We start from the raw sequence: 176,539 nt of genomic DNA, 5'->3' as shown, positions 1-176,539 counted from the left end.
TTAAAACAGTATGGACTGCCAGATCCATTTTCATTCTCTGTGGTGCAGCGCCGATTTTGCGCTGCATGGATGGCTAACGGGTGCGTAAGTTTAGTAAGAGATACCGTCTAAAGACGGTATTTTTAATGTCTCTTGTTTTTCTGCGATCATCCAGCTGATCTTCTCTTTGTATTTCTCATTTATGGAAATTTCTTCGGTAGTATTTCCATAATTTCTAGCATGTCGGGTAAAGTTTTTGTCTAACTTCCATTCTCGCAAATTGGACTTGGTAACTGACCATTGATTTGAAATGGTTTCGTGGTGAATCGAACTGTATTTGATTTTCTTTTACTTTTATTCTTTTTGACTACATTATCATTCTTTGTGTATACATTTGTATTCGTTACAACTACATCATCACTCATTTGGTCATCATCTGTATTCACTTCTGCTAGTTGTATGCTTGCAGCTGTTTCTGTATTGCCTCCTATCCCTGTTATTTCGCGTTTTACGAGCAAACAAACTGCTTCACTGATAGATAAAGAATAAAGTCCTAGTTCATCACAATACGTCTTGAAATCATCATAAACGCTTTCTTGCAGCCTTGCGGTTAATACGGTCGTATTTTCTTTTCTTCTTCGGTTTTGTGCGAACTGTTCTAAGTATTCCATGTCATCCTCTCCTTATGTTTCGTTTTGAATGATGATGAAAACATTCTGCATTCTCTTTTGATTTCCTGCTGAATGATGACGAATACAAAAAAGCCCTTGCGTAGTAGTAGTAGTAGCAGGGGCTTTCCTTTTGAACTTAACGAACCATCATAGGCTAATGGTGGATTAACCTGGGTCACCAGGTAATATAGGTTGAGGTGGATAGAACCGAAACTGACCATGAAGATCATTTTCCCATTTCTATTCCCTTCTGTTCTTCTATGGAATCGATCCCATGGAAACACTGTTTAAATCATTTGCTTAAAAGAATCTGCGTCTTCTATCGAATTCAAAACGTCTTCTTCTTTCGAAGTCAAAGCCGAAAGGGAAAAATGGAAAAAAAGGGAATAACCTTCTTCTTCTAAAGTCGTCACGAAAAAACCTGTCTCTTCGATCAAATCCAAAAAATGGCATTTGATTCCTCCTCCTTTCATTTCAGAAGTCTGTATGACAAAGGGATAGATTAACTTAACCTGCCCTTTGTTCTGTACTATTTAGCAAAATGAAGCCCCTACAATGATCAGAAGTATGAACAATACAACGATTAATACAAAGCTGCTGCCGCCAAAGCCACCGCCGTATCCATAACCGCCTTCGTATCCACCGTATCCGCCGAACCAACCCATTTTTTTCACCACCAATCGGACAAAAGCTATTTCTCCTTATGTATATTTTTTAAAGACAAGGGTTGATTGGACATATATCATTGTGGTTAGGACAAAACAATTTCTAAAAATAAAAAAGCGTCTGCAATACAATGCAAACGCCTCTTCTGAGGTGTTATGTTGGCCTGGCGGGGGCTTAATAATAACTTATGCACTCAGAATTCAGCTGAATGGGACAAGTGCTGATTAAAAGTAAATTAAGCAGTGAAAAGTACGGGATACTGTTAATGAGTTTGATCTGGGAGCAGATCGAGAGTCTGAAAGAAGACCATCAAAAGCAGATTGTTCAGCTTCAAAAGGAGAACGAAGATCTGAAACAAACAAAGAAAAATGGGAAAAAGGGAACTGCTGCGGAATAATAAGCGGCAGTTTTTTAATGATATAAGAAAGGTATAAGATTGATCGCTTCTTCAACTAACGAGGCAGGTTAGTGAAAGAAGGAATTCGCTTTCAAAACTAGAATTCAAATTAATAACTAATGGGATAGGAAGGAGATTCTTATGATAATAAAGGGTTTTGGAGGAATCTTTTGGAGGACTAAAAATCTAGAGGATATAAAAAAATGGTACAGTAAAGTCCTGAAAATTGAAATTGAAAATTGGAATGGTACCATTATTACACCACAATCAGGCAATGAAACTATCTTTTCCTTCTTTTCTGAAAATGACCGCTATTTTCCAACAGAACAACAATTGATGTTAAACTTTCAAGTTGAAAATTTGGATGACAGTATCAAACAACTAGAAAAAATGGGTGTTCCCCTTGTTATGGAAAAGTCGATTAATGAATTTGGAAAGTTTATTTGGATTGAAGATCCAGAGGGAAGACGTATAGAGCTTTGGGAGAAGTAATAGGATAATAATAAATTTTGTTGTTGAACTAACTGCTTTAGTTTAATAAGAACTTGTAAGAATGATTTAATTTTTATAAAGAGGGTAATCGGCCACATTAAATAAGAGCATGTTTTGAAAAAAGATTGATCAAAACATGCTCTTTATATTTGCTTTTATCTCAAGGTTAAAAAAAAAGCGTTAATTTAATCAAACTTTATTTTAAAGCTACAGCATGATAATGATATTACTCCTTTCCCTTTCTTCCCATCTATTAGGGCTTATTTATCATGTCCGAAACTTGAGTAAGTAAGTTTCCTTCCTACTTTAGGTCCTCTATTACATTTTTCAATTCTTCAATAATTCTTAAAAACTTTTCAGCATATTCTGGGTTAATCTTTTTACCGGATTGTGCCTCAACTTGATTTCCAAGAGCATTTAACACATTTAATACTTCCTTTTTATTGCCTTGGTGTTTCTGGATCGTATCAACCTTTGCAAGCAAACTGTTCAAAATCCCTTGATTGGTTATGAACCCTTGCTCATAGGCCGTTTTCAATTCCTCATCTAAGCGATCTATTCCATTTTTAACAAATGTCTCTTTTAGGACAAGTGAATCTATAGCCATTGCTAGATTTTCACTTGCTGCATTCACTTCTTCTTGCGTTGCTACATCGTCGGCTAGAACTTTCTTCGCGTTTTCTAAAGCTTGAACAAATAGTTTCCAGCTTTCAGTCGTATAGTCTGACTCTACCTTCTCATTTGCAACTTCTATTGTCCTATCTAAGGCTGCCTTATCGACTACCGGCTTTTCATATTTCGGTGGTAATTCAACATCACCCTCAAGCCCCATTACTTCAAACTCATAAATACGCGCAGCTCGATCGTCACCTTGGGTTGGTTTGTCAACCATTAGGCGAACATAACGTCCTTTTGTAACGGGGACTTGGTCCTTGGTAATAGCACTTTTATTGTCAGTAACCTTGACTACCTCTTTAAAATTTACACCATCTTCACTGATGAGAACGCGGTAAGCTAAGGTATTCATACCTGATGGCTCTCCACCTTCTTCAGCATGTTTCATCACAATCTCACTTACTACATTCAGTCCTCCTAAATCAACAGTTAATTGGTGTGTACCAGAACCATTACCACACCATTTTGTATTTAACTTCCCGTCAACCGCATATTGAGCCCGTTCCGTTGAAGCACAAGAACTAGAAGCAGTAGCTGCTTTACCAAGGGCAAGATTGGTTGTTTCTTTGTTTGCGAGATTGGTAACAGTTATTAAACCTTCTTGAATCACTTCATCTCTCCCAAGAGGGTTTTTACCCACAAGTTTAACGGTATAGACTCCTTCTTTTTCGTACACAACTGTTGGGTTTTGTTCCGTACTTTTCTCGACCTTAGCCCCTTCAAACGTCCATTCTACTTCTTCTGTAGTACGGGAACTCGTATTTTTAAACTGTATTTCTTCCCCCGGAACAACTAAAGTTTTCGAAACTTCAAAAGAAGCAACGGGTAATGGATCATATTCAAGGGCCTCCTTAATAAAGGCAAGCGCCGTTTCTTCCGAGACTCTATTCCCTTTATTCAGTGCAGGTAAGCTGGCCTCGATTTGATTTTTTAACTCAATATATTTATCATTCTCATTATTTTTTTTAGCTAAGACCATATCCAAAGCTAATTGATCGGTTTCCCCCAATCGTTTTAGTTTATCTAAACTTGCTAAAGCTTCAGTTAAGAATTCTTGTGGCAATTCTACCTTCAACGTGTCTGCTGCTTTGACCATATCAGCAAACTCCTTCGTTAATAGATTGATTTCTTGTGTTGCATCTTGTCTTTTGGATATCTTTAACCACAATTGATCCATTGTCTTTCGTACATTTACAGCATCTCCACGTCCAATACTCCACGAACCAGTCATACGAGATGAATGATTAGCAAACGTCTTCATCTCAGGGGCAAGATCATGAAAAAGGAGTTCGATGGAACGATTCCATGATCGATCAGAGTCATAGTTTGAAATATTCCAAGAATAATCAGCCCCTGTTGCCAAGGAAATTTTAGATAGACTTGCATGTTCCATGGGGTTCATGGTAAAGAAATCAAGTTTACCTTCAAGTCTATTATCGACATCAACTATCGGACCAAGGGCGAGCTTTGATCTCAAATAATCCGAAACAGGATAATTCCACCAAACTCCAATCCGATCACCATATACTTCGCGCATAAATTCAACATTTTCTAACGGAAGTGTTTCTGAAACAACGGCTTGACCGGTCCACATGACCTTAATATCTTTATCAAGTGTCTCAGAGAACGCCTTCGTATAAGCGCTTAAATCACCAATGGCTCCCATTGCATGTGTATCATACTCTGTTGGAACGGTGAAAAGAGGTTTCACATCTTTTTTTGCTTTAATAAATTCTTCGTTAAAACGATTTAATAGTTTTGCTTGTTTATCCCCTGATTTATTGGCAATATCGTCAAACAGAATGGCAAAGCTTCGTACACCCATGTCATATAGTGATTCGCTTTTTGCCAACAGTGCTTGAAAATCTTCTTCCCCACGTTCACCATCGAAGCGAATATCGATACCCGGAGAAATAGCAAATACGAAATCAACTTTGTTCTTCTTTGCTGTATCAATTAAATCTTTCATACGTGCCATCTCATTTTCCGGATAGGGGGCACGCCATTTTTCACGATGATAGGGATCATCCTTCGGTGCATAGATGTAAGTATTCAGTTTATAATCACCATAGAACTTTAGTTGATCTAGGCGGTCTTCATGACTCCATGGGTTACCATAAAAACCCTCTACGATGCCCCTGACACTCATTGACGGTTCATCTGTAATCATTACATTATTAAATGCAAGAGTGTCATCCTCTTTCTCAGCAAGTTGAATGAGTGTTTTTACACCGTAAAAAGTACCGTCCCCATCTTTTCCTTTGACAAAGATGGTTCCACTTTTACCTATTTCATTTTCTTCAGAATTAACCACCATTGCGTAACCCTCAGCTTTTAATTCTGTACCATTCGGAAGTCCAAGCTGATTTTCTAAAATCTTTAGCTTTGATTCAAGATTCCCTTCTTCACCTAAAGCAATCGTAGTTGCCTTGCTATCAAATTCTCCATTGATCTCAATATTATTTGCTTTTAAAAATTCTTTTAAAATATTTAATGCGTCTTTATCTGCAGATTCTTCCCCTAAAATATTTACACGGTCACTTATTTGTAATGACCCACTTTTAACATCAACATTTTGAGGCATTGGAACCAACTTACTACTTATATCATTCGAGGGCGAATCAGATTTTGCATAAATTTCAGATTTACCACCAAATGATAAGGTACATGTGACTACTAAGAGCAAAAATCCGTAGATTACTTTTTTCCACATATTTGATCCTCCTTTTACTATTTTTTAACTTTGGCGACTACTACTATAAGTTTCAAATTATATGGCAACGCTTTCTCACCTCCAAAAATAAGATAAAAATTCAATTAATGAGGTTTTTATACCACACTGATTGTTAGTTCAACGAATCGGGGATTTGTGGGCAGCTCGGCTTACCCCTTGATGTATACAAAGAGGACACCACATTTAGTATAAAGCCAACTATTAAGCTTGCTTATATATATTCATCCGAAGTTTTACGTCGTAAAAATCAAAAAAGGCATGGTGTGACGAAAGGACATAAATCCTTTCAATCTACCACCATGCCTAATCGAATAAGTAACATGTGACACATATGAACTTATGTATAAAGTACCATTCGAAAACATAATTGTCAACTATTTATGAAAATTCTGTTTATTTTTGATAGACTTCTATAAAAGATTGGAAAAGGCAAATTGAAACAGCGGTAGTTTTGCATTCAATGGAGACTGGTAAAACAACATTTCCAATCAATAAAGTTTGAAAACACTTAGAAAACGGTTCAGAGGATAGTTTATTTTTCTATGACCAAGTAGTAATTAGTTAGAAGCAAACTTCTTATTGCACAAACGGGTGCGTTAGCTGAAGATCAGAGCTGTCTTTAAGACGGCTTTTTCTTTATGCAACTATCGGGGAGTTGAAGAAGGAACTTTTGATAGAGAATTACCGTCTATATATAAAAAGGGGGTAATGCGTTGGTTCATAAATTATTTTATGTCTTGATTGCATTAGCATTATTTACGATTACTGGATGCTCTAATGGAGGGGAAACAACCAAAGTATCAATTGATAGTATTGATGCTCAAGAAATTTTAACATTGGACCCAGCTGCTGATATTTTTCAGTATGATGGAGTAATCTACAAAACTAATATCGATTGGGTTGAAGAATTGTCTTTAACAAAAGACGTTCAAATCGGTAAAATAAAAACAAAAAATGAAACTAATACAGATTTCAAAGATGAAATGGCGAATAAACTTCCAGTTGGTGCAAAGATTTTTTCAGCCAAGGAAAGAGGAGATATTTTAATCGTTGAATTAGAAGGAGAAATTTTGAAATACCTTGCAATTGTTGAAGGGTAATTAATTTTGTAATTATTATACAGTCAAAGTTTGTGAAAAAATGTACTTAAACAAACGGGTGCTTTAGTTCAAGAACAGGACTGTCAATAGACCGTCTTTTTTATGCTATTAAGTGTTAAGGGGGTGGGTTGTAGCCTGCCCCTTTTTGCTTACTCCGTAACAAGTTTATATACATAAAAAAACCAATCCTTTACACTTCAAGGGATCGGCGTTTATCACTTTATTATACTGGGTCAACAGGTGAAATTGGGCCAGGTGGCCAGATCCGGGAAATCCAGGCTGCTTAATTTACTTTTAATCAGCACTTGTCCCATTCAACTTTATTCTGAGTGCATAAGTTATTATTAAGCCCGCCAAGCCAATATAACTACCTCAGAAGAGGCGTTTGCATTGTATTGCAGACGCTTTTTTATTTTTAGAAATTGTTTTGTCCTAACCACAATGATATATGTCCAATCAACCCTTGTCTTTAAAAATATACATAAGGAGAAATAGCTTTTGTCCGATTGGTGGTGAAAAAAATGGGTTGGTTCGGCGGATACGGTGGATACGACGGCGGTTATGGATACGGCGGTGGCTTTGGCGGCAGCAGCTTTGTATTAATCGTTGTATTGTTCATTCTTCTAATCATTGTAGGGGCTTCATTTTGCTAAATAGTACAGAATAAAGGGCAGGTTAAGTTAATCTGTCCCTTTGTCATATAGACTTCTAAAATGAAAGGAGGATGATTACAAATGGTTTTTTTTCGTGACGATTTTAGAAGAAGACGATTTTTCCCTTTTTGAATTTAAAAGAGGAAGAAGAAGAAGACGTAGATTCTAAAAGCAAAAGATTTAAACAGTATTTCCATGGGCCTACTGGCCTTCTTTTCTTCTATGTAATCGATCACATACATAATTACGAAGAAATGATAGAAATGCTTGTTTGCTTGTCAGAACCGAAGTAATTAAAAGGTTACATAGTCGAAATAGCAAAAGCAATTTGAGGGTGTGGGCGGAGTGCCTACCCCTTTTTTCAGTATAAGATTGATTACTTTCTTAAACTAAAGTGGCAGGTTAATTTAAGAAAATAGATGCCCTAGGGATTTATTGCCTCTGTGGGTTATGAAGGTTCACAATTTCTAAATCTCTTAAAAATTCTATGCCCATCTTGGCTTACTGTATAACTTGAAGAACCCTATGGTGATTCACCCCAATAAATAAGCATCCGATTATTCGGATGCATACTTAATTATTCCATGCAAATAAACTGAGTATTCTCTCTTTACATTTTCTCTTAATTTAATTCTTTTTTCTGTTTCTAATACTCTAACCAATTCTTGAATCTTTTTTTCATTTTCTTTTGTAGTAGGAATCTCTAATGAAAACAAATTACCTCGACTACTATTTAATAATTTTTTTAATAACTCAACTTTATTCATTGGATAATCCCCTTTAACTACTATATTCGACATAAAGGCGACTTTTTCCTTTGAACATCCTATATTGTTTCAAGTTTTACCTACTTTCCACTAAAAAATCTGATTACAGGTACTATGACAGGAATGGGGGAGCTTTTTTAATTAGCTTTTTTTATAACTTCCTTCTACCAATCTAATCATATCACGCCCTGATATCTTTTCTGTTTCATGATAACCTTCTTCATCACGCAAACTCAAGTACCAGCTACTATCTTTATCTTCATTTAACCTATATAGCTTATTGGTAAAAACATTTGTATATAAATCTCCATTTCTTAGCCTCATACTATCCCCTTCTCTAATGTATGTATTAGCAGTATTATACCCAAGATACTGACCTGGAGCCATTAGACATATACAGTCCCAAAATCCTGGATATACAGGGGAAAGAAGTGAAAATCAGGCGGGAGGGACAGAGCATGGATAGTTGATTAAAGTAAGAAGTGCGGGCAACGGAATTTTTCCTTATTCAGCTAACGGGTGCTATAGTTTAAAAAGTGGACTGTCAAAGTGGACTGTCAATTGACGGTCTTTTTTTCATGTAAAAAGTGTCATAACTTAAGAATATTAAATCATTTAACGATGGACTACCACTAGTTGTTCTTCCAAATCCTTCTATTTCTATCCCTAAAACGAAATCATTAATGGGTGACTCATCAGGTACGTTAAAAAAACGAGTTGTAAATGACCTTGGAGTTGTTTCTCCAGTTATTAGACCTGTGCCACTTAATTCAAGTTCACAACCTTCAATTTGAGTTTGGCAAATACATCTGTAGTACTTGTTAGTGTAAAAGTAAAACTGTTAATTGGATTTAGATCATCTGGTGTAAAAGAAAAAGTGAAAATATTAAACAGGGATCTGTCTGCACAAACATCAACTGTATATGTGCATGTACCACTTATACTACTAACAAAAGTATCAAAAAAGAATTCGTTATTCTGTACTAAAATTGGATTTGAACGCACACCACAGGAACACCTTAAACCCATTGTATCACCTCCTTGAATCTTGGTAACTACTATTGTATTTTTTATTGGTCAAGCCCGACTGTATTATTAGGTGATATTAAAAAGATTTTATTTAGCGACTGGAACCCTAGTTCATGCTGTATGATCATCTTAATGATAGTGTACATTTTACAAACAGGTAAGACTTTTTGTGTTTCTATTCGTCTCTTTTGGGTGATTTGGCTGGAAACTAGGGGAGGGGTTTTTGAAATCCCTGGCTTTGCAAATAAAAAGGTAATTTCTGCAAATAAAAAGCCTAGTTAGCGGGTTAAGGTAAAGCATTCAAAGGGGTTATTATGAATTCAATTTTAATATCAAAAGTTTCACTTAGTAGGTAAAAAACCTCCGGTGGGAGTTGTGCAATACGCCTATGAAATCATTGGAATTCTTCCCAGCACAGAAAGCGAACTTCATCTTTATGAATCTTCTCAGTAAAGCTTTTTAAGTCTATAACTTGTATGTCCTTGGCCAGAAATCAGACGGACATCCCATACATTAGTTTTTATTAATTTGTTGAATATTAAAAATTATCAGTAAAAGAGGGTTGCCTTCACAGAAAATAATGGTTACTATATACTTAGAAGTTACATAGTGAATCACATGTTACTAATGCGATTAGGCATGGTGGTAAATGAGGGAATGTATCCATTCCTAAATTTCCACCATGCCTTTTTTATGTGATCACCTGTAAAACATTCATATTTAAAGGCGGTGGATTGATTCAAGTAAGATTATTAACAACCAAGTGGATGACATAAATAGTAAATAAGTTCATAACGATGGAGGAGTAATTATAGTAATGAAAAAAATTTATAATTTATTATTCAGTTTGCTATTGATATTTAGTTTGATTCCTTTCTCTACTGCCTCGGCAGAAACCCCTGATGCCTCAAAGGACTTAAAAACACTAGTAAGTGAATTAATCTATTATTATGGACAAGATGCACGTACAGATGTCCAAAGAACTCTTGAACTGATTGAAGAACAATCTCTGGAAGATTATAAGTTATGGAATTCGGTCATTGATTATTGGGATTGGATCGAGAATGATATGGAAGAAAATATAGATGTGGCTCCCGACGGTCTTCCAATAGATAATACGCATGCCTTTATTGTTTTAGGATTTGCTTTAAATAGCGACGGTACAATGACAGATGAATTAGTTGGTAGATTACAAGTTGCCCTAAATAGTGCAAACAAATACCCTAACTCTTATGTCTTAGTAACTGGCGGAGTAATGAAAAACGGTTGGACAGAAGGCGATCGTATGCGTGATTGGCTATTGGCTAACGGACTTCCGATAGAAAGAATCATTGTAGAAAACAAAAGTGCAAATACCGTTCAAAATGCATCGTTCAGCTATGATATTTTGTACAACGACTATAATATAAAAACCGCTTCTATTATAAGCAGCCAATATCATTTAAAAAGGGCAAGTATATTCTATTACACCATGTCACTTTTGAAAGCGAAAGAACTTGGCAAAGCTCCGATTGAGTTTTTAGGACAAGGTAATGCAGGCTGGTATCGAGCAGATAAAACAGAAGAACCAATGACCCTAAAAGTCAGTGGAATGTCCTCCATTGCAGGTGTACCAAGAGCTAGCAATCTCCCTATCTCCAAACTGGAAGATTTGGCTATTGAAGGGGACTTAGAATACTACGCAGGTGAAGAATTAAATTTAACGGTTAATGCACAATATGATAGTCAGTATGTCCGTGACGTTACAGAACTTGCGGATATTGCGGGATTCGATTCAAGTAAAATCGGAGACCAAGAACTTGAAATCACTTATGAAGAAAAGGGCATAAAACTAACGGAAAACATCGTGGTTAGTGTTGAAGTAAACAAATCCGCACTAGAAAAAGCAGTTGCGGATGCTGAGAAAAAAGTAAAGTCTGACTACACAGGACAGAATTGGAAAGATTTTTCAACTGCACTAAGTCTTGCTAAGCAAGTATTAGGTAATAATGAAGCGACACAAGAAGAAGTAGATGGAGCACTCCATTCCTTAATGAAAGCAACGGAAAACCTTGTAAAAAAACCAGTAGTAGTAGAAGTAGATAAATCCGCGCTGGAAAATGCAGTGACCGATGCTAATAAGAAACAAGCATCAAAATATACTGCTGCCAGCTGGACGGCCTTTAAAAAGGCATTAGCATCAGCGAAAGCGGTACTTGCAAATCCAACTTCATCTCAAGCAGAAGTAGATACAGCTCTTAACGATTTAAATGTTGCAAGTTCCAAGTTAGTATTCGCTACGGTTCCAAAGCCTCACAGGGAACGCATAAGCTACCAAATACAGCAGTAAATATGTATACGTACCTGTTAATTGGCTCATTATTGGTTGCAGTTGGGGAAATGCTCTATATTTATAGAAGAAAAGCGAATCCTGATGCATCAAGGTTATAATGGGAGTAAAATGAAAAAGGCTATTTTTTTAAAATAGTCGACAAGCTACTTAAATAAAATTTTCATGATAAAAGGCTAAACCAAAAAATTGGTTTAGCCTTTGTTGTGAGGTTAGCGCTGCTTGTCCGGATATTGCCAAACGCCGGTGGCTCTCATTAAGTCGCGGTAAATGACCATTGTTTCGTCTTTGGTTACGTTGTGGGCTTCTTCAATCGATGGGTAATCCAAGTAAACCACATTCGTGAATGCCCGGTCGCTGTTTTTTGCTTTCATTTTATCGTAAAAATCGCTTGCTTCTGTAAAGATGGTGAGTGCGCGTCTCATATGGCTGGCGCTTGTCACGAGCGTGACATCCTTCAGACCTTCTTTTTCAAGGATTGCTGTAGTGAATAGGGCATTTTCAACGGTGTCTGTTGATTTATCCTCTGTCAAAATCCTTCCTTCCGCTATACCGTTAGACATGAGCCACTCCTTCATCAATTTTGCTTCCGTATTGCCTTGCTTCGGCACGCCGCCGGTCACAATGATTTTGGAATTTGGATTCTTGTTGGCTGCGGCTAGGCCGACCTTTAACCGTTCAATTAGTGGTTCTCTCATCGTTCCATCATCCGCAAGTGCATATCCCAGAATCACTATGGCATGCTTGCTCTGCGGCAGGTTATCCGGCACCTCTGTGTTTAAGGTGGTTTTCATCATCGTTTTTGTAGTAGCAAATTTTTCAAGGTATTCATTGGTTTTATGGGCGTCGAGCCGTTTTAAGTTGGCAATGGCCGTTTTATACTCTTTCTCATCCCCATTTACTTTGGAATAAACCCCGTATAGCAGATGTGCATTATAGTTGTCAGGATCCAAATTCAGAATTTGCTGGTAGGTCGTTAATGCTTCCGGGATTTTCTTCTGGATGATTTGTGTGGATGCCAGCGAGATTTTGAGATCCACATCATGAGGGTCCAGTTTGACGGCCTCATTATACGCCGCTTCGACTACATCATATTTGCCTTTTAGGGTAATGCCTTTAAAAATTTCTTCCTCCGCTTGCTTGAGGTCACCGCCATGCCAGTAATAGTACATCGCGATATCTTCTAGTTGATTTATTCGATAAGAGGTAGGTTCATCTGTTTTAATGGGGGTAATAACCGGATTCGGGTTGGTTTCCTCCGCCTCTTTGAAAGCAGGTGCCGCAAAAGCGGATGATAGTGTGATGGTCCCGGCTAAAGCAAGGGCCAATCCCCATTTGCTTTTCCATTTATTCATAGTATCTCTCCTATATTTTTAGTTGCCGTTAAGATAAGGTGCGGACCGTTCTAATTCAAGGTCCACAATGATTGGCAGGTGATCGGAATAGGTCGATTGTAAAACCTGTTGACCGGAAAACTTCACTCCTTCACTAACGAAAATATAATCAATTCGTTTTGAAGGGTTTTTAACCGGAAAGGTATTAGCATTATCTGCATCTTGAAAAACATCAACAAGATTGCCGCCAGTACGCAGTAATTCCACTTCTTCCACACCTGGTTCAGCGTTTAAATCACCCATGAGGATGGCCGGGGTTTCTTTTTTCGAAAGAATATCATTGATTTCATTCACTTGTGCCAATCTTTGCGGTACATCCAACCCCAAATGGGTATTGTAAACCCGAACATGATTTCCTTTTACATTAACAGTCGCTTCCAGTAAGCCACGCTGCTCTTTTCCAAAGCTTGATAAAAGGTAATTCTGAGATTGGATAATCGGATATTTGCTCAAGATGGCCGTTCCATATTGGCGGCGGTCCTGTCCCTCTACAGCAGGGTTAAGGTCAAGATTGGCTCCATACACATAATGATACCCAAGCATTTCGGCTAGCACTTTGGCTTGATCCTCGAAATTGCTGCGTGCGCCATAATGCCTATCCACTTCTTGGATTCCCACTACGTCAGCCTGTTTCTCGGTAATCAAGTCAGCAATTCGTTGAAGATCAAGGACATTATCGACTCCTACTCCATGATGGATATTGTACGACATTACCTTCAAGTTAACCTCGTTGCCCCTTGGAAACTCAGATACAGATGCTTGTGCCGGAATGCTGCTAACGGTTAGGAACGCTAGCACGATGGCGGCAATAAAACTTGTGATTATTTTCCTCATTTTTGTATTCCCCTTTACTAAGTATTTTGAACCACTGTCACTGTTAATTTGAACCTGCTCTGCGATGCCTCCTTTCTGGGTAAATTCTCTAGGTGGATATCTCGATGGAGTATATTGAAAAAGCATAAAGCTTGTCCAAGCGTAGTGTAGGAAAAGAAGGAACAACAAAAAGGCAGGGGAACACGATGAAAAGGCCAATCCTTTTCATACGTGCCGCCCTGCCTGATCGAATCAGTAACATGCGCATAATGACATTCACAGAAAATTATAACTATTAACAAAAGCCTTTTAAAGAGGAAAAAGGCCTGTTTAAGGGCGGGGCTAGAGTGGGATGAGAAACGTGAATTCCCTTTTTTAGTTTTCTATCGTCGTAGTCTTTTTTCGCTGAGAAAACTGACCATAAGTCCAGTTAATACGTTACCACTCTGGGGGGTCAGGCACTTTTCATAAACTCTTATTTTTTTAGCTGGTCGAGTGCCCTTTGGATAAAAATTTCAAGTGTGCCTCATGTACCATAAATCGTTAAGGATAAATTTCCCCATAAAGAGAATCTTATCTATATATATCCTAATTTAATGTTAGTAAATTTAGTGTTTAATTTTGGAGGAAAATAATAATGAATATTGCCGACGTTATGATCATCATTGTATTTGTTTTATTAGTTTTGTTTGTATTGGTCTTTTTAGTGGTTGGATTGTATTTATTATTTATCGACCGAACCCAGAAACAGCATCCAATTCTTCGCAATTATCCACTTTTAGGACGTGTAAGATACTTTTTGGAGACAATTGGACCAGAGCTTCGTCAGTACTTATTTGATAGTAACAAAGATGGAAAACCTTTTTCTCGAAACGATTTTCAACATATTGTAAAACAAGCAAAGTATAAACGTAATGTAATTGGATATGGTTCACAACGGGATTTTGAAGAAGCTGGATTTTATATTCGGAATTCCATGTTTCCTAAATTAACAGAGGAATTAAAAATGGACCAAGAGACAAAAGTAACGACGAATCGTTACCTCTTGTTAAAAGAACCTTTATTTACACAGAAGAAAGAATTGTTAGAGGAAAATGAATCATCCGCCTATTTATTAGACGATAAGGATGCGATCGTGATTGGAAAAAATTTAAAGCACCCCTTCATTGTAAAAGGGCAAATTGGGATGTCCGCAATGAGTTATGGTTCATTAGGTGATCATGCCATTACCGCACTATCCAAAGGCTTAGCTATTGCGAAGGGGGCATGGATGAATACAGGCGAAGGCGGGCTTTCAGAATATCATTTAAGAGGCGGCGTAGATATCATTATGCAAATTGGCCCCGGATTATTTGGGGTAAGAGATAGAGAGGGAAATTTCAGCTGGGAAGCATTAAAGGAGAAAAGTCAAATCCCTGAAATAAAAGCATTTGAGATTAAATTAGCTCAAGGGGCAAAGACACGCGGCGGCCATATTGATGGAGAAAAAGTAACAGAGGAAATCGCAAGAATCCGGATGGTAGAACCATTTAAATCCATCGATAGCCCTAATCGTTTTAAAGAATTTAGTGATTTCCCATCCTTATTTCATTTTATGGAACGGATTCGTGAGGAAACAGGAAAACCGGTTGGAATGAAATGCGTTATTGGAAGTATGCATGAAGCCGATGAATTGGCAAAAGCCATAAAAGATACGGGAAAAGGCCCCGATTTTATCACCGTAGACGGTGGTGAAGGTGGTACAGGTGCTTCTTATCAGGAACTGGCTGACAGTGTAGGATTACCTATTAAAGCGGCTCTGCCATTAGTAAACAATGCCCTCATAAAATATGGCGTCCGTGATCAAGTGAAAATCATTGCCTCCGGAAAACTATTTTCACCAGATCGAATCGCTATTGCTCTTGCGATGGGGGCGGATCTCGTCAATATTGCACGGGGATTTATGATTACAGTAGGTTGTATCCAAGCCCTAAAATGCCAATCAAATGCTTGTCCAGTCGGGGTAGCCACAACCGATCCCCATTTACAAAAGGCTCTTGTAATTGATGAGAAAAAGCACCGTACAGCCAATTATTTAATCAGTATGCGTAAAGGGTTGTTCCGTCTGGCTGCCGCAGCCGGTTTGGATTCTCCAGTGCATTTTAAACCTGAACATATCGTTTACAAAGATGAAAGAGATCATGTTTATTCATTAGAAGAAGTGTATCAATCCATTGTAAAGGGTGTTAATAATGAAGGCAGCTGAATTATTAGTTAAGTGTTTAGAAGAAGAAGGGGTAAAATATATCTTTGGAGTACCAGGCGAGGAAAATATCGATATTATGGATGCTCTTCTAGATTCAACGATTACATTTATCATAACCCGACATGAAACGAGTGCTGCTTTTATGGCAGGTACCTACGGAAGGTTAACGGGAAAACCGGGTGTATGCTTAGCCACATTAGGGCCAGGCGCAACAAATCTTTTAACAGGTGTGGCAAATGCCAACATGGATTTGAATCCAATTGTTGCAATTACTGGTCAAGCTAGTTTAGACCGGCAACATAAAATTAGTCATCAGTATTATGATTTGATTCATATCTATGAACCTGTAACAAAATGGAATGCGCAAATTAAAAAGGGAGAAATCATACCTGAGGCAGTGCGTAAAGCATTTCAAGTATCGACTCAAGATAAACCAGGTGCTGCCCACATCGATCTCCCCAATGATGTTGCTGGAATGGAGGTTCAGGGATCTCCATTAAAGGGAACAGACCATACATTAACAGAATCAGGGGATCAGGTCATTAAAGGGGCAGCCCAACTTATTGAACAGGCAGAGCACCCCCTTATTTTAGCTGGTAACGGAATAACTAGAGGAAATGCTGCTGATCAATTAAGGGCTCTAGTGGAAAAGATCAATATCCCAGTCGTCCATACTTTCATGGGAAAAGGAGCACTTCCATGGACCCATGACTTAAGCTTACTTACAGCAGGCATAGGCGGGAATGATTACATAACTTGTGGATTTAATCAGTCCGATTTAATTATCGCGATTGGTTTTGATATTGCAGAATATGCTCCTTCAAAATGGAATCCTGATGGTGCCACCTCCATTTTACACATTGATACAGAAGAAGCAGAGACCGATCAAAATTATCCTGTAAAACTTAACGTTATAGGAGATATCAAACGTAATTTAGAAAAGTTGCATCAGGTTCTTTCTACTAGAGAAAGGAATAATTCACGGGTATTGGAGGTTCGTACTAAAGCACTGGATGAGCTGCAGCAATTTAGTGACGACACAAGCTTTCCGCTCAAACCTCAGAAAATTATTTCCGATTTACGTGCTGTTTTAAAAGAAGAGGATATCGTGGTTTCAGATGTGGGGGCACATAAAGTATGGATAGGGAGAATGTTCCATACCTATCAACCGAATACTTGTCTTATTTCTAATGGCCTGGCATCGATGGGGATCGCTGTCCCAGGAGCGATAGGGGCGAAACTTGCCCAGCCGAATCGTACCGTTGTAGCGGTATGCGGGGATGGCTCTTTTCAAATGACCAGCGCTGAGTTGGAAACAGCCAAACGACTAAATCTCCCAATTATTGTTTTACTATGGAGAGATGAAGGATATGGTTTAATCGAATGGCATCAGTTGAAAAAGTTTAACCGTTCTTCCCATATTAAATTTGGAAATCCTGACTTTGTGCAGCTTGCATTGTCCTACGGATTTGAAGCTTTGCAAATTAACAGGGCAGAGGAACTGAAACCTGCATTAGAAAAAGCCATTGCCATGAACAAACCTGTCTTAATTGATTGCCCAGTTGATTATAGTGAAAATATGAAATTAACGGAGAAGTTAAGTAATATTCGTTGCTAAGAAAGGGAGGGTCAATATGCGGCTCGGTTCGATTATTAATGGTGAAGAGTATAACGAAAATAATCGGGAAACGCTTGAGGTGAAAAACCCTTACAATCAAGAAAAAGTAGCGGAATTGGCTTTAGCGACTGAAGCTGATTTGAATGAGGCAGTAGAAAATGCCTTTGAAACTTTTCATTCTAAGATGAAGACGATGCCAGCTCATCAACGGAGTGATATTTTGCGAAAAGCTGCCGACCTATTAGAAGAAAAGTCGGATGAATTTATATATACTATCGTCCAAGAAGCTGGTAAACCAATTAAATATAGCAGGGATGAGATAAATCGTTCCGTTCAAGTCCTCCGATTTGCTTCGGAACTTGCCAAAAATATTACCGGAGAAGTTCTGCCAATGGATGCAGCTATCGGCGGGGAAAATCGAATGGGGCTTGTGAGACGGATTCCATTAGGTGTGGTTGGAGCCATTACTCCTTTTAACTTTCCGCTGAATCTTTCTTTGCATAAAATTGCACCAGCGATTGCTGCAGGTAATACGATTGTTTTCAAACCAGCGGAGAAAACACCCGTGACCGCTTATAAATTAGTAAAGTTATTACAAGATGCCGGTCTTCCGAATGGGGCCTTAAATTTATTAATGGGAACTGGAGAGGTAGGAGCCCCTCTCGTCACTCATAATAAAGTCCATAAAATTTCATTTACAGGAAGCTTAGCCGTTGGAAAGAAAATTCGTAAAACCGCCGGCTTTAAAAAAGTGACCCTTGAATTAGGCTCCAATTCCCCTAATATCATTTTCGATGATGGGGATGTTCAATCTGCTGTGAAAAGATTAGTAACAGGGGCATTTGCTTTTTCAGGACAAGTTTGTATTCATGCACAACGAATTTATGTACAAAAAAATGTTTATCAGTCATTTTTAGAACAGTTTATAGAAGAAACAAGGGCTTTAAAAATTGGGAATCCAATGGAGGAAACTACAGATATCGGGCCCATGATCACCGAGAAAGAAGCAGAGCGGGCTAAGCTTTGGATTGATGACGCGGTCAAAAATGGCGCGAAAATAGAAGTTGGCGGTGAACAAAATGGGACCATTCTTTCCCCGACCATCATGACTGATGTTGATCGTAATATGAAAATAATCGCAGAAGAGGTATTTGCACCGATTGTATCAGTCATTCAGTTTGATACAGAAGAGGAAGTTATCGGATATGCCAATGACTCCATTTACGGTTTGCAAGCGGGTGTCTTCACCCAGGATATTGACCGAGCAATCAGAGTAGCAGACCAATTAGAAATAGGCGGTGTTTGGATTAACGATATCTCTACCTACCGGCAGGATAATCTGCCTTACGGCGGTGTAAAACAAAGTGGTGTAGGCAGAGAAGGGATTAAATATGCCATAGAAGAAATGACGGAGCTGAAATTTATTGGCATTAAATTAAAGTAGGACCGTGGGGACGGTTCTCATGGTCCATTAATAGTATCTCTTTTGAAAAATTAGCAAACTTGGAATTTCTTCCGAAAAGATTTGGGTTTAAAGTGGCCGTTTTCCCTGTAAAGATAAAAGATGCCAGTGCAGGATGGGCACGCCCTGTTGCTATTTTTGAATAAACATCAAATAGATATTTATCATGTTACAAATAATAATTTGAAAAATCTGAAAAAATAAATTAAAATATAAATGATATTGAAAAATTATCACATGTTACTGATTCGATCAGGCAGAGTGGTTCAATTGAAGAATCTCAAATTCTTTTAATTGGTACCGCTGTGCCTTTTTGTGTTGTTTTAGACATTCCTTATTAAAGAGGATAAAAGACACAAAATAAGAAATGGTTTCAATACAGCTTAAGAAATACATACATTTCATTTTTATACTCATTGAAAGGAGGTTGCCGAAGGGACACGGCTCTTCTTAGATTTACTATCAAGCTCGATTAGTAAAGTAACTCTTTAAAACTATGATTAGAGGTGTGGTCAATTTGAAGTTAAGGAAGAAGAACAATTTCTATGTCAGTTTCTTATGTATTGTCTGTCTGTTAATGGCGACTTTGCTGCCAGCAGGTGCGGTATTTGCAGAGGAGCAAAACTCAAATTTAGCACTAGATAAACCTGTTCAAGTTTCTGGATTGGAAGTGACGGACGGAAGGCTAGCCGCTGATTTTGCTGTCGATGGACTCCGAACGGGAAAATCGAAGAATGGAAAATCGGATGCGAGATGGTCTTCTAATAAAAGAAGCACCACTAATCCTAATGCATCTCAATGGGTTTATGTTGATTTAGGTACACCACAGATGATAAGACAAATAAAAGTATTGTGGGAAAAATCGTATTCTCCAGACTATGAGGTTCAAGTTAGTAAAACAACGAAAGAAGAGGATTGGAAAACCGTCGGTCATTACACGGATGCTTCAGAAGCCAACTTAGAAAAAACCATCTATTTACCTCAATCTGAAACGGCAAGATATGTACGAGTGAAAGCAAATAAATCGCGTAACACCCCTGCTGCTGGTGTTACTCAATTTTTAAATGTCTCCATCTGGGAATTGGAAGTCTATGAACAAATTACGTTTAATAACGCCCAAGACGTTGTGAACTATATGAGTGAAGTGAAGCCTACACTTTCAACTGATGGCAAAATAATTATTTTACCAGAATCTCCTGATCCGCGATATGATGTTTCTTTATTTGGCTCAGATAATAAACAGATTATTGATATGAATCTTAATTACTATCAACCAATTAGTGATATGAAGGTAAACATTTTATATAAAGTAACAAATAAAAGTGACAATAATGATTCTGCTGTTTCTTCCAATGATGTTTCGATTAGGATAGAAGGGAAATATCAACAAGAGGAAGGGGATAACCCCGTTCCGAACGTCATACCTGGTCTTAGAGAATGGAAGGGGTATACTGGTAACTTTGAACTTGCAAAAGGTGCTAAGTTAGTAGTAGATTCATCTGCTCCGGAGTCATTAATGGAAACAGCCCGAAGTATTCAAAGCTATTTTAAAAATATGTTAGAAAAAGACATTACTGTTAATAAGGGCTCCAATCCAAGAGCTGGTGATATTTTTTTAACCATCGATCATGCGAATGAAAATTTAGGCGAGGAAGGGTATTTTCTTCATATCACCGATAAAATAATTGTTAGCGCTCCCAAATCAAAAGGTATTCTTTATGGAGGAATTTCCCTTACGCAAATCTTATACCAATCAAACGATAAGGATACCATTCCTAAAGGAATGGCAAGAGACTATCCTAAATATGAAGTGCGTTCCGGAATGTTGGATGTTGGCAGGATGTATATTCCGTTAGACTACGTTCAAGAAATGACAGAATATATGGCATGGTTTAAGTTAAATGAAATTCAACTTCATATTAATGATTATTGGGGCGCAGCCAATTATCAAGCCTTCCGGGTAGAAAGTAAAAAATATCCCGAAATTAATGCGAAGGATGGTTATTATACACAGGAAGAGTACATTGCTTATCAAAAAAATATGAAAAAGTATGGTATAGATGTTGTAACTGAAATTGATACACCTTACCATGCTGAAAGCTTTAGGGCAGTGAATCCTGATATGATGCTCTCCAAAGGAGCATTAGACATTACCACCCCTGAAAAGCAAAAAATAGTTTATCCATTTATCGAGTCTCTTTTTGACGAGTTTCTTGGTAATAGTCCGAATGATGATAATAGAGTCGTTCAAAGTGGTAAATTTCACATGGGGACCGATGAGTATGATAAGAAATATTCAGAGCAAATGAGAGCTTATACAGACCATTTTATTCACTATATTAATAATAAAGGCTATGAAACAAGACTTTGGGGATCTATTGGAAAGAATGGATTCAATGGTACTACTCCTGTAAGTAATCAGGCAACGATGAATATTTGGGCACCATACTGGTCCGCTGTAAAGGAAATGTACGATTTAGGGTATGACATTATCAATACAGTCGGAGGAGATTTATATATTGTTCCTATTGGAAATGCAGGGTATCCGGATTATCTGGATATAAAGGCTAAATACGATACCTGGGAAGTAAATGATTTTTGGGGAAATAACAGACAGGGAGGAAAAGGCGGAGCCACCATGCCATTTGCCCATCCGCAGACAAAAGGTGCAGAATTTGCGGTCTGGAATGATATGACTTCCTTTTCGGGTGGTTTATCCAGTTATGATATTTTTAATCGAATGAAAGATGCTGTTGTATTAGTGTCCGAAAAAAGCTGGTATGGAGAAAAAACAGCAGGGCAGACCTCTGAGCAGTTTATGGAACGGGTGAACGCGGTTCAGGATAGAATTGCAACATCTAACCCTGCTAGATTTGTTGAGTCCAAAACCGATGTAGTCCTTAAATATGACTTTGAATCTATGAAAAATAACCAGGTTAAAGATTTATCAGGAAATGAATATGATGCAAAAATCAAAAGCCGTCCGAACCTTGTAGATGGTTATGATGGTAAAGCCCTACAATTGGATGGGCATAATTACATTGACCTTCCTTTATCAGGTATAGGATATCCATATACGGTTTCGTTCGATATTAAACTAGATGAAGGCTCTTTAAGTGATGCCACCTTGTTTTCAGGTATAGATGGAGATTTCTACTTGAATTTCAATCAATCTGGGAAACTAGGGTATGAACGAAATGAGAAAACATCCGAAGGAAGTCTGAATAAATTTGAGAACTATACATTCAGCCAAGATTATTCACTTAAAGAAAATGAATGGCAGAATGTCGTGTTAGTTGGGGATAAAAAGAAAACAACTTTATTTATTAATGGAGAAGAAGTGTCTATATCTAAGCAAACAAATAAGTTTGGCGGCCGGACCAATGACTCCTCGACATTTGTTCTGCCACTGGAGAAAATCGGCCAAGGAATTAAAGGGGAAATTGACAATATTACCGTAATGAATAAGGCTCTTACAAGCAATAATCTTGATGAAATATTGTCCTATGATCCAGGACAGGGAAATTTTGCTTACCAACAAAAGGTAACTGCTTCTTCCGAGTACGATAATTCTCAACGTGCTGCAAATATTACGGATGGGGATTTGCTTACGCGCTGGGGGTCACAGTACAAAAATGTTTCCGCTGATGAGGCAGTGCAGCAATGGATTATATTAGAACTAGACCAATCTCGTAATATAAATACCGTAAAGCTCCATTGGGAAAGGGCTAGGGCAGAGAAATATAAACTGCTTGCTTCAAACGATGGCATTACATTCGAGGAAGTCTATTCGTACCCAGATCTTAATGGTCCTAGTCCTGGAGACATAGACACCATCCATTTAGAAAATGTAAATGCAAAATATTTAAAAGTCGTTATGTCGGAACGCAAACCGATAAATGGTAACTTATACGGATACAGTATCTATGAGTTTGAAGTATACGGGAAGACGGATCTTTCTGGAGCGGAAAATTTATTAGAAAAGGCAAAAGCATTACTTTACGAACCAACAATAGGTGCAAAAGCAGATCAAGAAAGAACGGAACTGATTGCTGCAAAGGATGAGCTCGAGTCTTATCTAAACACGGGACAAGAATTGGATGCGTTCACCTACCATGTTCTGGTTCGAACACTTGAAACAAGAATGGAGAGTTATCAGAATAGGATCAAAGTTTAAAACAGGTATGAAAACAGTTTTATATGGAAAATTTTGACCAATCAATTGTATTACTGTAGAGGCTTTCCTTCATTGGAGCCTCTATTTTTTTATCAATAGAAGAAGTACCGATTAGGTATTGCTTTTGGTTGTAAGAGAACAGAACTTAATTTCTAGTTACATGTACGACTATAGCATAGGTTTTGATGTAGGTATTGTTTAAATAGTACTTTCAGCCAAGTATGGGTCTCTGACTATTAAACTACAAATCTAGACAAACATCGGTGAGTGACAGGCACTTCTATCTATTATCTAATGAGAAAGTATTCAGCCCATTGTTTATGTTTCAAAACAAACTAAAAGTGAGCTCGTTTTTTCATTTGCAAAACCGAGAATCAGTAAATCTCCATAGGGGTTACAAGAAAATATGGTAGACAGCAAGAGTCTGTTAATGTAATATAAAGAAAATTAAATACATATTTTAAACAGGTGTTATGCATGTAAGATTGTATAGCTTAATAGGGAAGTTCGGTGAAAGTCCGACACGGTACCCGCCACTGTAATTCGGAGCGACCTGCACAATGTCACTGCTTTATTTTAAAAGCGGGAAGACGCAAGGAGCAACGATGGTAAGTCAGGAGACCTGCCTGTTTAGAAAACACGACGTGACCTACGGGATATAGGGATGTGTTTACGGAGACGGAAGTATGCTTTTTTCTGATTAAAGCAGAACATACCATTGTTTTTTGTGAGCATTTAAACCCACCAGGTTTAAATGCTCTTTTTAGTTTGGTCACTATTTTATACCATGGAGGTAAGTTTAAAGTGAAAAAAAGATCATTATGGGTTTCATTTGTTGTACTGTTAGGTTTAACAAGCTATTTTTGGACGAACTCTTATCGTCCAGCCTATGCAATGCATATTATGGAAGGATTTCTACCAATTGGCTGGGCTGTTTTTTGGTGGGGGATCACCATTCCATTTGTTGCCGTTGGAATACGATCGATTACGAAAAAATTGAAAGATAATCCTGAATTGAAAACAATGCTAGGCCTGTCTGGTGCATTTGCATTTGTTTTATCTGCGTTGAAAATTCCTTCAGTGACAGGTAGTTGTTCTCATCCAACGGGTGTAGGATTGGGGACAATTTTATTTGGTCCAACGGCGATGAGTGTTTTAGGAACAATAGTCCTTTTATTTCAATCACTATTGTTAGCACACGGTGGAATTACAACGTTAGGCGCGAATGCCTTTTCGATGGCTGTCGTCGGACCTTTACTTTCTTACGGAATATACAAGTTTGGAAGAAAAATGAATATATCCGTCGCCGTTTCAGTATTTGTAGCTGCAATGTTAGGGGATTTAGGGACATATTTAGTGACATCGGTTCAATTAGCCTTAGCTTTCCCTGCTGAGGTAGGTGGATCTGTGGCTTCATTTGTAAAGTTTGCTAGTATCTTTGGTTTTACACAAGTACCTTTAGCGATTAGTGAAGGCTTACTTACGGTTATCGTGATGAACTTACTTCAAAAATATAATATGACAGAATTAAATCAATTAACTACGATGAAGGAGGCACGCTAACATGAGAAATGGAGTATTATTTTTATTCGTGATTCTATTAGCAATTATTCCTTTGATTTTTTTGAAAAATGCAGAATTTGGTGGGGCTGACGGGCAGGCGGAGGAAGCGATTATCGAAGTGGCACCTGACTATGAGCCTTGGTTTAATGCGATATGGGAACCACCAAGTGGAGAGATTGAAAGTTTACTATTCTCGTTACAAGCGGCTCTTGGAGCCATCATTATAGGCTATGTTATTGGATATGGAAAAGCTAGAAAAAAGTATTCTTCATCCAAACAATAGCGGAATGAAGTGAATTTATGATAAAAATTGATGATTATGCTTATACCAGCGGATTAAAGGATGTTCATCCCGTTGAGAAGGTCAGCTTTGCACTGATCTTTCTCTTTTTTACAATTCTTTCAAAAAATATTTCGGTGGCTTGTTTTACCTTTACTGTAATGAGTATAGGGGTGTTATTCAAGGCGAAAATCCCGTTTATAGCCTATATGAAACTTCTTTTCGTCCCTTTTGTTTTTTTAATGACAAGCTTGGTTGCCATTTTATTTTCCATTGCACCTATCTATCAAGTAGATCTAGATGTGCTTTGGATGGCTGAAATAGGTTTATGGCAAATCTATATTAATTCATATAGTATCCAACAATCATACGAACTAGGTACAACGATTTTAGCAAGTGTGAGCTGTTTATATTTTCTTGTTTTATCAACACCTCTTAATCAATTTATGTGGGTATTAAAAAAAGTAAAATTCCCCACCGTTTTTGTAGAATTAATGGGGATTACGTATCGATTTATCTTTGTTCTATTGGAAAAGATGAATGAAATTTATATTGCACAATCTAGCAGGCTTGGCTATCAAAATTATAGAAGCTGGTTTTCCAGCGTTGCACAGCTTATTGTCAGCCTTTTCGTTAAATCGATGAGCTCAGCAAAAGAACTTCAAATCACAATTGATAGTCGAGGTGGAGATGAACATTTGTATGATGTGGATTTATCAATGGGCTACAATCGTGGGCATTTTGTCTTTATTTTTATTTCGTTTGTAACACTTTTCATGATTTATATTATGACAAAATCATGAAAGACCAATGAAAAGGAAGTATGCAGAGTGAGTGAACAAATTATAACGTTTGAACAAGTTTCTTATCAATATGCAGATGGAACGATGGCATTGGATCAAATAAATCTTTCAATTGAAAAAGGGAAGAAGATAGCCTTATTAGGTAACAATGGCGCTGGGAAATCAACACTATTTCTTCTTATGAATGGTATTTTAAAGCCAACTAGTGGCAGCATTTTGTACAGTGGAAAGAAGTTGACCTATAAACGGAAAGAGATTCAGCAATTAAGGCAGCAAGTCGGTATTGTATTCCAAAATTCTGAAACCCAACTTTTTTCATCTAGTGTCTATGAAGATATTAAGTTCGGTCCAAAAAATTTAAATTTACCCACCGAAGAAATAGAGAGGCGTGTAAAGGAAGTCATCACATTAACAGAAACGGAATCGCTTAAAGATAAACCTCCCCACTTTTTAAGTATCGGACAGAAAAAAAGGGTAGCAATCGCTGGAATTATTGCTATTGATCCAGAATTAATGGTGTTAGATGAACCAACAGATGGACTTGATCCTTACTATTCAAAAAGAATAATGGATATTATGGAAAAAATGAATCACCGAAATCGGACGATTTTATTGTCAACGCATAATGTAGATTTAGCTTATGAATGGGCAGATGAGGTCATCATCTTAAACAATGGGCATTTGTTAGCTCAAGGAACAGCCGTTGAGGTTTTTAATAAAAGAGAAATTCTCGAAAAAAGCCATTTACAAAAACCTTGGATTATGGAAGTGTTTGAAAGATTAAAAGGAACGAATTTATCCAATAAAAAGTATCCGAGGTCAAAAGCAGAACTGTTTGAAATGATGGAATCATGTTTTAATGGGACTAGCATTCAAGCTTAAGGTGGAACTCTGACGAGAAATCCCTGGTTTTTTGATGCATAATTTTTTGAAATCATCATTTCAACCTAAGAAGGAGTTGTTCTACATTAGCTTTTATTAAATTTTCAAAAAAAAAAATAGTATGTTAACTTTAGAGATTATATGGTATATTTATAAAAAAATTTAATAAATGCTTTAAATAAGTGCTCACATTTGTGAGGTAAAAGGGAAACTAGTGAAATTCTAGTACAGCCCCCGCTACTGTAAGAGCTGATGAAATTACAATACCACTGAGAAATCGGGAAGGTGTAAGAGTAAAAAGAAGCTTAAGTCAGGAAACCTGCTTATTTAAACTACACTTGCTTTTCGGAGGGAGAAGTATAGGCGGGACAATTATACCTATTGTTTTTGTGTTTCAGTATGCTTTTTTTATACTGCATCTCACATGCCTGTATTCCTTTTAAAAGGAGTGCAGGCATTTTTTATTTGGAGGTAAGTCTATGAAAAAGGGGAAAATCTTTGTTGTTGGCTTCGGACCCGGTGCTCATGAGCATATTACAAAACGAGCTGTAGATGCATTGCAGCAAAGTGATTGTATTATTGGCTATAAAACATACGTGGAGCTAATTGAACCTTACGTATCAGCAAAATCCATTGTCAGCACGGGTATGACAGAAGAAGTGTCACGTGCACAGGATGCAGTAAAGAAAGCTGAAGCAGGCCAAATTGTCTCAGTCATTTCCAGCGGAGATTCAGGCGTTTATGGGATGGCTGGATTAGTGTATGAAGTGCTGATTGAAAAGGGGTGGACTGAAAAAGAAGGAATTGCAGTAGAAATTGTTCCAGGTATTTCAGCCATTAATTCTTGTGCAAGTTTATTGGGTGCGCCAGTCATGCATGATTCCTGCACGATAAGTCTAAGTGATCATTTGACGCCTTGGACTGTAATAGAAAAGCGTATTGAAGCAGCTGCGATGGCAGATTTTGTAATAGCTTTATATAATCCGAAAAGCGGTCGACGGACACGCCAAATTGTAGAGGCACAAAATATTCTATTAAAATATCGTTCGCCTGAAACACCGGTGGGACTTGTGAAAAGTGCCTATCGTGAAAATCAAAATGTAGTGCTGACAACACTGGCTGAAATGCTTGAACATGAAATAGGAATGCTGACAACGGTTATTATCGGGAATTCTTCTACTTTCTTTTATGACAATAAAATCATTACCCCTCGAGGTTATCAGCGTAAATATACGTTAGGTGAAGAAAAGCAAAGCTTAAAACCGCATCAGCGTTTGAAAAAGGAAGCCGAACCCTGGGCATTAAATCAAGTAACAGGGGAAGCGCAAGCTGGTTATGAGCAAATTGAAAGAAAAAAACAGGAAGTAAGCACATTAGATTTGGCCATAAAGGCTTTATCAATGGTGTCAAAATCGGAAATAGAACATCCGCATTTGGTTCAGCAGACAATCGAAGATATATTTGAATTTGCTGTTTCACCTGGTGTTGCCAATAAATTTATTAAGCCAGAGCAAATGCGCGTATTGGCAGAAACCATTGGCGAGACAGGCACCATGGAATATACACCGGATCATCGTTTTTTACTAAAGATTCCAACTGATCAGCCTGAATCGATTGTTGAAAAACTTGAACAAAATCATTTAATTGTCATGCCTGTAGGCGATGTTTTAAACTTAAAAGCTTGTGATTTTTGCTACGGTGAAAAAGCAGAATCCATTCCATATGCAGAAGAAATATCAGCAAAATTGGGTGGCTTAAAGCTTCCAAAAGAATTACATATTGGTTTCAACGGCTGCGGTATGGCCTGTTATCGGGCAGTATTCGATGATATCGGGATCGTTTACCGCAAGAAAAAATTTGATTTATTCATTGGCGCAAAGCCGGTTGGCCGTACAGCCCATGCAGCACAGCCAGTAGCAGAAGGAATTGAACCAGATCAGCTGCTGCCTTTATTAACGGAAATTATAGAAGAGTACAAACAAAATGCCCATCCAAATGAACGCCTTTTTAAATATTTTAAACGTGCAAAAAGAATTCAGTATTTTAACTATCAGGATATGAGCTCCAAAATTGAAGTCGAGCCGGCACCATGTGGAGATTAGGAGGAACACATGATTTTATTTTTAGCAGGCACAAGTGATGCGAGAGCATTAGCCATTCAATTGCAAAATCAAGGCTATACGATATTAGCAACAGTTGTCACAGAATCTGCAGCCGAAAGTTTAAATGCATACGATATTCCTTATCAAGTCGGGCGGTTATCAGTTGATGACATGATGGCGCTTATTATAAAGCAAAAGATGACCTGTGTCATCGATGCCAGTCATCCCTATGCGGAAGAAGCGTCGAAAACCGCAATGGCAGCAGCAAAAGCATGTGATATTCCATATATTCGATATGAAAGGCCAGAAGAACAGTTTATTTCTCCACTAATTACAGAAGTTGAAAGTTATGAAGATGCAGCTAAATTAGCTCAATCTCATAATGGGACAATCATGTTAACAACAGGCAGCAAAACGTTAGAGATATTTTCCAAATATTTAATGCGTGATGAAATTCGGCTTATTTGCAGAATGCTTCCCAATATAGGGAATATGGAAAAGTGCACTAGTTTAGGTATTAAACAAAAGGACATTATTGCGATCCAGGGTCCATTTTCAGAATCATTAAATAAAGCACTATTAGAGCAATACAATGTGACTCTAATGATTACTAAAGAAAGCGGCAAAGTGGGGTCTGTAGATGAAAAAATGACAGCTTCTCTGCAATTAGGGATTCCTGTTATTTTAATAAAACGGCCAGCACTTGAATATGAAAATTTTTGTTCTTCTTTTGAAGAAGTAACTCAACTATTGGGAGGTTTTATTCATGGCAAACATGAACTTTAATACAAAATTTATTCCTTTAACGGTAGATCCAGACAAAATTTATGATCACAGTTTCGCCATTATTAAAGAAGAAATGGGCGAACATCCCTTTACAGATGAGCAATGGCTAGTTGTTAGGCGGGTGATTCACGCTTCAGCAGATTTTGAGTTAGGCCGCAGCATGATTTTTACACCTGATGCCATTGAGGCAGGGATTCAATCCATTTTAGCGGGTCGTCATGTAGTGGCGGATGTACAAATGATTGAAAGCGGTTCAGGCCGTAAGCGATTCCAAAAACATGGCGGGGACTTGCATTGTTATATTGCGGATGAAGATGTCTCAAAGGAAGCAAAGGCTCAAGGAACAACAAGGGCTATTATTTCCATGCAAAAAGCAACGAGTCTACATGAAGGAGGAATTTATGCCATTGGCAATGCGCCAACCGCTCTGCTGGAGCTAATTCGCTTAATTAAAGACGGTGTAGCAAAACCAGATTTAATTATTGGAATGCCAGTTGGCTTTGTATCAGCAGCAGAATCGAAAGAGGAGTTAGCAGTGCTGGAAGGGATTCCGTTTATTACGAACGTAGGTAGAAAGGGTGGCAGTACAGTGACGGTCGCTGCACTTAATGCCATTTCGATTATGGCGGATGAACGTGCAAAAGAAACGAGATAAAAAAGACCCTTTACAAATGCGTCATGGATACACGACTGGAGCTTGTGCAACAGCGATGACAAAGGCAGCACTGCAAGCTCTTGTCGTGGGAAAGGTACCAGAGGAAATCACGATTTATTTACCGGTTGGCCAGTATGCAACATTTAAAGTAACCGCATTTGAAGTGTCAGATGACAGGGTAATGTGTGAAACGATCAAAGATGCCGGGGACGATCCTGATGCTACGCATCAAGCACGAATTCAGAGTACCGTTCGTTATTCAAAAGAAAAAGGCATCCATTTAGATGGCGGGGTTGGTGTAGGGCGAGTGACAAAAGCGGGACTACCTGTATCAGTTGGTCAAGCAGCGATAAACCCCGTACCGCGAAAAATGATATGTGGTGTTGTACAGGAAGTAATTGAAAAATATAAATTGGATTGTGGAATTGAAGTGGTCATTTCCGTACCAGATGGTGAAAAGATTGCTGAAAAAACATTGAATGGGCGTTTAGGCATTATCGGCGGAATTTCGATATTAGGTACACGGGGAACAGTGGTTCCATTTTCAAGTTCTGCTTATATGGCAAGTATCGTACAAGCGATCAATGTAGCAAAAGAATCAGGATGTGAGCATTTAGTCATTACAACAGGTGGACGCAGTGAAAAATATGCTATGCAGCAGTATCCTCATTTACCAGAAGAAGCATTTATTGAAATGGGCGATTTTGTCGGTTTTACGATAAAAAATATTGCGCGGAAGAAGATTCCGAGAGTCTCATTGGTAGGGATGATGGGGAAGTTCTCAAAAGTTGCCCAAGGCGTTATGATGGTTCACTCAAAAAGCGCACCGATAAGCTTTGAGTTTTTGGCAGGCATTGCCAATAAAGTGGGTGTTGATGAGGAGACACAGCGAGAAATTTTACAGGCGAATACAGCTTCACAGGTTGGTGAAATGCTTCAGGGAAACGAGGCATTCTTTGCAGCACTTTGCAAAAACTGCTGCTACTATGCACTGAATCATATGAATACTGACATCAAAGTGTCGACAACCTTGTACGCCATGAATGGAGACTGTTTAGGAAAGGCTGAGAATATTGACAAATTGGATGAAGATGATTGGTATAGGGGATAATGGCGCGGAAGGATTGCTCCCCCAATATGTTGAGTGGATCAATGAATGTGATGTGCTAGTAGGCGGGGAGCGTCATTTACAATTTTTCCTGGAATTAAAAAAAGAGAAAAAAGTAATCAAAGGCGGTTTATCAGCATTAACAGCTGAATTACAGCAAGAAACACGAAATGTCGTTATTTTAGTGTCTGGTGATCCGCTGTTTTATGGACTTGGCGGTTTATTTGCGAAGAAGCTTCCAATAACGATTTATCCTTATACCAGCTCGGTACAACTTGCTTTTTCTAAAATGCAGGAAAGCTGGCAGGATGCGTATATTGTCAGCTTGCACGGCCGTTCCATAAAAGGGTTTGCACAAAGAATTGATGGGCGTAAAAAAATTGCTGTTTTAACAGATGAAACGAATTCTCCGCAGGCAATTGCAAAGTATTTAAAGCGTTTTGGCATGACAGAATATGATGCCTTCGTTGCTGAAAATTTACAAGGTGAAATGGAGCGGTGCCGCTTCTTCACATTGGACGAAATGGAGCAAACCTCCTTTTTTCCTTTGAATGTTGTGGTTTTAAAACAGCGTGAGGTAGTGGAACGTTCTTCTCTAGGAATTCCGGATGATGCATTTCTTCAGCGAAAGCCAGATAAAGGATTAATTACTAAAAGAGAAATTCGGACTCTTTGTCTGCAGGAGTTAGGGATTAAGGAAAATAGCATTGTTTGGGATATAGGAACCTGCACAGGTTCTGTTGCTATTGAAGCAGCGAAAATGGCTCGGGAAGGTGCCGTGTATGCAATTGAAAAAAATGAGGGTGACCTGGAAAACTGCCTGGAAAATCAATTAAAACATCGTACAGATTTTGTTGCAGTGCTGGGGAAGGCACCTGACCGTCTGGATGAATTTCCAGATCCGAATGCGATTTTTATTGGCGGTAACGGTGGAAATATGGAGCATTTATTGCAAACATGTATTTCACGCTTACAGCCAAATGGACGCCTTGTTATGAACATTGCAACCATCGAAAATCTGGCAGAAGCGCTGCAGCATCTAAAAGCATTAGGTTGTGAAGTATCAATATTACAGGCACAAATTTCAAAAAGTAAGCCAATCTTAAATTTAACACGTTTTGAACCGTTAAATCCAATCTATATAGTGACGGCAAAGAAAGGAAACGAATCATGAAAATGGGAACCTTATTTGGATTAGGTGTTGGGCCGGGAGATCCAGAATTAATCACAGTAAAAGCATTTCGCAGATTGCAGGAAAGCCCTGTCATTGCTTATCCCAAAAAATTAAAGGGCAGTAAATCTTATGCCCATCGTATTGTTGAAGTGTATATTAACCCGGCAGAAAAAGAGATGCTTGGTTTAGTATTTCCCATGACAAAAGATGAAAATACCTTGCTCGCTGAGTGGACAAAATCAGTGGAAGCTATTTATAGCTATTTAGTTCAAGGAAAAGATGTAGCTTTTGTGACTGAAGGAGATCCGATGCTGTTTAGCACATTTATACATTTAATGAACTTAATGAAATCGATGTACCCTGATGTTCCGATTGAAACGGTAGCTGGCATTTCGTCGTTTAATGGTTCTGTTAATCGCTTAGGGATTGCATTGGCTGATGGTGATGACCATGTCGCCATGATTCCTGCTACGGAGGATATGGAAGAAATGCGCCGAGTGATTGAAAACCACGATGCGATCGTCTTTATCAAAGTAGCAAAAGTTATAGACGTAATGCTCGATCTTCTGGAGGAAATGAATTTATTAGAAAAAGCACATGTCGTTACAAAAGTTACATCTGATGAAGAGGTAATTTGGAAAATCAATGAACTACGTGGTGCAGATTTAAATTACTTGTCATGTATGGTGGTGCGCAAATAATGAAGAAAATTTGGATTATCGGAGCAGGTCCGGGAGATCCGGATTTAATCACGGTGAAAGGTTTAAAGCTATTAAAAGAAGCGGATGTTGTGATGTATACCGATTCACTCGTAAGTGAAACGTTAGTAGCGGAAGCGAAGGAGTCGGCCGAAATTATCCGCACAGCAGGGATGCATCTTCAGGAAATGGTGGATTGTATTGTCGAACGTGTCAATGCAGGCAAAAAGGTTGTACGTTTACATACAGGCGACCCGGCGATGTATGGGGCAACGATGGAGCAAGTGGCACAGTTGAAGCAGCATGAGATTGGCTATGAAGTTGTGCCAGGTGTAAGTTCTGTTTTTGCATCTGCAGCAGCTGTTGGGGCAGAGCTGACGATTCCTGATTTAACCCAAACGCTTATTTTAACACGGGCTGAAGGACGCACACCTGTTCCTGAGCGTGAAAAATTACAGGCACTGGCAAGCCATCACTGTACGATTGCCATGTTTTTGAGTGCTACTTTAACCAAGAAAATCACAAAAGAATTGCAGGCAGCAGGCTGGGCAGACGATACACCAGTTGCTGTTGTGCAGCGTGCTTCGTGGCCTGACCAAAAAATTGTGCGGACAACACTGGCTGAATTAGATGAAGCAATGCGTGTCAACGGCATTCGCAAGCATGCGATGATTCTAGCAGGCTGGGCATTAGACCCGCACATTCATGAAAAAGAATACCGTTCGAAGCTCTATGACAAAACCTTTACTCATGGCTTCCGCAAAGGTGTGAAGGAAAATGATTAGTTTACGTGAAGGTGAAATTCCTGTTATTGTAAAGCGCAAACCATATGCCCTCGTTGCCATAACGAAACATGGGGTGGAACATGCAAGAAGCTACGTGGAAAAATTTCCATATGTGGACCTTTATTATATGAAGAAATTCGAGCAGGGCGACGAAGAAACGCGCCAAATTCAGTTATTTGATGGTACGGTTCGCCTACTATTGCCCGCTTTGTTCCAGCAGTATTCAGGAATCATTTGTATCATTTCCCTCGGTGCTGTCGTTCGTATGATTGCTCCGCTAATGATTGATAAAAAGAAAGATCCTGCCGTGTTAGTGGTGGATGATAAAGGTCAGTTTGTCGTCAGCGTATTATCGGGGCATATTGGCGGTGCCAATGCCTTAACCCATGAATTTGCAAAAGCGATTGGTGCTGTACCAGTTGTAACAACAGCGTCAGATGTTCAAAAAACGATTCCCGTGGATTTATTTGGCGCCCAATTTGGGTGGATGTGGGATAGTGAAGAAAAATTAACACCTGTTAGTGCATCGGTTGTTAATGAAGAGCATGTTGCGATCGTGCAGGAAACGGGAGAAAAAAATTGGTGGATGTACGATCGCCCAATGCCAGATAATTTGAAAATTTATCCAACAATAGATGAAGCGATCATGGTAAAGCCACAAGCGGCACTGCTTATAACAGATCGTTTAATTGAGGCACATGAAGAGGTGCTGCTCGAGAACGGAGTTATGTATCGTCCAAAATCAATTGTACTTGGCATTGGCTGTAATCGTGATACGGCAATGGCAGAAATTGAACAAGTCATAGATGAAACATTAGCGGAGCTGCGTTTAAGTAAAAAAAGTGTCAAAGCAGTTGCGACCATCGATTTAAAGAAAAACGAAACAGGCTTGCTTGAATTAACTGCTAAACATAACTGGCCGTTTGTAACTTACGCACCTGACCAGCTGAATGAAATACCGATGCAAAACCCATCGGAAACAGTCTTTAAATATACAGGTGCTTATGGGGTCAGTGAGCCTGCCGCATTGCGTTATGCGAATGCGAAAGAATTACTGCTGGAGAAAAAGAAAAGCGGAAACGTGACCATTTCCATTGCACGTGTCAACTTTGAGGAGGAAGTACAATGAATCGATTTGTTTTAGCCGGCACAGGAAGCGGTGTTGGAAAAACAACATTCACAGTCGGCATCATGCGTACGCTTATGAAGCGTGGTTTAACAGTCCAGGGCTTTAAATGCGGTCCGGACTATATTGACCCAACGTATCATACAGCTGTCACAAAACGCCCTTCTCGTAATATTGATAGTTTCATGATGTCCCATGAAACAGTTCGTGCCATTGTCGCAAGAGCGAGCCAAGATGCAGATGCAGCTATTATTGAAGGAGTGATGGGCTTTTATGATGGCAAATCCCCATTATCAAATGAAGGATCTGCTGCTCATATTAGTGAGATTACAAAAAGTCCCGTCATTTTAATTGTCAATGCGGCAAGTATGGCAAGAAGTGCGGCTGCGATTGTCAAAGGATTTCAAATGTTAGATGAAAGCTCCAATATTGTTGGTGTTATTGCCAATCAATTAGGAAGTAAAAGCCATTTTGAAATTGTCAAAGCAGCGATTGAAGAAGAATGTAGAATTCCTGTCATTGGCTATCTGCCAAAAGGAGCTGTCCCTTCGATGCCAAGCCGTCATCTGGGTTTAGTGCCCGCCATTGAACGAGGCGATTTAGATTCCTATTTTGATAGTCTTGCAGAAGCAATCGAAGAGACATTGGATATTGAACAGCTGCTGGAAATTACAAAAACACAATCATTGGAAGTCTCTGCATCTATTTTTGATATACAGCCCGAAAGACAAGAAGTACACATTGCAGTTGCAAAGGATGCCGCTTTTAACTTCTATTATGAAGAAAATCTAGAATTACTCCGTACATATGGTGCCACTTTGCATTATTTCTCTCCATTACAAAATGAAGAAGTTCCAGAAAAAGCGCAGGGGCTGTATATCGGCGGCGGTTTCCCAGAAGAGTTTGCTGAAGCTTTGGCGAAAAATGAGGAAACGAAGCAATCAATAAGAGCAGCGCTTGAACGCGGGGTGCCAACATTAGCGGAATGCGGCGGTTTTATGTATTTAACAGAGGAAATTGTGAATCGTCAAGGACAGGTATTCCCGATGCTCGGAATTATTCCAGGCCGTGTGCGGATGCAGGATAAATTAGCGGCACTTGGCTACCGGGAAATTACAGGTGTTCCAGGCAACTTTCTAATCAATGAAAAGGATCAGGCAAAAGGGCATGAGTTCCATTACTCAACATATGAGGGGGAGCATACATCACCAGCTTATTTTAGTAAAGGCCGTTTTCGTGCTCAGCAGGAAGGTTATCTACATAAAAATATTGTTGCTGGCTATACACACTTTCATTTTGCTTCGAATCCACAGCTTGTGAAAAATTGGCTGACAGCATGTTTGGAGGTAAACAATGAATTATTTCCCACTATTAATGAATATTGACTATAAAAAGGTTGTTATTGTTGGGGGCGGACATGTAGCACGTCAAAAGGTGGAAGCGCTGCTGCCAACAAATGCGCTAGTGACAGTGATAAGCCCAGCGGTAACCGAAAAATTACAGAACTATATCAATGAAGGGCTTGTGACATGGAAAGAAAAAGCATTTGAACCTGCTGATTTAGATGATGCAGTACTGATTTTCGCGGTTACAAATGACGGAGAGGTAAACAATGCAGTGGAAGAAGCGGCCCAGCATTGGCAATTACTCAGCCGTGCGGATGCAAAAGGACGTGTTGATTTCATCAATCCAGCAGTCGTTCGCCGCGGTGATTTTGTTTTAACTGTATCGACGTCTGGAGCAAGTCCAGGTCTGACCCGTCAAGTAAAGAATGATTTAGAAGAGCAATTTGGAGTACATTACGAGCAGTATGTTTCTTTTTTAAAGGAAGCACGTCAGCGAATTTTACAAGTGTCTACGGGCGATGCGAAAAAACAGCTATTAGCAGAGCTCCTGGATCCACAGTTACTACAATGGATGGAGCAAGGTCAAAAACAAAAATGTGAAGCGTGGCTGCATCAGCGTATAGGAGAAAAACGGTGAGCGGATTTGTATATATTGTAGGAGCTGGTCCTGGAGACCCAAAACTATTGACGATTCGAGGATTAGAGTGTATTCAGCAAGCAGATGTGATTTTATTTGACCGACTGGTGAATGCTGAATTATTAAAACATGCGAAAGCTGACGCCGAGCTGATTTATTGTGGAAAAGAACCAGGCAGGCATGGACTGATTCAAGATGAAATTCATTGTGTGCTAGTGGAACAAGCCAATCTTGGCAAGCAGGTTCTCCGCCTAAAAGGCGGTGACCCCTTTATCTTTGGACGTGGTGCAGAAGAAGCAGCGATTTTACGGAAAGCCAATATTCCATTTGAAATCGTGCCTGGTATTACAGCGGGGATTGCCGCGCCTGCTTATGCAGGGATTCCTGTGACACATCGTGATCATGCTGCAAGCTTTGCGATCGTTACAGGTCATGGCCGGCCAGAAAAGGAGCAGGACTTTTTAAATTGGTCGGCGCTTGCTCAAATTGATACGGTGGCCTTTTATATGAGTATTGGCAATATCGCGCATATAACGAAAAGCTTAATAACCTATGGCAAAAGTGAAACAACCCCTGTTGCCGTTATTGAATGGGGCACAACTAAAAACCAGCGTACGATTACAGGCAATCTCTCAACGATTGCACAAGATATTCAAATACATCGTATCTCTAATCCAGCCATGATTTTAGTTGGTGATGTTGTTAAGGTACGGGATCAAATTGCTTGGTTTATTGAAAAGGAGCATGAATTATGTTAGATGCATTAAAAAAACGCCGTGCGATTCGTCAATTTGAAACGCGCGAAGTGGAACGTGACAAAATTGAGACGTTATTAGAAGCAGCAACGTTTGCACCAAATGACCGTATGCGTGAGCCCTGGCATTTCTATGTATTACAGGGCGACAGCTTTAAACGTTATGAGCTGGTGGCGCTTGATTATTTACAAAAACGTTTCCCAACAAAACCACATTTAGTGGAAAGCTCAATGGAAGCCATCACAAAAACACCGCTGGTTATTGTGGTGACATCTGCCATTGTCGATGGAGATGAAGGTGCAACAAAAGATAATACCTTTGCAGTAAGCAGTGCGATTATGTCGATGTGGTTAATGGCCGAACAGCTGGGTTTAGGCATGGTATGGCGTACACGTGGAGTGGGCTTAGTTCATGATACAGCATTACATGCTTTTATAGGTGCATCAGATCAAGAGCAATTAGTAGGGACGTTATGCATAGGTTACCCTGCAGAAGAAAGCACTTCCGTGAAGAAGCGAACACCATTTGCTGAAAAAACAACTTGGCTATAGGGAGGTTTGTACATGGCACGACAGGGGGTGCTGTTAGTTTATACAGGAGAAGGCAAAGGAAAAACAATGCAGTAAGGGTAGCTATTGCATACACCAAAAGGATTGTCCATTTATGTTGTCGAGATTGAGGAGAAAATTCAATGATAAAAGGATCCCCTTTACAATTTGATTTTGAAAAGCTTTGGAAAGAAGGCATGTTAAACTGGCATGGCAAGATGCCAGAACGAATGATCGATGATGAGCTGGAAGAAACATTTTGGGCTCAGTCCATGAAGAAAAAAACATACAAGCAAACAGACGCCTATGCAAAAATAATTTACGAAAAAATGAAACAGCATATCCCGCAAAATTCAACTTGTATTGAAATTGGGCCTGGATGGGGCAACTATACCTTCCAACTTCGTCAAGATGTCAAAAGTTTAACGCTAGTGGATGGTTCTGAAAGTGTGCTTGATTATTTAAAACAATACTTTGAAAACGATACAAATGTTCAGTTCGTCCATAGTAAATGGGAAGAAGCGCAAATTGAGCAGCATGATGTTGTTATTGGGGTGAACTGCTTTTATCGTATGTATGAAATGATTGCGGCGCTGAAAAAAATGAACAGGCTTGCCAATAAGCGCGCCATCATTGGCTTAACAACAGGACCAATTCAGCCGCATTACGTTATTTTAGATGAGCAGTTTTGCTATGACATTAAATATCCTCGCCGTGATTATATTACCATCGTCAATATGCTGTATCAGTTAGGGATTTATGCAAATTGTGAAATGCTCAAGCTGGAGCGTGAGTATCGTTATGATACATTGCAGCAATTATATGAAGCACAAAGCAAAAAAATCTTATCATCCCGGTTTGATATGGCACATGTGAAAGCATCACTCGAACCTTTTATTGCTATGGAGGATGGCCAGTATGTGTACCGTTACCCATTCAATGCTGCAATCATTACTTGGGAACCTGCGAAGTTACATGACTAAGTTTCGTTTGACATTAATAATATGGGCTTTGATCGTGGGCACTGTTGATATAACAAAGAGATATAGAGGGTACAAAATGATGGGAGAAGGGGAGGTCACTTTATGACGACCTGGAATTTAACGCAAATGCAGCGTCACTTACTCATTTGTAATGGGTCAACCTGTATGGGAGCAGGAGCTGAGGCTGTCACTCAGCAAATTCGGGACGAAATCCGGAAAAACCGTTTAGATGAGCAAATTCATACATCGCGTACACGCTGTAACGGCCGCTGTAAAGATAAATGTGTCGTAATTGATTATCCAAAAGGGACATGGTATTCGGTTCAACATGAAGAAACTGCACGTGATATTGTTCATGAAGAAGTTAAAGAAGATGCGATCATTTATTCAATGGAGCAAGGTGTGCGGAAACGCGGCGAAGACCGCATAAAAGGAATTGAAAAATACAAGAAAGGTAATGGACCAATGAAAAAAGCAGTATTATTTGTTGGACATGGCAGCAGGCTGGAGGCAGGGAATAAAGAAGTTCGTGAATTTGTCGGGCAAATGGAAGAATACATTGATCCAGCTCTTTTAGTAGAAACATGTTTTTTAGAATTTGCATCACCAAATATTGAGGATGGTATTCAGTTGTGTGTTGAAAAAGGTGCGGATGAAATCCATGTAATTCCCATCATTTTATTACATGCAGGACACTCAAAACTGCACATTCCTGCAGAAATCGAACATGCTAAAGAGCATTTCCCAGATGTTCGATTTACTTATGGCCAAACGATAGGTGTACATGAGGAAGTTTTTGAAATTTTAAAAACAAGACTTGCTGAAGCAGGTTTTGATGTAGATCAAAAGCATGAGGATACGGCAATTTTATTAATTGGACGTGGCGGCAGCGATCCATATGCTAATGGTGATTTTTATAAAATCAGCAGATTATTGTGGGAGAAATTAAATGTACCTATCGTTGAAAGTGCCTTTATGGGGGTAACTACGCCAACTGTGCAGGATGGGATGGAACGCTGTATTAAATTAGGCGCAAAAAAAATCATCATGCTGCCGTATTTTTTATTTACGGGAATTTTAATGGAAAGACTGAATAAAATGGCCGAACAGTTTAAAGAGACTTATCCGCATGTAACAATTGATATTGCTCAGTATTTTGGCTATCATCCAAAGTTAAGAACGGTACTGTTAGAACGTATGAATCAGGCCTTAAACGGTACTTCCACTGGAATGTATGATTTAGAAAATTTTGGTAAATATGCGGAAGAACATGGGTATGAACATCATCATCACCATAATTAAAGGATAGACAACCGTTTTTTTTTATAGTTCGGTTTTTCTTAGTATGATGGTTTACGCTTGCCAAGATCACATATGAGCTGTACGTGGGAACTGTTTTTTTACTGTTATAACCGAGCATGACACCAAAACCCCCAAAAATAACCCGACAGGACTAACATCTGTCGGGTTTACTTCGGTTATTATTATAGCGGCCTTGAGTGATTCTTCAATAATAAGTACATCATTGTTATCTTTTCCATGTAATAGAGCTGATAAGTGAAATATTATTGATCTAACATTTAATGATAAAAAGAAAAAAGCTGCCTATTTCGGCAGCTAATAGTCAAGATAATTCTTTTCCATGTTTTCAAGATTTGAGAAGGATAGGATAAATCCATTAGAATCTAGTTTGAGTTACAAATCCTCTATTACAACTTATCTCCCAATTGAAAAGTATTCAATTGAAAATCGGCTAACTTCTTCCAATGAATAACAGTTTCGTCCATCAAAGAGAATAGGAGTTTTCATTAATTTTTCATATTGCGATAAAGGAAAGTTTTTGATGTCATCCCAATCCGTTACGATAAATGCCATCTCTGCATTTAATAGAGCGTCTTCGATCGAAGAAGAGTAGTTAATATTATCACCAAATTGTTTTTTTGCGTTTTCGATCGAAACAGGGTCAAAAGCAGTAATATTAACTCCTTCTTCTAACAGCACACTGACCATCCTTAATGCCGGAGATTCCCTTATATCATCCGTATTCGGCTTAAACGAAAGGCCTAAAATGGCTGCTTTTCTGTTATTGAGGCTTCCAAAGCGATGCATTGCTTTTTCAACTAACACATCCTGTTGTTTTTGATTCACAAGATTGACTGCTTTTAGGATTTTGAGTTCGGCTCCATGTTCAGTAGCTGTATGAATCAGAGCGCTCACATCTTTTGGAAAACAGGAACCTCCATATCCAATACCTGCTCTTAAAAAATGCGGTCCAATACGGGAGTCCAGACCCATCCCATGGGCTACGTCCTCAATATTGGCACCGAGTGATTCACATAATTCAGCTATTTCATTGATAAAACTTATTTTTGTTGCTAAAAAGGCATTGGAGCTGTACTTAATTAATTCTGCACTTTGAAGATCAGTTTTAAATATTGGGATGCCAAGTGGTTTATTTATTTCCTCGACCAACTTGGCAGCTTTTTTACTTTCAGAGCCAATAACAATTCGATCGGCAAAAAATGTATCATGGATAGCTGACCCTTCTCTTAAAAATTCCGGATTGGAAACCATTTCAATCTCGAATTTAGAAACTGCTTCGATCCGTTCTTTAATAATCCGATTCGTTCCTATTGGGACTGTGCTTTTTATGATAATAATGACTTTCTGAGTTATGTTTTTCGCGATTTGATCAGCTGCATCGTATAAATAATGAAGATTTACTTTTCCATTTAAGCCCATCGGTGTGCCAACTGTGATATAGATAATTTCACTATAAGTCAAAGCTTCGAGAATGTTATTAGTAAATGATAACCGGTCGTTTTCAATATTATTATTCACTAACTCAAGTAACCCTGGTTCAAAGAAGGGTATTTTCCCTCGTTTTATCAATTCGATTTTATCGGAATCAATATCATAACACGTGACTTCATGACCGATTTCCGCTAAATATGCGCCGGTTACAAGCCCGACATGGCCTGTTCCAACAATGGTGATCTTCATACATGTACCTCCAATAATGCTATTTTAATAAAGTTAAATTTATTATACACTTTTCAAAAATATTTCTCATTTCCAATTGACATTGAGAATCATTCTCTTTATAATCAAATTTGTGAATGAAATTCATTATCAATTAGGCACTTATTTTTATCAATTTTTTTTGCAGAAGAGGGGATACATATGAAAAAGAGACAATTAAAAATTATTTTTGCAAGCTTTTTAATGGCTTCAGCTGTTTTATCTGCTTGTGGGTCAAAAGAAACTTCAGAAAAGCCAAAAGAGGAAAAACAAGAAGAAACAGCAAATGCGGGAGAGTCAAAGGAAGAAAAAGCTGCAGAAGAAGTCGATTTTGCTGCGAGTTACAAGGAAGCCATTACTGAATTAGATAAGGCTAAAGAAAAAAAAGAAGTTGATTTTGTGATGGTGACAGATCTTTATACAAAAAATCTACAAAGCCTTGTACAAGAACGCGATGCCGAGGTTGAAGCACAACATGATCAGCATATTACAGCTGCACTAAAAGCAGGTCAAGACGGCTCTATGGATCCTATTGTTGTTAGACAAATCTTCGATAAGTTAATGCAAAAAGTTTTCTATACCACAGTTAAACATGAATTTACTGAAGTTGGAGAAAACTGGGGCAAGAAGGACGCAGTAAAAGAAGAAATTGAAGAAGCAAAGGAATTTTATGCAATTTTGAAATCAACAGTTGAAAAACGTGATGCTGCCTATGGAACAAATATGGTTTCCGTCATTGACGGCGGCTTCGCTGAGATTGAAAAAGCTGTTGAGTCAGATGATCTGTTAGCCTTCCAATTAGGAAAACAAGTGGTAGACAAAACGTTAATGAAAACCTTCTATTTAGCTACTGGTGCAATTCCTAATGGATATGCGACAAAAGCTGCTGCAGAAGCAAAAGAAAATCCAGAAGTTGCCAAAATTGAACAAGCAGAGGGATGGGCGTTTTACCAGTCTCTATTCAAGTACCTAAACTCACATGCCGCAGAGGATGCTGCATTGATTGAAAGCCAATTTAATTTAGAAACGGATGTGGCAACACTTGATCCTGCAGCCGTTAATAAAGCATTTGTTCGTGGTTTCTCTAAAATTGCCTTGGATGAATATGCGGAAAGTTTAGAAACTTGGGGAGAAGACAAGTCGCCAATAACCGCATTAGAAGGCGCGCTGTTTATTGATGTAATTGGTGAAGATATCAAAGGTATCATTGGCGCAGAAGCGTATCAAACATTAACTCAACAGGCTCAAACATACCTTGAAGCAGCAAAAGCAAAGGATAAGGAAGCTGGAGAGCCAGTTTTAGCAGAAATTCAAACCACATTACAAAATGTGATTAACCAAGCGAAATAAGTAATTTGCATGAATATGAGAACCTTGTCATCCAAACAAGGTTTTTCCTTTTGGATAAAAAGTCTATAATGGGAGTGATGAGGTCCAATTAAATAGATAGAGGTGTTATGTTGAAGATTATCATTACAGGTGGTGCAGGCTTTATTGGAAGCCACCTTACAAGAAAGCTAATTTTAGAAAATCATGAAGTACATGTAATCGATTGTCTGCATCCATACTATTCGTTAGAAAGAAAAAGAAAGCAATTGCAAACGATAGACTCTTTGAAAAGGGAGCATTTTACTCAATTAGATCTCTTAAATTGGAGTGAAACAATCTCTTTCTTTCAATCCCTATCACCTGACGCTGTAATCCATCTTGCAGCATTACCGGGTGTTTCCTACTCGATTGAAAGACCACTAGAGTACGTTGATTATGATATTAAAGCGACCATTAATGTGCTGGAAGCCTGTGGACAAAGTGATGTAAGGCAATTCATTTTTGCTTCTTCCTCATCTGTTTATGGGAACCAAAAGGGTCCATTGAAGGAAGAAATGGCCACAGGAAACGTGATTTCACCTTATGCAGCATCCAAATATTCCGCAGAATCCTTTTGTCATGTGTATAGACATTTATATGGATTTGAAACGAAGATATTAAGGTTTTTTACCGTGTATGGCCCTTGGGTTCGTCCAGATATGGCCATCGGCATCTTTCTAAAAAAGTTGATTAACAAACAAGTTATTAACCTTTATGGTGAAGGAAGGGTTCGTGACTTTACGTATATCGATGATATTGTCGACGGAATATATTTATCGTTAACACAATTACATAGAAGTGAAGTGATTAATATTGGTTCAGGTAATCCCATCTCGATGCTTTCATTAATTAATGAATTGAGACAATATTTTCCTGAGATGGTGGTTAGGGAAGAAGAATCTCGTACAGGTGATGTTGTCCAGACGTGGGCAGATATTCGAAAAGCAAAAGATCTTTTAGGATATAGACCTAAAATAAATTTTGAGCATGGCTTAGCTGAAACCGTAAAGTGGGCGAAGGAAAATGAAGCTTTCCTTTAAAATCATAAAATTTTTATGTTCCCTCATGATTTTAAGTTTCTTTTTTTATTTGACGTTTAATTACTTTGATGGTGAATGGATTTTGAACGGTATAAAAGCCATTATTCAATCACCTATCATCCTAATGACTATATTAACTGTTTATTTGCTTTCTTTTTGCTTGAAAGCCCTTGCCTGGAAAGTCTATTTAAATGGGCGGCCAAGGTTTTCAACGTGTTTATTGGGAGTTTTATATAGTTTGTTTGTGAACCATTTATTGCCTATCAAAGCAGGGGATCTCGTAAGAATAAAAATCATGAGTAACCGGGATAACATAAGCGGTGAGGATGCGGCTCATTCCGTCATTATTCTTAGGCTGCTTGACATGATATGCTTAATAGCTTTTACATTGATAGGCCTTGTCATCCTGGGAGTTGATTTTCAGGTTCCCATGCCACTAATAATAATTGGAAGTATTGTATTTGTTCTTACAATGCTTGTCTTAGTACGGTTTTTTCCTGTTTTTTTAAAGCGACAGATTAAATTATTTAAACAAGGTATTAGAGGAAAAAAAGGAATATTTATTTTTACTGCAATCGGGGTCAGTTGGATTCTAGAGGCAGCTGTCCTATATGGAACGATTTTCGTCTACCACGAAAACTTATCGATTATAGAAGCTGTTTTTGCCAACAGTGTGACGGTTTCAGGGCAAATTTTTCAAATAACACCGGGTGGAATCGCCAACTATGAAAGCTTTCTTGTTTTTGCATTACGTTTGTTCGGATTTGCGATTCAAGATGGCTATACGATTGCCATTGTTACTCATGCAGTCAAATTCTTATTTTCCTATACTGCAGGAGTCATGGCTGTAATCATGTATCCCATTCCATTCAAGACCGTGTTACATTGGAGCAGAGTGAGAGGAGTGAGGATAAAATGAAAAGTGCATCTAAATTTGAAAAAGTTGCTGCACGTTGCTGGAATTTATTAAATGAGGGGAAACCTTTTACACCGATCTTTGTCGTCGGAACGATGCTGTTATTCCACATCGAAGCTTTAACTGATTGGGTTACGGCCTTGGCTTTATTTCAATCTTTTTTGTATGTGATCCCTGTTTTGGTCCTTTATTTTCTATTTGATTTTCCACTATTTTTAAGAAATTATCTTTGGATTCCTTTTGTAGTCTATTTAATCATTTGGAATGATACAAATATTGGTCTATTATTCTTTTCAATAGGGCTTTATTTCTTTTTTACTGTTTTCTTTTGGGGTACGCTTTATTACCATTTAAGAATCGGCACTTCATGGTTAAACTTTACCCGTTTCTGGAAGCTAGTGTTAAAAAATAGCGATTCCACAAGCGGAAACGCTCAAGAACAAATTCCTAAGTTTTTATTGGTGTTAACCCTTTGGGAATTCTTCTTTGGAAAAATAACATCGGGAGATCCGATAAATTTGTTACTGTATTTAATCTTTTTTATTTTTGTTCTTATCTTTGCTTATATTCTTCATCGTAATTTATTCGATTGGAAACCTAAAATGTATAACGGTTATACAAGGGATTATTTTCCGCAGCCAGAGAATAGCATATCTGATAAAGCCATTGTTATCGTTATTGACGGGATGAGAAAAGAACGCTTTTATGAAGCGGATACGCCATTCCTTGATTATTTAAAAGATAACGGAACAGAGTATACGAACATGGAAACCGTCTATCCAGCGAGAACCGTTGTCTGTTTTTCTTCCATGTTTACAGGAACGTATCCTATGGAACATGGAATTCACTCCAATATGGTTTGGAAGTTAGGAATTAAGGTGGAGAGTATTTTCGATTCCTTAAGGAAGGTTGGCAAAAAAGGAAGGCTTTTCGGATGCGCTCATCTGGTTGATTCGATGGGGAGCGATGTTGAAACCTTTACGGCAGTTATGCATAACGACAAGGTAGATTCTACTATTATGGAGCGGGCAAAGAAAATTATGAAGGAACAGGATCCAGATTTGTTTATCGTGCAAATGATTGCAACGGACCAAACTGGTCATAGCAGAGGTGTACTCTATGATGAATACCTGCAAAAAATTAATGAAGCAGACCGTCTCGTTAAAGACTTTGTCGACTGGCTCACAGCAGAGGGCAAAATGGACAATACAACGCTTTTCATTTGTGCAGATCATGGGCAGGCTGACGGGATTGGCGGTCATGGCCATTTAGATGAAGGTGAAAGATTTGTTCCATTTTTTATCCACGGACCGAATATTGCCAAAGGAAAGAAAGTGGAGGAAAAACAAAGTCTTGTCTCTTTAGCTCCTACACTAGCCCATTTGCTGGGTGCGCCTTTTCCTAGTCATAGCAGAGGCAAGGTCTTATTAGATGCAATTGAACAGAAGGATGAGATTTAAAAATGGATAAAATTAAAGTCATTGTGTTTTTACCAGCCTATAATGAGGAGGAATCTATCGGAAACGTTATTAGGAATATTCCGAGATACTTTCATGACAAAGTAGATGTGGAAGTTTTGGTCATTAATGACGGGTCCAGAGATCGAACTGTTGAAGTTTCAAACAATGCAGGAGCAGACTATATTGTCAGTTTCCCGAACAACCAGGGACTTGGTGCAGCGGTTCGTGCAGGGCTACGTGAGTGCTTTGAAAGAGGTGCAGATATTGGGGTGATGATTGACGCTGATGGTGAATACCCTGCCGATCACATTCCTAATTTGTTAAAGCCCATTTTTGAGGGTAATGCAGATTATACAATGGGATCCCGCTTTTTGGGTAACATAAAGGGAATGAAACTCCATCGACGTTTAGGAAATTATTGTTTTACCTTTCTTCAGAGCTTGTTATTGAGGAGATGGATTTATGACGGGCAGTCTGGGATGAGGGCTTTTACAAGACAGGCACTTCAGCATGCTGAAATTATTCATGACTATAATTACGCGCAAGTTCTCACGTTAAATCTTGTTAGAAAAGGGTTTCGGGTAAAGGAAGTACCGATTCCTTATCATGTCCGTTCAACTGGAACGTCATTTATCACGTTTAGCGGATATATGTCTTCAGTACTGCCTGCAATTTGGAAGGAATGGAATCGAAACGTTGAAAAAATTGACATTCAAACGAAAGTATGTAATTTGGAATCGTTCCAGAAGATAGATTTGAGTGAAAATAGGGATACAAAAGGTTTTCTCATCGCAAAATAATATTGACATTAATAATGATAATCATTATCATTGATGATAGGAGGAATAGTATGAAAAAGCAAATACTTTTAGCTTTAACTGTCTTTTTACTTTTTAGCAATGTGTTTTCCATAACAGCTAATGCTTATACATATGGTGATCCAAATAAGGAAGACTTGGCAGAAGTCTATAAAAACATGGTGATTGAATTAGATAAAAATCCTCCAGACTTCAGTACGGCACGAAAACATTACGAAACCGTAAAAGAAGAAGTCGACATGCATATGGGCCCGGATCCATCAAAAATAATTATCCAAAATATAGAGGATAAAGATAAAGAACAAACGATTAAAAATCTGGATGAACTTCTCATATTAAATATTGCCAGGCGTTTGGAAAATGTCGAAAAGAATTTCTCCGAGTTTGATACGAGTAAACGATTGTTGGCAAAGGGGTTTGCTACTTACGAAGCACTGTCCCCTAAAATAGAAGCAAAGAACCCAGATTTTGATAAAGAAATCAAAGCAGAATTTGATAAGGCATTAGAATCTTTAGGAAATCCAGGACTTTTTGGTGTGGGGCAAAAGGAAGCCGAATTTGAAACATTTAAGGAAATTAAAGAAGTGATTCTTTCAAAGCTTCAAACCGAATTTAACATTAAAAGTTTAGAAGTTGGACATTTTTCTGAAAGTGCCACAGAAACAGAAAAAGAGAATAAAGATTGGACGGATCTATCCAATCTTCGAAATTGGATTCCATTAATCATCATCGTGGTCGTTATTATTGCTGTTGTTTTAATGGCAAGACGAAAAAGAAGACCTAAGAAATAAGTTGTTCTCAACTGGGAGAGGTGAAAATTTAAATGGAGATTCAGGCTCTGTTAATTACATTTCGTGAGGTACTTGAAGCATTGCTGATTGTAGGTATAATCACAACATACTTGAAAAGAACGGATAACAAGAAGTATACAAAATATGTTTGGTTGGGTGCAGGTCTTGCGGTTTTGGCAAGTATCGGAGCAGCCATGTTATTTCAGCTTGTGTTCACAGGCTTTGCGGCCATGGTCAGCGAAATGTATTTAAAGGTAGGTATAATGATTATTTCCGCTCTCCTTTTAACGCAAATGGTATTTTGGATGGCGAGCCATAGCAGAGACTTAAAAGGAAAATCGGAAGACAAAATGAGTAAGTTCATTTCAACAGGAAATGTAGTTGGAATGGTTATACATTCTTTCTTAGTTGTACTTAGGGAAGGGATTGAAACCGTCTTTTTCTTTGCAGCAATTACGGGGGGGAATATTGGAGCCGCAATGCAAGGATGGGGTGCCATTACAGGTGTCATCATCGCCGTTGTTGTCTCTTACCTATTCTTTAAAGGCACAATGAAGGTATCACTTAAGACGTTTTTTAAAGTCACAGGGGTGTTTATCATTTTAATCGCTGCCGGGTTATTGGTTCAGGCTATCTCCATGTTGCAAGATTTAGAAATTATCGGAAGTATCATCCCACATCTATACGATTTAACATGGTTCCTACCGGAGCATCCGATTGATTATGATCATTATTTACGTGATCATGGGACGGCACCGTTATTGTCAGGGGATTTTGGAATCTTTTTAAAAGCATTGTTTGGGTACTCATCGATGCCATCCATCGAAGAAGTGATAGCATATCTTGGTTATTTTGCCGGAATCTATTTAATGACTACTTACCAATCTGACGATAAAAAAACAAGCCGTAAAAAAGAGGCAAAAGGTTTAGAAACTGCCATAAGCAATCAAGAAAGTTAAGCCTGTTAATGAAAAGTACAAGGAATTTATTCCCTTGTACTTTTTTCTTACTATTTAATATTTTTTTTAAAAAGGTGGTCAAATGGAAAAGAAAGGTTTACATAGAAGAATTCTTGTTTTTTCAAGTATGACAGTCTTGTTGGTATTGTTTTTGTACCAATTAAGGCATATTAATTCCTACGCAGCTACATGGGATCAGGTGGATTATTCGCTTGCTCTTGAACGATTCGATATTATGGCAATGCAGCCGCATTTTCCTGGCTACCCTTACTTTATTCTTGGTGGTTTATTTATTCATCAATTCATTGAGGATAAAACGGCTTCATTAACGCTATTTAATATTCTTTTTTATTTTAGTGCGATCTTCCCAATCTATAATCTGGCAAGATGGTATGTTTCAAAGCCATTCAGTTTCTTAATTACTGCGATTATTTATTCCTCCTCCTATGTGCTTATTACAGTTAACCAGCCAATGTCAGAAGGCGCCGGCTTAGCCGCGTTATGGTGGTATTTCTGGAGCATCCAAAGAGCGGTTCGGCAGGAAGGACGTAAGGGGGATTGGCTGCCACTTGTTTTGTTCAGTATATTACTTGGAATTCGTTTGTCTTATTTACCTTTTGGAGTCGGACTTATATATTTGTTCTGGGTAAAGTGGAAGAAAAAGGAGTATACACCTAATCAGTTGAGTATACGAATCTTGTTTGCTATGTTATTACAGCTTATATGGGTTGCCGGCCTTGTTGTTTCTGAAGGAAGTATTCAGGGGTTTCTAAAACTCTCTCTTGCTTTCACGAGCGGCCATTTCAGTGATTGGGGGAATACGGCAGTTTCAAGCAATCAATCGGTAATGGAGAGGATTTTTCTATTATTATTCAATAATCTTTTTTGGCATGGACTCTCATCGCTATCTATTATTATAGCTTTCATCATGATTGTATTTGGGCTGTTGAGTTTATTTCATTTTAAGTGGAGTATAAAAAATCTTGCGTTACCTTATATCATGGCTATAAGTTATTTTATCTGGGCGTTATTTGCACAAAATGTAGACAAACCTCGGCATATTGTTCCAGTTATCTTGTTTATTTTGTTTATTCTATTGGTTACAGTTTTAAAGAAGCTGCCTAATCCCATAATAACGGTTATTTGTTCGGTCTTGCTCTTTTCTAATTCAATACAATCTGTTCACATGATTAAGGAACAAGCTACCCAGCGGCCAGCAACCTACCAGTTAGCAGAATATACACAAAAAATGGATAAAAACTCAATTCTTTATACATGGGAAGAAACAAGGGTTTTGGAATACTTGAACGCTCCTATTCCTCATAAAAGGATTATGACATACGAAGTATTTGCACACGATATTACTTATTATAAGAACAATCAAATTTATTTAACGAATAAAGTCATTGAAGGTTTTAAGAGTCAAGGAACTGATCTTTCAGGTAAAATAAAAAAAGTAAAAACGTTTCAATCCAATCCTATTTATGACCCTGTTTATCATGATATTGCATTGTATGAATGGATTCAATAATATAAAAATTGTAATAGGATATGGTCCTTATTTGGGATGATAACGAACATGCTATAGTGATAATAATTGGTTATTGAGAGGCTACACTTTCCATAGGTGGTAATATTTATAGAATGAAAGTAAATAAGACAGCACTCCCCACATCCAATAATGGAGTGGGGACTTTTTCTGCGTGAGGGAGGGTCCCTTGCTTGGTGCCCAAATTTTTAAAATTACAAATCACAAGAAATCACTTGGAAGCAGGAAAGCTTGTTTTATCAATACTTGAGGACACATCAAGATACAAGAAAAACAGACCTCGATGTATGGGTTATTTCTATTAGTTTGTTAATCAATAGTTCCTGTTTGCAGGATTTCTACATCTGCATTTACAGTGACTTTTACGTTTGGATAATACATTTTCCATTGTTTTTCATTAAATCCGCGATAATGTTCTTTATATTTTGCTCCTAAACCTAAAGGGTCAACTTTATGCTCCTTAAATTGGTTGACGATATTTATGGCGTTTATTTCTAATTCCTGTTCAACCTGTTTTTGATACCTTTTTTTATCAAAAGCCTTCCTTTGTTTCTCTGACGGAGCGAACTCATGAAGTCTTGTTTTCATTTTTAGATTAATCGTAAATTCTGGTTTACCGTGTACAATTTTTACTTTATACTTTGCATTTGAATAGAGAGTTTCAAGAACTATCTTATCACGATGTTCTAATATAAATTGGCGTAATCCAGTCCTGTTTTTATCAACTAGCGCTTTAAAAATAAAAAAATCTTTCATTGGAATAGATGTAACATATTGATCATCCTTAAAAATTGCCATGCCAGTAATCCTAATGTTACCGTTTTCATTTTTTATTAAAGGTAAATAAGGATCCTGTCCTATCTGAAATAATTGAAATAAAAAGGATTGCAAATTAGTTTGAGGAAGTAGTCCCATTTTCATATTTTGCTCAAGCAATTCTCGGACATGAATTGAAACATTCTCATTTTTATATTTCTTCATTTTGAATAATTCATTCGCACCGCCATCAACAATTGCCAATTGAACAAGGCTCCCAATAGCAGGATCACGATGTAAGGTATCTACAAAATCAGTTATCCCTTTATTTGCAATTTTTTTGCTATAAAGAGCTACGCGAAGCTGCCCACTTACCAATGGATAGCGAGTTTCGTTATTTAAGATCGAACGAATCTCTTTACTGGACTTCCCTATAGCTGTTCTGACTTCTGTAGAAGAAGTTTTGTCTCTTTTAAAAATAGGAAATACAATTGTTCCCTTTATGTTCTTTTTTTCGGCCAGATCATACCCTACCCCTTGAGACATATCGATTTCATTGACAATGTTGGTAGGGAGAAAGCTGCAACCTGATAATAATAAAATTAGAAACAAACAAAACGCTGACCTATTAATCATTTTGCTTTCCCCTTATTAAAAAAGTTAAAACAAGTAAGAGTATGGGAATATAGCCGTAAAATATCCATAAATTCATTTGAATGATAAATTTATTCAGTATATCTTTGAAGGAACCGTTAAAATGACAAAGGATAATACTTAAGAGGCAAAGAAGGAGTAATGTATATTTTTGCTTCCTGTTAAAAATTTTCTTTAAACCTCTGCTGGAGCACCATAAAAAAAGTGAGATTAAAACACTAATGATAATCAAATACATGGATATATATAGGTATTCAAAACGCTCCAAGAAAGACAGCGTAACTGTTTTTGTTAAAGAAAGTTCAGGCCAAATTGTCGTTTTTAATTGATTTTCACTAAAAAAGGTAAAGGAAACAATAGCAGAAATTGTATACAGTATAGTAGTAAATAAAACACCTAAATGAGCGAATTTTTTTGAAGCTTTAGGATCTCTTATAAATGGATAGAACATCAACAATGCCTCAGTTCCCGCTATTGAATACATCGAGCTTTTAATGGAGTCCGCCATGTCCATAAAGGAATGGTTCATGATAGGCAGCAAATTTGAAAAGTGTGCAATTTTTAACGGGAAAATAAAAAGTACGATTAGCAAAATTTGCGGAAAAATAAACGATAAAAAAGACATGCCGACAATAACCCGAAATCCTCCAGAAACACAATAATACACTGATATTAAAATTAAAGTAGATAGAATCCATGCAGGCATGGTAGGAAACATCCATACTTGAATGATCTCAATAAACCCAATTAAAACAGAAACACTTGCTAACCAATAATAAATCATGATAAAGAAGCTAAGAAATTTACCTAGTACATTTCCAAAAATAGTAGTATGAACATCGATAATATCTCCATTGGTTTTTCCTAAAAGTTTGTACATCACCCAAATAAACGCTTGTACAAAACACCCAGCAGCTAATACACCAATCCAGGCATCATATCCTGCTTTTGCGGCAATGGTCCTTTGAAAACTTAAAATGCCGACACCAACCTGGGAATTGTAAATGATAAAGAAGACTAGATAGGGAGAAACTTGATGTCTAATATTGGCTTGCAAATTGTTTTTCCCCTTTACGATTTATTCATAAAAATCGTTCGTCGGCCCCGTTTTTTTTCCTTTACCTGTTGATTTCCACTTTTTTTGAGGTCTCAAGGTTTTTGGGTTTTCTTTTTGCATGGAAAAAGGGAGCCTTACCCATAAATCTTGAAAGGAAGTATTCCGTATTGGATACTGGCTTAAATAAGGCCGCCCAAGTGACGTTAACCGGAGTAAGTGGATTTGTGTAATTAGGAAGGCTAAAAAAACCCCCAGCAAACCAAACCATTGGGCAAGAAAAATGACTGGAAACTTGATAAACCGAATCGTATTACTAAATTTATACACAGGTGAGGTGTAGGAAGCTAAAGATCCGAGTCCTACTAAAATAAGCAATACATTGCTAGTTAATCCGGCTTCCACCACAGCTTGCCCGATTACAATACCACCTACAACACCGAGGGATTGTCCGATTTTAAGCGGCAGACGGATTCCGGCCTCTTTTACCATTTCAATCATTAATTCTAAAAAAAGAGCCTCTAAGAATGGGGCAAAAGGAACAGCTGCCCTTGAGCCAACAAGCGTATCTAGTAAACGTGCAGGGATCAATTCATAATGATAGGTCATAATGGCTACATACATAGGACTTATCATTGTAGAAATAAACATAGCCGTAAGTCGCAATAAACGGAAGAAATTTGAAATGATCCAGGAATAACTATAATCCTCCATTGCAATAAAAGATTCCATGAAGGTAATGGGAAGTATGACAAGATTCGGTGAACCATCTGCTGCAATGATTATTTTTCCTTCTGTTAGTCCAGCAGCAACTCGGTCAGCCCTTTCTGTTGATATGGATTGTGGAAACAAAGAATTAGAATTGTCTTCAATCATCGACGCGATATAAGAACTGTCCTGAATATGATCATATTGAATATCTTTTATTCTTTGGATGACCGTGTTTACATTTTCAGGATCCGCAATACCATCCATGTAAAGTACAGCTACTCTTGTTTTGGATAGCTCTCCAACCTTCATTTCTTTTACGAGCAGTTCTGGAACAGGCAGTCTTTTTCGAACTAGATTGATATTAGTATCTAATTCTTCAATAAACCCAACCTGCGGTCCTAGTGCCGAGGATTCCATAGTTGCCATGCCGACATCTCGAAATTTACTGTTCGCAATATTGATTAATAAACATTCGTCATCATATTGATGCTTTTGAATAGCTAGGGACCCATTCAAAATGTTTTGGATGATTTCATCTGCATCCCTTGTAAAAATAATCTCTTGAACAGGGATTCTACTTTTTAATTCTTCTAGTGGAAGTTGTTCATGTAAATAGGGCAGAACATCTTTATGTAAAATGTCTGATGAAATAAGGGTGCGATAATATGAAATCCAAAAAGGCTCCTCGTCTCTTAAGGAAGTATGCTCACGAACGAAATCATTTGACTGAGATAATCGTTCAAGCCAATTCTGATTTGAGCCTGCTCCATTTTCCTTGTCCTCATTTTTTACCTTCATTATAATCCCTCGAGTAATTTTTTTTCAGTATGTGTAGAGATGGAGATTTTATACAAATTAACATATATTATCCTTTGGAATTTTCATTTTTTATAAAACAAACTTTTTATTCTGGCATTATGGGAAAATATAAAAGAAAAAGGGTTCAGTCAATGTAGCATTAATCATTATGAAATGAACAAATTTTGAAACACCAATCTTTTTTAGGTTGGTGTTTCTTTTTTTAAGAAGCTAGTTTTCATAAATAAATTAATTATCATTTTATTTTTTCAATCTTTATACCATCTTCATCGCATCTTTATCTGTAATGGTTATTCTACGAGTATATGAAAAACTAAAAATTTAATTGTTGCTTACATTGAAAAAAAGGAATGATTTAATGAAAATAAAAAGGCTCATTCAAAAAGATGCCTGTATTGCAGTACTATTCTTAATACCAAGTGGAATAGGATTTTCCCTATTTTATCTAATTCCTTTTGTTTTAAGTATCTTTTATTCACTTAAAGACGGATTGATTGATGGCTCATTTGTAGGACTTTTTAATTATAGGGAACTATTAAATAGTGTTTCTTTTTTGAAAGCAGCTTCGAACACCTTTTGGTTTACCATTATCAATGTGCCGCTTGCAGTTGTAATATCTCTATCATTGGCTCTTTGCTTACAACAAAAGATTTGGTTTAAGAATTTTATAATCAGTTCGTTTATCTTACCAATTGTTGTTCCGGTCGCTTCCATTGTCATGCTTTTGCAGATATTGTTTGATTGGAACGGTACATTAAATGCTTGGATCGTTAGTATGGGCTTTAAACCTATCGATTGGATGAAGTCAGATTGGTCCATAGTTGTTGTGTCTATCGTTTATTTATGGAAAAACATCGGTTACAACATGATATTGTTCTTAGCTGGGTTACAAAGCATCCCTAAGGATTACTATGAGACAGCGGAGATGGAAGGAGCAGGGCGATATTTCAAACTTAGGCATATTACACTTGTATACTCTACACCTACAATGTTTTTTGTCATTTTGATAAGTATTGTAAACTCATTTAAAGTTTTTCGTGAAACATATTTAATCGCAGGGGATTATCCGTTTGATCGCATTTATATGATGCAGCATTATATGAACAACATGTTCGCGTCACTGGAATTACAAAAACTTACATCTGCGGCAACATTGATGGCTGGGTGTATATTAATTCTCGTGTTTGTATTATTTACAGTTGAACGTCGTTATAAGAAATTTATGAATGGTGATTGAGAGGTGAAGAGGTTGGAGAGGAATACCCTATATTGTAAATGGAGCTTAACCATTTTTTTACTATTAATTGCTGGAATGATGTTATTTCCAATTATCTTTACTTTATCCAATTCGTTCATGACTGAGAGTGAAATTAAAAGTAACTATTCATCTGTTGGAAAAATGACAATTGAGGAAACGGAATTGAATATGAATTTGATTCCGAAGAAAGTTTCGTTTGAACAGTACCAAGAGGTCCTTGTAAAGAATCCGATTTACCTCAAAATGTATAGGAACTCTGCCATTTTGGTGGTTCCGATCTTTGTTGGTCAAGTAATGGTCGCTTCGTTAGCGGCTTATGTGTTTGGAATCCTGAAGTTTAAGGGGAGGGATCCATTATTTATCGTGTATTTGGTCACCATGTTGATGCCATTCCAAGTAACCCTTGTACCAAATTATATCATTGCAGATAAGTTAGGGCTTCTAAATAGTGTGGGTGCCATTATCTTCCCAGGAATTTTTTCATCGTTTGGTGTGTTTATGCTTAGACAGTTTGTATTGTCTGTTCCATATTCTTCTATCGAGGCAGCAAAAATGGACGGTGCAGGCCACTTCACCATTTTTATGAAAATTATTTTGCCCCTCATTAGGCCAGGACTTGCTGCATCAATTGTATTATTGTTCGCAGATTATTGGAATATGGTTGAACAGCCGCTTATCTTTTTAGATGATCCATCCCAGTTTCCGCTATCTCTTTATTTATCAAGTATTTCACAAGAAGAAAGAGGAATTGGTTTCGCTGCTTCCATTCTTTACATGGCACCAATGATCTTATTATTTGTTTTTGCCAAAAAACATTTAATCAAAGGTATTCAGTTGCAAGGCTCAAAGGATTGAGTATTCACCTCTTAAACCTTTTTTCATAGCTAGTGTATGGTTCTTCCTCAAAGAGGATGGACTATTTTTGTTTGTTGTTCGAGTTCTTTATCTTATCTTTACATGGGTTTGTTATTCTCTACTTAATCGAACGACGCAATAGGAAACAGTTGCAAATAAAAACCTGTGAATGGTTAAATTAATCGAAGGGCAACTTTCGATAGAGAGTGTGGGTAGATCATGAAGCAAAAAATTCTTATCGTGGAAGATGAAGAAATATTACGCGACATTACAAAAGAATATTTAGTTAATGAAGGGTTTGAAGTTTTGGAAGCAAGTGATGGCGAACAGGCATTATCTTTATTTCAAGAACATGAAGTTGATTTAGTCATTCTAGATATCATGCTGCCAAAAGTGGATGGGTGGGCTGTATGTAGGAGAATACGAAAAACATCTAACGTACCTATTATTATGTTAACAGCTCGTGTTGATGAGGACGACACATTACTTGGATTTGAGCTAGGTGCTGATGATTACGTTACCAAACCGTATCGTCCGCCAGTGTTGTTAGCAAGGGCAAAACGTCTTCTTGAGAGTCGCTATCGTTTAAATGAAACATCAAAAGATACATTAAAAAGAAATGGGATTTCCGTTCATTTTCCTTCACGGACTGTAGAAGTCGACGGTAGGAAAATTAATTTGACCCATACCGAATATGAAATATTATCTTATTTAATGCAAAATCAAGGGATTGTCATTTCAAGAGAACAACTAATATCAAAAATTTGGGGTTACGAATTCTATGGTGATGATCGAACCATAAATACACATATACGTAATTTACGTACGAAATTAGGAAATAAATCAAAACTGATTACAACCATTATACGTACAGGTTATAAATTTGAGGAATACCGATGAGAATTGGAATTGTATTAAAATTATTTCTCTTAACATCTGTTTTATGTTTATTAATTACAGGAACGATTTATATTGGTCAAACCATCTTCTTTAAGCAATATTATGCGAATCGTAAAGTAGAGGATATAAAGTCCAGTATCAGATCATTTGAAAAACAGTTTATTAAAAATACCGGTAATGTTCAAGTTCTTCAACAGTTAGAACAAGATTTTTATCGAGATCATAATACATGGTTAACAACATTAGATCAAAATGGAAATATAAAAACGGCAAAAGATTTTTATATAACAATTGAATTAGCAAACCTTAAAAATCCTTTACCAGATAAAACAATCACAATCCCACTTTATCATCTATTTACTATAGAAAATGCCATAAATAACGAGACTCCCCTTTCCAATGGTGACATAGTGGATCTCTATACAATTGAAAAGAATAATATAGTAGTACCGTTTTATTTATTTTCTGTCCAGAATAATACAAATTGGTTAAACCAACTTATTTGGACAAAAATAAATGAAAATCTTCAAACTAATTATGAAGGTAAAAATCCAGATGAAGTTGTTCCTAAACTGGACTACCTAATAAAATATAATACCGATTTCAAAATCAATAGAATAAAAGGAAAAGTAATAGATGTTCGATTTCCAGAACGTAATGATGTATCAAGGTTTATTTATACAAATAGCTTGTTTATGGATCGGATTAATGAATTTCAGACCAGCCTATTATTGAGTAAAAATAATAATCAGTATGATTCTTTCAAAATCCTTGAGTATGAACAAAATGATATTAAGTATATTCTGTTCATCGATCCGGTCACAGACAAAAATGGAGAAATAAATTATATTTTTTCAATGGCATCATTGCAACCTGTTGATGAAGCTGTACAAATGGTAAAAGATTATTTTGTCTATATTGTTGCTTTTGTCTTAATGCTCACTTTATTAGCGTCTTTTTATTATTCAATTAAGATAGCTCGACCGTTATTAAAAATAAACACTACCACTAGAAAGATTGCAAACTTAGATTTCACTGAAAGAATTTCCATCACATCAAAAGATGAGATTGGTGATTTATCACAAAATATTAATTTTCTTTCAGAAACCTTATATTCACATATAGAACAATTACAAAAAGACATTGAGAAAGAAAAGCAGCTTGAAAATACGAGAAAAGAATTTATTTCAGGTGTTTCACATGAATTGAAAACACCCCTTAGTATTATGAAAAGCTGTATATCCATATTAAAAGACGGTGTTGCTAGTCATAAGAAAGATTTTTATTTTGATGCTATGGAAAAAGAGGTCGACAAGATGGATCATTTAATTGTCGATATGCTTGAATTGGCAAAATATGAGTCGGGAACCTACAAAATGAAAATGGAGTCGTTTTTGATTGATCAAGTGATCAGCCACATTTGTGAACAATTATGGATGGAAATAACGAAAAAACATCTATCCATGCATTTAGATGTAGCTCCTATTGAAGTCATGGCCAATCATCATCGAATCGAACAGGTTATTACAAACTTTATCACCAATGCCATCCGTTATACTCCTGAAAATGAACGTATATTTATATCTGCGCTCGAAGAAAATGATCAAGTGAAAGTATGTGTGGAGAATAAAGGAGCTTCAATTCCACAAAATCAATTAAATAAAGTATGGGAACGTTTTTACCGTGGTGATACATCTCGGCTCCGATCTGAGGGTGGGACCGGATTAGGCCTAGCTATTGCGAAGAATATATTAGAACTTCATGGTGTGAAATATGGCGTAATTAATACTGGCGATGGAGTATTATTCTTCTTTTACTTAAATAAAGCAACTTAGTAGCTTCATCCAAAATTTTAAATTCTTTACTTCATCTTCATTTCATCTTTATTTGCGGCATGTATTCTAGGGATACAATTAAGATGAAATGGGGATGAAATATGAAAAAAGGGTTCCATTTATTAATGAGCTTGATGGTGGTCTTAAGTTTGGTTGCTTGCAGCAACGGAAACAACCAAAGCAAAAGCAGTAATACCAATCATCCAGCAAAAAGCACGAATGAATACAGTGACAAAGGCGGCATAACCAACAGGGAAGATCTCTCGTTAAAGGTTAGTAGAGATGAGAAAAAAACGATTGTCATTTCCGTGATGGGCAATACTCCTTTTTTTGAAATGGCCAAGAAAGAATATGAAAAAAAGCACCCGAATATAACGATTGAAATAAAAGGTTTTACCACGAAAAATATGCTTTCTCCCGTTTTATTTGAGAAATATCTGACAACGACCACGACAGAAGTTCTATCTGGAAAGGGCGCCGATTTATTCGTTTTAACCGACAGAAGTTTGCCAATAGACCGGTATGTTGAAAAAAAAGCCTTTGTTGACTTGAACCAATATATCGAAATGGATACTTCCTTTGATAAAAGTCAATATCAAATGAACATCCTTGAAAATTCCAAGATGAATGGCGGTCTATATGTTTTGCCTACGCGTTTTTTCTTGAATGTTTTATTTGCTAATCAAGATGAGATTTCAAAAACTGGTGTCAAAATAGATGATCAACATAATTGGACATGGAGTCAGTTTGTTGACGTGAGTAAGCAGTTAAAACAAAAAGGAACACTTGAATATGCAATGCAAGATAGTCCTGAAAATATCTTAAATACCTTAGTATTTGAGGATAAAAATTTTAATCAACTTGTGGATATAGGAAAAAATGAAGCACATTTTGATTCCAAATTTTTTACTGATTTATTGAAGCAAGTAAAGGCATTGTATGACGATAACGTATTAACAGAACAGTTCACAGAAGAAGGGGCTTATTTCAGAAGTTCGCAAATCTATTCACCACAAGATTACGTAATGCGCTCATCAGTTTTTTATAAGAATGCAGCCATTTATCAAATGCCACATTCATCTGAAAACGAGTCAGGTGTTTCATTCGTAGGTTACGATCGATATGCGATGAATAAGAACTCTAATGTAAAAATGGAAGCATGGGATTACTTAAAGTTTTTACTATCATACGATATGCAGCTTCAATCGCAAACGGATAGTAGTTTTCCAGTAAATAAAGCTGCTAATGAAAAGGCCTTTGCCGATTTGAAAGATGGAACGAAACTTGATAATCCAAAAGGCGGTGAAGTAACCATTTCAGAAGCTTCATTTCAACCGCTAAAGCAAATGATTAATGAAGCGAATACTCAAATGAGATGGAATGACAAGATCCAACAAATCATTTCTGAAGAATCGAAAAGCTACTTTAGCGGCCAAAAATCTGCTGAAAGCGTCGCTAAAATAATACAGAACAGAGTGATGACATACTTGAACGAGTAGGATGATTACAAAGCTCTAAATCAAGAGGCCATTGGTAGATGGCTTCTTTTTGTTATGTATTTTTCAGTGAACCAAATCTATCATATGATTACTCTTTATCTTATCTTTATCTCACATTCATTTCCTCTTTATTAATGTCTTTTATTATAACTATATCAACAAATTTGAGTTTGATAGAGAGGGGATATCAATCTATGGAAAAAAAGAAATTGTATTTTTTATTACTACTAATTGTTTTAATATTTTTAGCTTTGTCGTTTATAAAAGTTAATGATATTAAATTTTTAGAAACAGTAGATAAGATAGCATTTGCCGCACAAATTAACAAAAAGGAACAGGGATTAATAGAAAGTAACTTTATAGAAGAAAAAAATTTAAAAGGAAAAACGATAGTTATTGACCCAGGACATGGAGGAAAAGATGTTGGAGCGATTGGACAAAGCGGGACATTCGAAAAAGATGTAACACTTACATTGGCAAAGAATCTTCAACGTGGATTAGAAAAAAAGACCGGTGCTACAGTCATTTTAACACGTGATAAGGATGTTACCATGTCTCTGAAGGATCGGGTCGATCTTGCAAAAACCATGAATGCAAACCTATTTATCAGTATTCATTTTGATGCATTTACTTCAAATGAAGTGAATGGAATAACAACCTATTACAATAAAGAGGCTGATAGAAGTTTAGCTGCCTTAATCCATAGACATTTATTTAAACAGGATATGGGAACTAGAGATAGAGGTGTTGGTTTTGGTGATTACTTTGTATTAAGAGAAAATACTAAACCATCCATCTTACTAGAACTTGGATACATCTCAAATGCAGAAGTTGAAAAACGAATAAATTCACAAACATATCAAACACAAGCATCAACGGCAATAGTAGAAGGAGTTATCGAATACCTTTCAAACTAATACTGTTTGTTATCTTGTTACAATAATTTGATAGTAAAAGGAATGTCTCTAAATGAGACATGCCATTTCTATTTATTGATTAATCAAGATATGTGCCATCTTTAATGCCCTACGAGTTTGTTTCTGTTTAAAACAATAATTAAATAATTCTTTTTCGGAACGTTTACCAGTTTCAATTAATGATGATATTGATTTATTGGATATAACATTAAAAGTAGTCGATGACCATAATTACATGGTAGAAAGTACATTCTATTATCAAGAATCTTTATATCAAACAAGCTCTAGTAGTAAGTCTTCTTTACAAACATTTGCTGAAAGATTTAAATTCATCTCTCAGCACTCATGGGTAGAAGGTTACTATCATGGTGAAGCCGTTAATTTAGACAACTATGATTTAGATTATTCAAAGATTGGGACAAAAGCTTATCTGGTTGATAAAAACGATAAAAAGTACCCTGCAGATATTTCAGAAAGTGGGTATATGACGTTTACGGATATTCCTGCAGCGAAAGAAGACTATACGTTAATAGTAGATATTCCAAGTCATTTCCTATATAGTGAAAAATTAACTTTAAGCAGGACAATTGATGGAAAAGTTCAAGGCAATTTCTATACTGTATATACGGATACGGTAGCTGCTGGAGATGTCAACGGAGATCATGTAATCGATATTTATGACGCAAAGCTTATTGCAAACAATGCTGGAATTTCAGGGGATAGATTGAAAGAAGATCTTAACAAAGATGGAGTGGTTGACATTATTGACTTCAACTTTGTCGAAAAGAACTTTATGTCCATCAATCCATACTTCCCAACGTCAAATAAACCAGTTGAAAAAACTAAGAATCTAACATTAGAAGAATTGAAAAAGAGTTTTAATTAATAATTGCACAGAGGTATTTCAGGGGTACAGAAAAGTTCCAAATTTAAATTAGACAGAATAAAATTCGTTGAATTACGACCCTAAACTGACTTCAGAGCAAGGCAAATGAATGATAAAACCTAGATGAGCAATGGTTGGTCTCTAATCCCCATAACCGCACTGTGATTCCTTCACTCGTGCGGTTTTTTTCTTAGTTTGGCATTTAATTGACAACTTTACATAGATATTTATCAGAAAATTCGAATGTAAGGGCCTCTCTATTAATAAAGTAAATGTAAACGTGCGTAAAAAGGCTCTTTAGCTGTAAAACAGCCGGCACGGTTAGTAGAGGAACCATTGCTTTTTATTAAAAGGGAGGGGTTAAATGCTGCATATTGTAGCCTGTATCAAGCAAGTACCTGACACTAAAATTATCAAGATGAATCCAAAAACAAACACGATGGACCGTAGGACGGCGCCTGCGATATTAAATCCATATGATGCTCATGCTGTTGAAGAGGCGGTTCGTCTAAAGAATAAGTATGGAGGAATCGTATCCGTTGTAACGATGGGACCGCCTCCAGCGGTTACCGCGATTAAAAAGTGTATTGAAATAGGCGCGGATGAGGGCTATTTGATCACGGACCGCCGGTTTGCGGGTGCAGATACATTGGCAACGAGCTATGCCGTGACAAAGGCGATTGAAAAAATTGCAAAAACGAATTCAGTAGATTTGATCATTTGCGGAAAAATGTCCATCGATGGAGATACCGGGCAAGTCGGGCCAGGAATTGCGCGCAGGCTCGATATTCCTCCGCTGACTTCTGTGAACAAAGTAGAAGAAATCAATCAAGAAGAAGGATATGCCATTGTCCATCGGAAGTTGGAGGACGGATATGAAGTCGTTCGTTCCACATTGCCTTGTTTGTTTTCCGTTGAAAAAACAATCAATGAAGTGCCGTATTCTCCGCTTCCTAACATGATAAAAGCAGCGAGATATAAACCTCATATTTGGTCTGTTGATGACCTTGAAGAGGTAGATGTGAAACAGCTCGGTTTGAAGGGATCCCCAACGATTGTTTCTAAAGTTTGGGCTCCGCAGAAACCGGCAGGGGGAACGTTCCTGGAAGGCAACCCAACATCACAAGTAGAGCAATTGCTCTCTGTCCTGCTTGAAAAGAAAGAACTGTTTGAAACAAAGGAGGGAGTGTAGTTGGATTTCCAAGATTACAAAGGTGTTTGGGTATTTATTGAACAAAAGGATGGAGTGGTTGCTTCTGTATCCCTTGAACTTTTGGGTGCCGGAAGAAAGTTGGCAGACAAACGGGGAGTGGAATTAGCTGGTATTTTAATCGGGGAAAATGTTAAACATTTAACAAAAACTGTTTTTGAATATGGTGCAGATACAGTGTATGTTTATGATCAACCCATTTTTAAACATTACCGGACCGAAACCTATATGAAGGCGCTGCTGGAATGCACTGATAAACATAAACCAGAAATTATCCTCTACGGGGCCACCTCAACGGGAAAAGACTTGGCTAGCGCGGTAGCCACCGATCTGCCGACAGGTTTGACGGCGGATACGACAGAGCTAGATGTTGAAGAGGAAACAGGCTTACTTTTGGCGAGCAGGCCGGCTTTTGGCGGAAATATTATGGCTACCATCTTATGTAAAAAATACCGGCCCCAAATGGCGACTGTACGCGCCAAAGTCATGAAGGCACTGCCCCCTCAATCAGGGAGAACAGGCAAGGTGGTTAAAGAAACAATATCCCTAAAGGAAGAAGATATACGGACAAAAGTTTTGGAGATTGTAAAGGAAACGGTAAAGAAAGTAAGGATCGACGAAGCGGACATCATTGTGGCAGGAGGAAAAGGATTAGGGAGCTTCCAGGGATTTCAGTTAATACACCAATTGGCGGAAACGCTTGGAGGAGCAGTAGGTGCCAGCAGGGATGTGGTGGAAGCGGGTTGGATCGATCACGCTCATCAAGTAGGGCAAACTGGTGTGACGGTGACACCAAAAATTTATTTTGCGATTGGAATTTCCGGTGCGATTCAACATGTTGTGGGAATGAAAAATTCCGGTTTAATTATTGCCATTAATAAGGACAAAGAAGCCCCCATTTTTCAAGCCAGTCATTATGGAATTGTTGGTGATGCCTTTGAAATCGTTCCTATTCTTATCGAACAGTTTAAAAAGGCTTTATCCATAGAAAAGGTAAGCAATACCAGCGAAGGTTGATGTAATGATGCCGGAACGATAAACATAAAACAGAATTTCTCAAAAAGGTAGGAGTCTAAGTCCCACAATGAATCATTGGATACTCTCGATAAATCTATATTAAAGCCTCACAGTGAATTTTGAACTATGAGGCTTTTTCTTATATACTTATTTTTTATTTTTTTGTCTGTCTCCGCTTAAATTAAATAGTTGCTATTTTTACATAACCCAATTTCATTTATCTTTATAAACTATATTCTTGAAGCAAAGTGGACAAGGTTCTATGATGTTAAATTTAGCTTCGCTAACTTTAAAAGTTCGGTCATTTTAAGCTTTACTTCATAACATATTAAGTTTTCTGGAGTTCATTAAACGAAAGGCACCATGAAAAAAAAGGATGTGTTTGTTATTCTGTTAACGACCTCCGTTAGTTTGGATAATTAATCGTTGGTGAGTAACTATAAAGAAAAGGAGTTTTTTTTGTGAAACAACCAGATTTTTCTTTAAATAAGGGGTGGTGGTACCCAGTAATCCTTAGTGTAATTCTACTTTTAATTGTTTTTTTCATGCCGAAGAAAAGAATAAACTGGAAAGAAATTTATATAACTTTTGGTATTATTGGTTATCTCCTTTGGATGATAGATATGACAATAGCAGTTCCATTTGACATTTTCGATTTGGGAGACCCACAAAAAGAAGGGATACCTGAACTTACCCTATTTGGTATCATACCTTCATGTTTATCAGTTATTTATTTAAATTTATATAAAGAAGATAAAAAATGGTTCTTGGTTATCTCCTTTTTAATTTTGTCACTTGTACTTGAATGGTTAACAACTATAGTGGGATTAATGAAAAATTATAATAACTGGTATTCAACCCCCGTTCACTTCGTTGCGTATGCTTTTTACTTACCCTGGCATTTAAAATATATAAGGAGTAACAAGGATGATTAATCACTTCCTTCTTCAGCTAACCTGCCCCGTTAGCTGAAGAATAAAAAAGGACCGCCGGAGCAACCCTAGTTCTTCAACTCTTGCACCCTATAGTTTAAGAACAACATTTTACAATCTTGATTTGAAACAATAAAAAGGCGACGGCATCTAGTAAATTAAAGTAGTCACAATATGTACCTGATAAACTAAATTAATAGTGGTACACTTGAGGTAAGTTTCTATTAAAAAAGGAGCTTAGAAATCACTACTTATATCTAAATAAGTTATAATAAAAAAATATTTTTGAGGTGAATAGGTATTGGATTTTTATTCGAATTCAGACGAACAAGTAGAAAAAGTTGATGATGAAGAATATAAAGAAAGAAAATACGCTACTAGACAAAAAGCAGAAAGGGAACCGGAAGAAAGAGGATATAAACAATGGCTTATGGGAAGGAAAAAGAAAAAAGTAGTTGAAGAGGGCGAAGCGGTAGTATATTCGCCATCCAGATCTTCAAATAAGAAAAAGAAAGCGGAAATGTTCTCATTAAAACTAGTCTTTAAGATATTTGTAGTAGCAGCTGTTTGTTACAACTTCAAATTCATTTGGAACTTTATGAAAGAACCTATTGGTAATTTGACGTTTTATCATACATTGTTTGTGCTTGGAATATGTGCAGGTATTAATTTTATTGCCGTTTGGATTCTGTTTTATAAAAGTTCGTTTATGAGATTTTATCTTTCCTTATTTGCAATTTTAGGATCGTTGGGGTATTACTTCTATGTAAATTACACTAATCACTCCTTTGTGGTGAATATCAAAACTTCGTTGCTTGTTATGATATCAGTTTTGATGGTCATTAATCCCAAAGTAAATTATTATCTAAAAAGCATACTACTTCTTTTGATACCTATTATAGGTATATATTTAAGTGGTAATAAATTCGCACTTGTATGGGCTTTAATGTTGAGTGGGGGATTTATACTATTATTTAGAGTGTCTAAATCAAGAGCAAAATCAAATAAAAAGGAAGGTCGAGCAAGAAGAAACGAAAAGCAATCAGCTTAATATTTATATTTGGCAAATAAATAATGCTGGTTATGGCAGTATATTTATTGAATGAAAATAAGCCGAAAATGTACAAGTGGTGAATATAAACTTGTATATTTTCGGCTTATTAAATTTAAAAAATGGAAGAAAAGCACCCTATAGTTTAATAACATTATTTCATAAACTTTAATAAAGACTACCTTTATCGCGGGGAGTCACACAGCCTTTCATTTAAAATAAATAGAAATAGTTTGGTGTAATTTTTTAGTAAAGTCTATTACAAATATCTATACCTTCAGTTTTATTTTACATACATTGATAGTAGGACAAGCAAAGGAGGTGAATATATTGGGTATACGAATTTGTCCACCTGTAACCGATTATCCAAATGAACCACCTGAATGTAAGCAACGACGGATAGATTTTGCTCTCGATTCTCCTATTGCCTTAAATAATGGGATGCGAATTTCTTTTCCGAATATTATAGGGGAATTCCCTCAACTAGCTACCTGTGATAACCTAACTGGCGATCCAGAATTTAGTACTCCAACAGTCGAAGAACTAGCCAACCCTTTTGTTCAAGCAGAACTTTCTAATAGAGACATATGCCCAATGGTAGTTTGGGCTTTGAATAATGGAGTTCCTACCCTGGTAAGATTAGAACCTGGAAGTGTTCAACCTGTAATAATACTTCCAACGGTGTCCAAATCCTGTCCTGCTTATATATTTTGTCTTGATAACCCCTAGTAACACCTTTCATCATGGATAATAAAACATTAATAAACAAGGAAAATGACGTATACCAATTCATACGTCTTTTCTTATGAACATTTATCAAGAATACACCCGAAAATGGGACCCTTTAATTTGGTAGAAAGTCCATTACGTTAACTATTACCGTTTTCCAAGAAATTCCTTCCTAAATTAACCTACCCAGCTAGCGTAATAAGGATTATTTACTTAGTTGCTTATCAAGAAGAGATTTTAAAGGTGTTTTGTGCATTAGGATTGTTTATAAGTCTTTTAGTTAGAAAGGTACTTTGCAAAAACTTCCTTACTCGCTTATTTACGAAGAACAAACGATGATACTTTTCATCATCGTATAACTTATTAAACCAGTTATATTTTCTTAATTCTTCAATATGCTTATCTATTTTCTTTGTATATAAAGAGTTATCTTGTCCGATACCTCCAAGCAGTACTGCAATAATCTCAAAAATCATAAAATCGTCTCCTTTAGAAGATATATTCAATAGTATAATTTCCCCTAAAAGTTAGACCAAATGCCCCACCCTTATTCAACTATCCTGCCCGTTAGTACAGTAGGCACAGCTTCATAAATATTAGCATCTATACAGTTTCTCTTTGAGTAATGTTTCAAAAGGATTGATAAACATACTGCCAAAACATACATCAATTAATTGCCAGAAACACAAATTTTAAAAATTACAAATCACAAGAAAACACTAGGGACCAAAAAAGTTTGATTTATCACTACTTCAGGTTACAAGTAGATACTAGAAAAATAGGTGCTAGCAAACTTCAAAACTGCTTGAGACCTGCGTGTGTGGTCTGGTGGGTTCGATTCCCACGCAGTCCCGCCAACTCAATATTATCAAGGATTCTGACGAATTCTTTTTGTACATAGACCAGAGGCCACTCGGACTTTTTTTTTTGTTGTTGGTGTCCAATAGTGCTATTAGTTGAAGATGAAATAAAATTGATTGTAATAAAAATCAATATGCGATATATTGGTTTTATGGAAAAGAACATGATAAAACCAATTAAACGTTTGTCGTTTAGAGATGAAGTATATCAAACTTTAAAAAAGTCGATTATCAACTTGGAATTAGAACCAGAAGAACGCTTAAATGACAAAGAATTAGCAGAAAAGTTTGGAATTAGTCGTACTCCTGTCAGGGAAGCATTGAAACGACTTGAAGACGAAGGCCTTGTTGAGTCACTTCCAGGGTCATCTACTCGTGTAGCACCATTAAAGTTAGAGGAGGCGAAACATGCTTTTACGGTTGTAGCAGCTTTACACGCATTAGCTGCTCGACTTGCAAGTCCTTTATTGAAGGATATGGATATCGAAGAATTAGAGTTTAGCAATAAGACTTTGAGACTAGCTATTGAAAATGGTGATGTGATCAAGGCAATTGAAGCAGATGGTACTTTTCATAAGGTTTTCCTAGATGCCGCTGCTAACCCTGAAATTGCATTAGCATTGGAACGTATCGTACCTAAAATTCAACGATTAGAAATCTCACAATTTATTTCGCTCAAAGGGTTAAAATCGGTAGAACAGCATGATCAAATAATATCAGCTTGTAAAAATCAAGAACATGAAAGAGTAGTCCGTCTTGTAGAAGAAAACTGGCTAAGTCTTGGCGAACTATTAACTCAGGTAAGGAGCCGAGGTGAATTCAGTTGAAATCAATTTTAATCGGAATTTGTGCAGCCTTCTTTTTTGCTTTTACATTTGTTCTTAATGCATCGATGGAGCTTTCTGGTGGCAGTTGGATTTGGAGTGCCTCGCTCCGATATATCTTTATGGTCCCATTTCTTTTGTGTATTGTCATCATGAGGAAAAATCTACGACCACTCTTGAATGAAATGAGAAAACAACCAGGTAAATGGATACTATGGAGCTTTGTTGGCTTCGGGTTATTCTATGCCCCCTTATGTTTTGCCTCTGCGTACTCACCTGGCTGGCTGATTGCTGGAACATGGCAAATTACGATTATTTCTGGTGCATTGCTGGCACCGTTATTTTTTGAAACAATACACACCAAAAATGGTCCATTACAGATAAGAGGTAAAATTCCCTTTAGAGGACTTATCATGTCATTGATTATTCTGTTAGGAATTGGTGTCATGCAACTGGAACAAGCAAAGCAACTTTCCTTTGAAAATCTATTATTAGGTGTTGTTCCGATTCTGATCGCTTCATTTGCTTATCCTTTAGGGAATCGCAAAATGATGGATGTATCTGAAGGGCGTATAGATGCTTATCAACGAGTGTTAGGAATGACATTAGCAAGTCTCCCATTCTGGTTATTACTTTCCTGCTATGGCTTGTTTACTGTTGGATTGCCAAGTGGAGGGCAAAGTCTTCAATCGTTATTGGTGGCACTTTTTTCAGGAGTCATTGCTACAGTCTTATTTTTCATGGCTACAGATATGGTAAGAGGAAATATGCAAAAGTTGGCTGCTGTTGAAGCAACCCAATCAATAGAAGTAGTTTTTGCATTAGCTGGGGAACTAATAATTCTATCTATACCTCTTCCTTCGCCATTATCCACGGTCGGTATTTTTATCGTTATCTTTGGAATGATTTTGCATAGCTTTGTTTCAAATAAAAGAGTGGAAAGTCATTTTAATCAGTCTGTAAACTTAAACTAAATAAAGGTTGCGATGCTGAAAGAAGGCATCGCTTTTTACTTTCGAGGGATTGTCATGAAACATCAGGAGGTTGTTATATATGCACATACATATGATTTCAAGAATGATGAAGGAAAATTAGTGCAAAGTGGAGAGATTCATATTCTTAGTAAAAAACAATCTAGTTCTAATGAAAAAGGTGTTTCCAACGGTCACAAAATCGCTCAAGTTGAAGTACCATTTGAAGTAGTTCAAAAGATTATTGGTCAAGTACCAGCTGTCTGTGATATAGAATATGAAATAAATGTTGTTAATAAAGCCCTTGTACTTCTCTCAAGAAATGTTCAAGTTATTAAACAGATTGAAAGCTTAAATATATTAGAGGAAAAAGATAGATTGGCAGAAGAATTACTTTGATAAAAATTCATATAGGGAATTCCTACACAGTTTCCAGCCAGTTTCATGAAAGACCGTTTTAGACTGGGGCAAAACATTGAATACAAGAGGTTCTCGTTATAATGACGAGAACCTCTCACTGTAAATAATACACTGTCTTTGATATCGCTGTTTTTCCGTGAACCTTTTAATCAACGGTTGAGCTTACTCTCGGTCTCTACCAATTTCAAAGAAGGATTTTTCGATTTTATTATTCTGAGCCTTCACTTCTTTACCCTTCGCTATTCCTTTGCCTTTCTTTTGAACCTCAGAACCAACGGAAGCAAAGATGCTGTTTGCTAAGAGTCGATAGCTGTATTGCGTGTGTGCTCTAAAGGCCAGGTCATTGGCAAAAAGGGTAATAGTGGTATCTTCAAGGTTTTTAGTAAAGGCAAGAGTTTGACCCTTCGCACTTTCGTGACCTGGCCACCAGCCAGCAACATAGAAATCATCACTACCACTGAAGGTTGCTAATACTTCAGCATCTTCAGGAACAAAAGTAATCCATGCCCCTGAGGTTGTATAAAGAAGCTCATCTGCCTGATAACCTGAAGTTAGCACGTGGTCATTTACTTTTGCTTTTACAAGACCTTCATGACCGTTACTTGTGTAATCGAAATTAAAGCCAGGGAGCAAGCCGCTATCTTCTACAGCACTCAGTGTGCTTGTTCCAATTCCAACAAATGATTTCCCGGATAAGGTATTTGGATCAAAGATTCTTCCATCACTAACAATCACATCTGCATCAGCTTGATCAACTAAGTCAAAACCAAGCTCTCTCAACGAGAATGCTAATTGCGAAGACCCTGTTACTGCTACCTTTGGTAACTTCAATTGCTCTGTATTAAGTTTTTGAGAGGTGCCTAGTGATTTTGCTTCGAAATAATAGTTTTTACCAAAAGCCTGTAGATCCTTCGTACTGACGATAAAGTCGCCCTTATTTACACCAGCTTTTGTTTCAGTAGCCTTTTCGACAACTGCACCATTTTTAAGAAGTTCATTTACTAGTTTGATAGTTTCATTATTGGAATTTTTCAGCACTTGTTTCGGTGTCTTTCCAACTACTTCACCTGTTGGTAAAGTTACGGTTTCTACTTTAGCAGTGTTTTTATCAAAAGCATTTGCTTCACGAATTTCATGTACATCAAATCCCCGTAATGCAGGGAAATTAACCACTACCGGATCGTACATGGCTTTCCAGTCTGACACATTGTCACCTTTATAGAGCATAGCGTTTGCCAGACCGCGTTTTGCTTGTTTCATAGGAACCACATATGTTCCTTTAGGATATAAGGTGTTATTTACTCTTATATTTTTGGTTGTTTGTTCGATCTTCACCCCATTACGAAGTAAATAGTCTACCATTTTATGTGCCTCAAGATTATTTTTTTGATTCTTATCATCGGTTGGAATCACATAGTAGTCTGGAAAGAAGTTATCATTTTCACCTCTAATTCGTCCAATCGATTCTCCTGCAGCATTTACATAATATTCATCTACTGCTCGGTTATCCTCGCCATTCACCCCGCGCTTAAAGATCTCAAGCTGGTTTTTGTAAAGTTCATCCTTGTTTTCTGTAACAAACAACGTAGCCCCAAGCCCAGTACCCACCATCGCATTAAATGAATCCTGGCCTAATGAAGGAACTTCAGTTGTATGACCTAAAGATCCATGCAGCATCGCAAATGTGGCAGTATAGGCTGGAGTCATATCATCCCAACTATCTTCCCATTCAAGTGCTGGAATAAAATAAGAGTTTAAGTTAGAATTGCCTACGCCAGCCTGTCCCATCGCATGAGCCTCTGCAATCATATTTTCATGAAGCAGATCATATTCATAGTTCGGGTTATGTGGTGGCGTTGTTGGCTCAATTAAAAATCCGTTTACGTATCCATGCATATCTAGGAAAGAAAGAGGTGTCCATTTTGCAATTTCCTGAGTCACTTGCTGTGTTTCCACTTGTGTTTGATAATGATTGTCACGATTTAAGTCAAAGCCATTAGCATTTGCTCTAGTATTTGCCACTCTTCCATCAGGGTTGTTAGTAAACATATATAGGAAAATCACATCATCTAGTACCTCATCCACATTCAGCGTTACGGTTCTTTCTTCCTGATTGTTAACTGTATTAAATTTTACTTCATCCTCAAGTGCAAACTTCTTTAGTAAATCAACCGAAGCATCAACACCTTCAACTTCATCAGGGTGAATATTGTTCAACCAGATCGGAACTTGGTAATCACCCATTGACCCATTTTCTATTTTTTCGATTAAACTTTCAGGATTTTCTAATGCTGTTGGTAACGTTTCGTTTAAATATTTGTCAACAGCCTCTTTATCTTTTGCTAAAATAACGAAGTGAAGATCACGTCCCTCTACTGTCTTACCAAGACTTTGATATTCAAGGTAGCGTTCGTTCGCTGCATTTGCTTGTTCAAATACTTCATCAATAGCAGGCTTTATTTGATCGTAAAATAAAAACTCGTCATACACATTCAGTTTGACCGTAGTCGCAGCCTTAGTCCTACTTTCCGGATTGATCAATGCCAATTCGTAATCGCCAATAAACTGCTGATATTGAGTTCGGATTGTTCTGTTTGATAGATTATCTCTATTAAATAGAAGTCCAAACTCTAGCGTCGCTGCAACAGTAGAAGTTCCTTCAATAAAATGAGGTTCTTCTTTTACAGTTATAAATGGATCCCCATTAAATTTTGTACCGCTTGTCCACTTTTTCCACTCAGATAGGCTCTTCTCGCCAAATTGAAACTCTAGTTGACTTAAATCAACCTCGTCACCCAATTCAGCTTGTACCTCTACTGTCCTTGCTTCAGTAAGAGAAAATAAATCCCTATTTACCTCAAGCTCCACCACAGATTCTTCCACTGTTTCATTTGCTAAAACAGGGAATGCAGCTTGTGAAAATACCGCTAGCACCATTAAAAATGCTAGTAAACTAGCAAAGTACTTCTTCATAAAATCATCCTTTCTATGTACCAAATTAGTAGACTACGAAAATAATATAACAGAATATTCCAATAAAACATAGTGGATTATTTCGAATATCGAAGTGTATCTCTCGACAAATTGTGCGTTTCCTTAGGTTGATGTTGGTAAACTGTACAGGCTGATTTTAACTAGAAAGGGAAGTGAAGTTTGGGCGAGCCATAGAAGACTTGTTTTATAAAATAAAAGACTGACCCAAAAAGTTATTTTTGGGTCAGCCTCAATGATACATTCTTCTTATGAGAATCTATCGGTTTAAATTATAGTAGATTAATTAATCCCTTGTACTAGGGTCTTCAATTCTATTAGTTGATTCTGGAATCGCATCATAAATCGCAGGATCCACATCATGAATCGATCCGTCTGCAAGCCCTTTAAATACCTCAAATAATGGTACTTTTACTGTTTCTTTCAGCATGCCAGCCTGTTTTTGTCCTAGTGTCTGGCTTTGTCCTTTGATTTCAATTAGCATGATGGCTGCATCATTTAATGCAAACGCTCCAAGTGCTGTACCTGGAAGGTTAACGTCAGGATATTTTTGAACGGCGCCATAATGGGAGTTCCCTCTTTGAAGAGCAAGATTTGCTAGCGCATTAACTTGTTTGCCAAGCTTTAATACGTCTTCACCCACTTCATATTGCGTACCTGAGAAAGGATCAGTGTATGGATCTGCTACTACTGCTGCAACTTGAACAGGAACAGATCTGTTGTCCTCATCAGAAAGAGTATTGAATCCGCGGTGGTGAACATCAACATATACATCAGGCTTAAATTCTTTAAATACGCTTGTAACCGATCTAGCTTCGGCTGTCACATAAAAACCGCCATAGATGCTGTTATTGGTTGCCTTATTATTCAGGAATGCGGCTACTTCGGCTGGATCTTCATTTTCTACTCTAAAATCCAAATTCGGATTGTAGTCTCGGTTTTGGTCGTAACCAGGGATGCCATACACCACACGACCATCATTAGTCTGTCCTCTCTCACTGCCATCGGCGTTATAGTACCATGGTGCCAACGTACCTGCTGGAAGATCGATTTTTTCTGGAAGCCAGGTTTGATGTGTATAACGGGTAGGGTACCATTTTCCTTCAAATGTATTATCTGATCCTTCTGGATTAATTCTTGGCATAATCCAAATGGATACCTTTTCTAGTATTTCATCTATTTCCTGCCCGCCGCTTGATAGTTTTTGAATAATATCAATGGCAGCCTCTGTTCCAATTTGTTCGTTACCATGAATTTGCGTGGTAATTAAAATTCTTTTTTTGTTTGGACCCGCATCACCGAATTTGACAACATACAAAGGATCTCCTTTATCCACTTCGGTCTGGTATCCATCTAATGTATGGTTAGAATATCCAACAACCTCTACCTTCATTTTCCCTTTAGAGGATGCTTCTAGTTTCTCTAGAGTTTTGCTTAGTTCTTCATTTGACATGTAGCTTGATAAAGAGATGTTTTGCTCATCCTCAATATAGGGTCCGTTTGGATTTGATTGTGGCCCTGCCAATGCAGTAGATGAAAGAGTCATGGTTAATGCCATTGCGGCCGGAATAACAGCCTTTGAAAACCTTTTTATAAAAACTCCCTCCAATATGTAATAGATACCATTTTTACTAGTTATGAATATAGAAAAAAATGGTAGTTAATAAGTATATTACCAGAGGGGCGTAGGGACATTAACTGAAAAATTTATATATTTAGAAAAACGAAACAATAGAACTTGTTTTAGAATTCATTCCGGTCCAATTTACCCAATGTTTACTTTTTGATAGATGGGCTTATAATCCTGTTTTTATACCTTGGATATTTTAGCAGTTATTATAAAATTAACTATTGTTGGTCTGTAATGTGTCTTTATCTTTTATATATTTATAAATATTTATTGCTAAATGGATATTAAATAATGGTTGGCTATCATTCAAGTCCGTTAATAGAATTTCCTCAATTCGTTTTAACCGATAGCTTAAGGTATTTGTGTGAATATGTAAAAAGTCCGCCGTTCTCTTGATGTTTTGATTTTGGTCTAAATATACAATCAGAGTGCTTAACAATTCTCCTTTTCTGGATTGTTCGTATTGAAAAAGGGGACCTAATACTTCTTGGATAAAATCGATCAATTCTTCCTTTGAATTTTGTAAAATAAACCTCTGAACCCCAAGATCTGTATAACTAAGGACCCTATCATCAAAAAGATAGTTTTTGAGAAACTTTATGCACTTTGTCGCTTCTACAAATGACTTATGGACAAGAGTTAGCCCTTGCTTAATTCTTCCAATGCCAATCGATACGTCTATCTCACTATATTTATTTTTTATCTCTAGATGTAACTTTTTTGTAAGTTCCTTTATTTCAGCAACAATATTGGTCGAAGAAACTCTTGAATGCAAGGATAGAAGAGCAACAATTTGATTTTCATGCCTTACTGCCGTTACTTGAAAGTTCCTCCCAAGTAAGGTCATATTGGTCATATGGAGTAAATTCCTTATAACGGGATCACCAAAAACCTTTTGCTCGTTTAACTTATCTTTTACATTAATAATAATGGCAACGTAGTTCCAGTAAGGGTCAAAATTTAAATTTTTTGCTTTCTGAATGAGTACTTCATCAATCTGTCCTGAAAAAAGCTTCGTCACGAATTCTCCTCTTAAACGCTGCTGTGTTTCAAAAACGGCTTGCTCTTTTACAAGTTCAAGTGAAATGACAGTACAAGCATGTTCAAGAGCGGCGATATCCACTTTACTCATTTTTTGTTTAGAAAGGATTATTAACCCGCCTAGAGACTTTTGTTTGGATCCAAGTGGCAATACAACTAATTGATACGTATCATCAATTAATGTTACTTCGGAAACGGTAAGTGAGTTTTCTAGTGTTAGGATAATTTGTTTTGCATACGCTTTCATATATTCGGTCATTTCAACAGAAAATGAGGAATGGCAAGCAGAAGCCCTAAGCTCTCCTATTTCATCAAAGAGAAACATATGTTGTCCAATTGTTTTATGTATATAATTCATAATCGATTGAATTCCTTCTCCATTTACAACAAGATTAGCTAAGTTCCTATGTATTTCAATTGAATGGGAAAGCTTCTGAACCATTTTTTCCTTTTCAAAATAAAGACTGGATTTTTCCAAGGCAACCGCTGCTTGGTGGCCAATCGCTTCCAATAGATTAATATCCTCTTGCTTAAACTGCAAAGATTGTTCAAAAGAGTCCAATGTAATCACGCCAATACATTTTCCCTTTTGTAAAATAGGTGAAGAAATGACAGATGTAAAATGAAAATTACTCGGAATAGACAGATCCAATAAATCTCTATTATATGGAGTTAATGTAGACAGTGCCTGTTTAACTTCTATCTCATCCCAAAAAATGAGACATTTTTTTGCAGCAAAAGCCCTCCCCGTCATGGATTCACCGCTAACTAGTTTAATTTGCCTAAAAATATGTGGATAAAATAATCCTTGAGCTGATTTTGCGATTAGTCGATTTTGGTTTTTGTCAAAAATCCATATAGAGCCACCCCCAGCAGCTTCAACGACAGATATTGTTTCATTCATGATTGAATCAAAGATGGTATTAATATCTAATTTGGAATTAATAACGTTGGACACATGGATTAAGGACTTTAGTTGCCGATGAGTTAATGTATCTTGCATCTTTCATCATCCATTCTCTAAGGAATTAAATAATTTTTCATTTCGATCCATTTTCATGTTTTTGTGTAAAAGACACAAATTTATCACAATTATATTCATGAAAATGGACATAGCATTATTCTCAAAATAGTTATATTCTGATTATATGAAAATTTCGAAAGTAATGATAGGGGGTCAGCACATAGAATAGTGGGCTTAGATATGTTATTTTATATTTTTTTTGCTGAAAACAATCAGAATATTTGGAAAGGAGTTGTATATAAATGAATTTTGATTTAACAAAAGAACAAGAGATGATACGCAAATTAATTCGAGATTTTGCTGATGCAGAAGTTGCTCCTGGAGCAGATGAACGTGATCGAACGGGGGAATTCCCTAAGGAGATTTTTTCGAAATTAGCAGAGTTAGGGATCATGGGTCTGCCTTTCTCTGAACAATATGGGGGTGGTGAAGCAGATACGATCAGCTTTGCAATTGTCGTTGAAGAACTTAGTCGTGTTTGTGCATCAACAGGAATTACATATTCAGCACATATTTCATTAGGAGGGGCCCCTCTAAATTTATTCGGTACCAACGAGCAAAAAGAGAAATACTTAACACCCATTTGTACTGGAGAGTCTTTCGGAGCATTCGGATTGACTGAACCGAATGCAGGCTCCGATGCAGGGGGAACCCAAACAACGGCTGTTCTTGATGGAGATGAGTGGGTCATTAACGGCTCAAAATGTTTTATTACAAATGCAAGCTATGCCAAACACCTTGCAGTGACAGCCGTAACAGACCGCTCAAAAGGAATCAACGGAATCAGTGCATTTATTGTACCTACTGATGCTCCAGGATTCACTGTGATCAACAACTACGAAAAAATGGGTCTGCATGCCTCAAATACAACAGAACTTATCCTAGAGAATGTAAGAGTTCCTAAAGAAAATCTGCTAGGAACAATTGGAAACGGTTACAAGCAATTTTTAGCTACTCTTGATGGCGGAAGAATTGGAATCGGTGCCATGGCTGTAGGTATTGCACAAGGAGCGTATGATAAAGCTCTTCAATATGCAAAAGAAAGAAAACAATTTGGAAGAAGTTTATCCAACTTCCAGGCAATCCAATTTAAATTAGCGGATATGGCAATGAATATCGAACTAGCACGGAATATGGTTTTCAAAGCAGCATGGTTAAAGGATCAAGGACGAGTATTTAAAAAGGAAGCGGCATTCGCGAAATTATTTGCTTCGGAAATATGCATGCGTGCATGTGATCAGGCCGTTCAAATTCATGGCGGATATGGATATATGAAGGAATATCAAGTTGAGCGATTCTTCCGTGATGCGAAACTTTTGGAAATTGGTGAAGGAACATCTGAAGTTCAACGAATGGTCATTGCTAAACAAATTGGATGTTAATGAATTTTTATAGGTATTAACTAAAAATTGTAAAGGGGTCATGACATGGATATCAGTGGAATTTTACAAGTAGTTTCAAATAGCAAACGCATTTATCCTGCAGAAGAAAAAGTTCGTTCAACCTCCATTGGGAGCAACGAAGCTTTCCAAGAACTTCTTAAATTATCCCAAGAAGATCCTGCGGCATTTTGGGATCGTGCAGCACGTGAACTTGATTGGTATGAACCATGGAATGAAACCATTAGTGGACAACTTCCCGATTTTCGCTTTTTTTCGGGCGGCATTAGCAACCCAAGTGTAAATTTACTTGATCGGCATATCGAAAATGGGGCAGGAAACCGGACCGCTCTCATTTGGGAAGGTGAAAACGGGAACACCAAATTTTACACGTATAATATGCTTCTTGCTGAAGTAAATCGTTTTGCGAATGTTCTTAAATCATTTGGTGTAAAAAAAGGTGATTGTGTAGCTATTTTTCTTCCAAATCTAGCCGAAGCCTTTATTGCCGTTTTAGCTTGTTTTCGAATTGGTGCAATTTATAATACGATTTTCTCAGGTTATTCCGAAAAATCATTGACAGATCGACTCATTAATTTTGAGCCAAAAGTTTTGGTCACTGCAGATGCCACTGAACGCCGAGGTAAAATCATTCGTTTAAAAGAAAAAGTCGATAATGTTGTACCATCTATTCCATCTATCGAAGCAGTCATTGTTGTAGACCGATTAGGTTCAGAGGTTCAAATGAAAGAAGGCCGGGATTACTGGTGGCATGAGCAGACAAAGGCGGCAAGCATCATTTGTGAACCTGAGAGATTAGAAGCGAATGAGAGCGGTATTGTGTTTTATACAAGTGGTACGACAGGTAAACCAAAAGGTGTTGTCCATTCCGGCATGGCTTTTGTCATTCAGAATTACATATATGCCAAGTATCATATGGATCACCATAATGACGATGTTTTCTGGTGTACCGCGGATATTGGCTGGTTAACCATGCATATTTGGGGAATTGCAGGTGCCTTAGCCAATGGTGTAACAACCGTTGTCTTTGAAGGGGCAGTTGATTATCCAACAAAAGACCGTTTTTATCAAATCATTGAAAAGTACAGGGTGAATAAACTGTTTACTGCCCCAACAGCATTAAGAATGTTAAAAAGTATGGGAGAAAAGGCAGTAGAGAAATTTGATTTATCTTGTCTTGATGTCATTTCCCTTGTGGGAGAACCTTTTGATCCAGAAACCTGGCATTGGACATATGAAGTGTTAGGAAAGAAAAAGGTATATATCAATAATACTTGGGGTCAAACCGAAACAGCGGGATCGCCTATAGCTGGAGCAGCCTGGCTGACACCAATGAAACCGGGTTCCGCAGGTACTTCCTTTTTAGGAGCCGTTATGGATGTAGTGGATGAAGCAGGCAATCCAGTTCAGCCTGGCAGGTTAGGAAATCTAGTTATTCGAAAACCATTTCCTATGCTATGCAGAACACTTTGGAAAGAACCAGAACGCTATTACGCATCCTATTTTAGTCAAGTGGAAGGCTGTTATTATGCCAGCGACCTGGCGTTGATAGATGATGATGGATATTTATGGGTAGTGGGCCGTTCAGATGACGCATTTAATGTAGCTGGACACCGATTAAGTACAATGGAGATGGAAAGCGCTGTCCTAGAATGTGCGGGTGTTTCTGAAACCGCCATCATTGGAATCCCTGACGAAATTAAAGGAGAAGTACCGCTCGTATTTGTTCGTCTAGCTGATGGCTATGAAGAAACAGAAGACTTAAAACAACAAATAAATGATCAGATTATTCAACAAATCGGGAAGATTGCTGCTCCAAAATCCATTATTTTTACGGATATGCTGCCGAAAACAGTCAGCGGAAAAATCATGCGCCGTTTATTAAAGGAAATTGTTTTATCAGGAAAGGTTCAAGGCGACATTACAGGACTTGAAGATCCAGCAACCGTTGCACAAATACAAAAAAGAGTTGCTGAAAAATCATTCGTTAAATAGTTAGTAATGAGAGCCAGTCATTTGTCAGGAAAATGAGCAGCGAATGACTGGTTCCATTTACTAGCTTAGAAGTTCAAGAATGCTGAAAATAAATGATTAAATTTTACATATCTTTGTAATACAGCAATAGAGTTTTGAACCTATTTAGATTTTGGAAGAAGGGGTGGAAAGAATGTTCAAAAAAGTATTAATTGCCAATCGCGGCGAAATTGCTGTTCGTGTCATGCGTACATGCAAGGACTTAGGGATTACAAGTATTGGAGTTTACTCAGAAGCAGATGCTGATGCTCCACATGTAAAATTGGCAGATGAGGCCTATTTAATCGGAGGTTCAAGGGTAGTTGAAAGCTATTTAAATATTAATAAAATTCTAGAGGTCGCACAGGTTTCAGGAGCGGAGGCAATCCACCCGGGGTATGGACTGCTTTCGGAAAATGCTGAATTTTCCCGCCGTTGTGAGGAAGCGGGCCTTATCTTCATCGGCCCTTCTCCAAACGTTATTTCTAAAATGGGAAGTAAGATTGAATCTCGCAAAGTGATGGAGGAAGCAGGTGTTCCTGTCGTACCAGGAATTACCTACCCACTGTCAGACGCAGAGGAAGCAGTAGAAGTGGCCGACACCATCGGTTATCCTGTCATGCTAAAAGCCTCTGCTGGGGGTGGCGGAATTGGCATGCAAGTGGTCCATAACGGGGATGAAATCAGAAAAGCTTTTGCGGGGAACCAAAAACGTGCTACTGACTTCTTTGGCGATGGATCGATGTATATTGAAAAATTTGTTGCAAATCCAAGACATATTGAGATTCAAATCTTGGCAGACGGTTTTGGTAATACAGTTTACCTTTGGGAACGTGAGTGTTCGATCCAGCGTCGTCATCAAAAAGTCGTAGAGGAAGCCCCATCATCGTTTATTACTGAAAAAACCCGTACCAAGATGGGAGAGGCTGCCGTAAAAGCGGCAAAATCCATTGGGTATAAAAATGCCGGAACAATTGAGTTCTTAGTTGATGAAGAGCAAAATTTCTACTTTCTTGAAATGAATACCCGTTTGCAAGTGGAGCATCCGGTTACGGAAGAAATTACAGGTTTAGACTTAGTTGAAAAACAATTGCAAATTGCTGCAGGTGAAGCTCTGAATTTTTCTCAAGAAGAGGTAAAACGTGAGGGGCATGCAATTGAGGTTAGAATCTATGCCGAAGATCCCAAAACATTTTTCCCGTCACCTGGAAAAATAACAAAATTAGGGTTGCCGAACGGGCCTGGAGTTCGACATGAATTAGCCATTCACGGTCAATCTGTAGTCACTCCTTTTTATGATCCAATGATTGCTAAGCTTATTGTTAAAGGCAGCAATCGTGAAGAGGCAATAAACCGCCTGCAAAATGCATTAGCTAATTATCATATTGAAGGGATTAAAACAAATATCCCAATGCTGCAGGAAGTTATTGCTCATACGGCATTCCATTCCGGTGATACAACAACAGATTTTGTAAACAAGTATTTAAAAACTAAAAAAACAAACACCGTAAAATAGGAGGAAAAATCATGAGTGAAATCATTGCAAGTATGGCAGGAAGTGTATGGAAGGTATTAGTTAAAGCTGGAGATCAGGTAGAAGAGGGTCAAGATGTTGTGATTTTAGAATCGATGAAAATGGAAATTCCGATTGAAGCTGAATTCGCTGGAACGGTGAAAGAAGTAAAAGTGAATGAAGGCGACTTTGTAAATGAAGGCGACATCATTGTAGAAGTTGAATAAAGCCCTTAAAAAAGGTATTAAGGAGATGGAACAATGAAGTGGCCGGAAGATGTAACGATTAAAGAGGTGGGCCCTCGTGATGGACTGCAAAACGAAAAGTCTTTTATTTCTACAGAAGATAAAATTGCTTGGATTAATCAATTGTCAGAAAGTGGACTAAAACATATTGAGATTACCTCTTTTGTTAATCCAAAATGGATTCCTGCACTTTCAGATGCAGCTGCCGTCGCAACTGGCATTACAAAAGTGCCTGATGTCACCTATACAGCACTCGTTCCAAATCTTAAAGGATTGGAACAGGCATTTAAAGCGAACATTGATGAAGTAGCAGTGTTTATGTCAGCTAGCGAAACACATAACCTAAAAAATATAAATAAAACGATTGGCGAGACTTTCCCTGTGTTAAGAGATTTGGTCAGAGAAACCATTTCAGCAGGAAAATTAAGCAGAGGTTATGTTTCGACCGTTTTTGGCTGTCCGTATGAAGGGCATGTTGATATTGACGCGGTCATTAGAGTTTCGGAAACATTATTTGAAATGGGTATTGCAGAACTGTCCCTTGGGGATACAATCGGTGTGGCAAATCCAAAGCAAGTTCAAGAAGTTTTGGAAGTTTTATTAAAAAGATTTCCAGCAGATAAATTAGCCATGCATTTTCATGATACACGGGGAACTGCTTTGGCCAACATCTTAGTATCGTTAGAAATGGGAATTACCATTTTTGATTCTTCTCTTGGCGGCTTAGGAGGATGCCCATATGCTCCAGGTGCATCCGGAAATGTAGCAACAGATGATTTACTCTATATGCTTCACGGGATGGGAATTCACACTGGAGTTGATCAACAAAAGCTGCTTCATTCATCCCAATTCATTCAGGAGAAGATTGGCAGAATTTTACCTAGTAAAAGTTTTCAAGCAGCTAGCTCCGGGCTGGATGGAAAGCTTGGAAATACCATGTGAGAAAGGTGAAACCATGACTAAAACCATATTAGTTAACAAGATGGAAAACGGAATCGTGATGATTACGTTAAATAGGCCGGAAGCTGCTAATGCTTTATCAGTAGAGATGTTAGAGGGTCTCCGCGACGCACTTCTTACATGTAAATATGATCGATCAGTCCGCTGTATAGTCATTACAGGGGCTGGGGAGAAAGCTTTTTGTGCAGGAGCTGATTTAAAAGAGCGAGCTGGAATGGATACGGTTCAGGTGAGAAAGACTGTTTCTTTGATCCGCGATACTATCAACTCTTTAGAATCATTACCCCAACCGGTCATAGCAGCTGTTAACGGAGTTGCTTTTGGCGGGGGAACTGAACTGGCTCTTGCTTGTGATATCCGCATTGCCTCTGAAACTGCGAAGCTTGGCCTTACGGAAGCATCACTGGGAATTATTCCTGGTGCCGGCGGAACACAGCGTTTACCAAGATTAGTAGGAAAGGGACGTGCCAAAGAGCTGATTTTCACTGCTAGACGAATTGATGCAAAAGAAGCCCTTGAGATTGGATTAGTAGAGTATACGGTCCCTTTTACAAGCTTAATAGATAAAGCCTCAGTAATTGCAGGTCAAATTGTTCGAAATGGCCCGATTGCCGTCGCACAAGCAAAGTTCGCAATCGATAAAGGCTATGATGTTGATATAAACACCGGTCTTGCAATTGAGCAAAATGCCTATGAAGTGACGATTCCAACAAAAGATCGTTTAGAAGGATTACAGGCTTTTAAGGAGAAACGCACCCCAATATACATTGGAGAATAAGAAAACTAAATTAATAAAGGAGGAAGAAAATGACAGTGGATATGAAACCTCTACAACAAACTCTGCAAGATAGAGTCGAACAAATTAAAAAGGGCGGAGCTCCCAAATATCATGAAAAAAACCAAGAGCAGGGAAAACTGTTCGTCCGCGATCGTTTATCATTATTATTCGATTCTGGTTTTGAACTGGAGGATGCTCTATTTGCGAACTGCATGGCAGGGGATCTTCCTGCAGACGGAGTTGTGACAGGGATGGGCAAGATTAATGGCCAGCTTGTCTGTGTGATGGCCAACGATTCAACGATCAAAGCCGGTTCTTGGGGAGCTCGTACGGTTGAGAAAATAATTCGAATCCAAGAAACAGCTGAAAAACTTCGAGTGCCATTATTATACCTGGTAGATTCAGCTGGAGCACGGATCACGGATCAGGTGGAAATGTTCCCGGGGCGTCGTGGTGCAGGAAGAATCTTTTACAATCAAGTAAAACTTTCAGGTAAAATTCCTCAAATCTGTATTCTGTTTGGACCCTCTGCTGCTGGCGGAGCCTATATTCCTGCTTTTTGTGACATTGTCATTATGGTTGACAAAAACGCTTCGATGTACCTGGGATCACCGAGAATGGCCGAAATGGTTATTGGTGAAAATGTAACCTTGGAGGAAATGGGTGGCGCTCGCATGCACTGCTCCGTTTCAGGATGTGGAGATGTTCTTGCAAAAAATGAAGAAGAAGCCATTTCAATGGCTAGAAACTATCTTTCTTATTTTCCAGCCAATTTTTCAGTGAAACCGCCAGTTCGTGAGGCAGTGGATCCTAAACAATTGAAGAAACCGTTAGAAGAGTTAATTCCGGTTAATCAAAATTCACCTTTTAACATGCATGATCTAATAAATGGGATTATTGATGAAGGCTCTTTCTTTGAAATCAAAAAACTTTTTGCTGGTGAACTTATTACCGGGCTTGCCCGCATGGATGGGAAACCTGTCGGAATCATTGCCAATCAGCCGCGAGTTAAAGGCGGGGTATTATTCCACGATTCAGCAGATAAGGCCGCAAAATTTATTAATCTTTGTGATGCTTTCCATATTCCACTTTTGTTTCTAGTTGATGTGCCTGGATTTATGATCGGTACAAAGGTAGAACGGGCAGGAATCATTCGCCATGGTGCGAAAATGATATCAGCGATGTCTGAAGCAAGTGTTCCAAAAATCTCTGTTATCGTACGTAAAGCATATGGCGCTGGTCTTTATGCAATGGCTGGCCCTGCGTTTGAACCGGATGCTTGTCTTGCTTTACCGTCTGCACAAATTGCAGTTATGGGACCAGAAGCAGCAGTCAATGCCGTTTATGCGAATAAAATTGCTGCACTGCCTGAAGAGGAGCGTACCGCATTCATAGAACAAAAACGTGAGGAATATAAAGAGGATATTGATATTTATAATTTGGCTTCCGAAATGGTGATTGACGGTATTATACCAGCAAACTCATTACGCAAGGAACTTGTAAATCGTTTTGAGGCATATTCTTCAAAATATCTCATTTTCTCAGAACGAAAACACTCTGTATATCCGGTCTAATTTTTAACAGTCAATTTCAAATTTAAGAGGCTTTATCTTTTTTAAAAAGGAGGCGGATTCTGTGAAGAATGGAAAAATTGTGAACTCGTTCGTGGAAGCAATACAAGAAATTACTGATGGCGATACAATCATCGTCGGTGGTTTCGGACTGTGCGGAATTCCGGAAAAAGCAATTCTTGCCTTAAGAGATCAAGGAACGAAGGATTTAACAATCGTTAGTAATAACTGTGGCGTTGATGATTGGGGGCTTGGTCTCCTGCTCGCAAATAAGCAAATTAAGAAAATGGTTTCATCGTATGTCGGTGAAAATAAAATTTTTGAAAAGCAGTTTTTAAGCGGGGAGCTTGAGGTAGAACTAGTCCCTCAAGGAACGCTTGCTGAAAGAATACGTGCCGGCGGTGCCGGAATACCTGGTTTTTATACGGCTACTGGGTTGGGAACTCCGGTTGCAGAAGGAAAAGAGTGCAAGGAGTTTAACGGCAGAACCTATTTATTAGAAGAGGGAATAGTCGGCGATTTCGCTCTGGTGAAAGCCTGGAAGGCAGATCCGCTTGGAAACCTTGTTTTCCGAAAAACATCACGTAACTTTAATCCATTAGCTGCAATGGCTGGAAAAATTACGATTGCAGAAGTAGAGGAAATCGTTGGGTTAGGAGATTTAAATCCGGATGAAATCCATACGCCTGGAATCTACGTTCAACGAGTTTTGCTCGGAACAAACTATGAAAAGCGGATTGAAAGACGTACAGTTGTACAAGCCTAATAGTTGGCAAGAAATTCATTCCATTGGACAAGCTTTTATCGTTTAATAGAAAAGTTTTGTTAAATTACTATGATGATATATTGCGAATAAGAACAAGTCATTAATGAGTGCTTATTAGTGATCGAAACCTTATTGGAATAGAGAAAGTGGTCACCAATAAGGACTATTGGTGACCGAAATTTGGTTGAAATAGAGAAAGCGGTCATCAATGAGTGCTATTGGTGACCGAGATCTGGTTGAAATAGAGAAAGTGGTCGTCAATGAGTGCTATTGGTGACCGAGATCTGGTTGAAATAGAGAAAGTGGTCATCAATAAGGACTATAAGTGACCGAAATCTTATTTGAATGGAGTAAGTGGTCACTAATGAAGGTCCATGTTGACCGAAATTAGAGGAAAAACGGAAAAGTGGTAACCATAGAGTGTTCATGATGACCGAAATCAACGGAAAATTAAAAAAGTGTTAACCATGAGGAGTTTCAATCTGTCCGTAATCAAACTCTAGAAAACTCAACAAAAGTAATTAACAGAGCCAATAGAAAAGAACGAGTGAAGCGCGGTTATTTTAAAAGTAAAAGAGGCAAGGAGTGAGAGGATTGAAGGATGCGCGATTAACCATTGTAAAACGTGCGGTTCAAGAAATTCAGGATGGTATGAACGTAAATTTAGGGATTGGGATCCCAACCCTGATTGCAAATGAAATTCCAAGCGAATACAATGTCTTGCTTCAATCAGAAAATGGCTTACTTGGCATTGGCCCTTATCCGGTTGAAGGTACAGAAGACCCCGATCTAATAAATGCGGGAAAAGAAACGGTAACTGCTATACCTGGCGCTTCTTATTTCGACAGTGCTGAATCATTTGCAATGATTCGTGGCGGTCATATCGACCTAGCCATCTTAGGGGGAATGGAAGTTTCTCAAACAGGAGATTTGGCTAACTGGATGATTCCGGGAAAGATGGTCAAAGGAATGGGAGGCGCCATGGACTTAGTAAACGGCGCAAAATGTGTTGTTGTCATTATGGAACATGTGAATAAGCACGGAGAATCAAAGGTCAAAAAAGAGTGTACACTTCCCCTTACTGGAAAAGAAGTGGTGCACCGTTTAATTACTGATTTGGCTGTATTTGATTTCACTCCTGAAGGAATGGTTCTCGTCGAAACTCAGGACGGAGTATCGGTTGAAGAAGTTATTGAAAAGACAGAAGCTTCATTTAAAATTGGTATCAAATTACCAGTTAAGTAAAAGGGGTTCCTATTTCGAGTGAAATCAAAGGGGTAGGTAATCGTGAAAAAGACCACGCATTTTCGGTAGTATGTAATGCATATGGAAAACCTCAGTAGGGCTCTCGACAACAATCCAGTTTATCGAAGCGGCTAAACCAGGAGACAGAATAGTTGCCCGTGCAATCGAAATAAGACGTAACTTTCGTACTGGATTTTATCGAATTGAGATTTTCCATGAGCAAAATCTAATATCAACAATGGAGGCAGTTTCTTACCGTAAGGATCATTACTTTATTGAACTTGATGTCCAAGATTAAGAAGAGCAATAGACCTTCGTGCCAGGTCTCGTGGGTTGGATTCCCACACAGTCCCGCAAAAGGGTCAGCCCCCCATCGAGTAATGCATTACTCGATGGGGGGCTGACCCTTTTTGTCATCGACAAACACCAAATTTCTAAATTGTGGTGTGCCAGGCACCAAATTTTAAGTTATGATATCATTCTTTTTCACAAGTCTCATAGTTTATACTGGTCCAACCTGTTGAAATATTGGATAAGGAATTGATAGAAATTCTTTTCGGAGGGTGCAATGTCTCTATGTTTCGGAATAATAACGCCAACTGTACGCATAGCCTTTGGTGTTTCAATCGGTACTTTGACTGTGAATCTGGGAATAGAGTCATAGAAAGTACTCTCAGGTAATAGGCTAACGCCGATTCCTGCAGAAACAAGTCCTTTTAAAGCATCCATATCCTCCCCTTCGGACGTAATGTTCGGTTCAAAGCCAGCCTCATGACAGGCATCTACAGCAATTTTTCGAAGGACATATCCATTTGGAAATAAGACGAATGGATCTGTCCGCAAGTCACTTAAATCCAGACTTTTTCTATCAGCCAAGGGGTGATGCTCAGGAAGCAAGGCAACGATATTTTCCATAAATAAAATCTTAGCCTCGAGATCTGGTTCCTTCATGGGGACAGGGCCGAGAAAGGCTAAATCGATTTCACTGTTTTTAACAGCATCGATTAAGTAGGCATAGGAGCCATGCCGCAAATGGAAATTAACATTTGGCGCAACTTCCTTATAAGCCGAAATAAGATTTGGAAGCCAATATATGGAGAGACTTGAAGGATATCCAATAGTAAGCGTTCCTCCCATTGGATTGAGATATTCTTCTACTTTTTCCTTTCCTTCTTCTAATATCTTTAAAGCACCCATTGCATATTGTAAAAAAATGTTTCCGATCTGAGTAATCTTAATGTTCCGACCGACCCTTTCTAATAACTTAACCCCTAGCTCCTCTTCCAGCTTGGTAATTTGATAGCTAACGGCTGATTGTGCCACGTTTAGATTATCAGCTGCCTCAGTAACATGCTGCCGTTCCGCAACTTCGATTAAATAACGTAATTGACGAAGCTCCAATGCTATTCCTCCTTTTATTTATATAAAAATCAGATTGATTTGATATAAATTATATATTGTTTGTATTAATTAGAAAACCTAAAATAGTTCATATAGAATATTTCGACAAAATAACTAACAGGGAGAGATTTGATATGACTTATCATCAACTACCAAAAGCACAAGGTCTCTACCGTCCAGAATTTGAACATGATGCCTGTGGAATCGGCTTGTATGCTCACATAAAAGGGAATGCCACACATGATATTGTGGTAAAAGGACTAAAAATGCTTTGTCAAATGGATCATCGCGGCGGACAGGGGAGTGACCCGCTTACAGGCGATGGAGCGGGACTTATGGTTCAAATACCTGATTTATTTTTCCGCCAACAATGTTCAGCAATAGGCTTACCTGAAAAAGGGAAATACGGTGTGGGGATGCTGTTTTTCTCAAAGGATGATACGGAACGGGAAGAGATTGAAACCTATATCAATAAAATGGTCGAACAAGAGGGGCAAACGGTTCTTGGTTGGAGAACGGTTCCAGTCAATGCTGAAACAATAGGGGTAACGGCGCAGGAAAGTTGTCCTGTTATTCGCCAGTTGTTTGTTGCTGACAGCGAAAAAAGTACGGATTCATTAGCTTTTGAACGAAAATTGTACGTGATTCGGAAACAAGCAGAAAAATGGGCGAAGGAATCCGAATATCGGTTTTATTTTGCGAGCCTTTCAAGCAGGACCATTGTTTATAAAGGGCTGTTAACACCTGAACAGGTAGATCAGTTCTATTTGGATTTGCAGGATGAGAATTTTGTCTCTGCGTTTGCTTTAGTGCATTCACGCTTTAGTACAAACACCTTTCCGAGCTGGGAAAGAGCACATCCTAACCGTTATTTAATTCACAACGGCGAAATTAATACACTTCAGGGAAATATTCACTGGATGAAGGCGCGGGAAAAACAATTTGTTTCTGAAGCGTTTGGAACGGATTTGGAAAAAGTATTGCCTATCCTTGATACAGATGGAAGTGATTCCTCGATTTTAGACAATGCGCTTGAATTTTTAGTGCTTGCAGGCCGAAAACCAGCCCACGCAGCCATGATGCTCGTTCCTGAGCCTTGGTCTGAAAATCCTCATTTAACTGATGAAAAGCGAGCTTTTTATGAATATCACAGTTCTTTAATGGAGCCTTGGGATGGACCGTCAGCGATTTCATTTACGGACGGAAAACAAATTGGCGCTATTTTGGATCGGAACGGTCTTCGTCCGGCGCGTTATTATGTTACAGATGATGATTATATTATTTTTTCATCAGAGGTTGGCGTTATTGATGTTGAGCCAGAAAAGGTGTTATACAAAGAGCGCCTGCGCCCAGGAAAAATGCTTTTGATAGATTTAGAAGAAGGGCGAATTATTTCCGACGAGGAAATTAAATCCGAGTTGGCGGGAGCAGAGCCGTATCAGCAATGGCTCAACGACCAGCTTGTTCGATTGGAAGATACAGTAGAGGCGGAGGGAGAGGCTCCTGCTGATTTACTAGTTCGCCAAAAAGCTTTCGGCTATACGTATGAAGATATTCAAAAATATATCCTTCCTGCTGTAACTGAAGGCAAGGATCCGCTTGGTGCAATGGGAAATGATATGCCGCTTGCGGTATTGTCAGATCGTCCGCAGAACTTATTTAACTACTTTAAGCAATTATTTGCCCAAGTAACCAATCCGCCGATCGACTCTATTCGTGAAGCAATCGTTACGTCAACGATTTCTTATCTAGGAGCGGAAGGAAATTTACTTCATCCATCAGCAGAAAATTGCCGTCGGATTCAGCTGGAGACACCAATCCTAACAAACAGCCAGCTTGAAGAATTAAAGAGTAGTGAATCATTTAAGAGTAAAGTGATCGACATCTTGTTCACTGAGAATTTAGAGAACGGCTTGAACGAGGTTTGCCGTCAAGCAGACGAAGCCATTGCGGAAGGCATTAGCTTGATTATCCTGTCTGACCGTAATATGAATGAAAATGAAGTGGCTATTCCATCTTTAATGGCAGCGAGCGCCCTTCATCATCACTTAATTCGTGAAGGTTTAAGGACGAAGGCTAGCATCATTGTTGAAACAGGGGAAGTAAGAGAAGTTCATCATTTCGCCGTGCTGCTTGGATATGGCGTTGATGCGATTAACCCTTATCTTGTATTCGCTACTTATCAGGAAGCTGTTCAGGATGGAACTTTACCGTTCACATATCAAGAAGCAGTTGAAATATACTTGGACGCGATGACCGAGGGTGTTGTTAAGGTCATGTCGAAAATGGGTATTTCAACGGTGCAAAGTTACCGTGGTGCACAAATTTTTGAAGCAGTTGGAATCAGCTCAGATGTAATCGACCGCTACTTCACTGGAACTGTATCTCAGCTTGGTGGAATTGGATTAGAAACATTAGCCAAAGAAGCGAAGCTGCGCCACGTGGATGCGTATGCGGAATCAACTGACAAGACCTTAGAATCAGGGAGTAACTTCCAATGGAGACATGATGGAGAACACCATGCCTTCAATCCAGGCACGATTCATACTTTACAATGGGCTTGCCGTAACGGTGATTTTGACTTATTTAAAAAATATTCGAATCTTGCAAATAAAGAAAGAATTGGCTTCTTACGTAACTTATTCTCATTTAATGGTTCACGACAAGCTGTGCCAATTGAAGAAGTAGAATCAGTTGAATCGATTGTTCGCCGCTTTAAAACAGGTGCGATGTCCTTTGGATCGATCAGTAAGGAAGCACATGAAACATTAGCGATTGCTATGAACCGTTTAGGTGGAAAAAGCAACTCGGGTGAAGGAGGGGAGGATTCAAGCCGCTTTGTGTTGGATGAAAATGGAGACAACAGAGGAAGTAAGATTAAACAAATTGCTTCTGGACGTTTTGGTGTAAAGAGTCATTATCTTGTGAATGCCGAAGAGCTCCAAATTAAAATGGCACAAGGCGCAAAGCCTGGTGAAGGCGGCCAGTTGATGGGTAAGAAAGTATATCCATGGGTAGCCGACGTTCGTGGGGCAACGCCAGGAGTCAGCTTAATTTCACCTCCACCGCACCATGATATTTATTCCATCGAGGATTTAGCTCAGCTGATCCATGATTTAAAAAATGCGAATCGTGATGCCCGAATCAGCGTAAAGCTTGTTTCAAAAGGCGGCGTCGGAACGATCGCTGCCGGTGTAGCTAAAGCGGTAGCCGATGTAATTGTCATCAGTGGTTACGATGGTGGAACTGGTGCATCGCCGAAAACGAGCGTTCAGCACGCCGGATTACCTTGGGAGCTTGGATTAGCAGAGGCACATCAAACACTTATGTTAAATGGTTTGCGTGACCGCGTAGTGCTTGAAACAGACGGGAAATTAATGACAGGTAAAGATGTTGTCATGGCAGCCCTGCTTGGAGCAGAGGAATTTGGCTTTGCAACTGCACCGCTTGTGGTTCTTGGCTGTGTGATGATGCGTGTTTGTCATTTGGATACATGTCCAGTTGGTATCGCCACTCAAAACCCTGAGCTTCGAAGAAAGTTCACGGGTGAAGCAGATTATATCGTTAACTTTATGCGCTTTGTTGCACAGGAAGTACGTGAGATTATGGCGGAACTTGGTTTTAGAACGGTTGAGGAAATGGTCGGGCGCACCGATGTTTTAACGGTAAGTGAGCGGGCAAAAGCGCATTGGAAGGCTCAGCATTTGGATCTAACAGCCTTGCTTTACAAGCCTGAAGGATCACGCACCTTTAAACGTCCGCAAAATCATCGAATTAACGAAACACTTGATTTCCAAAAAATACTGCCGGCTGTACAACCAGCTTTAGAACAGGGAACACCTGTGGAGGTCAGCTTCCCTATTACGAACGTAAATCGTGTGGTTGGTACCATTGTCGGAAGTGAAATTTCCAAACGATATGGTGAGGAAGGTCTTCCGGAGGATACGATTACCTTAAGGTTTACTGGTTCTGCTGGGCAAAGCTTCGGTGCCTTTGTACCGAAAGGAATGACTCTAACCCTGACTGGAGACGCAAACGATTATGTTGGTAAAGGTCTGTCTGGTGGAAAAATCATCGTTAGAGCAGATGAACATACCAAAATCGCTTCAGGCGAAAATGTAATCGCCGGAAATGTCGCCTTTATCGGGGCAACAAGCGGTGAAGCTTATATTAACGGACGTGTCGGAGAACGTTTTGCCGTTCGTAACAGTGGGGTAAAAGTGGTTGTTGAGGGAATTGGCGACCATGGCTGTGAGTATATGACTGGCGGACGTGTTGTTATTTTAGGTGATGTGGGTAAAAACTTCGGAGCTGGAATGTCCGGCGGGATTGCCTATGTCTTTGCTGAAGACAAGGAAGCATTTAAGTATTTATGCAATCAAGAATTAATTGAATTTGAATCGGTATCAAGTACTGCAGATCAGGATGAGCTAAAACAGTTAATCGAGAACCATTTCCATTATACAGAAAGTGTGAAGGCGAGCTGTGTTCTAGAAAACTGGGAAGAGTATGTGAGAAAATTTGTCAAAGTGATTCCGAAGGATTATAAACGGATGATCCAATTGATCGAGGAGCAAAAACTAGCAGGCTTATCGGAAGAAGAAGCAGTAATGAGTGCCTTTTTAGCGAATTCCTCAGCAAAACCAAAACAATTTAAACAACAGGAAGCTTCAATCGGTTAAGGAAAGGGGAGAGGAAAAATGGGGAAACCAACAGGCTTTATGGAATATTCTCGCGAAAAAGTCGGAGAAAGACACCCTCTAAAACGCCTAAACGACTGGAAAGAGTATACAGCTCCTTTTTCTGCTGAAAAGTTAAGTATACAGGGGGCGCGGTGCATGGATTGCTCTATCCCCTTCTGCCATACTGGGATGGAGATTAAAGGTGCTACATCAGGCTGTCCGATTCATAACCTCATCCCGGAGTGGAATGATCTAGTCTATCGCGGCCGTTGGAAAGAAGCACTCGAGCGGCTGCTGAAAACGAATAATTTTCCAGAGTTTACAGGAAGGGTTTGTCCGGCTCCGTGTGAAGGTTCGTGTACGTTGGCGATTTCAGACCCGGCGGTAACCATCAAGAATATTGAACAAGCGATCATCGATAAGGGTTTTGAAAACGGGTGGATCACACCGAGGACTCCAAGGTCACGGACTGGAAAGAAAGTAGCTATTATCGGTTCCGGTCCTGCTGGTTTGGCGGCTGCTGACCAGCTTAATCAAGCAGGCCACTCGGTCACTGTTTTTGAACGTGCTGACCGTCCTGGAGGTTTGCTGATGTATGGAATTCCAAACATGAAGCTTGAAAAAGAAGTGGTAGAACGCCGGATTCGATTATTGACACAGGAAGGTATCGACTTCGTTACGAATTCAGAAGTGGGCAAAGATATTAAAGCTTCCGAACTTCAAGCTCAGTTCGATGCAGTTATCCTTTGCACAGGTGCACAGAAGCAACGTGATATAGAGATTGAAGGCCGTGAAGCTAAAGGCATTCACTTTGCAATAGATTATTTGACTCTAGCGACTAAAAGTCTATTAGATTCGAATTTTGAAGATGGTCTATATATCGATGTAGAAGGCAAAGACGTCATCGTTATTGGCGGTGGGGATACAGGTGCCGACTGTGTGGCAACAGCGCTTCGTCAAAAATGCCGCAGTGTCGTTCAGTTTGGCAAGCATCCACAATTGCCTGCTGAACGTACTACTGATAATTTATGGCCAGCCTATCCAAACGTCTTTACAATGGATTATGCTTATAAGGAAGCAGAAGCCAAATTTGGGGGAGATCCTCGTCAATATTCTATTCAAACAAAGAAAATCGTCGCCGATGAGAATGGGACCGTTAAAGAGCTTCACACCATCCAAATGGAGAAACGAAAGGATGAGAAAGGGCGTTATTATTTTAAAGAAATTCCAGGCACTGAAAAAGTATGGCCTGCACAGTTATTGTTTATCGCGATTGGCTTCGAGGGAACAGGGCAGCCTCTATTAAGCCAATTCGGTGTGAAAGCAGTCAACCAAAAGGTTGAAGCTAGATACGGTGAGTTCAAAACGAACGTTGAAGGAGTGTTTGCAGCAGGTGATGCCAGAAGAGGTCAAAGCCTCATCGTTTGGGCGATCAACGAAGGCAGGGAAGTCGCACGGGAAGTCGACAAATATTTGGGTGTAAAAATTCCTTCATTTTAATAATTTTTTTATATTAATACTCAAATGAAATCTTTAAATCTATTATTTATCAAAAAAACACTTTTCCGATTCAGTGGAAGAGTGTTTTTTTAGGTAACGATTCTTTTGAATCTTGAAATTTTATGTTGTACAAAGATAGTTTGTAAGGTTTTTATGAAAATAATATTAAAAAAAACAGGAGAAAATGACTAGCTAAAATCGATAGAATAGCTGTTGGATTAGGGAAAACAGAAAATATTATTGTTATTTTTATCCATATCTAAATTGAATTGCCTATTATAAATGAACTAACAATCGAACACCATACTATTTTCAATTTACAATCTTCATAATATTTTAATAAATCCTATTTATAATCAAAGTCGTGGTAAAAAAATGTAGTCTGAGAGGGGAAGATATCATGACAAATTTGGACGAAATGATTAGGAAGTTTAACGAACAAAATTTGAAAAAGAATTTAGACCGACGGAGCTTTCTTCATGGAGCCGGAAAGATCGCAGGGCTGTCTCTTGGGTTGACCATTGCTCAATCATTGGGAGGGTTTAAAGTAGAGGCTGCTCCGAATTTCAGCGAATATCCTTTTTCTCTTGGTGTCGCTTCCGGCGATCCGCTATCAGACAGTGTCGTATTATGGACAAGGTTGGCTCCCGATCCATTAAATGGTGGAGGAATGCCAGCTCATGTCGTTCCCGTTAATTGGGAGCTAGCAACAGATGAAAACTTCCGGAACGTAATTAAACGTGGAACGGAGCATGCTTCTCCTAATCTCGCACATTCTGTCCATGTAGAAGTGAGCGGCCTGAAGGCGAATACGATTTATTTTTACCGTTTCAAGACCGGAAATGAACTGAGCCCTGTTGGAAAAACAAAAACGCTTCCGGCAGCAGGTTCCAGCGTAGCAAGCATGACATTCGCATTCGCTTCCTGTCAGCAGTATGAACACGGCTATTTTACTGCGTTCAAGCATTTGGCGAAAGAGGATCTTGATCTTGTATTCCACCTTGGCGATTACATATATGAATACGGTACGAACGAGTATCTTTCACCAACTGGCAATGTCCGTGCCCACAAAGGCGATGAAATTATCACGATTGAAGATTACCGCACTCGCCATGCCCAATATCGTTCAGACGAACACCTCAAGGCTGCACACGCTGCATTCCCATGGGTTGTTACATGGGATGATCATGAAGTGGAAAACAATTACGCAAATGTCATTCCAGAAAAAGGCCAGTCTGTTGAAGCTTTTATTAAGCGCCGTGCCGCGGCTTACCAAGCTTATTATGAGCACATGCCACTCCGCAGGTCGTCATTGCCTCATGATGGCGGCATGCAATTATACCGGGATTTCACATATGGTGATTTGGCGAATTTCTATGTACTTGATACGCACCAATACCGTGATGACCAGGCGAATGGTGATGGATCAAAGGCTCATACACCAGAGTCCTTGGATCCAAAGCGTACTCTTCTTGGATCAGAACAAGAAAAATGGCTGCTTGGTAATCTAGGAAACTCGAAATCTCATTGGAACGTCCTTGCCCAGCAGATATTCTTTGCACAGCGCAAATCAGGTAGCATCACGGCACCAAAATTCAGTATGGATTCATGGGATGGCTATCCGGCGGCACGCCAGCGCATTACGGATTTCGTTGCTGGCATTAACATCAACAATGTTATCGTCCTTACTGGGGATGTGCATGCAAGCTGGGCTTCTAATCTTACGACTGATTTTAACAATCCAGAGGCTCCGATTTTTGGAGCAGAGTTTGTCGGAACATCGATTACTTCAGGCGGAAACGGATCAGATTGGCGTGCAGACACGGCCCAATCTTTAGCGGATAACCCGCACATCAAATTCTTTAATAATTACCGCGGTTACGTTCGTTGCCAGGTCACTCCTGAAAAATGGCGTGCAGATTACCGTGTCGTCCCATTTGTAACCGAGCAGGGAGCAGATATTTCAACAAGAGCGTCATTTGTTTTTGAGAAAGATCTTAAAGGGATCAAAGAAATAGCAACTACTACAGTACCTATGGGTGTTCAAATGTCTGATGAAGTGGAAGAAGATCGCCACCGTGCCCATGCCCGCGCGCACGAAAAGCAAATGGAGAAAAAGCGAAAACGTGAAGCAATAACGAATTAATATTGATGGAGTCCTAGTCAGGGAGCATGAACACCCCCACTAGCTACCATTACTTGTAGGAGATGAACGTAAATGCTTTCCAATATTGGAATTCCAGGGTTAATTATAGTACTTGTCATTGCTCTTATCATTTTCGGTCCTTCTAAGCTGCCGGAAATCGGTCGGGCATTTGGCCGTACATTAGCCGAATTCAAAAGTTCCACAAAAGAATTACTATCCGATGACAGCAAAGAGGAAGCGAAAAAAACTGCGCTTTCCGCTGTTAAAAAAGAAAATTAATAGAAAGAGAGCAGTCGGGATTACCCGTCAGCTTTCTTTTTTTTTTATGGTCATTAAAGATATTCAGTAATTGATAGTGGCACTAATGGTACGATGTGCTGCATTCACGTCATAGGGAAAACCTGATTGTTGCGCAAAACCCATTGCTGCAGGGACACTTGATTCTGGAACGGCACCGACAACATCCGCTTGTGTTGGAGGTTCTTTACCATGAGCATAATGGGGACGAAACGATTGTTTGAAACTTCGTTTGCCCACCCTGATGGCAGGGCGGAGATGGTGGCAGTCCCAAACCGTCCAGACCCGGCTAAGGAACAGCTGAGCGAGGAGTATCCCCTCTTTTTAACAACAGGAAGAGTGATGTCGCACTATTTAACAGGAGTACAAACGAGAAAAAGTCCCGCTTTAGCTGCTAGAGATGTAGAATCCTTTGTCGAAATTCACCCGGCGACTGCTAAAAAATACGGTATTGAAGATCGGTCCTTAGTAAGGATTGAATCTAAAAGAGGTAGTATTGTTGTCAGAAGTATATGGTCGGAAACCATTCGTCAGGATACGGTATTTGTTCCTTTTCATTGGGCAGACTCGCAAAATGTGAATCTATTAGTTTCAAAAGACCTTGATCCGGTATGCAAAATGCCAGGATTTAAATTAAGTGCAGTAAAAGTAAGGTCTGCAATGGATTTATACGCTCATAAAACAGAAAAAGTAATAACAAATCAATTTTCGACTACCTTATCATTCTAAGATAAACGAATGGCCTGCGTTTTAGCTGAAGACAAGGATGCATTTAAACATTCATGTAATCAAGAATTAATTGAATTTGAATCGGTATCAACTGCTGCCAATCAGAAAGAGCTAAAACAGTTAATCGAAAACCAGTAAACATGAGTAAATGACGGACTAAATAGCAGCAGACACCATCTTAATTGGATGGTGTTTGTTTTCGTTCTTTAAAAGTTATCTGTACAAAATAGGGAAGAAATTGTAGAAGATCTCTAAATAGCTGTAAAAGTCCCCCTTAAATTTGTAGATATCACTGGGTATCTGCTACGTTAGATGATTCATCGGGTCTTTGCCCATCCTGTAAATCGGCAATTGTTAGTCCAAAATCCATTTGGAAATGTGGATAATCTTTAAAATCTTTCCAATCTCCGCCCCACTCAAACCCTAATGACTTTGCCATTTGCACTACCTCGGACCAATCGGCCTTTCCATTTTGATTGCGATCATATTGACGATCCCAAATAACATTTCCTGAAGGAGTTTCAAGTGCAAAATCAATCGCAAGCCCATAATTATGATAGGACTCTCCACCTTTTGCATTCGTGACAATATTTCCCTCTGCCGTACGTCCTTGTTCATAAATGCGGTTCTGCTCCTCTATACTGCGAAACCCGTCAGTAATCAAAACTACAATTCCTTTTTTTGCTGCTTGTTGGACTAATTGATCGCTTCGTTCCTTTACTACGGGATGGAGTTCAGTTGGTAATGGTACAACTTGATCTTGTTCAATGCCTGTTGCTTTAGACGGTTTGGTTTCGTTGTCTTGTATTATGAAAAAAGTGCTTAGCGCTATAGCAGCTAGAAAAAGTAATAATTTAATCCATTTTCTTTTCATGGTGCATCTTCCTCTCGATTTAGAAGAATACTAGTCCCGCTCTAAGCCGAGCTTTCGTCCTCTTCCTATTTATCTATCAATCCCTTCTATTGTTCTATATAAACCTTAAATTATTCTTAAATAGTATAAAACTAATTTGTTTCAAAATAAACAATCATGATCTTCTAGTAAAGGTAAATAACTTCTACTCTATTTATTCTAACATAGGCTTCTGGAGTAAAGTAAAAATGGTTTCTAAACGGAAATAGATCCTTTTGGGGTTTGATCCTTTTTGTCGTTGTCTGACACCAAATTTTTACACAGTCGACAATTATAGTAAGAAAATTTCATTTACCTACGATAACGGAACTAGTTTATAATAAAAGGATGTCCAAATAGGATATTAGGAGTCTATACCTATGACTCTATGAAGATTTAAAGTAGGTGAGTACAATCAATGTAATTGAAACACGGGTGAGAGGTTTTATAGCTGATATTCAACACCCTAAACAAAAAAAGAAGATAAATATTAACGATTTAGAACTACAGTTGCGCAAGCTTATGGATGATTATTTTGAAATGGACGGTTATTCGTTGTTTTATCGTGCGGTTGAAACCTTGCAGGATGAGGGACAACTTATCCCGATTCAAAATAATCAATATAATGGTAGAACACCAGCGCTTCCATTATATTACTGGGTTAATATAAAAGTTCATAACACCAAATGGGATCGTCTCGCGATGATGAAATTAAGTGATCAGTTTGATTTTTCCTTTTATGAACGGCATCCCGAATGGCAAACGAAAGAAGAATGGGACCGAATCGACAATTTATATTCTTTTCTCCAATCCATGCAGGAACGCGAGATCGTGTCATTCGAAGAAAGAAGTTTGGAGCTCTTTGGCCATGAAAAATTCTTACTAGACATTGAAAGCTTTCCTGATGGAAAAGGATTTTTAGCTAGAATTGGAATTTCTGAAGAGCAGCTTAAAATGGTGAACTACGGTGAGCCATTTGTATTTTGGATGAAACAAGGGAAAGAAATCAAAGATATTCAGCGGGTACTGATTGTTGAGAATCTATCTTTCTTTCATACTTCTATTAAGTTATTGGAAGCTAATCAACTCGATTATGAACCTGAACTGATTATTTATGGTGAAGGGAAGAAAATTGAACGGAGCTTTTCCTTCTTCTTCCGAATGTTTCCAGCTAAATCCTATCTTTTCTATTATACAGGGGATCTTGATACGGAAGGATATGGTATCATCATTCGACTTATCGAAAAATACCCGGAATGCAGTATTCAGCCTGCCTTAAAAATTTATCGCAAAATGCTTGAATGTCTGGAACAAAGGAATGACCAAAAACAAGGCCAAACACAAAATCTCAAATACCGTGAGGCCTTCTTTCAATGGTTTACCGAAGAGGAGCAAAACCTATTAATGCAATTATGGCAGGAAAATAAACGGATCCCGCAAGAAGTCTTAACAATTGAAACATGGAGGAGATGGATGTGAACGAATCATGGGAAGGATTCGCCCAGCGAATGCAACGATTAAATCCACTGTTTGAGCTTGGGAGGGGAATGGAAGTGGGTGAGCTGAAACCTCATATCCAAACCATTCTTATGCAGGTGCTCCTCACCATCTTTTATCGAGAATTAAACGATGATGATCATCGACGTAAATCAGATATCAAGTACATGGTTGAAGACTCTATCAAACAAATGAAGCTTCTAGCAGACGATAAGCAAATTGAACGGATTACAAGCGGGTTGTTGTATCAGGGAAAGGAAGAGTATAGCAAACCATTTGAGGCCTCATATTACGATGAAATCAGACAATCTTGGGAGACTCAGGTCTTTCGCTATGTCACGATGGATGAATTATATACCAATTTAGAGATTGGCGGATCGATTGTTTATAAACTCACAGATGTCTCTCAGGAAATGATTTTTATGAGCAGGGAAATGGCCGAGGAATTCTCCATCACCATTGAACAACTTTATAGTATGCAGCTAATTAAGAACGGTAATTTTAGAAAAGCTACTCGAAACCTCGATCACCTCATTTCACGCGTAAACCGCTTAATGGCAAAGGAATTCACTTTTCAAAAGGAAATGATCAACAACCCCAAAATTTTATTGATTGAAGAGGAATGGCAAAGGGCAGACAATCGTGTTGAAATTGAAAAGCAATTTGAAGAAGAAAAAAATCACTTCCGAACTATCACAAGCATGATAGATAAAACGAAACGAAGGAATGAAGAAGATGATTATATTCAGAAGGAATTAATTCTTCTCCAAGAAAAAATTGGCCATACAAGGCAATTGCATGATCGTTTTGCCAAGCTTGTTATTCAAAATATTTCATATGAGATGAAATTAAAAGCGGAAAACCCTTCATTGTTTTGGGAAAATAGCCTGGTTTCATTTCGAGAGCACATTTATGAAAATTGGTTAATGAAGGAAGGAGTCCATCGTTTTTCGGGTATCGAAAAAATCCTTTCTCCATTATTCTCACCGAAGAATGAATTTATTTTGCCGCTTGATTGGATTTGGGGTGAACAAGAATTCGATGAAAAACTAATAACGGATACGGTGGTCGAAGATGCGACAGAAGAAGGCATTACCCGTATGCGGGTGACTAACTGGGATTCTGTTATTAAGGCATGGAGTTATGTTTTTCAATTTTTACAAACAAACGGAGAGTTTTCGTTAGCTGATTTAAAAACGATGCCATTAGAAGTACAGGATTTATGGTTTGAGGAATCTGAAACCATTGATTTGTGGATGATGTTCGATAAAAAGCCACTGAAGGTTCAAGTGATGCATCGGAAGGAAGAAACATTAAGCGATGAGAGAGAAATTCTTCTATATAAATTAATGAAGGAATACCCTCAATTTCAAGTGTTTGAGGGCTCAAAGATCTTTACCGAGTTTGATCATCGAGCGGAGCCCTTCCTATGGTATCAAATGAAAATAACACCTTTTAAAATATGTGTACAGGAGGAGAAATGATGAATGCAGATAGTATCAAAAAAGCATCCGCTGTCTATTTTACTCTATTAAAAGATAAAGTAATCGACGAAAATAGTGAACACTTCCAGACTTATTTTGACCCGGAAGTGAGACAGACAGTTCTTCTATTAGCAGACGAATCAGGTACATATATCATTGAATCGCCTAAACGCATCCAATTAGTTGTCCAGCCAACCGGCTCCGTCTTTGCTACGAATTTTACCCATATGAAAGAAAAGCATCGGCAAATCGAAACGAAAAAACACTTTCATCTTATTAGTGTTGTCATTATGTCATTTTTAGCAAGCATCGACCGCAACCAAGCTGCAAAAATCCGTACGAAGCGGGAAGGGATTAGCTACTACGCATTAGAACGGCAAGTCAACGATCTAATTACTAATTGGGATAGTATTCTTAAAGCTAAACCTACCTTCGGAGAAGAAGAACGAATCGATATGAAAGAAGTTGTGACAACATGGAAATACATGGAGGTTGACACCGATGATTATGGAGTTAAAAAAGGAAATAGACGAACCAGAATCGGTTTAATTGCCGGAGCTATGCGCTTATTAGAGACTGAGGGGCTGATCGTCATTCTTGATCGGGACGATATAGCTAAGGCGATTCCAAAACAAGAGCTTTTTGAGCGAATAGAATACCTGTATCACGATTATGATCGTTATGAACTATTTAAAAAGGTAATGACAACAGAGGAGGGTGAGCATGCCGAAAATCCATCGAATTAGAATTGTTAACCTGAAGTATGATGGCATGCAAAAGCAATATAAAGATACCACTTTTAATTTCCATAATGAAGAGACATCAACAAATGGCCTCATAGCGATGATGAATGGCGGTGGGAAAGGTGTGTTCCTTCAAACAATCTTTCAAATACTCAAACCTGGAACTTCGTGGGGTAAACAAAACAATCGATATTATCAGCAGTTCTTCTTTAATAATAAGGAGCAATTTATACCCTATACCTTTCATGTTCTCATTCAATGGGAATTGGACGGTGCTGACCGACGGCACCTGATAACGGGAGGAATGTTCTCTGCCGAACAGCGAATCTCGATGAGTGAAGAAAGTGGAAATGAAAGTAGAACGTTGGAACAAGAAGCAAAGATCCTCCCGAATATTACTTTTTATACAAGAGAATTTGAACGGAAAGAAGAGGCAGCACTTGAGCATATCCCACTCTTTGAAAATGATGAGGTTGCTGATACCGAAAGCTTGAAGGACTATTTAAAATGGAACGGATTTGACGTTTACCGAGATACGAAGAAGCACTATCGTATCCTTGATACATACGGGATTAACCGTAAAGACTGGGATATTATGAAGGATATCAACAAGGATGAAGGCGGTGTTGGAAAATACTTTGAAGGAGCTGAGGATGATCATTCCCTGTTCCAAAAACGAATTATTCCAACTGTTAGTCAAGTCTTGCACCGAACGGAACATCAAAAGAACGATCTTGTGGAAATTTTCAAAAGTCAGGCCAGTATCGCTAAGGACCTGCCTGTTCTCTTAAAAAGAGAGCAAGCCCATAAAGAATTTTTAGAAGACATCGTCCCATTTGAAGAGCACCTAGCTAAAGGAATAGAGCATAAAGAAATTGTTAATGAAAGTATAAAGGTAGGAAGACAATTGCTTGGTGCGCTAGAGCATTTGAAGCAATCGGAAGAGGAAACGCTGCTTACTTTAGAAAAAGACATGGAGAAATTAACCATAAGACAAGCAGAACTACGCTATCAAAAAGATAATTTAGAGTTTGCAAGAGCACACAGAGAGGTCATGAATTGGGATAAGAAATTAGTGGAAGAAAGAGATAAACATACTTCCTTACAAGAAATCGTTAAAGAGAAACAGGAACGAAAAGAACTGCTGGTCTTTCAAGCTTTATTGAAAGAGTGGAGTGAAAACGAACAAAGTATTCGTTCTCTTTCGCAACAGATAGCGACATTGGAACAAAATAGCGGCTTAGAGCAAGTGAATCAAAGAATGGATGAAATCAAGCAAGAAGCTAGAAAGCAATGGGAGCAATCCTTTCTATCGATACAAGAAGGCGTTAAACAGTATTTGGGGTATCAAAAGTTCCTAAATAAAAAAGCAATGGAGCTGTCGCGTCAGGATAAACAAAAGACAAAAGACATTGCTCAGCTAAGTACTGAAATTGATTTCCTATATACCCAACTGCATACCTTTGAGACTAAGGAAGCGACACTCATCCAAGAATTTGGCGACCGCTTAACCTATGACTTTAAGGGGTTAATCGACAGTCTTTCTAAGCAAATTGAAGATAAAAAGGCAAAGTTAGTAGAGTTGCAAATAAAAGATAAAGAATCTAGTGAAGTGCAAAATCAACTTGCCACTTCACATGGGACCCTAGTCCAATCAATTAAGTTTTCAGAAGAAAAATCTGAAGAATTAAAGGCAGCAAATGAAGTGCAAATGCAAAGAGAAGCAAAACTATTAGATAAACTTCATGGTTTATTAGATGATGTAACTGCGCCTTTTACTCACTCAGTCTTATCCAAGTATGCAATACAAATAGAAGAAATACTGGGTAATAACCGACACCAAGGGGAACAAATAAAAAAAGAACTTTGGGAAACGCAACTCGACCATTCCTTAAACGATGAGCCCTTCTGGATTGCGAATAAAGATGTGAAAGAATTAAAGGAATGGATCGATGAGAAGACTGGAATAGATGTTTTTTATGGAACCCAATTTCTCCAATCATTAAGTACAGAGGAAATGGTGAATACCCTTATGACGTATCCGCTCCTTCCATACGGTTTGGTCGTAAGCGGGCAGCAATGGCAAAAAATTAATCAGCAGGTTCTTTCAGGAAGAATGTTTAAGAGTCCTGTTCCGATTTTTATGCGTGAGGAAATGAACAGTGTAAATCACCAACCATCCTTTGTCATCATTAACGGAACCGAGAAAGACCTATTAAGTGATAAAAATCAATTCACCAACTGGAAAGTAAAGATTGCTAAACAAATAGAAGACAAGAAAGATACACTTTTTGAAATTGAAAAAACAGAAACCTCCTTACGTCGTATTTTAAAAGAAATTGATCGTTTTTTATCAAGTGAGCTTTCTAGTGATATTGAAAAATCTTTTAATCAGGAACAAAACGCTCTTCTTTCTCTGAAAACGAAATTACAGGAAATCAAAACACAAGAAGAAAAAGAAAAAGAATTACAGATCGGGTTAAAAGAACAGCTGGAAAAAACAAAAGGTAAGATAGAAAAGCTTACAAGAAATGTGGAAACATTAGAGGAGTTTAATCAAGAAAAAACTCTGAACCAAGAAAATAAACGGGTGAAACTAGAGAAAGAGAAGCAAAAGGAATCCTTAGGCCTTCAGCAGCAAGAAATAGGAAAAGAGCACCAAAGTATCGTTGAACTACAAAACCAGTGGAATCATACGTATTTAGAATGGAGGCTTAAAACCGAACAAAATATAAAGAAGATAGCCTTCTTTATTGAAGAAGCGGTTTTTCCTGCTGATGAAAAAACAGACCTATGTGAAGAGGTCCCACGCTTATCTCCACATTTATTAAAAGAGATAAATGGAAGTATCGATGAGCTAAAACAGCTCCAAAAATCAAAAGAAGAACAGGCCAGAGAATTACTTGTTCTTCAAGCAAGAAAAGAAACAGAACAAAAGCAGCAAAAGAAATTAGAGAAAAAACTTAATGCTCACAATGAGGATTGGAGTAAAGCTCCAGAACCAGAGGAACCTATAAGTATATTAGAAAATATGCTGCAAAGTGCACAGAAGGAAGCGAAGGCAGCGGAAAAAGAAGAAAGGGAACAAGGAACGGCTGTAACAGTAGCTGAAACGTCCTTAAAGCATGCGACCGAACAGCGTGACAAGTCAGGAAAAAAGATTGAAAAGCATGAAAAACAGCCTGAAAAATGGGAAGAAATAGACTTAGAAGTAAAGGACTTAGAAATTAAGGACCAAACGAAATTAACGAAAGAGGAAGTAAAGCAAGCTGAGAAACGCCAAAAAGAAACTGAATCGAATATTACAGTTTATGAAGGAGATTTGTTAACCTTATCCGTTATCCTAAAGGAGGAAGCGGCAGCATTTACGAACAATGATTTAGAAAAAATTAAGAGTCAAGGAAAAGGATGTATCTTATCCTGGTGTGAAGAGCATCAAGCGATTCAGGAAGAAGGGCAAGAGAAGCATGCGAAAATTGATCAATCATTGCGTAATTTAAAGCTTACGATTGAAGGCAAAGATTGGGAGATTCGTTTTAAAAATGAAGTATTAACTACACTAGACCATTTGGATACAAGGCATTATACGCATATCCAAAGCATTGTTAAAAATATGAAGCGTTTTTCACAAAGTGGATTGGAACAATTAGAACGCGACAAAGAAAGGGCTGAAAAGGCTCAAAACTTCTGGGCCAGCCGTGCCAGCATGAAAATGATGAGCATTTCGGAGGCAATTCGTTCGATGGTTGCGAAAATGAAGCTGAAAAATGAACGTGGATCCTTTCCGCTCGTACAGCTCAAAGAAGACATCTTACCTAAAAAGCCTGAAGATATCGAACCACTGCTGAAGCAACATTTTGTAGCTGCCATTAACAAAATTACCAAACAATTTGATATGATAGATGATAATAATCGATTGCTAGATGAAGAAATAAAACAACTCATTAGTGATGAGCAAATTTTATTTGTATCACTTCGAAATCGATATCCCGAGCTGCTCGTCTATAATATGCGAACGGATAATGCCTTCATGTACGGGAAACCGCAAAGAGAGCATTATTCAACCTGGCAGACGATTAATCAAGGTTCTAAAACGAAATCGGATGGTAGTGGAGGACAAAAGTTATCAGCCCGAATGGTTATGATGATGATGTTACTATCGGTTAAAAGCGAAACCGATCAAAGCTGGGTTCCATTAGTTTGTGATAATCCGTTCGGACAAGCTGCATCGGCACATGTCCTTGACCCGATCTTTGCAGTTGCTGAAAAACTGAAGTTCCAATTCATCGTCGTAACTCCACCTGAACTGGTGAAAACAGAAATCAGCCAAAGATTCGACGCCTATTATAAATTGGACTTCATTCGTGAAAAAGGAAAAGAAATTGTTTCGGACACCATTGTTCCAGCATTTCGAATTTACCAGGGCGCTGAAGCATAAAATTTAGGATTTTATATTATAAGCCTCACTTTCTGTAAGGAAGGTGGGGTATTTATTTGTACTATAATAATGGTAACGCAGCCTGAGATGAGAAGAAGTGTTGGATTAATAACACCCAAGGAGTTTCTATATGCTAAAAATAAAAAGCTGAGTGTCCATGATTAGCACTCAGCACTAAATGTCGATGATTTTGGTGTGGCCCATCAATTTTTAGGAACCTCCTTGATATCTTTGCTGTCCATACTATCCATTCCTTGTTCCTGTTCATCCTTTTGTTTTACTTTCTTTTCCTTCAGTTTGTCTAATTCCTCTATCAATTCGGTAAAAAGTTCCTTTGGGATAGCACCGTTACCAAAGGTTGTGCCAATATTTAAATGTCCGCTTAGTTCTCTAATTCCTAAGTTTCCTAGATTATTGACCTGTTCATATTTATCAATATATAATTTTTCTACCTTAAATTCCTGGTATATAACCGGCCACTCTTTAGCATTTGGTTTATTATCTTCTATTTCGGTTTCATTCGTATCCATGTTTTCACTATACAGTTTCTCTATTGTGGATATACGGTGCTCGATATTGGAAATACGTTTAGATAAGTTGTTAACCGTTTTCTGTAATGGTTCTAATTGTCCCTTAATGGTTTCTTCTACGAATAGTAAAAGCCTTTTTTCGAGTCTTTTGACTGAGTCTGTATTAATGTTTTCCCCTTTTGAAATATCGCTCCTATTCATTAACCCAAGCTGCTTTTCCAGCTGCATTACCTGTTTCATATATACTTCAATCGTATTCACTCTTTTTATATGATTTTCTAATGCTTCTATTCTTTTATACACATCTTGTGGAAATTTATTCCCTTTTAAAGGCATAATGCTCACCACACCTTAGTCAACGAATCATGATTGTCTCTTCCCTTGTATATCTTCTTTTATAACTAATGATTAGAAGTCCATTTTCAAACCTTGCGAAAATATCTTTACTATCAACGGGTTCAGGTAAATTGATGTTTCTTTCGAATTCACCATATTTTCTTTCACTCTTTATCGTTACACCTTGAATCATTGGTGGCCGCAGCAGCCCTCGAACTGTCAGTTTCGTACCAGAAAAGGATAAAGAAATATCTTCTTTAATCGCTCCTGGGACCTCTAAAATGAGGATGATATCTGTTTCTGTTTGAAAAATATCGGTTGTCGGATATTTCATCAATGGAGGCTTTTCCTTGGGGGTTACATTGCGTCCCTCATCTTCCTCAAGTTGATCATGGGAATTCTCATCAAAAACCATCTCCCAAAACTTTCCGTTTTGATACTTTTGTGTAATTTCCATCCATTGTTTTATTTTTTCATAGTCCATTAGGTTTCCCCCTTACAGCTTTTCATACGTATTAAAATAGCTGTCCTTTAATTTGGGGAGGGACAGCTACACAAGAAGTTGACTTTAGAATTGGTTGCTTATTGGAAGTGAAGGATTAGCAATTTGGTCTTGGTCACTCACATCGGGATCAAAATTACTATTGCCCATTAGGGATGATGAAGGTGAGAAATCACCTAACGAAAAATTAGCACCAACAAATTTTGAATTTGCTGTATGACTATTATGGATCGTTGCTCCAATATCAAAATTCCCATTTTGGGTAATTCCATTCGTCTTAATGTTGAAAATATTTATAAAGTAAGGCATTTAAAAACTCCTTTCATTGAATACGAAAACCCTTATAACTGCTTGGAATTGACATTAGCTGGATTTGCAATGTCTCCTTGATCATTCATATCGGGATCGATAAATACATTTTCCATACCTGAAGTAGTTGGTGAAGTATCTCCGTATGAGGAGTTAACCCCTTGTGATTTTGTGTGGGCGGAAGGTGCATTATGGAGAGCATCGCCAATATTTATAGAGGCGTTATTAGATATGTTATTGATTTTAATGCTGTATATATTTATATTGGTGGGCATGTTCTCTCCTCCAAACTTGTCGTTGGTTATATATATGCCCATTTTTTCCATTTGGTTAATAATAAGTTCTTATTCAGGGGGTTTCACTTTGTTCTTGCTTGTTAATGTCAACTACCTGCGTTTTGTTGTGAAACTGATAGATATTTGAACAATCTCCAAAGGTAAAAGCCGCTCCCGTTGCTTTCTTATTGGCGGTATGACTATTTTGAACCGTGGAGCCGAAATTAATATTGCCGTTTTCGCTGATGATACCTGTGTCCATATGATGCACGTTTTGTGTGTTTTCCAAGTATATCACCTCTTTTTAATTCCATTTCCTATACTATATGCTTAAATGTTTTTTCAGTCCCTATGGGCAATTAACCACGGTCGAGTGAGTTCCACGGTAGTATTCTTTCATACACGCTTCGAGATGAAGCATGAAACATTCTGACTAGTTCCGGCTTGCTTGTAAGCAATTGAAGGGATGAATTGTTGTTGGCAGATGACAAAAGAAATCTATTTGAATCAATCAATCAATCCTTAAGCAGTAAACCCTTATTAAGGGCTTTTTAATTATTTGATCGAGGTAGTAAAAATGGATGAAAAATAAATTAATTGGAAAAATAACTAAAAAAGGTGATTTAGATGCTGGATATACTGATACCTATATTAAGAACAAGTGCCAGTTTTATCATATTAATATTCGTTACTCTGTCATTTGGAAAGCACATAAATACCCATAAAAATCATTATAGCTTTGCCTTATCCGTTACGATTGGCTCCTTTATTGCTAATATGGGATTTGATACGAATTTAAAGTTTCATGAAATGCTAATAGCCTTTCTGACTTTAATATTATTGTTTTATTTGTTTAACATCATATCCTCAAGAAGCCGAAATATGAGGAAATGGCTTTCTGGAAGACCAACAGTGTTAATAGAGAATGGAAAAATATTGGAAGAGAATATGAAAAAAGTAAAGTTCTCTATCGATGATCTTAATCAACATTTAAGGGAGAAGAATGTTTTTAATATTAATAAAGTAGAATACGCATTGCTGGAAGTAAGCGGGGAACTATCTATTTTTATGAAGAAACCATTTCAACATGTAACCAAACAAGATTTAAATCTACCCAATTCAAATGAATCACTACCTGTTGAATTGATTATGGATGGAAAAATTATCCTGAAAAATACAAATGGACAATATAATTACAACTGGATCGAAGCTGAATGTCAAAAAAGAAATCTTCAAATAGAAGAAGTTTATTATGCTGTAGTCAATAGTAATGGACATATATTTATTGATAAATATGATGATCATTTACTATCACCAGTCGATGTGGAATAAACCTTCGAATAATTCCATTGGGGTGCCATTACTAGTTAGTTATCAAGGGAGAGAACCTGCCTCTTACTGAAGAAGAGCTACGGGATCGTCCGCCAATCGCATCTGATCTATAAAAAATCCAAATGGAATATCCAGAGCCTGGAACCAATATTGCCAGGTCAAACTCCACCCATTCAAGTACTCTTAAATTCTAGTAAAATAGGAAATCTCCCAAAATGCCTACACAGCTACTAAAACCATCCTTGCCCAAATTTACGTTCCGGCCTTGAATATAAATATCTTATGCAAACACAAAGGCTTATGTCCGGAAAGCATATCAGTCGGAAAAAGGATTGGAATTGATAACTCTGATCAAGCCAGAGATTTCCCTTGGCGTTTATGTGTTACGAATAATTAATATGATTCAAGGCATCAAAAAGCGGAAAATGTAGTTAATATGACACAAAATTAAAATGTTAATAAAATGAATGTGTTTTCGAAACGACAATTTATAGACTATTCACTTAATTTTATATAAAATGAATTTTATATATTATAGCTCTATTTAATAATATAGTAATCTCACGCTCCAAAACTAGGTAATAAATCTTTAATATATACTGGAGGCAGTTATGAACTTTGTTAGTACACGCGGAAATGTAAGTAAAATCGGTTTTATTGATACAGTCTTAATGGGACTGGCAAATGATGGGGGACTATTAGTACCTGAGAAAATCCCACAAATTCCTGCAGAAAAGTTAGAAGTAATGTCCAAGTTGACATATCAAGAATTAGCATTCGAAATCTTCTCTTATTATATTGATGGTGAAATCCCAGACAATGAGTTAAAATCCTTAATCGAGAAAAGCTATGCAACCTTCCGCCACCCAGAGATAACACCTATTCAAAAGCTGAAGGATAACATGTATGTGCTAGAACTGTTCCATGGTCCGACATTTGCGTTTAAAGATATTGCGCTGCAATTCTTAGGAAATTTATATTCATATGTATCTAAGAAGACTGGTGAGTCGATTCATATTCTTGGCGCTACTTCAGGGGATACGGGTGCCTCAGCTATCGAGGGTGTAAGAGGAAAAGAAGGTATCCGCATTTGTATTTTGCACCCACATGGCAAAGTAAGTAAGGTTCAAGAATTACAAATGACGACTGTCGATGACAAAAGCGTTTTGAATTTAGCAATTAAAGGAACGTTTGATGATGGTCAAAGAATCATCAAGGAATTATTCTCAGATGTAGATTTTAAAAACAAATACCATATCCGTGCAATAAATTCGATTAACTTTGTTCGTATCATGGCGCAAACGGTTTACTATTTCTATGCTTATTTCCAAGTGAAAAGAGAGACTGATCTAGAGAATATAAACTTTAGTGTGCCGACTGGTAATTTTGGAGATATCTTTGCTGGTTATCTTGCAAAGAAAATGGGGCTGCCGGTAGGTAAACTCATCGTTGCAACCAACGAGAATAATATATTAGAAAGTTTTATCCATGATGGAGTGTACAAGCCTGGTGAATTCCGAAGCACATATAGCCCTTCTATGGATATCCAAGTAGCTAGCAATTTTGAGCGCTATCTATATTACTTGCTTGGTGAAAATCCAATGGTCGTGTCGGACTTAATGGAGAAGTTCAAGGAAGAAGGAAAAATTGTTGTTAGCGACGATCTGCTCCATAAGGTGAAAGAAGATTTTGCAGCGCATGGGGTTAATGGGGAAGAATGCTTGAAAACGATCAATAAGTACAGTACTGATATTGGTTATTTATTAGATCCGCACACGGCGTGTGGCGTTGCTGCATACGAAAGTTGTAATAAATCTAGTGAAATTTGTGTCACACTTTCAACTGCTCATCCGGCAAAATTTAATGAATCCATAGAACGTTGTTATATTCAGCAAATATTCCCTGAACAAATAAGTGATTTGTTTAATAAACCTCAGTATCTAGAAGTTGTTGAAGCCAATAAAGGTGAAGTTGTTCGGCATTTAGAAAAGCTTTTTAGTTTAACTGCTAAATAAAACTGAAAACTAGGTTCTTGATATCAAGGTACTACAGAAAAATAAAAACAGGTTCTTATTAATAAACAAACGATCAAAAAAACACTCTTTCCGATTTCTTCGGATGAGTGTTTTTTTTTAGGAAATAATCCTTTGTTAATATTTTTGTTCTGTTTAAATGTTAAGTTTACTTCCTAGTTTGGCGGATATGCGCATGCTATATTGGATTACTTTTTCGATTAATAACCGCTGTTTTTCATCTTTTTGGTTAAAGGTTACATAACCGATGCTTAAGGCTCCAATTAATTCATTGGAGTGATTGAATATTGGTGCTGCGACAGAGGCGGTGCCTTTGGTTTTTTCCCCTTGGCTTTCCCCGTAGCCTTTATGACGAATGGTATTTAGCAGGTGTAGGAAGGACTCTATTTCTTCTTTTGGTACTAAGTCATTTATGATTTTTAACGCTTCGTCCTTATGCATATTCGCCAGCATTACTTTGTTTGCAGCCCCGATATTCATTGGGATTCTGATTCCCAACTGATCATATATCCGGATTGGATTATGCGGGCAATCGATTCTTTCTACAATTAGAGCTTCTAAGCCTATAGGTTTACTGAAATAAACACTCTCTTCCACCTCATACATTAATTTCTCCATTTCGGGGCGGATCAGCCCGACAAAATCAAAGGTATCATACATCTGTAGTCCATATTCCAGCCAGGTATACCCCATTGAATAGAGTTTTAGATTCGGATCCTGCTGAATTAATCCGTGTTTGATCATGGATTGTAAAAGACGATGCATGGTACTGACAGGCAAGTCACATTCCTTTGATAAATCCGTAATCGAGAACCATTTTTTAGTATCGCTTTCAGCTAGAACTTTAATTACTTGCATGGCCCGGTCAATTGTTTGCATTTTATTCAACCCCAATCATTTTCATCATCAACTATCTCCAAAAAAGGGAGAAATTAATTATTCTGCAAATTCAAAATATATTGACATGCATTTCTTCTTTTTATAATATCATATTATAGATTTCCATTAAAAGAAAATATTTTCCACTATGCGGAAAATGGAGGGGGGATAAAACTTGTTATCTTCGATGCATAAAAATCTTAACAAGGTTATTTTAAAACACCCAAAGGATGCCTTTATCAGTCAGGAGCATCTAAGGAATGAATGGGAAAAGTTCAACTACATCAATGAACCTGACTACATAAAGGCACAAAATGAATATGAACAGTTTCATGCGATTATAAAAGAACATGTCGCTGAAATTGAATTTTTACCTGTTTCAGAGACAGTTGGATTAGACTCGCTTTATGCACATGACCCTGTAAAATTCACGAAGAATGGGGCGATTATTTTAAAATCGGGGAAAAAATTACGGCAGACTGAGGCTGAGGCTTATAAACAATTTTTACTAGAAAAGAACATTCCTATAGTAGGTGAACTAACAGGGGACGCGGTGGCTGATGGAGGAGACCTCGTCTGGCTCGATGATCGTACATTAATGATTGGCCGCGGTTATCGGACGAATGATGAAGCCATCCGGCAAATTCAGGAAATGACAAATGATATGGTAGATGAGTGTATTGTTGTACAACTGCCGCATGACCAAGGGGAAGAGGAATGTCTTCATCTTATGTCATTTATTAGTATCGTAGACGAGAATCTGGCAGTGGTATATTCAAGACTGATGCCGGTCTTTCTTCGGCAGTTACTAATCAAGCGCGGTTTTCAATTAATAGAGGTACCGGATGAAGAATACCACCGGCTTGGATGCAATGTTCTTGCGTTAGCACCAAGAGTCTGCGTAATGGTTTCAGGGAATCAATCAACAAAAGAGCAACTACTCGAAGCAGGCGCAAAAATCTATGAATATGAAGGAAATGAAATATCTTATTTAGGAACGGGGGGACCAACATGTCTTACATGTCCAGTAGTGAGAGGGTAATAAAGGAGGATAATGTCATGTTTAAAAAAACGATTGTTAAAATACCTAGTGAAAGCTATGTCAATGGCTTAACTACTTCCGATTTAGGAAGACCTAATCTGGAAAAAGCATTAGAACAGCACAAGGCCTATATAGAGGCGTTGAAAAAATGCGGAACAATAGTAACGGAAGTTCCTGGGAATTTACAATATCCGGATTCAACTTTCGTGGAGGATACAGCTGTACTAACTCCTAATTTCGCTGTGATTTCGAATCCAGGAGCACTTTCCCGGAATGGAGAAATCCATGATATGGAACATGTAATCAAGTCTTTCTATGAATCTATTTATTATATAAAGTCTCCAGGAACTCTTGATGGGGGAGATATCCTGCAGATTGAAGATCGTTTTTTTATAGGAATTTCGGCCAGAACTAACCATGTTGGTGCTGAACAATTAAAAACAATTCTAGAATTAGAGGGTTACAAAGGTACCATTGTTGAGCTGGAAAAATTCTTTCATTTAAAAACAGGCATTGCTTATTTAGGAAATCAAACGATTGTGGTCGCAGGAGAATTTGTTGATCATCCTGAGTTTAACAAATATCAAAAAATAGTTGTTCCACCTGAAGAGGAATACGCCGCAAATTGTATTCGTGTGAATGACTATGTCATCATCCCTGCAGGCTATCCTGTTACGAAACATAAAATTAATGATGCCGGTTACCAGACAATAGAACTCGAAATGTCTGAATTCCGTAAGCAAGATGGCGGTTTAAGCTGTTTGTCACTGCGCTTTTAATGATAAAGGGGTAAAACTAATTTAAGAGGGGTGGGAGAGGAATGGAAACAATTAATCAGGGGGGGCAACAAAATCAGTTAAATCGTTCCATGAAACGGCGTCACTTATTTATGCTTTCATTAGGGGGAGTTATTGGAACGGGACTGTTTTTAAATGCAGGTTATACCATTAATCAGGCTGGAGCAGGGGGTGCATTAATCGGGTATATATTTGGCGGGATCATTCTGTATCTTGTCATGGTCTGCCTGGGGGAGCTCGCTGTCTATATGCCCGTAACAGGTTCATTTCAGACATATGCCAGTAAATTTATAAGTCCTTCTGCTGGGTTTTCTTTAGGATGGATGTATTTTATTGGGTCAGCCACTACGGCAGGAGTGGAATTTACCGCCGCCGGTATCTTAATGCAGAGGTGGTTCCCGGGTATTTCTGTATGGGTATGGTGTGCGGTTTTTATCCTGCTATTATTCGGACTCAATGCTTTAACGACGAGAGGATTCGCTGAGGCCGAATACTGGTTTGCCGGAATTAAGGTAGTGGCGGTTATTTTCTTTATCATCATAGGTGTCGGTGCTATTTTTGGAATTATACCACTTGAAGACAGACCGGCTCCTTTATTAGAAAATCTGGCTCCATCTGGATTATTCCCTGCTGGGATTGCTATTCTTTTTGTCACGATGATGAATGTTATCTTTTCCTATCAAGGATCAGAATTAATCGGGATTGCTGCTGGTGAGAGCGAAGAGCCACAGAAAAACATTCCTCGTGCCATTCGGAACGTGCTGTTTAGAATTATTATATTTTATCTTGCCTCTATTATTATCTTATCAGCTATTTTTCCCTCGAAGGAACTTGGATTACTGGAAAGCCCATTCGTTACTTTAATGGATTTGGCTGGAATTCCATTCGCACCTGATATAATGAACTTTGTTATCCTGACAGCGATATTATCAGTAGGGAACTCTTGTATTTATGCATCAACCCGGCTCCTGTGGGCCATGTCTCATGAAGGGATGGCACCTAAACGTTTTGGTAAACTTTCAAAACGGAAAGTTCCATTTACAGCACTTGTGTTTACCATGATATTCTCGCTTTTATCACTGCTGACAAGTGTTATTGCAGCAGATACAGTATTCGTTCTCTTGATGTCTGTTGCCGGAATATCCGTAACCATCTCCTGGATCGGAATTGCTCTCTCTCAGTTAATGTTTCGGCGTAAATACCTGCAAGGCGGTGGAAAATTAGAAGACCTGCAATACAAAGTACCATTTTATCCGTTAATCCCGGCTATATGTATCGTATTCTGCGTATCCATACTTATATTCTTAGCCTTTGACCCAACCCAACTGATAGGGCTCCTCATCGGCCTGGGATTCCTGGTAATATGCTACCTATTCTACTACTTCAAAAACAAACAAACCAAAGCAAATTCAGAAACGCATATAAAAGGATAAAAACCGATGGGTGACAACAAATTGGGTGACAGGCACCGCTCGTGGACAGTGTCCACTTCAGGCGGACACTCGGTTAATGAATAATTGGAATGGTAAAGGGGTAATTGATAATGGAACAACTTAGGTGGGGAACACCGGATAGGCTTCGGAGATTGTTGTGTGAACTGGTGAGCTGGAGAAGTATGACGTTAACCGAGGGGGAGCGTGAGTTTCCCGGCAGGGTTCAGGCGAAACTTCAAGAATTGCGGTATTTTCAGGAGAATCCCGGCCATTTGGGTCTTCATGAGGCTGATTTAGGGCGGCGGTTCTTAACTGGGTTATATAAGTGTGATGCAAAGGAAACGATTGTTTTACTGAGTCATTTTGATACGGTAAACACGGAAGAGTATGGGGACCTTGAGGAATTTGCCTATCAGCCGGAGGAATTGACAAAATTACTTTTAAATAGAATTGATGAGTTGCATGGTGATGCACAAAGGGATCTCACATCAGGTGAATATTTATTTGGCCGGGGCACAATGGACATGAAAATGGGACTTGCGATGCATATGGGATTATTAGAAAAAGCATCTTTTGAGAAATGGCCAATTAATCTCCTCCTGTTAACAGTCCCTGATGAAGAGGTGAATTCATCCGGTATGCGTGCGGCCGTTACGAAACTGCTGGAATTAAAAGACAAGCATAATCTTAGCTATAAACTTTTCCTAAACGGAGAACCGGTATTCACCCAGGAACCGGGTGACAGAAGTTTTTATGTTTATTCCGGATCGATTGGAAAAATTATGCCATCAGCGCTCTTTTATGGAAAAGAAACACATGTCGGCGAACCACTCAGTGGCATTACGGCACCTTATATTGCCTCATTCTTGACTCAGCGGATGGAGTGGAATTTGAGCCTTCAAGAAACAGTGATGGGAGAAACCACACCACTTCCTGTAACCCTTCAGCAAAAAGATTTACGATTGGAATACTCTGTCCAAACGCCATACCGTTCAGCGGCATTGTATAACGTATTTTTAATGAAGCGGAATGCAGAAGAAATCATGGAGATTTTTGAAAAGGTTGCCATAGATGCGGCCGGTGCTTGCAATCAGGCGTATAAAGAGGTTTGTTTGAAGCAGTGCGTGGAGCCCGTTGGCGAAGTCCGTGTTTTGCGTTATGAGGATTTACAAACTCATGCGATCCGTAAATTCGGATTAGATTTTGTGGAAGAAATAAAGTCTCAAGTTCAGGCAAATCCTAACTGGGATGACCGTGAAAAATCATTGCGGATAGCAGACAGTCTGATGATCGAATGTCAGGAGCTTGCACCAGCCATTGTCTTAATCTATGCACCTCCCTATTATCCGGCTGTTAATTCATCTGATGATGACCTTGTTAAGAGATGTGTCCAATATGTTAGGGAAAAAGGACAAGAAAAATTTAATTTACCAGTAAAACAGGTTCATTATTTCAATGGAATCAGTGACTTAAGCTATGTTAACTACCAGGATGAAGGGGAAGGGTGGACTGCTTTTAAAGCAAATACACCGGTATGGGGAAGCAGTTACTGTATACCTTTTGATGCAATGGCCGAGCTGCGGGCTCCTGTCTTAAATGTCGGTCCGTTTGGAAAAGATGCCCATAAACGAACAGAGAGACTGCACATAAAAAGTGCCTTCGAAGAAGTGCCAACCCTAGTTGAGGGAATGATAAAAATGATGATTATGAGCAATTGCCAATCTGTTCATTGATTAATAAAGGGGCACCTTCCTTATAGAAGGGTGCCCTTTAACAATTTACTTGTGTTTTTTCTTCGAGAAAAATTCCCCATGATATACATTTTTAATTTTCTGTAAAGTGGGTAAAACAATAAGAAAATCATTATTATGGAGGCAGTAGTTATGGGAGAATTTCCTAAAGAAATCGTTCCATTATCGGAAGAGTTTTATGAACAGCCTACTCTAGAACTGGCAAAGGCATTGCTAGGATGCCTCCTTGTAAAAGAAACTCATCAGGGAATTGCAGCAGGATATATTGTAGAATCAGAGGCATATAAGGGTCCTAGTGACAGGGCTGCACACAGCTATAATAACAGGCGGACTGCAAGGACAGAGGTCATGTTCCATCGTTCTGGTCTTGCCTATACATATCTTATGCATACACATTGCCTTTTCAATGTGGTTTGCGGTGGAGAAGAAAAACCTGAAGCCGTTTTGGTCCGTGCCTTGGAACCCCGTTACGGCATCGAGCTTATGAAAATCAGGAGAGGGATTGAAGTGCTGAAAAATCTGACAAACGGTCCTGGAAAACTTACAAATTCATTGGATATAACAATGGAGGACTATGGCGCCTCACTAACGCATCCACCTATATATATAGCTAAAGGCTTTTGCCCAGAAAGCATATCTGTCGGAAAAAGAATTGGAATTGACAACTCTGGTGAAGCCAAGGATTATCCATGGCGTTTTTGGATCACTAAAAATAAATATGTTTCAAGGCATCAAAAATCTGAATATGAAATTAATTTATAACAAAAATCAATCTATCATAAGGCTGATTATTTTGATGTCATTGTATTGTTAATGGTAGGATGTAACCTGAAGGTATTTGGAATAAGAAAGGGTGTAAACGAATGTATCAAATTAAGCAGTATAAAGATAACAATTTCGATATTTATGAATTAATCGATTCCGATTCCAATTCATGGTTAAAGGTGGCACCTGAAAGAGGTGGCATTATTATCGGATTTGGAGTTCAAGGGGAGGAAATTTTATTTTTAAATAAGGAAACCTTTTATGATCCTGAAGCAAATGTTAGGGGTGGAAATCCAATCCTATTCCCTATATCTGGTCAATTGGAGAATGGTCAATATGATTGGGACGGGAAAACCTATAAGATGAGAAATCATGGAGTGGCAAGAAATCATCCTTGGGAAGTAGTCGGAACAAATGATAAGGATGACGCTTCAATAACGATTCGTTTGAAAAGTAACCAGGATATGAAACAGTCTTATCCGTTTGATTTTGAAGTTATTTTTACATATGTCCTACGAAATAATAGCTTTACCATTTTTCAAGAATACAAAAATCATTCAGATAAGGAAATGCCTATTTATCCCGGCTTTCACCCATATTTTCGGACTGCTCAAAAAAATATAGCTTATGAAACAGACTCAAAAACCTACCTGGATTATAATGATATGAAAATCAAAGATGTCAGCCAAGGCTTGGACCTAACAGATAAGAAGGAATCCCTGGTTCTTTTGGATGCAAGCGAAAAGAAAATTTCCTTCAAATTACCGGAAATAGAAAAGAAAATACATATGACATATGGCGAAGAATTCAAATATGTATATTTATGGACCGAAAAAGATCAGGAGTTTATCTGCGTAGAACCGTGGATGGCAATGACCAATGAGTTAAATCGGAAAGAGGAACTTGTATTCGTAAAACCAAACAAATCAATAAAAACAGAACTAACAATTTCAGCTGAATAAACAGTCACTAGATAAAAAAAGACTGTGTTAAAGCTAAATATTGATTTGGGCACTTTGTTGATTGGAGCGGAAGGCAGGAGTTCCTCTAAAATGCTAGCGCATTTCCTTCGTGCGGTGATTTTTCAAAGATAGAATCAGGGATGCGAATGGGCATTGATCCTTCGTCCCCAGACCAAACGAACATAACACTGCTGGAATGTGAAGGGCTGGATGTTCAATTAATTGACATAAACTATATGTAGCTCTTTCAGATGTTATAAATGAAATAAGTAAAAACAACTTTTATAGGCAGCTTCTTTTAGCTTGTTGACAAATCTAGGTTCTAGATACGTCTACAAGCTTTTTTATATGTCTGAAATTATTGATTAAATAAAAATATAATGAAGTATTTATTTTCCCTTCGTGAACAAAATGAACAAAATGATTAATAAGTTTTTAATGCTGTTTAAATGTTTAATCTATTAAATATTCGAAAGTTTTGTAAAATTAAGAAAACGTTTACAAGGGGGAAATTAAATGTTATCTACCAAAAAAATTTCAGCATTAATGTGTGCTGGAGCATTGGTGCTAAGCCTGGGTGCATGCAGCAGTAAAGAAACAGCAAGCCCAGGTAAGAAGGAAGAAAGTACAGGCTATCCTACGAAAGCGATTACAATTGTGGCACCATCAGGGGCAGGTGGCGGCTGGGATTTAACGGCTCGAGCGTTTACAAAAGTACTAAGTGAAACGAAAGTGGTCGAACAGCCTTTGACGGTAGAGAATAAGCCTGGTGGCGGCGGTGCTGTCTTTATGGCTGAATACGCTACCCAGCAAGTTGAAAATAATGACATGCTCTTTGTCAATTCACCACCGATTGTTATAAACAATCTGAAAAAAGAAGGAAACAGTCCATATGGCTACAAAAATACAACACCATTGGCGCAACTGACAAAAGATTTCGGGGCAATTGTTGTAAAAGCGGATTCCAAATTTACAGACTTAAAATCAGTATTGGAAGAGGTAAAGAAAGATCCTAGTAAACTAACATTTGCAGGTGGATCTGCACCAGGTTCCATGGACCATTTAATTTCCATTCTCCCTGCTTACAAATATGGGGTGGATCCAACAAAGGTTAAATACGTTTCCTATGATGGAGGCGGTGAAGCGATAACCGCACTACTTGGCGGTAACGCAGATGTCATTGGAACCGATGCCTCAAGTGTTAAAGAATTTTTAAAGGCAGGTAAGGTGCGCGTGTTGGCGATTACTTCAGATGAGCGATTAGCTGGTGATTTTAAAGATGTCCCAACTGCAATAGAACAGGGTGTCGATGCAGAGTTTACGATTTGGCGCGGGGTTTTTGGTCCGGAAAAAATGTCTAAAGAAGCCAAAACATATTGGGAACAAGCCATTGATAAGCTCGTTAACTCTCCTGACTGGAAAAAAGAAGTAGAGACGCAAGGTTGGGAATTGGAGTATAAAAACAGTTCTGATTTCAAAAAGTTTTTAGAAGAGCAAGAAAGCCAAGTCCAGCAATTATTAACAGCATTAGGTATGCAAAAGTAAAACATATGGGAAGGAGTAAACTCTCTCCTTCCTCTATTTTTTCCTAAAGGGGGATTACGAATGGCATTAAAATTCGATTACATTGCTTCTGTATTGTTTCTTGCTGTAGGTGTTCTTTTTATTATTGGAAGCAAGCATCTCGAAAGCTCGTCCTATGGAAGTGCAGTTGGGCCTGATATATTTCCATTAATTCTTGGCAGCGGACTTGTTTTATTAAGTATCCGATTATTATATGAAACATTCATCACGAAGAATCAACAGGGAAGGAAAGAAAAATTACAGTACAAGCCTTTCTTAATCATTTTTGCAGCTACATTGGTTTATATTTTAACGCTGGAAACGATAGGATATGTCATCACTACATTTCTATTTTTATTCGTTTGCTTTCAAACAATGGAACGTTCGAAAATGATTCTATCCCTTATCATATCAGCTTGTTTTTCAGGACTTGTTTATTTTTTATATGTAGAGGTTTTAAAAGGTACACTGCCAGACTGGCCAATTTGGTTTTAAGCGAGAAAGAAAGGAGGACACAAAATGAGTACACTTGATTATTTATTTCAGGGATTCGGAACGGCACTTATTTGGTATAATATCCTTTTTGCCTTTGTTGGGGTTTTAATTGGGACAGCAGTTGGTGTGCTTCCTGGGATTGGACCGATGAGTGGCGTTGCCCTTCTCATTCCAGTAACGGCTTCTATTACGGGCGGACTCCCGCCAGAACATGCAGCCACGAGCGCGATCATTCTACTCGCTGGAGTTTATTATGGAGCGATGTATGGAGGATCGACCACTTCCATTCTATTAAATACACCTGGAGAATCTTCCTCTGTCGTTACGACATTGGACGGTTACCAGATGGCCAAGAAAGGAAGAGCAGGAAGTGCCTTATCCATTGCGGCAATCGGTTCTTTTGTGGCGGGGATTATTACCCTTGTGGCATTGATTGCATTAGCGAAACCATTATCAGCTGTAGCGCTCAAATTTGGGCCAGCAGAATATTTTTCCTTAATGCTATTAGGGTTGGGTGCTGTCAGTGGATTAGCAGGAAAATCGGTAACCAAAGCATTAATTATGACTGTTCTAGGTTTATTACTTGGTACGATTGGAATCGACAACGTATCTGGTATTGCCAGATTTACCTTTGATGTTCCTTGGCTGTATCAGGGAATTGAGTTTTTAACCATTGCGGTAGGGTTGTTTGCAGTAGGTGAGGTTTTTAAGACGATTTTGGAAAAAGAAGAGGAAGATAATGAGATTGCAAGGATAAATAATTTACTTCCATCAAAAGCTGAACTAAAAGAATCTGCAGGACCAATTGCCCGAGGTTCACTCTTAGGCTTCTTTGTAGGAATTTTACCTGGTGCGGGAGCGACGCTTGCTTCTTTCTTTTCCTATATTCTTGAAAAAAAGATCTCAAAAACACCTTCAAAATTCGGAACAGGAACGATTGCTGGGGTTGCGGCACCAGAATCAGCGAATAACGCGGCATCAGGGGGAGCGATGATCCCATTACTAACATTAGGTATTCCTGGTTCAGGAACAACGGCTATTTTAATGGGAGCGCTGATGATGTATAACGTCCAGCCTGGACCGTTATTATTTGAGGACCATCCTCAAGTGGCATGGGGACTAATTGCCAGCATGTTTATCGGGAACATCATGCTATTAATTTTAAATCTACCACTAGTTAAAGTGTTTGCTAAAATTATTCAAACGCCAAAGCAATTCTTGATTCCTATGATTATTGCCATCTCGATTTTTGGTGTCTATGCGGTCCAAGTATCAACTTACGATCTTTTACTTTTATTGGGATGTGGACTTTTTGGCTATTTCTTAAACAAAAACGATTATCCAATTGCCCCGCTCGTTCTGGGATTGGTGTTAGGACCGATGGTAGAGAATAATTTACGAAGAGCCCTAACAATATCTAATGGAGATTTCAGCGTTTTCTTTACAAGACCGATTTCACTGCTTTTTCTAATTATTACTTTCCTTTGGCTGATTATACCGTTCCTCATGAAAAAAAGAGGGAAAGATGTAATTATTAATATTGAGGGATAATTTTTTTAATAATGCGAAAACTCCTTTATTTAAGGAGTTTTTTTACTATAATAAGAATGGAGGCGATTGTGTGCGTTTACATTCAAAATTAATGCTAGTCATTCTTCTTCTCATAATCTCAATTGGAGGTATTTTTGAGGTTACGTTTAAAAATATGATGGAAACCAATCTAAAACATGAAATCGGTTCTAAAGCCTTATCAGTAGCCCAATCGATTGCTAGTATGCCAGATATCCAGGAGGCCTTTCAAGCGGAAAATCCTGCTTCAACGATCCAGCCAATCGCTGAAAGAATTCGTAAACAGGTTGGTGCCGAATTTATTGTCATCGGGAATCGAAATGAAATTCGATATTCCCATCCTAATCCAAAGCGATTAGGACAAAAAATGGTTGGGGGAGATAATGGACTTGTTTTTAAAGGAGAATCTGTCATCTCAGAATCTACCGGAACACTAGGACCTTCACTAAGGGGAAAAGCACCTATCTTTAGCCAGGGAGAAGTAATTGGTGTTGTTTCTGTTGGTTATCTCCAGACAGATATCGAAAAGGAAGTCTCAAAAATTCAGAAAAAAATCTTTTTTGCTACACTGCTGATTTTAATAGGCGGATTACTAGCAGCACTACTCATTTCGTTAAATATAAAAAAAGCAATGTTTGGACTAGAACCGAAAGAAATCGCCTGGATGTATCAAGAGAAACATGCAATATTAGAGTCCATTCATGAAGGGATCATTGCGATCGATACGAATGGAAGAATCACCGTAGTGAATGAAACGGCTCATAAAATTTTGGGGGTTCCGAATGAGACTCTTCTCCGAGGAAAAAGAATTGAAGAGGTCATAGAAAATACGAATCTACTTGAAGTAGTTCGAAATGGACAGGCAGAATATGATAAGGAAATTTTGATATTTGGGGACGTTTTTTTGGCAAATCGTATTCCGATTTTTAATAAGAAAGGGAATGTAATTGGTGCTGTCGCAAGTTTACGTAATAAGTCAGAGTTGGCCCAGTTACTTCAGGAATTATCCCATGTAAAAGCCTATGCAGAAGGATTACGTGCTCAAACCCACGAATATTCCAATCGTCTTTATACCCTTCTAGGCTTGATTCAGCTTGGATCTTATAAAGAAGCCATTGATTTTATCTCAAAAGAAGTGGATGTCACTCAAGGATTCATTCAATTTTTAATGAAGGAAATACCCGATCCAATTATTGCAGGATTTATATTAGGGAAGGTAAGTTTAGCAAGCGAATTGAAAGTTCATTTTTCAATAGATAGAGAGAGCAGCTTTAAAGATATACCACATGAAATCAGTAGAGATTCATTAGTAACCATTATTGGCAACCTTATTAATAATTCCTTTGAAGCTGTAAGAGAAAATGGAAAAGGAGAAAAAAGAGTAACACTATTTTTGACCGACCTTGGTAAAGAGTTAATTATTGAAGTAGAAGATAACGGAAAAGGGATAGAAAGTAATAATAACGACCAGATATTTAAACAAGGCTTTTCCACAAAGGACAAGAACAGTAATTCCGGAATTGGACTGAGTCTAGTTCAAAATGCAATTAATAGTTTAGGTGGATATGTCACGTTTTCATCAAATGTGGGGGAAGGTACGATTTTTACTGTGGCGATTCCAAAGAGAGGGGGAATGTGAATGAAAGGGAAGCGAGATATTGAAGTATTAATTGTCGAGGATGACTTTAGGATAGCAGAAATACAAAAGCGGTTTCTTGAACAGGTTGAAGGCTTTCAAGCAGTAGGGATTGCAGCCAGCTATATAGAGGCAAAAACCTTAATTGATATATTGCAGCCGGATTTACTTTTGTTAGATGTTTATTTTCCTGATATGAACGGACTAGATTTACTAAAAGAAACAAAACAACAATCGAAACAAATGGATGTTATTATGATTACAGCTACAAAAGAAATCCATAAAGTCCAAGAGGCTATTAGTATAGGAGTATTTGATTATATTATTAAACCTGTAGTTTTTGAACGCTTTAAACAATCGTTACTGAGATTTAAGGATTATCATGGAAAGCTATTGCAATTAAGAAAAGAAAATATCCATGTAACACAGCAGCAGGTAGACAGGCTATTACGGAAAGAAGTTGCTGGTGCAGGAAACGAAAAGGCTTACCTCCCGAAAGGAATCGATCCGCTAACGCTTGACAAAGTGTTGGAGGTTCTTGGGAAGGTAGAATATGGGCTTACAGCAGAAAATGTCGCAAAAGAAATTGGTGTAAGTAGAACAACTGCTAGAAGGTACCTTGAACACTTAGTAGCCAATGATAATATAGAAGCCGATTTATCATACGGAACAATAGGGCGTCCAGAACGGGTTTATATGGTTCCAGGAAGATTCCCACAGAATAGGTCATAGGAATAGGAACAAAGTTAAATAAAACAGGCCAATAACAAATGAGGACTCCTTCTGTTTATTGGCCTGTTTTATTTTTTGCAAAGTTATTGAAATTCCAAATGATATTTTAGAAGATGCGGATGCCAGCAAAGTTACAGAACTACAAATTAATGATGAATTAAAATTATTTGTTATTGGGAAAGAAGACATTATATTGGTCCGATTAAGAGCATGCATCAATTGGAAATCAACCTCTGATTGTGAATGTGGAAAGAGGATGTTTCTCCTTCATTATGAACATTTAGATATTGAATATATGAAAGAAATAAGCAAAAAGGATTTAACAGTGAATCTATTAGAGCAATGAAATAAGGATAGTTAATATTCTTTAAATCAATAAAGTGCCAGACACCATCCATTCTCTGGAAAGTGCCTGGCACTTTATTCTTAACCGATTTGCAATACTTGGATAGTTGGTACAACGTAGCTTGCGTTTTCAGGTAAACTAGCAGAAAGTTGAACAATGTCGTTTGCTAATAAAGAAAAGATTATAGAAGTTCCTAATGTAGAACTCGTTTCTTCCGAATTGTCGGTCTTTGTGGAATGAGTCTTTGAAGAAGCTACGTTGATTGAATCATTGATAATAATTTGAAACTCAGCTTGACTATTTTCAGCTGTTAAGGTCGCAGTTGCCTTATAGCTGATTTGAAAAATACCATCTCTTAAAACTTGTAATCCGTTTGGCATAAGATTTACATCATTTAATGGACCAGCAATTGTAAAAGGAACAGTACCTGAACGAGTAATTTTTGATGGATTATAGGCAAATCCATATGCTGCATCTATCGAAGATCCAGGTAGACCTGGAGGACCTTGCTCCCCTCTGAGTCCTTGCTCTCCTCTAAGTCCTTGCTCTCCTCTAAGTCCTTGCTCTCCTCTGGGACCTTGCTCTCCTCTGGGACCTTGCTCCCCTATAGGTCCTTGAGGTCCACTTCCCCCAAATGAAGAAGATTCCAAATCTGACGATTCATAATCTTTTTTAGACATGTTACCACTCCTACCTTTAATTATAAACTACCTTGAGCATTCGTTCTGATTAACGTCTTATATTTATTGGAACTGCTTCTAGAATGCCGCCTGAAGTTGATTGAATAGTGATCGCCCTTGTGGCATCAGGTTGTGTATCTGAATCACTTATTCTATAACTCCATATGCCATCTGGATCAACTTCTACCTCTGCAAGAATGGACCCATTGCTGTTGTTTCCTAAATAGATAGTAATCGTTACCCCTGGTCCAGCAATATTTGATGTTCCTTCAATTAGCCATTCTGCATTCGTTTTTCGAAATTCCGCCCGTGTAACGGTTAGGGTATTTTGGACGGTTGAAATTTGAACTGTATCCGTTGAGGATCCACCAGGTCCACTAACAGTTAATCTAAAAGTTAGAGACTCTGTCTGATTAGGGAACGTGAAGGATGGATTGGCGGTATTGGCATTGGATAATAATACAGTCGTTCCAGAGATTTGCTCCCAAAGATAAGTCTCTACATTCGTCGAAGCGCTCCCGTCCAGCGTAGCAATAGATCCTTGCGATACAATTTGATCTAATCCAGCATTTGCTACTGGTGTTGGTGTTGGATTATCAGATAAACTAATAATTTGAACTGGAATCGTAATCTCTCCACCAGCTGTAGAGGTAATCGTTACATTTGCTGGTGAAAAATTTAACGCAGCAATGACTAAGTTTCCATCAGGAGGAAGTGATAAATCTCCAATTCCAAAATCAGAAACTATTAGGCTTACGTTATCGATTTCGTTACTAGATTTTGCGATAATTTTCAATGTTGTTGTTAACGTATTGTATTCTGCTGTAGCACTTACAAAATCGACAGGAACCACTGTCTTCGAACTATCAGGATTATCACTAATATTTGTCACGGTCACTTCGCTTGGTACAACATCTCCTGTGAAATTAGCACGAGTAAAATATATGCCATTCGTACCGTCCATTCTAGTTGGAAGAAGACTAGGACCTGTAACTTCTATTTCCTGCGGAGTAACATCAGAGATCGCAAAAACATCCACAAACCTGCTGCCATCCGCTAATTTACTATACGTTGCACGTGTAACGTCAACACCAGAGTTGGTTGCAATTGTACCTAATAATGTGAAATTCCTTGTTTCAATACTATTATCCGTCAATCGATCTGGAGAGCCAATTCCAATACCAGGTCCATCAATCCGAAAATAGTTCTGGGGTTGACCATTTTGATCCAATAGAACACTACCGATTATAGGATGTAGTACGTTTGGATCTCCAAGGTATCCATCTGGAGCAGGAGGCAGAACAGCAGGGTCCCAGCGTAGAAATGGATGAACTCTACTATTAAGGGCGAGGTGAAAATCCCCTCCGTTAACACTTCCAATATCCTCTGTAAAATTAATTTCACCGATTCCTGGTTCATTAGGATCTGCTATTTCAGCAATAAATGTATCCGTTCCGTATGGATGCCTAACTGTATAGCTGGCATTAGCTACTAAACCAGAAACTCGAATTCTAACTCGTCCAAAAACAATTTGTTCCCCATCCGTTGGGGTCTCGCCAACAAATGCTGCTTCCAATGCTAATACCAATCTTGCTCTTTCGCCTGTACCTGTCGTCATTTCAGCTTCTGCTGAATGATAAAAGGCTTCAGATGGAAAATTGTTTGGAAAGGATACAGGTTGTGTAGGGTTTGGTAATTCTTCGGGTGCAAAGCCAGAGAAGGGATCATTAGGATCGAGGTTTAACTGCAGACGAACTCCATTCTCATCCTCATACCAAACCGGAAATCCATTATCCCCGCTTGTTGGACCAACTTTCATGAATATGCCACCTTTCTGTTGTTTATTTATTTTTCCATTTTTTATGACATAGACTAGACCTACTATCTTATGAACTCGAGATAAAGAAGGTGATACAAACTTTCGCGGAATTATTTCATTCATAAATAAAGCAATTGTACAACTTCTGTGCACTAAACCCTTTCGGAGACACGGGGATTTGCATATATTGAAATAATCATATTTGAAAGGAGGTTATTAACTTGGGATCTAAAACTAAAGAGCATAAGGATAAAAAAAGCAAAAAAGAAGAGCGTAAGTCTGTCAAGCACTTAACTAAAAATGGATGTAATATACCTGTTAATCTCACTTGTCCGGATTGTCCCGAAGATTTTCATTTAAACTTAGCTGGATTGACAGGAAATTTAAATTTCCAATTATTAAAGACTGAAGGTTGTAATGTAGAAATCGATACAGCTTCCTGTGACAACATGAATAAACAAAGAGGAAAAATTTTTAATATTGGTATTGATTTTATTGAATTAAAAAAAGAAAACGGTGTGATTGTTACTATATTACGAGATAAGATTAGTCAAATAATCTGGTTAGACAATGACTGCAATCCTCTTGTTGGTGAGACTCATGAAACTGTTATTGGGAATGAGTGAGATTCCATAAATATATTTTATAAAATATCCAAGTGAGATTAGTTCTCACTTTTTTTGTGGAAAGGCCTATTTCAATATGTGATGAATAGAATATTACAAACGTGTGAATAGGTGGGATTAAGTTGATTCATAAATGGCAGCGACTAATCTTTTTATCCTTTGTCCTAGCATTTTTATTTTTCATGGGTCCTCAAACTGCTTGGAGTCATTCTTTTGTTGTGAAAGAAACGCCTGCTCCCAATAGCCAGCTCGAGACGTCTCCAAAAGAGATTATCATCACTTTTGATAATAAAGTAGAAAGAGATCTTGTCTCAATAAAGGTATTTGATGATAAGCAACAGGAAATAACGAGCAAACCAGCTCAATTAAGTGATAATCAACAAGCAATCATTTTAGAGGTACCAGAGCTAGCGGGGGGAATCTATAAGGTTGAATATTACGCAGTTTCATCCAATGATGGCCATCCTATAAGAGGCTCTTACCATTTTAAAATTGCAGATGCTATTCCATCTCAGCAATCGCAAGAGGAAGGGAATGAATCGGATTCACCTTCATATCAGGAATCAAAAGATGAATCAAATCATACTGAAGTGATTCCATCCGAACAAGTAGGACTCATGTTGAATGAAATCAATTTATCAGAAGTGATCATATATTTCATGAGAGCCATTTATTATATTGGTCTTCTTTGTATAATCGGCTGGGTGTTTTGGTGGAGAACGATTCAAAACGATTCAACTGAGTTGAAGAAGAAATATTTGTTCTGGGGAATCATCATCCAAATGACACACCTAGTTGGTTTAATGGCCATGATTCTAATCCAACTAAATATTTTTACTGATAACGGGTTGTCATTCTCCCTTAATTTTCCTCTTGGTTCTATTTTTGGTATGGTTTGGCTGGCTTCCCTTTTCATGTCACTTATTGGCTTTGTTTGTTTATTCCGAAATAAATGGTTTGATTTAAGTTGGATACTGGTAATCCTTGTATCTAAAAGTTTAAACGGTCATTCACTTGAGTTTGAACCCACTGTATTATTAGTGATTAGTAATGGAATTCACCTATTGGCAGCAGCTATTTGGGCAGCTGGACTCACTTTTACGATCATTTTTTGGCGTAAACAAAGATTATATGTCCATTCTTTTTTGCCTGTATTTTCAAAGTATGCATTCTTAAGTATCGTTATTCTATCTATTACAGGAGTTTTCACAGCGTTTTCCTTTCTCTCCAGTTTTAATCAAATTTTCACCAATTGGGGGTTCTTCCTTCTGTATAAATTAATTGCTGTGATTCTTGTTGTTGTATTAGGGGGGATCATTCGATCGAAACAAAAAAAACACAAAACAGTGGATTTAGGAATATGGATAATTATTGATTTCACTTTAATGATGATCATTATTATGCTTGTGTCCATATTAACTTATCTAAACCCACTATCTTAATATTAAGAACGAATGGAAAAACAAAGTATACCAAACGTGAAATATACTAGAATAGTAGAAAATGTAATGAGCCCAAGGTCGGCAATAACTCCAATCATTGGACCCATTAATCCAGCCATCACTCCACTTGAAATGCCAGAAAGTAATGTTTGATAATCCACTAACGCACCAAAAATAGCACCTATAATGATCGCAATAACAGTTGAAACAATGGTAATCGCCGTATAATGGGCTGGAAGGGCGTATCCAAGAACGGTTCCAACTGAAATCCCCATTATCCCACTACTTGACATCGCAAGATTCATTCCAAGATGGTATCCAATTACATTCTTCACTTTATATAGGAACGAATAGGAAACAAAACAAACAATGAAATAGCTTACCAAAATCAAGATTATTAATAAACTCATATGATGATCTCCTTTTTATAGTGTAAGTTTAGGGTTTATTCAGAACGTTTCATTCGAATAAACGGATAAAAAAAGTGTTGATAATTCAAAAACCATCGGGAGGATATTCAATGTGATAAGTAATAAAGAAAACGTGAGAGAAAACGAAAAATATGAAAATCAATATCCAGAACTTAAAAAAGAGGATCGGTTTACATCACCTGCAAGTTCATTACCATTATATGAGCTGAAAATGTTACAAGAATATATTCATGGAGAAAATCTGCAAAACTTAGGAAAACATTTGCCACATTATAAAAAGCAAATGATGTTATTAAAATTCTTTAAATATAAAAAAAACCAGAAAGTTGAGGTCTATTCAAGAAACGGAGATGAAGTGATTCACACTCTTGGTAAAGTGAACATCGTTGGAAGAAATTTTGTCATGATAAGGACTCTATTTACCCGCATTTGGATTCCGTATCATGCCATTCATTCTGCAAAAACTCCTTTTGGAACTCCAGACCTTCCTAGCGGTCATCAACATGTAATCTATGATGAAGAGCTTAGAAGAAAATTACTGACTAATTTTGGTGTTACTGTTTCAGGTAAAGAAATATTAAAACAACAGTTTTATGAGGAATTGCTAGATACGAATTTAAAGTCATGGAAAGGGACTAGATTCACAATATATGCTGATAGGCTTATGCAAGGAAAGCTTGTAAATGTGTTAAAGGAGAAAATTTGTATTAAAAGTAAGCAAAAACAAGAAATTTCCATCAATAAAATAAATTATATGAAGCAGGGAAGATTTATTTCCTTTTTCCAGAGGATATTTTCAAAATAGACCACTTGCTAATTTCAGAAAATTTAGGTAATAATCTAGTTCAACCCTATTAAATCCCCATACAATATCTTATTTACTCAATAAAAATTTTAGGAGGAACTATGTTATGGCAGATCCAATTATTGAGGAAAATCAACTGTTCTTGGATATGTTATATAAGAACATTTTACTTGTGTTGGAATGTGATCAATTAAATATTTTAGGTCAAACGTTTCGGCCAATCTTTACTGGGAAAGTAGTGGAAGTAACAAATGGTTTTATTACATTAGATCCTGCCATTATTAAAATGCATAACGCACCGTTTTATAAATTCCCAACACCACTTAGTTTTCCTATGGAGGATATTGCTCTCTTTACTCCCTTTGACCCTAATCGAAGACTTCCGCTTGTTTAATAACATCAAAATTTTATATAAAGGCAGGGTGTAACCTTATGGATATAAATAGTTTATCTAAACAACTTGGTATTGAAGGCGGGGATATAAATGCCATACGGCAAGCAGTCGTTAGTCGGGAATTCAAGGATAATAAAGGACAAAGGGCTTTAATTCTCATTGCTCCATATCCGTTTTTAATCATTGGTACTATTTTTGAAGTTGTTAGTGATTATGTAGTCATAGATGCACAGGTTACAAATATATCAGAGTTAGATGATGAAAGATTTTCGATTCATATTGATGACATAGAAGTTTTTTATATTCAAAAACCAGGCAGACCGGAAATCCCAGACATTAGGAAAGAGCATCATGATTAGAAAATTTCATATTGTGGCCATTCCAATCCGTATCGTTGTAAACAAATTTGGTGATCATGATCCGGATGGTATGATGTATGCCTTAAAGGAAAATGAAAGTCTTATTCAAAAAAAAGTTCAACACCACCCCTTTACTCCTGTAGATCTTGTAGAACCATTAGTTATTCGAGCAAATGCAGGGGATGACATCGAGATCACATTTGAAAACAAACTTCCATTTAATACATCCATGCATATTCAAGACGCGGAATATGAAGTTTTTACTTCAGACGGAGCATTTGTTGGAATTAATCCGGATACGACGGTTAAACCTTTTGACAAAATCGTTTATAAGTGGAAAGTAAACTTTGAAGGACTGTTTTTCTTTTCTGATTTAGGCAATCCATTGTCAAGTGAATTAGGAAGCAATGTACATGGATTATTCGGAGCTCTTTTTGTTGAACCACGCGGGTCCTGGTGGACAGATCCTGTTACAGGTAAACCGATCAAAAGTGGTGTTTTTGCAGATGTTCATAACCCGATTCTCCCCTCTTTCCGAGAATTTGGCTGGTTTTTTCATGATGAGATGGAAGTGGATGATTTAACAGGTCAAAAACCAATCAGTCCTCATACACTTCAACCAGAAGCGACCCATGCAATTAATTATCGAGCAGAACCGATGCGTAACAGATCGAGATTGATCCAAGAAGGTGTGGTTTGTCCAGATTGTGAAGGCGAGGAAGTTCATCATGACTCATGGGCATTTGGAGATCCAGATACTCCTATTTTACGTGCATATGTAGGAGATCCGATAAAGATTAGGCTGGTTCATGCTGGAGTTCAAGAGACGCATGCGTTTCATTACCATGTCCACCAATGGTTATTTGAACCAACCGATCAGGATTCAGAGCTTGTCGATGCACAAGCGATATCACCACAAACACATTATACGGTAACGCCACTTTATGGGGGGGGAAGCTTACAGGGGGCAATTGGGGATGCAATTATACACTGTCACCTTTACCCACATTTTGGAGAAGGAATGTGGGGGATTCAACGTAACTTTGATACCTTGCAGGATGGCAGTCAATGTTATCCAAATGGCGTCCCGATAAAAGCGCTACAGCCTTTACCAGGTCTACCAGTACCATCTAAGCCGACTCCACAAAGACCAGGGTTTCCGAACTTTATTCCAGGTATTTTTGGAAGTAAAGCACCTCGTCCGCCTCTTGGGATTGAAGGCGGACGAGAAGCTACTAAAATTGAAAAAAATCATTTCGCACCAAATGCTCGACCTGGGGCTGTTTTTGTCAATCCATGTATACCAAATGTAACACCAGAGAGGGAATTTCATGTTGTTCTGATTCAGAGACCGATTATCTATAACAAACAAGGATGGCAAGATCCGGAAGGCCGTTTATATGTTCTAGCTGAAGATGAAGAGGATGTGTTAGCTGGAAGGAAAGAACCTGAACCTCTTGTTATTAGAGCAAATGCTGGTGAGTGTATTCGATTTAAATATACGAATAAGTTACCTGAAACGATTGGCGGCAATGCTTTTCAATTAGTCAATCGAACCTATGAAGCAGGAATGCATGTTCACTTTGTTAAGTTTGACCCCCTTGTAGCGGATGGTGCGAATGTTGGCTGGAACTATGATTCTGGGGTTCTGCCAGGTGAAACAATCGAATACCAATGGTTTGCAGATGTAGAATTAAAAGCAACATTTTGGCATGATCATTTATTTCCAAATGAGCATCAACAGCATGGTGTTTTTGCGAGTATTAATATTCAAGCAAGAGGATCAAAATTCTTAGATTCCCACTCAGGAAAAGAAATAAATGCTGGAACTAAGGCAACGATCACAAATCCATTAATTCCAGATTTTCGTGAGTTAAGTTTATTTGTCCAGGATTTTTCCTTATTGTTTGATAAAGATGGCTGTCCATTAAATCCTCCACCATTTCCAGGCTCGCCTGAAGATCCAGGTGTGATGGGAATTAACTATCGCAATGAACCGATTCAATTTCGTTTAAAAGAGCCGGATTTTGATCCTGCATATATCTTCAGCTCGTGGGTTCATGGAGACCCGGTAACACCAATGCTCGAGACTTATAATGGAGATCCTGTTCGGATTCGTCTCCTTCAGGGAGCTCATGAAGAGTCGCACAGCTTTAATCTTCACCGTCAGAGATGGTATAGAGAACGACCTGATTTAGATTCAGAAATTGATCAGCAGCAGCATATTTCGATATCGGAATCCTTTACGCTTGAATTTAATATGGAAGGTGAAGGGGACTTCGATATGCTTTATCATTATGGATCACTGGACGATATCTGGCTAGGAAACTGGGGAATCTTCCGAACCTTTGAGAAAATGGTGCCACATTTAATCCCATTAAAGGATCGAGAAGCACCTCCTACACGGAAGGATCCATTGCCCCGTCCAACAGGACAGAAACCGCCAATGGCCCAGCAACCAGGAAAACCTTGTCCGCCGAATGCCTATGTTCGGAAATATGATGTTGTGGCGTTAACTACTAGAATCAATTATAACGATGATGGAGATCATGATCCTCATGGAATTATCTTTGCACTGAAAGATGATGTGCATGACATCTTAGAAGGAAATGTAAACCCAGAACCTCTAATTTTACGTGCAAATGTCGGTGAATGTGTAGAAGTAACACTTTATAATCAATTGGATGAAGATGCATTTCATCATGGGAAAGAAGAGCATGGCTATCCTGATGTACCCGTGAGTGCCCTATTTCCACCATCAAAGCGGATTTCTATACATGCTCAGCATGTGGTCTATGATGTAAGGTACTCAGATGGGGCGACGGTAGGATTTAACCAAGATCAGACAATTGGCCAAAACGAAAGTATCACCTATCGGTGGTATGTGGATCGAGATTTCGGATCAGCAAATCTCTGGGATATGGCTGATATTCGTAATCATCGACATCATGGAGCCTTTGGAATGTTGATAGCGGAGCCAAGGGGATCAACGTATCTTGATCCAATGAGCAGGGAAATGGTATACACCGGAAGTCAGGTTGTCATTTCAAATCCATTGTTATATGAGTTCAGAGAATTTGCCTTATTAATGCATGATGGTGTAAGGCTTGTCGATGTAAATGGGAAACTCATTCTGGATCCAGAACCGTTGTTGATCGTAAGTGAGGAAGAATTAGAGGACTTTGAAGATCAAGGGTCAAGAGGATTTAACTACCGTGCAGAGCGATTAAGTCATCGCATAACGAGTATAAACGATGTTTTTAAAGCCTTTAGCTCAGAAGGAGAACATGGTGATCCAAGTACTCCACTATTTAAGGCATACCCAGGAGATCCGCTGACTATTCGCTTTGTATTTCCTGCTGACCGTGCAAGAGCACATGCATTTGTGATCCATGGGCATAAATTCTTAAGAAGCCAAAATGATGTTAACTCGTCCATTGTTTCCGTTAAGGGACAAAATACCGTAGGGACTAATGACGATTTCCTTTTATTTTATGGTGCTGGAGGATTGTTAAGACAACCAGGTGATTATATGTATCGATCAGGTAATATCAGGTGGGATATCGAATTAGGAGTTTGGGGAATTATTAGGGTTCTTGATCATGAAACTGAATTATTGGCACCTCTTAAACCCCATTCAGTAATAATGATGGATCAAGTGGGTGGTGATTCAGAATGAGTCGATGCTCAAAATGTAAAAAGGAAAAATGTATCTGTGATCATGAATTTAATAACGCAGAAGAGTCATCCTCGTCATCGCAATTTGATGAGTTTCTAGATGATTGTGTTGAATTTCCATTTAAATGTCCTGATAAAATTCGAACGCGTCGTTTTTCTTCACCAAATAGCCCATTGCCACCTGATGAGTTAGAAGAATTACAACGTTGTATTGAGGCTGCAAATGATTTGCTTCGGTCTATCGGGAATGAGAGCGATCCAGAAAATACCCGACAGCTGCAGTTGCATTTTCTTAGCCTTCAGGGTGAATTTGTTGAAGTGAAATTGAGTTTTGGAGAAATAGTGCCAGAAGAGCCAGAAGTGCCAGAAGAGCCAGAAGAGCCAGAAGAGCCAGAAGTGCCGTCAGTAGAAAAAACAGAAGTAGTAAAAGGAATTCTAGCTACTGCTGGACGAAACTTCATTCAGATAAACTCAATAGGAAAATTCATTTTTATTTTGTATGAGCGGCTTATTTCCCTTTCACGAGAAGACTTTAAAGCATCCGGACATCAAGAACAGGAATTTATTGATGCAGACCGTACTACTAGAAGAGAAATGGTATTAAATTTTGGAGATTTTGTTTCAAAAAGACCTGAATTAGTTAATTTATTTTTTGGAATTCAGCTTCACATACAACTGCTAAACTATCTAGGTGACGATGTTAAAGTAAAAACGGATGATCATATTATAATAGAAGGAACTTTATTTGAAGCAGATGAAGGGAAAATTCGGGTTGAGAATAGGAATGGATCTACAGAAATAAATATGGACCAAATATGTTTTCTCGAAGTAATAAATATGAAATGAGTGTATTATACCCGAAAAGGCACTGACTTCTAACAGTGTCTTTTCGATTTTTTACTGTAATATCAGTAAATTTAAATAACAATAAAGTGCCAGGCACCATCCAATTCTTAACATAAATATACACGAAGTTTTAAGCTTTTGTGACATGTATTTAACATTGAGTCTGTTAAAGCAATCGCTTAAGGAAAGTTAATATAGATCGCTCCTATTAGCATGCCTTTTGCTTAAACAGATTTTCTTATTGAATATTCAACGAGCCAGTCAGGTATTGGTATTCGTTTGGCATGGTTACGATCGCGTTCAATTCTCTCACGTCCTTTCTTCAACCATTCTTGCAATGTAGGCTGAATATTTTTGCAATGGAGCCTGTTAGCGGTGATAAAACCCTATGGTTTTACGAGAGTAAAGTGGGCTGTTACTTTGTGGAAATTAATGTTTTATTTTTAAAAATATTGTCACCTGATTATTAACATGTTACTATTAGTTGAAATTAAATCCCTTTAATCTGGTCCAGAGAGTCCAAAAAGGCGAAAGTAAAATTCATACATATTAATTATGTCTATGAATGCCCTTTTGTCCTTTGGATGAAAGGGTATTTTATTTCTGCTAACTATCTTTTAATCTGAGTCCTGTGAGGCTTGAAAGGAGAACAACAAGAATGGATTATCGTAAAAAAACAGTAGTCGCTTCAGTAGCAGGTTTAACATTAGAGGGCATGGATATTATGTTTATATCCTTTGCGATGTCGATGATTATTGCGGAGTTTCATATCGATATGGCAGCTGGTGGACTTATTTCATCAATTACTAATTTAGGAATGCTTGCTGGGGGAGTTATTTTCGGTATTTTAGCAGATAAATTTGGGAGAGTTAGAATATTTACCTATACGATTCTATTATTTGCTGTCGGAACAGCATTAACCGGTCTGGCACAAAATATTGAACAAGTATATTTATTTAGGTTTATTGCAGGCTTAGGAGCAGGAGGAGAATACGGTATTGGTATGGCGCTTGTCGCTGAGGCATGGCCAAAGAATAAACAAGGACGTGCTTCTTCATATGTGAGTGTCGGTGCTCAATACGGTGTTATCCTTGCGGCTCTTCTTAGTGCGATGATCCTTCCTTCTTGGGGATGGAGAGGATTGTTTTTCGTTGGATTAGCCCCGGTTATATTCGCCTTTATTGTACGAAAGAAATTAGACGAATCACCTGAATGGCTGGCTTCGCAAAAGAAAAAACAAATACTACAGAAGCAAGGAAAATTAAAGCAATTATTTGCTACTCCTAGAACTACAGTAACAACGATTGCTTTAGCAATAATGGCAACGGTCCAAATTGCAGGTTATAATGGCTTGATGATTTGGCTGCCATCCATGCTCCAACAATCCCAGGGGTTATCGGTTTCAAGCTCGGCTCTTTGGACTATCAGTACCGCAGCAGGAATGATTGCAGGTATGTTAACATTTGGACAATTTATGGATCGGTTCGGAATGAAGCGCTCATATGGAATCTTCTTAGTCGCTTCGGCCGTTGCTGTCTATTTATATTCCTTTGCTTCAGGCAGCACAGGTCTTCTAATTGGCGGTGCGATAGTAGGGTTCTTCTCGAATGGAATGTTTGCAGGATATGGAGCATTAATTAGCAAGTATTACTCAGTAGAAATTCGCAGTACAGCTACTAATACAATTTTTAACTTTGGTAGAGCTTTAGGCGGCTTATCTCCTATATTAGTAGGATATATCCTCCAAAACGCAAATGTAACGGTAGCAATGGGATATCTTGCAGCGCTTTATTGTATCTCCTTTATAGCGATGATTAGTTTGCGAAAAGGAAAAGGTAAACAAGTCGAAATCAATACTTTATCTAAAGCAGTGTGATTTTTTTAAAAAAAGCCATTCTCTCAAACATTAATGTAGGAGAGAATGGCTTTTTTTAAAAGAGATAGATTAATATTATTTAAAACAAATTTTTGGAAAATAGATTGACTCCTTTGAATGAAACATGATATAAACACAGTAAGAATTTTAGCGCTTTAAAGTATATGAAATATTCAGGAGGATTACTTTCATGAGTCAACGTAGCAAAATAATAGACTGCACCATCCGGGATGGTGGCTTGGTTAACAATTGGGACTTCAGCATCGAATTTGTTCAAGACTTGTATAATGGCCTAAGTGGAGCGGGCGTTGAATACATGGAGATTGGCTACAAAAATTCACCTAAGCTTTTGAAGGCGACTGAGCCTAATCCATGGAGATTCCTTGATGATAACTTCTTGAAGGAAATTTTTCCTGTAAAAAAACATACGAAGTTTTCTGCTCTAGTAGATATTGGCCGTGTTGATCCGAATGACATACTACCACGTGAGCAAAGTGTATTAGATATGATTCGAGTGGCATGCTATATCCGCGAAGTAGATAAAGGATTAGAGCTTGTACAAATGTTCCATGATTTGGGCTATGAGACTTCACTTAACATTATGGCTTTATCAAGTGTACCTGAACAACAGCTTACGAAAGCATTTGAAATGGTGAAGGAAAGCTCTGTAGATGTTGTCTATATCGTGGATTCCTTTGGAAGCTTAGATCCTACAGATATTGAGCATCAAGTGAAAAAATTCAAAGCGTTAATCCCAGACAAACAGCTTGGAATCCATACGCATAATAACATGCAGTTAGCATTTGCGAATACATTAACGGCGATGCAAAACGGGGTTACCTTCCTGGATTCGTCTGTATACGGCATGGGGCGTGCAGCAGGAAATTGTAACACAGAACTTCTTGTTAGCTACATTCAAAAACCAAGCTATGAACTTAAGCCAGTACTTGAAGTGATTGAAAAGCACATGCTAGAAATGCGCCAAAAGTGGGAGTGGGGTTATATCATTCCGTATATGATTTCTGGTGTACTTAATGAACACCCACGTGTCGCAATGGCTTACCGTGATAGCGCCGATCGTGATAAATTCGTAGATTTTTATGACAAGGTAACATCACCAGAAGTCTCTCTTTCTCCAGCGACGAAATAGGTTAAACTCAAAAAGTACCTCTCTTGATAGAGGTACTTTTTTGTCTGGCTGTATAATTAAATTTGTGCGGTTTTTCGTTGTTTTATGTTCGACCATTCTGGTGACTATATTTAAAATTGATCCAATTCACACTTTACTTATTGGATTAATTGGAGTAAAATTTAGTAAATTTATAAATAATGTTAATTGCCGATTGGACATCCAAAGGCTCCTATACGCATTACGCGTAAAGGAGCTTTTTTTATTTCGTAAAACTAGAAAGGGGTTAGGGAAAGTGAACATTGATCACCTTGAAGCATTTATGTATGTAGTACATTTGGAAAGTGTTCATAAAGCTGCTGAAGCTCTATATTTATCACAGCCAACCGTTACAGCGAGAATCAAAACGTTAGAACGAGATCTTGGCATCGAATTATTTTTGCGAAACGGTAGAAGTTTGACAATATCTGATGAAGGAAAAGCTTTTATTCCATATGCAGAGCAAATTATTCGTACCTATGATCAAGGGAAGAAACTATTGAAGAAGGAAGAAAATCCTGAAGAAATTGTCATAGGGGCTAATATAATTACTTCACAGTACTTTATTCCTTTTGCTCTTCCTTTCTTGAAGAAAGCAAATCCTAAATTACGATTTAAATTTTATTCAGCGCCAAACGATGTATTGCTCGATAAACTTCTTCAGAAGCAGGTGGATATCGCCTTTATGAAGGATGTTACTCATCGTGGAATACAAAAGCATGAGCTTCTAAATAATTCTGTCCGGTTGGTTGTTTATCCTGGACATTCCTTTCAAGTTCAAAAGAATTTATCTGTTCAGCAGCTAGCCAGTGAACCCATGGTTTTTTTTGAATGCGGCGCTTTTGACTGGAATCGGATCCATAAATTATTTGAAATGGCAAATGTTAATCCTCGCATAGAATTTTTAGTCGACCATCTTGAAGTAGCAAAATCTATTATTCTTAGTGGAAATGGCATAGGGTTTTTACCATACCTATGCATTAAAGAAGAGCTTGAAAGAGGGCGCCTGATCGAAGTAGATGTTTCTCATATTCTTCAAATAAATCAGCATATATCTGCGACACATTTAAATAATGGTTTTGTGTACCCCGAGCTTTGGAATGATATTCTTCAGTCAGTTAAAGAATTTGAGAAGGAAAAGAATCCTGTCTTTTGAATAAATTTTCTAATGTAAAGATTACATTTTTCTATCAGCTATCGTATTGCCATTACAAACTTCTCGGTGATAGGATTAAACACAATAAAATAACAAGCAATCATTTCTAAGTGTAAAAGAGAAAAGCATAGCTTTAATTCCTACTATTCAAGTGTGTATTATTGGAAATAAAGAAAGGATGATAAGAATGGCAACGCAAAATAGTAATGATGTAAGGAAAATTGTAGAAACCAAAAAGGAAAACCCCTTCGGATTAAGTAAATATCTTAATTTGCCAGATTTACAGTTTTTTAATTGGTGCAATCAACAGTATCGGGTTAATAGAGGTGTTTATAATACGATGGATCAATGGTTTTACGAATATGGAATTGTCAATGTTCATTCCCGTAGAATTCAAATTTTGGCGTTTTTGGATTTTGTCAAAAACGAGATGTTAGAAGAACAACCTAAATTTATCCGATTTGGTCATGGTGGTCTCTCAAAAAGGCTAAATGAATTTATGAATGATTATGGGCAAAGCAATGTAATTCCCCTAAAGAAACCAAGTAAATGAATTGATTAGAGATCAATTGATAGATTTTTTAAATTAGTATCCAATATTTTCTTATCAAGTAAATTATTGCCAATATATTGTTTTCGGTGATAGGATAAGAATCAATACAAAACATACTTTTCTTATCGACTAGATCGGAATAAAACTGTGGAGGATAAATAACATGAGCTATATGCTAAGTATTTTAGATCAAAGTCCCGTTTTTCCAGGGAGCACTGCTTTTAATGCGTTACAGAAAACCGTTCTATTGGCTCAAAAAGCAGAAGAATGGGGCTACTCACGTTTTTGGGTATCAGAGCATCACCATACAGATCAATTGGCAGGTTCCTCTCCTGAGGTATTAATTTCGTATATATTAGCTCGAACGAATAAGATTCAAGTAGGTTCAGGGGGCGTAATGCTTCAGCATTATAGTCCTTATAAGGTGGCTGAAAACTTTCATGTCTTATCAACTCTCGCTCCGGGAAGAGTAGACCTTGGGATTGGAAAAGCACCGGGAGGTCTTCCGTTGTCAACAAAGGCGCTCCAGTATGGCACCGTTAATGATGGAAATGACTTTTCTGGACGGCTATCTTTTTTAAATGAATTAATTGAAAATTCCGTTGATGAAGAACACCCTCTTACAGGAATTCAAGCAACTCCGATTCCTCAGAAAAAACCTGAAATTTTTTTACTTGGTGCAAGTGTTAAGAGCGCTCAGCTTGCGGCTAATCAAGGGATATCATTTGTATTTGCAAAATTTATCAATAGTGATGATAGGGTATTGGAACAAGCGGCAAAGGTGTATCATGAAGGTTTTCCAAATGGAAGATTCATCATCTCATTGGCTGTTATTGCTGCGCCAACTCAATCAGAAGCAGAACAACTGGCAGGAGATAGAAAAATTGTTAAAGTCCATCTTCAGAGCGGACGCTCGGTGACATTACAATCTATAGAGCAAGCAGAAGTGTTTGGTAAGCAGGCGGGTGAACCATTTGAAATCACAGAACAAAAAGCAGACATTGTTGCCGGGACTACTAGTTATGTAAACGAAATTTTAACAAAACTTCATCGAACATATCAGGTGGATGAATTTATTATACATACACCGATAGAAAAAGAAGAAGAAAGAATTCAATCATTTCAGTTGTTGAGCCCTCGTAACACGAATCGAAATACGGGAATAGAGATTAGAGAAGATTACCCATATATAGCAAGTAAAATCTTTATAAAACAGTGAGAGATGTTCATTTGTATGGCATTTTTTTATATTGCAAATCAAAGTTAAGGAGTAGGTTTAGTTTGATTTGGCTAATGTATTTAAAAGGAGGATATTAAATGTCTATTCGAAAAAAATTGAAATTTGGCGCTATTATTCATGGGGTTGGAGGAAATATTGCTGGTTGGAGACATCCTGATATTCAAGCGGATGCAAGCGTGAGTTTGGAGTTCTATACCAATCAGGCACAAAAGGCCGAAGAAGGAAAGTTCGACTTAGTTTTTATTGCCGATGGCTTGCATATTAACGAGAAATCGATTCCACACTTTTTGAATCGTTTTGAACCACTAACTATTTTGTCTGCCCTTGCAGCAGTTACTTCAAAAATTGGACTTGTGGGAACACTGTCTACTTCATATAGTGAACCCTTTAATGTTGCAAGACAATTTGCATCGCTTGACCATATCAGTCATGGCCGTGCTGGCTGGAATGTTGTTACCTCTCCATTAGAGAAGACGGCATTAAACTTTACCAAAACAATCGAGGAACATCCTGATCATGCGAAAAGGTACCAAATTGCTGCTGAATACTTGCAAGTTGCTAAAGGACTTTGGGATTCTTGGGAAGATGATGCATTTGTTCGAAATAAAGAAACCGGGGTATTTTTTGATTCAGATAAATTACACCAATTAAATCACAGAGGGGAATTTTTCTCCGTACAGGGACCACTTAACATTGGTAGATCCAAGCAAGGCAGACCATTAATATTCCAAGCTGGTTCCTCAGAGGCAGGAAAAGACCTTGCCGCAAAAGAAGCGGATGCTATTTTTACAGGTCATCCAACATTATCAGCCGCGCGAGAGTTTTATCAGGATGTCAAAAACAGAGCATTAGCTTTGGGACGTAATCCAGATGAACTCGCAATCCTTCCAGGGATTGCACCAATTATTGGTACAACGGAGGAAGAAGCTGAAAGAAAATATCAAGAAATCGCAAATTTAGTATCAATCGATAAAGCTCTGGATTATCTAGGTCGATATTTCGAGCATCATGATTTCTCACAATATCCTCTGGATGAACCGTTTCCTGAGGTAGGAGATTTAGGTAAAAATAGCTTCCAAAGTCATACAAATCGAATTAAACAACAAGCAAAGGAAGAAAATTTAACACTTCGTCAAGTGGCATTAAGAGAGACCACACCAAAGCCAGCATTTATTGGAACTCCTGAAAAAGTAGCTGATCTCATTCAGGAATGGTTTGAAGGTAATGGCGCTGATGGGTTTATTATTGGTTCAGCTGTTCCAAATGGATTGAATGATTTTGTTGATTATGTCGTGCCGATTCTTCAAAAACGAGGACTATTTAGAACGGAATACGAAGCTGAAACATTACGTGGTAACCTAGGAATTCCATTTCCAGAAAACCGCTATGCAAAAAAGGTGACAACACATTGACAAAACAAAAAATTAATAAAAGCGATGAGTATTTCTGCTGACTAGTCAACTAGAGGCTCTCTATTTAAGACGATAAATCTTTTAATGGAGAGCCTTTTTTATTAAAAATAAAATGAAAAATGATATGGAGGAAAAAAAGATGGGAAAAGAATTATCGGTTGTGGTTTGGGCTAAAGAAGGTTGTCACTATTGTGGTGAGGTAAAACAATATTTAAAAGATAAAGGGTATAAATACGAAACGATCGATGTTACCCATCATGATGAGCGCAGAGATATTTTGGAAGTTAAGTATGGAGTCAGACATGTACCTGTAGTTGAAATTGGTCAGGGTGAGTTGTATGAAGGGGTAACAAAGGTGGGAATTGACCATCTAGAAAAAGTTCTTGAGAAATTTAATAATAGTAAAATTTTGAGTTAATTCCGATTAAAGACATATTTTTAATAGGTTAATAACATTTAAGTTAAAAAGGATGGATGGAAAATGAAAATGAATAAAAAATTCATGGTAGTAATATTAGGGCTGCTTGCTTTACTCCTTGGAGCATGCTCCTCTCAAGAAACGAAATCATCTACAAAAGAAAGTTCAGGTGGTGCTAATGAGGGTTCAAAAGTCCAAAAAATAATAGTCGGAACAGGGACGCAGTTTCCTAATGTTTGCTTCATTGATGAGGATGGAAATTTAACTGGATATGATGTTGAATTAGTTCGAAAAATTGATGAAAAGCTGCCTGAGTTCGAATTTGAATTCAAAACTATGGAATTTTCTAATCTTTTATTAAGCTTAGAAACAAATAAGATAGATTTTGTTGCCCACCAAATGGAAGTGAATGAGGAACGACAAAAGAAATTTCTGTTTAATGAGGAACCATATAATATCTTTCCGCTTCATGTAACAGTTCATAAAGATAATAAAGACATTCAATCCATTAAAGATTTAAAAGGGAAAAAGGCTATTGTTAGTGCAACCAGTAATTCAGCTGTTTTTCTAGAAAAATATAACAAAGAGAATAATGCAGGAATTGAAATTGTTTATGCGGGGAATGGACCTGATTCTACTATTAATCAAATAAAAACAGGTCGCGCAGACGCAACGATCACGACACCATTTTCTGTCGATTTCAGTAACGATGCCGTAGATGCGCAACAAAAGGTAGTAGGTGAGCCGCTGCTTAATTCAAAGGTTTATTTCCTTCTTAGAAAAGATGAAACACCTTTACAAAAAAGAATTGACGAAGCACTTGTTGAATTGAAAAAAGAAGGAGTAGTGAGTGAATTGAGTAAAAAATGGTTAGGAGCTGACTATACCGTTAATTTTTAAAGCGTTTGGAGGTTTGAACTAAAATGGGGAAAGCATTTGATATTATGTTAATCTTTGAGTTTATTCCGACACTTATTCATTACCTAGGAGTAACTCTGCAGATTTTAGCAGTATCTATAATTCTAGGATTTGTCCTCGGTATTGCAGCAGCGATACCGAGACTTTATAAAATACCACTTTTGAATCAACTAGTGATATTATACGTTTCATTTATTCGTGGAACACCGATATTAATCCAATTATTCCTGGTTTTTTATGGCCTGCCAGCACTTCTCATGCTGTTATTTTCTATTGATATTACAAGGATGGAGGCCATTTATTTTGTCATCATAACCTACGCAATTAGTAATGGTGCTGGATTTTCTGAAATTTTTCGAGCCGCGATTCGAGCAGTGGACTATGGTCAGACCGAAGCCGCCTTTTCTGTTGGGATGACAAGCAGACAGAACTTTTTTCGAATCGTTCTTCCACAGGCTGTAAGGATTGCCTTTCCGAATATGGCAAATTCGGTGATTGGTTCATTAAAGGATACTTCTCTTGCTTTTACCATCGGAGTGATGGACATGATGGGAAGAGGAGATACCCTGATTGCTGCAACCGCACATGCCCTTGAAGTTTATTTATCTCTTTCTATTATTTACTATATAGTCGTGTTATTGTTTGAAAAAATATTTAGCAAACTAGAAAAATATTTCAATCGTTATCAGAAGGCTGATGTAACGGCCGTTGCTTAGGAAGGAGGATCGCTTACATGACAATTGATATTCCATTTATTTGGGTAGCCTTTAAAGAAATTATTAAGGCGCTTCCTATTACACTCATCCTAACCATTGTTCCCTTGCTGGCTGGATTTTTAATCGGCATTGTGGTTGCTCTCGTTAGAATTTATAAATTGAAATATCTTTATCGCATCGCAAATGGCTATGTGTCCTTTTTTAGAGGAACACCAATTATCATGCATATTATGGTCATCTATTTTGGCTTCCCTTTACTACTCGATCAAATTTCACTCAGGTTTGACTTAGGTTTACAAACAAATAATATCCCGATTATTTTGTTTGTATTAATCGCCTTAACATTAGCTGCAGGTTCGTATTTATCTGAAATTATCCGATCTGGTATTATCAGCGTTTCAAATGGGCAATTGGAAGCAGCTTATTCGGTTGGGATGACAAAGTTTCAGGCGATGATCCGCATTATATTACCACAGGCTTTAGCTCAGTCTATTCCAAATTTCACGAATATTTTTGTTGGCTTTTTACACACTTCATCGATTGCTTTTCTTGTATCTCAGAAAGAAGTAACGGGAGCTGCTAATATTGTCGCTTCGGTTAACTTGAAGTTTTTAGAAGCCTTTATTGCCGCGGGTATAATCTATTGGGGCATTACGATTCTAGTAGAAGGGATATCTTTTTTACTTGAAAAAAAGGTGACTGCTTATAATCGAGGAGGGGTGTCATGATTTATTTAAAAGGTATCAAAAAATCATTTAATCAGTTGCCAGTGTTAAAAGGAATTAACTTGAAAATAGAAAAAGGGGAGGTCGTTACCATCCTTGGTCCAAGTGGATCGGGGAAAACAACGCTGTTAAGATGCCTGAATTTCTTAGAAAAACCAAATGCAGGATTGGTTCAAATAGGAAATATAATCGTTGATGCAGAAAAAGCCACAAAAAAAGAAATGCTCGCCATTAGGAAACAATCGGCCATGGTTTTCCAGCATTATAATTTATTTGCCCATAAAACAGTGGTTGAAAATGTGATGGAAGGATTAATCGTAGCAAAAAAGGTAAAGAAAAAAGACGCAAGACAACAAAGTGAAAGAGTACTAGATAAGGTGGGTTTAAGTGATAAACTGGATCACTATCCTTCTCAGCTTTCAGGCGGTCAACAACAAAGAGTAGGGATTGCTAGAGCGTTAGCGTTAAATCCGGAGGTGATTCTTTTCGATGAGCCTACATCAGCACTTGATCCTGAGTTAGTAGGAGATGTACTTTCCGTTATTAAATCCATTGCACAAGAAGGTATAACCATGGTTGTTGTCACACATGAAATGAGTTTTGCAAGAGAAGTATCGAATCGGGTGTTGTTCATGGATGAGGGAGTTATCGTCGAGGAAGGTACACCATTGGAAATTTTTCATGCTGCTAAGGAGGAACGTACCCGCCGTTTCTTACAACGAATATCTGGTGAAACATATTTTTTACCTCTGAAAGAACAGGTGAATTAACATTCAATCATAGGGAGGAAGGTGAATGTTTTGGTGACAAACCAAATCATCATAGATGAAATAAGAGAAGATGAAAAGGAACAGGTTAGGAATTTATTAGTAGAGAGTTATCAACAGTATGAACATTCCTATAAAAATCCTGAAAGCTGGAAAATGTATTTAGAAAATATTCAAGCATCCGTTGATAATCCTGATGTCGATAAGATATTAGTGGCAAAAAGCAATCAGGACATCCTTGGCAGCTTGCAGCTTTTTCAATCTTCCGAAAAGGCATATTCAAAGCCAGAGCTTGAAATTTTCTCGCCCATTATACGATTGATAGGTGTTCATCCACATGCAAGAGGTCGAGGTGTAGCACAAGAGTTATTAAAAGCCAGTGTTACTTACGCAAAGGAACTTGGAGCGACAAGTTTGTATTTGCATTCAAGCGATAAAATGCATAAAGCAATTCGGCTATACGAATGGTTTGGTTTCAAACGGGATCAAACCAAGGAATTTCAAAATCAAGAGATACTGGTAAAATGCTTTCGATTGGATTTATAGAAGGAAGTGAGGATATGAATCGAACAGATTTAGAATCAAACCTTATTTCGATACGGCGTCATTTACATCAATACCCAGAGTTATCAAATGAAGAAATTGAAACAACTAAGTTTATTCAAAAATGGCTGCAAGAAGAAGATATTGATATTCGCAGGACGGGATTGTCAACAGGTGTCGTTGCAGAAATAAAAGGAGGCAAACCAGGACCAATCGTTGCCATTCGTGCAGATATCGATGCTCTTCCGATTGTTGAACAAACAGGTCTTCCATATGCCTCAAAAGTCAAAGGAAAAATGCATGCATGCGGTCATGATTTTCATACAGCTGCTGCCATTGGTGCGGCTTATCTTTTGAAAGAATCTCAATCTGAGTTGAATGGAACTGTCCGGATAATTTTTCAGCCGGCTGAGGAATCAGGGGGTGGTGCCAAAAAAGTGATTGAGGATGGTCAACTCGACGGAGTAGAAGCCATTATTGGACTTCATAATAAACCAGATCTGCCTGTGGGGACAATTGGCTTAAAAGATGGTCCTTTAATGGCGGCAGTCGATCGATTTCACATTTTTCTCTATGGTAAAGGGAGCCATGCTGCAATTCCGCAACATGGAAAGGATCCAATTGTAGCAGCAGGACACCTTATCACTGCTCTTCAGTCTGTTGTTAGTCGGAATGTGTCTCCTCTTCAAAGCGCTGTATTGAGTGTGACGAAAATCGTGGGCGGTAGCACATGGAACGTTATTCCAGATAATATCATCCTTGAGGGTACCATTCGAACTTTTGACAATAAGATTCGTGCAGATGTAAAAGCAAAATTTTATACAATTGTTGAATCAATTGCTAAAGCTTTTTCACACGAAGTTGAAATTGGCTGGTTTCCAGGTCCGCCACCACTGGATAATCATAAGTCGGTGACTGAGATTGCTAGGTATGCTGCTAAAAAGCATTCCTTAAAAGTTATTGATCCGGAACCATCAATGGCCGGTGAGGATTTCTCCTACTATCTTTACAATGTCCCAGGGACATTTGCATTTTTTGGTACAAATGGAAACGAGGAGTGGCACCATCCTGCATTTACCCTGGATGAATCTGCTATTATTAGAGCCGCATATTTTTTATATGAAAGTTCAAGAGAATTATTAAATCGACATTTTACTAGTTAACAAATCTAAAGATTATTATCCTTACGAAAACGATGTATTTATGTAAAAAAATATAAATAGGAGTGATTCGGATGGGAGAAATTCTTCGGAATGCTGTTGAAAATAAGCGCAAAAAATTAATAAAAAAACTGATTGCTTATAATGTGTATAAGAAAGAAGATAAGCACCTTTTTGAGCTATCACTAACGGACCTAGAAAATGAATATAGGAAATTTCAATCCATTAGTCATCCCCACAGTGATATTGGGTCCATCCAATTAATTGATAAAAAATCAAACAAAAAGTTAAATCAATGACTAATAATTTTGAAAATCCATCATGAAAGGAAGTTCGAATAATGAGTAAAATGACAATTATTTCTGGAAGTCCTTCAGAGCATACGAGATTGAATGGGGTTTTACATGGTGTTGTAAATCATTTAAATGGGGTTGGAATTACTCCTGAAATCATTAATGTCCGCAATCTTCCATCAGAAGATTTAATTCAAGCAAAGTTTGATAGTGGAGAAATTATAAAGGAAAATAAGAAAGTTGAGAATTCAAATCTGGTCGTGATTTTGACTCCGGTTTATAAAGCTTCCTTTTCAGGGGTTTTAAAAACATACTTGGACCTCTTGCCGCAAAATAGTCTCGAGGGTAAAACCATTTTACCAATTGCTATTGGCGGAACTTTTGGTCACTTATTAATGATTGATTATGCTCTTAAACCTGTTCTTACAGCTCTGGGAGCAACCCATATTTTAAAAGGGGTATTTATTTTAGATAGTCAAATTAAAAAATTAGGAAATAATCAATATGAATTAGATTCAGAAGCGAAAAATCGATTAGTTTCTTCATTAAATATTATAAAAACATCATTACCTGAAAAAAGTGTTTCTGGTACCATTCTTTAAAGGTATCTATCAATACAGCTTTATTAACTTCACTACAATAAAGGCACCTACTCAAAAGAGTTAGGTGCCTTAGATATGAACCGATTTCAAATATAACCAAGAAAAGGTTTCAAAAAAGGCAGCCTTGAGGGTGGAGATACTTTTAACGCCGCAAATCTTTAATTTCTTAATGAAACTAACCGACTAAACACTCTATCTTGATAATACTGGGAAGAAGTACATTTCCAATAGCAATGGCTAGACCAATCACAGTAGTTCCAATAAATAGCATTTCTAACGATGACATAGAACGTAATAAAATATCCCCAGTAAGTAGGATTAGACTAACAAGAAGGGTATTTTCCAAGCCGAAACGATGTGATATCCTCAGTGCTAACAGTGATAGAGCTGCAAACGGAAACAAAGGAAGGGTAGTAACAAGTCCCATTTGTGCATTTGATACACCGGTGTCCATAACAATTGTACCAATTAACGGGCTGACTGACGTATTAGAGGACCGTAAATTAGAAGCGATTAAAACAATCCCCAAGATTAGTAGAATGGTTTTATGAATTTTAGTCATTTTTTTATACCCTCTTTTTGTTCGTTTTCCGAAGGACACACAAGTAAAATAAATGTACCATTTTTTTACCACTTTAATTTGATGATCACTATTATGATAAAAAGATATCCTCATAGAATATTTCGTACTTCCTGCATGCCAGGTAATATTGAATTTCACAAATATGTAAATCAGTATGAATCGGGATGTGAACTAATCTTCCTTTCTTGACTTCGTTACTAAATGTATTTGGTGGCAGAAATGATACTGCATTTTGGTTGTGAATGAGGTCATTAACTAACTCAATCTGATTAGTAATTATTCTTTTCTTACAATTTACATTTCTGAACATCAGTTGATCTTTTGAAAAAGGTTTGTAGAAAATTAAATATTCCTCTTCTAAATCTGCTATATCTTCCAGATATTTTTTTTCCGCCAGAGGATGCTCACCTGAGACAATTAATCCGAATTTTTCTTTGTATATCGGGTACGATTCTAATTGTTTATTGTTTATCGGTTCTGTTACAAAAGCTATATCAAGAATTCCATCAATTAGCGATTTTGCAATCAGAGAGTGATCCATTATAAGAAGGTTTATATTTTTATTGTGAACGCCATTGAGTAAATTGATTTTTTCATAAATAAATGGATGGGTTAATGCAATAGAGCTTCCTATGGTCATCAAATTTTCATTAGCGTCCTGGTTTATCTCACTTTTCGCAGTTTTTAAGGTCTCAATAACTTGTTCTGCATAAGGTTGAAACATTTTTCCTGCTCGTGTTAGTTCCACACTGCGTTTTCCTTTTTTTCCTCTAACAAACAATTCTTGGCCCAGTTCTTCTTCTAGGTAACGAATTCTATTGGATATCGTTGGTTGGGGAACAAAAAGTCTTTTTGCAGCTTCAGTGAAGTTTCCATTATTACAAACAATTAAAAACGTTTCCAAATATAGTACGTTAATGAAAAACATCCCCTTTCCAATTTTAAAAAGAATATTAAGAATATTGATAATTTACAAAATTTATTATATCATCTATTTATCATATGTAAACATAAAATCACAATAAGTAAATGATTAAAATGTAAACGTCTTCAATAAAATAAAAGGGTGAGACAAAATGAATGATATTTGCAGGTTATTAAAGAGATTGAAAGAGGATAAAGACAAAATCTTTGCCATGGCGACTATAATCCGTGTTGATGGCTCTGCTTATAGACGAGAAGGAGCAAAAATGCTTATCGGAGCAGATGGCAGTTATTTTGGCACCATAAGTGCTGGCTGTTTGGAAGAGGATTTAATCTATCAGGCACAGGAAGTAATCAATTCACTTCAAGCAAAAACAGTTAATTATGATCTTCGATCCGAAGATGATCTTTCTTGGGGACAAAGTGCCGGATGTGATGGCGACATAGAAATATATATTGAACCGATAGGTTGGGAATTGAGTAAATTTCAACAAAATACTCCTTTATGGCCTTATATAGACCAACAGCTAAATAAAGGTTTAAACATGGTTTCAGCAAAATGTTTGAATGGGGGAGCTAAACAAGGGACTTTAATCCTTTTTTCCAACAACGGAGATATTTTAGGAGAGTCTGAAGACAAAAATATTGAACAAGGACTACTCCCGCACATCAATACCTTTCTTCATAGTGGCTCTAAAGTAAATTTCTTTCATATTGATGAATTAAATAGTGATTACTTATTCGAACTATACCAGCCAAAAGAGCTATTATTTGTTTTTGGGGCTGGTCCTGATGCGGAGCCTATAGTTGAACTTGCCTCGCAATTAGACTTTTCTGTCACAATAATAGACCCAAGAACAAGTCGATGCAGCGAGAAATATTTCCCGAACGCTGATTTTCGGTTCATAGAGCATCCTGAATCGTTTTTTAATAAAATACAGATTCCATATGATAGTTTTGTACTCGTCATGACCCATAATTTTAATAGGGACCAAAAAATCTTGGAATATCTTTTACATGCTCCTCCCAATTATCTTGGAGTATTAGGGCCGAAAAGGAGGACAGAGAGGTTAGTAAGTGATAAAAATTTATTATCATTTATTCAATCACCTATTGGTTTAAGCATTGGTGCTGAAGGACCTGAGGAGATTAGTATAAGTGTGCTTGCAGAATTAATAAAAATTAGAAATCAATCTAATTCTCAGATTATAGATCAAAGTGTTAGCTGCTCGATTTAGTTTGCTTTTTGATGTAAAAAATAGAGAACCTAATGGCGAAGACTAAGCGTATATTTCAAGAGCCTTCGCTTATTTTTTCTATTAAAATAATAAAAATATTTTTGCATAACTAACAGTATAAACTGGGTCACTCTAAATCCATGAGGTTTACTTAGCAATGTATAGACCAACACTCCACGACTTCACAAGAACAGCTTCTCTTTTTAAACCATTCTTGATTTCAAAAGAGTTCCAAGATTATTAACATAAACCATATGGAAATATAAAAAATTTATTATTTCATAAAATTTACGTATTTCACAATTATATATAATATATTTTATAATTTTTTTAAGAAATAGAAAATTCTAATAAATAATTAGAAGCTAAACTGCATATTTGCAAAACTCATTCTGAGTCAATTGCAAGTATAAAAAAATATTCGTAAAGGTGGTTTTAATGTGAAGGTACAAGGTGAAATTGTTGTTGAAGCAAGTCAAGAAGAGGTTTGGAACGCACTAAATGATCCTGAGGTTCTAAAAAAAGCAACTCCTGGGTGTAAAGTTTTGACAGAAACAGAGCCTGATAGTTACAAGGCTGATATTGTAATTGGCATTGCAGCGGTACGTGGTGAATATGAAGCTGAAATAAAAATCTACGATAAATTAGGACCGAACAAATACTGTCTTGCAATGAAGGCTGATAGTAATATGGGTTTTTTGGAAGGTAATGCCGTTGTTGAACTCGATTATTCACATCCTAAAACTACCATCTCGTATGAGGGAGAAGCTCAGGTAGGCGGGAAAATTGCAGGTGTTGGTCAGCGTATTTTATCGGGAATAGCAAAGATGATTGTAAAGGACTTCTTTAAGAAAATTGCCAAAGAAACAAAAGCTAGAACAGCAATGTAATTGGAAAAGGAAAGTCATTTTTAAAACATTCTAGTTAGGAAAGAGGGTATAACGTGAAACCAGCTGTTTTTGACTATTATTCTCCATCAGAGCTTGACGAGGCACTATGCTTATTGGATGAATTTGGTTATGATGCAAAAATCATGTCGGGGGGACAGAGTCTTATCCCAATGATGAATATGCGTTTAGCTCGTCCTAAAGTTGTTATAGACATAAGTAAAATTGAGGAACTCAATTATATAAGAATTACCGATTCAGTTATTCAAATCGGTGGACTGACTAGACACTTTCAGGTAGAGGAATCAAAAGAAATCGAACAGGTCTGTCCCTTACTTACAGAAGGAATGAAATTGATAGGGCATTCTCAAATTCGGTCTCGCGGGACGATAGGGGGCAGTGTTGTACATGCTGATCCAACTGCAGAACTTCCTGTGATGCTAAGTACACTTGGGGCTACTATTACTCTTGCATCATCAGAAGAGGTTAGAACGCTTACAACCGACGAGTTTTTTATGACCTATTTAACAACAACTATCGAAACGAATGAGATTTTAGTATCAATTGAAATTCCGATTCCTCCTGCAAATACAGGTTATGCAATAGATGAGTTTACCTTGAGAAAAGGAGATTTCGCTATCGTTTTGGCTGCAGCATCCGTGACCTTAGATGAGCAAGGCAAGGTGAAATCCGCTACCCTTTGCTTAGGTGGAGTTGATGGTGTTCCTGTCTTATTAGATGAAGTAACAGAGGAACTAATCGGGAATTTTCCTGATTCTGATTTAATATTAGAATGTTGTAATAGAATTGGAGATTTGGTTGATCCAGAGCCGGATATTCATGCAAGTGGTGAATATCGAAGGGATTTAAGTATCACATATGCCAAGCGTGTGTTGGAAAGGGCAGCTATGAGGGCTGTTAATCGCAAGGGTTAGTTAGTTTTCTAGTATTTTACGGAGGTGGAATTATGCCACAAAGTAATTTAAAAAACATTGCTTTAACGGTGAATGGTAAAGAATATACAGCATTTGTTGAGCCACGAATGCTATTATCAGATGTTCTTCGCGATGAGCTTGGATTAACAGGAACGCATGTCGGCTGTGAGCACGGAATATGCGGAGCCTGTACGGTGATAATGGATGGTCGTCCTGTACGGTCTTGTCTAGTTTACGGGGTTCAAGCCGATCAGGCTGAGGTTTCTACAGTGGAAGGATTAGCAGATTCAGACGGTGGACTTCATCCATTACAAGAGGCCTTCTGGGAAAAACATGGTTTACAATGTGGATTCTGTACACCGGGAATGCTCATGTCGGCCTGCCATTTCCTTGAGCAGAACCCAAATCCTAACCGTGAAGAAATCCGAGAAGGTATCTCTGGAAATTTATGTCGATGTACAGGTTATCAAAATATCGTCGATGCCGTGGAGTTAGCCGCAGAAATGATTTCCAAGAATAAAAAGTGTGATGATGAGTCAAGTGATTTACAGGTCGTACAGACAGGAAGGAAAGTGAATGTATGACCATCGGCACGAGCGTGAAGCGAATAGAAGACCCGCGGTTAATTACAGGTAAGGGACGATATGTGGGAGACATAAAGCTGACTGATCAATGTGAGGCTGTAATTGTTCGAAGTCCACATGCTCATGCAAATATTCTTCGAATAGATACAGAAAAAGCAAAACAACTCCCAGATGTTCTAATGGTAATGACAGGACAGGATTTACCTGAAGATCTTTCTCCCATTCCGATGCGTCTGGCACCTAATGAGGCTTTAACAAAAGCATTGCAGTTTCCGCTGGCGAAAGATAAAGTCCGTTATGTTGGTGAACCCGTAGTTCTCATTGTAGCGAAGTCGAGATACAAAGCAGAGGATGCCGCAGATCTGATTAATGTCATTTATGAACCATTAACTCCTATAACGGATGTACATACAGCGATTAAATCGGATACGATTGTGCTGCATCCTGAGATTGGAAGCAATGACCTCTTTCTTATACATTCAAAAAAGGGATCTGTTGATGAGGAATTGAAAAAATGTCGCTATATTTTAGAAGAAGATTTATATGTACAGCGGCATTCAGGCATTCCACTGGAAACAAGGGGTCTACTAGCTGTTGTCGAAGAAAATAAAAGGCTTACAGTATATGGTCCAACAAAGGTGGTTCATTTCAATCACCAGATACTTGCTACGCTATTAAAGAAAGATTCTCAAGACATTCGATGCATTGAAACCGATGTTGGCGGCGGTTTTGGTCCAAGGGGGGAATTCTATCCCGAGGATTACTTAATCCCTTATGCCGCTCTTCAGCTTGGCCGCCCGGTTAAGTGGATCGAGGATCGGCTTGAGCATATGGTGGCTACGAACCATTCTCGTGAACAAAAACATCATGTAGTTGTAGGATTTGATGAGAGTGGAAGGATCCATGCCCTTCGTGATGAAATTTTTGTTGATACAGGAGCGTATATTCGTACTCATGGAGTAACGGTTCCAGTATTAACTCAAGGGATGTTTCCAGGACCGTATGATTTTCATGCACTGGAATTCATCACACATGTAGTTGCTACTAATAAAACACCAACCGGAACGTATCGTGGTCCCGGCAGGTTTGAAGGAACCTTTGTACGTGAACGCATTATCGATATGGTTGCAAAAAAGCTGAACCTAGACCCGACAGTGGTAAGAGAGAGAAATCTAATTAAACCAGAGCAAATGCCCTATTCAAATGGTATTTCGGCACTCGGTCAGGTGGTCGAATACGATAGCGGCGACTATCCTCAAATCCTCGACATAGCTCGCAGTGCAATGGATTGGAATCATTTTGCTAAGCGTAAGGCTCTGGCCGCAGCTGAGGGCAAGATAATCGGATTAGGATTTGCCATGTTTGTTGAAAAATCAGGGTTAGGACCATGGGAGTTCTGCGAAGTCGAGATACTGGAAAATGGAGAGTTATCCTGTAAAACCGGACTAGCCGACGTTGGTCAAGGGGTAAAGACAGCTCTTGCTCAAATTTGCTCTGATCAATTAGGAATTCCGTATTCAAATGTGACTGTTATTCATGGAGATACTGATGTAGTTGAGAAAGGAAATGGCTCTTTTGCCACACGCGGTACCGTGGTAGGAGGATCGGCTGCTTGGTATGCTTCGGAGGCACTTAAAAAGAAGTTGTTGCAGGTAGCTGGTGACTTGATGCACCTTCCAGACGAGGATCTCGATATAAAGAATCAATTTATCATCCAAATTTCAAGCCAGCAGAAGCTCTGCCCGCTGGACCTCATCATCACAGAATGCAGAAAGCAGGGGGTTGAACTTCGTGAAAAATATACCTTTTCGATTGATCATATGTCCTATCCGTATGGTATTCACGCTGCAGAAGTAGCAATTGATTCAGAAACAGGGAAAGTAAAAATTGAAAAGTATTATATTGCTTATGATATTGGCCGGGCAATTAATCCTTTATTGGTACATGGGCAGCTAGTTGGCGGAATGGCGCAGGGACTTGGGGGAGCACTATTTGAAGAGCTTCGCTACGATGAGAGTGGACAGCTGATAACGGGCTCATTTATGGACTACTTGATACCAAGTTCAATGGAAGTGCCTGAAATAGAAATTGAAATTTTAGAAAATTCCCCATCACCATTAAATCCACTTGGTGTAAAAGGGGCAGGTGAAGGAGGAACCGTCGCGGTTGCACCTGCAATTGCAAACGCGATTATCAATGCACTTGATAAATACCAAATCAACATTACTTCCTTACCAATACGGCCTGAGGTTATAAGAGACGCTATTATAAAAGGTCCTGTAACGAATGAGGAGGAGCAAAAATGAAGTATATAGGCAAGGCCATGAAACGAAAAATTGATCCGCGTTTAATTAAAGGCGATGGGCGTTATATCGCTGATCTGAACATTCCAGGAACATTAAGCGCCGCTTTTCTTAGAAGCCCGCACGCTCATGCACGGATACAGGATATTGATTTGGAGCAGGCACGTAAGCTGTCAGGTGTTATTGCAGTTTTTGGGCCAGACGATGGACAGGAATTTGATTCGCTTCCCGCACTTTTTCCTCATCCGAAACTGGTGCCGGTAACACAGCGTCCACTTGATTCTGTTGTCCACCATGTGGGCGAACCGGTTGCGATGGTCATTGCCTTAAATCGCTATATCGCAGAAGATGCGATTGACCTGATTAATGTTGTTTACGATCCGCTGCCAGCGGTTGCTCATTTGGATCACGCCATTCAAAGTGATGCTCCACTAGCTCATCAACATTTGGAGTCAAATGTGGCTGCTCATTTTCAACAGTCGGTAGGGGATGCGCAGGCAGCCATGAAAGAAGCTCCTGTCGTTGTTCATCATCGATTCAAAATCGGTCGTGTTAGCTGTTTGCCAATTGAAACAAGAGGCTTGCTTGCAAAATGGGATTTTAATGGACCGGAACCTTCCCTTGAAGTCTATGCAGCAACCCAGAGTCAGCATGAAATGCGATCTATATTAGCGAAACTACTAAAGGTTTCTGAAAATAATATAAGGGTTATAGCACCAGATGTGGGAGGAGCCTTCGGTGCGAAAGCGATTTTTTATGTAGAAGATTTTCTTGTTACATGGGCTGCACGTAAGGTAAATGCACCTGTACGCTGGATCGAGGATCGGCTTGAACATATGATGAGCTGTATTCATGAACGAGAACAATACCATGAAGCTTCTCTTGGTGTGACAAATGAAGGAAAGATCCTTGCCGTAATGGATACGATGCTGGCCAACAATGGAGCATATGTTCCTTGGGGGATCATAGTACCTATTATGACATCTACCCTTATTCCCGGACCTTATAAAGTACCAAATTATTTTTGCGATGCAAAGGTCATATATACCAATACTGTTCCTTTGGCGCCATTTAGAGGAGCAGGACGCCCCCAGGCAGCATTAATTTTAAATCGATTACTTGATCAGGCAGCTGAAAAACTTGGGATGGATCCAGTAGAGATTCGCCGTCGGAATCTAATTAGAGAGGATGAATTTCCTTATAGAACAGGACTTCTGTCTCGAGATGGAAAACCTCAGATTTATGACAGCGGAAATTATGGAAAAGTATTGAGTGAAGCTGTTGAAATTTCAGGCTATTCCGAGTGGCGCCAGTGTCAGCAAGAATACCGGAAGCAAGGGCGTTATATTGGAATTGGTGTTGCCTCAGCAATTGAAAACACAGGCTTTGGTTCATTTGAAGGAGCAACCGTTCGTGTGGAAACTACAGGAGAAATAACAGTGCTGACTAGTGCTGCTACTCAAGGCCAAGGTCATGAAACAACATTTGCACAAGTTGCTGCTGAAGTATTTGATGTACCTGTGGAGAACATTACTGTTCGTGAAGGAGATACAAGTCTCATTACTTATGGAACAGGAACTTTTGCCAGCAGAATGGGTGTTATTGTAGGTACGGCGGTATACAAAGCTTCTCAAACTGTTAAGGATAAGGCTTTAAAAATTGCCTCTGAAAAACTTAATATCCCACTAGAAGTATTAGAGATGAAAGACGGCTGCGTTTTTTCGGTGGAACAACCTTCTAGAAGAATTAGTTTAGGAGACTTAGCTCATGAAGCAAAAGGACTCTTCCCTGGAACTACATTCCCATATTCTGTTGAACCGGGATTAGAGGTTACTGAATATTTTGCTCCGGAAGCTGCCTCTGTAACAGGGATGACGGATATTGCAGTAGTCGAAATTGATCCAAAATCTTGTGCAATTCAAATCTTAGATTATACATCAGTACATGATAATGGAAAGCTCCTAAATCCACTAATTGTTAAGGGGCAGGTCCAAGGGGGTATTTCAAATGGGATTGGAAATGCATTGTATGAGGAAATTGTTTATGATCGCCAAGGTCAGTTGTTAACAAGTACTTTAATGGATTATCTTGTACCTTCTGCTTGTGAGGTTCCAGAAATGAAGATTGGCCATGTTGAAACACCTTCGCCACTCAATCCACTCGGAATGAAGGGTGCAGGCGAAAGTGGTACCATTCCTGTTCCAGCCGTAATTCAATCAGCTGTAGAAGATGCATTACGTGAATGGAATATTAAGGTGGAAAATATTCCTGTAAAACCAGCGCAGCTTAGGGAGCTTATGCGACAATCAAAAGAGTTTCAGCTAGTGGAAGCCATTAAGTAAAAATTTGTAAGAAAATAGGTGATTATTAATGGAGGAATTAATTAAAGAAGTTCAGTCTGATGTGTGTATCGTTGGTGCTGGCCCGGCTGGAATGCTATTAGGACTACTATTGGCGAAACAGGGGATGGAAGTAATCGTTCTTGAGCAAAATGGAGATTTTCACAGAGAGTATCGAGGGGAAATAACACAGCCGCGTTTTGTTCAATTGATGAAACAATTAAATTTACTAGATTATATTGAATCCAATTCACACGTAAAAATACCTGAGGTAAACGTTTTTCATAATAATGTGAAAATTATGCAGCTCGCATTTAATACTCTAATTGAAGAAGAAAGCTACTGTGCAAGATTGACACAACCTACCCTTCTTTCGGCATTACTTGACAAAGCAAAAAAATATCCAAACTTCAAATTATTATTTAATACAAAAGTGAGAGACCTTCTAAGAGACGAGGGGAAAGTTATTGGAGTTTATGCCCAAGCGAAGCCAGGAGATCAAATTAACTTCACAGAGGAAGATTTATTTGAGGGGAAATTAAATATTAAATCCAAAGTAACAGTAGGCGTAGATGGAAGAAATTCCACGATGGAGAAGCTGGGGAGTTTTGAACTAGAGCTCGATTATTATGATAATGATTTATTATGGTTCTCATTTGAAAAGCCTGAATCTTGGGATTATAATATTTACCATTTCTATTTCCAAAAGAATTACAATTACCTTTTCTTACCGAAACTAGGCGGTTATATTCAGTGTGGAATTTCTCTAACTAAAGGAGAGTATCAAAAAATAAAGAAGGAAGGAATCGAGTCCTTCAAAGAAAAAATCCTTGAAGATATGCCAATTCTTACACAACACTTCGAAAATGTTACAGACTTCAAGTCATTCGTTCAACTTTTATGCAGGATGAGATATATAAAGGATTGGGCTAAGGAAGAAGGTTGCATGCTAATTGGTGATGCGGCCCATTGTGTTACCCCTTGGGGAGCAGTAGGAAGCACACTGGCTATGGGAACAGCAGTTATAGCAGCAGATGTTATATATAAAGGATATAAGAATAATGATTTATCACTTGAAACACTTAAGCAAGTACAAAATAGACGTAAAGAAGAGGTAAAAATGATCCAAAACCTGCAATTAACGTTAGAGAAGTTTTTGACAAGAGAGCCAATTAAGAAAGATTTAGCTCCGCTAATGTTCAATATTGCTACCAAAATGCCAGACATAACAGATGTTTATAAAAAATTATTTACAAGGGAAATTCCACTTGATATTGATGAATCTTTTATCTTTCATGATGAATTAGTCGAAGCAAAATAAACCATACCCTAGTATTGTAAAAAGGAGAATTAATGAATGTTTATTACAAAGCATGATGATGGATATTTATATATTGTTAATCAATATGATCATTCTGTCCAAGCAGGGGAGGTTGCACGTCATTGGGGAAATGACCAATATGCACGGCCTAACCATTTTGAATCTCTCTGCTTGGCTGTCCAAAAGCATGATATTGGCTGGATCGAGTCCGACACGACCGTATTGTTCAATGATGCTAGTGGTCAGCCTGTTCCTTTCCTAAATGTCAACCTGCTGCAACACGTAGATTTTTATGGGAAAGGTTATGAACAAGTAAAAGTAGAGGACCCTTATGCTGGACTCTTGGTAGGTATGCATTGGATTGGTTTATATACCAGCCGTTTCGGTTATGATCCATCGTTTACTTTTAAAATTCCATCAGATTTGGCTCCACTTATCGATGAGAAAATTATCAGCTTGCAGAAGGAATGGGTAGATTTAAAAATGAAATTATGGGATAAATCAGGACCCAGAAGTCAATTCGAAAATAATCTGTGGAAGAATTATGAGATTGTTCAATTTATGGACCGACTTTCTCAATATGTTTCTATGCATAAGCAGGATACGACGAATGAATTAATTATGGGACCAGTCCGTCAAACGGTTGATAGCAAAGGATGTATGATTACCGTTAAAGGGCAAGGTAATGGCTCAGTTGTAATAGACCCATTTCCTTTTGATTCCGAAGTAGAAACAACTGTGGTATTGCGGAAAATTCCAGATATTCGATATGAATCGCATAATGCAGTATATAAAGCACTTGAAGAAGCTGAAGTAGAACGTGTCACATGGAAGTTCATACCTTCACAGCAAGGACAAAACGTTAAATCAATTGCAAATGAAAGTGTAATATCGTAACTGCCAAAAATTTTAAATTTCAAACAATGTGGAGGTTTAATTATGAAAAAGGAATACCGTCTTGGTCTGATTGTACCCAGTTCAAATACTACAATGGAAAAAGAGATCCCTGCGATGTTGCACGCGCGGGAACAAATTGAACCACAAGAAGCGTTTACCTTCCATTCCAGCCGCATGCGCATGATGCATGTCACAAAAGAGGAACTGGCAAAAATGGATACAGCAAGTGACCGATGTGCATTGGAGCTCTCTGACGCACGTTGCGATGCACTCGCATACGCATGCCTAGTGGCCATTATGTCACAGGGTCCGGGCTATCACTGTATTTCTGAGGACCGCCTTTCTTCAATTGCAAGAGAAAATGGTACTGCCGTTCCAGTAGTTAGCAGTGCAGGTGCCTTAATCGAAGGGATAAATGCTTTAGAAGCAAAAAAGGTAGCGATCATCACCCCTTATATGAAACCTTTAACAAAGTTAGTTGTTGATTATATTGAGTCTACGGGTATTGAAGTCACTGATTCTATCAGTCTAGAAGTTTCCGATAATTTAGAAGTGGGCAAACTCGATCCTTTAAACCTGATTAATATAGTTAATAACCTAAATGTAAGCAATGCGGATGCGGTTGTTTTGTCGGCGTGTGTACAAATGCAGTCACTTCCTGCCATTCAAAAAGTACAGGATAAGTTAAACCTTCCAGTTCTTTCAGCTGCAACTTCAACTGTGTATAAACTATTAAAAGAGTTGAATTTAAAGCCAGTAGTTCCGAATGCAGGGTATCTCCTATCTAGAGGATATTAATTCTGTTGAGTGTAGTGGGCAAGAACGAAAATATGAGATTGGGAGGAATAGTAAATGGCAAAAATTCTTATTCATTTAACACATGGACCTGAAGCACCTACACAAGCTGACCGCGCATTTCTTATTGCTAAAACAGCGATAAATGAAGGGCATAAAGTCTCTATGTTTTTAGCTGGAAGCGCTGTTCAGCTGATGCGCGATGATATTTTGGATAGTGTAATTGGAGTTGGAGAAGGTGTAACCTCTCTGCGTGAATCATACGAAACGATTATTGCTGGTGGAGGGGATATTTATCTATCCAGAATTTCCTGCGGTGCCCGGGGCATGAGTGAGCAAGCGTTAAGTGGAAAAAAGGTGGAACTTGCTGAACCCAATGTTCTTGTACAGCTGACCGTAGATCATGATCGTGTAATTACTTATGGATAAGGGGAGAAATATTCATGAGTCGGATTTGGGATGATTATTTGGATGAACGGGATAAAAAGGTCTACCAAGGGGCTGGTTTAGGAAAAAAGATGGGAATTGGTAAAAAACCTGCTCTTGTAATCGTAGACGTACAATACGGTTTTACAGGGGATTGCCCAGAAAACATCGAGGAATCCATTCGAAAATATCCAACTAGCTGTGGAGAAAGCAGCTGGCAAGCCATTGAACATATTAAAGTACTGTTAAATGCTGCAAGAAAAGCTGAGCTTCCCATATTTTTCACAATTATTGAGGGAAGTAAATCCTCCTCTAACGAACGCGTGGCCATCAAAGGAAATATTTTTGATCATCCAGCGCTTTTGGAAGGAGAAAAGGGCACACAAGTAGTAGAGGAGCTAAACCCTCAATACGGAGAGGTTGTCATTTCCAAGAAAAAACCTAGTGCTTTCTTCGGGACACCATTAGTCTCCTATCTAACAGCCCAACAGGTTGACACAGTAATTATTACGGGCTGTACAACTAGCGGCTGTGTACGTGCCTCTGTTATTGATGCATTCTCAAATAATTATAAAGTGGTCGTTCCAGAAGAATGTGTGTTTGACCGGGGAATTGCATCTCATGCTATTAATCTTTTTGATATGCAGCAGAAATATGCGGATGTCGTATCCCTGGAAGAATTGATAAAGGAACTCAATTAATTTAAGTTAGGTCATAACTTAAGTAATACTGGTTACTTAACACTGTACAAATGGGAGAGAGAACTTAAAATATTATCAATAAACTCCTATGAAACTCTCTCTCAATCCATCTTCTATACAACCATTTCTACTTTTCTTCTATTAATCCCGTCCCATGGCTTTATATCTCAAGATACACGGATTAAAAAATCCAGTTTAGTTAATATAGACAGACAGTGAGGAGGGTTGTTGCATGGTTTATCGTGATGAAGAAATATTTGACATGATTATTATTGGTGGTGGACCTACTGGCCTTTTCACTGCTTTTTATGGGGGAATGCGCAAGTGCCGGGTTAAAATCATAGAAAGCATGCCGCAATTAGGTGGACAGTTGGCGGCTTTATACCCTGAAAAATATATTTATGACATTGCTGGATTTCCTAGAGTACGTGCAAAAGATCTAGTAGAGTCCCTAAAAGAACAGGCTTTAGGATTTAACCCAGCTGTTGTATTAGAAGAATGTGTTTTGCGAGTGGAGAAGCAAACCGATATGTTTGAAGTAACAACCAATAAAGGAACCCATTTTTCAAAAGCTATTATTATTACTGCCGGAGTAGGAGCCTTTGAGCCAAGACGCCTTGAACATCAAGACGCACATTATTATGAAAAGAAAAATCTTCAATACTTTGTAAGTGATTTAAATAAGTTCTCTGATAAAAGGGTAGTGATCTTTGGTGGAGGGGACTCTGCTTTGGATTGGGCATTGATGTTAGAATCAGTTGCAAAGGAGGTTACAATTATTCATCGGCGGGAAAAATTCCGTGCGCATGAACACAGTGTTGAGCAATTAAAAAGATCTACTATAAACATTCTTACACCTTATCAGTTTAAAGACATAATTGGAACAGAGAAAATAGAACAAGTTGTTATTTTTAATGGTAATACAAAAGAGGAAAAATCGATTGAATTAGATGAGTTAATCGTAAATTTTGGTTTCGCTTCTAGTTTAGGTCCTATTAAAGATTGGGGCCTTCTATTTGAAAAAGGCAGCATCGTTGTTAATTCAAAAATGGAAACAAATATTCAAGGGATATACGCAGCTGGAGATATTTGTATATATCCTGGAAAAGTTAAATTAATTGCAGTTGGGCTGGGTGAAGCTCCTACAGCTGTAAATAATGCAAAGGCATATATCGATCCGGTTGCAAAGCTTCAACCAGGTCATAGTACTACAATGAATATATCTAAACAAACAGTACTGATTAAATAGGAGGGGTGATACCTTGTCTAAAGTAGATTCTTTAACAAATCTTCCTAAAGAGTCATTAAAGCTGCATAAGGAACGTCAAGGTAAAATAAGTGTTATATCAAAGGTTGAAGTGAATAATCAAAGAGATTTAAGTTTAGCATATTCTCCAGGAGTTGCAGAACCTTGTAAGGAAATTTATGTGGATCCTGATAAAGTTTATGATTATACCATTAAAGGAAACCTTGTTGCTGTTATCACTGACGGAACAGCTGTATTAGGACTTGGTAACATTGGTCCTAATGCAGCCATGCCTGTGATGGAAGGAAAAGCGGTCTTATTTCAGGCATTTGCAGGTGTTGATGCATTTCCTATTTGTTTAAATACAAATGATGTTGATAAATTTGTTGAAACGGTAAAAATGTTGGAACCAACATTTGGGGGAATAAACCTTGAGGATATCGCTGCACCGAACTGCTTTTTAATCGAGCAGCGGTTAAAAGAGGAAATGAATATACCAGTATTCCACGATGACCAACACGGTACAGCCATTGTAACTGCCGCAGCATTACTAAATGCATGTAAATTAACTGAAAAGAAATTAGGGGATATCAAGGTTGTTGTAAATGGTGCGGGTTCTGCAGGGATTGCTATTATAAAGTTTCTTTTGAACATGGGTGTTCAGGATGCGATTCTTTGTGATACAAAAGGTGTTATTTCCGAAGGTCGCACAGTTGGCATGAATCCAATAAAAGAAGAGATCTCAAAAATAACAAATAAAACTGGGGTAGAAGGTTCTTTGGGCGAAGCATTGGCGGGCGCGGATGTGTTTATCGGAGTATCTGTAGCCGGAGCATTAAAAAAGGAAATGGTAGAATCGATGAATACTGATCCCATAATTTTAGCCTTGGCAAATCCGGATCCTGAAATTATGCCTGAGGATGCGAAAGCAGCTGGAGCAAAGGTGATTGGAACTGGACGATCGGATTTCCCGAATCAAGTAAATAATGTTCTTGCCTTCCCAGGTATATTTAGAGGGGCACTTGATGTTCATGCCACTCAAATTAATGAAGAAATGAAAATCGCCGCAGCGATTGCAATCGCTGATCTTGTCCAGTCATACGAATTAACATCAGATTATGTGATTCCTTCTCCTTTTGACAAAAGAGTAGCGTCACATGTCGCTGCAGCTGTTGCGGAAGCTGCTATTAAGACTGGAGTGGCAAGAAGAAATGTGGGTTCGGATGAGATAACGAGAAAGATGCAATTCCTGTAAAGTTGAAAATTTAAAGGTCGATAATGATTATTATAGATAGGAGGGAGGAGGATGGATACATCCAGTAAACTCCTTAAGGAAACTACATCAATGGCTGTTTATAGGCTTTTATATAACCACATAGTAACGGGTTACTTTCAACCAGGAGAATGGATAAGAGAAAGACAACTCAAGGAATTGTTGGGAGTTAGCAGTACACCAATCCGGGAAGCTATAAAAATGCTCGTTCAGGAACGAATATTAGAGTCAGTTCCTCATCACGGAGTTCGTATTAAAAATTTTTCTATTAAAGAGATTGAAGATATTTATGAATTAAGGGCGGAATTGGAAGGATTGGCAGCCCACCTAGCTGCTAAGCGTGGAAGTATAACCCAGTTTAGAAAAATGGAGGAGCTTCTAACACTAACAGAAAGAAAAATAAGAGAAAATAGCAATATACCGGATTCGGAATTACTTATTTTCAACAATGATTTTCATGACTTTATTATAGAAGTAAGTGGAAATCACGCATTGAAAAATACTCTTTATCACCTTCGGGCAGGTATTGATTTGATCCGAGTAATGTCATGGAAGAGAAACAGTGGTCGTTCATTCGAAACCTTAAATCAACACAGGTTGATTTTGGAAGCTATAATGGCTAGAGATCCAAATTTAGCACGTAAAAGAACCCAGGAACATATTTGGGATTCTGTAAAATTAGTTTTACAAGCTGCTAAAGAGGCGATTAATGCGAAATAGCATAGCGGCATCGACCTGTAATATTAAAACCAAAAACTCCTCTTTAAGAGGAGTTTTTACTGTTATGATAACGTGTATAGAAGTTTCTTGATCCTATTATCCAAACTGCAAAGACTGCGATAGTTCCATACACTCTTTTTTTAAACATTTAATCAGTTCTGAATCACTCGATAGATCCAATACACCTAATATCCCAACAATTGAGATGGTCGCAATAATTTTATTATCCCTGCCAAATACGGGACATCCAACGGCTACAATCCCCGGAATGAGAGACTCCCTCGTGATGGAATATCCATTTTTTCTGATTTCTGAAAGTTCATTTTTAAATTCTTCTGGATTTAGGTGATGCTCAATGATTTCTCTGTGAATCATTTCATTTGGTACTACCTCAGGCAAAAAAGCGGCAAACAACCTTCCTGAAGTAGTGAGGACGATACTAGTTTGATACCCTACTCTAATCCCGATATTTACCGATCGGTTGCTCTCTTTTAATTCGATCGGATAGGGAGCATTTCCTCTCCAAATGGTTAAAAAGACAGTTTCATTTAGTGTGTTTCTCAATCTGATTAAAGTTGGTGAGGCTAACTCTCCGATATCCAAGCTTTTTGAGGCTTTATTCCCAATCCTGATAAGGTCAGATCCAATTGTATAATGAAGTGAAGAATCCCTCTGTAAGAATCCAGTTCGACAAAAGCTAGTAAGGTATCTGTGAAGCTTACTTTTAGATATATCGCACAATTCCGAAATTTCAGAAATGGATAGAGGCTTATCTGCTTCTCCTATTTTCTTTAGAATATTTATCCCGAGTTCCAAAGATTGAATCCCTTGTCCGCTCATTTCTAATTCCATTTTCATATCTTTTATTTTTTCTCTCCTCACTTATTTTTTTGGATATATGTAATCAGAATACCACCTTATATATATTAATTTCTGGGTATGATAAAACAGGATATTAGTTGCGTTTATGAACTAGTATATAAATAATACAAATGATTCGCAAGATTAACAAAGGAAGAGTCTTTAAATGTTCACACAATATTAAGAAAAAAAGGTCTTTTGAGTTAATAACATCGAATTAATTATTCGAAAATAATATAAAGAAACATGTACTGAATATCCTTCATTAAGATTAAGGAATCCAGTACATGTCAAAAATCACAATGCTTCTTTGATAATTGTTTCTTCTTCTTCTAGTTTTGGTTTAACACGCGTTTCTTTTCCAAGGAACAATACATTTAATGCAGCAATTATACATGTCACAAAGAACATGATAAAAATGGTAGTAAAGGGAACCTTGGCTGCTATTAAAGTACCTACTATGAGTGGACCGATTATGGCTCCTATACGTCCTGCAGCATTTGCCAAACCTGCTCCTGTTGCACGAACGGTTGAATCATAATGATCGGTAGTGTATGCATAGGTTGTACCAGTTACTCCTAAGAAGAAAAACGAGAGTGCCATTCCCCCCGCAATAAGCATAGGCAATGATTCTGCATTTCCAAAAATAATAGCACTGATCGCTGCCATTATTAAATAAGTAATCAATACAAATTTACGGCCTACCTTTTCAACAAGCCAGGCTGCACTAAAAAACCCAGGTAATTGTGTTAGGGTCATTAACAATACATAACCAAAACTCTTAATAAGACCAAATCCTTTTAATACCATTACAGAAGGTAACCATAAAAACATCCCATGATAAGAGAACATTACCAAAATCCATAGGATCCAAAGCATAGTGGTATCCTTTGCATATTTTGGTGACCAAAGAGACTTAATATTTTGTATGATGCTAGTATTTTTCTTTCCAGTAGATTGGAATTGTGGAGAATCGGGAAGCCCTTTACGCATATATATTGCTAATAGTGCAGGTAAGGCTCCAATTATTAAAGCTGAGCGCCAACCCCAAATCGGCATGATGAAATAAGCAATCATAGCTGATAGAATCCATCCTACTGCCCAAAAACTCTCAAGAAGAACAACCATACGACCTCGTTTATGCTCTGGAACATTCTCTGCTACTAAAGTAGAAGCAACAGGAAGTTCGCCACCTAACCCAAGACCGATAAAGAATCGGAAAATGAGAAAAATCGTGAAAGTGGTTGCAAAAGCTGATATTCCACTGGCTAGAGAAAATAATAAAACCGTGTACATCAGAATTTTATTTCGTCCCATTCGATCAGCTAATGCACCAGCAACGATTGCCCCTATGAACATACCAATAGCATTTACACTTCCTAGTAATCCTGCTTCCTGAGGTGTAAGATTCCATTCTATTATTAACGCAGCAGCAATAAATGATATTAGACCAACATCCATTGCGTCAAAAATCCAGCTAAACCCTGATACGATAAAAATTCTCCGAAAGGAAACTTTCTTATTACTCTTGGTCTCCATTTTCTTTCACTCCTTTTTCTTTAAACTTCATATGTTTGCTGACAATCCTCCATTTCTTTAATTTTAAAAATTCAAAATATTATATCTTCTATAAATAATAATTTATATTTTATATATTGTTAAATATCAAAATCTAATAATGATATAAATTTTTCACATAGTAATTTCATTGATTAATAATAGTAGAGCTTGTAATATGAAAAAAAGATACTTGCATAATATTTTGAAAATTGTACTAAAAAAAATGGATCTTTTCAATACAGATAATTGATATTCAATTATCTGTATTTTATGGAGTTAACTAAAGGAGGTAAACCTTTTTGAGTAACGTTTTTATGAAAGAGATTAAGGTCGAAAATGCAGTTGGTATGGCACTTGCACATGATCTTACTCAGATTATTCCAGGGGAATTTAAGGGGAGATTGTTTAAGAAGGGCCATGTAATTAGTGAAGAAGATATTCCTAAATTATTGGATATTGGTAAAGGTCACATATATATATTGGACATACCAGAAGATTATATCCATGAGGATGAGGCAGCCCAACGAATGGCTAAAGCGATAGCAGGTGAAAATGTATATGCTATAGGGCCATCAGAAGGAAAAATCACGATTAAAAGTCAAATACAAGGTCTTTTAAAAATAAATGAAAAAGTGATACATCAAATCAATAGTCTAACGGGGATAGCCCTGTCTACTTTAGTAACGAATCGTCCTGTAAAGAAGAATGATGCTGTAAGTGGTGTTAGGCAGATTCCACTAATTTTAGAAGAGTCTATTATAAGGCAGGTTGAATCCATTTGTCAGGAACATTCTTATATTGTAAAAGTTATTCCGTTTCGCTCACTAAAGGTTGGAATGGTTACTACGGGAAGCGAAGTTTATGAAGGAAGAATTCAAGATAAATTTGGTCCCGTGGTTAAAAAGAAAATGGAGGACTTTGGTTCGAAAATTGTGGAGCAATGTTTTGCTCCTGATCAGTCAGAGATTATTGAAAGTAAAATAAAGTACTTTTTGAATCAGGATGTCGATTTGATTATTGTTACTGGAGGCATGTCTGTGGACCCTGACGATCGCACACCTTTAGCGATTAAAAATACAGGTGCTGAAATTATCAGGTATGGAATTCCCATGTTGCCTGGGTCAATGATGCTTGTTTCCTATTATAATGAAATTCCTATTTTGGGTCTCCCTGGCTGTGTGATGCACGACCCCTATACATCATTTGATGTTTTTCTTCCGCGAATTCTAGCGGGAGAAAAAATTATAGAAAAGGATATTATTACGCTTGGATACGGTGGGTTTCATACTTGTTAAAAGTAATAAAATTGACTTTTTAAGATAACAGAGAGTGAGGAAAAACAATGACAGTTAACAATTCCAAATCATTAGATTCAATAAATCGTCCTCTCCGTGATTTACGTATCTCTGTTACAGATCGATGTAATTTCCGGTGCCGCTACTGTATGCCAGAAGAAATTTTTGATAAAAACTTTCAATTTATGCCGAATGAAAAGCTGCTTAGTTTTGATGAAATCACTCGTCTCGCTCGCATTTTTGCTTCACTCGGGATTGAGAAAATACGTCTTTCTGGCGGGGAGCCATTATTACGAAAGGACTTACCAAAATTAATTAGGGTATTAAATGAAATTGATGGGATTTCAGATATAGCTTTAACAACCAATGGTTCTCTCCTTTCACATTTCGCAAAGGATTTAAAGGAGGCAGGTCTTAAACGTATTAATGTTAGTTTAGACAGTCTTGATAATGAAACATTCCGCCGAATGAATGGCGGTCGTTGCGATGTAGGTACGGTATTGGAAGGAATTGAGGCGGCTGCCAATATTGGAATGGAAATTAAGGTGAATATGGTGGTCCAAAAAGGAGTAAATGATCAGGATATTCTTCCAATGGCTAGATACTTCCGAAATACCGGGCATGTATTACGCTTTATAGAATTCATGGATGTAGGCAATAGCAATGGCTGGGATTTAAGGCACGTTGTTTCTAAACGAGAAATTATCGACTTATTAAATGATGAAATGCCCATAGAACCGGTGCCGCCCAAGTACTTCGGTGAGGTAGCAAGCCGTTTTTACTATCGAGGTACAAACAAAGAGATTGGAATTATTTCTTCCGTAACAGAATCCTTCTGTTCTTCTTGTACAAGGGCACGTCTTTCTGCAAATGGTCATTTATACACCTGTCTATTCGCAACGAATGGGACGGACTTACAAGGGCTGATCCGATCAGGAACAAGGGATGAAGAATTAAGGTTATTCATTCAGGAAGTTTGGGGAAGTCGATTTGATCGATACTCTGATGAAAGATTTTACGCAACTAACATTCCTAAGCACCAGAAAATAGAGATGCACTATATTGGGGGATAAATTAAAGAGGATGTTGCTTTGTTGAAATTAATGTTTTATTTTTAAAAATATTGTCACCCAATTATTAACATGATACTATTGGTTGAAATTAAATCCCCTCCAGCAACGAAATAGGTAAAACTGCAAATAAGTACCTCTCTTAATTGAGGTACTTTTTGTCTTCCCTAGAGAAAATATTTTTTCTTTAAATACATGAAATTTTGCTTCAGTAACAATTCCCATTAATTTTACCTCCAATTCTTTTACAAAGGTGAACTTTGTGGCCCAAATATACTAATTTACACAATGTTAATAACAAAAAGTCATATAAAAATATCTAAAATATGCAACTGTAACGGTAGCAAAAAAAAATTGCGGGAACAACCATTTTAAACATTATTATGCAAAGTATTTTGGCATATAGCAAAAAAACTTTGCAGTAATTCCTCGTAAAAGAATAGTTAAATGTATATTTCTTATGGGAATCAGGTTGGCACACTTATTGCATTAAAGAAGAACAAGATATAAAACAATTTTATGTTGCTAATGGTGAAAATCAGTAAATAAAAAAACTGATTTGATTTATCTGAAATATTCAGAAGGTTCAGTTTTAACTTCAAAAAATTTAAGTGAGGGATGTTTTATGTGGATCATTACGGTGCATACAGAAAAGAATATTCAAATGTTTGAGTTCGATAATCAAGAGGAAGCAAGAGCCACTTACAAGAGTATAAAAGGGTGTAAATTTCTCAGTGAAGTGATTTACTATAATGATTTTGATGTAGTTGAATCACAATATTAGACCGATTTTACCAATCTTTAGAAGTATTGACAGTCTTTTTGGGAAGTTTAGGTTATTTTTATATTTTTGCAAAAAAATATTTTACTTTTCTTAAAATAGTAACTATTATAATATTAAAAATAGTTTCAAATTTCTAAATCGCTGAATCCGTTAAGGCACGGGGGAACCATATGGATTTATTGAATCCAAGGGGTGAATCCTTTTTAAGGTAGGGCTACTCAGGAGGCCCGAATCCGGCAGCTAACCTCGTAAGCGTTTATGAGAAGGAAGGTGGAACTTGTGACACGATTATTAAGTGTCAACAAGTCTATTTCCCATGACTTGTTGACACTTTTTTTGTTTCTTTAATAGATTTTCTACTACTAAGGGGGATTATTAATTTTCAATAAGTAAAAGCATTCATCTGTTTGTAACCGTTTTCTATTAAAAAATGAAAGGACTGAAGTAAATGTTACCAGAACGTGAAATGAAAATATTCCAGCAATCTGTAGATCAACAAAATGAACAGACATTAAAACGCGAGTTAAAATCCCGGCATTTAACGATGATTTCAATCGGAGGTGCGATTGGTACTGGACTGTTCCTCAGCAGCGGGGCAGCTATCAGTACAGCCGGCCCTGGGGGAGCTTTGCTTGCATATGCAATAGTTGGAGCAATGGTCTTTTTTATCATGACTAGTTTAGGAGAAATGGCTGCTTTTATGCCAGTAAGCGGTTCATTTAGTACATATGGAACAAAATTTGTGGATCCAGCATTTGGTTTTGCGATTGGTTGGACCTACTGGTTTAGCTGGTCGATGACAATTGCAGCAGAGTTAGCCGCCTCAACCATGATCATGAAATTCTGGTTTCCGGATAGTCCTTCTTGGGTATGGAGTGCATCATTTTTAGCGCTTATTTTTCTATTAAACTATTTATCTGTTAAAGGTTATGGGGAAGGGGAATATTGGCTATCCTTAATTAAAGTTTCAGCGATCATTATATTTATTATTGTTGGCTTACTGATGATTTTCGGCATTATGGGAGGAGAAGCAATAGGGTTTAAAAACTTTACAGTGGATAAAGCTCCTTTTTCAGGTGGTATTTTAAGTGTTTTTGTTATTTTTATTGCAGCAGGTTTTTCTTTCCAAGGTACGGAAATTGTGGGGGTTACTGCAGGAGAAAGTGAGGATCCAGCCAAAAATGTACCAAAGGCGATTAAAAGTGTTTTTTGGAGAATCCTAATTTTTTATATTTTGGCGATTGCAGTGATCGGGCTTCTTATTCCTTATACCAATCCGAATTTACAAAATGATAATGTGATGGTAAGTCCATTTACCCTTATTTTTGAAAAGGCTGGGATTGCCTTTGCAGCTTCACTGATGAATGCTGTTATTTTAACTGCAG

At 37.9% G+C, this 176,539-nt stretch carries 153 protein-coding genes, 5 pseudogenes and 3 riboswitches (1 of these 161 only partly in view); of the genes and pseudogenes, 127 read left to right on the top strand and 31 right to left on the bottom strand.

Going from position 1 to position 176,539, the window contains the following annotated elements:
• Nucleotides 1-239: 239 nt before the first annotated feature.
• Both TR08_RS23515 and TR08_RS34075 read right to left on the bottom strand, forming a co-directional pair.
• On the bottom strand, nucleotides 240-650 hold the full coding sequence (locus tag TR08_RS23515; protein ID WP_045522308.1) for a hypothetical protein: 411 nt from the start codon (nucleotides 648-650) through the stop codon (nucleotides 240-242).
• A gap of 533 nt (nucleotides 651-1,183) precedes the next feature.
• Nucleotides 1,184-1,252 (bottom strand): annotated as a pseudogene (locus TR08_RS34075) (YjcZ family sporulation protein); the annotation flags it as partial.
• A 329-nt stretch (nucleotides 1,253-1,581) separates the two neighbouring features.
• Here TR08_RS34075 and TR08_RS33725 point away from each other — a divergent pair.
• Both TR08_RS33725 and TR08_RS23500 read left to right on the top strand, forming a co-directional pair.
• On the top strand, nucleotides 1,582-1,713 hold the full coding sequence (locus TR08_RS33725; protein ID WP_274521050.1) for a hypothetical protein: 132 nt from the start codon (nucleotides 1,582-1,584) through the stop codon (nucleotides 1,711-1,713).
• A 144-nt stretch (nucleotides 1,714-1,857) separates the two neighbouring features.
• The gene (locus tag TR08_RS23500) at nucleotides 1,858-2,205 is read left to right on the top strand and encodes a VOC family protein (protein ID WP_045522386.1); all 348 of its coding nucleotides are present in this window, start codon (nucleotides 1,858-1,860) and stop codon (nucleotides 2,203-2,205) included.
• A gap of 301 nt (nucleotides 2,206-2,506) precedes the next feature.
• Here the strand turns inward: TR08_RS23500 and TR08_RS30505 are convergent, their stop codons facing one another.
• Entirely contained in the window at nucleotides 2,507-5,593 is a 3,087-nt protein-coding gene (locus tag TR08_RS30505) for a beta-N-acetylglucosaminidase domain-containing protein (RefSeq protein WP_052427600.1), read from the bottom strand.
• Nucleotides 5,594-6,327: 734 nt separating this feature from the next.
• Between TR08_RS30505 and TR08_RS23490 the strand changes: the two genes are divergently transcribed.
• Nucleotides 6,328-6,714, top strand: coding sequence for a hypothetical protein (locus TR08_RS23490; RefSeq protein ID WP_052427599.1), 387 nt, complete (start codon nucleotides 6,328-6,330; stop codon nucleotides 6,712-6,714).
• Nucleotides 6,715-7,298: 584 nt separating this feature from the next.
• Nucleotides 7,299-7,367 (top strand): annotated as a pseudogene (locus TR08_RS34070) (YjcZ family sporulation protein); the annotation flags it as partial.
• A 557-nt stretch (nucleotides 7,368-7,924) separates the two neighbouring features.
• On the opposite strand, the gene TR08_RS23480 reads toward TR08_RS34070, so the two are convergent.
• The 3 genes from TR08_RS23480 to TR08_RS32775 form a co-directional block, all read right to left on the bottom strand.
• A complete protein-coding gene (locus TR08_RS23480; RefSeq protein WP_045522300.1) occupies nucleotides 7,925-8,134 on the bottom strand; it encodes a hypothetical protein in 210 nt (69 codons plus the stop codon).
• Nucleotides 8,135-8,275: 141 nt separating this feature from the next.
• Nucleotides 8,276-8,458 carry a hypothetical protein gene (locus TR08_RS23475; protein ID WP_045522299.1) on the bottom strand — a complete coding sequence of 61 codons (183 nt, stop codon included), beginning with the start codon at nucleotides 8,456-8,458 and terminating at the stop codon, nucleotides 8,276-8,278.
• Between the two features lie 441 nt (nucleotides 8,459-8,899).
• Nucleotides 8,900-9,163, bottom strand: a complete 264-nt coding sequence (locus TR08_RS32775) for a hypothetical protein (protein ID WP_045522298.1) — start codon at nucleotides 9,161-9,163, stop codon at nucleotides 8,900-8,902.
• An 817-nt stretch (nucleotides 9,164-9,980) separates the two neighbouring features.
• Here TR08_RS32775 and TR08_RS23465 point away from each other — a divergent pair.
• Together TR08_RS23465 and TR08_RS34065 are read left to right on the top strand one after the other, a co-directional pair.
• A complete protein-coding gene (locus tag TR08_RS23465) occupies nucleotides 9,981-11,492 on the top strand; it encodes an ElyC/SanA/YdcF family protein (protein ID WP_052427598.1) in 1,512 nt (503 codons plus the stop codon).
• 2 nt (nucleotides 11,493-11,494) lie between these two features.
• Nucleotides 11,495-11,593 carry a hypothetical protein gene (locus TR08_RS34065; RefSeq protein ID WP_081954625.1) on the top strand — a complete coding sequence of 33 codons (99 nt, stop codon included), beginning with the start codon at nucleotides 11,495-11,497 and terminating at the stop codon, nucleotides 11,591-11,593.
• A 111-nt stretch (nucleotides 11,594-11,704) separates the two neighbouring features.
• Here the strand turns inward: TR08_RS34065 and TR08_RS23460 are convergent, their stop codons facing one another.
• Both TR08_RS23460 and TR08_RS23455 read right to left on the bottom strand, forming a co-directional pair.
• Nucleotides 11,705-12,847: an ElyC/SanA/YdcF family protein gene (locus TR08_RS23460; protein WP_045522297.1), complete on the bottom strand. Its 1,143-nt coding sequence runs from the start codon at nucleotides 12,845-12,847 to the stop codon at nucleotides 11,705-11,707.
• Between the two features lie 18 nt (nucleotides 12,848-12,865).
• A complete protein-coding gene (locus TR08_RS23455) occupies nucleotides 12,866-13,720 on the bottom strand; it encodes an endonuclease/exonuclease/phosphatase family protein (protein ID WP_045522296.1) in 855 nt (284 codons plus the stop codon).
• A 616-nt stretch (nucleotides 13,721-14,336) separates the two neighbouring features.
• Between TR08_RS23455 and TR08_RS23450 the strand changes: the two genes are divergently transcribed.
• From TR08_RS23450 to TR08_RS23345, 23 genes and pseudogenes are all read left to right on the top strand, one after another.
• Nucleotides 14,337-15,944 (top strand): FMN-binding glutamate synthase family protein, encoded by a 1,608-nt coding sequence (locus TR08_RS23450; RefSeq protein WP_045522295.1) that lies wholly within the window; start codon nucleotides 14,337-14,339, stop codon nucleotides 15,942-15,944.
• Nucleotides 15,931-17,562, top strand: a complete 1,632-nt coding sequence (locus TR08_RS23445; RefSeq protein WP_045522294.1) for an acetolactate synthase large subunit — start codon at nucleotides 15,931-15,933, stop codon at nucleotides 17,560-17,562. Before TR08_RS23450 ends, TR08_RS23445 begins: the two co-directional genes overlap by 14 nt.
• Nucleotides 17,563-17,578: 16 nt before the next feature.
• Nucleotides 17,579-19,006 (top strand): aldehyde dehydrogenase family protein, encoded by a 1,428-nt coding sequence (locus tag TR08_RS23440; protein WP_045522293.1) that lies wholly within the window; start codon nucleotides 17,579-17,581, stop codon nucleotides 19,004-19,006.
• 44 nt (nucleotides 19,007-19,050) lie between these two features.
• A pseudogene (locus TR08_RS33400) lies at nucleotides 19,051-19,170 on the top strand (cyclase family protein); the annotation flags it as partial.
• Between the two features lie 371 nt (nucleotides 19,171-19,541).
• Entirely contained in the window at nucleotides 19,542-23,201 is a 3,660-nt protein-coding gene (locus TR08_RS23435) for a discoidin domain-containing protein (RefSeq protein WP_052427597.1), read from the top strand.
• Nucleotides 23,202-23,650: 449 nt separating this feature from the next.
• Nucleotides 23,651-23,845: riboswitch (cobalamin riboswitch) on the top strand.
• A gap of 250 nt (nucleotides 23,846-24,095) precedes the next feature.
• Nucleotides 24,096-24,764 (top strand): energy-coupling factor ABC transporter permease, encoded by a 669-nt coding sequence (locus tag TR08_RS23430; RefSeq protein ID WP_081954635.1) that lies wholly within the window; start codon nucleotides 24,096-24,098, stop codon nucleotides 24,762-24,764.
• 1 nt (nucleotide 24,765) lies between these two features.
• Nucleotides 24,766-25,047 carry an energy-coupling factor ABC transporter substrate-binding protein gene (locus TR08_RS23425; protein ID WP_045522292.1) on the top strand — a complete coding sequence of 94 codons (282 nt, stop codon included), beginning with the start codon at nucleotides 24,766-24,768 and terminating at the stop codon, nucleotides 25,045-25,047.
• 17 nt (nucleotides 25,048-25,064) lie between these two features.
• Nucleotides 25,065-25,847: a cobalt ECF transporter T component CbiQ gene (gene cbiQ / locus TR08_RS23420; protein WP_045522291.1), complete on the top strand. Its 783-nt coding sequence runs from the start codon at nucleotides 25,065-25,067 to the stop codon at nucleotides 25,845-25,847.
• A 27-nt stretch (nucleotides 25,848-25,874) separates the two neighbouring features.
• A complete protein-coding gene (locus TR08_RS23415) occupies nucleotides 25,875-26,729 on the top strand; it encodes an energy-coupling factor ABC transporter ATP-binding protein (RefSeq protein WP_238579221.1) in 855 nt (284 codons plus the stop codon).
• A 163-nt stretch (nucleotides 26,730-26,892) separates the two neighbouring features.
• Nucleotides 26,893-27,070, top strand: a riboswitch (cobalamin riboswitch).
• Nucleotides 27,071-27,208: 138 nt separating this feature from the next.
• Entirely contained in the window at nucleotides 27,209-28,831 is a 1,623-nt protein-coding gene (gene cobJ / locus TR08_RS23410) for a precorrin-3B C(17)-methyltransferase (protein WP_045522290.1), read from the top strand.
• 9 nt (nucleotides 28,832-28,840) lie between these two features.
• Nucleotides 28,841-29,617: a precorrin-6A reductase gene (gene cobK / locus TR08_RS23405; RefSeq protein WP_045522289.1), complete on the top strand. Its 777-nt coding sequence runs from the start codon at nucleotides 28,841-28,843 to the stop codon at nucleotides 29,615-29,617.
• Nucleotides 29,598-30,272, top strand: coding sequence for a precorrin-8X methylmutase (locus TR08_RS23400; protein ID WP_045522288.1), 675 nt, complete (start codon nucleotides 29,598-29,600; stop codon nucleotides 30,270-30,272). Before cobK ends, TR08_RS23400 begins: the two co-directional genes overlap by 20 nt.
• A complete protein-coding gene (locus TR08_RS23395; protein ID WP_045522287.1) occupies nucleotides 30,247-31,383 on the top strand; it encodes a cobalt-precorrin-5B (C(1))-methyltransferase in 1,137 nt (378 codons plus the stop codon). Before TR08_RS23400 ends, TR08_RS23395 begins: the two co-directional genes overlap by 26 nt.
• A complete protein-coding gene (locus TR08_RS23390; RefSeq protein WP_045522379.1) occupies nucleotides 31,358-32,554 on the top strand; it encodes a bifunctional cobalt-precorrin-7 (C(5))-methyltransferase/cobalt-precorrin-6B (C(15))-methyltransferase in 1,197 nt (398 codons plus the stop codon). Before TR08_RS23395 ends, TR08_RS23390 begins: the two co-directional genes overlap by 26 nt.
• Nucleotides 32,551-33,255, top strand: coding sequence for a precorrin-2 C(20)-methyltransferase (gene cobI, locus TR08_RS23385; RefSeq protein WP_045522286.1), 705 nt, complete (start codon nucleotides 32,551-32,553; stop codon nucleotides 33,253-33,255). Before TR08_RS23390 ends, cobI begins: the two co-directional genes overlap by 4 nt.
• The gene (cobM, locus tag TR08_RS23380; RefSeq protein WP_045522285.1) at nucleotides 33,255-34,037 is read left to right on the top strand and encodes a precorrin-4 C(11)-methyltransferase; all 783 of its coding nucleotides are present in this window, start codon (nucleotides 33,255-33,257) and stop codon (nucleotides 34,035-34,037) included. Before cobI ends, cobM begins: the two co-directional genes overlap by 1 nt.
• The gene (locus TR08_RS23375) at nucleotides 34,030-35,166 is read left to right on the top strand and encodes a cobalt-precorrin 5A hydrolase (RefSeq protein ID WP_045522284.1); all 1,137 of its coding nucleotides are present in this window, start codon (nucleotides 34,030-34,032) and stop codon (nucleotides 35,164-35,166) included. Before cobM ends, TR08_RS23375 begins: the two co-directional genes overlap by 8 nt.
• Entirely contained in the window at nucleotides 35,163-36,548 is a 1,386-nt protein-coding gene (locus tag TR08_RS23370) for a cobyrinate a,c-diamide synthase (protein ID WP_045522283.1), read from the top strand. Before TR08_RS23375 ends, TR08_RS23370 begins: the two co-directional genes overlap by 4 nt.
• Nucleotides 36,517-37,146 (top strand): precorrin-2 dehydrogenase/sirohydrochlorin ferrochelatase family protein, encoded by a 630-nt coding sequence (locus TR08_RS23365; RefSeq protein WP_045522282.1) that lies wholly within the window; start codon nucleotides 36,517-36,519, stop codon nucleotides 37,144-37,146. Before TR08_RS23370 ends, TR08_RS23365 begins: the two co-directional genes overlap by 32 nt.
• Nucleotides 37,143-37,904 carry a uroporphyrinogen-III C-methyltransferase gene (gene cobA, locus TR08_RS23360; RefSeq protein ID WP_045522281.1) on the top strand — a complete coding sequence of 254 codons (762 nt, stop codon included), beginning with the start codon at nucleotides 37,143-37,145 and terminating at the stop codon, nucleotides 37,902-37,904. Before TR08_RS23365 ends, cobA begins: the two co-directional genes overlap by 4 nt.
• Nucleotides 37,898-38,452, top strand: a complete 555-nt coding sequence (locus TR08_RS23355) for a nitroreductase family protein (protein WP_045522280.1) — start codon at nucleotides 37,898-37,900, stop codon at nucleotides 38,450-38,452. The genes cobA and TR08_RS23355 overlap by 7 nt, the downstream gene beginning before the upstream one ends.
• A gap of 140 nt (nucleotides 38,453-38,592) precedes the next feature.
• A complete protein-coding gene (locus TR08_RS23350) occupies nucleotides 38,593-39,432 on the top strand; it encodes a class I SAM-dependent methyltransferase (protein ID WP_045522279.1) in 840 nt (279 codons plus the stop codon).
• Nucleotides 39,433-39,534: 102 nt separating this feature from the next.
• Nucleotides 39,535-40,734, top strand: a complete 1,200-nt coding sequence (locus tag TR08_RS23345) for a CbiX/SirB N-terminal domain-containing protein (RefSeq protein ID WP_045522278.1) — start codon at nucleotides 39,535-39,537, stop codon at nucleotides 40,732-40,734.
• A gap of 414 nt (nucleotides 40,735-41,148) precedes the next feature.
• Here TR08_RS23345 and TR08_RS23340 read toward each other — a convergent pair whose 3' ends face one another.
• Complete coding sequence (locus TR08_RS23340; RefSeq protein WP_045522277.1) at nucleotides 41,149-42,435, bottom strand: UDP-glucose dehydrogenase family protein; 1,287 nt, start codon at nucleotides 42,433-42,435, stop codon at nucleotides 41,149-41,151.
• A gap of 180 nt (nucleotides 42,436-42,615) precedes the next feature.
• On the opposite strand from TR08_RS23340, the gene TR08_RS23335 reads away from it, so the two are divergent.
• The 8 genes from TR08_RS23335 (at nucleotide 42,616) to TR08_RS23300 (ending at nucleotide 51,336) form a co-directional block, all read left to right on the top strand.
• A complete protein-coding gene (locus TR08_RS23335) occupies nucleotides 42,616-43,803 on the top strand; it encodes a hypothetical protein (protein WP_152597504.1) in 1,188 nt (395 codons plus the stop codon).
• A gap of 107 nt (nucleotides 43,804-43,910) precedes the next feature.
• The gene (locus TR08_RS23330) at nucleotides 43,911-44,861 is read left to right on the top strand and encodes an NAD-dependent epimerase/dehydratase family protein (protein WP_045522275.1); all 951 of its coding nucleotides are present in this window, start codon (nucleotides 43,911-43,913) and stop codon (nucleotides 44,859-44,861) included.
• Entirely contained in the window at nucleotides 44,845-45,780 is a 936-nt protein-coding gene (locus TR08_RS23325) for a lysylphosphatidylglycerol synthase transmembrane domain-containing protein (RefSeq protein WP_045522274.1), read from the top strand. The genes TR08_RS23330 and TR08_RS23325 overlap by 17 nt, the downstream gene beginning before the upstream one ends.
• Nucleotides 45,777-47,237 (top strand): alkaline phosphatase family protein, encoded by a 1,461-nt coding sequence (locus TR08_RS23320; protein ID WP_045522273.1) that lies wholly within the window; start codon nucleotides 45,777-45,779, stop codon nucleotides 47,235-47,237. The genes TR08_RS23325 and TR08_RS23320 overlap by 4 nt, the downstream gene beginning before the upstream one ends.
• 2 nt (nucleotides 47,238-47,239) lie before the next feature.
• On the top strand, nucleotides 47,240-48,037 hold the full coding sequence (locus TR08_RS23315; protein ID WP_081954623.1) for a glycosyltransferase family 2 protein: 798 nt from the start codon (nucleotides 47,240-47,242) through the stop codon (nucleotides 48,035-48,037).
• Nucleotides 48,038-48,087: 50 nt separating this feature from the next.
• Nucleotides 48,088-48,846, top strand: a complete 759-nt coding sequence (locus tag TR08_RS23310) for a hypothetical protein (protein WP_045522272.1) — start codon at nucleotides 48,088-48,090, stop codon at nucleotides 48,844-48,846.
• Between the two features lie 32 nt (nucleotides 48,847-48,878).
• Nucleotides 48,879-49,805 (top strand): FTR1 family iron permease, encoded by a 927-nt coding sequence (locus tag TR08_RS23305; protein WP_045522271.1) that lies wholly within the window; start codon nucleotides 48,879-48,881, stop codon nucleotides 49,803-49,805.
• Nucleotides 49,806-49,887: 82 nt separating this feature from the next.
• On the top strand, nucleotides 49,888-51,336 hold the full coding sequence (locus tag TR08_RS23300; protein WP_045522270.1) for a hypothetical protein: 1,449 nt from the start codon (nucleotides 49,888-49,890) through the stop codon (nucleotides 51,334-51,336).
• 327 nt (nucleotides 51,337-51,663) lie between these two features.
• Here the strand turns inward: TR08_RS23300 and TR08_RS23295 are convergent, their stop codons facing one another.
• The 3 genes from TR08_RS23295 to TR08_RS23285 are packed head-to-tail and all read right to left on the bottom strand — an operon-like array spanning nucleotide 51,664 to nucleotide 55,327.
• Entirely contained in the window at nucleotides 51,664-52,746 is a 1,083-nt protein-coding gene (locus TR08_RS23295; RefSeq protein ID WP_045522269.1) for a Ger(x)C family spore germination protein, read from the bottom strand.
• Nucleotides 52,739-53,821: a GerAB/ArcD/ProY family transporter gene (locus TR08_RS23290; RefSeq protein WP_045522268.1), complete on the bottom strand. Its 1,083-nt coding sequence runs from the start codon at nucleotides 53,819-53,821 to the stop codon at nucleotides 52,739-52,741. Before TR08_RS23290 ends, TR08_RS23295 begins: the two co-directional genes overlap by 8 nt.
• A 21-nt stretch (nucleotides 53,822-53,842) precedes the next feature.
• Nucleotides 53,843-55,327 (bottom strand): spore germination protein, encoded by a 1,485-nt coding sequence (locus TR08_RS23285; RefSeq protein ID WP_045522266.1) that lies wholly within the window; start codon nucleotides 55,325-55,327, stop codon nucleotides 53,843-53,845.
• A 379-nt stretch (nucleotides 55,328-55,706) separates the two neighbouring features.
• On the opposite strand from TR08_RS23285, the gene TR08_RS23280 reads away from it, so the two are divergent.
• The 12 genes from TR08_RS23280 (at nucleotide 55,707) to TR08_RS23225 (ending at nucleotide 68,437) form a co-directional block, all read left to right on the top strand.
• On the top strand, nucleotides 55,707-56,585 hold the full coding sequence (locus tag TR08_RS23280) for a carbohydrate ABC transporter permease (RefSeq protein ID WP_152597503.1): 879 nt from the start codon (nucleotides 55,707-55,709) through the stop codon (nucleotides 56,583-56,585).
• Nucleotides 56,586-56,660: 75 nt separating this feature from the next.
• A complete protein-coding gene (locus tag TR08_RS23275) occupies nucleotides 56,661-57,461 on the top strand; it encodes a carbohydrate ABC transporter permease (RefSeq protein ID WP_370576398.1) in 801 nt (266 codons plus the stop codon).
• Nucleotides 57,462-57,680: 219 nt separating this feature from the next.
• On the top strand, nucleotides 57,681-58,361 hold the full coding sequence (locus tag TR08_RS23270; RefSeq protein ID WP_045522263.1) for a response regulator transcription factor: 681 nt from the start codon (nucleotides 57,681-57,683) through the stop codon (nucleotides 58,359-58,361).
• A complete protein-coding gene (locus tag TR08_RS23265; RefSeq protein ID WP_045522262.1) occupies nucleotides 58,358-60,196 on the top strand; it encodes a sensor histidine kinase in 1,839 nt (612 codons plus the stop codon). Before TR08_RS23270 ends, TR08_RS23265 begins: the two co-directional genes overlap by 4 nt.
• Before the next feature lie 101 nt (nucleotides 60,197-60,297).
• Entirely contained in the window at nucleotides 60,298-61,695 is a 1,398-nt protein-coding gene (locus TR08_RS23260) for an ABC transporter substrate-binding protein (protein ID WP_052427596.1), read from the top strand.
• Nucleotides 61,696-61,889: 194 nt separating this feature from the next.
• Nucleotides 61,890-62,612 carry an N-acetylmuramoyl-L-alanine amidase family protein gene (locus TR08_RS23255; RefSeq protein WP_045522261.1) on the top strand — a complete coding sequence of 241 codons (723 nt, stop codon included), beginning with the start codon at nucleotides 61,890-61,892 and terminating at the stop codon, nucleotides 62,610-62,612.
• 196 nt (nucleotides 62,613-62,808) lie between these two features.
• Entirely contained in the window at nucleotides 62,809-63,498 is a 690-nt protein-coding gene (locus TR08_RS23250) for a dockerin type I domain-containing protein (protein ID WP_045522260.1), read from the top strand.
• A 364-nt stretch (nucleotides 63,499-63,862) separates the two neighbouring features.
• Nucleotides 63,863-64,690 carry an electron transfer flavoprotein subunit beta/FixA family protein gene (locus TR08_RS23245; protein WP_045522258.1) on the top strand — a complete coding sequence of 276 codons (828 nt, stop codon included), beginning with the start codon at nucleotides 63,863-63,865 and terminating at the stop codon, nucleotides 64,688-64,690.
• On the top strand, nucleotides 64,691-65,725 hold the full coding sequence (locus TR08_RS23240; RefSeq protein WP_045522256.1) for an electron transfer flavoprotein subunit alpha/FixB family protein: 1,035 nt from the start codon (nucleotides 64,691-64,693) through the stop codon (nucleotides 65,723-65,725).
• Nucleotides 65,726-66,186: 461 nt separating this feature from the next.
• Nucleotides 66,187-66,660 carry a hypothetical protein gene (locus TR08_RS23235; protein WP_045522254.1) on the top strand — a complete coding sequence of 158 codons (474 nt, stop codon included), beginning with the start codon at nucleotides 66,187-66,189 and terminating at the stop codon, nucleotides 66,658-66,660.
• A gap of 298 nt (nucleotides 66,661-66,958) precedes the next feature.
• Nucleotides 66,959-67,708, top strand: coding sequence for a hypothetical protein (locus TR08_RS23230; RefSeq protein ID WP_045522252.1), 750 nt, complete (start codon nucleotides 66,959-66,961; stop codon nucleotides 67,706-67,708).
• A 330-nt stretch (nucleotides 67,709-68,038) separates the two neighbouring features.
• Nucleotides 68,039-68,437: a hypothetical protein gene (locus tag TR08_RS23225; RefSeq protein WP_045522250.1), complete on the top strand. Its 399-nt coding sequence runs from the start codon at nucleotides 68,039-68,041 to the stop codon at nucleotides 68,435-68,437.
• A gap of 224 nt (nucleotides 68,438-68,661) precedes the next feature.
• On the opposite strand, the gene TR08_RS23220 is transcribed toward TR08_RS23225, so the two are convergent.
• Entirely contained in the window at nucleotides 68,662-68,913 is a 252-nt protein-coding gene (locus TR08_RS23220) for a hypothetical protein (RefSeq protein ID WP_045522248.1), read from the bottom strand.
• Between the two features lie 536 nt (nucleotides 68,914-69,449).
• Between TR08_RS23220 and TR08_RS23215 the strand changes: the two genes are divergently transcribed.
• The 3 genes from TR08_RS23215 to TR08_RS23205 are packed head-to-tail and all read left to right on the top strand — an operon-like array spanning nucleotide 69,450 to nucleotide 71,491.
• Nucleotides 69,450-70,124, top strand: coding sequence for a GntR family transcriptional regulator (locus TR08_RS23215; RefSeq protein WP_045522375.1), 675 nt, complete (start codon nucleotides 69,450-69,452; stop codon nucleotides 70,122-70,124).
• Nucleotides 70,121-71,095 (top strand): DMT family transporter, encoded by a 975-nt coding sequence (locus TR08_RS23210; RefSeq protein WP_045522247.1) that lies wholly within the window; start codon nucleotides 70,121-70,123, stop codon nucleotides 71,093-71,095. The genes TR08_RS23215 and TR08_RS23210 overlap by 4 nt, the downstream gene beginning before the upstream one ends.
• A gap of 54 nt (nucleotides 71,096-71,149) precedes the next feature.
• A complete protein-coding gene (locus TR08_RS23205; RefSeq protein ID WP_152597502.1) occupies nucleotides 71,150-71,491 on the top strand; it encodes a hypothetical protein in 342 nt (113 codons plus the stop codon).
• A 183-nt stretch (nucleotides 71,492-71,674) separates the two neighbouring features.
• Here the strand turns inward: TR08_RS23205 and TR08_RS23200 are convergent, their stop codons facing one another.
• The 3 genes from TR08_RS23200 to TR08_RS23190 form a co-directional block, all read right to left on the bottom strand.
• On the bottom strand, nucleotides 71,675-74,485 hold the full coding sequence (locus tag TR08_RS23200; RefSeq protein ID WP_081954621.1) for a M14 family metallopeptidase: 2,811 nt from the start codon (nucleotides 74,483-74,485) through the stop codon (nucleotides 71,675-71,677).
• A gap of 304 nt (nucleotides 74,486-74,789) precedes the next feature.
• Nucleotides 74,790-76,112 (bottom strand): M14 family zinc carboxypeptidase, encoded by a 1,323-nt coding sequence (locus tag TR08_RS23195; protein ID WP_045522243.1) that lies wholly within the window; start codon nucleotides 76,110-76,112, stop codon nucleotides 74,790-74,792.
• A 235-nt stretch (nucleotides 76,113-76,347) separates the two neighbouring features.
• On the bottom strand, nucleotides 76,348-78,177 hold the full coding sequence (locus tag TR08_RS23190; protein ID WP_045522242.1) for a helix-turn-helix domain-containing protein: 1,830 nt from the start codon (nucleotides 78,175-78,177) through the stop codon (nucleotides 76,348-76,350).
• A gap of 263 nt (nucleotides 78,178-78,440) precedes the next feature.
• On the opposite strand from TR08_RS23190, the gene TR08_RS23185 reads away from it, so the two are divergent.
• From TR08_RS23185 to TR08_RS33395, 10 genes are all read left to right on the top strand, one after another.
• Nucleotides 78,441-79,580 (top strand): acyl-CoA dehydrogenase, encoded by a 1,140-nt coding sequence (locus TR08_RS23185; protein ID WP_045522240.1) that lies wholly within the window; start codon nucleotides 78,441-78,443, stop codon nucleotides 79,578-79,580.
• Between the two features lie 45 nt (nucleotides 79,581-79,625).
• Entirely contained in the window at nucleotides 79,626-81,593 is a 1,968-nt protein-coding gene (locus TR08_RS23180) for an acetate--CoA ligase (RefSeq protein ID WP_045522238.1), read from the top strand.
• A gap of 172 nt (nucleotides 81,594-81,765) precedes the next feature.
• Nucleotides 81,766-83,127 (top strand): acetyl-CoA carboxylase biotin carboxylase subunit, encoded by a 1,362-nt coding sequence (locus TR08_RS23175; RefSeq protein ID WP_045522236.1) that lies wholly within the window; start codon nucleotides 81,766-81,768, stop codon nucleotides 83,125-83,127.
• Between the two features lie 11 nt (nucleotides 83,128-83,138).
• Nucleotides 83,139-83,351: an acetyl-CoA carboxylase biotin carboxyl carrier protein subunit gene (locus TR08_RS23170; RefSeq protein WP_045522234.1), complete on the top strand. Its 213-nt coding sequence runs from the start codon at nucleotides 83,139-83,141 to the stop codon at nucleotides 83,349-83,351.
• Nucleotides 83,352-83,384: 33 nt separating this feature from the next.
• Nucleotides 83,385-84,311 carry a hydroxymethylglutaryl-CoA lyase gene (locus TR08_RS23165; protein ID WP_045522232.1) on the top strand — a complete coding sequence of 309 codons (927 nt, stop codon included), beginning with the start codon at nucleotides 83,385-83,387 and terminating at the stop codon, nucleotides 84,309-84,311.
• A gap of 13 nt (nucleotides 84,312-84,324) precedes the next feature.
• Nucleotides 84,325-85,107, top strand: coding sequence for an enoyl-CoA hydratase (locus TR08_RS23160; protein ID WP_045522372.1), 783 nt, complete (start codon nucleotides 84,325-84,327; stop codon nucleotides 85,105-85,107).
• Nucleotides 85,108-85,136: 29 nt separating this feature from the next.
• Nucleotides 85,137-86,681 (top strand): acyl-CoA carboxylase subunit beta, encoded by a 1,545-nt coding sequence (locus TR08_RS23155; RefSeq protein ID WP_193747830.1) that lies wholly within the window; start codon nucleotides 85,137-85,139, stop codon nucleotides 86,679-86,681.
• A gap of 61 nt (nucleotides 86,682-86,742) precedes the next feature.
• The gene (locus TR08_RS23150; RefSeq protein ID WP_045522230.1) at nucleotides 86,743-87,444 is read left to right on the top strand and encodes a CoA transferase subunit A; all 702 of its coding nucleotides are present in this window, start codon (nucleotides 86,743-86,745) and stop codon (nucleotides 87,442-87,444) included.
• 594 nt (nucleotides 87,445-88,038) lie between these two features.
• Entirely contained in the window at nucleotides 88,039-88,689 is a 651-nt protein-coding gene (locus tag TR08_RS23145) for a 3-oxoacid CoA-transferase subunit B (RefSeq protein ID WP_045522228.1), read from the top strand.
• A 79-nt stretch (nucleotides 88,690-88,768) separates the two neighbouring features.
• Entirely contained in the window at nucleotides 88,769-88,987 is a 219-nt protein-coding gene (locus tag TR08_RS33395) for a hotdog domain-containing protein (protein WP_370576397.1), read from the top strand.
• Nucleotides 88,988-89,184: 197 nt separating this feature from the next.
• Here TR08_RS33395 and TR08_RS23140 read toward each other — a convergent pair whose 3' ends face one another.
• A complete protein-coding gene (locus TR08_RS23140; RefSeq protein WP_045522227.1) occupies nucleotides 89,185-90,090 on the bottom strand; it encodes a LysR family transcriptional regulator in 906 nt (301 codons plus the stop codon).
• A 134-nt stretch (nucleotides 90,091-90,224) separates the two neighbouring features.
• Between TR08_RS23140 and gltB the strand changes: the two genes are divergently transcribed.
• From gltB to TR08_RS33720, 6 genes and pseudogenes are all read left to right on the top strand, one after another.
• A complete protein-coding gene (gene gltB / locus TR08_RS23135; protein ID WP_045522226.1) occupies nucleotides 90,225-94,772 on the top strand; it encodes a glutamate synthase large subunit in 4,548 nt (1,515 codons plus the stop codon).
• 18 nt (nucleotides 94,773-94,790) lie between these two features.
• Nucleotides 94,791-96,272, top strand: coding sequence for a glutamate synthase small subunit (gene gltD / locus TR08_RS23130; protein WP_045522224.1), 1,482 nt, complete (start codon nucleotides 94,791-94,793; stop codon nucleotides 96,270-96,272).
• Nucleotides 96,273-96,672: 400 nt separating this feature from the next.
• Nucleotides 96,673-98,418: an alkaline phosphatase D family protein gene (locus TR08_RS23125; RefSeq protein WP_045522223.1), complete on the top strand. Its 1,746-nt coding sequence runs from the start codon at nucleotides 96,673-96,675 to the stop codon at nucleotides 98,416-98,418.
• Between the two features lie 72 nt (nucleotides 98,419-98,490).
• On the top strand, nucleotides 98,491-98,697 hold the full coding sequence (locus tag TR08_RS23120) for a twin-arginine translocase TatA/TatE family subunit (RefSeq protein ID WP_045522222.1): 207 nt from the start codon (nucleotides 98,491-98,493) through the stop codon (nucleotides 98,695-98,697).
• Nucleotides 98,698-98,919: 222 nt separating this feature from the next.
• Nucleotides 98,920-99,444: pseudogene (locus TR08_RS23115) on the top strand (molybdopterin oxidoreductase family protein); the annotation flags it as partial.
• Nucleotides 99,445-99,453: 9 nt separating this feature from the next.
• Nucleotides 99,454-99,582: a hypothetical protein gene (locus tag TR08_RS33720; RefSeq protein ID WP_274521049.1), complete on the top strand. Its 129-nt coding sequence runs from the start codon at nucleotides 99,454-99,456 to the stop codon at nucleotides 99,580-99,582.
• 151 nt (nucleotides 99,583-99,733) lie between these two features.
• Here the strand turns inward: TR08_RS33720 and TR08_RS23110 are convergent, their stop codons facing one another.
• On the bottom strand, nucleotides 99,734-100,318 hold the full coding sequence (locus TR08_RS23110; protein WP_045522218.1) for a M15 family metallopeptidase: 585 nt from the start codon (nucleotides 100,316-100,318) through the stop codon (nucleotides 99,734-99,736).
• 423 nt (nucleotides 100,319-100,741) lie between these two features.
• Between TR08_RS23110 and TR08_RS23105 the strand changes: the two genes are divergently transcribed.
• Genes TR08_RS23105 through TR08_RS23090 form a run of 4 tightly spaced genes read left to right on the top strand, consistent with a single transcriptional unit; the run spans nucleotide 100,742 to nucleotide 108,498 of the window.
• Nucleotides 100,742-101,815, top strand: coding sequence for a Wadjet anti-phage system protein JetD domain-containing protein (locus TR08_RS23105; protein WP_045522216.1), 1,074 nt, complete (start codon nucleotides 100,742-100,744; stop codon nucleotides 101,813-101,815).
• A complete protein-coding gene (locus tag TR08_RS23100; RefSeq protein ID WP_238579220.1) occupies nucleotides 101,806-103,317 on the top strand; it encodes a hypothetical protein in 1,512 nt (503 codons plus the stop codon). Before TR08_RS23105 ends, TR08_RS23100 begins: the two co-directional genes overlap by 10 nt.
• Nucleotides 103,317-104,063: a DUF6063 family protein gene (locus TR08_RS23095; RefSeq protein ID WP_045522214.1), complete on the top strand. Its 747-nt coding sequence runs from the start codon at nucleotides 103,317-103,319 to the stop codon at nucleotides 104,061-104,063. The genes TR08_RS23100 and TR08_RS23095 overlap by 1 nt, the downstream gene beginning before the upstream one ends.
• Entirely contained in the window at nucleotides 104,041-108,498 is a 4,458-nt protein-coding gene (locus TR08_RS23090) for a hypothetical protein (protein WP_045522213.1), read from the top strand. The genes TR08_RS23095 and TR08_RS23090 overlap by 23 nt, the downstream gene beginning before the upstream one ends.
• 203 nt (nucleotides 108,499-108,701) lie before the next feature.
• Here TR08_RS23090 and TR08_RS23085 read toward each other — a convergent pair whose 3' ends face one another.
• The 5 genes from TR08_RS23085 to TR08_RS23065 form a co-directional block, all read right to left on the bottom strand.
• Nucleotides 108,702-109,364, bottom strand: a complete 663-nt coding sequence (locus TR08_RS23085; RefSeq protein WP_045522211.1) for a hypothetical protein — start codon at nucleotides 109,362-109,364, stop codon at nucleotides 108,702-108,704.
• Nucleotides 109,365-109,383: 19 nt separating this feature from the next.
• The gene (locus TR08_RS23080; protein ID WP_045522209.1) at nucleotides 109,384-109,848 is read right to left on the bottom strand and encodes an Hsp20/alpha crystallin family protein; all 465 of its coding nucleotides are present in this window, start codon (nucleotides 109,846-109,848) and stop codon (nucleotides 109,384-109,386) included.
• A gap of 84 nt (nucleotides 109,849-109,932) precedes the next feature.
• A complete protein-coding gene (locus TR08_RS23075; protein ID WP_045522207.1) occupies nucleotides 109,933-110,175 on the bottom strand; it encodes a spore germination protein in 243 nt (80 codons plus the stop codon).
• Between the two features lie 32 nt (nucleotides 110,176-110,207).
• Nucleotides 110,208-110,450: a spore germination protein gene (locus TR08_RS23070; protein WP_045522205.1), complete on the bottom strand. Its 243-nt coding sequence runs from the start codon at nucleotides 110,448-110,450 to the stop codon at nucleotides 110,208-110,210.
• 73 nt (nucleotides 110,451-110,523) lie between these two features.
• Nucleotides 110,524-110,739 carry a spore germination protein gene (locus TR08_RS23065; RefSeq protein ID WP_052427595.1) on the bottom strand — a complete coding sequence of 72 codons (216 nt, stop codon included), beginning with the start codon at nucleotides 110,737-110,739 and terminating at the stop codon, nucleotides 110,524-110,526.
• A 338-nt stretch (nucleotides 110,740-111,077) separates the two neighbouring features.
• On the opposite strand from TR08_RS23065, the gene TR08_RS23060 reads away from it, so the two are divergent.
• The 3 genes and pseudogenes from TR08_RS23060 to thrC all read left to right on the top strand — a co-directional run bounded on the left by TR08_RS23060 (nucleotide 111,078) and on the right by thrC (nucleotide 113,797).
• Complete coding sequence (locus TR08_RS23060; RefSeq protein WP_045522203.1) at nucleotides 111,078-111,782, top strand: DUF421 domain-containing protein; 705 nt, start codon at nucleotides 111,078-111,080, stop codon at nucleotides 111,780-111,782.
• Nucleotides 111,783-112,077: 295 nt separating this feature from the next.
• Nucleotides 112,078-112,179, top strand: a pseudogene (locus TR08_RS33390) (DNA-3-methyladenine glycosylase); the annotation flags it as partial.
• Nucleotides 112,180-112,393: 214 nt separating this feature from the next.
• Nucleotides 112,394-113,797, top strand: a complete 1,404-nt coding sequence (gene thrC / locus TR08_RS23055) for a threonine synthase (RefSeq protein ID WP_045522201.1) — start codon at nucleotides 112,394-112,396, stop codon at nucleotides 113,795-113,797.
• Nucleotides 113,798-113,950: 153 nt separating this feature from the next.
• On the opposite strand, the gene TR08_RS23050 is transcribed toward thrC, so the two are convergent.
• Nucleotides 113,951-114,694, bottom strand: coding sequence for an IclR family transcriptional regulator (locus TR08_RS23050; RefSeq protein WP_045522200.1), 744 nt, complete (start codon nucleotides 114,692-114,694; stop codon nucleotides 113,951-113,953).
• A gap of 187 nt (nucleotides 114,695-114,881) precedes the next feature.
• Here TR08_RS23050 and TR08_RS23045 point away from each other — a divergent pair, with 187 nt between their 5' ends.
• The 12 genes from TR08_RS23045 to TR08_RS22990 all read left to right on the top strand — a co-directional run bounded on the left by TR08_RS23045 (nucleotide 114,882) and on the right by TR08_RS22990 (nucleotide 127,785).
• On the top strand, nucleotides 114,882-115,736 hold the full coding sequence (locus TR08_RS23045) for a dimethylarginine dimethylaminohydrolase family protein (RefSeq protein WP_045522367.1): 855 nt from the start codon (nucleotides 114,882-114,884) through the stop codon (nucleotides 115,734-115,736).
• A gap of 17 nt (nucleotides 115,737-115,753) precedes the next feature.
• Entirely contained in the window at nucleotides 115,754-116,515 is a 762-nt protein-coding gene (locus tag TR08_RS23040) for a dimethylarginine dimethylaminohydrolase family protein (protein WP_045522199.1), read from the top strand.
• Nucleotides 116,516-116,556: 41 nt separating this feature from the next.
• Nucleotides 116,557-117,966 (top strand): amino acid permease, encoded by a 1,410-nt coding sequence (locus tag TR08_RS23035; protein ID WP_081954619.1) that lies wholly within the window; start codon nucleotides 116,557-116,559, stop codon nucleotides 117,964-117,966.
• A 110-nt stretch (nucleotides 117,967-118,076) separates the two neighbouring features.
• Complete coding sequence (locus TR08_RS23030; RefSeq protein WP_045522197.1) at nucleotides 118,077-119,699, top strand: M20/M25/M40 family metallo-hydrolase; 1,623 nt, start codon at nucleotides 118,077-118,079, stop codon at nucleotides 119,697-119,699.
• Nucleotides 119,700-119,849: 150 nt separating this feature from the next.
• Nucleotides 119,850-120,479, top strand: coding sequence for a DNA-3-methyladenine glycosylase (locus TR08_RS23025; RefSeq protein WP_045522196.1), 630 nt, complete (start codon nucleotides 119,850-119,852; stop codon nucleotides 120,477-120,479).
• Between the two features lie 101 nt (nucleotides 120,480-120,580).
• A complete protein-coding gene (locus TR08_RS23020; RefSeq protein WP_045522194.1) occupies nucleotides 120,581-121,444 on the top strand; it encodes an aldose epimerase family protein in 864 nt (287 codons plus the stop codon).
• A 516-nt stretch (nucleotides 121,445-121,960) separates the two neighbouring features.
• On the top strand, nucleotides 121,961-122,989 hold the full coding sequence (locus TR08_RS23015; protein WP_045522192.1) for a Bug family tripartite tricarboxylate transporter substrate binding protein: 1,029 nt from the start codon (nucleotides 121,961-121,963) through the stop codon (nucleotides 122,987-122,989).
• 60 nt (nucleotides 122,990-123,049) lie between these two features.
• Complete coding sequence (locus TR08_RS23010) at nucleotides 123,050-123,502, top strand: tripartite tricarboxylate transporter TctB family protein (RefSeq protein WP_045522190.1); 453 nt, start codon at nucleotides 123,050-123,052, stop codon at nucleotides 123,500-123,502.
• 24 nt (nucleotides 123,503-123,526) lie between these two features.
• Nucleotides 123,527-125,053 carry a tripartite tricarboxylate transporter permease gene (locus tag TR08_RS23005; RefSeq protein ID WP_045522188.1) on the top strand — a complete coding sequence of 509 codons (1,527 nt, stop codon included), beginning with the start codon at nucleotides 123,527-123,529 and terminating at the stop codon, nucleotides 125,051-125,053.
• Nucleotides 125,054-125,123: 70 nt separating this feature from the next.
• Entirely contained in the window at nucleotides 125,124-126,710 is a 1,587-nt protein-coding gene (locus TR08_RS23000; protein WP_045522186.1) for an ATP-binding protein, read from the top strand.
• Nucleotides 126,711-127,439, top strand: coding sequence for a response regulator (locus tag TR08_RS22995; protein ID WP_045522184.1), 729 nt, complete (start codon nucleotides 126,711-126,713; stop codon nucleotides 127,437-127,439).
• 58 nt (nucleotides 127,440-127,497) lie between these two features.
• Complete coding sequence (locus TR08_RS22990; RefSeq protein WP_052427594.1) at nucleotides 127,498-127,785, top strand: hypothetical protein; 288 nt, start codon at nucleotides 127,498-127,500, stop codon at nucleotides 127,783-127,785.
• Nucleotides 127,786-127,865: 80 nt separating this feature from the next.
• Here the strand turns inward: TR08_RS22990 and TR08_RS32765 are convergent, their stop codons facing one another.
• On the bottom strand, nucleotides 127,866-128,465 hold the full coding sequence (locus tag TR08_RS32765; protein WP_052427593.1) for a collagen-like protein: 600 nt from the start codon (nucleotides 128,463-128,465) through the stop codon (nucleotides 127,866-127,868).
• Nucleotides 128,466-128,514: 49 nt separating this feature from the next.
• A complete protein-coding gene (locus TR08_RS22980) occupies nucleotides 128,515-130,284 on the bottom strand; it encodes a PKD domain-containing protein (RefSeq protein WP_045522182.1) in 1,770 nt (589 codons plus the stop codon).
• A 221-nt stretch (nucleotides 130,285-130,505) separates the two neighbouring features.
• Here TR08_RS22980 and TR08_RS22975 point away from each other — a divergent pair, with 221 nt between their 5' ends.
• Both TR08_RS22975 and TR08_RS22970 read left to right on the top strand, forming a co-directional pair.
• Complete coding sequence (locus tag TR08_RS22975) at nucleotides 130,506-130,910, top strand: hypothetical protein (RefSeq protein ID WP_045522181.1); 405 nt, start codon at nucleotides 130,506-130,508, stop codon at nucleotides 130,908-130,910.
• 122 nt (nucleotides 130,911-131,032) lie between these two features.
• Nucleotides 131,033-132,352 carry a copper resistance CopC/CopD family protein gene (locus TR08_RS22970; protein WP_045522179.1) on the top strand — a complete coding sequence of 440 codons (1,320 nt, stop codon included), beginning with the start codon at nucleotides 131,033-131,035 and terminating at the stop codon, nucleotides 132,350-132,352.
• Nucleotides 132,353-132,354: 2 nt separating this feature from the next.
• Here TR08_RS22970 and TR08_RS22965 read toward each other — a convergent pair whose 3' ends face one another.
• On the bottom strand, nucleotides 132,355-132,762 hold the full coding sequence (locus tag TR08_RS22965; RefSeq protein WP_045522178.1) for a hypothetical protein: 408 nt from the start codon (nucleotides 132,760-132,762) through the stop codon (nucleotides 132,355-132,357).
• Between the two features lie 112 nt (nucleotides 132,763-132,874).
• Between TR08_RS22965 and TR08_RS22960 the strand changes: the two genes are divergently transcribed.
• From TR08_RS22960 to ssuE, 20 genes are all read left to right on the top strand, one after another.
• On the top strand, nucleotides 132,875-133,588 hold the full coding sequence (locus TR08_RS22960) for a hypothetical protein (protein ID WP_045522177.1): 714 nt from the start codon (nucleotides 132,875-132,877) through the stop codon (nucleotides 133,586-133,588).
• A gap of 106 nt (nucleotides 133,589-133,694) precedes the next feature.
• Nucleotides 133,695-133,982 carry a hypothetical protein gene (locus TR08_RS22955; protein WP_045522174.1) on the top strand — a complete coding sequence of 96 codons (288 nt, stop codon included), beginning with the start codon at nucleotides 133,695-133,697 and terminating at the stop codon, nucleotides 133,980-133,982.
• A gap of 38 nt (nucleotides 133,983-134,020) precedes the next feature.
• Entirely contained in the window at nucleotides 134,021-134,341 is a 321-nt protein-coding gene (locus tag TR08_RS22950; RefSeq protein ID WP_045522172.1) for a hypothetical protein, read from the top strand.
• The gene (locus TR08_RS22945; protein ID WP_045522171.1) at nucleotides 134,334-138,020 is read left to right on the top strand and encodes a multicopper oxidase domain-containing protein; all 3,687 of its coding nucleotides are present in this window, start codon (nucleotides 134,334-134,336) and stop codon (nucleotides 138,018-138,020) included. The genes TR08_RS22950 and TR08_RS22945 overlap by 8 nt, the downstream gene beginning before the upstream one ends.
• A complete protein-coding gene (locus TR08_RS22940; protein WP_045522168.1) occupies nucleotides 138,017-138,865 on the top strand; it encodes a hypothetical protein in 849 nt (282 codons plus the stop codon). The genes TR08_RS22945 and TR08_RS22940 overlap by 4 nt, the downstream gene beginning before the upstream one ends.
• A 658-nt stretch (nucleotides 138,866-139,523) precedes the next feature.
• The gene (locus TR08_RS22935) at nucleotides 139,524-140,741 is read left to right on the top strand and encodes an MFS transporter (RefSeq protein ID WP_045522166.1); all 1,218 of its coding nucleotides are present in this window, start codon (nucleotides 139,524-139,526) and stop codon (nucleotides 140,739-140,741) included.
• A 190-nt stretch (nucleotides 140,742-140,931) separates the two neighbouring features.
• Entirely contained in the window at nucleotides 140,932-141,891 is a 960-nt protein-coding gene (locus tag TR08_RS22930; protein ID WP_045522164.1) for an aldolase catalytic domain-containing protein, read from the top strand.
• A gap of 274 nt (nucleotides 141,892-142,165) precedes the next feature.
• Nucleotides 142,166-143,065, top strand: a complete 900-nt coding sequence (locus tag TR08_RS22925) for a LysR family transcriptional regulator (protein WP_045522358.1) — start codon at nucleotides 142,166-142,168, stop codon at nucleotides 143,063-143,065.
• A gap of 187 nt (nucleotides 143,066-143,252) precedes the next feature.
• Nucleotides 143,253-143,618: a hypothetical protein gene (locus tag TR08_RS22920; RefSeq protein ID WP_045522162.1), complete on the top strand. Its 366-nt coding sequence runs from the start codon at nucleotides 143,253-143,255 to the stop codon at nucleotides 143,616-143,618.
• 163 nt (nucleotides 143,619-143,781) lie between these two features.
• Nucleotides 143,782-144,837, top strand: a complete 1,056-nt coding sequence (locus TR08_RS22915) for an LLM class flavin-dependent oxidoreductase (protein ID WP_045522160.1) — start codon at nucleotides 143,782-143,784, stop codon at nucleotides 144,835-144,837.
• Between the two features lie 98 nt (nucleotides 144,838-144,935).
• Nucleotides 144,936-146,270, top strand: coding sequence for an LLM class flavin-dependent oxidoreductase (locus TR08_RS22910; RefSeq protein WP_045522159.1), 1,335 nt, complete (start codon nucleotides 144,936-144,938; stop codon nucleotides 146,268-146,270).
• 139 nt (nucleotides 146,271-146,409) lie between these two features.
• On the top strand, nucleotides 146,410-146,688 hold the full coding sequence (locus TR08_RS22905; RefSeq protein ID WP_045522155.1) for a glutaredoxin family protein: 279 nt from the start codon (nucleotides 146,410-146,412) through the stop codon (nucleotides 146,686-146,688).
• Between the two features lie 69 nt (nucleotides 146,689-146,757).
• Nucleotides 146,758-147,588 (top strand): transporter substrate-binding domain-containing protein, encoded by an 831-nt coding sequence (locus TR08_RS22900; protein ID WP_045522356.1) that lies wholly within the window; start codon nucleotides 146,758-146,760, stop codon nucleotides 147,586-147,588.
• Between the two features lie 23 nt (nucleotides 147,589-147,611).
• Nucleotides 147,612-148,322 carry an amino acid ABC transporter permease gene (locus tag TR08_RS22895; protein ID WP_045522154.1) on the top strand — a complete coding sequence of 237 codons (711 nt, stop codon included), beginning with the start codon at nucleotides 147,612-147,614 and terminating at the stop codon, nucleotides 148,320-148,322.
• Nucleotides 148,323-148,339: 17 nt separating this feature from the next.
• The gene (locus TR08_RS22890) at nucleotides 148,340-149,050 is read left to right on the top strand and encodes an amino acid ABC transporter permease (protein ID WP_045522153.1); all 711 of its coding nucleotides are present in this window, start codon (nucleotides 148,340-148,342) and stop codon (nucleotides 149,048-149,050) included.
• The gene (locus TR08_RS22885; protein ID WP_045522151.1) at nucleotides 149,047-149,817 is read left to right on the top strand and encodes an amino acid ABC transporter ATP-binding protein; all 771 of its coding nucleotides are present in this window, start codon (nucleotides 149,047-149,049) and stop codon (nucleotides 149,815-149,817) included. The genes TR08_RS22890 and TR08_RS22885 overlap by 4 nt, the downstream gene beginning before the upstream one ends.
• Before the next feature lie 33 nt (nucleotides 149,818-149,850).
• Nucleotides 149,851-150,360, top strand: coding sequence for a GNAT family N-acetyltransferase (locus tag TR08_RS22880; RefSeq protein WP_045522149.1), 510 nt, complete (start codon nucleotides 149,851-149,853; stop codon nucleotides 150,358-150,360).
• Nucleotides 150,361-150,374: 14 nt separating this feature from the next.
• Nucleotides 150,375-151,520: an amidohydrolase gene (locus TR08_RS22875; RefSeq protein WP_045522354.1), complete on the top strand. Its 1,146-nt coding sequence runs from the start codon at nucleotides 150,375-150,377 to the stop codon at nucleotides 151,518-151,520.
• 71 nt (nucleotides 151,521-151,591) lie between these two features.
• Complete coding sequence (locus TR08_RS22870; protein WP_045522147.1) at nucleotides 151,592-151,816, top strand: Fur-regulated basic protein FbpA; 225 nt, start codon at nucleotides 151,592-151,594, stop codon at nucleotides 151,814-151,816.
• Between the two features lie 41 nt (nucleotides 151,817-151,857).
• Nucleotides 151,858-152,412, top strand: coding sequence for an NADPH-dependent FMN reductase (gene ssuE / locus TR08_RS22865; protein WP_045522145.1), 555 nt, complete (start codon nucleotides 151,858-151,860; stop codon nucleotides 152,410-152,412).
• 175 nt (nucleotides 152,413-152,587) lie between these two features.
• Here ssuE and TR08_RS22860 read toward each other — a convergent pair whose 3' ends face one another.
• Together TR08_RS22860 and TR08_RS22855 are read right to left on the bottom strand one after the other, a co-directional pair.
• The gene (locus tag TR08_RS22860) at nucleotides 152,588-152,974 is read right to left on the bottom strand and encodes a hypothetical protein (protein WP_152597499.1); all 387 of its coding nucleotides are present in this window, start codon (nucleotides 152,972-152,974) and stop codon (nucleotides 152,588-152,590) included.
• 91 nt (nucleotides 152,975-153,065) lie between these two features.
• Nucleotides 153,066-153,923, bottom strand: coding sequence for a LysR family transcriptional regulator (locus TR08_RS22855; protein WP_081954617.1), 858 nt, complete (start codon nucleotides 153,921-153,923; stop codon nucleotides 153,066-153,068).
• A 148-nt stretch (nucleotides 153,924-154,071) separates the two neighbouring features.
• Between TR08_RS22855 and TR08_RS22850 the strand changes: the two genes are divergently transcribed.
• The 14 genes from TR08_RS22850 (at nucleotide 154,072) to TR08_RS22785 (ending at nucleotide 169,584) form a co-directional block, all read left to right on the top strand.
• The gene (locus TR08_RS22850; RefSeq protein WP_045522133.1) at nucleotides 154,072-155,157 is read left to right on the top strand and encodes an XdhC family protein; all 1,086 of its coding nucleotides are present in this window, start codon (nucleotides 154,072-154,074) and stop codon (nucleotides 155,155-155,157) included.
• A 440-nt stretch (nucleotides 155,158-155,597) separates the two neighbouring features.
• Nucleotides 155,598-156,047 (top strand): SRPBCC family protein, encoded by a 450-nt coding sequence (locus TR08_RS22845; protein ID WP_045522131.1) that lies wholly within the window; start codon nucleotides 155,598-155,600, stop codon nucleotides 156,045-156,047.
• A 53-nt stretch (nucleotides 156,048-156,100) separates the two neighbouring features.
• Nucleotides 156,101-156,979: an FAD binding domain-containing protein gene (locus TR08_RS22840; protein ID WP_045522130.1), complete on the top strand. Its 879-nt coding sequence runs from the start codon at nucleotides 156,101-156,103 to the stop codon at nucleotides 156,977-156,979.
• 32 nt (nucleotides 156,980-157,011) lie between these two features.
• The gene (locus TR08_RS22835) at nucleotides 157,012-157,563 is read left to right on the top strand and encodes a (2Fe-2S)-binding protein (protein WP_045522128.1); all 552 of its coding nucleotides are present in this window, start codon (nucleotides 157,012-157,014) and stop codon (nucleotides 157,561-157,563) included.
• Nucleotides 157,560-159,869, top strand: coding sequence for a xanthine dehydrogenase family protein molybdopterin-binding subunit (locus TR08_RS22830; RefSeq protein ID WP_045522125.1), 2,310 nt, complete (start codon nucleotides 157,560-157,562; stop codon nucleotides 159,867-159,869). The genes TR08_RS22835 and TR08_RS22830 overlap by 4 nt, the downstream gene beginning before the upstream one ends.
• Nucleotides 159,866-162,208 (top strand): xanthine dehydrogenase family protein molybdopterin-binding subunit, encoded by a 2,343-nt coding sequence (locus tag TR08_RS22825; RefSeq protein ID WP_045522123.1) that lies wholly within the window; start codon nucleotides 159,866-159,868, stop codon nucleotides 162,206-162,208. Before TR08_RS22830 ends, TR08_RS22825 begins: the two co-directional genes overlap by 4 nt.
• Before the next feature lie 28 nt (nucleotides 162,209-162,236).
• Nucleotides 162,237-163,526, top strand: coding sequence for an FAD-dependent monooxygenase (locus tag TR08_RS22820; RefSeq protein ID WP_045522122.1), 1,290 nt, complete (start codon nucleotides 162,237-162,239; stop codon nucleotides 163,524-163,526).
• Nucleotides 163,527-163,562: 36 nt separating this feature from the next.
• On the top strand, nucleotides 163,563-164,423 hold the full coding sequence (locus TR08_RS22815) for a DUF3891 family protein (protein WP_045522120.1): 861 nt from the start codon (nucleotides 163,563-163,565) through the stop codon (nucleotides 164,421-164,423).
• Nucleotides 164,424-164,465: 42 nt separating this feature from the next.
• On the top strand, nucleotides 164,466-165,221 hold the full coding sequence (locus TR08_RS22810; RefSeq protein WP_045522118.1) for a maleate cis-trans isomerase family protein: 756 nt from the start codon (nucleotides 164,466-164,468) through the stop codon (nucleotides 165,219-165,221).
• Nucleotides 165,222-165,275: 54 nt separating this feature from the next.
• A complete protein-coding gene (locus TR08_RS22805) occupies nucleotides 165,276-165,647 on the top strand; it encodes a DsrE family protein (protein WP_045522116.1) in 372 nt (123 codons plus the stop codon).
• A gap of 14 nt (nucleotides 165,648-165,661) precedes the next feature.
• The gene (locus TR08_RS22800) at nucleotides 165,662-166,345 is read left to right on the top strand and encodes an isochorismatase family protein (protein ID WP_045522115.1); all 684 of its coding nucleotides are present in this window, start codon (nucleotides 165,662-165,664) and stop codon (nucleotides 166,343-166,345) included.
• 232 nt (nucleotides 166,346-166,577) lie between these two features.
• Nucleotides 166,578-167,594 carry an NAD(P)/FAD-dependent oxidoreductase gene (locus TR08_RS22795; RefSeq protein ID WP_045522113.1) on the top strand — a complete coding sequence of 339 codons (1,017 nt, stop codon included), beginning with the start codon at nucleotides 166,578-166,580 and terminating at the stop codon, nucleotides 167,592-167,594.
• 13 nt (nucleotides 167,595-167,607) lie between these two features.
• The gene (locus TR08_RS22790; RefSeq protein ID WP_045522111.1) at nucleotides 167,608-168,846 is read left to right on the top strand and encodes an NAD(P)-dependent malic enzyme; all 1,239 of its coding nucleotides are present in this window, start codon (nucleotides 167,608-167,610) and stop codon (nucleotides 168,844-168,846) included.
• Nucleotides 168,847-168,897: 51 nt separating this feature from the next.
• The gene (locus tag TR08_RS22785) at nucleotides 168,898-169,584 is read left to right on the top strand and encodes a GntR family transcriptional regulator (RefSeq protein ID WP_045522109.1); all 687 of its coding nucleotides are present in this window, start codon (nucleotides 168,898-168,900) and stop codon (nucleotides 169,582-169,584) included.
• A 96-nt stretch (nucleotides 169,585-169,680) separates the two neighbouring features.
• Here the strand turns inward: TR08_RS22785 and TR08_RS22780 are convergent, their stop codons facing one another.
• Both TR08_RS22780 and TR08_RS22775 read right to left on the bottom strand, forming a co-directional pair.
• The gene (locus tag TR08_RS22780) at nucleotides 169,681-170,442 is read right to left on the bottom strand and encodes an IclR family transcriptional regulator (RefSeq protein WP_045522107.1); all 762 of its coding nucleotides are present in this window, start codon (nucleotides 170,440-170,442) and stop codon (nucleotides 169,681-169,683) included.
• Nucleotides 170,443-170,742: 300 nt separating this feature from the next.
• Nucleotides 170,743-171,984 (bottom strand): MFS transporter, encoded by a 1,242-nt coding sequence (locus tag TR08_RS22775; protein ID WP_045522105.1) that lies wholly within the window; start codon nucleotides 171,982-171,984, stop codon nucleotides 170,743-170,745.
• A 335-nt stretch (nucleotides 171,985-172,319) separates the two neighbouring features.
• Between TR08_RS22775 and TR08_RS22770 the strand changes: the two genes are divergently transcribed.
• From TR08_RS22770 to TR08_RS22760, 4 genes are all read left to right on the top strand, one after another.
• Entirely contained in the window at nucleotides 172,320-173,300 is a 981-nt protein-coding gene (locus TR08_RS22770; RefSeq protein WP_045522352.1) for a molybdopterin-binding protein, read from the top strand.
• A gap of 47 nt (nucleotides 173,301-173,347) precedes the next feature.
• Nucleotides 173,348-174,373, top strand: coding sequence for a GTP 3',8-cyclase MoaA (gene moaA, locus TR08_RS22765; protein WP_081954615.1), 1,026 nt, complete (start codon nucleotides 173,348-173,350; stop codon nucleotides 174,371-174,373).
• 622 nt (nucleotides 174,374-174,995) lie between these two features.
• Complete coding sequence (locus tag TR08_RS32760) at nucleotides 174,996-175,154, top strand: hypothetical protein (RefSeq protein WP_193747829.1); 159 nt, start codon at nucleotides 174,996-174,998, stop codon at nucleotides 175,152-175,154.
• 129 nt (nucleotides 175,155-175,283) lie between these two features.
• A riboswitch (cyclic di-AMP (ydaO/yuaA leader) is annotated at nucleotides 175,284-175,424 on the top strand.
• Between the two features lie 196 nt (nucleotides 175,425-175,620).
• Nucleotides 175,621-176,539: the 5' portion of an amino acid permease gene (locus TR08_RS22760; RefSeq protein ID WP_045522351.1), read on the top strand. Its footprint extends 551 nt past the window's final position; 919 of the gene's 1,470 nt are visible here — the first part of the coding sequence; its start codon is at nucleotides 175,621-175,623; the stop codon falls past the right edge of the window.

It is taken from the genome of Neobacillus niacini (assembly GCF_000759675.1).
Classification (GTDB): domain Bacteria; phylum Bacillota; class Bacilli; order Bacillales; family Cytobacillaceae; genus Neobacillus; species Neobacillus niacini_A.
Note: the sequence above shows the minus strand (reverse complement) of the source record. Positions and strands in the feature narration are given on the sequence as shown.

Excerpts from the sequence above, each read along its gene's own strand:
- TR08_RS23515 (WP_045522308.1), bottom strand. The coding sequence starts at position 650 with ATGGAATACTTAGAACAGTTCGCACAAAACCGAAGAAGAAAAGAAAAT.
- TR08_RS33725 (WP_274521050.1), top strand. The coding sequence starts at position 1,582 with ATGAGTTTGATCTGGGAGCAGATCGAGAGTCTGAAAGAAGACCATCAA.
- TR08_RS30505 (WP_052427600.1), bottom strand. The coding sequence starts at position 5,593 with ATGTGGAAAAAAGTAATCTACGGATTTTTGCTCTTAGTAGTCACATGT.
- TR08_RS23480 (WP_045522300.1), bottom strand. The coding sequence starts at position 8,134 with ATGAATAAAGTTGAGTTATTAAAAAAATTATTAAATAGTAGTCGAGGT.
- TR08_RS23475 (WP_045522299.1), bottom strand. The coding sequence starts at position 8,458 with ATGAGGCTAAGAAATGGAGATTTATATACAAATGTTTTTACCAATAAG.
- TR08_RS32775 (WP_045522298.1), bottom strand. The coding sequence starts at position 9,163 with ATGGGTTTAAGGTGTTCCTGTGGTGTGCGTTCAAATCCAATTTTAGTA.
- TR08_RS23465 (WP_052427598.1), top strand. The coding sequence starts at position 9,981 with ATGAAAAAAATTTATAATTTATTATTCAGTTTGCTATTGATATTTAGT.
- TR08_RS34065 (WP_081954625.1), top strand. The coding sequence starts at position 11,495 with ATGTATACGTACCTGTTAATTGGCTCATTATTGGTTGCAGTTGGGGAA.
- TR08_RS23460 (WP_045522297.1), bottom strand. The coding sequence starts at position 12,847 with ATGAATAAATGGAAAAGCAAATGGGGATTGGCCCTTGCTTTAGCCGGG.
- TR08_RS23455 (WP_045522296.1), bottom strand. The coding sequence starts at position 13,720 with ATGAGGAAAATAATCACAAGTTTTATTGCCGCCATCGTGCTAGCGTTC.
- TR08_RS23450 (WP_045522295.1), top strand. The coding sequence starts at position 14,337 with ATGAATATTGCCGACGTTATGATCATCATTGTATTTGTTTTATTAGTT.
- TR08_RS23445 (WP_045522294.1), top strand. The coding sequence starts at position 15,931 with ATGAAGGCAGCTGAATTATTAGTTAAGTGTTTAGAAGAAGAAGGGGTA.
- TR08_RS23440 (WP_045522293.1), top strand. The coding sequence starts at position 17,579 with ATGCGGCTCGGTTCGATTATTAATGGTGAAGAGTATAACGAAAATAAT.
- TR08_RS23430 (WP_081954635.1), top strand. The coding sequence starts at position 24,096 with ATGCATATTATGGAAGGATTTCTACCAATTGGCTGGGCTGTTTTTTGG.
- TR08_RS23425 (WP_045522292.1), top strand. The coding sequence starts at position 24,766 with ATGAGAAATGGAGTATTATTTTTATTCGTGATTCTATTAGCAATTATT.
- cbiQ (WP_045522291.1), top strand. The coding sequence starts at position 25,065 with ATGATAAAAATTGATGATTATGCTTATACCAGCGGATTAAAGGATGTT.
- cobJ (WP_045522290.1), top strand. The coding sequence starts at position 27,209 with ATGAAAAAGGGGAAAATCTTTGTTGTTGGCTTCGGACCCGGTGCTCAT.
- cobK (WP_045522289.1), top strand. The coding sequence starts at position 28,841 with ATGATTTTATTTTTAGCAGGCACAAGTGATGCGAGAGCATTAGCCATT.
- TR08_RS23400 (WP_045522288.1), top strand. The coding sequence starts at position 29,598 with ATGGCAAACATGAACTTTAATACAAAATTTATTCCTTTAACGGTAGAT.
- TR08_RS23395 (WP_045522287.1), top strand. The coding sequence starts at position 30,247 with ATGAACGTGCAAAAGAAACGAGATAAAAAAGACCCTTTACAAATGCGT.
- TR08_RS23390 (WP_045522379.1), top strand. The coding sequence starts at position 31,358 with ATGAAGATGATTGGTATAGGGGATAATGGCGCGGAAGGATTGCTCCCC.
- cobI (WP_045522286.1), top strand. The coding sequence starts at position 32,551 with ATGAAAATGGGAACCTTATTTGGATTAGGTGTTGGGCCGGGAGATCCA.
- cobM (WP_045522285.1), top strand. The coding sequence starts at position 33,255 with ATGAAGAAAATTTGGATTATCGGAGCAGGTCCGGGAGATCCGGATTTA.
- TR08_RS23375 (WP_045522284.1), top strand. The coding sequence starts at position 34,030 with ATGATTAGTTTACGTGAAGGTGAAATTCCTGTTATTGTAAAGCGCAAA.
- TR08_RS23370 (WP_045522283.1), top strand. The coding sequence starts at position 35,163 with ATGAATCGATTTGTTTTAGCCGGCACAGGAAGCGGTGTTGGAAAAACA.
- TR08_RS23365 (WP_045522282.1), top strand. The coding sequence starts at position 36,517 with ATGAATTATTTCCCACTATTAATGAATATTGACTATAAAAAGGTTGTT.
- TR08_RS23355 (WP_045522280.1), top strand. The coding sequence starts at position 37,898 with ATGTTAGATGCATTAAAAAAACGCCGTGCGATTCGTCAATTTGAAACG.
- TR08_RS23350 (WP_045522279.1), top strand. The coding sequence starts at position 38,593 with ATGATAAAAGGATCCCCTTTACAATTTGATTTTGAAAAGCTTTGGAAA.
- TR08_RS23345 (WP_045522278.1), top strand. The coding sequence starts at position 39,535 with ATGACGACCTGGAATTTAACGCAAATGCAGCGTCACTTACTCATTTGT.
- TR08_RS23340 (WP_045522277.1), bottom strand. The coding sequence starts at position 42,435 with ATGAAGATCACCATTGTTGGAACAGGCCATGTCGGGCTTGTAACCGGC.
- TR08_RS23335 (WP_152597504.1), top strand. The coding sequence starts at position 42,616 with ATGAAAAAGAGACAATTAAAAATTATTTTTGCAAGCTTTTTAATGGCT.
- TR08_RS23330 (WP_045522275.1), top strand. The coding sequence starts at position 43,911 with ATGTTGAAGATTATCATTACAGGTGGTGCAGGCTTTATTGGAAGCCAC.
- TR08_RS23325 (WP_045522274.1), top strand. The coding sequence starts at position 44,845 with ATGAAGCTTTCCTTTAAAATCATAAAATTTTTATGTTCCCTCATGATT.
- TR08_RS23320 (WP_045522273.1), top strand. The coding sequence starts at position 45,777 with ATGAAAAGTGCATCTAAATTTGAAAAAGTTGCTGCACGTTGCTGGAAT.
- TR08_RS23315 (WP_081954623.1), top strand. The coding sequence starts at position 47,240 with ATGGATAAAATTAAAGTCATTGTGTTTTTACCAGCCTATAATGAGGAG.
- TR08_RS23310 (WP_045522272.1), top strand. The coding sequence starts at position 48,088 with ATGAAAAAGCAAATACTTTTAGCTTTAACTGTCTTTTTACTTTTTAGC.
- TR08_RS23305 (WP_045522271.1), top strand. The coding sequence starts at position 48,879 with ATGGAGATTCAGGCTCTGTTAATTACATTTCGTGAGGTACTTGAAGCA.
- TR08_RS23300 (WP_045522270.1), top strand. The coding sequence starts at position 49,888 with ATGGAAAAGAAAGGTTTACATAGAAGAATTCTTGTTTTTTCAAGTATG.
- TR08_RS23295 (WP_045522269.1), bottom strand. The coding sequence starts at position 52,746 with ATGATTAATAGGTCAGCGTTTTGTTTGTTTCTAATTTTATTATTATCA.
- TR08_RS23285 (WP_045522266.1), bottom strand. The coding sequence starts at position 55,327 with ATGAAGGTAAAAAATGAGGACAAGGAAAATGGAGCAGGCTCAAATCAG.
- TR08_RS23280 (WP_152597503.1), top strand. The coding sequence starts at position 55,707 with ATGAAAATAAAAAGGCTCATTCAAAAAGATGCCTGTATTGCAGTACTA.
- TR08_RS23275 (WP_370576398.1), top strand. The coding sequence starts at position 56,661 with ATGATGTTATTTCCAATTATCTTTACTTTATCCAATTCGTTCATGACT.
- TR08_RS23270 (WP_045522263.1), top strand. The coding sequence starts at position 57,681 with ATGAAGCAAAAAATTCTTATCGTGGAAGATGAAGAAATATTACGCGAC.
- TR08_RS23265 (WP_045522262.1), top strand. The coding sequence starts at position 58,358 with ATGAGAATTGGAATTGTATTAAAATTATTTCTCTTAACATCTGTTTTA.
- TR08_RS23260 (WP_052427596.1), top strand. The coding sequence starts at position 60,298 with ATGAAAAAAGGGTTCCATTTATTAATGAGCTTGATGGTGGTCTTAAGT.
- TR08_RS23255 (WP_045522261.1), top strand. The coding sequence starts at position 61,890 with ATGGAAAAAAAGAAATTGTATTTTTTATTACTACTAATTGTTTTAATA.
- TR08_RS23245 (WP_045522258.1), top strand. The coding sequence starts at position 63,863 with ATGCTGCATATTGTAGCCTGTATCAAGCAAGTACCTGACACTAAAATT.
- TR08_RS23220 (WP_045522248.1), bottom strand. The coding sequence starts at position 68,913 with ATGATTTTTGAGATTATTGCAGTACTGCTTGGAGGTATCGGACAAGAT.
- TR08_RS23215 (WP_045522375.1), top strand. The coding sequence starts at position 69,450 with ATGGAAAAGAACATGATAAAACCAATTAAACGTTTGTCGTTTAGAGAT.
- TR08_RS23205 (WP_152597502.1), top strand. The coding sequence starts at position 71,150 with ATGAAACATCAGGAGGTTGTTATATATGCACATACATATGATTTCAAG.
- TR08_RS23200 (WP_081954621.1), bottom strand. The coding sequence starts at position 74,485 with ATGAAGAAGTACTTTGCTAGTTTACTAGCATTTTTAATGGTGCTAGCG.
- TR08_RS23190 (WP_045522242.1), bottom strand. The coding sequence starts at position 78,177 with ATGCAAGATACATTAACTCATCGGCAACTAAAGTCCTTAATCCATGTG.
- TR08_RS23185 (WP_045522240.1), top strand. The coding sequence starts at position 78,441 with ATGAATTTTGATTTAACAAAAGAACAAGAGATGATACGCAAATTAATT.
- TR08_RS23180 (WP_045522238.1), top strand. The coding sequence starts at position 79,626 with ATGGATATCAGTGGAATTTTACAAGTAGTTTCAAATAGCAAACGCATT.
- TR08_RS23175 (WP_045522236.1), top strand. The coding sequence starts at position 81,766 with ATGTTCAAAAAAGTATTAATTGCCAATCGCGGCGAAATTGCTGTTCGT.
- TR08_RS23170 (WP_045522234.1), top strand. The coding sequence starts at position 83,139 with ATGAGTGAAATCATTGCAAGTATGGCAGGAAGTGTATGGAAGGTATTA.
- TR08_RS23165 (WP_045522232.1), top strand. The coding sequence starts at position 83,385 with ATGAAGTGGCCGGAAGATGTAACGATTAAAGAGGTGGGCCCTCGTGAT.
- TR08_RS23160 (WP_045522372.1), top strand. The coding sequence starts at position 84,325 with ATGACTAAAACCATATTAGTTAACAAGATGGAAAACGGAATCGTGATG.
- TR08_RS23155 (WP_193747830.1), top strand. The coding sequence starts at position 85,137 with ATGACAGTGGATATGAAACCTCTACAACAAACTCTGCAAGATAGAGTC.
- gltB (WP_045522226.1), top strand. The coding sequence starts at position 90,225 with ATGACTTATCATCAACTACCAAAAGCACAAGGTCTCTACCGTCCAGAA.
- gltD (WP_045522224.1), top strand. The coding sequence starts at position 94,791 with ATGGGGAAACCAACAGGCTTTATGGAATATTCTCGCGAAAAAGTCGGA.
- TR08_RS23125 (WP_045522223.1), top strand. The coding sequence starts at position 96,673 with ATGACAAATTTGGACGAAATGATTAGGAAGTTTAACGAACAAAATTTG.
- TR08_RS23120 (WP_045522222.1), top strand. The coding sequence starts at position 98,491 with ATGCTTTCCAATATTGGAATTCCAGGGTTAATTATAGTACTTGTCATT.
- TR08_RS33720 (WP_274521049.1), top strand. The coding sequence starts at position 99,454 with ATGGCCTGCGTTTTAGCTGAAGACAAGGATGCATTTAAACATTCATGT.
- TR08_RS23110 (WP_045522218.1), bottom strand. The coding sequence starts at position 100,318 with ATGAAAAGAAAATGGATTAAATTATTACTTTTTCTAGCTGCTATAGCG.
- TR08_RS23100 (WP_238579220.1), top strand. The coding sequence starts at position 101,806 with ATGGATGTGAACGAATCATGGGAAGGATTCGCCCAGCGAATGCAACGA.
- TR08_RS23095 (WP_045522214.1), top strand. The coding sequence starts at position 103,317 with ATGAATGCAGATAGTATCAAAAAAGCATCCGCTGTCTATTTTACTCTA.
- TR08_RS23090 (WP_045522213.1), top strand. The coding sequence starts at position 104,041 with ATGCCGAAAATCCATCGAATTAGAATTGTTAACCTGAAGTATGATGGC.
- TR08_RS23085 (WP_045522211.1), bottom strand. The coding sequence starts at position 109,364 with ATGCCTTTAAAAGGGAATAAATTTCCACAAGATGTGTATAAAAGAATA.
- TR08_RS23080 (WP_045522209.1), bottom strand. The coding sequence starts at position 109,848 with ATGGACTATGAAAAAATAAAACAATGGATGGAAATTACACAAAAGTAT.
- TR08_RS23075 (WP_045522207.1), bottom strand. The coding sequence starts at position 110,175 with ATGCCTTACTTTATAAATATTTTCAACATTAAGACGAATGGAATTACC.
- TR08_RS23070 (WP_045522205.1), bottom strand. The coding sequence starts at position 110,450 with ATGCCCACCAATATAAATATATACAGCATTAAAATCAATAACATATCT.
- TR08_RS23060 (WP_045522203.1), top strand. The coding sequence starts at position 111,078 with ATGCTGGATATACTGATACCTATATTAAGAACAAGTGCCAGTTTTATC.
- thrC (WP_045522201.1), top strand. The coding sequence starts at position 112,394 with ATGAACTTTGTTAGTACACGCGGAAATGTAAGTAAAATCGGTTTTATT.
- TR08_RS23050 (WP_045522200.1), bottom strand. The coding sequence starts at position 114,694 with ATGCAAACAATTGACCGGGCCATGCAAGTAATTAAAGTTCTAGCTGAA.
- TR08_RS23045 (WP_045522367.1), top strand. The coding sequence starts at position 114,882 with ATGCATAAAAATCTTAACAAGGTTATTTTAAAACACCCAAAGGATGCC.
- TR08_RS23040 (WP_045522199.1), top strand. The coding sequence starts at position 115,754 with ATGTTTAAAAAAACGATTGTTAAAATACCTAGTGAAAGCTATGTCAAT.
- TR08_RS23035 (WP_081954619.1), top strand. The coding sequence starts at position 116,557 with ATGGAAACAATTAATCAGGGGGGGCAACAAAATCAGTTAAATCGTTCC.
- TR08_RS23030 (WP_045522197.1), top strand. The coding sequence starts at position 118,077 with ATGGAACAACTTAGGTGGGGAACACCGGATAGGCTTCGGAGATTGTTG.
- TR08_RS23025 (WP_045522196.1), top strand. The coding sequence starts at position 119,850 with ATGGGAGAATTTCCTAAAGAAATCGTTCCATTATCGGAAGAGTTTTAT.
- TR08_RS23020 (WP_045522194.1), top strand. The coding sequence starts at position 120,581 with ATGTATCAAATTAAGCAGTATAAAGATAACAATTTCGATATTTATGAA.
- TR08_RS23015 (WP_045522192.1), top strand. The coding sequence starts at position 121,961 with ATGTTATCTACCAAAAAAATTTCAGCATTAATGTGTGCTGGAGCATTG.
- TR08_RS23010 (WP_045522190.1), top strand. The coding sequence starts at position 123,050 with ATGGCATTAAAATTCGATTACATTGCTTCTGTATTGTTTCTTGCTGTA.
- TR08_RS23005 (WP_045522188.1), top strand. The coding sequence starts at position 123,527 with ATGAGTACACTTGATTATTTATTTCAGGGATTCGGAACGGCACTTATT.
- TR08_RS22995 (WP_045522184.1), top strand. The coding sequence starts at position 126,711 with ATGAAAGGGAAGCGAGATATTGAAGTATTAATTGTCGAGGATGACTTT.
- TR08_RS32765 (WP_052427593.1), bottom strand. The coding sequence starts at position 128,465 with ATGTCTAAAAAAGATTATGAATCGTCAGATTTGGAATCTTCTTCATTT.
- TR08_RS22980 (WP_045522182.1), bottom strand. The coding sequence starts at position 130,284 with ATGAAAGTTGGTCCAACAAGCGGGGATAATGGATTTCCGGTTTGGTAT.
- TR08_RS22965 (WP_045522178.1), bottom strand. The coding sequence starts at position 132,762 with ATGAGTTTATTAATAATCTTGATTTTGGTAAGCTATTTCATTGTTTGT.
- TR08_RS22955 (WP_045522174.1), top strand. The coding sequence starts at position 133,695 with ATGGCAGATCCAATTATTGAGGAAAATCAACTGTTCTTGGATATGTTA.
- TR08_RS22950 (WP_045522172.1), top strand. The coding sequence starts at position 134,021 with ATGGATATAAATAGTTTATCTAAACAACTTGGTATTGAAGGCGGGGAT.
- TR08_RS22945 (WP_045522171.1), top strand. The coding sequence starts at position 134,334 with ATGATTAGAAAATTTCATATTGTGGCCATTCCAATCCGTATCGTTGTA.
- TR08_RS22940 (WP_045522168.1), top strand. The coding sequence starts at position 138,017 with ATGAGTCGATGCTCAAAATGTAAAAAGGAAAAATGTATCTGTGATCAT.
- TR08_RS22935 (WP_045522166.1), top strand. The coding sequence starts at position 139,524 with ATGGATTATCGTAAAAAAACAGTAGTCGCTTCAGTAGCAGGTTTAACA.
- TR08_RS22930 (WP_045522164.1), top strand. The coding sequence starts at position 140,932 with ATGAGTCAACGTAGCAAAATAATAGACTGCACCATCCGGGATGGTGGC.
- TR08_RS22920 (WP_045522162.1), top strand. The coding sequence starts at position 143,253 with ATGGCAACGCAAAATAGTAATGATGTAAGGAAAATTGTAGAAACCAAA.
- TR08_RS22915 (WP_045522160.1), top strand. The coding sequence starts at position 143,782 with ATGAGCTATATGCTAAGTATTTTAGATCAAAGTCCCGTTTTTCCAGGG.
- TR08_RS22910 (WP_045522159.1), top strand. The coding sequence starts at position 144,936 with ATGTCTATTCGAAAAAAATTGAAATTTGGCGCTATTATTCATGGGGTT.
- TR08_RS22905 (WP_045522155.1), top strand. The coding sequence starts at position 146,410 with ATGGGAAAAGAATTATCGGTTGTGGTTTGGGCTAAAGAAGGTTGTCAC.
- TR08_RS22900 (WP_045522356.1), top strand. The coding sequence starts at position 146,758 with ATGAATAAAAAATTCATGGTAGTAATATTAGGGCTGCTTGCTTTACTC.
- TR08_RS22895 (WP_045522154.1), top strand. The coding sequence starts at position 147,612 with ATGGGGAAAGCATTTGATATTATGTTAATCTTTGAGTTTATTCCGACA.
- TR08_RS22890 (WP_045522153.1), top strand. The coding sequence starts at position 148,340 with ATGACAATTGATATTCCATTTATTTGGGTAGCCTTTAAAGAAATTATT.
- TR08_RS22885 (WP_045522151.1), top strand. The coding sequence starts at position 149,047 with ATGATTTATTTAAAAGGTATCAAAAAATCATTTAATCAGTTGCCAGTG.
- TR08_RS22875 (WP_045522354.1), top strand. The coding sequence starts at position 150,375 with ATGAATCGAACAGATTTAGAATCAAACCTTATTTCGATACGGCGTCAT.
- TR08_RS22870 (WP_045522147.1), top strand. The coding sequence starts at position 151,592 with ATGGGAGAAATTCTTCGGAATGCTGTTGAAAATAAGCGCAAAAAATTA.
- ssuE (WP_045522145.1), top strand. The coding sequence starts at position 151,858 with ATGAGTAAAATGACAATTATTTCTGGAAGTCCTTCAGAGCATACGAGA.
- TR08_RS22860 (WP_152597499.1), bottom strand. The coding sequence starts at position 152,974 with ATGACTAAAATTCATAAAACCATTCTACTAATCTTGGGGATTGTTTTA.
- TR08_RS22855 (WP_081954617.1), bottom strand. The coding sequence starts at position 153,923 with ATGTTTTTCATTAACGTACTATATTTGGAAACGTTTTTAATTGTTTGT.
- TR08_RS22850 (WP_045522133.1), top strand. The coding sequence starts at position 154,072 with ATGAATGATATTTGCAGGTTATTAAAGAGATTGAAAGAGGATAAAGAC.
- TR08_RS22835 (WP_045522128.1), top strand. The coding sequence starts at position 157,012 with ATGCCACAAAGTAATTTAAAAAACATTGCTTTAACGGTGAATGGTAAA.
- TR08_RS22830 (WP_045522125.1), top strand. The coding sequence starts at position 157,560 with ATGACCATCGGCACGAGCGTGAAGCGAATAGAAGACCCGCGGTTAATT.
- TR08_RS22825 (WP_045522123.1), top strand. The coding sequence starts at position 159,866 with ATGAAGTATATAGGCAAGGCCATGAAACGAAAAATTGATCCGCGTTTA.
- TR08_RS22820 (WP_045522122.1), top strand. The coding sequence starts at position 162,237 with ATGGAGGAATTAATTAAAGAAGTTCAGTCTGATGTGTGTATCGTTGGT.
- TR08_RS22815 (WP_045522120.1), top strand. The coding sequence starts at position 163,563 with ATGTTTATTACAAAGCATGATGATGGATATTTATATATTGTTAATCAA.
- TR08_RS22810 (WP_045522118.1), top strand. The coding sequence starts at position 164,466 with ATGAAAAAGGAATACCGTCTTGGTCTGATTGTACCCAGTTCAAATACT.
- TR08_RS22805 (WP_045522116.1), top strand. The coding sequence starts at position 165,276 with ATGGCAAAAATTCTTATTCATTTAACACATGGACCTGAAGCACCTACA.
- TR08_RS22800 (WP_045522115.1), top strand. The coding sequence starts at position 165,662 with ATGAGTCGGATTTGGGATGATTATTTGGATGAACGGGATAAAAAGGTC.
- TR08_RS22795 (WP_045522113.1), top strand. The coding sequence starts at position 166,578 with ATGGTTTATCGTGATGAAGAAATATTTGACATGATTATTATTGGTGGT.
- TR08_RS22785 (WP_045522109.1), top strand. The coding sequence starts at position 168,898 with ATGGATACATCCAGTAAACTCCTTAAGGAAACTACATCAATGGCTGTT.
- TR08_RS22780 (WP_045522107.1), bottom strand. The coding sequence starts at position 170,442 with ATGAAAATGGAATTAGAAATGAGCGGACAAGGGATTCAATCTTTGGAA.
- TR08_RS22775 (WP_045522105.1), bottom strand. The coding sequence starts at position 171,984 with ATGGAGACCAAGAGTAATAAGAAAGTTTCCTTTCGGAGAATTTTTATC.
- TR08_RS22770 (WP_045522352.1), top strand. The coding sequence starts at position 172,320 with ATGAAAGAGATTAAGGTCGAAAATGCAGTTGGTATGGCACTTGCACAT.
- moaA (WP_081954615.1), top strand. The coding sequence starts at position 173,348 with ATGACAGTTAACAATTCCAAATCATTAGATTCAATAAATCGTCCTCTC.
- TR08_RS32760 (WP_193747829.1), top strand. The coding sequence starts at position 174,996 with ATGTGGATCATTACGGTGCATACAGAAAAGAATATTCAAATGTTTGAG.